This is a genomic window from Vibrio sp. EJY3 (assembly GCF_000241385.1).
Classification (GTDB): domain Bacteria; phylum Pseudomonadota; class Gammaproteobacteria; order Enterobacterales; family Vibrionaceae; genus Vibrio; species Vibrio natriegens.
Genome location: NC_016613.1, coordinates 2,941,245 through 3,171,930, shown reverse-complemented (window position 1 = coordinate 3,171,930; position 230,686 = coordinate 2,941,245). Strand labels below are relative to the sequence as shown.

The window sequence follows — 230,686 nt, the reverse complement described above, 5'->3', positions numbered from 1 at the left end:
CTGATCCATTCAGTTATAAGTAGATAAAAAACGATCCTACTTTTTCTTTCTTTAAAACAGCGTGTTACCCTCTTACCAATATCTTCATTTTATCTATTCATTCTAAGTGCTTGATCCTTTCTTATTCTTCCAAGATTAATATAACCAAATGTTCTGAATTGACCTTTCAATACGACTGGTAACAAGAACTATTCTTGTTTATATTGTTTTTTCGATAGTTACTGTTTATGGGTTTTGAGTATGTTTGTATGTCTTTGTCATGGTGTTTCTGACAAGAAAATTAGGAAGTTGGCAGTTGATGAAGGCATAACGGATATCAGGGGGATAAAGCGATGTACATCTTTGGGTAGCCAATGCGGGAAGTGCATCCGACAAGCCAAAGAAATTTTAGCAGAACACTACACCGAACTAAAACAAGCTAGCTAATCACTGTAATTGCTCTGGTGAAAGCGCTGAGCCTTTTGACACCTTCTCATTTGCTTCTACATTTAAATGAAGCCTAAATAGAGGAGGGGCTAGTCAATGAAAGGCGATCCAATCATAATCCAACATCTCAACAAAATACTTGGTAACGAACTCGTCGCTATTAATCAGTATTTTCTTCATGCTCGTATGTATAAAGATTGGGGTTTAAAGCACCTAGCTGATAAGGAATATCACGAGTCTATTGATGAAATGAAGCATGCCGATCATCTCATTGAACGTATTCTATTCTTAGAAGGTTTACCTAACCTGCAAGATCTCGGCAAGCTGATGATCGGTGAAGATACCAAAGAAATGCTTGAATGCGATCTTAAACTGGAAATGGCCGCTATTCCTGATCTAAAAGATGCGATTGCTTACGCAGAAGATATTCGAGACTACGTTTCACGTGATTTGTTTCAGGATATCCTCGAAGATGAAGAAGAACATGTCGACTGGCTTGAGACTCAGCTTGGCTTAATCGAGATGTCTGGCATCGAAAATTATCTGCAAGCGCAGTATGTTGATGAGGAATAATCTCGGAAATTTCCTCGTTATGTTTACAAATCTGATGCTTACAGTAGTGCACCTGACTTAAAAGTTGGGTGCTTTTCCTGCTTATCTGGTCTAATCTCTTTTAATATCGATTTTTTAAGGATATTGCTCGCAATCTTACCTATGAAGATTGACTTCTATCCATTAGAATTTATTCCCCCTTACCTAAAAAATAAAAAGAGAAACGCCCACATGTCTGAAGACAAAGCAGTAACTCCCGAAGAAGAGCAGCGCCAACGAGCCCTTGACTATCATGCATACCCAACCCCAGGGAAGATTGCAGTCGAGCTGACAACACCCGCAGAAACCGCCGGTGATCTTGCACTAGCATACAGCCCAGGTGTAGCTGAGCCTGTACGTGAAATCGCACAAAACCCAGACAATGTATACAAGTACACCGCGAAAGGTAACATGGTTGCCGTTATTTCTAACGGTACCGCGATTCTTGGCTTGGGTAACTTAGGTCCGCTTGCTTCTAAACCTGTAATGGAAGGTAAAGCGCTACTGTTTAAGCGTTTCGCTGGACTTGATTCGATTGATATCGAAGTAAAACACCGCACGATCGACGAGTTCGTTAATACTGTAGCAAGCATTGCTGATACCTTCGGTGGTATTAACCTTGAAGATATTAAAGCGCCAGACTGTTTCGAAATTGAAAAGCGTCTTATCGAACGTTGTGATGTACCTGTATTCCACGATGACCAGCACGGTACCGCTATCGTAACGGCCGCTGGCATGCTGAACGCCATTGAGCTGCAAGGTAAGAAGCTTGAAGACTCTACGATCGTTTGTCTTGGTGCAGGTGCGGCTGCAGTAGCGTGTATGGAACTACTGATCAAATGTGGCGCGATGCGTGAAAAGATTTACATGTTGGATCGTAAAGGCGTGATTCATACTCGCCGTGATGATCTTAACGAGTACAAAGAGCTATTCGCAAATAACACCGACAAACGTACTTTAGAAGATGTAATTGAAGGTGCTGACCTGTTCCTTGGCGTATCAGGTCCAAACCTGCTTCCACCTGAAGCATTAAAACTGATGGCGGATAAGCCGATTGTTTTCGCATGTTCAAACCCAGATCCTGAAATTAAGCCAGAGCTAGCACATGAAGTTCGTGATGACTTAATTATGGGCACAGGCCGTAGTGATTACCCGAACCAGGTAAACAACGTACTGTGTTTCCCATTTATTTTCCGTGGTGCGCTTGATGTGCGCGCAAGCGAAATTAACGATGAGATGAAACTGGCTGCGGTTGACGCTATTCGTCAATTGGCGAAAGAGCCAGTACCAGAAGCGGTACTGAAAGCGGCGGGTGTCGATAAGCTTGAGTTTGGCACTGACTACATCATTCCAAAGCCAATGGATGCTCGCTTACTGCCTCGCGTTGCAAAAGCTGTTGCTCAAGCGGCGGTTGACTCTGGTGTTGCTCGTATTGAAATGCCTGAAAACTACATGGCAGAGTAAGACAAAGATTTAAACGATGTACAAAAAATGGGACGCGATGGCGTCCCATTTTTTTATTTCATTTTTAGTATTAGGCGCTAAATAACCGCTTGGTGTATTCAACGTGCTCCTAATTACTCTTCGTCAAATGACTCAAATTCGATGCCCATTTCGGTCATCAGAGCTTTTGCTTCAGTCGGAATATCGTCAGGGCGATCTTTACGAAGGTCCTCGTCCGTTGGAAGTGGCTGACCCGTATACGCATGTAGGAATGCTTCGCATAGGAGTTCGCTGTTGGTTGCGTGGCGTAAGTTATTGATCTGACGACGAGTACGTTCATCAGTTAGCACTTTTAAAACTTTCAGCGGGATAGATACAGTGATTTTTTTTACTTGTTCGCTTTTCTTTCCATGCTCAGCATATGGGCTAATGTATTCGCCATTCCAGTCAGCCATTGCGTACCTTCATATTTGTAATAGGTTAAAAACTAATTGAGGTGCTGATTTTAGCTGCATTTACTGCCATAAGCAAAGACATATAGACGTCTAGAAGTGTTGACGTCTTAATTTTTGACGAGTAAAGTGACAAGAACAGTAAGGGAAGTGTGCAATTCATTGAATCTGACCATTTAGATATAGCGCATTCCCATTTAGAAGTCATCACCTGTGAAAGGATACACCCATGAGCTCCCGTAAGCCTGCAACTATTGCTGTACGCACCGGTATTGAGTCTGACACTCAATACCATGCTGTCGTTCCACCAATCTACCTTTCAACGAATTACGGCTTTCCTGCGTTTGGGGAAGTGCCTAAGTACGATTACACGCGCTCTGGTAACCCAAACCGTGGATTATTAGAAAGTGCATTGTCTGAGTTGGAGTCAGGTAAAGGGGCTGTCATCACTAACTGTGGTACGTCCGCACTGAACTTATGGGTGTCTGCTTTTATTGGACCTGATGATCTTATTGTCGCGCCAAACGACTGTTATGGTGGCACTTATCGTCTGTTTAACACTCGTGCAAACAAAGGCGATTTCAAGGTGCTGTTTGTCGATCAAACTGACGAACAGGCGCTGAATGCGGCATTAGCACAGAAACCAAAACTGGTTCTGCTAGAAACGCCATCTAACCCTCTGGTTCGTGTTGTCGATGTTGCTGTCGTGTGTGAAAAAGCGAAGCAGGTTGGCGCATTAGTCGCGGTAGACAATACCTTTTTGACACCTGTGTACCAGAAGCCATTAGAACTAGGCGCTGACTTTGTTATTCACTCTACAACGAAATACATCAATGGACACTCAGATGTGATTGGTGGTGTGATTATCGCTAAAACGGAAGAGCATGCAGAAGAGTTAGCGTGGTGGGGCAACTGTATTGGGGCGACAGGCACACCTTTTGATAGCTACATGACGTTGAGAGGTCTTCGTACTTTGGGTGCGCGCATGCGAGTGCATGAAGAAAGCTCACAGCAGGTGCTGGCTTACCTACAGAAGCAAGCTTTGGTGGCGAAAATTTATCATCCAAGTCTGCCACAGCACCCTGGCCATGAGATTGCTAAAAAGCAACAGTCTGGTTTTGGCTCTATGTTGAGCTTTGAGTTTGCGGGCTCGTTTGAGCAGCTTAAAGCCTTTGTTAAAGAGCTTCAGTTGTTCTCACTTGCAGAGTCTTTGGGCGGGGTAGAAAGCTTGATTTGTCACCCAGCATCTATGACGCATCGTGCGATGGGTGAAGAAGCCTTGGCTGAAGCGGGTGTATCACAGCAATTGCTGCGCCTTTCTGTAGGGCTAGAAGATGCACAAGATCTTATTGCCGACCTAGAGCAAGCTTTCACTAAATCTGCACAGCAATAGGAGTTAATAATGACTGTACAACGTCAGCTACACAAGTTTGGTGGTAGCAGCCTGGCAAACCCAGAGTGTTACTTACGTGTAGCGGGAATTCTCAAGGAATACTCTGCAGAAAATGACTTGGTGGTGGTCTCTGCAGCCGGTAAAACAACCAACCGCCTAATTGAGTTCCTTGAAGGCTTAGAAAAAGATGGTCGAATTGCGCACGAAGCTTTGCAGAGCTTGAGACAGTTTCAAATCAGTCTCATTGAAGAGTTATTAGAGGGAGACGCGCAAGAACAGCTGCTTGCCTCCTTACAAGATGAGTTCAGTACATTGGCGGAACTGACCTCTCCGCTGACCGAAGCGCAAAAGGCGGCGGTATTAGGCCACGGAGAAGTATGGTCTTCTCGATTACTGGCTGGTTTACTGACGCAAAAGCAACTGCCTGCTGTAGCGCAAGACGCGCGAGCATTCCTACGCGCAGAAGCGGGCACTCAACCAGAAGTTGATCGTGCTCGTTCATACCCGCTTATCAAAGAGGCACTGGCACAACATAGCCACAAACGTGTGATCATTACCGGCTTCATGGCACAAAACGATAACGGTGAAACTGTTCTGCTTGGCCGTAACGGTTCAGACTACTCTGCAACCGTGATTGGTGCGCTTGCAGAAGTGAGTACAGTGACGATTTGGAGTGATGTAGCGGGCGTTTATAGCGCAGACCCACGTTTGGTATCAGATGCATGTTTACTACCACTCTTAAGACTGGATGAAGCGAGTGAGCTGGCTCGTTTAGCTGCGCCAGTACTGCACAGCCGAACCTTGCAGCCTGTGGCTCAAAGCACCATGGATCTGAGCCTTAAATGCAGTTACCTGCCAGAGTCAGGTTCGACCCGCATTGAGCGAGTTCTGGCTTCTGGTCGCGGGGCGAAAATCATCACCTCGCTGGATGACGTGCTATTGGTTCAGCTAACATTTGCGCATGGACATGACTTTGAGAAAGCACAGAGTGATGTTCTGGAATCCCTAAAACGCGTTCAGTTGGAGCCACTGGCATTTGAAGCTCAGCCTGAACAGCAGATATTACGACTGGCATACACAGCAGAAATTGCTGGCGGTGCACTCAAGTATCTACAGGAATCTGATCTGGATGCGGAGATTAACCTCACTGATGGTTACTCTCTGATTGCTGCCGTAGGTGCTGGTGTGACAACTAATGCCAACCACTGTTTTGGTTTTCAGCAAAAGCTGAAACACTCTCCGGTGGAATTTATCGCTGAGACGGAGTCTGGTTTAAGTCTGGTAGCCGTATTACGTAACACTGATACCGAAGAACTGGTACAGACGGTTCACAGCCAGTTATTTCAGGCACAGAAGCGCGTTGCTGTCGCATTATGCGGTAAAGGGAATATCGGTTCGAGCTGGCTGAGTTTATTCGCTTCACAGAAGAATGAACTTGAAAAACGTCATGGCATGAGCTTTGACTTAGTCGCGGTGGTTGATAGCCAAATGTATTGGTTTGATAGCCAAGGCATTGATGCATCCAGTGTTTCAGCACGCTTCAATGACGAAAGTATCGCAAACGATGGCTCTTGGTTATCTCGTCTTGGTGCTTTGCAGGACTACGATGAAGCTGTGGTCCTCGATGTTACCGCCAGTCAGGAATTAGCGAAATGTTACGTTGATATCGCTCAGCAAGGTATTCACCTAATTTCGGCCAATAAAGTCGCAGGTTCAGCTGATAGTCAATATTACCATCAGGTCCAGGATGCGTTTGCCAAAATTGGACGTCACTGGCTGTATAACGCTACGGTAGGTGCCGGGTTACCAATCAACCATACGGTGCGCGATCTTCGTGAGAGTGGCGATGAGATTATTGCACTCTCAGGTATTTTCTCCGGTACGCTTTCATGGTTATTCCAACAGTTTGATGGCTCAGTGCCATTCAGCGAGTTAGTGGATTTAGCCTGGCAGCAAGGATTAACAGAGCCTGACCCTCGCTCTGACTTAGATGGCTCTGATGTGATGCGTAAGCTGGTTATTCTGGCCCGTGAGTCTGGTCTGGACATCGAACCGGGAAGCGTAAAGGTAGAGTCGTTAGTTCCTGAAGAACTGAGCACGCTGAGCTTAGATGAGTTTTTTGATAACGCCGCGCTGCTGAGCCAGACTCTGCAAGAACGTTTGACCAAAGCGCAGAAAAACGATCAGGTACTGCGTTACGTTGCGCGTTTAGAGAAAGATGGCAAAGCGACCGTCGGCATTGAAGCTTTGTCCCGTGAGCATGCGCTGGCTAACCTACTGCCGTGTGACAATATTTTTGCTATTGAAAGCAAGTGGTACAAAGACAACCCGCTTGTTATCCGCGGTCCTGGCGCTGGACGTGAAGTTACGGCAGGGGCGATTCAGTCCGATTTAAACCGCCTTGCTGGGCTATTCTAAACACTCAAAACCCCGGAATTCATCCGGGGTTTTTTATTCCTGTCTTGGTGCCATAATTAATCTCAGAACCGTTATTGGCGAACTATTTTTGTGGATAAATATTAGCCAACAATCAACTTGAACTATCCTCATCATTAACGTGAAAAAAATTCATAATCACAAGGTTGACATTAAATCGTATTCAATACATTCTGTAGACATATAGACGTCTAAACGTCGATTTGAGAATTTGATTTCGTGGCGGGTTGCCACAGGGAGAGTAAGATGGGTTACACGCACGCAGGCCATATCGATGCCTTAAACCAGAATATCGCTGAATTGTCAGACAATATTAATGTTTCATTTGAGTTTTTTCCGCCAAGCAATGAAAAGATGGAAGAGACTCTATGGAACTCTGTGCACCGTCTAAAAACACTCAAGCCTAAGTTTGTATCAGTTACTTACGGAGCTAACTCAGGCGAACGTGACAGAACTCATTCCATCATCAAAGAAATCAAATCAGAAACAGGCTTAGTGGCAGCACCGCACCTGACTTGTATCGATGCGACTCGTGAAGAATTGATTGAGATTGCCGATGATTACTGGAACAACGGTATCGAAAATATCGTCGCACTACGTGGTGATATTCCACCAGGTGGCGGCGCTCCTGATATGTACGCATCTGACTTGGTTGAACTGTTGAAGTCTCGTCATGATTTCGATATCTCAGTTGCGGCTTTCCCAGAAGTGCATCCTGAAGCAAAAAGCGCACAGGCTGATCTGCTAAACCTGAAGCGTAAGGTGGATGCAGGTGCTAACCGAGCGATTACTCAGTTTTTCTTCGATGTAGAGTCTTACCTACGTTTTCGTGACCGCTGTGTTGTCGCTGGTATCGACGTAGAAATCGTACCGGGTATCTTGCCAGTATCTAACTTTAAACAGGCGTCTCGCTTTGCTGCGCAGAATAACGTAAAAGTTCCAGGCTGGATGAGCAAGCAGTTTGAAGGTTTGGATGATGATCCGGTAACTCGTCAATTAGTTGGTGCAAGTCAGGCGATTGATATGGTGCGTGTACTGAGCCGTGAAGGTGTGAAAGACTTCCACTTTTACACTCTAAACCGAGCTGAGATGACTTACGCGTTGTGCCACACCTTGGGTGTACGTCCTCAAGTTGCAGTCTAAAACGTGAGTGAAAAAGAAAAGGCTTGCCAAATGGCAAGCCTTTTTTGTTGTTAAGCTATGAGCTGTTTGAAGTGGATTAGCCGATAACTTCAAGTTCAGTTAGCACTTCTTCTGCCCACGTGATCCACGTTTCGCGTAGTAGAAGATTGCGGCGTAGTGTCAGGCGCTCCAGACGTGCTTGTTTATCCAGAGTAGACGGCGTCGCGTAGTATGCAGCTTCGATTTCTTTGTAGTGAGAAACCAGTTTGCGTGACTCTTCAACCAGTTCAGATAGTTGCTCACGGAAAGGTGCAGACGGTTGCACAGCACAAGCCATCAGCTTCGCTGAGAACTCGTCACGAACTGTTGGGTGTGCAGTTGGCTGATCAAACCATTCACCTAGTGCGCTACGTCCAGCATCTGTGATGGAGTACACTTTACGGTCTGGTTTGCCTTCTTGAGGCTCTAGTACGCAAGTAACCAGTTCTTTCTCAGCCATTTTGTTTAGCTCACGGTAAACTTGCTGGTGGCTCGCTTTCCAGAAGTAACCAATGCTAGCTGAGAATTCTTTTGTGATATCGTAACCGGTTGCATCGCGCGTGCTAAGCACAGTTAAGATTACGTGTGGTAATGACATGTCTTCAATCCAAATGGTCAATAAACTTGTAAACAAGCTACTTATACTTTCAGCTGCGCTCTTAATGGCGTTTTGAGTTTTTATGCATAAGTAGCACCAACAAATGTTGGTCCTGTCACCTTAAAGCCGTTTATCACCTAGAAAGATGGGTGGAACCCATCGAGGCTGGAGCTGATATGGTTGGATTTATTCGCTCTCAGCAAGGCGAGTAGTATATAAATAATAAGCATGAAGTGGAATACTAGGAAAGAATAACACTAAAAAACTAACATAATACTCAGTAATGTATTTTTGTGGTTATTTATTCTGATTTATTGGTTCTTTTTGGGTTATTTTTAGGGTGTTTATCTGGTTAATTGCTGTTCAATTTGATGGGTATAAGAAAGGCTGAGCGATTGCTCAGCCTTTTATATCATAATCTGTTACAAGTAACAGGCTATTTTAACCAGTGTTACGCATACCTGCCGCGATACCCGCAATAGTCACCATCAGCGCTTCTTCAAGGTCTGCTGATGCTTCCTCATTTTGACGTGTACGATACAGCAACTCTGCTTGAAGCATATTCAATGGCTCAACGTAGATGTTACGTAAGCGGATGGACTCCAGACCCCAAGGGTCATGTTGCATCAGGTTCTCGTTGTTTTCTACATTCAGAACCGCTTTGATGTCCTTCTGCAGCTGCTCTCGTAATCTTTCGCCTAATGGACGAAGTGATTCATCAACCAAGCGCAGGTCGTAGTAGCGAGAGATATCGATGTTACACTTCGAGTACACCATTTCTAACATGCCAAGGCGCGTTGAGAAGAATGGCCACTCACGACACATCTCTTCCAGTAACGCTTGATGACCTTTGTCGATCGAGTACTGGATTGCTTCACCGGCACCTAACCATGCTGGCAGAACCAAACGGTTTTGGCTCCATGAGAAGATCCATGGAATGGCGCGTAAGCTCTCGACACCACCTTTAGGGTTACGCTTCGCAGGGCGCGATCCCAGTGGCAGTTTACCGAGTTCCAGTTCTGGGGTCGCCTGGCGGAAGTAAGGTACAAAATCTGGTTCGCCGCGCACAACGCTACGGTACGCTTCACAGCTCACCTGAGACAGTACTTCCATCAGATCACGCCACTCTTGTTTTGGCTCTGGTGGCGGTAGCAGGTTCGCTTCCAGAATCGCACTGGCGTATAGGTTAAAGCTGTTTACGGCAACGTCTGGTAGACCCAGCTTAAAGCGAATCATCTCGCCTTGCTCGGTAACACGCAGGCCACCTTTAAGACTCTTAGGTGGCTGAGACAGTAACGCAGCATGTGCAGGAGCACCACCACGACCAACCGTACCGCCACGACCGTGGAATAATGTCAGTTCCACGCCTTCCTCTTCAGCAACTTTAACCAGAGACTCCATTGCATGGTACTGAGCCCAGCCTGCAGACATAACACCCGCATCTTTTGCAGAGTCAGAGTAACCAATCATGACCATTTGGTGATTTTGGATAAAGCCACGGTATAGGTCGATATCCATCAGTTGCTTGATCACTGACTCAGCGTTATTTAAGTCGTCCAGGGTTTCAAACAGAGGACAGACATCCATACGGTAAGGACAGCCAGATTCTTGTAGCAGTAAGTGAACTGCCAGAACGTCTGACGCGGTACGTGCCATGGAGATGACGTAAGCACCGAATGCTTCACGAGATTGTGCAGCAATGATCTTACAGGTGTCCAAAACCTCTTGAACTGGTTCAGATGGTTCCCAGTCACGAGGTAGAAGTGGGCGTTTGGAAGCCAGCTCATTAGTTAGGAACGCAAGCTTGTCTTGTTCACTCCACTGCTGGTAGTCGCCAATACCAAGATGGCGAGTCAACTCAGATAGTGCATCTGCGTGACGAGTACTTTCCTGACGAATATCCAGACGAACTAGGTGAACACCAAATGCTTTCACGCGGCGCAGAGTATCAAGCAATGAGCCATCTGCGATTACACCCATACCACACTCGTGTAGTGATTGGTAACACGCGTATAGAGGTTCCCAAAGCTGTTCTACTTTTTGTAGTGGTGCTTTGACTGCTAGTTTCTGACCATTGATCTTCGCATCAAGAATATCTTTGGTTTCGTTGAGCAGAGAGCGAAGCTGCTTGAGGATCGCACGGTATGGTTCGTGTTGATCATCGCCAGCCAGTTCACGCACTTGATCGTTGCTGACTGTCATCGACAGTTCACTGATCAGTTCGTTGATGTCATTTAGATAAAGATCTGCCGCCTTCCAACGCGATAGAAGCAGAACTTCACGCGTGATGCTGTGCGTAACAAACGGGTTGCCGTCACGGTCGCCGCCCATCCAAGAGGAGAAATGCACCGGACGTGCGTCGATTGGTAAACCTTCGCCAAGATAAGATTCCAGACGATCGTTCATCTCGCGTAAAAACTCAGGTACGGCTTCCCATAGTGAGTTTTCTACAACAGCAAAGCCCCATTTCGCTTCATCAAGCGGTGTCGGGCGTTGTTGGCGGATGACGTCTGAGTGCCAGCCTTGGGCAATCAGCTGTTCCAGACGACGTTCAGTTTTCTTGCGCTCTTTCGATGAAAGGTCGCTTAACTCTAGCTTTGATAAACACTCGTTGATTTTCACCAGTTTGTTGATCATGGTGCGACGAGTGATTTCAGTTGGGTGAGCCGTCAGTACCAGTTCAATATTCAGGTCACGTACAGCCTGAGCGGTATCAAGCTTGCTAACATCGTTTTGTACCAGTTTAGAAAATAGCGAGTTGATCGCGTCTGGTTCGCAGATGTGCTCTTCACAGTGACGTGAAATTGTGTGGTATTGCTCAGCAATATTCGTGAGATTTAGAAATTGGTTAAAAGCTCGAGTGACTGGTGTCAATTGCTCATCAGGAAGGTGTTTAATTTCTTCTATCAAGCTTTCTTTGTCTGCTTGGTTTCCTGCTTGGGCTGATTTGGATAATTTACGAATAGTTTCCACTTTCTCGAAGATTTCTTCGCCATGGGCATCGTGAATGGTATTACCCAGTAAGTGGCCTAACATGCGCACATTGCTTTTGAGTGCGGCGTATTTCTCGTTCATTGTCGTCCTGCCTCGTAAAAAAACTACATCCATTGTCCTTGTTAAGACACCAATCTAGCGAAAAGCACCAGTTCTAGTCAAATAAAGCCGACTATGTTTGTAATTATTCCGCTTCTCTCCTGATTTAGAGCAAAGTTACTAGGCCTATGGCGTAATAAATGAAAATTAATTACAAAATAACAAGTTAAATTAGTGTTAACGGTTAACTCATTGTGGTGATAAATAACCGTCTGTACAGCTCATCGGAGCTGTACAGGTACGTTGTCTTTTTATTTCGCTAACAACAGTATTTGACCATTGCTTTAGACAGTACATCAATGGTCGGGTCAATAAAATCAAAAGCAAGAAACTCATCTGGCTGGTGGGCCTGATCGATAGAGCCCGGTCCAAGTACCAAGGTTGGGCACAGTTCCTGTAGAAATGGCGCTTCTGTACAGTAGTTCACGGTTTGAGAGCTGGTTTCACACAGTTCTTCTACGCCACCAATGAACGGGTGGTCATGAGGGCACTCGTAACCCGGAATCGATTCGTGCAGAGGTACTATCTCAATGCGTCCCGGCCATTTGGCTTCCACTTCTTTTAAAGCTCCGCGCAGCATGTTCTCCAGACCATCTAAGCTAATGCCAGGTAATGGGCGAACGTCGTAATGCAATTCGCAGCAGCCACAAATACGGTTTGCGCTGTCACCACCGTGAATATGGCCCAAGTTCAATGTTGGGTTAGGGATAGCAAAACCCGGGTGGTGGTACTCTTTAATTAACTTATCGCGTAGCTGCATCATGGCAAACATCACTTCATACATGATCTCAATGGCGTTAACACCAAGCGCAGGATCGGATGAATGGCCTGATTTACCCGTAACACGAATGGCGTTGGCGACATGACCTTTATGGCCACGAATTGGAACCAGGCTGGTCGGTTCGCCAATAATGCAGTAGTCCGGTTTAAACGGCGCATTAGCGGTAAAGTGTCTAGCGCCTAACATCGTGGTTTCTTCATCACAGGTCGCTAATACATAAAGTGGCTTCTTCTGTTTACTCCAATCGACTTTCTTGACGGCTTCATAAATGAAGGCAAAGAAGCCTTTCATGTCTGCCGTACCCAGACCGTAAAAGCGGTTGTCTTTTTCAGTCAGTTTATGCGGGTCGAAGTTCCAGCGCCCTTCATCAAATGGCACCGTGTCGCTGTGACCGGCTAAGAGAAGACCACCTTCGCCTTCGCCCATACGTGCGATCATATTGTGTTTGCCTGGTTCGACTTCGACCACCTCAACACTGAACCCAAGATCTTTGAACCAGGAAGCGAGTTTCTCGATGACTTTGGCATTGCCTTGGTCCCATTTTGGGTCGGTGGAGCTGATCGAAGAGGTGCTGATGAGTCCTTCATAGACCTCTAGAAACGTTGGTAATTGCATGGATTCTTCAAATCTCCTATTGACAGACAGAGCACAAAACTGTAAAACACATATTAAATCATATTTAATGAATAAAAAATCAAAATATAGCAAAAATTAAATATGAATAGTCACTTGAGCCTTTAAGTTTACGGATGTTATAGAATGCTAAAAACCACGATTATCGGAGCCAGCGGTTACACCGGCGCAGAGTTAGCTTTAATGGTTAACAAACACCCAGAACTCACGCTATCAGGTTTATACGTTTCCGCCAACAGTGTAGATGCAGGAAAAAGTATTGCCCAACTGCATGGCAAGTTAGCTGGCGTTATCGATATGCCAGTGAATCCGTTAACCGATCCAAAACAAGTGGCTGAAGAATCTGATGTGGTGTTTTTAGCAACAGCACATGAAGTCAGCCATGACCTCGCCCCAATTTTCCTTGATGCCGGATGTCAGGTTTTCGATTTATCTGGCGCGTTCCGTGTTCAGAGCGAAGGCTTTTACGACACGTTCTATGGCTTCAAGCATCAATTTAACAACTGGCTAGATAAAGCGGTGTACGGCTTAGCGGAGTGGAACTTCGAAGCAATTAAAAACACTCCTTTAGTCGCGGTAGCTGGCTGCTACCCAACAGCATCGCAATTGGCCATCAAGCCCCTTTTAGAAGGTGGTTTATTGGATACTCAACAATGGCCAGTGATCAACGCGACGAGTGGCGTGTCTGGTGCAGGCAGAAAAGCGTCGATGACCAACAGCTTCTGCGAAGTGAGCCTGCAACCTTACGGAGTGTTCAACCACCGTCACCAACCAGAGATCGCTCAACACTTGGGTTGTGATGTGATTTTTACGCCTCATCTGGGCAACTTTAAGCGTGGCATTCTAGCCACCATCACAATGAAGTTGTCCGCAGGTGTGACTGCAGAGCAAGTGACTCAGGCGTTCGAACAAGCGTATCAAGGCAAGCCTGCGGTACGTCTAAAAGGCGATGGTATTCCACGTATTCAGGATGTTGAAAATACGCCTTTCTGCGATATCGGCTGGAAGATTCAAGGCGAACACGTGATTGTGATTTCTGCCATCGACAACCTACTCAAAGGTGCATCAAGTCAAGCGATGCAATGTTTAAATATTCATTACGGTTACCCAGAACTGACAGCGTTGCTGTAGTCGTTGATAGAGGGAAAAGCAATGACGCAAACCAATCAAGCTCCATTAGTCATTAAGCTAGGCGGTGCAGCTTTATCTTGCACAAAAACCTTAAGCCAACTTTTTGGTGCCATCGCGGCCTATCAAAGTTCGGCGCAGCGACAAATCGCCATCGTTCATGGCGGTGGCTACTTGGTGGACGAGCTAATGAGCAAGTTGCAACTCGAAACCGTAAAGAAGCACGGATTACGCGTGACGCCATACGATCAAATTCCAGTTATTGCCGGAGCACTAGCGGGTACAGCAAATAAGTTACTACAAGGTCAGGCGATTGCAGATGGTCTTAACGCAGTGGGCATGAGCTTAGCGGATGGCGGTTTATGTCAGGTAGAAGAACTCGATCCGGAATTGGGCGCAGTAGGTAAAGCCTCTCCGGGTGATTCAACACTGATCCAAGCGATCTTAAACACTGGTGCGCTGCCAATCATCAGTTCAATTGGCCTGACAAAAGAAGGTCAACTGATGAACGTCAATGCGGATCAAGCGGCCGTTGCGGTTGCTGGTGCACTGGATGCGGAGTTGGTTCTACTTTCAGATGTAAGCGGCGTTTTGGATGGCAAAGGTCACTTGATCAAAAGCTTGTCTGAAAAAGAAGCCGATGCATTGATCGAAGGTCATGTGATCACTGACGGCATGATCGTCAAAGTTAAAGCCGCTTTGGAGGCTGCCAATGATCTTGGTCGTCCTATCGAAGTAGCAACCTGGCGTTACCCTGAGAAGCTGGAGCAGCTATTTGCTGGTCAGAGCATCGGTACGCAATTTCTGCCTCAATAACGTCGCAGTAAAGAATTTAAAGAATTAAACATTAGGAAGTAGTTGGCACTGACCGCCGAGAGCAGAGCCAGTTAAATTTGGAGAAAAAAATGAGCAAAGTGAACGTAAATAAAGTAGTAGTCGCATACTCAGGCGGTCTAGATACTTCAGTAATCATCCCGTGGCTAAAAGAGAACTACAACTGTGAAGTTGTGGCGTTTGTCGCTGATGTAGGCCAAGGCGCAGAAGAGCTAGAAGGCATTGAAGCGAAAGCGAAAGCATCAGGTGCATCTGAATGTTACATCGCTGACCTGAAAGAAGAGATGGTTGCAGACTACGTCTACCCAACGCTAAAAACTGGCGCTTACTACGAAGGTAAATACCTGCTAGGTACTTCAATGGCGCGTCCAATCATCGCGAAAGCGCAGGTTGAAGTGGCTCGTAAAGTTGGCGCTGACGCACTGTGTCACGGCTGTACTGGTAAAGGTAACGACCAGGTTCGTTTTGAAGGTGCGTTTGCAGCACTAGCACCAGATCTACATGTTATCGCGCCTTGGCGTGAATGGGATCTAGTAAGCCGTGAGCAATGTCTGGATTACCTGGCTGAGCGTAACATTCCTTGTTCAGCATCTCTGACTAAGATTTACTCACGTGATGCAAACGCATGGCACATCTCAACCGAAGGTGGCGTACTAGAAGATACTTGGAATGCACCAAACGAAGACTGCTGGGTATGGACAGTTGATCCAGAGCAAGCACCAAACGAAGCTGAATACGTGACGCTAAAAGTTGAGAAAGGTGCCGTGGTTGCAGTAGATGGCGAAGCAATGACGCCATACAATGCGCTAGTTTACCTAAACGAGAAAGGCGCGAAGCACGGTGTTGGTCGTATCGATATCGTAGAGAACCGTTTGGTGGGCATGAAGTCTCGTGGTTGTTACGAAACTCCGGGAGGCACCATCATGATGGAAGCACTGCGTGCCGTTGAGCAGCTAGTGCTAGACAAATCATCATTCGAATTCCGTGAAGAGCTAGGTCTTAAAGCTTCTCACCTTGTGTACGATGGTCGTTGGTTCACGCCACTATGTAAGTCAATCCTAGCGGCTTCAGAAGAGCTGGCTCAAGATGTGAATGGCGAAGTGGTTGTTAAGCTATACAAAGGTCAGGCAACGGTTACTCAAAAACGTTCTGACAACAGCTTGTACTCAGAAGAGTTTGCAACCTTCGGTGAAGACGAGGTTTACGACCAAAGCCATGCTGGTGGTTTCATCCGTCTTTACTCGCTATCAAGCCGTATCCGCGCTCTGAACAGCCAGAAGAAATAAGCATATTTCATCATTGATTAAAAAGACCTGCCATTGATTGGCAGGTCTTTTTGTTTTCAACGCGTTTTTATGTGTATGAAACTAAATTATCGTGAATAGATATGTAAAAATATTGAATTTATACTTTATTTTTTCTTCAAATTGCCGTAACGTTGGCCTATAAGAAAAAGTGAGCAAATGACCATCAATTTAGTCATCACTAATTAGAGTACTTTAGAGTTAGCAATAGTCATCAGGAGAGACGCAATGGCATTATGGGGCGGAAGATTTACCCAAGCAGCAGATACCAGATTCAAAGAATTCAACGATTCGTTGCGTTTCGACTACCGATTGGCTGAGCAAGACATTGTAGGCTCAATTGCATGGTCTAAGGCATTGCTGTCTGTCGATGTGCTGTCAGCAGAAGAACAACAGAAACTTGAACTCGCTTTAAACGAGCTGAAGCTTGAAGTGATGGAAGATCCGCATCAGATCCTAGGCTCTGACGCAGAAGACATCCACTCTTGGGTTGAGCAGCAACTTATCGGTAAAGTGGGTGACTTAGGTAAAAAACTTCATACTGGCCGTTCACGTAACGATCAGGTAGCTACCGACCTTAAGCTTTGGTGTCGTCAACAAGGTCAGCAATTATTGATTGCTTTAGACCGTCTGCAATCGCAAATGGTCCACGTTGCTAAGCAACACCAAGGCACGGTATTGCCAGGTTACACTCACCTTCAACGTGCACAACCTGTGACTTTTGCGCACTGGTGTCTGGCTTACGTTGAAATGTTTGAGCGTGACCACTCTCGTTTGAGTGACGCACTACAGCGTTTAGACACCTGTCCACTGGGCTCTGGTGCACTGGCGGGTACGGCTTACCCAATCAACCGTGAGCAACTGGCGCACAATCTTGGTTTCCACCGTGCAACGCGTAACTCGCTGGATTCGGTATCAGACCGTGACCACGTGATGGAACTGATGTCTGTTGCTTCTATTTCAATGCTGCACCTTTCGCGTCTGGCTGAAGATATGATTTTCTACAACTCAGGTGAGTCGAACTTCATCGAGTTGGCTGATACGGTGACTTCTGGCTCGTCATTGATGCCACAGAAGAAAAATCCAGACGCACTTGAGTTAATCCGTGGCAAAACTGGCCGTGTTTACGGCGCGCTTTCTGCGATGATGATGACTGTTAAAGCGCTGCCACTGGCATACAACAAAGACATGCAGGAAGACAAAGAAGGTTTGTTCGACGCATTAGATACCTGGAACGACTGTATGGAAATGGCAGCGTTGTGTTTCGATGGTATCAAAGTCAATGGTGAAAGAACGCTGGAAGCGGCGAAGCAGGGTTATGCGAATGCGACTGAGCTGGCTGATTACCTAGTTGCGAAAGGTATTCCATTCCGTGAAGCTCACCATATTGTTGGTGTTGCCGTAGTCGGTGCGATTGAGAAAGGCTGCGCGCTTGAAGAGCTGTCTTTAGAAGAGCTGAAAGTATTCTCTGACGTCATTGAAGATGATGTGTATGAGATTCTTACTATCGAATCTTGTCTTGAAAAACGTTGTGCGCTTGGTGGTGTGTCACCACAGCAAGTGGCTTATGCGGTTGATCAGGCAGACAAGCGTTTAATTCAGCGTGATAATGCGGCAGTTAAAGTACGTCCTGCGCGTCTGACTGACATCGAGACGCTAGAAGGTATGGTCGCTTACTGGGCTAACCTGGGTGAAAACCTGCCACGCTCTCGTAATGAATTGGTGCGCGATATTGGCTCATTTGCGGTCGCAGAGCATCATGGTGAAGTTACTGGTTGTGCTTCATTGTACGTCTATGACTCTGGGTTAGCCGAGGTTCGCTCTCTGGGTATTGAAGCTGGCTGGCAAGGCCAGGGGCAGGGTAGTGCGATTGTGAACTACTTGGTGGAAAAAGCCCGTCAAATGGCGATCAAAAAAGTCTTTGTGTTAACAAGAACACCTGAGTTCTTTATGAAACAGAACTTTGTACCGACTTCGAAATCTCTATTACCGGAGAAAGTACTGAAAGACTGTGACCAGTGCCCTCGTCAACATGCGTGTGATGAAGTTGCGCTGGAGATCAATTTGGTCGAGCAGTTGATCCAGAAAAGTTATGTAGCATAAATGGTCGATCGTTTTAGCATTCAACGACATAACTGAGTGGCGATATCGTTACATAAGTATTTGCTAAAAAATTCGAAAAAAGATGGAACCTTTAAGAGGAAGCCGGGTCTATTAAAGTACCACTGCTTTTTCTTAGAAGAATCTAAGAGAGCCCCAGAATCGATATTGATTTTGGGGCTTTTTTCTATCTGTAATTTGAGTAATGAGGCTGGTTTAGCCTAAGTAGGTTTCCAGCTCTTCGCTGCCGCCAATGAGTCGGCCACCAATGAATACCTGAGGCACAGTAGTACGGCCTGAAATCGCGCGTAGGCTTACTGTCGTTGCATCTTTACCCAGGATCACTTCTTCATACTGAAGCCCTTTATCAATAAGGTTCTGCTTCGCTTTCACGCAGAATGGGCAACCTGGCTTGGTGAAGACCGTAATTGATTCCTGCGTCTTGTAGTCAGGAGCGATGTAGTTGAGCATTGTATCCGCATCTGACACTTTAAACGGGTCGCCTGGCTCATTAGGTTCAACAAACATTTTTTCAACCACACCATTTTTCACCAACATGCTGTAGCGCCAAGAGCGTTTACCAAAGCCTAGTTCACTTTTATCAACCAGCATCCCCATACCCTCGGTGAATTCACCGTTTCCGTCAGGGATGAAGGTAATGTTTTCCGCTTCTTGCTCTTGTTTCCATGCGTTCATTACAAACGTGTCATTAACTGATACACATAAAATTTCATCCACGCCGTGCTCTTTAAATACTGGAAGCAGTTCGTTGTAGCGAGGCAAATGGCTTGAAGAACAAGTCGGAGTAAACGCGCCTGGTAAACTGAATACGATGACCGTTTTGTTTTTGAAAAGCTCATCCGTGGTGAGATTAACCCAGCTGCCGTTTTGACGAGTAGGGAAAGTAACTTGTGGGATGTTCTGACCTTCTTTAGAGATAGACATAGTGTTCCTTTTAATTCTTTTTAGTCGTGAGCGTTCGGCTCGTGTCTGTTCTGTTTGATTAGGCTTATTATGATAAAAATCTTTTGATAGCTGTAATCGTTTAGTGTTATGGTTTTGATAGGTGTTAACTATCACTAAATAGAAGCGAATCGTGTGTTATGAATATTAGGGACTTTGAGTACCTCGTCGCGCTTGCGGAACATAAACACTTCCGTAAGGCGGCAGAAGCATGTTTTGTCAGCCAGCCGACCCTTAGCGGACAAATTCGTAAGTTAGAAGACGAGCTTGGAACAACGCTTTTGGAGCGCAGCAGCCGCCGAGTGCTGTTTACTGACTCTGGTTTACAACTGGTGGATCAAGCAAAACGTATTTTAAGTGAAGTGAAAATGTTTAAGGACATGGCGAGCGGCCAAAATGGCGCGATGACCGGTCCATTGCATATTGGCTTTATACCTACAGTCGGTCCTTACTTATTACCCAAAATCCTGCCAGATCTAAAAGTTGAATTTCCGGATCTGGAGTTATTCCTGCATGAAGCGCAAACCCAGCAACTGGTGCATCAGTTGGAAGATGGTAAGTTGGATTGTCTGGTACTGGCGTCCGTGGCAGAAACCGAACCATTCAAAGAGATCGAGGTGTATAACGAGCCGTTAAGTGTGGCAGTACCTTGCGATCATGAATGGGCATCGTTAGATAAAATTGACATGATGTCCCTTAAGGGGAAGACGGTACTGGCTCTCGGAGATGGCCACTGCTTACGTGATCAGGCGCTCGGCTTTTGTTTTGCGGCAGGTGCAAAAGATGATGAGCGATTCAAAGCTACGAGTTTAGAGACGCTGCGTAATATGGTGGCTGCAGGCGCTGGGATCACTTTGCTACCTCAGCTATCACTGCCACATGAAAAGCAAAAAGATGGCGTTAGTTACATTCCAGCGGTAAATCCGACGCCCACTCGTAAAATTGTTCTGGTGTACCGTCCTGGCTCACCACTTCGTGCACGCTTTGAAGCGCTTGCGGCGAAGATCAAAGATATTCTGGCGAGTTACCCATCCTCTATTGCCGCTTAATAGCGATGAGTTGATATAAAAAAAGGGGAGCTATTGGCTCCCCTTATTGTTTATTGTGCAGGTTTTAGAACAGTTCTTCGGTTGCTCCACCACCGCTGGAGTAAATACTGTCTTCCAAGAAGCTACCTGAGTATTCTGTTGGCTCTGTGCCTTTCTCGAAGTATTCCATCATAGAGCTACCATCGACATTGTCGGTCAGCATGCCGCTACTACGATCAATGCGTACTTGTACAATGTTGTCCGGAACCTGTTTATTCTGCTCTGGTGTGTTTTCAAGCGCCACACGCATAAAGTCGATCCAAGCTGGCTCGGCTGTTTTACCGCCAGCCTCTGCACCAGATACTTGGCCTTGACCTAGGTTACTGTTCACCGTAGCACGACCAAGCGCTCGTGAGTGGTCGTCAAAGCCAACCCAGGCGACAGCTACAACACCTGGGCCATATCCATTATACCAAGCATCTTTAGAGTCATTCGTTGTACCCGTCTTACCGCCAATATCACGACGTTTCAACGATTGTGCACGCCAACCTGTGCCATTCCAACCTGTACCTTCACGCCAGTCACCGCCACCCCAAATATTGCTGTACATCATTTCACGCATCAGGAATGCATTTTCTTGTGAAATAACTTGAGGGGCGTATTGAGGCTCATCACTGTCTAGCGCGTTGTCTGTTGCTAACCCTTCAATCTCGACATCTTGCTCACCAAACTCATTCGCAAAGCGATCCTCGGTGTATTGTTCGACGACTTGTGGGCAGTTCTGCTTACAAACGCTCTTAGGGTTTGCTTTAAACAGAACTTCACCGAACGCATCTTCAATTCGGTCGACATAGAACGGTTCAACATAGTAACCGCCATTGGCAAATACGGAATAACCTTGCGCGACTTTCATCGGCGTTAAGCTACCAGCACCAAGAGCAATGGTTTCTGAGCGCGGAACATCGTTAATATCAAAACCAAAACGTGTTAGGTATTGACGTGTTTCATCCAGACCCACTTCGCGTAGTGTACGAACCGCCATTACGTTCTTAGATTGAGCAAGGCCGATACGAAGGCGAGTTGGACCACCGTAAGTTGGCGGTGAATTTTTTGGTCGCCATGCAGAACCAGAGCCTGCATCCCATTTGTTAATAGGTGCATCGTTGACGAGCGTCGCCAGCGTTAGACCTTTATCGATAGCGGCAGAATAAATGAACGGTTTGATACTCGAACCTACCTGACGTACCGACATGGTTGCACGGTTAAACTTGCTATGGATAAAGTTAAAGCCACCCACCATAGACAAGATAGCGCCGTTTTCTGGATTCATGGCGACAAACGCGGTATTGGCATTCGGAACCTGACTCAGCTTCCAATTGTGTACTGTATTACCTTCGTCATCGCTAGAGCTCATCTCACGAACCCAGATCTGCTCACCTTCAGAGAGGATATCCTGCGCTGATTTTGGTGCGGAGCCCTGACGATTATCCGTTAGGTATTTACGTGCCCAGTTCATGCCTGACCAAGGGATCGTTTGCATCTGGTTGTTCTTCACCCATACCTGCGCCGTTTTCCCTTCTACTTTGGTTACTACTGCAGGAGAAAGGTCGCCGTAGGTAGGCTGCTTCTTAAGGTGCTGTTCAATTTGCTCGGTATCCCAGGCACTTTCACCTTTTTTCCAAAGCGCTTTTTCGGCACCACGATAACCATGACGTTCATCGTAGGCGAGCAGGTTATTTACGGCAGCAGCGTTTGCGGCATCCTGAAGTTTTGAATCTACCGTCATGTAGATGTTCATACCTGACGTATAAGCTTTTTCTTCACCGAACTCTTTCACTGCCCAAGCACGAGCTAACTCAGCAACATACGGTGCTGATAACTCGATCTCCGCACTGTGATAGCGCGCTACGATCGGTTCATTACGAGCCTCATCGTACTGTTCTTGAGTGATGTAATCCTCATCCAGCATACGCATTAGGACGACGTTACGACGGTTAGTTGCACGCTCTAATGAGTAAATCGGGTTCATGGTTGATGGCGCTTTTGGCATACCAGCTAACGTTGCGATTTCACTGAGTGTCAGTTCGTTGAGACTTTTCCCAAAGTAAACCTGCGCAGCTGCACCAAAACCATATGAGCGGTAACCGAGGAAGATCTTGTTAACGTAAAGTTCCATGATCTCTTGCTTACTCAGCAGTTGCTCAATGTGGATTGCGATGAAAATCTCTTTAATTTTACGCATGAGTTTCTTCTCATTTGATAAGAAGAAATTACGCGCCAACTGCTGAGTAATGGTACTCGCCCCTTGCTTTGCTGAACCAGAAAGCGCAACGACTACTGCAGCACGAGTGATACCGATTGGGTCGATACCAGGATGCTCGTAAAAACGGCTGTCTTCTGTTGCGATTAACGCATGAATCAAGTCTTGAGGAATTTCATCATAAGTTACAGGAATGCGACGCTTTTCACCGAACTGTGCGATCAGCTTCCCGTCTTGACTAAACACCTGCATAGGTGTTTGTAATTCAACGTCTTTTAGAGTTGCAACATCTGGTAATTCAGGCTTCACGTACTGATAGAAGCCAAAAATAGTGGTGACTCCAAGAATTATGCAAATCAATGTTAATAAAAATAAACGCTTTATGAACTTCACCGGAGAATCCCTGATTGGTTGAGGCTGTGTAACTGCAAACCCTTGTACTCTTAGGTCAAAAATTTAGCACATAGAGATATTAACTCTTATTTGGGCGTTAATAACAACCTTTGCGCGAAGAAATTTCGGAGCGAGAGTAGAAGATGGATAAGCGAATCGTTACAGGCATCGATATAGGCCATAACAGCCTCAAAGCCGTCGTACTTAAACCCAATGGCGAGCAATTCGCCTTGTTGGGTTACAAAGAAATATTACTTAAGGATGGTATTGTCGCTGAAAATAACACCATAAATCATCAAGAAATTGTAAATACCCTTAAACAGGTGAAAAAAGACCTGCCATTTGGTGCAAGCAGAGTGGCAATTTCAGTCCCTGATAATGCAGTTATCAGCAAAAAACTGCACATCGAACAAGACCTTGAAGAGAACGAAATAGAGTTCGCGGTCGTGCAGGCATTTTCTCATCAATCTCCTTTCCCTGTAGATGAGTTGAGTCTGGACTTTGTCCGTCTGAATCATGAAGGAGGCCTGCGAGGGCCAGTTAGCTACCAAGTTTTTGCGACACGTAAAGATGTCGTGGAGAGTCGGGTTGAAGCAATACGTAAATCCGGTTTTAAACCTGTTCTCGTCGAGGTCCATTCACAAAGCCTCGGGCAGATATGGAAACTGGCCACAGAACGTTTTCCAGATAAAAGTCAGTACGGTTTGCTTGATGTTGGTTCTGTGTCGAGCTCTTTCACGATGTTCACCGAGCAAAACGAGCTATTTCATAAAGAGTTTGCCTGTGGAACAGGTTCCATTCATTGCTCTGTGCAGGAAAGCCCTCTGTCCGGAGAAGAACAAGCCAAAACGAGTCAATTCAATCGTCAGATGGTCGATCGTGTCAAACGCCAGATACAGCTTTATACGTCCATTAACGGATCACAAAACATCAAAGGTCTTTGGTTATCCGGTGAAGGGTCAACAACGCCAATGCTGGCTGAGGAGCTATCTCATCAATTGGCGGTCGAGTGCGAGTTACTGAACCCGTTAGGCTTATTTCAAATGAACGTCGCTAAACGTAAGCGTCGAGCGGCAGAGTGGCAGCACTTTTCAACCGCCGCTGGCTTGGCAGTACGAGGTATCCAATGGTTAGGAGGTCGCCGTGCTTTATCGAATTAACTTATTGCCCTGGAGGGAGAACCAAAGGGAAGAACATCGCCGTCGTTTTGTTGGCATGTTCATTCTGGGCTTGTTTTGTGCTGTTGGTATTCAATGGGGGATTGGGAAGTTTTATGAGATCCAACAAGATCAGCAGCAAGACCGACTCGATTACCTTACTCACTATATTACGGAACTTGATCAACGTATTGAAGCAATGAAAATTGCCGAGCAAGAGCATAGCAAAATATTAGAGCGTTTGAAGGTGGTTGAAGGTTTGCAAAATGGTCGCAACAAAACCACAGAGTTCATGAACCTGATGCCTGCTGTTATTCCTGAAGGCGTTTACGTCGATAAGATCAAAATGAATGATCTGGAAATCGAAATCGCGGGGATTTCTGACAGCACACCACGTCTGGCAACCATGCTCGATAACATGGAGCGTTCGGCAAAGCTATTGGACGTTGAAATGCACTCTATTGTCCATGGCAAAGAACGCTTCGGTAAAGAATTTCAAACCTTCAAAGTGTCTTTCATGTTTAAAGCAGTAGAGCCGGAAGAGGGAGGTCAGCATGGTTAATTGGCAAGATCTGGAAATGGATGAGATTGCTGAGTGGCCTTTAATTCCTCAGTTGCTCGCCATTAGTTTGTTCATTCTTTTGCTCCAAGGTGTCGGCTATTGGTTCTACCTAGTGCCTAAGGAAGAGCGGTTAAATGACCTCATCCAGCAGGAAGAAACACTCAAAGTTGCGTTACGAATTAAAGCCAACAAAGTTGCCGCATTACCGCAGCTCCAATCTCAGTTAGATGAATTGACTACACGTTACGAGTTGTTGTTGCAGCAATTGCCCGCCCAGAAAGAGTTAGCCACGATGCTGGCGTCCGTCAATGAGCTCGGCATAGACAATAAACTGACCTTCACACGCATTGACTGGGGAGAAAAGCAGTCTGATCACTTTCTATATCAGCTGCCACTTAACATCGAGTTAACCGGTGATTTTCATGACATCGGCCGTTTCTCACAAGCGATTGCAACTTTACCTCGCATCATCACTTTTCAAGATGTGACTTGGCAACGCGTCAGTCAGGAGAGTGAAACGCTGCACTTCCGGGTAAGAGCACACACCTATCAGTTCAAGCCAGAGGAAAAGAAAGATGAAAAATAAATCTTTGCTGATGGTTCTGATAGGGGCGTTGCTGGTGGGGTGTCAGGCAAATGATGAGTCGTTAACGGACTTTATTCGTGACGTTGAAAATCAGGCGAGGCGGGATGTTGAGAAGCTCAAACCATCGGACCAATATGTCGCGGTTGCCTACGCGCCGCAAACAATGAGAGCGCCTTTTGAATTACCCCGAGAGGCGACGATTGCGACTCAACCTATTGCGAGAAAAGACTGCTGGCAGCCGCCATCCAGAACTCGTACTGGCAAGTTAGAAAAAGTTCCGTTAAGTCAGCTAAGGCTGAAAGGCGTTATGGGGATAGGTAGCACAGTCTCCGGGCTTGTGCAGGCTCCGAATGGAACGGTTTACAAAGTCGCCCCCGGTCAGTATCTCGGACGTAATAACGGTAAGGTCACCAAAATTACCCATTCTTACTTACTGATCGACGAAACGCTGCCTGATGGTTTGGGTTGCTGGCAGAAACGCAAAGTAAAGCTGGCTTTGAGATAGATAAACCTCTAATTATTTTTGATATTGAGTGATGATAATGAGACAAGGACTTACACGTACACCAAGGATGCTCACTGGGCTCTTATCCTTTTGGTTAGTTTTACTTTTTACCCCTTTTGCTTTGGCTGATGGCGGGATGTCTAATGCGTTAAAGAGTATCGACTTTCGCACGAATAAGGACAAAGACGCGGTGATTGTGGTGGAACTGTCTTCACCAGCTGCGATTGTCGATATTCAGCGGGTTCAGGAAGGACTGAGCATCGACTTGCTGAATACGTCAGTGAAAGATGAGCAGTTATATCTCCTCGATGTAAAAGACTTTTCAACGGTAGTGGACAGCGTGGAAGTCTTTCGTGATACCTCGACGACTCGTTTGGTTACGCACATCAGTGATGATTACACCCACGATTACCGCTTGGCAGGGCGCTATTTGGAAATCACGGTCAGTAAACTCAAGTCTGATGAAAAAACACCAGATAAGAGCATTTTAGAGAAAGAAGGCAAACTGATATCGATTAACTTCCAGGATATCCCGGTACGTAACGTCTTACAGCTCATTGCCGACTATAACCAGTTTAACCTGGTGGTATCAGACTCGGTCGAAGGCAACCTGACACTGCGACTTGATGGTGTACCTTGGCAGCAGGTTTTGGACATTATTCTGCAAGTAAAAGGGTTGGATAAGCGAGTAGATGGTAATGTCATTCTGGTCGCGCCGACCGATGAACTTGACCTTCGAGAGAAGCAGCAACTAGAGAAGCAGCAACTTGAAGAGGAAATGGGCGAACTGTCGTCTGAAATCATCAAAGTGAATTTTGCCAAAGCATCCGATATCGCTGAGATGATTAATGGTGAAGGCAATATCAGCATGCTCTCTGAGCGAGGCAGCATGACGATTGATGAGCGCACTAACTCACTATTGGTCAGAGAATTGCCAGAGAATATTTTGGTTATTCGTGACATTATCGAATCACTCGATATTCCGGTTAAGCAGGTCCAAATCGAAGCGAGGATTGTCACCGTTAGTGAAGGGAATATGGATGAACTTGGCATTCGATGGGGATTCTCTTCCATCAACGGCAATAACACCGTTGGTGGCTCGATTGAGAATAACCTCGCAACCATTGGGCTTTATGAAGGTGATGGTGAAGAGGGTGAGGGCGGCAGTGTTGGAATTGATGATTTTCTTAACGTCAATCTGGCCGCTACTAACCCGAGCGCAACCAGCATTGCGTTTCAGGTCGCCAAGTTGGGCTCTGACACTTTGCTCGATCTGGAACTTTCTGCACTGCAGCAGGAGTCGAAAGCTGAGATCATCTCAAGCCCTCGTTTAATCACGACTAATAAAAAACCTGCCTATATAGAACAAGGTACAGAAATTCCGTATCTAGAATCATCATCGAGTGGTGCGACAACCATCACGTTCAAAAAAGCGGTGTTAAGTTTAAAGGTAACGCCACAAATTACCCCGGATAACCGTCTGGTGTTGGATTTAAGTGTTACTCAGGACAGACCGGGGCAAGTGGTAAAAACGGGAACTGGCGAAGCGGTCACAATAGACACCCAGAGAATAGGTACTCAAGTCTTGGTAAACAACGGTGAGACGGTTGTTCTTGGCGGCATTTTCCAACACAGCATTACCAACTCTGTCGATAAAGTGCCATTACTCGGTGATCTGCCGTTATTAGGCGCTCTTTTCCGCAGAAGTTATGAAAAAGTTGGTAAAAGTGAACTGCTGATTTTCGTTACACCAAAGGTTGTTATTCAATAGCCATAAGTGAGCAAAAAGAAGATTAGATCAAAAATAAAGTTGCATTAGTGGCACCATGCTTGGATAATTTCGGGTCTTATCACGAATTATCTGTGAGGAATTGGTGCCACAAGCCTTGTAGAACAGCGGCTTAGCTGTGTTTTCTTGTGGCGATCTTATTGAATCAATGTTGTAAATTACTGCTAAACATGGCTGAGAAACGTAATATTTTCCTTGTTGGGCCTATGGGCGCCGGCAAAAGTACAATTGGTAGACATCTAGCACAGCAGCTGCATATGGAGTTTGTTGACTCCGATACAGTGATCGAAGAACGCACTGGTGCAGACATCTCTTGGGTTTTTGATGTAGAAGGTGAAGAAGGCTTCCGTAAGCGTGAAGAATCGGTGCTTGAAGACCTAACACAAGAGCAAGGCATCGTGCTTGCAACGGGTGGTGGCTCTGTAAAGAGCAAAGAAAACCGTAACCGCCTTTCTGCACGTGGTGTTGTTGTTTACCTAGAAACGACGATTGAAAAGCAACTTGCACGTACTAACCGTGACAAGAAGCGTCCACTACTTCAAACGGATAGTCCTCGTGAAGTATTGGAGCAATTAGCTAAAGAACGTAACCCTCTATACGAAGAAGTAGCGGATTACACTGTTCGCACTGACGATCAGAGTGCAAAAGTGGTAGCCAACCAGATCGTAAAAATGCTAGAAGAGAGATAAGTATTTATCTTTTTTAAATTGGAGCACACCGATGGAACGGATTACGGTCAATCTAGCTGAGCGTAGCTACCCAATCTCTATAGGCGCCGGGTTGTTTGAGGACCCGGCGTACCTTTCTCAAGTTCTCTCAAACAAAAATGCAAATCAAAAAGTGGTCGTGATCAGCAATGTCACGGTAGCCCCTTTGTATGCAGATAAAATTCTTAATCAACTAGAACAACTTGGATGCAGCGCATCGTTGCTAGAACTGCCTGACGGCGAGAAGTACAAAAACCTGGAAGTGTTTAATCAGGTCATGAACTTTCTGCTAGAAGGAAGCTATGCGCGTGATGTGGTTATTATCGCACTCGGTGGCGGTGTTATCGGTGATTTGGTTGGTTTTGCTTCAGCGTGTTACCAGCGTGGCGTGGATTTTATTCAAATTCCAACCACCTTGTTGTCTCAAGTAGATTCCTCGGTTGGTGGCAAAACTGCGGTCAATCACCCTATGGGGAAAAACATGATTGGTGCGTTTTACCAACCTAAAGCGGTAATCATTGACACCAATTGCTTGTCTACGTTGCCTGAGCGTGAATTCGCAGCGGGTATTGCTGAAGTCATCAAATACGGCATCATTTACGACGCAGATTTCTTTGCTTGGCTGGAAGAAAACCTAGAGCGTCTGTATGCGTTGGATGAAGATGCACTAACTTACGCGATTGCTCGTTGTTGCCAAATTAAAGCGGAAGTTGTGGCTCAGGATGAAAAAGAGTCCGGCATTCGCGCGTTACTAAACTTAGGCCACACCTTTGGTCATGCGATTGAAGCTGAGCTTGGATATGGTAACTGGCTGCACGGTGAAGCAGTGTCATCCGGCACGGTAATGGCTGCAAAAACTTCGCTTTTGCGTGGGCTTATTTCTGAAGAGCAATTTGAACGTATTGTGGCGATTTTACGCCGGGCTAAATTGCCAGTGCATACGCCTGATAGCATGAGCTTTGACGACTTTATCAAACATATGATGCGCGATAAAAAGGTTCTTTCTGGTCAACTAAGGTTAGTTTTACCAACTGGCATTGGTACTGCCGAGGTCATTGCTGATACGACTCAAGAAGTGCTTAAGCAAGCTATCGAATTTGGTCGGAATATTTAATCTTGTAATGGCGCCGTTGGGCGTCATTCTTTTGTGGATTTACGGTTATTAGATGAGTGCTGCTCACGGTCTGGAATTAGATTCTCAAACAGAGCTATTAGAGCGATTGAGGTTATTAACCAACTTTGGTTCCAACCTGATCGTGATAAATGGCGATGTTGGCTTTGGTAAATCTTGGTTGGCACAACGATATCTTGAAGTGGGTGCCAGTAACAAAAACCAATGTTTGCTACTTTGTCATAGAAATCAAGATGATCTTCAGCATCGCATTCTCATATTGAGCCAACTACTCTCCGACGCGTTATTCAACCAACAGGAGCCTTTGGTTGATACTCTCGAGCGGGTATTAGGTGACGAGCGTTGTGATATCGTCATTGTCGTTGATGATGCACAGTTGTTGAGTGCGACTCTGATTTCAGAGTTATGGACACTCGTGTTGCAGGCGCAGGAAAAACCGAACTGGACAATCAATGTATTGCTGCTCACTCCACCAGGCCGATTAGATGGTGTACTTTCGCGTATAAGCTACGGGTTAGAAATAAAGCCGGTTGAGGTGGATATCGATATGCTGTCTGAAGTAGAAGCTCGTCGCTTTTTCGAGTTTTTAGTTGCACGGTATGTGGATGATCAATCGGAAAAACGAGTTCGGGATGCATTTAAGAGAGTGGATCCGATCCCGGGTGACATCATGGCATTAGGAGAGATGAAAGTGGAAAAAAGGATCATTATCCGCTCAATTGTCGGCAGCCCGCTCAAGATTACGCTGGTAATTTTGGTGTTGTTATTGCTGGTCGCTGGTGGTTATTGGTGGATGTTCAGCCAACCGAGCCCAGATGATAGAGCGCAACAATTGACCGGTAACATTGAACAAACGGCGATCCCGACTTTATCAGAGACGGAAAGTGGTAGATTGACTTCCGTGACAGGTGATTCCACTGGTTCAGGTGCTTTTAATGCAAGTGATGATTCTGACTCATTACCACCAACAGTCACCGAAGAGGTGGCCAGTGTCGGTATTGACGATACGCACCAACGTGTTGTGATTGAGTCTGATGTTGTTGACGCCCTGCTTGAAGGAAAAGAAGAGCAACCTGCTGATTCTGACGACGAACAAGCCGAAGAAGCGACAACACCAGCTCAAGGTGAGACGAACACTTCGTTGATAAAAGTGGTGAAGCCAAATGATGCTTCGTCAGTGCAATACGCTGAATCATCGGTGACGGCGACTAAACCCGTTGTTAAGTTTTCATTTGCTCGCGAAGAGCTAAAGGCGTTGTCACCTCGCGCTTATACCATCCAACTTGCTGCGATGACCTCAATGGAAGATGTACAGATATTCCTTGATGAGTATCAGTTGAATAACGAAGTGCGTATTTATCCAACGGTCCGTAATGAAGTGGAATGGTTTATCATCACCTACCGAGATTATCAGACAATTCAATTGGCTCGTGATGCCGTTGAAGCGCTGCCAGATTCACTTAAGTCGCTCAGTCCATGGGCAAAATCTTTAGGCCAGGTACAGCGTGAAATTGACCGCGTGAAATAAACCTGAGCTTCGCCGAAAAATATGTTACATTCCGCAACCTTAATTTTGGGTCGATAGATAGAGCAGTAGATGAAAAAGCAACGAGCCTTTCTAAAGTGGGCAGGAGGAAAATACGGACTGGTTGAAGACATCCAACGTCATTTACCACCGGCTCGAAAGCTAGTTGAACCTTTTGTTGGCGCTGGCTCTGTTTTTTTGAATACAGATTACGATCAGTATTTACTGGCTGATATCAACCCGGATTTGATCAATTTGTATAACCTTATTAAAGCGCGTCCGGAGGAGTATATCTCTGAAGCGAAGCGCTGGTTCGTAGCCGAAAATAACCGCAAAGAAGCTTATCTGAGTATTCGCGCTGAGTTCAACAAGACTGACGACGTGATGTATCGCTCACTTGCTTTTCTTTACATGAACCGTTTTGGTTTTAATGGCCTGTGCCGTTACAACAAAAAAGGCGGTTTCAATGTCCCGTTTGGGTCATACAAGAAACCGTATTTCCCTGAAGCTGAACTGGAGTTCTTTGCAGAAAAAGCCAAGAAAGCCACGTTTGTTTGTGAAGGCTATCCCGAGACGTTTCGTCGCGCGCGTAAAGGCAGCGTTGTTTACTGCGATCCACCGTATGCACCGCTTTCAAATACCGCAAACTTCACCTCTTATGCAGGAAATGGGTTTACGCTCGATGATCAGGCGGCACTAGCCGATATCGCGGAAAGAACCGCCACTGAACGCGGCATTCCGGTACTGATTTCAAACCACGATACAACATTAACGCGTCGTTTATACCACGGAGCGGATTTGAGCGTGGTAAAAGTGAAGCGCACCATCAGCCGTAATGGCAGTGGTCGAAATAAAGTTGATGAACTGCTGGCACTTTTTAATACCCCTGATTCAGACAGCTCTGCTTCATAGTTCTCACACTATTTGTTCTAAATAGTGGATCTCCCCACTGGCTTCGGTAGAATTGCGCGCAAATTGGTTTGCTCGTCACTACTGAGGTCAGGTATGAAAGATTTTCTTATTGCTCCATCCATTTTATCCGCAGATTTCGCTCGTCTAGGTGAAGACGTAGAAAAAGTTCTCGCAGCGGGTGCAGATGTGGTGCATTTCGATGTTATGGATAACCACTATGTGCCAAACCTGACTTTTGGTGCACCAGTGTGTAAAGCGCTACGTGATTACGGCATCACTGCACCAATCGATGTTCACCTAATGGTTAAGCCTGTTGACCGCATTATTCCTGACTTTGCGAAAGCTGGCGCATCGATGATCACCTTCCACGTTGAAGCGTCTGAGCACGTTGACCGTACTCTGCAACTGATCAAAGAGCACGGCTGTAAAGCGGGTGTAGTACTAAATCCGGCAACGCCGTTGGCAAGCCTTGAGTTCATTATGGATAAAGTAGATATGATTCTGCTGATGTCGGTCAACCCAGGTTTTGGTGGTCAATCTTTCATTCCTCATACGATGGATAAGCTACGCGCGGTACGTAAGATGATTGATGAATCAGGTCGTGATATTCGCTTGGAAATTGACGGTGGCGTTAAAGTGGACAATATCCGTGAAATAGCTGAAGCGGGCGCAGACATGTTTGTTGCTGGTTCAGCGATTTTTGGTCAGCCAGACTACAAAGCCGTGATCGACCAAATGCGTGAAGAGCTATCACAGGTAAGATAAGTAATTTAACCTGCTGATTTGAAAGGCTGTCCAATGATTGGCAGCCTTTGTTGTTTCTGGTTTTCGCGAAAAGAAAATATCCACCGCGCTGAGCAAATAATCACTTGCCTAATTTGCGTCCTTTCTGTACTATTCGTGCTCCTTAAAACTCAGTCAATTATCTTTAGTTCCTTGCTTCCTCTGGACGACTGAGCCAATTGTGGAAGCTGAATAATCCGTAAGGAGCAACCAATGCGTCATTACGAAATCGTATTCATGGTGCACCCAGATCAAAGCGAGCAAGTTGCTGGCATGATCGAGCGTTACACTGGTTCTATCACTGAAGCTGGCGGTAAAATCCACCGTCTAGAAGACTGGGGTCGTCGTCAACTGGCTTACCCAATCAACAAGCTTCACAAAGCTCACTACGTTCTAATGAACGTTGAAGCTGACCAAGCTGTAATTGATGAACTAGAAACTGCTTTCCGTTTCAACGATGCAGTTCTACGTAACATGGTCATGCGTACTAAAGCAGCGATCACTGAGCAATCTATCATGCTTAAGCAAAAAGAAGAGCGTGCTCCACGTCGTGAAGAGCGTTCTGAAGCTAAGCCTGAAGCTAAGTCAGAAGCTGCTGAGTAATATTTGTTATGACCAATCGAATGGAGCTGAGCGGCACTATTGCCAAACCGCCCATTCGTAGTAAAAGCCCTGGTGGCATTGAACACTGTCGGTTTTGGCTAGAGCATCGCTCTACTGTTATCGAAGCTGATTTACCGAGACAAGTTTATTGTCGTATGCCGGTTGTAGTCAGCGGGCTTGGGTCACAAGCAATAACTCAGAATTTAGTACAAGGTAGTAACATTAAGGTAAGTGGCTTTGTCGCTTATCAGACCGGCCGAAATGGTGTTGGGAAATTAGTGTTACATGCCGACAACATTACTCAAATTTAAGATCAGGAGATAGCCCATGGCTCGTTTCTTCCGTCGTCGTAAATTCTGCCGTTTCACTGCAGAAGGCGTACAAGAGATTGATTACAAAGACGTAGCAACTCTTAAAAACTACATCACTGAAGCTGGTAAAATCGTACCTAGCCGTATCACTGGTACAAGCGCTAAGTACCAGCGTCAACTAGCACGTGCTATCAAGCGTTCACGCTACCTAGCTCTACTACCGTACACTGACAAGCATCAGTAATCGGTTCCGTTTATTAAGAAAGAGGATTAAGCAATGCAAGTTATTCTACTTGATAAAATCGGTAACCTAGGTGGTCTTGGCGATACAGTTAACGTTAAATCTGGTTACGCTCGTAACTTCCTTATCCCACAGGGTAAAGCAGTTATGGCTACTAAAGGCAACGTTGAAATGTTCGAAGCACGTCGTGCTGAACTAGAAGCTAAAGTTGCTGAGCAACTAACTGCTGCAGAAGCTCGCGCTGAGAAAGTTAACGCTCTAGAAGCTGTTGTTATCGCTTCTAAAGCTGGTGACGAAGGCAAACTATTCGGTTCTATCGGTACTCGTGACATCGCTGATGCTATCACAGCTGCAGGCGTTGAAGTCGCTAAGAGCGAAGTTCGCCTTCCTGAAGGTGCTCTACGTACAACTGGTGAGTTCGAGATCAGCGTTCAACTTCACTCTGAAGTTTTCGCAACTGTGAACCTACAAGTTGTTGCTGCTGAGTAATTCAGTATCAAGACGAAATACTAAAAAGCACCTCTTCGGAGGTGCTTTTTTTATGTCTGATGTTTGGGCATGAACGGTAAATGGATATTAGAAAACGAAAAGCAAATTTACAGAGAAAACACTATCTGCTTTACTTAACCCCTCAGGCACTCTGTCGTGATATTGACGAGAGTGAGTCAGTTTTAACGCAATATCTTCAGTAATGTCGTTAGTAACACTGAACTCGCTATCCAAGCTGGTATTACTGCTACCGGTAACTAACGTGAGATCGGCTGCGAAACTTAGGTTGTCCAATGCATGCCAAGTTGCGTTCAGGTTGCCACGAAAGATCCCTTCACGGACGATATCCGGAAATACAATATCGTCGTCATCTATTTCATCCAGATTAGGCTCCTGGTAACGATAACCCGGACCTACCTCGACCTCTAATACGAGATCTTCCGTGTAGGAGAACTGGTAACCCAGACCTCCAGAAAGCGTGTAATCTTTAAAATACGCGCTATAGCGTGAATCTACGCCTTTGAAACTGCTATACAAATAGGTTCTAGGGCCGAGTTTGTAGTCGCTCTGCACTGAATAAGTAGAAGAGCGTTTATCTTCTTCACCGTCTTTATACAGGTTGTAGTATTTCCACTCCCCATAAGAACGATGTCGACCAGATATGTATTCAGCACTCAAACGAGCATTCAGGGAACGAGAGTCCGTGTTACCTGTGTGAGCTTGATAACCAAATTCCACTTCTGTTTGCAGTGGTTCTGGAACATCAATAGTTTGCTCTGGTTGTACTGATTCATCAGCGTACGATGCTCCCACGCATAGTATGCTAACGCTTAGTAACCAGTATCGGGACACATAAACCTCGAACGTAATGAAAAGGAGGGGCATGATACTGATACAGATGCTCGCTTTGGTCAATGGTAGGTTAAATTTTATTAGACCTGGTTAGGCTAACTAAATCTTAGTAAAGAGCAAAATTACAGGATTAAAGAAGCTAAAATCTCCCATAAAGTAGGCACTTATCTTAGGGCTTTAACTATCCAGCGGACCTGGTTATCAAAATGTCTTTCAGCCGAACGCATTCCGATTCTTAACAAGTAATTTTCGCTTCAAGGGAGCATCTCTGTTGGGTTAAGGTTATAATCTTGGGTCATTAGTAGTTATCGAGCAAAATCATGGCGGAAAACAGAAATCGCAAACCTTCAGATAGTCAGGTCGACGCAATCAAAGTGCCACCTCACTCACTAGAAGCAGAGCAATCAGTGATTGGTGGTCTCTTACTGGACAATGAGCGTTGGGATACCGTTGCCGAGCGCGTTGTCGCCAGTGATTTCTATAGCCGTCCACACCGCCTTATCTTTGAAGGTGTAAAAACCATTCTTGAAGATGGCAAACCACTCGACCTTATCACGTTGTCGGAATACCTCGAACGTCACGAGCAGTTAGATGATGTGGGTGGCTTTGCTTACTTAGCTGACTTAGCGAAAAACACACCGAGTGCGGCTAACATCAATGCGTATGCCGATATCGTAGCCGAGCGTGCGATCGTGCGTGGCTTGATTGGCGTGGCCAACGATATCGCTGACGCAGGTTATGATCCGCAAGGCCGCAGTTCAGAAGATTTGATCGATTTAGCGGAAAGTAAAGTTTTCGCGATTGCAGAGTCTCGTACCAGTGAAAACGAAGGGCCACAAAACGTCGACAACATCCTGGAAAAAACCCTCGAGCGTATTGAGTTGTTATATAAAACTCCGCAGGATGGTGTAACGGGTGTCGACACTGGCTTTACCGATCTCAACAAGAAAACCGCAGGTCTACAAGGTTCTGATTTGGTTATTGTCGCGGCACGTCCATCGATGGGTAAAACCACTTTTGCGATGAACTTGTGTGAAAACGCGGCAATGCAGCAAGAAAAACCCGTGCTGATTTTCTCGTTAGAGATGCCTGCTGAACAGTTGATGATGCGTATGCTGGCATCCTTGTCGCGTGTTGACCAAACTAAAATTCGTACCGGTCAGCTGGATGATGAAGACTGGGCGCGCATTTCTTCTACCATGGGTATCCTGATGCAGAAGAAAAACATGTACATCGACGATAGCTCTGGTCTAACGCCGACAGAGGTACGTTCTCGTGCTCGTCGTGTTGCCCGTGAACACGGTGGTTTATCCATGATCATGGTCGACTACCTTCAGTTGATGCGAGTGCCTGCGTTAACAGACAACCGTACTCTGGAAATCGCTGAGATCTCGCGCTCGCTTAAAGCGCTGGCGAAAGAATTGAATGTACCTGTTGTGGCACTTTCGCAGCTAAACCGTTCTTTGGAGCAACGTGCAGATAAACGTCCGGTAAACTCGGACTTGCGTGAATCGGGCTCTATCGAGCAGGATGCCGACTTGATCATGTTTATTTACCGTGATGAGGTTTACCACCCAGATAGCGCATATAAAGGTACTGCTGAAATTATTATTGGTAAGCAGCGTAACGGTCCAATCGGTTCTGTACGTCTCACTTTCCAAGGCCAACACTCACGCTTTGACAATTATGCGGGTCCAGCGTTCGACATTGATGATGAGTAATGCCATGAGCTACATGAAAGCCGCGAAGGCGTGTATTGACCTGTCTGCATTGCAACACAATTTACGTCGAGTTAAAGCTCAAGCACCAAACAGCAAAGTAATGGCAGTGGTGAAAGCCAACGGTTATGGCCATGGTTTGCGTCACGTAGCAAAGCAGACTGGTGAAGCCGACGCTTTTGGTGTCGCGCGTATTGAAGAAGCGCTGCAACTGAGAGCTTGCGGTGTCGTGAAGCCAATTTTGTTGTTAGAAGGGTTTTACTCTTCTGGTGATTTACCTGTACTGGTGACCAATAACATCCAAACCGTTGTGCATTGTGAAGAGCAGTTGATAGCTCTTGAACAAGCCGAGCTGGAAACACCAGTGGTGGTATGGCTCAAAATTGACAGTGGTATGCACCGACTGGGTGTACGCCCTGAGCAGTTTGATGAATTAGCCTCACGACTCAAAGCGTGTCCTAATGTGGCTAAACCGCTGCGTTACATGAGCCACTTTGGTTGTGCTGACGAGTTAGACAGTGAAATCACATCTCAGCAGATAGAACTGTTTAATTCATTGACGCAGGGCTGTCATGGCGAGCGTTCACTAGCAGCCTCAGCGGGGCTACTAGCGTGGCCACAAAGCCACCTCGATTGGGTTCGTCCGGGAATCATCATGTACGGCGTATCTCCGTTTGGGGATAAAACGGCACAAGATTTAGGTTACCAACCCGCGATGACGCTTAAGTCTCACCTGATCGCAGTGCGTGAAGTGAAAAAAGGCGAGAGTGTTGGTTACGGTGGAGCCTGGACGAGCGAGCGAGACACCAAAGTAGGTGTGATTGCAGTTGGTTATGGCGACGGTTACCCAAGAGGCGCGCCGAATGGTACACCAGTGTGGGTCAACGGGCGTAAAGTGCCTATCGCCGGTCGGGTCTCGATGGATATGCTGACCGTCGATCTTGGGCCGGATGCGAAAGACAAAGTCGGTGATGAAGCAATTCTGTGGGGCAAAGAGTTACCTGTTGAGGAAGTGGCTCATCACATTGGCACCATAGCGTATGAGTTAGTGACCAAGCTAACGCCACGTGTCGAAATGGAATATTCAAAGTAACTTTCGGATAATACCAATTCAAGAATAGGGGCTAACCAATGCGTTAGCCCCTATTTTTTATTCACCATTTATCGTTGCGATGATGCGACGGCCGCTACCAAAATCTCGGTGTTCACCTAAGTATATGCCCTGCCAAGTTCCTAACGCCAAGCGACCATTCTGAATTGGAATCGTCACACTGCTGCCAAGTAGTGATGCTTTAATATGGGCAGGTATGTCGTCATCACCCTCATAAGTATGCTGGTAATAAGAAGCGCGCTCAGGAACATACTTATTGAAATGCGCTTCCATATCCATACGGACGGTAGGATCAGCGTTCTCATTCAAGGTCAGACTCGCAGAGGTATGCTGAATAAAAAGGTGTAACAAACCTACTGAAAGAGTACTTATTTGCGGTAATTGTTGTTCAATTTCATCAGTAATCAGGTGAAAACCGCGACTTCTTGCTTTTAAATTTAGTGTTTTTTGCGTCCACATACGCGTTCCTTTGGACATTTCTAATTTGGCGTCTATTCTAATCCAATTAGAGCCTGTCATTACTTGATGATATTATTCTATACCTATGAATGAATTGTTCAAATTCAGGGCAGCTAACGTGACCTAACTCAATGTGAGGGTAAATGCTCTCGGTCATAATTGTTGCCTGAAAAAAAATTACAAAGACTTGTTTTGTGGCAAAACGCCCAAACATCTACATTTAAATTCTTTTTGCTAAATCGGGGATTCCGCAGTTTTCGCTAGACTGTAAGGAATGGAACCTACTGTAACATCGGGATAAAGACCATGTTGAAAAATATCAATCCAACGCAAACACAAGCTTGGAAAGCGTTAACAGCGCACTTCGAATCTGCACAAGATATGGATCTAAAAGAGCTGTTTGCTCAAGACGCGGATCGTTTTGACAAATACTCTGCACGTTTCGGCTCAGACATTCTTGTCGACTACTCAAAGAACCTCATCAATGAGGAAACTCTGAAGCACCTGTTCACTCTTGCTAAAGAGACTGAGCTGAAATCTGCAATCGAAGCGATGTTCAGTGGTGAAGCGATCAACCAGACAGAAGGCCGTGCAGTTCTGCACACCGCTCTGCGTAACCGTGCGAATACACCGGTTATGGTTGATGGTGAAGACGTAATGCCAGCTGTAAATGCCGTTCTGGAAAAAATTAAGTCTTTCACAGAGCGTGTGATTGGCGGTGAATGGAAAGGTTACACTGGTAAAGCGATTACAGATATCGTAAACATCGGTATCGGTGGTTCTGACCTTGGTCCTTACATGGTGACGGAAGCACTGGCACCATACAAAAACCATCTAAACCTGCACTTCGTGTCGAACGTTGATGGTACTCATATCGTAGAGACACTGAAGAAAGTCGATCCTGAAACAACACTATTCCTGATTGCTTCTAAAACATTCACAACTCAAGAAACCATGACTAACGCGCATTCTGCTCGTGATTGGTTCCTGGAAACGGCTGGCGATCAAGCACACGTTGCTAAGCACTTCGCGGCACTTTCTACTAACGCGACTGCAGTTTCTGAGTTCGGTATCGACACAGACAACATGTTTGAATTCTGGGATTGGGTTGGCGGTCGTTACTCTCTATGGTCTGCAATCGGTCTTTCAATTGCACTAGCCGTTGGCTTCGACAACTTCGTTGAGCTACTTGATGGCGCGCACGAGATGGACAAGCACTTTGTCTCAACAGAACTGGAAAGCAACATCCCAGTGATCCTGGCGCTTATCGGCATTTGGTACAACAACTTCCACGGCGCAGAGTCTGAAGCTATCCTGCCTTACGATCAGTACATGCACCGTTTCGCAGCGTACTTCCAGCAAGGTAACATGGAATCAAATGGTAAATACGTTGACCGTGACGGTAATGCTGTGACTTACCAAACTGGCCCAATCATCTGGGGTGAACCAGGTACAAACGGCCAGCACGCGTTCTACCAGCTAATCCACCAGGGTACTAAGCTGATCCCATGTGACTTCATTGCACCTGCAATCAGCCACAACCCAGCAAGTGATCACCATCAGAAACTGATGTCGAACTTCTTCGCACAAACAGAAGCGCTTGCGTTTGGTAAGTGTGTAGAGACAGTGAAAGAAGAGTTGGTACTATCTGGTAAAAATGCAGAAGAAGTAGCGGCAATCGCTCCATTCAAAGTATTTGAAGGTAACCGCCCAACTAACTCTATCTTAGTTAAGCAAATCACGCCTCGCACGCTAGGTAACCTAATCGCAATGTACGAGCACAAGATCTTCGTACAAGGCGTTATTTGGAACATCTTCAGCTTTGACCAATGGGGTGTTGAGCTTGGTAAACAGCTAGCAAACCAAATCTTGCCAGAGCTAGCTGATGAATCGGCAATCAGTTCACACGATAGCTCTACAAATGGTCTGATCAACGCATTCAAAGCTTTCAAAGCGTAATGCACGATTAGAATAAAAAAGGTCAGCTATTGCTGACCTTTTTTGAATCTCTGAGTTGAGTGCGTTAGTTTCACTCATTAATAGAGAGGGTTATTCGAAGCAAATCTCGATAAACGCATTTCCCCATTGCGACGAGAAAGGCATGATGATAATCGAGCCCTCACACTTGTGACGAATAGTATGGCCTCGGCCAGAAACCACAACCGGCGTTGCCATATCAAAATCAAACCCACTCTCAGCCAGAATTCGTTTTGCTCCACCTGTCACCATATTAGTGATTTCACCGACCATATCGGTCACTTCTTCATTGAGTCCGTTAGGGCGCTCTCCAAGCATGTTTTGCATGATTTCCAATGCTAACGCTTCATCGAAGGTAATCGACATTGAGCCACGAGTTTGCGGACCAACCATGCCTATTAAACCTGAAACATCACCTCGTGCGATTTCATCTTTTTTGATTCGAGGTTTTTGAGGCTTCAGCTCCAGAGAAGCCATTGTTTTCAGCACATTCATTAAAGAAGCTAAAAACGGGTTTACAAATTCAGCGCGCATATTGGTCTTCTATACTTATTCTTTCGTTTCGGAAGCACAGGCTTGGCATTCACCATGTGTTTCAATAACTTGATTAGTGAGTTTGAATCCATGCTTTTCAGCATTTTTAGCTAACAGGGCGATCAAGTTTTCGTCTTCGAGTTCAACAACAGCACCACATTTATCACAAATTAGTAATTGAAAAAAGTGTTGTTGCGTATTGAAAGAACAACAAGTTATAAAACTGTTGGTTGATTCTACTCGATGGATAAAGCCTTGCTCGAGGAGAAAGTCCAGGGCGCGATAAACCGTAGGTGGTTTCGCTTGTGGTTCGCTCTCTTTTAATTGCTCCAATAGCTCATACGCACTTGATGCACTGCGATTCGAACAGATAAGTTCAAACACACGTCGGCGCTGGGGAGTCAATCTTACTCCGCGCTCGGCGCAGATATTTTCAACTTGTTCAATGATTGTTGGGGTCAAACCTTTCACCATAACTATTGGACGTGCTCAATTATAAATTCTTTCTCTACGAAGTTCGTCTAGAGATATTTCATTTTACCTACTATCACTGCGAAAATCATGAATTAAAGCAAATCGCTCCTCGCATCGTGACGAAGTGGTCATAACAGAATGGTAAGACGGTGCAGAAATCGTTTTTATCGACCACTTCTTCTTTGTTGGAGACAGTATTCACATCATCTGCGGATTGGTTTTATGGCCAAGAACTTCATGTGGAAACTAGCACCTTAAGGTGACTTGGGTATACAATACCCGACTTATTTTTTGGGCGTACTGCTGCGCTCGACCTTGGTAACATAAAAACGGGTGTTGAAATCATGACTCATTCTTGCAGGCTCTCCGTAGCACCAATGTTGGATTGGACCGATCGTCATTGTCGCTACTTCCATCGCTTAATGACCAAAGAAACCCTGCTGTACACTGAAATGGTGACCACAGGCGCGATCATTCATGGAAAAGGAGACTTTCTTGCTTACAACGAAGAGGAGCATCCGTTAGCCCTTCAGTTGGGTGGTTCGAACCCTGAAGACCTGGCTAAGTGTGCCAAGCTTGCCGAGGAGCGTGGTTATGATGAGATCAACCTGAACGTGGGTTGCCCATCTGATCGTGTGCAAAACGGGCGCTTCGGTGCGTGTCTAATGGCGGAGCCTCAGCTGGTCGCAGACTGTGTAGCCGCAATGAAAGACGTGGTTGATGTACCCGTTACAGTAAAAACACGTATCGGTATTGATGATCAAGACTCTTACGAGTTCCTGACGGATTTTGTGTCGATTGTGTCTGAGAAAGGCGGTTGTGAGCAGTTTACCATTCACGCGCGCAAAGCCTGGCTAAGTGGCCTTAGCCCGAAAGAGAACCGCGAGATTCCACCATTGGATTACCCGCGTGCTTACCAGTTAAAGAAAGACTTCTCTCATCTAACTGTCGCTATCAATGGCGGGGTAAAATCGTTAGAAGAAGCGAAAGCGCATCTACAACATCTTGATGGTGTGATGATTGGCCGCGAAGCTTATCAAAGTCCGTATATTCTTGCCTCGGTCGATCAAGAACTATTTGGTTCGAGTGCTCCGGTGAAAAAGCGCAGCGAAATTGTAGAAGAAATGTACCCTTACATTGAAGAGCAACTCGCAAAAGGCGCATATATCGGTCATATTACTCGTCATATGCTGGGTTTATTCCAAAGCATGCCGGGTGCTCGTCAATGGCGTCGTCATATCAGTGAAAATGCGCACAAGCCTGGTTCTGGCCTAGAAGTGCTGCAAGATGCGTTAGCGAAGATCCCAAAAGAGTTGAATGTGTAAAATTCACCAGTGGTTGGTTAAAATGACCAACTAGAGAATAAGTAAGCCAGAATGCAGAAATGCCTCTGGCTTTTTTGTTTTTATATATCAAAGGATTATCTTAATTCTTCCAAGTTGGCATGTTACCTGCTCTGTTATTTGAAAAATGTATGGAGAAGTAATTATGTTGGAGCTGATCTTTCTTTTAGTCTTTGCGGCGACCCTATTAGTAACGGGCATCACGATGGTGACAGTATTCGCGGCAACAGGTATTGCTCTGGTTGTGATGTTTTTACTGGGGATGATAGGTGCGGTACTAAAACTGTTACCTTGGCTAATTGTCATCGCATTGGGTATTTGGTTTTTCAAAAACGTGGTTGCGCAGCCTCGCTACAAATAGGCGATCCGTTGATCTCATTGATTTAGTTGATGGAGGGGTATGAGAGTGTGGTATATTTCTACTCATACCCTAACTGTTGAATATCAGCTATCTCGGAGAACACACTACATGACAAATAAAGCGACCATCGCTTTAACAGCACTATCGCTGGCAGCCACTTTTCCTGTTTTCGCTGAGTCTTCCGTTTCAACTAAAGTTGGCGTGGATGTCTGGGCGGCAGATACAAAAGTTAACGAAGTCAGAAGAGATAGCAGTACGACTGGCGCATTCTATGCCGCAATTGAACATGACGTAAAATACGTTCCTAATGCACGCTTGCGATATACCAGCATTGATGCTGATTACATGGGCTTTGATAAATTAGATCTGACGCTGTATTACCAAGTGTTAGAGCATGATTTATTGCACTTTGATGCCGGCCTTACTTTCAGTAATTTAAGTGATACGAAGTACATTGATGCTGGCACCTCTCCTCGCACTGAAGATTTTGATGATCTCATTTGGGCATGGTACGGCTACGCAGAAATAACCGTTCCAAATACCAATTTTGATGTGATTGGAGAAATGAACTTTGGTGACAGTAATGGCATTAAAAGCACAGATCTAATGGCAGGCATTCAATACAAACTGCCTTTGCAAGAAAACCAACTGGCATTTCGTGGTGGCTATCGAGTGATAGACTTGGAATCAGAACAATTTCTTTCAAGTTTAGGTAAAGAGTTCATTTTCGCCGATGGCTTTTTCTTGAGTGCTGAATACACTTTTTAAGCCGATTAACGGTTCTGGTTTTAAAACGTCGCATTATAAGCGGCGTTTTTTTATACCTCTTCATTATATGTAATCGAATTTTTCTGCCTATTTTCTCCAGTTAGACCATGCTTATCTAGGATCAATGTGAAAGTTAGAGCAGGGATAGCGATGACAATAAATGAATTAAGACATCTATTTCGTGAAAACCAGCTTGTGGAAGCCATTATTGAACCGTCGATCCAAGAAGGTGGTTGGGTCGTGGAGTTTAGGCATGCACGAGGTGGATTCGTGTTTCTGACAGACAATCATGGTGAAGAATGTCTTTATGAAGATTTGGATGCAGCATCAAAGTCAGCGATGGCCGTAGGGTTTCAACAAGTCCGCATTGAAGACCGTTGAGCAAAAACTAAGCCGTTCTTACTTCCAAAAAGTTATAAAACATTCACTTCTATTCTTTCTTGTTATTAAGGAGAGTGGGTACTCTATCGTCACGCAATGAATAGGGATGTCGTGATAATGTCTTTTCAAAAGAATGAGTATTCACACAATAATGTGTCTGATGATAATAACGGGCAAGGGGGAGTTCCTCCAATCGCTAGCCCGCTGAATGACCAACAATTTAATTCACTCCAAAACACTGTCTCTGGGTTGTCTTCGCAACAACTTGCTTGGGTCAGTGGTTACTTCTGGGGTTTGGCTCAAAATCAACCGAGTGCAGCGGCTACGCCAATTACGCAAGCTGCAGCTGCTGTATCAGCAAAACCAGCAGGTAAACTGAGTATTATTTTTGCTTCTCAAACAGGTAATGCCAAAGGTGTTGCTGAAGCTTTAGAGCAAGAAGCAAAAGCAGAAGGAATTGCCGTTGAGCTATTTGATGCCAGCGATTACAAAGGCAAAAACCTAGCTAAAGAAACGCACGTTATTTTCGTCGCGTCTACGAATGGTGAAGGCGAAGCGCCAGATAATGCCATTGAACTGCATGAGTTCTTGCAATCTAAGAAAGCGCCAAAACTGCCTAACCTTCAGTACGGTGTTATTGCGCTTGGCGATTCAAGCTATGAATTCTTCTGTCAAACAGGTAAAGACTTCGACACTTATTTATCAAAATTAGGTGCGAAGCCGTTTATCGACCGCATTGACTGTGACGTTGACTACGAAGCACCTGCTACTGAATGGCGTAAGAGCGCACTGGAGAAAGTAAAAGAAACACTTTCATCTGGTAACGAAGCTGAAGTTGTGCAACTTCCTGTTGGACAAGCAGCGGCAACGCATTCGCAATACAACAAGCAGAACCCATACACAGCAACACTGTTGACCAGCCAAAAGATCACTGGCCGAGATTCAGGTAAAGACGTTCGCCATATCGAAATCGATCTGGAAGACTCGGGTCTTACTTACCAACCTGGTGATGCGTTAGGTGTGTGGTATGAAAACAGCTCAGAACTAGCAAATGCGGTTCTTGGCAAAGTTGGCCTGTCAGGTGTTGAAACGGTAGAAGTCGATGGCGAGAGTCTGTCTATTCACAGTGCGCTAGTGAGTAAATACGAAATCACGACATCGAACCCTCAGTTTGTGACTAAGTTTGCAGAGCTTTCTGGTAGCAAGAAGTTGCAAAAGCTGGTTGAAGATAAAGACAAGCTTCGTGAGTACTCGGCTAACACGCAAATCGTAGATGTGCTGGCAGAGAAGAAAACTAAGCTAACGGCTGATGAACTGGTCGGTTTACTTCGTCGTCTAACTCCTCGTCTTTACTCTATTGCTTCAAGCCAAGCTGAAGTGGATGAAGAAGTACACTTGACGGTCGGTTTGGTCGAGTACGATCACAACGAAGAGAAACGTTACGGTGGTGCGTCTAGCTTCTTGGCACAACGCCTGGAAGAAGGTGGTGAAGTTAAAGTGTTTATCGAGCACAACAACAACTTCAAACTGCCAGAAGACGACAATACACCAATCATCATGGTCGGCCCGGGCACTGGTATTGCTCCATTCCGTAGCTTTATTCAAGAGCGCGAAAACCGCGATGCAGAAGGTAAAAACTGGTTGTTCTTTGGCGACCGCACATTCACGCAAGACTTCTTGTACCAAGTTGAATGGCAAAAATACCTTAAGTCAGGTGCACTAAGCCGTTTGGATGTGGCCTTTAGCCGTGACCAAGTAGAAAAGGTTTATGTACAACACCGTATTCTAGAAAACGCTGAGCAAGTTTGGCAGTGGATTCAAGAAGGCGCTTACATCTATGTATGTGGTGATGCTACCCGCATGGCAAAAGATGTTCATGACGCACTTGTCATTGTTGCAGAGCAGGAAGGTAAACTGGCTCGCGATGAAGCAGAACAATTTATTAATGACTTACGTAAAGCGAAACGTTATCAGAGGGATGTGTACTAATGACTTTTTCGACTGAGAATAATAAGCAGGTTGTATTAGGCGAAGAGCTAGGACCACTATCTGATAACGAGCGTCTAAAAAGAGAAAGTAACCTATTACGTGGCACTATTGAGCAAGACCTACAGGATCGTATTACTGGTGGTTTTACCGCAGACAACTTCCAGTTAATTCGTTTCCACGGTATGTATCAGCAAGACGACCGCGATATCCGTAACGAGCGTACCAAGCAAAAGCTTGAGCCTCTTCATAACGTGATGCTTCGTGCTCGTATGCCTGGCGGTATTATTACCCCAACGCAGTGGTTAGCGATTGATAAGTTTGCAACAGAGCACTCTCTATATGGAAGTATTCGTCTGACAACGCGTCAAACGTTCCAGTTCCACGGTGTACTGAAGCCAAACATCAAGTTGATGCACCAAACGTTGAACAGCATTGGTATTGATTCAATCGCAACGGCAGGTGATGTTAACCGTAACGTACTGTGTACTACGAACCCGGTAGAGTCTGAGCTACACCAGGAAGCATACGAGTGGGCGAAGAAGATCAGTGAGCATCTTCTACCAAAAACGCGTGCGTATGCTGAAATTTGGTTAGATGGTGAGAAAGTTGAATCGACAGAAGAAGACGAGCCGATTCTTGGTAAAAACTACTTACCACGTAAGTTCAAAACGACCGTTGTGATCCCTCCGCAAAATGATGTGGATGTACACGCGAACGACCTGAACTTCGTCGCAATTGCAGATAACGGCAAGCTGGTTGGTTTCAACGTGCTTGTTGGCGGTGGTCTGGCAATGACGCATGGCGATACGTCAACTTACGCTCGCCGTGCAGACGACTTTGGTTTTGTTCCACTAGAAAAGACACTCGATGTTGCCGCTGCAGTTGTAACGACTCAGCGTGACTGGGGTAACCGTTCAAACCGTAAGAACGCGAAAACTAAATACACACTAGATCGTGTTGGTATTGACGTCTTTAAAGCGGAAGTAGAAAAACGTGCTGGCATTCAGTTTGAAGAAAGCCGCCCATACGAGTTTACCGAACGCGGTGATCGAATCGGTTGGGTAGAAGGCATTGATGGTAAGCACCACTTAGCGATGTTTATCGAGAATGGTCGTTTATTGGATTACCCAGGTAAGCCACTAAAAACGGGCGTCGCTGAAATCGCGAAAATTCACAAAGGTGATTTCCGCATGACAGCGAACCAAAACCTGATTGTTGCGGGCGTACCGGCTGATCAAAAAGAGCTAATCGAGAAGATCGCTCGTGAGCATGGCCTGGTTGATGATAGCGTCAGTGAACAGCGTAAAAACTCAATGGCGTGTGTGGCGTTCCCGACTTGTCCGCTTGCAATGGCGGAAGCCGAACGCTTCCTACCTCAGTTTGTTACTGATGTAGAAGGTATCCTGGAAAAACACGGTTTACCTGAAGAAGACAACATCATTCTGCGTGTCACTGGTTGCCCTAACGGTTGTGGCCGCGCAATGTTGGCGGAAATTGGTTTAGTAGGTAAAGCACCGGGTCGTTACAACCTTCACCTAGGCGGTAACCGAGCGGGTACACGTATTCCGAAGATGTATAAAGAAAACATCACTGACAAACAGATACTAGAAGAGATTGATCAGCTTGTAGGTCGTTGGGCTACAGAGCGTGAAACTGGCGAAGGATTTGGTGATTTTGCAATCCGCGCTGGCATCATTCAAGAAGTCAAAGTATCTAAGAGGGACTTGCATGCTTGATTCTGTAGCTTCCAAACCGGAGCTGGCAGAGTTGCTGACATTAACTAAGACGGAGCAAATCCTCCGTCTTGCCCAAATCAATGTCGAACTTGAACAGCTTTCGGCACAAGAGAGAGTAAAATGGGCTTTGGAAAACCTAGACGGAGAGTTTGCCGTTTCGTCTAGTTTTGGTATCCAAGCCGCAGTAATGCTTCATCTTGTGACTCAAGAAAAATCAGACATCCCAATTATCTTAACGGATACCGGGTATTTGTTTGCTGAAACCTATCGCTTTATTGATGAGTTAACCGAGCAACTGAACCTCAACCTAAAAGTTTACCGAGCAGTAGAAAGTGCTCAATGGCAAGAAGCTCGTTATGGAAAACTTTGGGAGCAGGGTGTTGAAGGGATTGAGAGGTACAACAAACTCAATAAAGTTGAACCAATGCGTCGCGCATTGAAAGAGCTTAAAGTCGGAACTTGGTTTTCTGGCCTTCGCAGAGAGCAAAGCAAATCTCGAGCAGGTTTGCCGATACTATCAATTCAGAATGGCGTATTTAAGTTTTTGCCAGTAATCGATTGGACGAATAAAGATGTCCACTATTACTTAGAGCAACACGGACTGAAATACCATCCACTTTGGGATGAAGGTTATCTCTCTGTAGGTGATACACATACTACGCAGAAGTGGGAACCTGGAATGTCAGAGGAAGAAACTCGATTCTTTGGTTTGAAGCGTGAATGTGGACTTCACGAAGATGATGACTCTGAACAAGATGGTTCGGGTATATAAGAAGAGATAGAGCTTGGTCTCCATCTCCTATAAAAAGAGAGCTGCTGTAAAGCAGCTCTCTTTTTTATTTATAGAAGTAAAAAGCAGGACTCAAAAACAGGCATTTAAGGATAACTCTGTGGATAACCTGTTTGGTTGTTAGGGGTAAAGTTGGATAAATAAGGGTTTGAGTGAAAAGTCATCGTTTAACCATTATTTTTGCAAATTTTGCAAAATAACGCTTGCCAATGTGAGCGCGATCTCTATAATGCCACCTCGTCGACAGGGCAAGCGCTCATAAGGGTTCAAGCAAAGTCGGCAAGGTCAAAAAGAAAAGCGAAATAGTTAATTGCCTTTACTTTTAAAAAGTAAAATAAAAAGCAAAAAGTGTTTGACACAGAAAATTATCTCGCTAGAATGGCCGCCTCTTCCGAAGTGATACGAATCGCAAAGAAGAGTAGCTCTTTAAAAATAAGAACCTATCAATCTGTGTGGGCACTCGTTGATGATAATCCAATTAGATACCTCGGTATCAAATTAGGTTTCAATGATACGAAGTGACCATTGAATCTTCGGATTCAGCACAGTCAATTCAAACATTACTTTATGTAATGTTCAGTATTCATTGAGCCGAACAAAATCTTAAATTGAAGAGTTTGATCATGGCTCAGATTGAACGCTGGCGGCAGGCCTAACACATGCAAGTCGAGCGGAAACGAGTTAACTGAACCTTCGGGGGACGTTAACGGCGTCGAGCGGCGGACGGGTGAGTAATGCCTAGGAAATTGCCCTGATGTGGGGGATAACCATTGGAAACGATGGCTAATACCGCATGATGCCTACGGGCCAAAGAGGGGGACCTTCGGGCCTCTCGCGTCAGGATATGCCTAGGTGGGATTAGCTAGTTGGTGAGGTAAGGGCTCACCAAGGCGACGATCCCTAGCTGGTCTGAGAGGATGATCAGCCACACTGGAACTGAGACACGGTCCAGACTCCTACGGGAGGCAGCAGTGGGGAATATTGCACAATGGGCGCAAGCCTGATGCAGCCATGCCGCGTGTGTGAAGAAGGCCTTCGGGTTGTAAAGCACTTTCAGTCGTGAGGAAGGTTTATGCGTTAATAGCGTATAGATTTGACGTTAGCGACAGAAGAAGCACCGGCTAACTCCGTGCCAGCAGCCGCGGTAATACGGAGGGTGCGAGCGTTAATCGGAATTACTGGGCGTAAAGCGCATGCAGGTGGTTTGTTAAGTCAGATGTGAAAGCCCGGGGCTCAACCTCGGAATAGCATTTGAAACTGGCAGACTAGAGTACTGTAGAGGGGGGTAGAATTTCAGGTGTAGCGGTGAAATGCGTAGAGATCTGAAGGAATACCGGTGGCGAAGGCGGCCCCCTGGACAGATACTGACACTCAGATGCGAAAGCGTGGGGAGCAAACAGGATTAGATACCCTGGTAGTCCACGCCGTAAACGATGTCTACTTGGAGGTTGTGGCCTTGAGCCGTGGCTTTCGGAGCTAACGCGTTAAGTAGACCGCCTGGGGAGTACGGTCGCAAGATTAAAACTCAAATGAATTGACGGGGGCCCGCACAAGCGGTGGAGCATGTGGTTTAATTCGATGCAACGCGAAGAACCTTACCTACTCTTGACATCCAGAGAACTTTCCAGAGATGGATTGGTGCCTTCGGGAACTCTGAGACAGGTGCTGCATGGCTGTCGTCAGCTCGTGTTGTGAAATGTTGGGTTAAGTCCCGCAACGAGCGCAACCCTTATCCTTGTTTGCCAGCGAGTAATGTCGGGAACTCCAGGGAGACTGCCGGTGATAAACCGGAGGAAGGTGGGGACGACGTCAAGTCATCATGGCCCTTACGAGTAGGGCTACACACGTGCTACAATGGCGCATACAGAGGGCGGCCAACTTGCGAAAGTGAGCGAATCCCAAAAAGTGCGTCGTAGTCCGGATTGGAGTCTGCAACTCGACTCCATGAAGTCGGAATCGCTAGTAATCGTGGATCAGAATGCCACGGTGAATACGTTCCCGGGCCTTGTACACACCGCCCGTCACACCATGGGAGTGGGCTGCAAAAGAAGTAGGTAGTTTAACCTTCGGGGGGACGCTTACCACTTTGTGGTTCATGACTGGGGTGAAGTCGTAACAAGGTAGCGCTAGGGGAACCTGGCGCTGGATCACCTCCTTATACGATGATTATTCACGATGAGTGTCCACACAGATTGATATGGTTTATGTAAAAGAGACGATACTGGGTCTGTAGCTCAGGTGGTTAGAGCGTTCGCCTGATAAGCGAGAGGTCGGTGGTTCGAGTCCACTCAGACCCACCAATTCCCTTCCCAAGGAATTGGCATACAGTATCGACACACCTTGATGGGGCTATAGCTCAGCTGGGAGAGCGCCTGCCTTGCACGCAGGAGGTCAGCAGTTCGATCCTGCTTAGCTCCACCATCTTTAAGCGCATTAGCGATAGTGCTTTTAAAAATGGTTCTTAAATGAATCTAGCTCTTTAACAATTTGGAAAGCTGACAAAATAATCTTTAAGATTATTTGTAAAGTTCTCAAAGTATTCATGTATTTGAATACAACTAAAAACACATTCAAGTGTTCTTGGCTTTTTGTTTTCACTTTTTATGAAAAAGTAAAATAAAAAGATATTTGAGTCCGGCAAAATCGAAAGCTGTCTCGCTCATTCAAATAATGAGACAGCAACTTTGGTTGTTTAACATCAATTCGAAACTCCTTCGGGTTGTATGGTTAAGTGACTAAGCGTACACGGTGGATGCCTTGGCAGTCAGAGGCGATGAAGGACGTATTAACTTGCGATAAGCCCAGATTAGGCAGTAAAAGCCACTTGAGTCTGGGATTTCCGAATGGGGAAACCCACTTACATAAGTAAGTATCCTGTTGTGAATACATAGCAACAGGAGGCGAACCGGGGGAACTGAAACATCTAAGTACCCCGAGGAAAAGAAATCAACCGAGATTCCGAAAGTAGCGGCGAGCGAAATTGGACTAGCCCTTAAGCTTTATAAGCGTTAGGTGAACAAGCTGGAAAGCTTGGCGATACAGGGTGATAGCCCCGTAACTGACGACGCATATTCAGTGAAATCGAGTAGGGCGGGACACGTGATATCCTGTCTGAATATGGGGGGACCATCCTCCAAGGCTAAATACTACTGACTGACCGATAGTGAACCAGTACCGTGAGGGAAAGGCGAAAAGAACCCCTGTGAGGGGAGTGAAATAGAACCTGAAACCGTGTACGTACAAGCAGTAGGAGCAGGCTTTGTCCTGTGACTGCGTACCTTTTGTATAATGGGTCAGCGACTTATATTCAGTGGCAAGGTTAACCATCTAGGGGAGCCGTAGGGAAACCGAGTCTTAACTGGGCGTTCAGTCTCTGGATATAGACCCGAAACCAGGTGATCTAGCCATGGGCAGGTTGAAGGTTGAGTAACATCAACTGGAGGACCGAACCGACTAATGTTGAAAAATTAGCGGATGACTTGTGGCTAGGGGTGAAAGGCCAATCAAACCTGGAGATAGCTGGTTCTCCCCGAAAGCTATTTAGGTAGCGCCTCGGACGAATACTACTGGGGGTAGAGCACTGTTAAGGCTAGGGGGTCATCCCGACTTACCAACCCTTTGCAAACTCCGAATACCAGTAAGTACTATCCGGGAGACACACGGCGGGTGCTAACGTCCGTCGTGGAGAGGGAAACAACCCAGACCGCCAGCTAAGGTCCCAAATTACTACTAAGTGGGAAACGATGTGGGAAGGCTCAGACAGCCAGGATGTTGGCTTAGAAGCAGCCATCATTTAAAGAAAGCGTAATAGCTCACTGGTCGAGTCGGCCTGCGCGGAAGATGTAACGGGGCTAAGTAGTAAACCGAAGCTGCGGCAATGCACTTTTGTGCATTGGGTAGGGGAGCGTTCTGTAAGCGGTTGAAGGTGTGTGGTAACGCATGCTGGACGTATCAGAAGTGCGAATGCTGACATGAGTAACGATAAAGGGGGTGAAAAACCTCCTCGCCGGAAGACCAAGGGTTCCTGTCCAACGTTAATCGGGGCAGGGTAAGTCGACCCCTAAGGCGAGGCCGAAAGGCGTAGTCGATGGGAAACGGGTTAATATTCCCGTACTTCTTACAATTGCGATGGGGGGACGGAGAAGGCTAGGTGGGCCTGGCGACGGTTGTCCAGGTTCAAGTGCGTAGGCTTGAGAGTTAGGTAAATCCGGCTCTCTTTAAGGCTGAGACACGACGTCGAGCTACTACGGTAGTGAAGTCATTGATGCCATGCTTCCAGGAAAAGCCTCTAAGCTTCAGATTGTAAGGAATCGTACCCCAAACCGACACAGGTGGTCGGGTAGAGAATACCAAGGCGCTTGAGAGAACTCGGGTGAAGGAACTAGGCAAAATGGTACCGTAACTTCGGGAGAAGGTACGCTCTCGACGGTGAAGTCCCTTGCGGATGGAGCTATTGAGAGTCGCAGATACCAGGTGGCTGCAACTGTTTATTAAAAACACAGCACTGTGCAAAATCGTAAGATGACGTATACGGTGTGACGCCTGCCCGGTGCCGGAAGGTTAATTGATGGGGTTAGACTTCGGTCGAAGCTCTTGATCGAAGCCCCGGTAAACGGCGGCCGTAACTATAACGGTCCTAAGGTAGCGAAATTCCTTGTCGGGTAAGTTCCGACCTGCACGAATGGCGTAATGATGGCCACGCTGTCTCCACCCGAGACTCAGTGAAATTGAAATCGCTGTGAAGATGCAGTGTACCCGCGGCTAGACGGAAAGACCCCGTGAACCTTTACTACAGCTTGGCACTGAACATTGACCCTACATGTGTAGGATAGGTGGGAGGCTTTGAAACAGGTACGCCAGTATCTGTGGAGCCGTCCTTGAAATACCACCCTTGTAGTGTTGATGTTCTAACGTTGACCCCTTATCGGGGTTGCGGACAGTGCCTGGTGGGTAGTTTGACTGGGGCGGTCTCCTCCCAAAGCGTAACGGAGGAGCACGAAGGTGGGCTAATCACGGTTGGACATCGTGAGGTTAGTGCAATGGCATAAGCCCGCTTGACTGCGAGAATGACAATTCGAGCAGGTGCGAAAGCAGGTCATAGTGATCCGGTGGTTCTGAATGGAAGGGCCATCGCTCAACGGATAAAAGGTACTCCGGGGATAACAGGCTGATACCGCCCAAGAGTTCATATCGACGGCGGTGTTTGGCACCTCGATGTCGGCTCATCACATCCTGGGGCTGAAGTCGGTCCCAAGGGTATGGCTGTTCGCCATTTAAAGTGGTACGCGAGCTGGGTTTAGAACGTCGTGAGACAGTTCGGTCCCTATCTGCCGTGGGCGTTGGAGAATTGAAAGGGGCTGCTCCTAGTACGAGAGGACCGGAGTGGACGAACCTCTGGTGTTCGGGTTGTGTCGCCAGACGCATTGCCCGGTAGCTAAGTTCGGGATCGATAACCGCTGAAAGCATCTAAGCGGGAAGCGAGCCTTGAGATGAGTTCTCCCTGATACTTTAAGTATCCTAAAGGGTTGTCGTAGACTACGACGTTGATAGGCAGGGTGTGTAAGCGTTGTGAGGCGTTGAGCTAACCTGTACTAATTGCCCGTGAGGCTTAACCATACAACACCCAAGGGGTTTTGATGGACTCAATGTAAGAACATTGAATGTGTGATAACGAGAATTAAAAAACAGCTTTCCGAATTAAAGAATTTGCTTGGCGACCATAGCGTTTTGGACCCACCTGACTTCCATTCCGAACTCAGAAGTGAAACGAAATAGCGCCGATGGTAGTGTGGGGTTTCCCCATGTGAGAGTAGGACATCGCCAGGCTTTAAATTTTGGACGTTCGCTTTAAAGCGGATGATACCACTGCGGAGTGGTAGTTCAGTTGGTTAGAATACCGGCCTGTCACGCCGGGGGTCGCGGGTTCGAGTCCCGTCCACTCCGCCACTTATTAGAAAGCCTAGTCGAAAGACTAGGCTTTTGTCGTTTATGGCACATAGTTTTCTTTTCAGGGGAAATCCGCTACTTATACCAATCTAAGTAAAAATATGATCTAATTGAGGCCATCCAACAATAGAACTGATTCGCTATGGATAGCCTCAATAATATCGACTTTAAAAAGCTCGTAAGCCAGCAGAAATCCATCTAGATGAAAATGAGACTGCTGGCCCTCGCTCATTTCAAAGATGGGCACTCACGCACACAAATCGCCAAGTTTCTCAAGGTAAGCCGAACCAGTGTCAATAAGTGGGTTCAGGCCTTTCTTGAAGAAGGGCTGGAAGGAGTGCAAGAAAAGCCAAGAACAGGAAGACCACCATTCTTAACTTCCGAGCAAAGAGAGCAATTGAGCCAATACATAAAAGATAAAGCCAATGATACACAAGGCGGACGACTGACTGGTGCCGACATCCACGCTTATATCGTGAAAGAATTTGGCCAGCACTACCACCCTGATTCTATCTATTACCTGCTCGACCACATGGGCTTTTCATGGATAACTTCCCGCTCAAAACACCCCAAACAATCTCAACAAATACAAGACGATTTTAAAAAATTCAAAATCGAAACGATCCTTAAGATCCCAGGACATATAGCTTTAGAGTGTGTCGATGTCTGGTTTCATGACGAAGCCAGATTTGGGCAACAAAACACGACCACACGTTTATGGGCTGAAAAAGGAACTCGCCCAAGAGCCGTGAAGCAACAACAATTTGAGTATGCCTATCTGTTCGGTTCCGTTTGTCCCAGTAAAGGAATTGGTGAGGCTATCGTTGTCCCTTGGGTTAGTAAAGACATCATGATAGAGCACTTAAAACAAATATCGGCAGTCACGGAGAAGGGACGTCACGCCGTCGTTGTTATGGATGGAGCAGGATGGCATACAGAAGATATAACCAATGACTTTAAGAATGTCAGTATCATCAAACTTCCACCCTATTCTCCAGAGCTAAACCCTATCGAACAAGTATGGAGTTGGTTGAGGCAACGCTATTTAGCCAACTAATCTTTTACTGATTACGACGATATCATCTCCAAAGTCTGCGATGCATGGAATCCTTCTTTGGATAGCTCCAAAAGAGTCACCAAAATGTGCTCGAGAAGATGGATAGACCTGACCAATTAATTTTCCAGATTGGTATTATTCTAGACCCTTGCTGAAATGCTAGGGTCTTTTGGTTTATGCTGAGTTAAGTTGTCATTCAACTAATGAGTCCCGTAGGAGGCTTGCCCTTAGCCTCTCCCCCACATGATGAGCAGACTTTTTCTGTATAAAGCATGGCATTCGTTTAAGGGAATAAGGAAAGGGAGCGTGTTCTAGTGGGTTTAGTTCTGGTGAATATATAGGATAAAGAGTGCGTTTTAGGTGAATGATATTTAAGAGTTTGTGGTGAATATCCCTTTATAAAAAAAGCAGCCATATGGCTGCTTTTTAGTGATGTAAGACTCTAAGATTCAAGCTGTTCTTTCGGCTCGTGTATTACGCTATGCTCTTTTGTTTCGGAGGCGGCTAAAGCGTTACGCTCTTCCTCCATCTTCTTTTCTTCTTCTTTGGCTTTTTCAATCATTGGTGTAATGGTTGAGCCTTGAATCAAAATAGAGAACACAACAACGGCATAAGTCATTACCAGGATGATCTCTTTTACGTCGATCAACTTGTCTTGTACTACCCATATTCCTGAAGGAATAGAAAGTGCCATTGCAAGCGCAAGACCGCCACGCAGGCCACCCCAGGTCAGGATTTTCACTGACCAACGGTTATATGTTCTGTATCGCTTAAAGCCAATGTAGGAGAAAAATACACTAAGGTAACGTGATGCCAGTACTAGAGGCACGGCAATAGCCATCATGATCCAGTCTTCTTGGTGGAATTTGAACAGCAGCATCGACATACCGATTAAAAGGAACAGAACGCCATTTAGAAACTCATCGACCAATTCCCAGAAGTGGTCGAGGTGGTCTTCACTCTCTTTAGAGAAGCCGATAAAGCGTGTCCAGTTACCAATCATAATCCCAGAGACAACCATTGCTAATGGGCCTGAAACGTGAAGGTATTCTGCGAAAGCATAGCCTGCTGTTGGCACACCAATAGTAAGTAGCAGCTCCATTGAGTGGTCATTGGTCGCACTAATCAAGTAGTGGAACAGCAAGCCAAGTAGGAAACCATAAAAGATCCCTCCAATCGCTTCCTGGATAAAGAGCATAGTGACGCTGCCTACGGTAGGTGCTTCAGTACCAAATGCGATAGTAAATAAGGTGACAAAAATAACCAGACCGAAGCCGTCATTGAACAATGACTCACCTTCAATTTGTGTCGAGATGCGTTTTGGAGCATCTAATTTTTTCACAATGGCGAGAACGGCTATCGGGTCAGTTGGGGAGATCAATGAACCGAATAGTAGGCAGTAAATTAAGTCAAACTTAATTCCGATCAGTAAGCAGATTCCATATAGAGCAAAACCGATGAAGAATGTCGAAAACAGAGTGGCTGCGAGTGCTAATACTGTGATCTCCCACTTCTGATCTTTCAGATTAGGTAGTTTAATACCTAAGCCGCCTGCAAATAGCAAAAATCCAAGGATACCTTTGAGCAAGAAGTCTTCGAAGTTGATTCTGGTTACTGTTTCTGTCGCTATCTCTGTGAGATGGAACCAGTTATTTTGACCAGCAATTAGGATGAGGAGAGAAAGTACCATTGAACCTGCGGTAATGGCGATGGTGGTTTGCATCTTTCCTATTTTGCTGTTTACAAAGGCTATTAGCATCGCAGCAGCGGAGAGAAAACATAAAGTATGATAGACCGACATTAGAACACTCTGTTTGTAACATTTTATGAATGGAATTCTCGGCTGATGCTGCTTAAATAGCAAACATTTTTTCGTGATTATTTGATAAGAGAAGAGGTCGATAAAATAATCATGAAATCTGTATTTAGACGTCTAGACTCCTGAAGTTTGTGTGATAGGATGACAGCATAACGAAAGGAATGAGGCTGTACTGTGGGAACTAATGTAAGACAACAGATTGAAGCTCAATTGAAGCAACGTATTCTTCTGATTGATGGTGGTATGGGCACCATGATTCAGGGATACAAACTTGAAGAGCACGATTATCGAGGAGAACGCTTTGCGGACTGGCACAGTGATCTAAAGGGTAACAACGACTTGTTGGTACTTAGTCAGCCTCAATTGATCAAAGAAATACACAGCGCTTACCTCGAAGCTGGTGCTGATATCTTAGAAACCAACACCTTTAATGCGACTACTATCGCTATGGCCGACTACGATATGGAAAGCCTAAGTGAGGAGATCAACTTTGCAGCAGCGAAGTTAGCTCGTGAGGTGGCGGATGAATGGACGGCTAAGACACCGGAAAAACCGCGCTATGTAGCAGGTGTTCTAGGCCCAACAAACCGCACGTGTTCTATCTCTCCGGATGTAAACGATCCTGGTTACCGCAATGTGAGTTTTGATGAATTGGTCGAAGCTTACTCTGAATCTACTCGAGCCTTAATCAAAGGTGGTTCAGACTTAATTCTTATCGAAACAATATTTGATACCTTGAATGCTAAAGCGTGTGCTTTCGCTGTGGATTCAGTATTTGAAGAGCTTGGTATCGAGCTTCCTGTGATGATTTCTGGCACCATTACCGATGCCTCTGGCCGAACCTTATCAGGTCAAACGACGGAAGCCTTTTACAATTCATTACGCCACGTGAGGCCTATCTCATTTGGCTTAAACTGTGCGCTTGGTCCTGATGAACTGCGCCCATACGTCGAAGAACTTTCACGTATTTCTGAATCTTTTGTGTCTGCTCACCCTAATGCCGGGTTGCCAAATGCATTCGGTGAATATGACTTGTCTCCTGAAGATATGGCGAAGCATGTTAAAGAGTGGGCCGAAAGTGGATTCTTGAACTTGATTGGCGGCTGTTGTGGTACAACGCCTGAACATATCCGCCAAATGGCAGAAGCTGTTAATCAGGTTACTCCTCGTCAGTTACCAGAGCTTCAGGTTGCATGTCGTTTATCTGGCCTAGAGCCACTGACCATCGAGAAAGAATCCTTGTTTATCAACGTTGGTGAACGAACTAACGTAACGGGTTCAGCTCGCTTTAAGCGCTTAATCAAAGAAGAGTTATATGATGAAGCACTCGATGTTGCTCGTCAGCAAGTCGAAAATGGCGCGCAAATCATCGATATCAACATGGATGAAGGCATGCTGGATGCAGAAGCATGTATGGTTCGCTTCTTGAACCTTTGCGCTTCTGAGCCTGAAATCTCCAAAGTGCCTATCATGGTTGACTCTTCAAAGTGGGAAGTCATCGAAGCCGGCCTGAAATGTATTCAGGGTAAAGGTATCGTGAACTCGATTTCTCTAAAAGAAGGTAAAGAGAAGTTTGTCGAGCAGGCGAAACTGATTCGCCGCTATGGCGCCGCTGTTATCGTGATGGCATTCGATGAAGTCGGACAAGCAGATACCCGTGAGCGCAAAATTGAAATTTGTACCAATGCTTACCGTATCTTGGTTGATGAAGTTGGCTTCCCACCAGAAGATATTATCTTTGACCCAAATATTTTTGCGGTTGCAACAGGTATCGATGAACACAACAACTATGCCGTTGATTTTATCGAAGCTGTTGGCGACATCAAACGTGACCTGCCGCATGCGATGATATCTGGTGGTGTGTCTAACGTATCGTTCTCTTTCCGTGGCAATAACTACGTTCGTGAAGCGATTCATGCTGTGTTCCTTTACCACTGTTTCAAAAACGGTATGGATATGGGTATCGTTAACGCAGGTCAGTTGGAGATCTACGATAACGTCCCTGAAAAGCTTCGCGAAGCGGTAGAAGACGTCGTGCTTAACCGTCGTAACGATGCTACCGAAAGGCTTTTGGATATCGCTTCAGAATACGCCGATAAAGGTGTGGGTAAAGAGGAAGATGCCTCTGCACTGGAGTGGAGAACTTGGCCAGTCGAAAAGCGTTTAGAACATGCTCTAGTTAAAGGCATTACCGAGTTTATCGTTGAAGACACTGAAGAAGCTCGTGTTAACGCTTCTAAACCATTAGAGGTCATCGAAGGCCCATTGATGGATGGTATGAACGTCGTCGGTGACTTGTTTGGTGAAGGTAAGATGTTCCTTCCTCAGGTAGTAAAGTCGGCGCGTGTAATGAAACAGGCGGTTGCCCATTTAGAACCATTTATCGACGCTGAGAAGCAGGTCGGTCAGACCAACGGTAAGATCTTACTCGCAACGGTAAAAGGCGATGTACACGATATCGGTAAAAATATCGTTGGTGTTGTACTGCAATGTAATAACTACGAGATCATCGACCTTGGCGTTATGGTGCCATGTGAAAAGATCCTAAAAGTCGCCAAAGAAGAGAACGTCGATATTATTGGTCTGTCGGGTCTGATTACGCCGTCATTAGATGAGATGGTTCATGTAGCTAAAGAGATGGAGCGTCTTGACTTTGATCTGCCATTGCTGATTGGTGGCGCGACAACGTCGAAAGCGCATACTGCGGTTAAAATTGAACAGAACTACAAACATCCAGTCGTTTACGTCAACAATGCTTCACGTGCCGTAGGTGTTTGTACGTCACTATTGTCTGATGAACGTCGTCCTGATTTCGTCGAAAAATTAAATGCCGACTACGAGCGTGTTCGTGATCAACACAACCGTAAAAAGCCACGAACCAAGCCAGTTACTCTGCAAGAAGCTCGTGCAAACAAAGTGGCAATTGACTGGGAGGCGTATACACCTCCAGCACCAAAACAGTCGGGCATTCATATTTTTGACGATTTTGATGTTGCGACCTTACGTAAGTACATCGACTGGACCCCGTTCTTTATGACCTGGTCTTTGGTTGGAAAATACCCGACCATTTTCGATCACGAAGAAGTGGGTGAAGAAGCGAAGCGTTTGTTCCATGATGCGAATGAGCTACTTGATCGCGTTGAAAGTGAAGGCCTGATGCAGGCGCGAGGCATGTGTGGGCTGTTCCCTGCGGCGAGTGTGGGTGACGATATTGAAGTGTACACTGATGAATCGCGTACAGAAGTCGCGAAAGTCCTGTGTAACCTTCGCCAGCAAACTGAGAAGCCAAAAGGCTTTAACTACTGCTTGTCTGATTATGTCGCACCAAAAGACTCGGGTAAGCACGACTGGATTGGCGCGTTTGCGGTCACTGGTGGTATTGGCGAGCGTGAACTGGCGGATGAGTATAAGGCTAAGGGCGATGATTATAATGCCATTATGATCCAAGCGGTGGCCGATCGTCTGGCAGAAGCTTTTGCTGAATACCTGCATGAGCGTGTTCGTAAAGAAATCTGGGGTTATGCTGAAGATGAGAATTTATCTAACGATGAGCTAATCCGTGAAAAATACCAAGGTATTCGACCTGCGCCTGGCTACCCAGCATGCCCAGAGCATACGGAAAAAGGACCGCTATGGGATCTTTTGAACGTAGAAGAGAATATCGGTATGTCTTTGACGTCTAGCTATGCTATGTACCCTGGTGCCTCAGTGTCTGGTTGGTACTTCTCTCATCCGGATTCTCGCTACTTTGCGATCGCGCAGATCCAGGAGGATCAGTTAGAAAGCTATGCTGAACGTAAAGGTTGGGATAGGCTTGAAGCAGAAAAATGGTTAGGTCCGAATATTAACGGCTAATCCAACGGAAATAGAAAGGGCTGCCATTAGGCAGCCCTTTTTATATTGTGAGATGAACAGAGTTTACTTTTCAAATAGCTCAGCATGCAGTTTTTGAATCGCCTGTTGCGATTCTGACTTGTGTAGTAGGAAGCACAAGTTATGCGGGCTCGCACCGTAGCAAATCATGCGCAGGTTAAAGTCTTCTAATGTACCGAATACTTGTTTGGCGTATCCTTTGCTTCCGCTCATGTTGTTTCCGATAAGAGCCACCAAGCATAGGTCGTGCTCTACTTCCACTTTACACAATTCTTCTAGCTCTTCTCTTACGGCTTGAGGGAGCTGTGGTGCACCACCAGAGGTGTCTGTTTGGTCTAGGGTTAACGAAACACTGATTTCTGAAGTGGTAATCAGGTCTACTGAAATTTTGTGTTTAGCCAGAATCTCGAACACTTTAGCCAGGAAGCCGTATGCATGGAACATACTAGCACTACGTAGAGTGACCATGGTTTGGTTGCAACGCAATGCAAGAGCTCGGTATAGCGGCGAGCTTTCTACTTGGTGACGAATCCATGTACCACCTGCTTCTGGATCTTTAGAAGAGCCAACAAACACTGGAATGTCGTGGCGCAAAGCAGGAACGAGTGTAGAAGGGTGGAGGATCTTAGCACCAAAGTTTGCCATTTCTGACGCTTCGCTAAAGCTGATCTCTGGAATTGGAGACGCTTTTGGCGCAATACGTGGGTCTGTTGTGTAGATACCCGGAACATCAGTCCAGATTTCTAAGCCAGAAGCTTTAACGCCTTCAGCAATGAGTGCGGCACTGTAGTCACTGCCACCACGACCTAATGTGGTTGTATTGCCTTCTTCGTCTGAGCCGATGAAGCCTTGAGTAATGACTACTGACTCCTGACATAGAGGGACTAACTTCTCTTGAGCTAGCTGAGAAATCGCTTCGACATTTGGCTCAGCACGTCCGAAGTTATCGTCGGTTCTTAGCACATCACGAATATCAAAACGCACCGCATTGATACCACGTTCTCTCATCAGTTGAGCCAAAATGTACGTCGACATTAACTCACCACACGCAACTAAATGGTCTGTCAGTTTAGAGCTAGCTTGGATAGAAGCCGCTTCTGCAAGGCTGGTTACCGTATCAAGAATAGCGTAAACCTCTGCGCTTGCTTCTGCTGCATCTCTTAGCTGACTAAGGATGTCATCATGAATTTCTGCTAGCTTACGTAGCAACTCGGCACGCTGCTCCTGATCCTGAACACCATTGGCCAGTTCTACCAATAGGTTCGTTACACCAGAGCAAGCGCTGCTAACGACAAGGCGAGTATTTGGATTGTTTTCAATAATGGCGGCACAACGGCTCATTGCCTCGAAATTGGCAACACTGGTTCCACCGAATTTTGCTACGTTAAATGCGCTCACTGAGTTCTCCCACGACTTCTTAAACTAATATATCCGATATTTAGTGAGGAAAGGAACAGAGCAAAAAGAGAGGTATTTAGAATGATATTTGAAATATGTACCCTCAGAAGCTCTTCATCAGACAATGCTGATGACAGTTGATGGGACTCAACCCACGTCAACCGACAAGTCAAACCCTGCAAATTTGACTTACCTCGGCACTACTCCCCCTGAATAATTCGTATTGGAATTGCGGTTCCACAAATTATCTACCTGGGTAGTGCTCCTCTTCCACATAAAGCTCAAACATTGAACGGTTTTGGCGTCACAAAGTCAATGAATATTTCAACTATTCAGAGAATTTTTATTAGTGAATTTGTGACAGTGGTTTGAACTCAATACCTACGGCTAATTGCCGAGTACTATAAAATCCATTAGTGTGAGTTCTTTGATGCCCGAGACTTATTCAAAATTCTAAAAACTATTGTCCGCGCTCGGGTTAAGTAACGTCAAACAAGGAGCTCACATGCCGATCCAAAGCTTTATTCCCCCTCATCGTATCCTAATGGGACCAGGACCTTCAGATATCTATCCGCAAGTGCTGCAAGCGCTTAGCCGCCCAACAGTTGGTCACTTGGACCCTCTGTTTATCGCAATGATGGATGAGCTGAAACAGTTGCTAAAGTACGCGTTCCAGACAGAAAACGACTTTACCATTGCCGTTTCTGCTCCGGGTAGTGCGGGTATGGAGGCATGTTTTGTTAACCTTATCGAGAAAGGTGATAAAGTTATCGTATGCCGAAATGGTGTTTTTGGTGAGCGCATGCGTGAAAACGTTGTTCGTGCTGGTGGTGAAGTTGTCTTGGTTGATGACGAGTGGGGCGCGCCAGTCTCTGTCGATAAAGTCGAACAAGCACTGCAGCAGCACCCTGACACAAAAATTTTAGCATTTGTTCACGCGGAAACCTCGACAGGTGCGGTCAGCGACGCTCAAGTTTTGGGTAAGTTAGCCAAGCAACACAATGCGCTCTCTATTGTCGATGCAGTTACGTCATTAGGTGGGGTGCCGTTAAAAGTAGATGAATGGCAACTGGATGCGGTGTACTCAGGTAGCCAAAAATGTTTGTCGTGCGTACCTGGCTTGTCTCCAGTAACCTTTTCTCAGGCTGCCATTGATAAGATTCAATCGAGAACAACACCAGTACAAAGCTGGTTCCTTGACCAAAGCTTAGTGCTTGGTTACTGGAGTGGAGAGGGTAAGCGCAGCTACCATCATACCGCACCAGTGAATAGCCTGTATGCTTTGCATGAAGCGTTATTGATTCTGCAAAATGAAGGTTTGGAAAATGCTTGGGCTCGTCACCAATTGATGCATGAAAAACTAAAAGAAGGTCTACAAAAGCTCGGTTTTGAGTTTGTTGTTGAAGAAGCACATCGCCTGCCTCAATTAAATGCCATTTATGTACCGGAAGGCATTGATGAAGCGAAGGTTCGAGCTCACTTGTTGGAAACCTATAATCTGGAAATTGGTGCAGGTCTTGGTGCCTTGGCAGGCAAAGCGTGGCGTATCGGCTTGATGGGCTACGCAGCTCGTCCAGAAAACGTCGCGCTATGTTTGAAAGCGCTGGAAGAGTCGCTGACAGAGTAGTGACACCTAAAGTAAAAAAGCGAAGGTTATCCTTCGCTTTTTTCGTTTATTTACTGCTCGTCTGACTGCTTAGGTGAAGCAGATTGAGCTTGTGATGGTGGTTGGTAATTTACTTTACTGAAATCTACCCGAGGAAATAAGAACTGCGCCTCTGCACGAATTTGCTCGGCTTTACTTCCATCGTCTAGTCCCTGGTAAGCCAGGATCAAATTGCTATAGAAGGCCGGGCGTGGCTTATCTTTAATGATATTTAGTGACCAATTGATATAGGGCTGAATCAAGCTTGGATCTTGTGTTTGTAACCCAATAGTTAGAAAGGTGCTGTACACATCCCAGTCGAATCTATCTTTCCAAACCACTGGGTTGCTGACTTGACTAAGAATGTCTGGGTTTGTCGGGCGTGTGGTTTCAAATTTCGTTAGTATGTAGTTGGTATGTAAGGCACTCGCCATGTAGAACGTAAACACAGCAGGCAGAGCCAAGCTTACAATGCGCAGCAAGCTTTTCGTGATTTTTGTAAAGCCGCCTTGGCGATAACGCGCAACTCGCTGATCCACCCAATATATTAAAATGATAAAGATTACCCAATGCACTAACGAGTGATAAAACGGGTATTCGAGCTGCGAGTGGAGAACAATGGGTATAAACAACGCCAATAAGGCTAAACGTGTCCCGCGCTTGGCCTGATAGATTCTGTGCAGCACTAATGTCATGGCCAAGAAGATACCGATAATTGGCAGTAACCCACCTTCTACGGCCCAGTACAATAATTCATTGTGCGGGTGATCCATTGCAGGCAATCCGGCAGGATATTTCTCATTTAACGCATGTTGGCGAGCGGTATAAATCATGTACTCCGACTCAAACTTTCCGTAACCATAGCCGGTGAACGGTTTTTCAATCACCATATCTACCGTTTGCGGGAAAGTGTAAGCGCGAGCCGATTCCATGTTGACTTTCTCGGCGGCTAACCCGTTGCCTTGTGGGAAAGCTATTTGCATGACTACTACTGATAACAACAGCCCGGCTGCGAGTGAAATTACCCAATGCGTAAAGCGCCGCTTGGTATTGTAGCGGTACATGTACGGGATAATCAGAAGGACCGCAAACAGAGAAGCCAGCCAACCTGTTCGTGACGCAAGCACAACGATCAAAGGGATGGTTAAAACGGGTACCGCATAAAGTAAGTAGACATCACTGAGCTTACGATCGTATTTGTATGGCTGACGAGCCAGTAAGTAACTGGCAATGACTAAGCCAGTTGCGAGAAAGCTGGCCATGACATTGGGTTGCTGAAAGATGCCGTATGGACGGTTAGCTACGGTGTTGTATCCGAAAGGATTACCTGGTTTTAAGTAGAGATATTGCGTCAGACCTAAAATAGCTTCTATCACTACCGCTAAGACGATAAACCACAAGATTCGTTGGCGATGCTTATTGCTGAAATGGAATTGTTGCAGCACAACGAAAAACAGTAAACCACTCCACAGGCCAATGAGTTTATTCGCAGCTAAATGACTGTTTGCATTTGGGTAAAAAATCGGGATGGTCATAATGATGACGCTGATAAACAACCCGATAGTTAATTTTGAATATCTTAATGCCTGATTACGGGCAATTTGATAGCAGCCAATCCCTAACGCAAAGCTAAACGCTATCCAAGATGTCGCATTGAAGGATAAAGCCAACCCTGAACCACCTGGATTGGGCATAAAAAAGTGCATCGCCAGCACAAACAGTACTGCCAAAGAGAGGAGAAACTTGCGATTGAGAGGGACCTGAGTTTTTCCCGGTGAAAGCCTTGTTCCACTTACATGTATAGTTGCCATAGACATTGCGTTGTTTTGAATGAAAAAAGACCAGCAATGGCTGGTCTTTGTACTTTACCTGTTTTTTCTATTTCAACATAGGACTAAGGAAGCGAGCCGTGTGTGAACCTTCGATCAAGGACACATCTTCTGGCGTTCCTTGAGCAATGATCTCACCACCGCCTTGGCCCCCTTCAGGGCCGAGGTCGATAACCCAGTCGGCCGTTTTGATTACGTCCAGGTTGTGCTCAATGACCACGACTGTGTTGCCGTGATCACGCAGACGGTGCAGTACCGATAATAACTGCTGGATGTCATGGAAGTGCAGACCTGTCGTTGGCTCATCCAGAATATAGAGCGTTTTGCCAGTATCGCGCTTTGATAGCTCTCTGGCCAATTTTACACGTTGCGCTTCACCACCGGACAGGGTTGTTGCCGCTTGACCGAGGCGAATATAAGACAGACCTACATCCATTAAAGTTTGCAGTTTACGTGCAATGACAGGTACGGGTTCAAAAAATTCGCGCGCGTCTTCTACCGTCATCTCCAACACTTCATCAATCGTTTTGCCTTTGTAGCGAACTTCTAAGGTTTCACGGTTGTAGCGCTTGCCCTTACACACATCACAAGGAACATAGACATCCGGCAGGAAGTGCATTTCTACTTTGATTACACCATCGCCCTGACATGCCTCACAACGACCGCCTCGAACGTTAAAACTAAAGCGTCCTGGCTTGTATCCGCGTGAACGTGATTCTTGCGTACCAGCAAACAATTCGCGAATTGGAGTAAAAATACCAGTGTATGTAGCAGGGTTAGAACGAGGTGTACGACCAATTGGACTTTGATCGATGTCGATGACTTTATCAAAGTGTTCCAGACCTTTTATCGATTTATAAGGCGATGGATGTGCAGTCGTGGCACCATTGAGTTGCGTATGAGCAATCTTGAAGAAAGTATCATTAATCAGCGTTGATTTACCGGAACCAGAAACGCCAGTAATACAGCTAAACAAACCAACTGGCACTGACAAGTTAACGTTTTTCAGGTTATTACCCGTTGCCCCGATAAGCTCGACGGTTTTTTTAGGATTGCGAGGTGTGCGCTCTTTCGGTACGGCAATCTCTTTTACACCACTCAGATACTGACCCGTTAGTGAATTAGGGTTGGCGATGATCTCTGCCATTGTGCCTTCTGCTACGACGTTGCCACCATGAACGCCAGCGCCAGGACCAATATCGATCACATGGTCTGCACAGCGAATGGCATCTTCATCATGTTCCACAACTAAAACAGTATTACCCAGATCGCGCAGGTGAGTCAGTGTTTTTAGCAGACGTTCATTATCTCGCTGGTGGAGGCCAATCGATGGCTCATCAAGTACATACATTACCCCGACTAAGCCCGCACCAATTTGGCTTGCTAAGCGAATACGCTGTGCCTCACCGCCAGACAGGGTTTCAGCACTGCGAGATAAGTTGAGGTAATTTAGCCCCACATTCACCAAAAATTGCAGGCGGTCATTAATTTCTTTCATGACCTTTTCAGCAATCTGTGCACGCTGACCTTCCAGTTTAAGCGTTTGGAAGAAGCTCAGCGCATCCGCAATGCTCAGTTCTACAATCTCTGGGAGTGTGGTGTCGGCAATAAACACATTACGCGCTTCAAGACGCAGACGTGTACCGCCACAACTTGAACAAGATTTAGTCGAGATATATTTAGCTAATTCTTCACGAACAGAGTTGGACTCCGTGTCTCGATAACGACGCTCGAGTGTGTTCAGAATGCCTTCAAATGGATGACGTTTAACTCGAATGTCACCACGATCATTGATGTACTTAAACTCAATTTCTGTACGGCCAGAACCCTTTAATATGATCTCTTGCGTTTTCTTCGGCAGAGAATTAAACGGAGCATGAAGATCAAAGCCATAGTGATCCGCAATTGAGGTGAGCATCTGGAAGTAGTAATAGTTCTTTTGATCCCAGCCACGGATAGCACCTTGTGCCAGACTCAATGAATCATCCTGAATGACTCGGCTTGGATCAAAATATTGCTGCACACCCAAACCATCACAAGTACCACAAGCTCCCGCAGGGTTATTGAATGAAAACAGGCGAGGCTCTAATTCCTGCATGCTGTAGCCACATTTAGGACAAGCAAAGTTTGCAGAGAAGATAATTTCTTCACCGTCACCATCCATTGGCGCGACAACAGCAATGCCGCCAGACAACTCCAGTGTGGTCTCGAAAGATTCAGCTAAACGTTGTTGCAGATCCGGACGAACTTTAAAACGATCGACGACGACTTCGATCGTGTGTTTTTTGTGTAATTCAAGTGTTGGTGGATCGGAAAGATCGCAAGTTTCACCGTCAATACGAGCACGGATAAATCCCTGTGCTGCTAGGTTTTCTAACGTCTTTACGTGCTCGCCTTTACGCTCTTTAACGATGGGTGCCAGTAGCATCATTTTACTGCCTTCAGGCAATTCCAATACTTTATCCACCATTTGGCTGATGGTTTGAGCAGCAAGAGGCGAGTGGTGAGTCGGACAGCGAGGTTCACCGACACGGGCGTAAAGCAGACGCAAGTAGTCATAGACTTCGGTAATCGTACCTACGGTTGAGCGTGGGTTATGAGAAGTCGACTTCTGTTCGATAGAAATAGCTGGTGATAAGCCTTCAATATGATCGACATCGGGCTTTTCCATAAGAGACAAAAACTGACGCGCATAAGCCGAAAGAGACTCAACATAACGTCGTTGACCTTCCGCATATAAGGTGTCGAAAGCGAGGGAAGATTTACCGGAGCCACTTAATCCTGTAATAACTGTCAGTTTATCGCGAGGGATAGTCAGGTTGATATTTTTAAGGTTATGGGTTCGGGCACCGCGAACTTCTATTTTATCCATCGTATTTGCTCTATGTATAACCAAGTTGGGCAAGTATTACATAGTGTGAGAAATGTGCAAAGGAATACTGGACAAAAAAACAGTAAACAAAAGCCCAGCATTTGAGCTGGGCTTAATCATGTGAGAATAAGTGATAAGTTTGAAAAGCTTATGCTTCGCGTTGAGTCGCGTGTTTGCCTAGCTCAGACTTCTTCTCGTCTTTTAGGTACAGGTTTTCGAAACAGTAATTCGTTGCTTCGATGTAACCTTCTACGCTACCACAATCGAATCGCTTACCTTTGAATTTGTACGCAAGTACGCAGCCAGCTTTCGCTTGCTTTAGTAGGGCATCAGTAATCTGAATTTCACCACCTTTTCCTGGCTCTGTGTTTTCAATTAACTCGAAAATGTCAGGAGTCAGGATGTAACGGCCGATGATGGCCAGGTTACTTGGCGCTGTGCCTTTCTCTGGTTTTTCAACCATGTCATCCACACGGAAGATATCATCTTTGATCATCTCGCCTGAGATAACGCCGTATTTATGAGTTTCTTCTACTGGGACTTCCTGCACCGCAACAATAGAGCAGCGGAACTGTTTGAAAAGCGCGACCATTTGAGCCAGAACGCCTTCGTCTTCATTGACACAAAGGTCATCAGCTAAAACAACAGCAAAAGGTTCATCACCAACCAGCTCACGACCAGTCAGGATCGCGTGTCCCAAACCTTTCATCTCTCTTTGACGGATGTAGGTAAAGTTAGCTGACTCAATGATTTCACGAATGTCTACCAACAGCTCTTCTTTGTTAGTGCCGCTGATTTGGTGCTCGAGTTCGTAGTTTTTATCAAAGTGATCCATGATTGAGTGTTTGCCACGACCAGTCACAATACACATGCCGTTCATACCAGCTTGAATCGCTTCTTCAACGCCATATTCAATTAATGGCTTGTTCACTACCGGCATCATCTCTTTTGGCATTGACTTGGTCGCAGGTAAGAAGCGCGTACCATAGCCTGCAGCAGGGAACAGACATTTTTTAATCATTGGGGGAATTTCCTTTCTCGTCATTATCTTCAAGAATTTGCGCATAACTTTAACACGAGTGTTATGTCTTAATCATGAATAAAGTAGGAAAAATTGTGAGGCAGGGGCCGGAAAAAGAATGAGCGGATCAAACTAAGTGTTAGAACCGCATTAACTTAGTTAACGGGAGGTTACGTTAATTAAGACATCAGATTCTGATCAGCCCAAGCAATCGCTTGTACGCGGTTTTTCACCGAGAGCTTTTTAAAAATCTGGTACAGGTGAGACTTAATCGTAAACTCGCTCACAAATAACTCTTCTGCCATTCGGCTATTGGATGCCCCATTTTGAAGACAGCGCAACACTTGTAATTCCCGAATGGTAAGATCCACGGTCGCGGGTGCGGTATGGGTATTGATCACATTGCGGTAGTAGTGAAGCAGCTGGCTGGACACATTGCGAGGTAACCAGTTTTGGCCATTAATGATGCCTTTTAATCCTTCCCCAATTCGTTCAAGCGATTCGTCGGCATAGAATACGCCTTTTAGCTGGCCGAAAGAGAGCAGCTCATCCGTGGTCAGGCGTTTTGGGACATTAAAAATCACTGTTTCAAAGTTCTTCCATACCAGTGGCAAGTTCTTTATCGACTGAACAAGCGATTTATGTTCACTGAAATCGATGAGTAAGATTTTATTACGATGTTTCGGCTTCGCTTCCATTAAAGCATCCGTCGAGATCACTGGGATACCGATCTCGATGTACTTCTCCAGTGCCGCTACCTTTTGGGGCGCATTCTCTTCCATACTGATCAGAAATAGCTTTCTGGCGTAAGCTGACTTTTTCATGATGTCAAATCTCCCAATCTTCAGTGAAGGTTGTACGTTGGCATCAAAGAAACGTCTGCGCTATACGCTTGGTGAATAAATGCGTTCAGATTCAAAGGTTCACGCCGCGATGTCTGCAACGTGAATTAAAAATGCTACATGTGCTGGTTGTATAGAGATTTTGGTTCTAGATAATAACTAGATAGAACACTATCGTATTAGACTTTAATCAAGTCAGCAAAGCGTGCTATTCTAATGCGCTAAAATTTTAACTACCCAGAGTCAAACGGAGCACATCATGGCCAGCCGTGGAATTAACAAAGTTATTTTGGTGGGGAACCTAGGTAACGACCCTGAAATTCGTTACATGCCGAATGGCGGTGCAGTAGCAAACATTACTATTGCAACCTCTGATTCATGGCGTGATAAAGCGACTGGCGAACAGCGCGAAAAAACTGAGTGGCACCGAGTTGTGCTGTTTGGCAAACTTGCGGAAGTTGCTGGCGAATACCTACGTAAAGGCTCACAAGTTTACGTTGAAGGACAACTTCAAACGCGTAAATGGCAAGATCAGAGTGGTCAAGACCGTTACTCAACTGAAGTTGTGGTTCAGGGCTTCAATGGCGTAATGCAAATGCTGGGTGGTCGCGCTCAAGGTGGCGCTCCTGCTATGGGTGGCCAGGCACCTCAGCAAGGTGGTTGGGGTCAGCCTCAGCAACCAGCTCAGCCGCAATACAATGCGCCTCAGCAACAAGCTCCAAAGCAATCGGCTCCACAACAGCCTCAGCAGCAGTACAATGAGCCACCAATGGATTTTGACGACGATATTCCGTTTTAATCTTAATTGCACTGAAATTTCAAGGGCCGCGAATATCGCGGCTTTTTTATTATCTGTGTCCCATACTGAATAGTATGAGATGTTCTCAAGTGATGACATTGTTTGCCGCTAACTAAACTATGGCGGTAAAAACAGTATGCCTCTCACAATCAAACTAATCAGATTGTTTATTAAATATCGATCAAGTATAAGTATTTCAATAAGGTATATGGTGAATAGAAAAGGAATTCGGTGTTCATGAGGTATACCCCAACTCTTAAACTAAGCACGCGGCTGGTGGCTTTCGTCACTATGATCGTGATATGCGCAATGTTTATCTTATTTGTCGGCGGCACCCTCTCTTTTAAACGGCTTGGGCAAGAATATCTTACCCATTATTTAGAAGGGATCGTTGAGGTGGTCGACAAGGAGATGGAAGATCCGGATGCGGCATATTCCATGCAGCGCTGGATGCCCAAAATGCTGCAGGCCAGCAACATTGTTGAAATGACGTTGACGACCAATGATGCGGTCGTATATCGGTTTAAAGACACGTCCCATAAGATGGACGCGTCGGTCTTGTTTGAAAAAGAGTATCCGCTTACTCACAACCAGGACTATGTGATCTATTTTAAGGCGATTCCTCCTTACTTAGGTTACGGCTATTCAATGCAGGCATTGTGGTCGATCACTCTGGCGGTGATTTTGATCATTTTTTGTCTGATGCGTGGCGTCGCTTGGTTAAAAGAGCAGTTAGCTGGTTCAGAAATGCTGGAGGAGCGTGGCCGAATGATTTTGGCCGGCCGTGTTGAGCAATACGCAAAAGGTGATAAATCCGAGTGGCCTTACACCGCCAGTGAAGCGCTCGATGTGCTCATTGAAGAGCTACAAGATGCGCGTCAGGAGCGCAGTAGGTTTGATACTTTCATTCGAACGCAGACTTTTTTAGACAAGTTAACGGGAACGGCGAACCGAGTGCTGTTCGACAGTAAGTTGGAATCCTCCTTACTAGAAAGCGGTGCGCGTGGTGCGGTGATGCTTGTACGCCTTCATGACTGGAAGTTAGCTGAAGAGGAACAAGATAAGCAAGTTACCGATGATTTTATCGTTGAGGTAGGCAGCCTGCTATCTAACCTGGTTCAGCGTTATCCTGACGTGGTTTTTTCGCGCTATTACGACTCTGACTTTGCGTTGTTTTTGCCTCATCAGGATGCAAAAGGGGTAGCAAACCTTGCTTCACAATGTATTCGTCAGCTTGAGAAATTGACGCCACCAGAACCATTGGAACCAGATAACTGGTGCCACATTGGTATCACAATGTTTAAAGAAGGTGAGCGTCATAGCCAGATTATTGATGAAGCAGAAACTGCATTACGCAGCGCACAGCTACAAAATAACAACAACTGGAGTCGCTTCAAAAAGTGGAATCACGATGAGGAAGTTCGGGGAAGTGTTAGATGGCGAACCTTGTTTGATAAAGCGCTGACCCCTGAAAATTTGCTACTGTATGCACAGCCGGTTTTTGTAATGAATGATTCATCACATAAAAAACCGCTGTATGAAGCGTTAACCTGCCGTCTTCAAGACCCGGAAAACGGCATTGTGAAAGCGTCCAGGTTTATCTCAGCCGTTAGACAGGTAGGTTACGAAACTCAAATGGATAAGGCTGTGGTTAATAAATTCTTAAGAAGTTTTAAGGATAATTTTGACCACTCAAAATCATATGCACTGAGTTTAACTGTAGTTCCATTTGCTAATCGAGAATATTTCAAATGGTTTCGTTATGAATTGCTACAGTTGTCACGTGAGCAAAGAAAGTGTCTCAATTTTGAGTTTGTGGAAGCACAATTTGTAAGACACTTAGACTTTATGCGCCCAGTGGCTAAAATGCTGGCAGGTTTAGGATGCCAGCTAATGATTGGGCAAGCTGGGCGAACTATCGTCAGTAGCCATTATTTGAAAGAGGTCGACATTCGTTACCTTAAGCTCCATCGTAGCTTGGTGACCAAGATAGATCAGCGGCATGAAAACCAGCTTTTTATTCGCAGTATGTTAGGTGCTGCCGCAAACAGTAAAACCAAAATAGTGGCAGTGGGTATTGAGAACCGGAATGAATTAAATACTTTACTTGAGTTAGGTGTATACGGTGGTCAAGGTCGCTATTTTGCTACAGAGCGACAATTCCTTCCCCGTCCGCAAAAGATGCAGCCCACTCGGTCAGAATCCCAAGTTAAGCCAGGGAGACGAAATCGCTGGCGTAAAAAATAAAGATAATATTCATGGATCTTAAAGCAGTAGTAGACAAGTTTGTGCGATCGTCAGGTAGCGGTCGCGCTTGTTTTTTAGTTATTCAGCCAGACGCAATCTATTTATCATCATCACTGAAAAGTGCCCGACCGACCCGGTTTGAAGTCTCTGAGTCAAACTGGGAGAGAGCGGTTGAACAGGCACTCAGTGTCGCAGCCAGTTCTTACGATTCATTAAAGGTAGTACTGTCTCACAACTACTACCAGATGTACCAAATCGATAAACCAGCAATGCCTCGTCACGAGTGGCCTGCTGCATTGCCGTTTTTGTTGAAAGAGCTTATCTCGGAACGCGCAATAGATATCGTTGCGGACGCTGTAGAACTGCCAAACTCGAGTAAGGTTCAGGCGTACGTGTTATCAAGAAAAACACTTGATAAGCTTGTGCAGATCGCGAATCACGCTCAGCTGTCATTAGACGCTATTATTCCTGAAGACTGTGTTTGGGGTCATACCGCTGGGGAGCTCGGTAATTTCATTTTGCTGCAACGCAGTGTTCGAGGGCACTTCCGCATCAGTGCATTTGTCGAACGCACGATTGCATTTCATCGTTCCATTCGTAGTGTGACGCCGCCGTTGACTGGGGTTCCTTCAACTGAGCTGCAAATGGACAGTCTGTCATTGGAACTTCAGCGCTCGATTGACTACTTGTCTTCACAGCTGCGCCATGTCCAACTGCATCAGATGAAAGTGTGCTGTGATGAAGAAGATGAACACGAGTTGGTTCAGTCTCTTAATTACCGCCTGAGCACTAAAGTTTCGCCATTAATTCATGAAGATAATGAGTTATCAGGACATGTGCTGGCCAATACTGCGACAGCAGCTAACGCGCTACACGTTAACTTATACCCTGACTACTTAAAGCCGAAAAAAGAGCTTCTGACTTTAAGAAATGTGGTGATTTCTTGGGGTGTTGCGGCGGCGGCTATTTTTCTGTCCTATGGCTACGTAACCTGGCAGAGTGAAGGATTAGAAGATGAAATTGCCATTGTGAAGAGCAAAGGCGAGATCATGAAGTCTGAGCTGGAGAGGGCTCAGGTCAAGTTACGCAAGCATCAGCCTGACACCAGTAAGTTAGCCGCGAAAGAGCGTCTTGAGCGTACTGTGAAGGCTAAGCGAGACTCGCTAAAAGCGGTCGGGAAATATGACGATTCACAACTGACAGGGTACTCCGGTGTCATGCAGTCTCTTGCTAAGTTAGGCAATAGAGAGATTTCTTTATCAGAAATTCGAATTAACAATAATACCTTGAACTTAAAGGGGTTGGCTAAAGCGCCAAGCTCAGTGCCTAGCTGGGTGAACCGATTTAAAGATGAGATCAACCTTGTTGGTCGTACTTTCGATGACGTGAATATTGGTCGCAATGAAAAAGGTATTGTCACGTTTGAATTGAAGGCCGGGGAGGAGAAAAAGAAATGAACGAGTTCTGGCTTTCTCTGGAAGAACGTTTTGGTGAAATGAGTGCACGAGAAAAAATACTGATCGCCTTGTGTGGTTTAGTGACAGTGGTGATGCTGCTGTTCACGCTCGTGCTCGAACCTAAACTTAACCAAATAAATAACAATGAAAAACAGCTGAGTAACTTAAAGCAGGCCAACCAAAAAACTGAGATTGATATTTTGCGCATACAAGCGCAGCTAAAGAAAGATCCAAACTCGGAAATTGATTTGCAGGTTTCACGTCTGCTTGCTGAAAGCCAGCGCCTTTCGCAGCAGCTTTCAGAGATCATTGAGCACCTTATTACCCCTTCGCAGATGGCGGGGTTACTTGAGCAAGTGTTAGAGCAACAAACGGGGATTCATTTAGTCTCTTTGCAAACGCTGCCTTCAGAGCCGATCTCTGACGACAAAGAAGTATCTCAATATTCAGGGTACTACGTACATCCTGTGCGTATGGAAGTGACGGGAGATTACTTCTCTATTGCGAATTACTTGGGTAAGTTGGAAAAGCTACCTGCAAGCTATTACTGGCGCAGTTTTCATTACAAAGTGGATGAATATCCTAAAGCAACATTGGTGTTGGAAGTGTACACATTAGGCTCTAGAGAGGCGTTTATCGGTGGTTAAGAAATTCATTATCTCAATAGCCTTAGCGGTCATTGCGGGAGGAGTATGGGCAGACCAAGACCCTACCGCACCACTTGGCTGGCAGAAGCCGGCTGCCGAATCTAACGCCAAACCAACAAAAAAACGGTCGAGGCTACCGACACTAAACAGCATTGTTTGTAAAGTTGGCAGCCAATGTAGCGCCATTATGGATAACCAAATCGTAGAGCAGGGTGAACTGTTCAAAGGTTATCTCGTGGTGAGTATCACCAGTGAATTTGTAACTTTAAAGCAGAGTAACCGTCAGTGGAAGCTGGAGCTTTTTGGTTTAAACGTAAAAAAATAAGAGTCAGAGCCTGATCAGATATGCGCAAATTAGTTGTAGGAATTATTACTGCTTCTTTAATGGGATGCTCCATGGGGCATCGAGATCCTGTTGAAGTGAAACAAGCTCTCAATGAGTCGATAAATCAAGCCAACAGTCGTGCTTTAGAAGAGCTGCCTTCTTCTGTTGAAGCCGACCTAATGCCGAACTTAGATACCAGTTCGTCTTCGGAGCAAGCGACATCCAAGCGTTTTCGTATTCAGGCGAACGCCGTTGAAGCGAGAAGCTTTTTTGCTTCACTCGTCAAAGGAACTGAATACAGTGCCGCGATTCATCCGGCAGTTGCGGGTAACATTACCGTTAATTTGACTGATGTAACCTTAGATGAAGTACTGAGTGTTGTGCAGAACATGTACGGCTATGATGTGATTAAATCAGGCAAAGTGATCCAAGTTTATCCAGCGGGCATGCGCACGGTAACGATTCCTGTCGATTATTTGCAGTTTAAACGAATTGGTCGCTCACTAACGAGCATCAGTACGGGCTCTGTCACTTCTGCAGGGACGTCCAACTCTGGAGGAAGCTCAGACAGTTCAAGCTCGTCAAGTTCGTCAGACTCTGAAAACAGTAGTGATAGCTCAACGTCTCCAACCGGTGGCACGCGCATTGAAACGGTCACTGAAAGTGATTTCTGGCCAATGTTGCAACAAGCGGTCGCAAACCTGATTGGCTCGGGCAAAGGGCAAAGCGTTGTCGTCACGCCACAGGCTAGCGTTATTACGGTTCGAGCGTTCCCTGATGACATTCGTCAGGTACGTGAGTTCTTGGGTGTTTCTCAAGAACGTATGCAGCGCCAGGTCATTCTCGAAGCCAAAATCTTGGAAGTGACGCTGAGTGACGGGTATCAACAAGGCATTAACTGGTCTAACTTATCTGCGTCGATTGGGTCTGGTGGTGTCTCTTTGGGTCGTCCTTACGCTGGTGGAACAACATTACCAGGTACTGGAGTTACAATACCAACGTTACCAGGCTTAGATACGATCGGTAACTTGCTGGGTGGTCAGACGAACGTCACCATTTCTGATGGTAACTTTGATGCCGTCTTGAGCTTTATGTCGACTCAGGGCGACCTTAATGTGCTATCGAGCCCACGTATCACCGCAGCGAATAACCAAAAATCGGTCATAAAAGTAGGCACAGACCAATATTTTGTTACCGAGCTCTCAAGTAACGTGGGTAACGGTGATAACTCAAATGCCGTACCAGAGGTGGAGCTAACGCCATTCTTCTCTGGTATATCACTCGATGTGACGCCTCAGATCGACGATAAAGGCAATGTGTTCCTCCATGTTCACCCTGCGGTGATTGAGGTTGAAGAAGAAACTAAAGTTCTGAACCTTGGCGGAGATTTTGAAGATGTGCAGTTGCCACTGGCAAAAAGTTCGATTCGTGAGTCTGACTCTGTTATTCGCGCTAAAGACGGTGACGTTGTCGTCATTGGCGGCCTGATGAAGCAGCAGAACTTAGAACAAGTGTCTAAAGTGCCTTTCCTGGGAGATGTTCCTGCTCTTGGGCACCTGTTCCGTAATGTGAACAACGTGACACAAAAAACAGAGCTGGTTATTTTGCTTAAACCGACGGTAGTTGGTGTTAACTCTTGGCAAAAAGAGCTGGAACGCTCGCGTGATCTGCTTCAAGAGTGGTTCCCTGATGCGGAATAACGGCATTGAGACGTTAAGTTGTTCAAAATGTTTGTGATTTGAATATGTACTTGTCGCATTTTGGATTTCGAGTTCAGCCTTTTTCACTAACCCCAAACACAGAAATGTTTTTGGGGTTAGCCCCTCATTATGAAGCGATTCAGACCATTCTGGCCGCAGTTCAAATGGGGGAAGGGGTAATTAAGGTAACCGGAGAAGTTGGTACCGGAAAAACCATGGTGTGCCGTAAACTGATTGAGCAGTTGGACTCACAAGTAGAGTTGGTTTATCTGCCGAATCCAGTCTTAAATGGTGAGCAGTTACAGCTCGCTGTCGCCAGAGAGTTAGGGATAGAGAATAACGATCCTTTGCTTATTGTGTCACTCATTCAGGAACATTTGATTCGCGTTCATTCATCAGCCAAGAAAACGGTACTGATTGTGGATGAAACGCAGGCACTTTCTCCTCAGGCATTAGAAGCATTACGCTTGCTTGGCAACTTAGAAACTGAACATGACAAGCTGATCCAGATCGTGTTATTTGGTCAGCCAGAGCTTGATGAACGCTTAGCGACTCATGAGCTAAGACAGTTTCGCCAGCGCATTACGTTTAGCTGTGAGTTACGTCCACTCTCACTCGATGAGGGAGTGGCATACATCAATAATCGTCTGGATATTGCAGGAAATGGAGCACATATCTTTTCAGTAGAGCAGAAAAAAGCGATTTGGCGTTCAGCAATGGGGATACCAAGGCTGATTAATCAAATCTGCCATAAAGCCCTGTTAGCGGCGTTTAACGAAAGTTGTACTTTATTGAAAAATCAGCACGTTTATCTAGCAATACACGACACATTTGATGCCCGTAAACCCAAATTTAAAACACCCGTATTCTGGGGATGGAGTCAACCTTGAGTGCCATCAATAAAGCATTATCAGAAATTACAGAAAAAACATCACCGTCTGAATTAACCAGAGCCGAGATACCCCATGTTTCTCGCAGCAAGCCTTGGTTATGGCTGGGGGCGGGGTTTTCATTGAGCCTTGCGGTCGGAGGCTGGGCCGTATCTCGAGGTCCGGTTGCATCAGATGAATTCGCACAATATCAATCAGGGGAAGGCTTGCAGGTTAAATCTACGCTTGATGAACCTGCGTATTCACCGACCAGTAAAATGACGCCAGAGACAAGTCGTCAGGTTTACACTAAGCCAGCTCAACAACAGCAAGTTATTGAAGCGTCAGTAACAAAAAGTGAACCAGTAACAGAGTCTCCTGCACCTGAAGTCGACTCGTTTACTCCAAGACAAGAAGTGAGAGCGGTTGCACAAGCGCCAATCCTGCTTGCTCAAGTTGCTAGTGTTCCAAGTGAAAGTGCTCCACAGGCCTCTGATGCTGAAAGTTCGATGAATATTGAACAAGTTGAGCTGACGCATCATCAGTTAGCGATCAAAGCGTTAGGTCGAGCAGAGAAAGCTTTGGATGCCAATGATATGCAAACCGCGCTTTCTGCGTACCAAGAAGCCCTGCGTTATGAACCAACCAATGTGGATACACGCCAAAAACTCGCGGCGCTTTATTTTGGGAAAGGTGATACGCGAAAAGCGTATGAAATTATGCAGGAAGGCATCAGCTTAGACATTAACAATCAAACACTGCGACTGGCGTTATCCAAGCTGTTGGTTAAAGCCAAACAGCCTCAAGCGGCGCTTAGCCCGCTGGTTCACATGCCGCCAATGCCAAATCGAGATTATTTGGCAATGCGTGCAGTGCTGGCACAAAAGCAGAAGCAGGATGAAATTGCATTGGAGAGCTACCAGTTACTGACCCAGCGCGATCCAGAAAATGCTCGCTGGTGGATGGGGTTAGGTATACAGCAGGAGCGAGCACTGCAGTTCTCTTCGGCTATCAACTCATACAATAAAGCGCTGGGGAAAGTTGGGATATCGAACCAGTCACAAGCCTTTATTCGCGATCGATTGACGGTTCTTAAGCAGTTGGAGAATGCGCAATGAAAATTCAGTTAAGAAAACGCTTGGGTGATCTTCTGGTTGATGAAGCCATTGTAACCGAAGAGCAGATTCAACAAGCGCTAACGGCACAACGCAGTACTGGTCAGAAATTGGGTGATGCGCTGATTGACCTTGGTTTTATTACCGAGAAACAGATGCTCAATTTCTTATCGCAGCAGCTAGGCTTGCCATTGATTGATCTTGGCCGAGCTCCGGTCGATCCTGAAGCCGTACAAATCTTACCTGAAGTTCATGCTCGTAGACTGCGCGCGATGGTGGTTGCTCGTAATGGCCACACGTTGCGTGTAGCAATGAGTGATCCAGCGGATCTGTTCACGCAAGAGTCGCTGATGAACCTGCTTGGCGAATACAGTCTGGAATTTATCATTGCGTCGGAACGCCAACTGATCGACAGTTTCGACCGTTACTATCGTCGTACTAAAGAGATTGCTTCATTTGCTGAGCAATTACAGGCGGAGCACCAGGATGTACAGAGCTTTGATTACGGAATCGACGAAACGGACAGCGAAGAAGTAACGGTTGTAAAACTGATTAACTCCATGTTTGAAGATGCGGTTCAGGTCGGTGCGTCAGATATTCATATTGAGCCTGATGACAAAGTACTGCGTCTTCGTCAGCGTATTGATGGTGTGCTACATGAAACGCTGTTAAATGAAGTCAAGATTGCTTCCGCGCTGGTTCTGCGTTTGAAGTTAATGGCGCAGCTGGATATTTCTGAAAAACGTTTGCCGCAAGATGGCCGTTTTAATATCAAAGTTCGCGGACAATCGATTGATATTCGTATGTCGACCATGCCGACTCAATATGGTGAATCAGTCGTTATGCGTCTGCTTAACCAGTCTGTAGGTCTACGTCCGTTGGAAGAGTCAGGTTTACCTCCTGAATTACTTGCTCGCTTACGACGTCAATTGTCCCGTCCACACGGGATGATTCTGGTCACCGGGCCGACCGGTTCCGGTAAAACGACCACACTTTATGGGGCGCTAAGCGAGCTAAATGAACCTGAAAAGAAAATCATCACTGCAGAAGATCCGGTTGAGTATCGATTGCCGCGAATTACTCAGGTTCAGATCAACAGCCGTATCGATCTAACGTTCTCTCGTGTGCTGCGCACGTTCCTGCGTCAGGACCCGGATATCATTCTGGTTGGTGAAATGCGTGATCAAGAAACCGTAGAGATTGGTTTACGTGCTGCACTGACCGGCCACTTGGTACTCAGTACACTGCACACGAACGATGCTATCGACAGTGCCCTGCGAATGATTGATATGGGCGCGCCAGGTTACCTGGTGGCGAGTGCTGTACGAGCAGTGGTTGCCCAGCGTCTTGTCCGCCGTGTCTGCCCAGACTGTAAAACGGAAGAGAGTTTGGATGAATCACGTAAGCAATGGTTAGCTGGACGTTTCCCTAATCAAGTCGGCGTGACTTTCTACAAAGGAAGCGGTTGCCAAAACTGTAACCTAACGGGTTACCGTGGTCGAATCGGTGTATTTGAAATGCTCGAATTAGAAAACGAGATGATGGATAAACTGCGTGCTAACGATGCGGTTGGCTTTGCACAGGTGGCACGGAGATCCGAAAAATACAAACCACTATTGGCTTCGGCGATGGAGCTCGCACTGCAAGGCACCGTAAGTTTGGATGAAGTCATGGCCCTTGGTGAAGGGGATGCTTCTGGTAAAACTGACCCAATTTTACTATAGGTAAGTGAATGCCAATTTTTCGTTATCAAGGTCGTACTCTAGACGGTTCATCAACCCGTGGCAGAATCGAAGCGGTTAATTCTGAATCTGCTGCTGAAGCGTTGATGAATAAAGGGGTGATCCCATTAAATGTACGTTTAGAGAAAGAAGGAATGAAAAACCAGTTTAGCTTGTCGCAGCTACTGGTTCCGGCTATTCCATTAGAAGTGATTATTCTGTTCTCCCGTCAGCTGTTCAGTTTGATTAAAGCTGGTGTACCGTTACTGCGTTCAATGCGGGGATTACTGCAAAACTGTGAAAACAAACAGCTTAAAGAAGCGCTAGAAGATGTAGTTTCTGAGCTGAGTAATGGCCGTAGTTTGTCATCTGCGATGCAGCAACACCGCAAAGTGTTCAGCCCTCTGTTTGTGTCGATGATTAACGTGGGCGAGAACACGGGTCGGTTGGATCAGGCGTTGTTGCAACTGGCCAATTATTATGAGCAGGAGCTGGAAACCCGTAAGCGAATTAAAGCGGCGATGCGTTATCCAACGTTTGTTATCGTATTCATTACCATCGCAATGTTTGTTCTTAATATATTGGTGATTCCCGAGTTCGCTTCTATGTTCACGCGCTTTGGCGTGGATCTGCCATTGCCAACTCGGATCTTGATTGGGACCTCTAACTTCTTTGTGAACTATTGGGTACTGCTTATCGCTCTGATGATCGCGGGATTTATTATCTTTAAGTCTTGGGTTGCGACTGCAGATGGTCGGGAGGCGTTTGACCGATTCCGTCTGCGCTTGCCGATCGTTGGGGATATTGTCAATCGCGCCCAGTTATCACGATTTTCTCGCACCTTTGCTCTTATGCTGAAATCAGGGGTACCGCTCAATCAGTCATTGGCACTTTCTGCGGAAGCCTTAGGTAACCGCTTTTTAGAAAACCGTATTTTAGAGATGAAGTCAGCCATTGAAGCGGGTAGCACAATTTCTGTTACGGCCATCAACAGTAAGATATTTACCCCATTGGTGATCCAGATGATCGCGGTGGGGGAAGAAACGGGCCGTATTGATGAGTTGTTACTTGAAGTGTCTGATTACTACGACAGAGAAGTGGATTACGATCTCAAAACACTGACGGCGCGGATAGAACCGTTACTTTTGGTTATCGTGGCTGGCATGGCTATGGTGCTGGCACTTGGTATATTCCTGCCAATGTGGGGGATGCTGGACATCATCAAAGGCGGCTAATGCGTGGTTGAAAATCAAAACCGAGCAACGCTAATACTCTGCGGTCTGGTCGCTATTATTTTTGTTGGATTAGTGTTTAAATTCCAATCAGTTGCAGAAGAAGCACGAGTGACGGGGGCAAGATTGGCTAAGGTCTGGATGATTGATAGTGTCCAGAGATATAGAGAAGCCTGGCTACTGCAAGGTGAGCCAAAACAAATGGAGATGGACGGTTTTCACCTAACAATGACAGAAGGAGGGCTAGTCTCTCCATTTAGCAATCAAGGCGACTTAGATTGTACTTACTGGTTAGCGGTTCATTACCCTCAGCGTAAGATCATGACTATTGAACCATCCGAAATAGGAGGGACGATAAAAAATGACCTTTATATATGCAACTATATATATAAAAAGTCTTACAAGGTGATCGTTACCGCTAACACGGACGACCTAATAAGTGTCGAAATATTGTCGGAGTAATTTTTTTGACACTTTAGTACTATAAACAAGCAGATAAAATAGATATAATACTCGGATTAAGATAGGTAAATAGTTGTAATGTTGAGCAAATGAATGCATATTAAGCGCGTTGCATTTGCAACCAAATGATGGTCAACTGTCACTATTTTTCGCGAGCAGTTCCGTTTCTATTTCGCTATCTGACTTAGTGAACTTTAAAGCCCAACGCCATTTTGTCTCCCTTACAAATGGTGTCACCAAATTTATCTGTTGCAGTCTTACTGCATGCTTACATAGAGAGAGTAAACAATGAAAAGACAAGGTGGTTTCACCCTTATCGAACTAGTAGTGGTAATTGTAATCCTAGGTATTCTAGCGGTAACTGCGGCACCACGTTTCCTTAACTTGCAATCTGATGCTCGTGCCTCTGCTTTAGAGGGCTTGAAAGGTGCGATGCAAGGTGCTTCTGGTATCGTATTTGGTAAAGCTGCAATTCAAGGCGTTGAGAGCTCAACCACTGCCATTAGCATAAGCTCAGCTGAAGGTAACATTCAAACTATCTATGGTTACCCAACAGCTACACCTGCAGGTATTGGTGCAGCTCTACAGGATACCGTTGATTGGACAGTTTCAGGAAGTGCAGATACTGCTGGTGGAGTAACGCAATACACCTTCGCTGATGGTACTCCAAACTGGAATTGCTCAGTTACATACAGAGCAGCAACGTCAACTTCTGCTGCAGTGGCAACCGTTGACAATAGTGGCTGTTAATGCCTATTTAAAGGCCAGCTAGTCTGGCCTTTATCTCTTCTACTGTGAATCTTGGAATAGTTCATATGCGTCAGCCATCTGGTCTTAGTGCAACTGAATTTGTCGTTGTGCTAATTATCTTAGGTGTGATCGGTTATGTGGTATTACCAAGATTTATCAGTTTTGAACCAGAGACATACGAAGCAAAATGGGAGCAAACTAAGCAAACCGCTGAGCATGTTTCTGAGACGTTAAGTAATAAAGAAACCTACGATAGAATTGAACAAGAATTAGGACGTTCAAAAGCAGACAAATAACCTGTGCTGATTATTTGTACACTTGGTCGCAATTCGAATTGAAAACTGATAAACCTATCATAATACTCATAAATTCATCGTATACTTAAGTCGCTTGTCCTAAGTTTTAGCCTAAGGTCGGGTTATGAAAATTCGCAGCTCTACATTAGGGTTTACATTAACAGAATTGATCCTAGTGATCGTTCTTCTCTCCATCCTTTCTCTCTTTGCGGCTAGCCGTTTTATCGGCAAAAGCAGCTTTTCTGCATTTGCCCTTCAGGAACAAGTCATCTCTGTCATTCGTCAGGTACAAGTCAATCGAATGCAGTCGAATATTGATGGCTCGGATGACAATTTTCGTCTACAAGTTTCAAGTTCATGTATTGGTTCAGTAGCCGCCTGTGCGCTGGGAGATAGTCAGCGAGACTCTCGCAGCGATTTTGTCGCTGATGATTCGGCTCAGTTCTCCATTAAAGGTGATGTCGAAAGACCGATTGATTTTAGCTTACTCGGAAATCCCCTGAATTCAGCAAGTAGCGGTGTCTCTATACTCATCGAGAATAAGAATGGCGGTAGTCGTTGTGAAGTTGATATCAACAGCCAAGGTTATGTTTCAAAAGGATTGTGCTTATGAAAAAAGTTCGCGGCATGACCTTAATTGAAATGATCATCGCGATTGTCTTAATGGGCATAGCGATGGTGGCATTCACCTCTTTTCTCGTTCCTCAGGTTAGAGATTCTGCCAATCCCCATTATCAAACCCGCGCCTCTGCTTTAGCACAAAGCTTTATGTCACAAATCCTTGCGCGTGGTTTTGATGACAACAGTAACTTTGATGGAGGGCTGGTTCGTTGTGGTGAGAACTCCGTCAACTGCACTCCGTCTGAAGATCTTGGCGCTGAAACAGGGGAGTCACTTCCTACAGATTTTAATGATGTTGATGATTTTATCGGTTGCTGGAGCACGCCTAATACGCTCGCTCAATGTAAGAGCGTGTCTCGAGGAAATATTACCGATGTGTTGGCGAACGTCGGAGAAGATAGTGCAGAACAATATAAAAATTTTAGGGTAGAAGTCCAAGTTGCCTATGATGATTTAGGTGGTTCGGAGACAAGTGCTTTACCTAAGTATAAAAAAGTGACATTGACTATCTTTGCGGGCACGGCTCAACCCCTGACTTTAACGGCTTTAAGAGGGAACTACTAATGAAAGAACGTGGTTTCACTTTAATAGAGATGGTCGTTACGATAGTTATCGGTAGTATCATCATGTTGGGTATTGCCGGTTATATTAAACTAGGGATAAAAGGGTACGCAGACAGCATTGACCGTCAGCGAGTACAGACAGAAGCACAGTTTGTGATCGAGAAAATGTCCCGTGAAATTCGTCATGCCGTGCCAAATAGTTTTCATGAGCCAACAGGGACAAGCAATTGTTTGGAGTTTGTACCCATTGAATATTCTGGCTTTTATGTATTTACGGCGAACGATATTGAATTTTTAGTCGGTAATGATCCTGATCTTGAGTCCATTCCAGAGAAGAATCGGATGGTGATTAACCCTAGCCGCTATGAGGACCTTCAGTCGTCTTCCCAAAGTATTGATATTAGTGGTTTAACCAAAGCGAAAGAGGCATTTGTCGTCAGTGGTGCTGCCAGTACAATAGGTGCGACATCGGTTTCGGGTCGCCATTACATCTACCAACCCAGTTCTGAAGTCCGTTATTGCTTCGAGAACGGCCGAGTACTTCGTAATAATGTCATTGTCACGGATAGTGTTGATACCTCAGCGAGTTACATGCGTTATGTTGAGCCAACTCTACAACGTGGTGGACTAGTGCATATTAACTTAGAGTTTTTACAGGATGGGGAGCGTAGTGTGTATCAGCAAGACGTGCAGGTGCTCAATGTTCCGTAAACAAAATCAACAAGGTAATGTTCTCATAGTGGTGCTTTTTGTCATTATCGTGATGGGTTATTTAGCCGCCTCTCTTATGAGAATCAGTTGGTCAAATCAAAGTGGACTAACCCGGGAGTTCTTAGGCACAAAAGCCTGGTTTGTCGCTCAATCTGCCAACGAATGGGCATTGACGCAGTTGTACCCGCTTAACGATGATGATCCTGATATCGCAGATATTTGTTTGAATGAGGTCAGCGGTGCAACCCCTAATGTTACACAGAATACGGCATGTAGGATTAATAAGATGAGTTGTTTGAAGTTGGGGGTTCTGAATGAGGGAACCTCAGAGGCACAGTCTTTATTTAGAGTGCAAGCAACCGCCATTTGTGGTTCTGGGCTGTCTCAAGTACAGCGTCAGCAAGAAGTTTGGGTTAGGGAGTAATAGGAATGCGAAAGCTAAAAGTATTTAATTTGTTACTTGTCTTATTGGCTTTCTGGTCAAGCTTTTCTTTTGCTTATGACCCTGCTACGTGTAGTAACTTAAAGACAAACAGTGATTATAGCGTGACGTTTACTGTTAACCAAACTTCAGTAAAAAGCATTTCAACTATTTATGTCGATAAAGGCGTTGGGGAAGACGATAAGACAACGCCTATTGCATTATGGTCGAATGGTATATCTGCTTTAATAGAAGATGATATGACAACTAATGAGGGACGTTATACAATTTGGCTGACTTATCAAACGACTGGTAATAAACAAGGAGAACTTAGGTTCTATCTACTGAATTCTGGAACCTGGGAATTAATCGAGGGGCCTGTTTTTGCAAATTTAAAAGATTTGAATTCTGTTAATATTGCTGTGTCGGGTGCAGATGTTAAGGATTTAGAGTGTGATGTGTCGTCAGAAATAACAGAACCAGAGGTGCCTGAGCCTGAACTGGATTTATGCCGTTATTTCCCAGAACCAGCACAAAGCTGGAAATCCGGTTCATCGCTTAATATATACAATCCTAACATCACTATTTCAGGATGGTCTGATGAATATGTTAAAAAATATTTTTTATACGATAAACTAAAAACGAGTTTTGACAATGTTAATAGTGATGCGGAAGATTTTAATAGTTGTGATGTCGGTATTTGTACGACTGGAGCTGATAAAATTGAATACCCAGAATCTGTGTATGTAAATTTTAGTAGTACAACGGATTTGTATATTGAAGCATCAAACTACAAAGAGAAATGTACTGTTGCCAATAATTGTCAATACACAGAGTCAGGTGAAGTTGTATATCTCAATATTCTGGGGGCATTACGTAACCTAACGGTAAATGAATATTCATCTCCAGTACATTTTATTGTGAATTTTGAACCAACCAGTAATAACTATGGACCTGTAATTCAAAGCTATAACTCGGGTGGAAGTACTGAAACCGTTTTTCAGGCTGATGGTATTTATTCTTTTGGTTCGATGAGTTTCTCTTCTGGAGGAACTTTAAGAACTTACTCTGATGTCATTTTGAATATCGTAAATTCTTTTACTCTAAATAATTCAGTAGATATAAAAGATGAGGGGAGTAAAAAAGACCTGATTATTTATGGTCCGACCGCTACTTTTGAATTTAGCCAGGCAAATTCAGATGTTTATGCGCAGATATTAGCAGAAAAAATTACATTCAATAATCCTACTAATATTCGAGGAGCGGTAACCACGAATAGTCTTACTATGTATACTCAAAATATCCACATTTATGGAGAAGGCGCCTGTTTAACCTCTTCTACAGGAAAAAGTGATTACACTTTAGAGCTCTCACCGAGGTCAGATATAGCGCTTAGCTGTGATACTGAATCTATTCAGCCTACACTTTCTGTCATGTCTGATGGAGCATTGGCCACAGATTTTACTGGTAATGTCGTTGTGACGATTGATGGTGAATCCGAGACTTATTCCGTGAACAACGACAGTTTTAGTCAGGCGCTTGCTATCTCCAGTAGCGGGGCGAGTAAAACCGTTTCTGTTACCGCCTATATCGAAGGTGACGAATCTAATACAACGGTTACTGGTAGTTATCAGTTTGTCCCTTATAACCTGAAAATCGATGACCAATACGTTATTGCCAATAAATCAGTGTTAGTAAGCGCTACTGCTCAGGCATGTATTAACGGTACGGTTACTGATATGGGTTATGAAAGTAGCGATAATTTGGGGATTTCCGCAAAATGGGTTAGTCCAGATTTAGGCGAGGCCGATACTTCAATCTATTCATATTCTCCAACGTTTAGTGGTGGTTTATCTTCCAAAGAGTTAACGCTAAAAGAATCAGGTGAACTGTTAATCACTCTGACTGATGATAACTTCACTTGCAGTGGTGACGACTGCCCGATTGAGGGCGATGGTGAAACTAAGACACTAAAAGGCCAGTTCACCGTCTATTCACGTCCTTGGACATTCGCGATTTGTTCAACAGACAATACAAAACTTGACGACGCTACTGGTGACTCTAATAGGGGAAACGGATTTATTGCCGCTGGAGAGACGTTTGATGCCAAAGTTTTGCCTCTGCGATATACAGACAGTGGTTCTATCTCGGGTGAGGTAGAATCAACCAGCTCTTTGTGTGGGCAGGACGTTACATCAAATTTCTTTTTAGGTGATTCATCAGACAATACCGTTGTTCTATCAAGTAGTGTTGAAACTCCTACTCAATCTGATGATTTGGTATTCAGCTCTGAGATCAGTCGCAAGAATAGCGACAATGAATACACATTTACCGATTTATCCTGGGAGGATGTCGGTAGCCTCAAGCTGATGGCTGCAACTAGTGATAATTCTAGTTGTGCATCTGGTGGTACTTTACAAACATGGTACGAATGTACTCAGATGGGCTATCGCGAAGTTGGCCGTTTTTACCCCGCTTATTTTGAAGTCACTCAATCGGATTGGTGGGTGGATAAAGCCGATGCGGAAGATACAGCTACTGAGCCCTACTCTCAAAATAATATTGCGTATCTATCACAACCCTTTGGTTTAGCTGAAGTTGAAGTTGTACCTTTTTCATTAAATGGTCGCGCAATAGAAAACTACAGTCAGTTTGTTGCAAGCCTGCAGGCAAAGATTAGTGTATTGGAAGATGAAGATCTTGGTGATCGTTTAACGGTTTCGGTTAGTGATGGGGAGTGGGACAATGATTCAACTTATTCTCGTTGGTATCTGGAAGATCAATATGCGGTATTTTATCGAGACTTTACTTTAAATACTCAAGGATTCAGGGAGTCTAGCGTAGATGGTCCGTTCAATGTTTCGGAAGATGCAAATTCAACGACTACAAACTTTGGATTCACTATTTCGACAAATTCAGACCCTATAGATAGCCGTACACAAAACGATACTACTTGTCTGAATAGCACTGAGCAATATTCATCAGCATGTGATTTATCATTTCCTACTCAGCCTCCTGCCCGCTATGGCCGCATGGCAATGGATGATGTCGGCGGTACTTCTGTCAGTACCATCAATATTCCGCTACGCGTTGAGTACTGGAATGGTTCTCGCTTTATCACCAATACTGATGACTCTGCTTCTGATTATTCTTCTGATGAAGACTATGTTTGTTATCAAGAGGTGTGGTCTGAAGCTTCTGGTTCAGACGGTTCGTTGAAAGCAGTCACTAAGACAGTTGATTCAGGTGTCAGCGACGAACTTTACGCTACTCCATATTCCGCAGATGATAGTAGCTCAATACGCCAACAAATACGTTTCTGGCTGAGAATGGATGATACTAGTACGACATCTCCGCAAACGTTGGAAACAGATGATGTTACTTGTGGGAGTAGTTATATGAGTCAACCTTGGCTCCAATACAACTGGAGAGGGAAAGGAGATGAAGACCCATCCTCCGTTGTCACCTTCGGTATTCACCGTGGTAACGATCGCGTGATTTACCGTGGTGAGCCGGGGTTAACTGCTCAATAACAAACTTCGGTTTTTGCGCTTAAGTTAGGAAACTGCAAGAAATTGGTGCTTTCCGCCCATGTTTGTGTACCAATACCTTGCTGTGACAGCGAGGCATTGGTACATTTAGGACAATTTTTGTCTTTTATATCTTTGCAGGATGAACGAAGAGTATGTTTAAGAAACTTCGTGGCATGTTTTCTAACGATCTATCTATCGATTTAGGTACAGCCAACACTCTAATTTACGTAAAGGGGCAAGGTATTGTCCTTGATGAACCTTCTGTAGTTGCTATTCGTCAAGATCGTGTAGGTTCTGCAAAAAGCGTTGCTGCAGTCGGTCACGCAGCAAAGCAAATGCTTGGTCGTACACCAGGTAATATTTCTGCTATTCGTCCAATGAAAGATGGCGTGATTGCTGACTTCTACGTGACAGAAAAAATGCTGCAACACTTCATAAAGCAGGTGCACGACAACAGCATCCTGAAACCGAGCCCACGCGTTTTGGTTTGTGTTCCTTGTGGTTCGACTCAAGTTGAGCGTCGTGCGATTCGCGAATCGGCACTAGGTGCTGGCGCTCGTGAAGTTTACCTAATCGATGAGCCTATGGCGGCAGCAATTGGTGCTGGTCTTCGTGTGTCTGAGCCGACGGGTTCAATGGTGGTCGATATCGGTGGTGGTACCACTGAAGTAGCAGTTATCTCGCTTAACGGTGTGGTTTACTCGTCTTCTGTTCGTATCGGTGGTGATCGCTTTGATGAAGCGGTTATCAATTATGTTCGTCGTAACTACGGCAGCTTGATTGGTGAAGCAACAGCAGAGAAAATCAAACACGAAATCGGCTCAGCTTACCCTGGCGATGAAGTTCTAGAGATTGAAGTTCGTGGCCGTAACCTTGCAGAAGGTGTACCTCGCAGCTTCAGCCTGAACTCAAATGAAATCCTTGAAGCGCTGCAAGAGCCGCTGTCTGGTATCGTATCGGCAGTGATGGTTGCACTAGAACAGTGTCCACCAGAGCTTGCGTCAGATATCTCTGAAAACGGCATGGTTCTGACTGGTGGTGGTGCACTACTGAAAGATCTAGACCGTCTACTAATGGAAGAAACTGGTATTCCAGTTGTTATCGCTGAAGATCCACTGACTTGTGTGGCTCGTGGTGGCGGTAAAGCACTAGAAATGATCGACATGCACGGCGGCGATCTATTTTCTGAAGAATAAAAGTTTAGGTGGAGCTCAAAGAGAGCTTCACCTTCATTTCTGCTCTCTCTGTAATTCAAATATGCTCCATACCTGAACGTATTTAATGCAAGATTTCAGGTTGCCAATTAAGGCTCAATAGCTATGGAAGCAATCAGGTCAAAAACAAGATGAATCCGATCTTTGGCAGAGGACCATCTCTGCAATTACGTCTGTTTTTTGCTGTCATCATGTCGGCGAGCTTAATGCTGGCGGATAGTCGTCTGGATACGTTCTCTAACGTTCGATTTTTACTGAACAGTGCGGTCGCGCCAATTCAGTATGCCGCTAATTTGCCTCGTAGTATGTTTGATGGTGTCTTTGAGCGTTTTAATACTCGTCAGACGCTCGTGGAAGGCAATCGTAATTTAAAGCGAGAAGTGCTACGTCTGAAAAGCGAGCTGATCTTGCTCGATCAATATAGAGAAGAAAACCAACGCTTGCGCAAACTGTTGGGATCATCCTTTGTCCGCGATGAGAAGAAAGTCGTGACGGAAGTCATGGCGGTCGACACGTCACCTTATCGCCATCAGGTCGTGATAGATAAAGGCCAGATCGACGGTGTGTACGTGGGTCAGCCAGTTATCAACGAAAAAGGCATTGTGGGTCAGGTAACGTTTGTCGCTGCGCATAATGCTCGAGTATTGCTGTTGACTGATGCGAAGAACGCGATTCCTGTTCAGGTTATCCGTAATGACATCAGAGTGATCGCGTCCGGCAATGGTGAAATGGATGAAATCCAACTCGAACATATTCCAACCAGTACTGATATTCAGGTTGGCGATTTGTTGGTGACGTCAGGATTAGGCGGTATTTATCCAGAAGGTTATCCGGTTGCGAATGTCACTATCGTGGATCACGATACTCGTCAGGAGTTCGCATCCATTAAAGCGGAGCCAGTGGTTGAGTTTGATCGTCTGCGATACCTACTACTCATTTGGCCAAATGAAGATCGTCAGCACAAAGTGTTGCAATCCAATGTTGATGAAGATGCTGAGCAAGTGGAACAAGAGGTAACTGATGGCGAGTAATGTATTTCGAAGCCGAATGGTTATTGGCGTTAGCTTCTTTGTTGCGCTAGTTTTGCAAACTATCCCATGGCCGGGAGATCTGGAACTATTCCGTCCGTCTTGGCTATTTTTAGTCACCTGTTACTGGGTGTTGGCTCTGCCGAACCGCGTTAACGTTGGTAGTGCTTTAATTCTGGGCCTGATATGGGACATATTAGTCGGTTCAACATTGGGAATTCGGGGCATGATGATGTCGATCATCATCTATTTGGTCGCGCTGAACTTCTTGTTAATCCGTAATATGGCATTGTGGCAACAATCGATTTTAATTGCGTTTTTTACCGTGTTACTGGAACTTTTGATATTCTGTGGGGAATATTTGAACCAGGACGTAGTATTTAACCCATTATCCCTGTGGACGGCGGCAATAAACTGTATACTTTGGCCATGGATGTTTTTATTAATGCGACGAGTGCGTCGAGCATGGCACGTTAGGTAAAAGTGTGAAAAAAAGCTTATCACTCGTTCTCGCTTCGGGCTCTCCTAGAAGAAAGGAGTTGCTTGCTCAACTGGGTTACGATTTTGACATCGTATTGCCAGATGTTGAGGAAGCCAAACAGGCTCATGAGCAGGCGCAAGATTATGTGTTGCGCCTTTCTCTGGAAAAAGCTCAGGCAGGCTTAGCGTTGGCTAAGCCTGATTCCGTTTTATTAGGCTCTGACACTGTGGTGGTATGTGATGACCACGTGTTAGAGAAACCAATAAATTTCGAAGATGCGAAGCGTATGCTTACTCGCTTATCTGGTCGTCGCCATCAGGTAATGACCGCGGTGAGTGTCGTTTCATCGCAAAAACAACATTCAGTGGTGGTTATCACTGATGTTTGGTTCAAGCCATTGACTCACGAAGAAATCGAACAATATTGGCAGTCAGGCGAACCATGCGATAAAGCTGGAAGTTATGGTATTCAGGGACTCGGAGGACGTTTTGTCACCCGAATCGAAGGCAGTTATCACGCAGTAGTAGGCTTACCTTTGTTCGAAACCGATCAGCTAATTCAAGAATTTTTATAATTATTTTGAGGTGTGCACATGAGTGCAGAATTGCTGCTAAACGTGACCCCGAGTGAAACTCGTGTGGCCATGATTGAAGGTGGAGTGCTACAAGAAATTCATATCGAACGCGAATCTCGTCGCGGTATCGTAGGCAACATTTATAAAGGTAAAGTCAGCCGCGTACTTCCGGGTATGCAGGCGGCTTTCGTTGATATCGGTTTAGATAAAGCGGCGTTTTTGCATGCGTCTGATATCGTACCGCATACAGAGTGTGTGGCCGAAAACGAAAAGCAACAGTTTCAGGTTCGTGATATTTCTGAGCTGGTTCGCCAGGGTCAGGATATCGTTGTGCAAGTGGTTAAAGATCCGCTTGGCACCAAAGGCGCACGTTTAACGACCGACATTACCCTTCCTTCCCGCTATCTGGTTTTCATGCCTGGCGCAAGCCACGTAGGCGTATCACAACGCATTGAAAGTGAACGTGAACGTGAACGCTTGAAGAAAGTCGTTAACCAATACTGTGATGAACACGGTGGCTTCATTATTCGTACCGCGGCAGAAGGTGCGGATGAAAAAGAACTTTCTCAGGACGCGGCCTTTTTAAAGCGCTTATGGCTTAAAGTTATGGAGCGTCGTTCTAAATATAAAACGCGTTCGACGCTTTACGGTGAGCTCGGCCTCGCGCAGCGTATTCTGCGTGACTTTGTTGGCACAGAGCTGGATAAGATTCTGGTCGACTCGCGTTTGGAGTATGACAACCTGCAAGAGTTTACCTCGGAATATGTCCCTGAACTGACCGACAAACTTGAGCTTTATGAAGGCGATAAGCCTATCTTCGATATGTACGATACGGAGAACGAGATTCAACGCTCATTGGAACGTAAAGTTGAGCTTAAGTCTGGTGGTTACCTTATCATCGATCAAACCGAAGCGATGACGACCATTGATATTAACACTGGTGCGTTTGTTGGTCGTCGTAACTTAGAAGAGACGATTTTCAACACCAATATTGAAGCTACGCAGGCGATAGCTCGTCAATTACGCTTACGTAACCTTGGCGGCATCATCATTATCGACTTTATCGACATGGCCTCTGAAGTGCATCGTCAACGTGTTCTCACTTCTCTTGAAGCTGCGCTATCGAAAGACCGCGTAAAAACCAACATTAACGGCTTTACGCAACTGGGTCTGGTTGAAATGACTCGTAAACGTACGCGCGAAAGTATTGAACATATTCTTTGTTCTGGTTGTCCTACTTGTGAAGGTCGCGGCACAGTGAAAACGGTCGAGACGGTATGTTTCGAGATTCTGCGCGAAATCACCCGAGTGAATCGAGCGTACGATGCTGACAACTTTGTTGTTTATGCGTCCCCGTTCGTTGCAGAAGCGTTACTTGGTGATGAGTCACATGCGCTGGCAGAACTCGAAGTCTTTATTGGTAAGCAAGTTCGAATTCAGGCTGAGCCTCTGTACATTCAGGAACAGTTTGACGTTGTAATGATGTAATTGGGACATTTGTGAATTTTGGTTTTAACCGTTTGGGGCGATTTTGTGCGTGGAGTTTAGCCACTGTTTTGGTTTTACTCGCGATTGTCGTGACGACACTGCGTGTCACATTACCACAGCTCGACCATTTCCAAGATGAGATCAAAACCTGGGTCAAACAAGGCACAGGTTTTGACTTTTCTATCTCCAGCGTTGCTGGCTCTTGGCAAAACAGCCACCCGTCTATTGCGTTACTTGGTTTAGAAGCGAACCTGCCCAACAACCAGGAAGCGCGTTTCGCCGTTGATGAACTTCAGATTGAATTTGATTTGATTCAGTCACTTCTCCAGTTCAAACCCGTCGTAGCGGATCTCACCATCCACAATTTAGCGCTGGATATTCGCAGCGTCAGTCTTCTGCCGAATGCTGAAAGTGAAATGCCCGTGGCGACATCCGAGGAAAGTGAAGTGAAGCTAATTGACCAATTAGATTCACTGTTGCTGCGTCAGTTTGAAGACTTCACCATCACGAATTCGCGTATCTGGTATAAATCCGTTTCCGGTGAAACGAGACGCTTGGATATCGAAAGACTCCGTTGGAGCAATCAGGGTAAGCGCCATCTAGCAGAAGGGACGGTTAGTATCGCCGATGCTAAGATTAACTCCCTGTTGGTAAGTGCTAACTTTAAAGACCATGGTTCATTGCGCGATGTCTCGGGTGAGTTTTATGTTAGTGCTCAGGATGTCTCTGTTGCGCCTTGGCTAACCACGTATATGCAAGTGGAATCAGGCGTCGAGTCCGGTAAAGTGAGCTTAAATACCTGGCTAACCCTGAAACACAGTCAGCCTAATTATGCTTATGTAGAACTGCAGCCGTCAGAGTTAGTCTGGAACGAAAATGGCAGCCATGAACTATTCATTGAATCCGGTATCTTTAAGCTGCTACCCGATAAAAATGGATGGAAAGTAAATGGTCACTCACTTCAAGTTCGTACAGATGAAAAGCAATGGCCAGAGCTAGACGTTGCGTTTGACTGGCAGCCTTCCGGGTGGGCGCTTAACCTCTCTGAAATCGATATTGAATCCATCACGCCGCTGATAAAGCTTGCGCCAGAGTCTGAGTCGACCAGTAAATTTATCAATCAAATAGAGCCGAAAGGACGACTGGAAGATATCCGTCTATCAATGAATGGTGGATGGGAGACGTTGCGCTATTCCGCTGAACTTGATGAGCTGGGTTTGACGCAGTGGAAGCTGTTGCCGGGTTTCCAGCATGTTCAGGGAAGCGTGTCGGGTAACGTTAATCAGGCTAAAGCCAATGTGACGGTGATTGATGATGTCTTCCCTTATGGTGACGTTTTTCAGGCGCCGCTGAATATTAAACAAGGCGAAGTCGAGATTGTCTGGCAACAAGACCAACAAGGCTGGCGTTTGTGGGCAGATAAAGTGACTGCCGCTACCCCCGATTTACAGGTTTTGGGTGCTTTCCGCTTAGATTTCCCGAAAGACCAAAGTCCGTTCCTGTCATTCTACGCCGAGGCGGATCTGTACAATGCTGGCGAAACCTGGCGTTACTTACCGACCTTAGCTTTAGGGCAAGACCTGACCGATTACCTTTCTATCGCGATTCAAGGCGGTAAAGTGAATACCGCCAAGTTGCTGTGGTACGGCGAACTTGGCGATTTCCCGTATAAGCAACATGACGGTATGTTTCAGGCTTGGGTCGGCCTTAAAGACGCAAAATTCAGCTTTGATACTGCTTGGCCATCTATTACCGATTTACAGTTGGATTTGTTGTTCGAAAATGATGCCATGTACCTGGATTCAAAGTCGGCGACACTCAATGGCGTTGCTGCTGAGCGAATTACTGGCCGCATTCCGAGACTGGCTCCGGACGGACATATTGAGATTGAAGCCAAAGCCAGAGCGCCGGGTAATGAAGTCCGCGATTACATGATGGCGACGCCATTAGTTGACTCGGTCGGTGCGGCGTTGACGGCGTTACAAGTCAGTGGTTCGGTTTACTCAGAGTTCCAGCTCAATATTCCGTTTAATAAAGAGAATGAACCTAGAGCGTGGGGTTACGCGGATCTGAAAGACAATCGCGTCGATATTGATGCGCCGCCAATGACTTTGGAAAACGCAACCGGACGCATCAATTTTGATAATGATGTGGTCACGACTTCAGGCCTCGCAGCAGAATTACTTACGCAGCCAATTTCAGTCGATTTCCGCGGCGAAAGTGCTGACCAAGGCTACGATGTAACCATCAATACGCTGGGTGACTGGGACGTAGAGCCTCTCAAACCTTATGTTGGGGAGCGATGGCTGAACTTAGTTTCTGGTCACGCACCGTGGCAAATGGACATCGGTTTACAGCTTAATGATGTGGGTTTTACCTATCAAGTTGACGTATTAGCGCAACTCAATCGAGTCGTCAGTAAGTATCCGTATCCGCTAGCGAAAAAAGCGGGCGAGTCTGGTCTGGCGAAGTTACAGGCATCAGGAAACCAAGAGAACATTTCTGCCCGTTTGGAGATTCCTAACGCAAAATACCAGACGGAGATAGACATTACTGGTGAGGTACCGCTCCTCACTGCGACCAATTTGATGGTTGGACAAGGTGGTTTCAAGACGACCCCAGTTATCGGACATGATGCCTCGATACGTCTGGATGAAATTGATGTCGACAAGTGGTTAGAATTGCTGAATGTACCTTCGAATAGTGCCCCTTCAGTACTCTCCAATATGAAGACGCCGACAATCCCGTTACCAACCCGGGTAGACATTGAGACTCAGAGCTTAAAGCTCGCCAAGATTGAATTTCATGACGTTGACCTTAATGCCAGTAAAAAGAAAGAAAACTGGCGAATGCGGGTGAACAGTCAGGAAGTAAAAGGCACAGCGAACTATCTGAAACCGAATGACTTGTCGGTATCGTTAGATCATCTGCATTTGTACATTCCAGGTTTCGATGAAATCGAGAAAGAGCGAAGCTCCATCTTTGCTAGTGAAGATCAAAGTGCGCCGTTAATCACCAAATTTGACCGCCAATTTCACGATGAAATGCCAAACTTAAAACTGAAAATTAATGATTTCTGGTTGCAAGGGTATAAAGTGGGCAAGGTGAATGTCGACTTGCAACGTAGCGATGATCGTCTGGAGTGGAAAAAGCTTAACTTCAGTAGTGGCAAGAACAGCATTGATATGAGTGGTTGGTGGGAACTGACTGACGAGCGCAGTCATTCCAATTTGAGCTTCAAGGTTAAAGGCGATAACAATACTGATCTTATGGAACGCTTTGGCATTACTTCAGGGATCCAGCAAGCGCCATTTGAACTGAATGCCAATATGGAGTGGGATGGCGCACCTTGGTCGATGAAAACCCAAACACTACAGGGTGATGTATCGACGGAATTTGGCAAAGGGGTCATCAGCGAAGTAAGTGGAGCGGCTCGTCTGCTTGGCTTGTTCAGCCTAGATTCTATCATTCGTAAGATGCAGCTCGATTTTACCGACGTATTTGATAACGGAATGGCGTTCAATTCGATTACAGGCACGGGCAAGATTCAAGATGGCATCTTCGTCACCAATGATATCGTCATGGATGCGCTTGCCGGGGAAATGCAGATTCGTGGCATGGCTGACGTAACGAAAAGATTAGTGGATGCTGAGGTGAAATTTACTCCTGATATCACGTCTGGCTTACCAATGCTGACAGCCTTCGCCGTTGCGCCACAAACCGCTTTGTACGTGTTGGCTATCTCGACGGTTATTTCTCCAGTGGTTGAGGTATTTACTCAAGTAAACTATGAAGTCAAAGGGCCGCTCGAATCACCGACGGTTAAAGAGATATCGCGTAGTCAGGGTGAATATAAGCTGCCAGAAAAGCTGCGTGAGCAGGCGCAATAAACCACCTCAGTTTTCAAAGGAATTTAAGGAAGGAAAAACACATGGAACGTGTTGGCATCATTCAAATGACTTCTGGTCCAGATATCGAAGAGAATCTGGCCTTTATCGAAAAACAGTGTGAATTAGCGGCTAAACAGGGAGTGAAACTGGTTCTTACTCCCGAAAATTCAGTATTGTTTGCCAGCCGTGAAGAGTACCATCAACATGCCGAACCGCTCGGAAGTGGTGTGTTACAACAGCGTTTGGCTGATATTGCTAAACACAACCAACTGACTTTGATCGTCGGTAGCATGCCTATTCAAACGGCCAGAGGCGTGACGACAACTACCGTAGTCCTTCCGCCGCATGGTAAGTGCATTGCTCATTATGACAAACTGCATATGTTTGACGTTGAAGTTGCAGACGGCCATGGCAGCTATCGGGAATCTGATACCTTTACAGCGGGTAACCAAATGGTGGTCGCAGAAACGGATATTGGCAGTGTTGGTTTGAGTATTTGCTATGACTTACGTTTTCCTGAATTATACAAAGAGCTGCGTTTAGCTGGAGCAGAGATGATTGTCGTTCCTGCTGCCTTCACCGCTGTGACCGGTGAAGCGCATTGGGAGATACTATTGCGTGCCAGAGCGATAGAAACTCAGTGTTGGATATTAGCCAGCAATCAAACCGGTACCCATCCTTGCGGACGAAAAACGTGGGGGCACTCGATGGTCGTTGACCCTTGGGGACGCATTCACAAACAATTTCAAGACCAAGTCGGTTTGTTGGTGGCAGAGATAGATTTGTCACAAACCCAGCAAGTAAGGCAGAATATGCCGCTGACTCAACACAGTCGCTTTCAAAATGAATTGAGACGGAAATAAAAGAGCTAACTATGAGCACAAACCAAATAGAACAGGCACTCATCGCCCCAAATGGTCTGACAGAACAAGACATTGCTGACACACTCGCCAGCATTGCGACACGTCAGATCGATTATGCGGACATTTACTTTCAGTCCAGCTGGCATGAGTCTCTGGTTCTAGAAGACAGCATCATCAAAGATGGCTCTTTTAATATTGATTGTGGTGTCGGTGTTCGTGCTGTAACCGGTGAAAAAACCGGCTTCGCATACTCCGACCAAATTAATCTGGATGGTCTTAAACAAAGTGCTATCGCGGCGCGAGGTATTGCCCAGCAAGGTCAAAATGGTAAGGTACAGGCCTTTAAACGCACGGATAACCAAGCTTACTATGAAGCGGTTAACCCTCTGGCAGGTTGGGAAAAACAGCAAAAAACCGAACTGCTGAAATCGCTTGATGCTTACATCCGTACTAAAGAGCCGTTGATCAAAGAAGTCTCTATCAGCATCAGTGGCGTACATGAACAAATGTTAGTGGCCGCAACAGACGGGACTTACGCAGGCGATATTCGCCCATTAGTGCGTTTGTCTATCAGCGTATTAGCCCAGAAAGGGGAACGCCGCGAGCGTGGTAGTGCAGGCGGTGGCGGTCGTTTTGGTTACGACTTTTTCCTTTCTGAAACGGACGGCGTGAAGCAAGCCTTCCACTATGCAGACGAAGCGATTCGCATGGCTTTGGTTAACTTAGAAGCTGAAGCGGCGCCAGCTGGCATGATGCCTGTGGTACTTGGCTCTGGCTGGCCGGGCGTATTGCTGCATGAAGCGGTAGGCCACGGCTTAGAAGGTGATTTTAACCGTAAAGAGTCGTCAGTGTTCTCGGGTAAAATGGGTCAGCAGGTGACGTCTTCGCTTTGTACCATTGTGGATGATGGCACACTGAAAGATCTGCGCGGCTCTTTGAACGTCGACGATGAAGGCGTCAATGGCCAGTACAATACACTGATCGAAAATGGCGTATTGAAAGGCTACATGCAAGATAAGCTTAACGCGCGCCTAATGGGTGTTAAGCCTACGGGTAACGGCCGTCGTGAGTCTTACGCGCACTTGCCGATGCCACGCATGACTAATACTTACATGCTGCCGGGTGAACACACACCGGAAGAGATCATCTCAACCGTGGAAAAAGGTCTGTATGCGCCAAACTTTGGTGGCGGTCAGGTCGATATTACCTCAGGTAAGTTTGTCTTCTCTGCGTCTGAAGCGTATTTGATTGAAAACGGTAAAATCACGCGTCCGGTGAAAGGGGCGACACTGATTGGCTCTGGCATAGAAGCCATGCAGCAAGTCTCGATGGTTGGTAACGACCTGAGCATCGACAAAGGCGTCGGTGTGTGTGGTAAAGCAGGGCAAAGTGTGCCTGTTGGCGTAGGTCAGCCAACGTTGAAGCTGGACTCACTGACGGTTGGTGGTACAGAGTAACGCTAACGCTACAAATCATAAAAAGAGCGCTCATAGGAGCGCTCTTTTGTTTTGAGTAAAAGAGAATTTAAGCCTATAGGTTTTCTTCCGCAAACTCTGCCAGACGGCTACGTACCACACCGTTAAGGTGAATGTTCGCACTGCCTTCAAAGTTCTTGAAGCGTTCAACCATGTAAGTCAAACCAGATGTGACTGGTGTTAGGTAATGGGAATCGATCTGGGCCAGGTTACCGGAACAGACGATTTTGGTGCCTTCACCACAACGGGTGATGATGGTTTTGATTTGTGAAGCGGTTAAGTTTTGGCATTCATCAAGAAGTACGAACGCATTTTGAATCGAACGGCCGCGCATAAAGTTTATCGATTTGAACTGAATGTTGGCTTTATCGCAAATGTATTTCAGAGATCCTTCTGTGCAGTGGTCGTGCTTATGCAGCGCTTCCAACGTATCGGTCACCGCAGCCAACCATGGCATCATTTTTTCCTCTTCCGAGCCAGGCAGGAACCCGATCGATTCGCCGATATCTGGCGTGTTACGGGTTACGATGATCTTATCGAACATCTTTTTCTCGATAGTTTGTTCAAGGGCTGCCGCCATGGCTAACAGGGTTTTACCACTACCCGCAGCACCTGTCAGGATCACCAAATCGATGTCCGGATCGACGAGTGCATCTAATGCCATCGCTTGGTAGATGTTCTTAGGGGTAATATCCCAGACTCGGCGATGCATCATACGTTCGCGACTAAGATCGAGCAGGGTGAGCTTGTCTTCATTGATGGTTTCAACGCGGCCCGCAAAGTCGCTGTCTTCATCAATCACATATTGGTTTATGAATGTTGGATCAAAAGGCTCACGGCTGAGCTTGTGGTAGGTTTTTCCGCCCAGAGCGTAGCTTTCAACTTCATCAATGCCACTCCAGAAATCGCCTTCACGTTGCTGAAAGCCTTTGGTGAGGTATTGAACATCGTCAATCAGTTGGTCGGTTCGGTAGTCTTCAACAAAACGTACGCCAGCTCCTTTGGCGCGAAGACGCATGTTGATGTCTTTTGTTACTAACACCACTTCACGTGGTGCTCGTTTGTTTTGCAGATAAAGCACCGCGTTGAGGATGCGGTTGTCACCAGCTTTGTCGGCGAAGGCTTTGACGGTTTCCTGCAATTCGAAGTCCGCCAAAATAGAAATAGCTCCCTGATCTGGATTGTCTTTTGATACTGGAATGCCTTCTGAAATCTCATCTGGCGTAGCATCTTTAAACATGTCTTCCAAAGCGCGAATCGCAACACGAGCATCTCGTGCAACATCGCGTTTGCTGTCTTTAATTCGGTCGAGTTCTTCCAAAACGGTCATAGGTATGACGACATCGTGTTCTTTGAAAGAGAATATAGCGAAGGGCTCGTGAAGAAGAATATTGGTATCAAGTACAAAAAGTTTCCGATCGGTATCGCCCATAGCGTCTCCTTGCCTAAATGCGGCTGTGCTTGCGAGTTGTTAAGTCACTTTAAGGGTGAACTGACTTAACTCTGATTGCTTGCAATAGAGGTTGTCGGGCTATCGTCGGTTAGTGTGCAACTGAGTAGCAAGACAACTTATGCAAACCCGTGTTGATCCTAATCGTGTACCTATGCGCTTAAACTTTATGCCAATGGTATATGCAATAAATTTAAACGCTCCTAATCAAAAGTATACGTAATATTTGCTTGCAGCAATGTAATAATTGACATGGTTTTTTTACAATTTGATTGCACTTACGATTTGGGAAAAAAAATTCCCTGTTAGTGCGGTTTCGGCGTGACCTAAATCACAGCTTAAAGTAATATTAGCGGCCTTTTTCTGCGCATAGGCTACGAGCAATTTATCATGTTGAGCTGACTGAATATTGCTCAGCCCAAAGTGGCATGACAAGTGCGATCGGCGTAGCAGAAGCCAGAATCAGATCTAAACTATTATCCATGCCTGAGGGCATGAGTAGACCGACAAGAAATACGAATCAAGAATTAATAACGAGGTAGTCAATTCATGACATTTGCTTTGGGGCAGCGCTGGATTAGTGATACGGAAAGCGATTTAGGTTTGGGTACGGTAGTTGCGATGGATGCTCGTACTGTGACGTTGATGTTTTCAGCATCAGAGGAAAACCGAGTTTACGCACGCAATGATGCACCTGTTACCCGAGTGACGTTTAACGTTGGTGATGTTATCGATTGCCAGGAAGGTTGGTCTCTGAAGGTCGAAGAAGTGCTGGAAGATGAAGGTCTGTACACTTACTTCGGTACCCGTGAAGACACTCAGGAAACCGCAGTCGTACTGCGCGAAATTTTCCTCAGCAACCAAATTCGCTTCAACAAACCTCAAGATAAGTTGTACGCAGGTCAAATTGATCGTATGGACAACTTCGTTCTGCGTTACCGTGCACTCACCAATCAGTTTGAACAACATAAGAGCCCAATGCGTGGTCTTTGCGGTATGCGTGCTGGTCTGATTCCCCATCAGCTTTACATTGCGCATGAAGTCGGTCGCCGTCACGCGCCTCGTGTACTCCTGGCCGATGAAGTTGGTCTGGGTAAAACCATCGAAGCGGGTATGATCATTCACCAGCAAGTCTTGTCGGGTCGCGCTGAGCGTATTTTGATTGTGGTGCCTGAAACACTGCAACACCAATGGCTGGTAGAGATGATGCGTCGTTTCAATCTGCATTTCTCAATCTTTGATGAAGAGCGTTGTATTGAAGCCTTCGCGGATGCAGAAAACCCATTTGATACCCAGCAATACGTATTGTGTTCACTGGACTTCCTACGCAAGAGCCGTAAGCGCTTTGAGCAAGCTCTGGAAGGCGAGTGGGATCTACTGGTTGTCGATGAAGCGCATCACCTAGAGTGGAGCCAGGACAAACCAAGTCGTGAATACCAAGTCGTTGAAGGTTTGGCTGAACGCACACCAGGCGTATTACTACTGACCGCAACACCTGAGCAATTAGGTCGTGAGAGTCACTTTGCTCGTCTGCGCCTGCTTGACCCTGATCGTTTCTACGATTACGAAGCGTTTGTTGAGGAAGAAGAGCAATACGCACCAGTTGCTGATGCGATTACTTCACTGTTTACTGGTGAAAAGCTGCCTAACGACGCTAAAAATCAAATCACTGAATTGCTGTCTGAGCAGGATGTTGAGCCGCTTTTCCGAATTATTGAAAGCAACAGCGATGAAGAGGACAAAGCGTCAGCTCGTCAGGAATTGATCGACAACCTGATGGATCGCCACGGTACAGGTCGTGTTTTGTTCCGAAACACACGTGCGGCCATCAAAGGTTTCCCTGCGCGTAATGTGCACTTGATGCCAATGGATATCCCACAGCAATACACAACCTCAATGCGTGTCGCTGGCATGATCGGCGGCAAGATGAGTTCTGAAGCTCGTGCGATGAAAAACCTCTATCCGGAAGAGATCTTCCAGGAGTTTGAAGGTGACGAATCAAGCTGGTGGCAATTTGACTCACGTGTGAACTGGTTGCTGGAAAAAGTAACAGAAAAACGCAGTGAGAAGATCCTGGTTATCGCATCTCGTGCCAGTACGGCGTTGCAGCTGGAGCAGGCGTTGCGTGAACGTGAAGGCATCCGTGCGACCGTGTTCCACGAAGGCATGTCAATTCTAGAGCGTGACAAAGCAGCCGCTTACTTTGCTCAGGAAGAGGGTGGCGCTCAGGTTCTTATCTGTAGTGAAATTGGCTCAGAAGGTCGTAACTTCCAGTTCGCTAACCAGTTGGTGATGTTTGATCTTCCGTTTAACCCAGATTTGCTTGAACAGCGTATTGGTCGTTTAGACCGTATCGGTCAAAACCGCGACATTGATATTCACGTTCCTTACCTTAAAGGCACATCACAAGCGATTCTGGCGCGTTGGTTCGACGAAGGCTTGAATGCGTTTGCTGAGACTTGTCCAACCGGTCGTGCGGTTTACGATAAATACTCGGATGCTCTGATTGAGATTCTGGCATCTGGTGACACCAGTGAACTGGACGACATTATTGAAGAATCAGCGAAAATGAACAAACAGCTGAAATCTCAATTGGAGCAAGGTCGTGATCGTCTGCTAGAAATGCACTCTAACGGCGGTGAAAAAGCACAGCAAATCGTTGAAAAAATATCTTCAACGGATGGTGATACCAATCTGGTGACTTTTGCTTTGTCACTGTTCGATACGATTGGCCTGAACCAGGATGACAAAGGCGAAAACGCATTGGTTGTGACGCCATCTGAACACATGATGGTACCGAGCTACCCGGGTCTGCCTTATGAAGGTGCGACCATTACGTTTGATCGTGAAACTGCGCTGTCGCGTGAAGATATGCACTTTATCAGCTGGGAACACCCGATGATCCAGGGTGGTATCGATCTTCTGATGAGTGAAGGTGTGGGGACGTCTGCCGTCTCTTTGCTGAAAAACAAGGCGCTGCCAGTCGGTACGATTCTGCTTGAGTTAATTTACGCGGTAGATGCTCAGGCTCCGAAACGCAGCGGAATTGCCCGCTTCCTGCCGAAGACACCAATTCGCCTAATGATGGATGCGCGCGGTAACGACTTATCTGCGCAAGTGGAGTTTGAAAGCTTCAACCGTCAGCTGAGCCCGGTAAACCGCCATCTTGGCAGTAAGCTGGTGACGTCGGTACAAAAAGATGTGCATCGTTTGATTGAAGCAGGTGATGGACTGGTTGAGCAGAAAGTCGAAGAAGTGCGCAAGCAGGCTCAGCAAGATATGCAGCATAGCTTGAACGCAGAGCTTGAGCGTTTACAGGCACTGAAAGCAGTCAACCCGAACATTCGTGACGAAGAAATTGAAACGATTGATGCACAGATTAAAGAGCTGACAGGCTACATTAATCAAGCTCAGGTTCAGCTGGACTCATTACGTTTGATTGTTGTCAGCCACAACTAATAATCCGTATTTAAACCAAATAACAAAGGCCTTCTCTTGAAGGCCTTTTTCTTTTTATCTGCTTACGTTTGAGATACTTTGAAGCTAATTACATTAGCCACTTCCACCAGACAAACACCGCCAGGAAGCCAAACAGATAAATCAAACCTACAATCGACAACCACTTCAGTTTAGGTCCAACTGCCAATGCTTTAGGCAAGTCAGTTTTACTCACAAGAATGTAGTTTAATAGCGCAAAGAACGGTGTGGTCATGAACGCCAGAATCATTGCAAAGTTCAACATTGGTAGTAGTGCCGAAGCCCAGAAGGTCACAATACCCAGCGCTAGCAAAGAGACCACTAGCATGATAGCTGAGGTTGCTTTCGGATTTGTGTCTGGCTGCGAACGTAACAGACGTTGCGAGTCCGAAATCACGCGTGAGTAGCCATCAATTACAGTGATCGTACTACCGAAAATGCAGAAGAATGCAATGACCGCGATTAGGTAACGAGACCACTCACCGATCGTTGAGGCATACAATCCCACAAGCTGGTGAGAGAAACCGACGCCAGAACTTTTCAGCTCAACACCTGAGCCATGCAACATCAGTGAGCCCAGCGATAAAAATACAATCGCAAGAATCGCTGTACCAATGTAGCCGACGTTAAAGTCGAACAGAGCCGAGCGAGCCGTCACTTCTTGCTCACTGGACTGACGTTTTAACCATGCAGAGGTTAAACACGAAATCTCGATAGGAGCCGGCATCCAGCCCATCGTCACAACAATAAAGCCAATTGCAGCAATGGACCACACTGATGGTGATTCAAAATTCGCAACTTGTTCCACCGGATTACCAAACGCAATCGCAGCGGCAAGCAGAGTTGCAATGGTCAATACCGACATGATGACTTTAGATAGCGTGTCGAGCGCTTTGTAGTGTCCGGCAAAAAGAATGATCAGACACGTCGCGATCACAATGATGCTCAGCGAAGCCATGGATAACGAAAATGGAATGAAATAGCCCAGCAGGCTCGCACTGAACATTAACAAGGCTGCGGTATTAATCACGGCGGAAACGGCGTTTAAGAATAAAAATGCCCATAGGTAAGGGCGGCCCATTTCCGCGTAGCCTTCAACCAGTGTTTTACCTGTGCCCATGGTGTATTGCACGCCTGCGCGGAAAAATGGGTACTTAAAAAAGTTTACCAGCAGAATTAGCGCAGCGAGCTGCCAGCCATAGATAGCACCGGCTTTTGTCGATGCAACCAGGTGAGAGCCACCGACGGCCGCAGAAGCCATAAGGATCCCTGGGCCTAGCGAGCGAAAGAATAAGGATATTTTTGATTGGGGTGGTGGTGTTACGGCGGAGTCCATGCTTCGTGTCCTTGTTATTTTATTTGTTCCCAAGCGAGCCTTGGGGAGCACCTCACAGCATTATTTCGCTATATCTGAGAAGTAATGGCGTTAAGCGCACGGTAATGTTTAAAAATGATGTGTTTGAACCTGAATGTATTTATTTTTTTGTATGTCTAATAGTGAGGCTTCAAGGATATGAAGCATCAGGAATAGCAGGCTTTCTCTAGCACTCTATAAACTTATTGCTTACCTTGTCAAACTAATTTTACATCCCGATATTTTTTGTTTTTTTGCCCCTTGTTGACATTGCAATGCCTTTTAGTTTGTAGGGTTTTTAATTTCAAATAAAATGTCTTTTTGACAAGGCCTCGTTATAATCGCGGCGTTTTTAATTTCTTGAGACTCTGCCAATGGCAATGCTTGAATATACGCCACCAACCGACCCTTGGATTGACATCGTTTTTGAAGACGAACAAATTTTGGCTGTGAATAAGCCTTCTGGCTTATTATCCGTTCCGGGGCGTCTTGCCGAGCATCACGATAGTATGTGGAGCCGCCTGCAAGAGCAGTACCCAGATATTCAGGTCGTACATCGCTTAGATATGTCGACTTCAGGCTTGATGGTGTTAGCGAAAAACAAGCGAGCAGAGAGTGCCTTGAAGAAACAATTTCAGTTTCGCTTAACGCACAAAATCTACTATGCAAGAGTGTGGGGGCATATCGCTCAGCAAGAAGGTGAGATTGATCTTCCATTGATCTGTGACTGGCCGAACCGTCCGCTGCAAAAAGTCTGCTTTGAAGATGGCAAACCATCCAAAACACTTTTCCAAGTTGCGAAACTCGAAGAGCACGAAAATGGTGTTAAGACGACGATCGTGCGTCTATTGCCTATTACCGGGCGCTCTCATCAACTACGCGTGCATATGCAAGCTTTGGGTCATCCTATTGTGGGCGATGAGTTCTATGCAATGGACGAGGCCAAGGCATTCTCAGAACGCTTAGAGTTACACGCAGCGGAGTTGAGCTTTTACCATCCAAAAACCCATTGGTTACGCAGTATTTTTGTTCCGTGTGATTTTTATCCGGAAGCGGAAGAGATGATCTTTGACTATTTCGACCCAGAGCGTAAATTACCAGATTACAAAACACTGCCACGTCCATAAACTTATTCTAAGGCAGTGAACAAGGAGCCGTTATGTTACTGCCAAAAGTCGTCTTTCTTGATCGAGCTACGATCCCTGACCATATTCAAGTACCACGTCCTAGCTTTGAGCATGAGTGGGTTGAGTATGGTCTTACTTCCCCAGATCAAGTTGTTGAACGACTTGCTGATGCTGATATTGTCATCAGCAATAAAGTCATTCTTGATCAGCAAGTGCTGACTCAATTACCTAAGCTACGAATGGTGGCGGTTGCCGCGACGGGTTTTAATAACGTCGATGTGGATTACTGCTCAGCGCATAATATTGCTGTTGCGAATGTTCAAGGCTATGCGATCCAAACCGTTCCGGAACACGTGATTGCTATGTTGTTCGCGCTACGCCGCAACCTCTTCGGCTACCATCAAGATATCGCAGCAGGCGAGTGGCAACGCAACAAGCAGTTTTGCTTTTTTACTCACCCTATTGGCGATATTAGTGGAAGCACATTAGGCATTATTGGTAGTGGTGCGCTAGGGCAGGCAACAGCAAAATTAGCACAAGCTTTAGGAATGAAAGTATTGTTTGCTGAACGAAAAGGTGCAGCTGAATGCCGACAAGGCTATGTACCGTTTGAAGACGTTCTCAAACAATCGGATGCAATTACACTGCATTGCCCATTGAATGAACACACGCGTAATCTCATTGCCGACGCGGAGTTAAAGCAAATGAAGCCCACGGCTATCCTGATTAATACCGGCCGCGGTGGTTTGGTTGACGAACAGGCGACGGTGGATGCATTACAAAGTGGTGAAATTTCGGCGGCGGGTTTTGATGTCTTTACTCAAGAGCCAGCTGATGAAAGCAATCCTTTAATCGCAAACATGGCGATGCCAAACTTGCTGCTTACCCCTCATGTTGCATGGGGCAGTGACTCTTCTATTCAGCGCTTAGCTGACATCTTAATTGAAAATATTAACGCATTTGAACGCGGAGAAAGCGTAAACCGCATTGTATAAGCATCATTGTCGTAATAAAAAAGCAGACGAAGTCGTCTGCTTTTTCGGGCTTATTTTTCAAAGAATTAGTATTCTTCTTCGTTAAGGCCTTTAAGGATTTGGAAAATTTCGCGGTACGCTTTCGCTGGTTTACCCGCTTTTTTCTCTTTCGCTGCCTGGCGAGCCAGTTGACGTAGACGTTGACGATCGGCTTCTGGGTACAGCTCCACTACGTCATCAATGGCTTTATCGCCTTCTTCCACTACACGATCACGCAATGCTTCCAACTTGTGGAAGACTGCCGTCAATTGAGAGTGCTTGTTACGAATTTTGTCCAGTGCTGCCTGGATTGGCTCTGGATCTTCATAACGCATCAGTTTACCGATGCGTTGCAATTGGCGACGACGCGCTTCGTTTTTAAAGCGTTGTGCATCCGCAATTGCTTCTCTAAGGTCTTCGCTCAATGGAAACTTTTCGAGAACTGAAGGCTTTAGGCCGACAAGCTCTTCGCCTAGCTTTTGCAGTTCTTCCATGTCTCGCTTCATCTCGGATTTACTTACCCAGATGATCTCTTCTTCTGGTTCCCATGGCGCTTTTTGATTCTTACGTGCCATTTCAGTTGCCTGTGTTTTGATTAATATTATGACTATTTTAACAAGAATCGTGGGGAGAAAGCGAAATTCTTGTTATTCTATTGAACATCAAATACAAGATGTGAAAGACAATGGATATTAAACAGCAGGTTGCTGAGCAACGTACCGAGCTAGAACAGGCCGTCGCAAGAGCGTTAAAGCTTGCATCGACTAAGTCTGATGCCGCAGAAGTCGCAATTACTAAAAGCACTGGTTTAAGTGTTTCTACCCGAATGGGGGACGTAGAAAATGTCGAATTCAACAGCGATGGTGCACTTGGCATTACCGTTTACCGAGGTCAGCGTAAGGGCAGTGCGTCTACGTCCGATCTGAGTGAGGCTGCGATTGAACAAACGGTTATCGCGGCGCTGGATATTGCTCATTACACATCCGAAGACCCGTTCGCAGGGCCAGCAGCAAAAGAGTACATGGTTGACTCGATTCCAGATTTGGACCTGTTCCACCCAGACTCTCCAGATCCGGATTACGCTGCAGAAGTGGCGATCGCGGCAGAAAAAGAAGCGCTTAGCTACGACAGCACAATCAAACAAAGTGACGGCGCGAGCTACGATAGCCACTATGGTGTGAAAGTCTACGGCAACAGTCACGGCCTGCTGGCAAGCTACGCTTCGAGTCGTCATAGCACCAGTTGCTGTGTGATTGGCGTAGGTAAGAACGGTGAAATGGAGCGTGACTACAGCTACACGGTTGCTCGTCATCGTGATGACCTTTGGACACCTGAAACGGTAGGACGTAAAGCCGCTGAAAACACCGTTAACCGTCTGGATGCACAGAGACTCAAAACGGGACAATACCCAATTATGTTTGCTGCAGATGTTGCGACAGGCTTGATTGGGCATTTGGTTATGGCAATAAGTGGCGGCAACCTCTACCGTCAATCGTCCTTCCTTCTCGATCATCTTGGTAAGCAAATTCTGCCAGAGTGGTTCAATGTTTCAGAGCGTCCGCACGTATTGCGCGGATTGGCATCTAGCCCGTTTGATAGTGAAGGTGTCTACACACAAGATCGTGAAATTATCACCGATGGTGTACTGGCTACGTATCTATTGACCAGTTATGCAGCGCGTAAAATGAAAATGGACCCAACTGGCCATGCTGGTGGTATTCATAACTGGTACGTGAAATCGACGGGACAGAACTTTGAGCAAATGCTGAAAGAGCTTGGTACTGGCCTTCTTGTTACTGAAGTTATGGGGCAAGGCGTGAATGTCGTCACGGGCGACTACTCTCGTGGTGCGGCTGGTTTCTGGGTCGAAAACGGTGTAATTCAGTACCCAGTGTCTGAAATTACCATTGCAGGTAATTTAAAAGATATGTTCAACAAGATTGTTGCCGTTGGCAGTGATGTGGAAACACGTTCTCAGATTCAGACTGGCTCTATCTTGCTGGATACCATGAAGGTTGCTGGCGAGTAAGCTGAAGCCTGATTCAAATACCAAAAAGCCTGATGTTAACTTAACATCAGGCTTTTTTGTTATTCGTTAGTGGCAACTTTAGATCATGATGGTTGCGAGCCCGAGGAACACCGACAGGCCAATGACATCCGTGACGGTTGTCAGCGCCATACCACCAGCCAGAGCCGGATCAATGTTCATCTTTTTAAGCAGAATTGGAATGCTCACCCCGGCGATACCAGCAACGAGTAAATTGGTCAGCATGGCTGCAGAGATAATGCCACCTAGCATCCAGTTGCCTTTCCAGGCTACGACAATACCACCGATGATCAGCGCCCACATGATGCCGTTAAGCAAACCGATGGCCGCTTCTTTCATCAACAGCTCTCGCTTGTTTGCGTCACCGATATGACCAAGGGCAAGGCCACGAATGACAAGTGCTACTGTCTGGTTACCAGCAACCCCACCCATAGATGGCACGATGGTCATCAAGACCGCAATCGCCGCCATTTGGTCCAGAGTCGCTTCAAACATGTTAGAAACCGAGGCCGCCGCTAGTGCGGCGAGAACATTGGCACCCAACCAAATACTGCGTTTGCGCGCAGATTTAACGACAGGTGCAAAGGTATCTTCATCATCGTCCATACCCGCCATACTCATCATCGAGTGTTCAGCGTCTTCACGAATAACGTCAACCACGTCATCGATTGTAATACGGCCAACGAGATGTTGGTTTTCATCCACGACTGGAGCCGACACCCAATTACGACGTTCAAACAGGCTCGCGACATCAGAATCACTGGTATCTACAGTGATCGCTTCGTCCGCGTCTTCCATGATATCGATAATTTTGACGTCAGGCTGGGTTGTGATAAGCATTGTGATTGGCAGTTCACCAATCAGTTTGCTCTCTTCATCAATGACATACAGTGCATCTGTTGCTTCTGGCAGTTCGCCTTTCATGCGTAGATAGCGTAAAACTACATCGACGTCGACGTCACCACGAATAGTGATAACGTCGGTGTTCATTAGACCACCAGCGGTATCTTCGGGGTAGGAAAGGGCCGTTTCTACGCGAAGACGATCTGCTGAGTCCATTTGGGATAGGACTTCGCGTGAGAGGTCATCTGGCAAACTACGCAGTACGTAAGCAACGTCATCGGTATCCATGCCTTCTGTTGCTTCAGCAAGCGCTTCAGGGGCCATTTTGGATACAAGGTTGTCTTTGACGTCTTCGTTGAGTTCGTCAAGAATCTCACCGTAGTCTTCAGGGTCGGTCAGTTGCCAAAGCACGTCACGGCTTTTACGTGGCGCCGCTTCTAAAAGGTGAGCGATATCCTCAGGTTCCATGTCCTGGAGTTGACGGCGAACATGGACGAAGCGTCCGTTTTCCAACGCTTCTGTGACTTCTTGGAGGGCTTGGTGAGCTTGGTCGAATTCTATTTGCTCTGCCATTCGTTCCTCCCAATTCCTGATGTTTACAATGCGTTGAATAATAACTTAATTCTAGGCGCCTTTTAATAACAACTTGTGAAACTAAACAAAATTATTTGCTAAAAGAAAGCAACTCAGTAAAAGAACGGAAGGAGATATGACTGAAACTGAAGACAAACACAAAGTTGTTTGCTTACTTCAGGATAATGGAGTTGGAAAGATTTGGTTTGAAGTTATTGATTACATTAGATAAAAGGTGAGAGTGTTACTCACCTTCTTCAAACTTATCTTCAATGAGCAGACACACCGCATCCAGTGCTTGTTCTGCTTGGTCGCCAGCGGCATGAATCGTGACGTATTGACCTTGAGCCGACTCAAGCATAAGAAGTCCCATCACACTATCAGCTGTCGCGGTGATGTCTTCTTCGTTATCAATGGTGATGACGGCTTCAAAACTTTGTGCCAGTTCCACTAACTTTACTGCGGCACGCGCGTGAAGGCCGAGACGGTTTTGGATCAATACTTTGCGACTTAATTCCACCGTTACTCCTTAGCATTTTTTTCTAGTGAGGTATGACGAATCTGAACTTTGTGTCCCTTCTTCGCGAAGTACTCACCGATTTGTTGTGTCAGGTACACCGAGCGGTGTTTACCACCAGTACAACCTATGGCAACAGTGAGGTAGCTGCGATTATTCTTTTCTAACAGCGGGAGCCAATTCTCAATAAAGCTTTCAATTTGATGCTTTAGATCGAGGACAGATTGATGCTGTTCTAAAAACGCGGCGATCGGGGCATCTAAACCCGTATATGGGCGTAGTCCCGGTTCCCAGTGTGGGTTAGGTAAAAATCGCACATCAAAGACATAATCGGCATCGGAAGGCAGGCCATATTTGAACCCAAAAGATTCAAATACCATCACCAGCCCTTTACTTTCACGCGCCACAACTCGCATTCGAACCGTTTCACTCAACTCATGCAACGACTGTCCACTACTGTTAAGTACCAAATCCGCATGAGTTTTAAGTGGCCTCAAAATCTCTTTTTCGCGTTCGATAGCTTGATCAAGCGAGAGCGATTCATTGCCAAGTGACAGGGGATGGATACGACGGGTTTCACTGTAGCGTTTAAGCAGCGTTTCCTTATCGGCATCTAAGAATAGCATGGTCACGTCTAACTCTTGTTTGAGCTTTTCCAGTGTCCCTGTGAATTCTTTGAGCTTTTTAGGAATGTTGCGAATATCGATACTCACCGCAACGTTCTGTTTGCTATCGGCAACGGACTGAACAAATGCGTCAAGCAAGTTGACTGGCAAGTTATCAACGCAGTAGTAACCTAAGTCTTCCAGTACACGCAGCGCAATACTCTTGCCCGCACCGGAATGCCCGCTTACAACGATTAGTCGCATGGTTAATTGTCCTGCTTATTGGTGAATCATGATGTCGTAAAGTTCTTGATCACTTTGAGCATTGCGCAACAACTTGAGTACTTGCTTGTCGCTCAGACGCTCTGCCATAGAGGATAGAGTCTTGAGATGCTCTTTGCACTGTTCTTCTGGTACAAGGAGTGCAAAAAGTAAATCGACAGGACGATTATCGATCGCATCAAATTCAATCGCTTCATCACATTGGAGAAGCACAGCAACGGCTTTATCGCTTGATTGCATTCTTGCGTGCGGGATTGCAATACCGTTTCCGATACCAGTACTGCCCATTTTCTCTCTGTTGAGCATGCACTCGAACAGTTCGGTAGAATCTTGACCCGTATGATCGGCGACGATGCGGCTGATCATTTCAAGGGCTCGTTTTTTACTTGTACAGTGGACTGCACTTTTCGTGCAGTCCAATGACAGTATTTCGCTCAGTTGCATGATTAATGACTGTGTAGTTTTTCTTTGTGCTTGTTAAGTTGGCGAACCAGTTTATCTACCAGCGAATCAATCGCGGCATACATATTCTCGTCATCAGCTGACGCGTGGATTTCACCTTGATTTACGTGGAGCGTAGCTTCCGCGATTTGAGTTAATTTTTCAACTTTTAGTACAACGTGGACCTGATTTATATGGTCGAAGAATCTTTCGAGCTTCTGAAACTTAGTTTGAACATAGTCTTGCATTGAATCGGTAAGATCAACGTGATGGCCTTGAATATTGATTTGCATAGACTTTCCTTTTCAGTTAGTGCCTAAAGTAGGCGTTTACGCTGACTTGAAGGGGCGATACCCAAGGATTCTCGATATTTTGCTATCGTACGTCTCGCGACCTGAATCCCTTGGTCAGCCAGAAGAGCGGCAATCTTACTGTCACTAAGTGGTTTTGCAGTATTCTCTGCCGCGACCAGTTTCTTAATGAGTGCACGAATTGCCGTTGACGAACATTCTCCACCATTATCTGTACTAACATGGCTGGAGAAGAAGTACTTCAATTCAAAAATACCACGTGGCGTATGCATGAATTTTTGTGTTGTAACACGAGAAATCGTGGACTCATGCATATCGACCGCCAAGGCTACATCATTTAATACCATCGGCTTCATGGCTTCTTCACCATACTCGAAGAAATCTTGCTGATGTTCAACAATACATCTTGCAACTTTGAGTAGCGTCTCGTTTCTACTCTCTAAGCTCTTAATTAACCACTTTGCCTCTTGCAAATTGCTACGAATGTACTGGCTATCTGCACTATTGCCTTTTCCGAGCTGGGCGTACTGTTGATTTACTTTTAGTTTTGGAATGCTATCTGGGTTAATGGAGACCATCCATTTCCCATTATCTTTAAATACGGACACGTCAGGAATAACGTATTCGGTGTCATCTGGAGTGATGCGGCTTCCCGGGCGAGGGTCCAGTTGCTGAATGAGCTTGAGAACTTCGCGCAGATCCGCTTCTTTTAGTTTGGTTTCTTTGATAACCAGTTTGTAATCACGATTACCAAGATGATCGATGTGATCGGTCAGAATCATTCTGGCTTCTTCAAGCCACGGCGTACCTTCAGGGAAGGTCGCTAATTGAAGTAGCAGACACTCTTGTAGATTTCGCGATGCCACGCCAAGAGGATCGAACTGTTGAATGCGTTTACGTACCGCTTCTACTTCATCAAGTTCAATATCTTCGTTATCGAAGCTTTCATGAATCTCTTCTGGAGAGAGGGTTAAGTAGCCGTATTCGTCAACGGCATCAATGATCGCCATTGCGATGGTGCGGTCGGTTTCACTAAACGGGGTTAAATCCAACTGCCACATCAGGTAGTCGTACAGTGACTCAGTCGTTTCACCTTGATACACCGGCATATCGTCATCCAGAGCGAGCCCTGTACTGCCAGTGTTTGCACTGTAAACATCATCCCAAGTGGTGTCGATTTCAAGTTCTGAACTGATTTCAGATTTCTCAATTACATCGGAACTGTCAGGAACGTCAATTTCTGTAGGTTCGTTAGCGCTGGTGCTATTTTCAGATGCATCCAGCTCTGATTTATCTTCACCGTTAGCTAGAGGCTCATCTTGGCCATCTTCAACTTCCAATAATGGGTTTGAATCCAATGCTTCCTGAATTTCTTGTTGAAGGTCGAGGGTCGACAACTGCAATAAACGGATCGCTTGTTGCAGCTGAGGTGTCATGGCTAACTGCTGACCTAGCTTTAATTGTAATGAAGGTTTCATTCAGTGTTACTTACCTTGTAATGCTCAGAATCTTACCGTTCCTAATATAATCATAGACGGAATTGTTCACCGAGATAAACTTGTTTCACCTGTTCATTGTTGAGAACTTCATCCGGAGTTCCCGATGCAATTAGGTGTCCTTGACTTACGATATAGGCTTTTTCACATACGTCTAGTGTTTCGCGTACGTTATGGTCGGTGATAAGCACACCGAGGCCTCTGTCGCGCAGGTGTTCAATAATTTTTTTGATGTCACCAACTGAAATTGGGTCAACACCAGCAAAAGGTTCGTCCAATAAAATAAACTGAGGATTTGCCGCTAAAGCTCGTGCAATTTCAACCCTACGACGTTCACCACCCGATAGTGCCATGCCTGCGCTGGCTCGGATGTGCTGTATGTGGAATTCTTCTAACAAATCTTCCAGTTTATCCTGGCGTTCTTCTCTGGTCATTTCCTGACGAGTTTCCAGAACGGCCATAATGTTGTCTTCAACTGACAGCTTACGAAAAATAGATGCTTCCTGAGGAAGGTAGCCAATACCAAGACGCGAACGACTGTGCATTGGCAAGATGCTGATGTCTTGGTTATCGATGGTGATGACACCTTCATCACGAGGCACTAATCCGACAATCATGTAGAAGGATGTCGTTTTACCTGCACCGTTAGGACCCAGTAGACCAACAATCTGACCTGATTCCACTTCTAAGCTGACATCGGTAACCACCTTGCGTTTTTTGTAGCTTTTCGCCAGGTTTTTCGCACTCAGTACCGCCATATTATTTCTCTAGCTGATTAGGTTGCAAAATAGTCGTGACACGCTCGTTTTCAGAGCTGTCTGCCACCAGTTTTTGTTGACCGATTTGGTAACGGATGGTTGAGCCTTTTATGGTGTTACCGTCTTGGGCTAGCTGAGCGTGACCTTTCATGGTTAATTCGTCAGTCGATATACGGTAATCCAACTCGGTCGCCTGACCACTCAATGTTTTACCGTCGTCCATCAATTGTGAGAACGTCGCTGGCTGGCCAAATGCCTGAATTTGATTAATTGTTTCTGTTTTAGGATCGCGAGTGACAACGATCTTATCAGCATCGATATTGATGCTACCTTGCTTAAGAGATACATCACCACTGAAAATTACCTGGTTACTCTTCATGTCCACCTGTTGGGTGTCAGAGTTTATGTAAACCGGCTGTTGAGTATCCGACTTAAGTGCCAGCGCATGAGGCGCCGCCAAAACCAGTGCTAGTAGGCTAAGGTGTAACGGTTTCATATCGACCTTGAACGTTATCTGTCAGAGTCGCAGTATGCTGTTTCAAGTTTCCTTGCATTGCGCCTCCTGTAGTTTCAAATTGTGGTCCAACCAACATCACTTGTTGGTCAGCTTTAAAATCACGATTGGTTAGGTTAATCACCAGCTTATCCGTTGCCATGGTATCAAAGCTTGCCCCTTCTAATAGGTTCTGCATTAATACTTTGTCATATAAGGTCAGCGTTTGGTTTTCATCTAACACAGCTCTTGTAGCTGTCACCTTCCACTCAACGACACTACCTTCACGGTAAACCATTAATGTCGGGTTGTTAAATATAGTTTCTCCACTCTTAGCATAATAATCTAAGTTGGAGGAGCGAATGATGTAACTGCGAACACCATTTTCACCATAGGTGATATTTTCCAGTCCAGTACCACTGAACATGGGCAGTTCCGAATCTGGTGCGACTTGAATCGTATCTGTGCTTTTTGGTGTCACTATATAATAAGCACACCATGCAATAACGAAAATCAAGAGCAAATAAATAAGGCGAGTAAAACTCATAAATTAGAGGCCTATCTTCTAGCTCAGTACGTCCCTGACAATTGCCTTAATCTGTGTAATAAGTGGTTGAGATGAGTTTACATCACACCCGCTTTTAGTAAATCATGCATATTAAGTGCACCGACCACTTTACCGTTATTACATAAAATCAGCGCATTGATATTTTTGCTCTGCATTAGGTTGAGACCTTCAACTGCAAGCATGTCCGGATGCGCAGTTGTTGGGCTTTGTGTCATCACCTCGCCAATGGCGGTCGTATGAATATCAATACGCTTATCTAAAGTTCTGCGTAAGTCGCCATCAGTGAATATACCAAGCATAGCATCGTGCTCATCGACAATGGCGGTCATACCCAGTCCTTTTTCAGAAATCTCCAGAAGTGCATCGCGAATCAGCGAATCAGGAGAGACTTTCGGCAGAGCATTTCCAAAATGCATAATATCAGACAACTTAAGCAGCAGTTTTCTTCCTAAAGCGCCACCAGGGTGCGAAAGCGCAAAGTCTTCAGCAGAGAATCCACGAGCCTGAAGCAGCGCAACCGCCAAGGCATCGCCCATGACTAACGTTGCTGTTGTACTGCTGGTTGGTGCTAAACCAAGAGGGCAGGCTTCTTGTGGTACCGTGATCTGTAAGTGCAAATCTGACAGTTGCGCCATGTTCGATTCTGGCTTGCCCGTCATGCTGATGATCTTGATGTTCAAGCGTTTCAATACCGGGAACAGCGACAGGATCTCATGGGATTCGCCAGAGTTTGAAATGGCAATCACAATGTCTCCGGCGCTGATCATACCTAAGTCACCATGCGAAGCTTCACCCGGATGAACAAAAAACGCCGAAGTCCCTGTACTTGCAAGCGTCGCCGCAATTTTATTTCCAATGTGGCCTGATTTGCCCATGCCCATGATGACCACTTTTCCGCTATTGGAAAGTATCATTTCGCAAGCTTGTTCAAATTGGTCATCAAAGTATTTATCCAGCTCTTGCAGAGCGGCAACTTCAATATCAAGAACTTGCTTTGCAGCAGCGCGAAAATCAAATTGACGGGACATATCGAGCTCCAATTTATGTCTACGAAAAGATAAGGTGGTTAAGCGGTCATGTTCGCGAACAGGTAAACTTGGTAGCCAATGAAGCAAACAAAAAGAACGGCACCTTCCACACGGTTAATGCTGCGAGATCTTCCCAAACACATTGCAACCAGCAGTAGCGAAACGCCCAGCATGACCCAGAAGTCACGACCCATTGCGTACTCACTTAACATGGATGGATTGATGATGCCAGGGATGCCCATTACCGCGAGAATATTGAATACGTTCGAGCCAATGATATTACCCACTGCCATGTCGTCTTCACCTTTGAGTACCCCAGCAAGAGAAGCGGCAAGCTCTGGCAGACTGGTACCAATAGCTATGATGGTTAAGCCGATCACGAGATCGCTCATACCAAAATGCTTAGCAATGATAACCGCGTTATCCACCAAAATGTTCGCTGACACAGGCAGTAATACTAAACCAAGAACTACCCAGATTGCGGCTTTTGAGTTGCTTACACCTTCAGGGATTTCCGATTCCTGATCATCGAGGAATGCGTCCCCCGATTTTTGCTCTTTGCGGCTGATCTGCAACATCACAAATAAAAATGCACCGAACAATACAAACAGAAGGGCACCTTCGTAAAAGCCGAGGTGGTTATTCCAAAGAATTACACCGGCAAGTAATGTGACTGCTATCATCAAAGGCAGTTCACGACGAATTACTCCTGAACTGATCGAAAGAGGCTTAATCAGCGCCGTGATCCCCAGAATCAATGCAATATTCGCAATATTAGAACCCAGAACGTTACCAACTGCGGTGTCGGTCTTTCCATCCAGGGCAGCGGTAGCAGAAACCATCATTTCAGGGGCTGAGGAGCCCATAGCCAGGATTGTCATACCAATCACAAGAGGTGAAATGCCAACGTTGCGGGCTATGGCTGCAGAACCAAAAACAAGTTTATCTGCACTCCAGACAAGTAAAACAAGACCGACGATAAGCAACGCTACGGCTTCGAGCATGATAATTCCTAACTATTAAATGAGAGTGATGAGTAACCGCTAATTTTGACCTTTTGCAGCGGAAAATGGAAGATAAACAACGAATAAATTAAAGGTTAGTAACGAAATTGTGTTTAATTTTCTCTCATCTAATCACTACTGTTAAAGCAATGATTCTGCATTAAGATTTAAATATTAAGCCATGACTCTGTCATCGTTCATCAAGAATTGATTGAATTTGACCGACTTTATTTAATCGAACAGTGCTTTTAATTCGCAGCTAATGTGCTTATGATTGCAGCCTAATAAATGAACCGAAGCCGTTTTTCGCTTTCTAACCACCGCTCTTGTGTACGAAGGTTGTCAACCATACACCTTAACGTTGTTGGAGCACGATGGTTACAAATTAAAAACATTCGGACGTGAGTTGGCTTGATGATACAGCGAGTTCCAACGCTCCGATAGTAGAAGGGATGATATGTCGAACAACGATTTAGTCACCGTTAACAATCTCACTTTTTCACGCGGAAATCGCACGATCTTTGATGGTATCGATCTGCACGTTCCTGAAGGTAAAGTGACCGCAATTATGGGGCCATCGGGAATCGGTAAGACCACGCTGTTACGCTTGATCGGCGGTCAGTTGTATCCCGAACAAGGCGAGATCTGGTTTGATGGCGATAACATTCCAACCCTGTCACGCAAAAAACTTTATCATGCTCGTAAAAAGATGAGCATGTTGTTCCAGTCTGGCGCTTTGTTCACAGATTTGAATGTATTTGATAATGTGGCTTTTCCTCTCCGTGAACACACCAATCTTTCAGAAGAGTTGATTCGTACAATGGTACTGCTCAAGCTCGAAGCGGTTGGTTTACGCGGCGCGGCTCAGTTAATGCCAAGTGAACTCTCTGGTGGTATGGCACGTCGCGCAGCACTGGCCAGAGCGATAGCACTCGATCCTGATTTGATCATGTATGACGAGCCATTTGTTGGACAAGACCCTATCACTATGGGCGTGTTGGTCGAACTGATCAGCAACCTGAACCAAGCTTTGGGTTTGACCTCTATCGTCGTTTCTCACGATGTGCCAGAGGTCATGAGTATTGCCGATTGGGTTTACTTACTTGCCAACGGTAAGATCATCGCTTTTGGTACACCAGATGATCTAAGAAAGAATCCTGATCCGCGTGTGCAGCAGTTCTTACAGGGCGATGCAGATGGCCCTGTGCCGTTTAGCTACCCTTCTCAAAGTATCGAAAAGGATTTATTTGATGGTCGATAGCTTTATTCAATTTGTCGCCTCATTAGGTCGACGCACATTATCCATCTGTGAAGCTTTTGGCCGTGCAACGTTAATGTTGTTGGGTGCGTTGTTATCAAAGCCTCAACCGACGAAGGGCTTTCCTTTACTCATCAAACAGCTTTACTCCGTAGGTGTTCAGTCTCTGGCGATTATTGTCGTATCGGGCTTGTTTATCGGTATGGTATTGAGTTTGCAAGGTTATGTTGTACTGGTGGATTACGGCGCAGAAGGCAGCCTTGGCCAAATGGTTGCGCTTTCTTTGCTGCGTGAACTCGGCCCTGTTGTCACTGCACTGCTGTTTGCCGGACGTGCTGGTTCTGCTTTAACCGCAGAAATCGGTTTGATGAAAGCGACGGAACAGCTTTCCAGCTTGGAAATGATGGCGGTGGATCCGTTGAAGCGAGTGATTGCACCACGCTTTTGGGCTGGCGCTATCTCGATGCCTTTGCTAGCAATGATCTTCATGGCGGTCGGTATCTGGGGAGCTCAGCTTGTCGGCGTTGACTGGAAAGGGGTAGACCACGGCAGTTTTTGGGCGGCGATGCAATCTTCTGTCGAACTGGGGCAGGACATTGGCAACAGTATGATCAAATGCTTTGCGTTTGCGATTACTGTTACTTGGATCGCTCTGTTTAATGGCTACGATGCGATTCCGACTTCGGAAGGGATCAGCCGAGCAACTACACGCACTGTTGTGCATTCTTCTTTAGCAGTACTGGGGTTAGACTTTGTACTGACAGCATTGATGTTTGGGAATTAATCATGCAACAAACACGTAAAACAGAATTATGGGTTGGCAGCTTTGTATTAGCGGGAATTTGCGCGATTCTTGTGATGATTTTTCAAGTTGCTGACGTAAAAAGTATGGGCTCTGGTGATACTTACACCCTCAAAGCCGAGTTTGATAATATTGGTAGTTTGAAAGTCCGCTCACCAGTCAAGGTAGGTGGCGTTGTAATTGGTCGAGTGAGTGATATTACTCTCAACCCAGACAACCTGTTGCCAGAAGTCAGTTTATCGATCAATAGCCAATACAATCAGTTCCCTGAAACATCGAGTGTTCAGATTCTGACATCGGGACTGATCGGTGAGCAATACATTGGCTTAGTACCTGGCTTCGTTTTTGATGACGAAGTGATGTTGGTTGACGGCGATACCATCGAAGACACGAAATCTGCTTTAGTACTTGAAGACTTAATTGGTCAGGTGCTTTACAGCGTGGGTGGCTCAGACGATTCAAGTAAGGAATAACTATGTTGAAGAGATTACTACTTTCAGTTGTCGCGGTTTTCGCAGCTTTTAATTTGAATGCGGCAGAAGTTGATAAAACACAGCCTTATCAAATGATGAAGCAAGTGTCAGAAGTTACGTTTGACCGCTTAAAAGCGGAGCAGACAAAAATTAAACAAGATCCCAACCATCTTAAAGTGGTTGTGGAAGAAGAGTTGATGCCTTACGTCAACTACCGTTACGCCGCATTAAAATTGTTAGGCCCAAATCTCAAAGGGACTAAACGTGAAGATGTGCTCGAGTTTATTGATGCGTTTCATGGCTACCTGATAGCGTCTTACGCGCAAGTGCTGACTCAGTACAGCGATCAGAAAATTGAGTTTGGCCCGGAGCCAAAACTTGATCCATCTGATCGAATTACGAGTGTTAAAGTCGATATCATTGATGCTCCGCGTCCTAACATCAAGCTAGAATTTAAACTGCGTAAAGATAACAAAACCAGTGAATGGGAAGCGTTCGATATGATTGCGGAAGGCATTAGCCTGTTATCAAGCAAGCAGTCGGAGTGGAACTCGAAAATTCGCCAGGATGGTATTTTGGCAGTAGCGAAGGATCTTGAGAAATTGGCAGCGGAACCGATTCGTTTTGAGGCGAAAAAGTAATGGCGCAGTCTCACGCTCAGTGGAACTTTACCACGAATAACCTGAAGCTCTCTGGAGCGCTGGACAGAGATTCAGTGCCTTCATTGTGGGCTCATGCTCTGCAATGGAAGCCTTCTCAAGCGGAGATTGAGTGTTCGCTAGAAGATGTGGTGCGAGTCGACTCTGCGGGAATGGTGATGCTAATTCACTTAATAGAGCATGCAAAAAAGCAAAACTGTCATATAATGCTCAGTTTCGTGCCCGCGCAACTGCGCACTCTGTTTCAACTAAGTAACGTTGAATCGTTAGTGGACAAACACATACAGAATTATCAGGGGTAAATTGTGGACAGCGCAAAAGTACAACAGTTATTAGAAGAAGCACTAAACCTTCAAGAAGTGCATGTGAAAGGTGAAGGTAGCCACTATGAAGTGGTTGCTGTTGATGCTTGCTTTGAGGGAATGAGCCGCGTCAAGAAGCAACAATTAATTTATGGTCCTCTGATGGATTACATCCAGCGTAATGACATTCATGCATTATCAATTAAAGCGTTCACACCAGAAGAGTGGGCTCGTGATAAGAAACTGATGTCGCTTTAAGGTTTATTGATGGAAAAGTTTCGAGTTATTGGGTCAGACAAACCGTTAGTCGGTGAAGTGACCATTTCAGGTGCAAAAAACGCAGCACTGCCGATTTTATTTGCGTCTATTTTGGCTGAAGAGCCAGTAGAAGTGGCTAACGTACCACACCTTCGTGATATTGATACAACCATGGAATTACTTAAGCGTTTAGGCGCTAAAGTAGACCGTAACGGTTCGGTTCACGTCGATCCAAGCAGCATCAATGAATACTGTGCCCCTTACGACTTGGTGAAAACCATGCGTGCTTCAATCTGGGCTTTAGGCCCTCTAGTTGCGCGTTTTGGCCAAGGTCAGGTTTCTTTACCTGGTGGTTGTGCGATCGGTGCTCGTCCGGTTGATCTACACATTACTGGTCTAGAACAATTAGGCGCAACCATCACTTTAGAAGATGGTTACGTAAAAGCAGAAGTCGATGGTCGCCTGAAGGGCGCGCATATCGTGATGGATAAAGTGAGCGTAGGCGCCACTATTACTATTATGTGTGCTGCGACACTTGCTGAAGGCAAAACCACACTAGACAACGCTGCTCGTGAGCCTGAGATTGTGGACACGGCGGAGTTCCTAAACAAACTGGGTGCAAAAATCACTGGTGCTGGTACAGATACCATCACGATTGAAGGTGTTGAGCGTCTTGGCGGTTGTAAGCACAGTGTGGTTGCTGACCGTATTGAAACGGGAACATTCCTAGTTGCTGCAGCGGTATCTGGCGGTAAAGTTGTATGTCGCAATACCAACGCACATTTGCTTGAAGCGGTACTCTCGAAACTTGAAGAAGCAGGTGCTTTGGTAGAAACCGGTGAAGACTGGATTTCTGTTGATATGACCGATCGTGAGCTAAAAGCCGTGACTGTCCGTACTGCTCCACACCCGGGTTTCCCAACAGACATGCAAGCGCAATTCACGCTATTGAACATGATGGCGAAAGGCGGCGGCGTAATCACGGAAACCATTTTTGAAAACCGTTTTATGCACGTTCCTGAACTGATGCGCATGGGCGCTAAAGCTGAGATCGAAGGCAACACGGTTATCTGTGGTGACGTTGAATCTTTGAGCGCAGCACAAGTAATGGCAACAGATTTACGTGCTTCTGCAAGTCTGGTTATTGCAGGTTGTATTGCGAAAGGCGAAACCATCGTCGATCGTATCTACCACATCGACCGTGGTTACGACAAAATTGAAAATAAACTGGCTGCACTTGGCGCAAATATTGAGCGCGTGAGCGTGACAAGTTAAACTGCACAGCAGATGATTTGGATATGAAGAGCCGAAACTCAGGTTTCGGCTTTTTTATATCACTCTCTTTTTCATAGTAAGAGAAATTAATAGCTGTATCTGTTAGAAGTCGGTTTCTGGAGAATAAGAATGATTGCACTGTTACGTGTGTTTGCTATCGCAATTTTCGCTATTGTGATGTTTATTGGTGGTTGTGGTTACTGCCTGTTAAGTCCACGAAACCCTAAACACGTATTCACCTTTGGCCGTCTGTTTGCCAAGATGTCGCGTGTTTTTGGGGTTAAACTTGAACTACGTCTTCCCGAAGACGCTTACTCGCGTGGTCAGCACATTTACATTGCAAACCACCAAAACAACTGGGACATGTTTACGGTTTCTGCGGCGGTAACACCAAAAGTGGTAACGGTGGGTAAAAAGAGCCTGGCGTGGATGCCACTGTTTGGCCAGCTTTACTGGTTGACCGGTAACATTCTGATTGATCGTGCTAACCGTTCAAAAGCGAAAGGCACGATTGATCAAGTGGTTAAGAGCATGAAAGAGAGCGATGTGTCGGTTTGGATGTTCCCAGAAGGTACGCGTTCTCGTGGTCGTGGTTTACTGCCATTTAAGACCGGTGCATTTCACGCAGCAATTGGTGCGGGCGTACCAATTATCCCTATAGTTTGTAGTTCAACCGATAAGCTCAAGCTGAACCGCTGGAATAACGGTCATGTCATTGTGGAAATGATGCCACCAGTCAGCACAGAAGGTTGTACCAAAGAAGGGATTCGTGAGTTAGCGAACACTTGTCGTGAGCAGATGAAAGAGAAGCTGCAAGAGTTGGATGAAGAAGTTAAACAGCGTAACGCCGCTTAATCTTTCAAATACAAGCATATAAAAATGGGTAGCTCAGGCTACCCATTTTTAATTCAAATGAACTAACGCGTTTACTTATTTGCGAACCGCGATAGCTTCGATTTCGATACCAACATCTTTAGGCAGGCGAGCAACTTCAACGCAAGAGCGAGCAGGGTAGTTTGCTACTTGATGCTCGTCGAAGAATTTGCCGTACACTTCGTTAACTGTGCCGAAGTCGTTCAGGTCTTTAACGAAAACCGTCATTTTCACGATATCCGTCACTTTAAGGCCAGAAGCTTCTACAACAGCTTTTACGTTATCTAGAGACTGACGCGCTTGCTCTGCGATATCCGCAGATACTTCACCTGTAGCAGGGTTAACAGGGATTTGGCCAGAAGTAAGAACCATGTTGCCAAGATCTACGCCTTGTACGTAAGGGCCGATTGCTGCTGGTGCTGATTCCGTGTGAAGTACTTTTGTCATTTTATTTGTTCCATCTGTTTTAGCGAATTAAAGAGTGTCAGTGTGCCTCTAAATCTATGGTAGGTAAAGAGCAAAATGCCCCGTAAATACAGGGCATTTGAACTTATTAGAGGTCTGAAATGTTTACTGAATTATCGCTCAGTAACGATCTCTCTTGAGAACACTTTTTCACAGTATTTACACTTCAGGCGAATCTCTTCTTTCTTCTCAAATACCTTGAAGCTGCTCTCTACTGGCTCGTTGTGAGAAATACAGTTTGTATTTGGACATTCAAATACGTCGTTGATTCTTTCTGGAAGCTCTAGCGCCAGCTTTTTCACTACTTCGTAGTTTTCGATTTGGTTCACGGTTGCGTGTGGTGCATACAGTGCCAACTTACTCGCCTGCTCTTCGTTGATGAAGACATTTTCAATTTTCAGCAGGTCTTTATGACCTAGCGCTGACGACGGCAAATTAAGGCCGATGGTCACTCGCTGAGACGAGTTATGCATATCGAACAACTTCAGTACTTTGATGCCGATTTGTGCTGGAATGTGGTCGATTACGGTACCGTTTTTGATTGCTTCTACCTGCAATTGAGTTTCTTTAGCCATGTCTTTTCTCCTCGATTACAGTGTTTCGTTAAGAACCAGCGCCAACAAAGCCTGACGGGCATATACGCCGTTTTGAGCCTGCTGGAAGTAGTAAGCGTGCGGTGTTTTATCAACATCCGTTGTGATTTCATCTACACGTGGTAGAGGGTGCAGTACTTTAAGGTTCTCGCGCGCACCTTCCAGCATTGCGGCTGTCAGGATGTAAGCGGATTTGATGTGTGCGTATTCTGACTCATCAAAACGCTCTTTCTGTACGCGGGTCATGTACAGGATATCAAGCTCAGGAATGACGGTTTCCATGTCAGTGAGCAGGGTGTATTCAATACCAGCTTCATCCAGTTCTTCACAAAGGTAGTCAGGCATTGCCAGTGCTTCAGGAGCGATAAAGAAGAAGCGGATGTTATTGAACTTCGCCAGAGCCTGAGTCAGTGAGTGAACGGTGCGACCGTATTTTAAGTCACCAACGAATGCCACATTAAGGTTATCTAAGCGGCCTTGCGTTTCTGCGATGGTGTAAAGGTCTAGCAGAGTTTGAGTTGGATGCTGGTTTGCACCGTCACCTGCGTTAATCACTGGTACGCCGTTTGAAAACTCAGACGCCAGACGTGCAGCACCTTCCTGAGGGTGACGCATCACAAAAGCGTCTACATACGAAGAGATGACTTGTACGGAGTCAGAAAGGGTTTCGCCTTTCTTCGCCAGAGAAGTATTTCCATCGTTATCAAAACCAATGACGTCGCCGCCCACACGTTGAATTGCCGTCTCAAACGACAGACGTGTGCGTGTTGATGGCTCAAAGAAACAGCTCGCAACGACTTTATTTTTAATCAGTTCTGGTTGAGGTTCCTTTTTCAGGCTACCTGCGGTTGCGACAATAAGTTCCAGCTCTTCACGTGAAAGCTCTGGAATAGAGATGATGTGCTTCTGGTAAAGCGAGTTCGCCATGATCTTCTTCCCTATAACAGTGATGACTATCTCCAAAATTAACCTTGAGAAATTTTGGACATAAAAAAACCTCCCAAATAGGGAGGTTTAAAAATCGATAGAATTAACGAAAATAACACCACGCAAGCGTAGTCGCTTAGTTAGAGCAAATCGCGTTGTTACGGCAGCAATCAGCGTGGTCATTTCTTAATCCTCAGACAAATTGCCGAGCATTATACGCCTAACTTTTACTAGTGCAAGCGATTACATCATGGTTTTTGTTACTAAAATCCGTTAACTTCCCAGCGTTGCCACCATCACGGCTTTGATCGTGTGCATGCGGTTTTCTGCTTCATCGAAGACGATAGAATATTCAGACTCAAACACGTCTTCCGTCACTTCCAAACCTTTCATGCCGTATTTCTCAGCCACTTCTTTACCGACGGTGGTTTCATCATTGTGGAAAGCGGGTAGACAGTGCATAAACTTCACATGCGGATTGCCGGTCTGTTTAATCACATCCATATTGATTTGGTAAGGCTTCATTAGGGCAACACGTTCATCCCAAGCTTCTGCAGATTCACCCATCGATACCCAAACATCGGTATACAAGAAGTCACAGCCCTTAACGCCTTCTTCAACGCTTTCGGTCAGGTTGATCTTGGCACCTGTTTGCTGCGCGATTTCCTGACATGTGGCAACAAGCTCTTCTTCAGGCCAGAACGCTTTTGGCGCAATAAGACGAATATCCATGCCCATTTTAGCTGCGCCGACCATCAGTGAGTTGCCCATGTTATTGCGAGCGTCACCTAGGTAGGCAAAGGTGATGTCATGCAGTTTCTTCCCACGTCCATGCTCTTGCATGGTTAGGAAGTCAGCGAGGATTTGCGTCGGATGGAATTCATCGGTTAGGCCATTCCAGACTGGAACGCCTGCGTAAGCACCGAGATCTTCCACGATCGCCTGACCAAAACCACGGTATTCGATACCATCATACATACGGCCCAATACACGCGCGGTATCTTTCATTGATTCTTTGTGGCCGATTTGTGAGCCAGAAGGACCAATATATGAGACCTGAGCGCCCTGATCAAAGGCCGCAACTTCGAACGCACATCGGGTTCGAGTAGAAGATTTCTCAAAGATGAGTGCAATGTTTTTACCTTGGAGTTTCTTCTGCTCTGTTCCTGCATATTTCGCTTTTTTTAGCTCTGCAGACAGTTCGAGCAAGAACTGGATTTCTTTGGTTGAGAAATCCAACAGCTTCAAAAAGTTGCGATTTCGTAAATTGAAAGCCATAGCTCGTCCCTTTGTACGTGTGATTGATTTTGAATCACTGCATTAAAACATATAAATGCTTTTATTGTGAATAATTATTTTAATTAAAAACTAAAAAAGGTTGATGTATTCACATCAACCTTAGTTTTTATTCACTGATTCGGAAAGAGATTAAATATCGTCTCGTTCAATCGGACAGCTCATACAGCGAGCACCACCACGGCCACGACCTAACTCGTTACCTGGTACCGTCAATACTTGAATGCCGGCTTTATCGTACTTCTCGTTGGTGTAGACGTTACGTTCGTAACCAATTACCACACCTGGTTTCACGGTCAGTACGTTGTTGGCATCATTCCACTGTTCACGCTCTGCTTCGTAGCTGTCACCACCGGTTGTGATGATTTTCAGCTGATCTAAGCCAAGTGCTGATTCAATCGCATGCAGGTAGTTGTGCGATGCTTCAACATTCATTTCACCGTCAGTGCCTTTCGGAGTCAGACGCCATGTATCCAGATCTTTACGCATGATCTCTGGGTAAACAGAGAAGGTATCGACATCCATGTGTGTCATGACCGTATCCAGGTGCATACATGAACGGTGTTTAGGAAGATCAATCGCAATCACTTCTGTTGCCTGACCTGCTTTAAACAGGTTAGCAGCCAGATTTTCTACACCTTGCGCCGTGGTACGTTCAGACATACCTACCAGAACTGCGCCCTTACCGATAACCAGAACATCACCGCCTTCAACGTTGGCGTTATCGTAGTGTAGGTCTTCATCGCCAAAGTATTTAATGAAGTCTTGACCTGCAAAGATTGGGTGCCAGCGGTAAATTGCACGCAAATGGTTTGTTTCGCGTTGACGTGCAGGCATCATCATTGGGTTCAGAGAAACACCGCCGTATACCCAGCAAGATGTATCGCGGGTAAATAGATGGTTTGGCAATGGTTCAATAACAAAGTCTAGAGGGCGACGCATCTTCGGTAGCATAGAAGATGATTTGATAGGGAGCTCAGAGTAGGCCAAGCCACCTAGCAATACTGAAGCAAGGTGTTCATTGTCCATCTCTGTAAAATACGCGCGAAGATCACGGGCAAAGGTCGGGCCGTAACGGAAATCAGAGATCTGAGTATCCAATAGCCACTTTTTCGCTTCTGGAACCGCGAGGGTTTCGACTAGTAAATCGTGAAGTAGAAGTACTTCTACATCTTGGTCGCGTAAAGTACGAGCGAAAGCATCATGCTCTTCGCCTGCTGCTTCTACCGCAAGAACATCATCAAACAATAACTCATGACAGTTAGATGGCGTTAAGTGGGTTAGGGCGCGCTCAGGGCGATTTAAAAGAACTCGTCTTAATTGACCAACTTCTGATCCAACGTACAGCTTACTCATTTTGTGTCCTTACAGATTTACCAGCCGCTATTTATGACAACCTTATGGATAAGATGCAAGTTAGTTAACTTTGATAATATTTTGTTAATCGTTTTAATTTTAAATTAAAAATCCAGATTTGTTGATATTGGATACTATTGGTGGTTTTTTGTGTTGTTTTTATGCTTTGGCGTTAAGTGCGTTTTTATTCTTTTGGTCTGACTTGAGCATATTACATGCTTAATGCATAAAATGTGCATATATATTCTAAAATATGCATTTTGGGGTTCTCTTTATTCGCTGAGTAGAGAATGCAAGGCGTCTCGGTATTCAATATAGGACCATAAACACGCATTGAGAGCTGGTTTGTGCCCTATTTATGCGAATTAGGATCTTCTGAATATTACAAAACAGCATTTCTTGTTAACTTTTTGTGACCTTGTGAGAGGGATTTAATATTTATCAAGGAATAATTGACAACAATCACTGTGGTTTGGTGTTTGTTAGTGGCTTTTCGTCTCAATCCGTGCCATATTTCACCGGATCGTTTCCACCAAGTAACTAATCTGGAGCCAAAACATGTCTCACGAAGATGAATATCTATCAGTAGAAGAATTAATTGAGATTCAAAAGGAAGAGACTCGCGATATCATTGCAGCATTGCTAGAAGATGGCAGCGATCCAGATTCGCTATACGAAATTGAGCACCACCTATTTGCAGAAGATTTCGATACGCTAGAAAAAGCGGTTGTTGAAGCATTTAAGATGGGCTTTGAAGTACTTGAAGCAGAAGAGACAGAAGACGAAGACGGCAACAAACTACTTTGCTGTGATGCGACGATGGAATCTGCACTCGATGCAGAAGCAATTGATGCTCAAGTTGAGAAGCTGGTTCATCTCGCTGAAAAGTACGACATTATTTATGACGGTTGGGGTACCTATTACGAGGGCGAAGACGCTCTATACTCTGACGAAGATGATGAAGACGAAGAATAGTCTCTCCTTGATTGAAAAAGCCAGCTATTTAGCTGGTTTTTTTATGTCTAACAATTGATAACGATAAGGTATGAAACTAATTCACATTGAGCTTGTGTGGTTTTTTTACCATAATGCATAGAAAATTGATCTAGCTCAAGGTGTATATGCAACAGTCACTCGCCGGTTTATGGCAAGTCTCTCCACTTACGGACCTATCTATCCCTCAGGATGACATCACTTTCCCGGCTCCATTAAGTCAGGTACTTCCAGACGAATTGACAGAAGAAGTAATCTGTCAGCAAGAATGGCACTTAATGCATGATATTGAAGTGGATGAGTCCATGATGGCATTCCCTGCGGTAGAAATGGTATTAGGTGGCGTCGACTACCATGCCGAAGTACGGTTGAACGGCGTGGCACTGTTTGACTGCGATGGTACTCAGAATGTGTATAAGAAAGACATTCGTCCGTTCATGCAGATGGGACGTAACCGCTTTGAGATTTTATTCTTAGAGGAAGAAGAAGACTTAATGTTTGAGGAAGATCGGCCGGAACTGTGCGCTCTTACCGATCAAGAGTATAAGAAAAGCGACGATCGCATAGGTGTATGGCGGGAGCCTTACCTACAATTTATTCGCAACGTTCGTTTAGAGCGAGTTGCCACTGAGCAGATCTGGCACCATGGTGGTGGTTGTGAGTTTAAGGTTGATCTTTATTATCAGACATTCGCAGCGGGGTTGGTTTCTGCATCGGTCAAATTCAACGGCATGACTTACCACATACCAATTGATGTGCGTGCTGAGCATGCTAGCGCTCTGTTTCAGATCGAAGCGCCAAAATACGCTGATCTCAATAACCCAAATCCAAGCGATCTCTACCAATTGTCAGTAGAGCTAGATGGGCAACGCCAAGATTTTTCAGTGGCATTAAGCCAGGATCTTTGTGTTACCCACTTAGTACTCTAAAATTGGGTGTGCTTAAATGCCTACAGCGATTTGAGCATCACGACTTCACACGCATCATGCCCTGTTTGTCCAAGCGGGGCATCTAAATGCTCAAACCCCAACTTCTCATACAAACCAATGGCTTCTTTTAAGCACTCGGTGGTTTCCAAATAACACTTCTGATAACCAAGTTGCTTTGCTAATTGCAGACTCAGAGCCACAATACGTTTGGCCAGCCCGTGTCCACGAGTTTGTGGCAAGAAGTACATCTTTTGTAGCTCGCACACGTTAGGTTCTCCTGCCAGTGGCGCAAAACCTCCACCACCAACGATCACACCATTGTGCTCAATCACCCAATACGCTGCGCCTTGTTGATTGTAGACAGAATACATGTCATCCAGCGTTGGGTCTGCCACGCCATAGCCTTTGTCAGCGGTTAGACCATACTCGGCTGAGACCTGGCGAATGACGCTTGCTATGTTTGGGTTATCTTCTGGTGTGATAGAGCGGAGAGTGAAGTGTGCTATTTGTTCCATGCTTTGCCTACAAAAATGAGCCCTTAAGGGCTCAATATATTGCGGTTAGGCATGTCGATGCAAACCAAAGTGAGATGAAGGTGCTTGGTTTGCAGATTTACGTAACCAAACTTTCTCGTGGAAATAGTACGCCACTGTGTTTATAGATGGCTCTAGCATTGCCATGACACCACCAATAAATACATCACCCGTTAACAAGTAAACCACCGTAAACGCTACGCTAAAGTGTACGGTTGCGAAACTTGCGGTTTTTAGCTTGGTCATGAATTGACGAGCTTTTAAAGCGGGAACACTTGTCCAAGCTTTTTCATGAAAGTAGAAAGCGACCGTGTTTACTGATGGCTCGATCATGGCAATTAAACTACCAATTAAGATGTCGCCAGTAAGTACGTAAGCGACACTAAATGCGATAGTAAAATGTAATGCAGCGAAAGTTAGTGTCTTTTTCATGATAATTACTCATCGTGTTTGTTTCGATGAGTTTATTATCGATAATAATTCTCATTGTCGCTAATGGGTGGTGAGTATTAATTCAATAGGGGAAAGCTATCAATGCGTACGTTGCGAAGGGAAGATACAAAAAAGGTTGGCCTTGATGACCAACCTTTTTGATTCAAGCATAGAAGCGTTTGGCTTCTGTTTTTGCTTTAGCGATTAAAGAGCTGCAATTGTGGTTTTTTGCTCTTCTAGCTTAGCCAGTGTTTCTTTGTAGCCTTCAAGCTTCTCGCGCTCTTTAGCAACAACCGCTTCAGGTGCTTTCGCTACGAAGCCTTCGTTACCAAGTTTGCCTTCAATACGCTTGATCTCGCCGTGCGTTTTCTTGATTTCGCCATCAAGACGCGCAAGTTCTGCATCTTTGTCGATAAGACCCGCCATTGGGATCATCAGCTCAGACTTACCAACCAATGCTGTTGCACACGCAGGTGTTTCTTCGCCAGCTTCAAGAACGCGTACCGCTTCTAGCTTCGCCAGAGACATCAGTACTTGCTTGTTCGCTTCTAGACGAGTCGCATCTTCTTTGCTTGCTGCTTTTAGCATTACATCAAGTGGTTTACCCGGGTTGATGTCGTACTCAGCACGTAGGTTACGGATGCTAGTGATGAACGCTTTAACCCACTCGATGTCGTCTAGCGCTTCTTGATGGAAGTTCGCTTCGTCGAATTGAGGTAGAGCTTGAAGCATGATTGTCTCACCTTCAACACCATCGACTAGTGGCTTGATGCTTTGCCAGATAGTCTCTGTGATGTAAGGAATCACTGGGTGAGCCAGACGTAGTGTCTTCTCAAGAACCGTGATTAGTGTACGACGAGTACCACGTTGCTGCGCTTCAGTGCCTTTCCATAGAACAGGTTTCGTTAGCTCTAGGTACCAGTCACAGAATTGGTTCCAGATGAATTCGTAAAGCGTGTTTGACGCCATATCCAGACGGAAGTTGTCGATATGGTTGTTGAACGCTTTCGCTGCTAGTTCAAACTGAGACTCGATCCACTTGTCCGCTAGTGAGTATTCAATGTCACCACCGTTGAAGCCACAATCTTGCTCTTCTGTGTTCATCATTACGTAACGGCTAGCGTTCCATAGTTTGTTACAGAAGTTGCGGTAACCTTCAAGACGCTTCATATCCCAGTTGATATCGCGACCTGTTGATGCCATTGCTGCAAGAGTGAAACGAAGTGCGTCGGTACCGTATGCTTCGATACCGTTTTCAAACGTCTTACGAGTGTTCTTCTCGATCTTCTTCGCTAGCTGAGGCTGCATCATGTTGCCAGTGCGCTTCTCAACCAGAGACTCTAGGTCGATACCATCGATCATGTCGATTGGGTCAAGCACGTTACCTTTCGACTTAGACATCTTGTCGCCATTTTCGTCACGGATTAGACCGGTAACGTAAACGGTTTTGAATGGTACTTGTGGCTTGCCGTCTTCGTCTTTCACGAAGTGCATGGTCATCATGATCATGCGCGCAACCCAGAAGAAGATGATGTCGAAACCAGTGACTAGTACGTCTGAAGGGTGGAATACTTTCAGATCGTCAGTTTGCTCTGGCCAACCTTGAGTACCGAACGTCCATAAAGCAGAAGAGAACCAGGTATCCAGTACGTCTTCGTCTTGGTGCAGCTCAATGACTGACTCTAGGTTGTTGTTGCGACGAACTTCTTCCTCAGTGCGACCTACGTAAACATTGCCTTGGTTGTCGTACCAAGCTGGGATACGGTGACCCCACCATAGCTGACGAGAGATACACCAGTCTTGAACGTCACGCATCCAAGAGAAGTACATGTTTTCGTATTGCTTAGGCACGAACTGGATGTCGCCGTTTTCAACTGCTTCAACCGCTGTTTTCGCTAGAGGCGCAGTACGTACGTACCATTGGTCAGTTAGCATTGGTTCGATAACCACGCCACCACGGTCGCCGTAAGGAACTTGTAGATCGTGATCTTTCACTTCTTCAAGTAGGCCTAGCTCGTCGAATTCAGCAACGACAGCTTTACGCGCAGCAAAACGCTCCATGCCGTGGTATTTAGCTGGAAGCTCTGTGCTGTATGCTTCGCTTGCTTCGCCGTTGGTGTTGAATACTTCAGCCGCGTCACGGATGTTGGCGTCAAAAGTCAAAATGTTGATCATTGGTAGCTGGTGACGCTTACCCACTTCGTAGTCATTGAAGTCGTGCGCCGGTGTGATTTTCACACAACCAGTGCCTTTTTCCATATCCGCGTGCTCGTCACCTACGATAGGGATGCGACGGTCAACGATAGGAAGAATGATTTCTTTACCGATAAGATCTTTGTAACGTGGATCTTCAGGGTTTACAGCAACACCGGTATCACCAAGTACGGTTTCTGGACGAGTGGTTGCAACGACGATGTAATCTTTACCGTCAGCCGTTTTTACGCCATCCGCTAGCGGGTAGCGGAAATGCCACATGTTGCCTTTAGTGTCTTTGTTTTCTACTTCTAGATCTGAGATTGCTGTGTGTAGCTTTGGATCCCAGTTAACCAGACGCTTACCACGGTAGATTAGGTCATCTTCGTACAGACGAACAAAAACTTCCTGTACTGCATTTGACAGGCCATCATCCATCGTAAAGCGTTCACGATCCCAGTCTACTGACGCGCCAAGACGACGTAGCTGTTTAGTGATGGTGCCACCAGATTCACCTTTCCATTCCCAGATTTTGTCAATGAAAGCTTCACGACCGTAATCGTTTTTGGTTTTGCCTTCTTCTGCCGCGATCTTGCGCTCAACAACCATCTGAGTTGCGATACCAGCGTGGTCAGTACCTACTTGCCAAAGGGTGTTTTTACCCTTCATACGTTCACAACGGATAAGCGTATCCATGATCGTATCTTGGAACGCGTGGCCCATGTGTAGGCTACCAGTGACGTTCGGTGGCGGGATCATGATGCTGTATGATTCTTTAGTAGTGTCACCGTGTGGCTTGAAGTAGCCTTTCTCTTCCCAAGTCTGATACAGAGCTTGTTCGATTGAAGTTGGGTTATATGTTTTTTCCATAGCGCTCATTTTTCCTCGTCATATTTGGGCGGATTGTGGCTTTAATTGCCTTAATCGAAGCTCAACTATTTAGAGGTTTGATTCTGGTTAATGGTAAATCTTAGTCAATCTCTATAAGTGAACTCTCTAAAGAGAGAGCTTAACTATAAGGATTGACCCTTAAGGATATTGAATTTCTATCGTCTGCAGTTGGTAGCCTGCTTGTCGGTAAATTTTATATCTTTCTCTTGCGAGCTGTTTAGCTTTTTCTTCGCAGGGCACGAAGTCTACCACTTGAGCAAACTTGTTCGCAAAGGTTGTCTCATTTTCCGCCAAATTAATTACTAATTGGCGATTCCAAGACGGTTTTACACCATGATGTCCAATTTCAATGTTGGTGGCGTATTTAGGGCCTTCACCTACGAGATTATGTGCCATGAACTTGTCTGCATCAATTTGCCAGAAAGCTTCAGCGAGCTGCTCGGCATGCATTTTGTCGTTGCAGTTCAGATATACTTTAGCGCCTTGGCGGGCAAAGTGCTGAGCCAAAAATACGACATACTCTTCAAAGCCAGTGAGCTGCGCTTGTGGGCTGTCTTCTTTGATGATGTAGAAAGTTGCGGTTTGCATCATTCTCTCGCTTAGTTCTGATCTCACCTTACGACTCTTGTTATAGAGAATATTGTGACAATAAAAAAGGGCCTTGCGGCCCTTTTCGATTTAGTTCAGAAATTATTCTTCTGTCTCTTGGCCGCTGCGGTTCAAAAGGAATTGGACTAGCATTGAGACAGGACGGCCTGTTGAGCCTTTCGCTGCGCCTGATTTCCAAGCAGTACCTGCGATGTCCAAGTGTGCCCAGTTGTACTTTTTAGCAAATTTTGACAAGAAACAACCAGCAGTGATAGTACCAGCAGGACGACCGCCGATGTTTTGCATGTCAGCAAATGGGCTCTTCAGCTGCTCGTGGTACTCGTCTGCCATAGGTAGACGCCATGCACGGTCACTTGCTTGCTCAGAAGCGTTTACCAGCTCATGTGCAAGTGGGTTATGGTTTGAAAGTACGCCACTGATATGGTGACCAAGTGCGATAACACAAGCACCTGTTAGCGTAGCAACGTCTACCACACAATCTGGTTCGAAACGCTCTACATAAGTTAGTGCGTCACAAAGAACCAAACGGCCTTCCGCGTCAGTATTAAGTACTTCAACGGTTTGACCAGACATCGTTGTTAAAATATCACCTGGACGGTAAGCGTTGCTACCCGGCATGTTTTCACAGCCAGCCAGAACACCAATCACGTTAATAGGCAGGTTTAGTTTCGCCAACGCTTTCATTGTACCGAATACAGATGCCGCACCACACATGTCGTACTTCATCTCATCCATACCTTCACCAGGTTTCAGTGAGATACCGCCTGAATCGAACGTTAGGCCTTTACCAACAAGTACGATCGGTTTTGCATCTGAGTCAGGGTTACCCTTGTACTCGATGATTGACATCATAGATTCGTTTTTCGAACCACGACCTACCGCTAGGTATGATGTCATGCCCAGTTTTTCCATCTCTTGCTCACCAATGATTTTGGTGGTCACGGTTTCGTAATCGTCTGCTAGACGACGAGCTTGTGACGCAAGGTAGGCTGGGTTTGCTACGTTTGGTGGCATGTTGCCAAGGTCTTTTGACGCTTTTACGCCAGACGCGATAGCAAGACCATGAGTGATCGCTTTTTCACCCAGGCTCAATTCACGACGAGTTGGTACGTTGAAAACAAGCTTACGCAGTGGGCGGCGAGTTTCTGGCCTAACGCTCTTGAACTGGTTAAATGTGTACAGACCATCTTTAGTCGCTTCAACTGCCTGACGAACTTTCCAGTAAGTGTCGCGGCCTTTAACGTGCAGCTCAGTCAGAAAACATACGGCTTCCATTGAGCCTGTTTCGTTAAGTGTACTGATCGTCTTTTGAATGATTTCCTTGTACTGGCGCTCGCCTAGCTCACGTTCTTTACCACAACCGACAAGTAAAACGCGTTCTGACAGCACTCCTGGTACTTGATGCAGTAGTAGCATCTGGCCAGGTTTACCCTCTAGATCACCACGGCGAAGTAATGAACTGATGTAACCGTCACTGATTTTATCAAGTTGTTCGGCTACTGGAGAAAGGCGACGTGGTTCAAACACACCAACAACGATACATGCGCTACGTTGTTTCTCTGGACTGCCACTTTTTACACTGAACTCCATGCGTACTCCTACATCCTGAAGACAAATTGCTCTAAATGTTAGATAATGATCGCTTACTTGTTGAATTTTAGCTCCAGGCTTACATGCAGAGCTAATTAAGCGACTAACATTTAGTTTATAATTTTTCAAAAAATAAATGGTTCAACGGGAAACTATAGTGATTCGACCAAAAAAACAAGTTTTGTATAGGTAATTTCAGCGTGATTATTGTTAGATATTTGATCCGCGAAACACTCAAGAGTCAATTTGCGATCTTTTTCGTACTTTTTTTGGTGTTTCTGAGCCAAAAGTTCATCAGTGTTCTCGCAGACGCTTCTGACGGGGATATTCCCGCTGGATTGATCTTCTCAATTGTTGGTTTGAATATGCCAGCAATGGGCTTATTGATGCTGCCGTTGAGTTTGTATATCGGCATATTGATCACTTTTGGTCGTCTGTATGCGGAGAGTGAAATTGTCGTTATGAATGCGACGGGGATCGGAAACAAGTTTTTGGTGCAAGCGGCACTTTACTTAGCTCTGATTACTTCTGCTGTGGCGGCATTTAACGCTCTGTGGTTATCACCATGGTCGCAAGAAAGAGTGGAACAGCTCTACGAGCAGGTTGCGGCTGAAAATAGCGTCGACCTTCTTCAAAAAGGCCAATTTCAGGGTACGCCAGATGGCTCTTCTGTGGTGTTCATCGATGACATTAAAGACAACACGCTGAGCAATGTGTTTGTTGCCCAGATGCGCCCTCGGGATTCTGTTCTGCCTAGCGTGATGTTTTCTTCTTCAGGCGAAGTGAAAGAGCTGTCAGACGGACGACAGATCATCACGATGAAAGAAGGTACGCGCTATGAAGGTGTTCCTACTCGCGTGGAATATATGATCACCAAGTTCGATCAGTACGAAGGGGTGATTGGTCAGCGCGAAGTGAAAAAGAAAGGCAGGGACTGGGAAGCTTACCCTACGGCCGATTTGATTGGTCATCCGGATTCTGAAGCGCAAGCCGAGCTGCAATGGCGAATTTCACTGTTTGTATGTATTCCATTGCTCACGATGTTGGTTATTCCGTTGTCTGCCGTTAATCCGCGTCAGGGACGATTCGCTAAAATGGGCCCAGCGATTCTGATTTATTTGGCTTACTTCCTGGCCATCAGCGCAACGAAATCGGCACTGGAAGATGGCTCTATACCGACGACCGTTGGAATGTGGCCAATCAATGCGATGTTACTGATAGTCGCTATTTTGGCTAACATGATGGACAGCGTTCCAGCTCGACGAATGAAAGAAAAATTCCGCAAGAAGAGGCTAGCGTAAGCCGTGTTCAAAATTTTAGACCTTTATATCGGTAGAACCATTATTTCGACCACAGCCTTGGTTTTGGCCACCTTTGTTGGCTTGTCTGGCATCATCAAATACGTAGAACAGTTGCGTAAAGTTGGTCGAGGTGTGTATGACCTAATGCATGCACTTTACTTTGTACTGTTGAGTATTCCTCGCGACATAGAAATGTTTTTCCCAATGGCGGCACTGCTGGGCGCTTTGATTGGTTTGGGGATGCTAGCATCAAGCTCTGAGCTGGTGGTTATGCAGGCTGCAGGCTTTTCCAAATTGGATATCGGTTTATCCGTATTGAAAACTGCCGTGCCTTTAATGCTTATTGTTATGACGCTTGGTCAGTGGGGCGCGCCAGAAGCTCAAAAGATGGCTCGTGACCTACGCTCCTTTGCAATATCTGGCGGTAGTATTGTGTCCGTCCGGGCCGGAGTTTGGGCTAGGGATGCGAACGATTTTATCTTTATCGGCAAAGTCGAAGACGACAAATTGTATGCGCTGAATATGTGGCGCTTCGATGAGGATAAGAACCTCCAAAAAGTGATCTTTGCTGAAGAAGTGGACTATGAGCAAGACAACAACTGGGTCATGAAAGACGTGCAAATCACCGATATGCAAGGTGAGACCGTGATATCCAAGCAAAGTGTCGACCAAATGGAATGGCAAACGTCACTGGCACCAGACAAGCTTGCCGTTGTGACGGTTAAGCCAGAAGAATTATCACTTAGCGGTTTGTACGATTACGTGACGTACTTGAAAGCATCAGAACAGGATGCTTCACGTTACGAGCTTGCGTTCTGGCGTAAACTGACTCAACCACTCTCCATTGCGGTCATGATGTTGATGGCATTGTCGTTTGTATTTGGTCCGCTGCGTAGCGTGACGATGGGGGCACGGGTGTTGTCAGGGGTAGTCGCTGGCTTTACTTTTTATATTTCCAGTGAGTTTTTCGGACCGTTGACTCTGGTATACGGGATACCTCCCGTGTTTGGCGCATTGGCACCAAGCCTGGTATTCCTCGCTATTGCGGTATCGCTACTAAGAAGAAAATTGTAAAAAGAAAAAGGAAGGCCAATGCCTTCCTTTTTTATTGTGCTTTCGGTAACACAACCACTTTAGTTTTGGCCCACATGTCGTGGAAACCGCGTTTCTGCGGATCGATGGGTACCGTCAGGTTGGCTAACCCGAACCCTGAAGTTGCAATACGAATAAGCGCTTGAGTGACAGTGATTGGTGCATCGTCAGCGGCGTTACGTACTTGAAGTTTCCAGGCACGCATACCAAGTGTCTGACCTGCACGAGTCCAGAAGAAAACAAAGAAATAGATCCAAACTACCGCTAAATACAGCGTAAAGATCGGGCTTATTACAGGGTGCTTCGATAACATATCCGCAGCATCGACATATTCCCCATAGCTCAGTAACCCAGCGGCATTGAGTGCAAAGACAATGGCCATAACCACGCCGGCTGCCATCATTTCTATCGCAATGACAATCAACGAGTCATAGACCAAAGCAGCTAATCGACGAAAGAGTCCTGCCGTTGGAAGAGTTGTAGAAGTAGTCATAATTCCATCACTTACCTTAACAAATTGTGCGTCAGAATATAGATTCCCTCCCCATGTGAAAAGAGAGCCAACGCACAGAGTCTCCAATTGTGGCGAAATCCAGCCTTTTACAGCCGTACTTATCGTTGATAGGGGAGGGGATAAGAGAGAATGTATTGGGAATTCTTCAATTCAGTTCGAATCGTTTTGGTTTTCAGTCATGAAATTTCTGGTCTATTACCTGATGGGAAAGCTGAGAGAGTTGGTGTTTTTCGTCTTCGGTATAATGTTGAGACAGTGCGAGTTCCAATGCTTTTTCTGACAGTTTTTGGGCCGGAGAGGCGAAGAGTTTGGGATGCATGCTCGATATCGCTAACAATGATTTTTGCAAGCGAATCTGAACTTGGAGTTGAGCTGCGCCATCATGTGCTATAGGCAAAAAGACATCATCAAACAAATCTTGGCAGCTTAATGAAGGCACAAACAATCGAGGAAAACGCGTTTTTATGGGTCTTTGCTTTAGTAACTCTCCCCAAAGTGATAATGCCCTTATAGCGCGCCCGAGTACATCAATGGCGGTGCCGTTATCATTGACTGCAGGAGACAGTGCTCTTGAAGCGATTTCCGCCAAAACGACCAAGCCAAAACGAGGGTCTTGGTCGAAGGAACGCTCTGTTCGAATGGTGAAAGCTGCGCTAACTTCGCTTTCTTCTTCTAGTTCTCCACATAACCAAGCTATGGGTTGCCCTGAGTAAACAAAGTTACCCGGCTGACGCTCTATGTAAATGGTGCATTGGTTCTCTTCCGCAATGCCGTCGAGATGGTGCATATCTATATGCTGTAAGTAACCAATTTCTTGGCTGTAAATAGGTTTGCTTCCCCTAGGTTTATGTTCTGGGTGACTCCAGGGGCGGGCTCCAAGCCAAGGCTCATTTCCACGCTTGCGAATCGCACTTATCAGAGCTTGTTCGACTTTTGACGTTGTTTCTGAAACTCTTCCAAGTACCGATAAGTGCTGAATCCAGCGCAGTAGGGTAAGTATGATCATCACGATGACAACCATAGTCACGATGAACAGATAGATGCGCGCCTGTTCGTGATAGGCACCAACACCAAGCGCGATAATCCCCACCAGACTAAATAAGAACGAACCAAGAAACGTCGCCAGTGCATTTTGCGTTGTGCTGTCTTCCATCAATAACTTCGTGGCTCTTGGTGTCACTCCCGCACTGGCGGCGGTGTAGGCTGAGACCATGATATTGAGCGAAAAGGTAGTTACCGCCAACATTGAGGTCGCCAGAATATTGAGTATGTTATTCAGTAGTTCACTGCTGACGTTAATCGCGGGAGGCAGTACGACGAATTCGTTTAAAACAATCGACATCAAAGCGGTAGCGACCGCAAGTAAGGCGAATAATGATGTTCGAACCCATAGTTTGCGGGTTACCTGTTTTAACAACCACTGCCATTTAGATCCTGTCATTCTCTGACTCCTATCGAACAATAATTCGAAAGTGGATATAAAATTCAAAACGTTAGTATTGTTAAAGCATAGGTTAAATTTTTTGAAGTCTGATTAATGTTTGATGAGTCATAATGAAAAGGCACGTATATCAGCATATTTTCAAACGTACAGATGGTGTGAAGTCGAGAGGTAAAAAATGATTCTAATTACAGGCGCTAGTAGCGGACTTGGGGCTGAGTTGGCTAAGCTTTACGATTGCGATGGTCAGCCAACATACCTTACGGGACGAAGCGAGGGTAAACTCTCTGAAATCACAAACAGACTATCTAACAACATTGGTTACCAAGCTTGTGATCTCTCTTTGCATCAGGATGTTGAACAATTATTTGATCAATTAGACCAGCCTCCCCAAACAGTGATTCATAGTGCGGGAAGTGGTTATTTTGGGCTGTTGGAAGATCAAGAGCCAGAACAGATTCAAAAGTTGATTAACAACAACCTTAATTCTGCCATTAATGTCTTACGAGAGTTGGTTAAGCGTTACAAGGATCACTCGGTAAATGTGGTTATGATTATGTCGACTGCATCGCAACAGCCTAAAGCTCAGGAGTCCACATACTGCGCAGTTAAGTGGGCGGTAAAAGGTCTGATAGAGTCTGTTCGTTTAGAACTAAAGGGCAAACCGATGAAAATTATTGCGGTTTACCCAGGAGGGATGGCGACGGAGTTTTGGGAAACCAGTGGAAAGTCATTAGATCTCAGCAGTTTTATGCAAGCAGAAGATGCGGCCCAAATGATTCATGATGCGGTGTCGACCATCGGTAACGGCTATGTTTCTGATATCACGGTTAACAGGTTATAAACGCCATAGATATTGGGAAGATAGCTGTAAACTAGGTGGACGGAGATAAGATTACGGGGCTCGAGCTCTCCTTTGTCACAGTTTGTGGCGAAATTATCAGCAAACGATAGTTATTAAAGGTTTTTCTGCTTGCGCAGGTCAAAAGCTTACGTATAATGCCAAACATCAAAGGGCAATAGCCCAGAGATGCCGGTGTGGTGAAATTGGTATACACGACGGATTCAAAATCCGTTGCCTTCGGGCGTGGCGGTTCAAGTCCGCCCACCGGTACCATATTTTAAGACAGAGCCTCGACGAAAGTCGGGGCTTTGTTGTTTCTGGAGTTTGTGAATTCAAATCCAGCGTAGCGGCTTGGATGCAAGCCCAGCTAAGGCTGGTTATGGACGATATTGATAGTCTTCTTCACTATTATTTTGGGCAAGTCTGCTCACTTTATACTGTTGGGTCTCACTGTTTTGGTGCAATACTAAACTCTTCAGGCTTAATGATGAAATATCAAACCGTATTAGTATGGTTGTCTTTTTTGATAATGAGATATGTGAAAAGATGCACGTCTTAACTATCTAAATTTTGGCACTACAAACTTTGTTATGAAAAGGCAAAGTTTGGTGGAGTGCCAACATCTCTATTAAAAGAAAAGGACCATCTAAATGATAGGGAGATTAACCCAGCTGTTCCCCGTTTGGGCAGTTATATTCGCCTTAACCGCTTACTTTTCACCAAGTCTCTTCGTCGATTTAAAATCTCAAATCGTCCCTTTACTTACGATTATCATGCTTGCTATGGGAATCAGTTTATCTCCGAGTGATTTCCTCAATGTTCTCAAGCATAAAAAGGCGGTGGGCGTCGGTGTATTTCTTCAGTTTTTAATTATGCCTCTTGCCGCTTTGCTCATCAGCTTCTTATTAGGGTTTAGTACGGAGCTTACTGTCGGCATGGTACTGGTTGGTAGCGTTGCTGGTGGAACATCCTCTAACGTAATGGTATTTCTGGCCAAAGGTGATGTTGCGCTTTCCATTTCAATGACGGCTATATCTACATTATTAGGCGTGATATTAACGCCACTACTTGTAGAAGGGTTGATTGGTCAAAGTGTTGATGTGCCTGTTTCTGGGATGTTGATGAGCTTAGTTAAGATCGTACTACTTCCTGTATCAATAGGCGTCATTATTAACACCTTTATTCCTAAAGCCGTTGCTAAGGTCAATGCGATATTACCGTTGATATCAATGCTTGCTATCGTCGTTATTATCGCCATCGTTGTGGCTTTAAACGCTGAAAACCTAAATACCATTGGGCCATTGGTGGCACTGGCGGTCATTTTACACAATGGCCTAGGTTTGACGGCGGGCTACTATTGTTGTCGTCTACTTGGCTTTAATGAATCTACTTGTCGGACAATTGCATTTGAAGTGGGATTACAGAACTCAGGTTTAGCTACGGCGCTCGCAATGAAGTTCTTCTCGCCAGCATCGGCAATTGCCGGAACAATATTCTCAGTTTGGCACAATATTTCAGGTTCTCTGTTAGCTGGATACTGGGCAAGCAAAAAGGCTCGTAAAGCTAAAGCTGTAACTAATAGCCTATAGGTTCAACTGATTAACAAGTATCAGGTTAAGTTGTCGACTGGGGTATTTATCTTGTTAGGTATTTACTGAGGCTTCAAACGCCTGTTATCCCCTGAATACTAAATCTTACTCAGGGGGTAATAGGTGCTTTCGGTTGAGCTATTCAAGTTCAACAAGCGGTCTAAAGACCATTTCATGTACCACTACATCTTCCGGAAGCTTTAATAACCCTAAAATAGTACGAGCCACGCTTTCGGGTTGCATGTACTCAGGTCGGCTGGCTGCCCTAAAGTTGGTATCAGTACCGCCCGGGAATAAGTTGGTAACTTTAATACCATGAGGTTGAGCCTCTTTCATTAGCACGCCAGTAAAACCTGCTAACCCTTGTTTCATGGTTGTGTAAACCGCCATCGTTTCGCTCGCCCGTTTGGCAACGGTACTGGTGACGTTAATGATGTAGCCCGACTTCTGCTCTTTCATTAACGATAGCGCTTCTCTACATAGAATTGCAGGCGCTCTTAAGTTGATCGCGTACTGCTGTTCAAACTCTTCTAGCGAAAACTCATCAATCGCACATTTACGAGTATTCATGCCTGCGTTGTTAATGAGGACATCCAGTCCACCTAGTTCTTCAGTCGCCTGCTTAAACATATCCATAACTTGCTGAGACTCAGTGAGGTCATAGGAGGCAAACTTACAACCAGTCAGTTGATGTAGCTCTGTTAACTTATTCTTATTTCTGCCTGTAGCAAAAACATCGTGATGATCCGCGCAGAGCTGTTTTACTAGCTCAAATCCTATACCGCTGCTGGCACCTGTAACGAGAATTTTCATTTACTGACTCCGGGTTTTTAAAGAATGTTCAAATTTATTATGCCTTGCTTAAATAGAACGATAAATGGAAGTAAGCCTTTTCAACTGAGATAGCGATTGATTTGTGACTGAGCACCGACCAAAGTTTCTGCTTTGAAGCATCATCTTTTAATATAGAAAAAGCGTTATTTCACTTGGTAGAAGTAGTGGCAATTAACTGATGAATGCTATTGATCTCATTGATAATCATTACTAATGAATTTTATTATAAATTTCCTTAAAATTGAGGGCTTATATTGAAACCCCAGTCAGTAGTGAATAGTGGCAGCAATTAAACTTACCGTAGATCGCATTCAGCCAGGGTTACATATCCGTCTACCGTTGAAATGGAACGATCACCCATTCTTACTTAATAGCTTTAAAATTAAAGATCAGGGACAAGTTGAGATGATTCGTCATCTTGGCGTTAAGTTCGTGTACTTTAATCCTGAGCAAAGCGATTCATTGCCCTTACCTGTCAACCAAGATAGGGAAGATAAAGTAAAGAGCGATGATTCGTTAGATCTAGAAACGAAAGCATTATGGCAAGAGAAGCAGAAACGAATAGAAAAGCTAAGTGCTTATCGACGCAGAGTGATTCAATGTGAAAAAGAGTTTGAGCGTTCTCTCGCTCGTATGCGCTCAGTAATGATGAAAATTCGTAATCGTCCGGTCGCTGCGGTTAACGAAGCAAAGCAGCTAACCGAAGATATCGTAGATAAGTTAATGTGTGACGATAATGTCACGCTGCATCTCATGAATGGCAAAAACGAATATGAAGATATCTATTTTCACTCGCTGAATGTTGCGGTTATCGCGATGATGATTGGACGAGCAAAAGGTTACTCTGCTGAACAATTGAAAGAGCTGTCCTTTGCCGCATTGTTTCACGATATGGGTAAAGTCAAAATTCCAACAGCTATATTAAGAAAGCAAGAACCACTGACGGTTCCCGAAGAGAACTATTTAAAGCTACATACAAAGTATGGTTTAGATCTGGCTAACCAAATAGAGGACTTTCCTGAAACGGCAAAGACAGTTATTGAGCAGCATCATGAGTTAAGAGACGGTTCTGGCTATCCTAAGGGGTTGCAAGGTGATGAGATAAACGAGTTTGCCCAAATCATTATTGTCGCAAATGCATTTGATAACTTGTGTCATACGAGAATTACTTCAGAACAAAAGATCCCGTATACCGCACTTTCCCATCTATATAAGAATTGCAAACATCTATATAAAGAAGAAAACCTTAAACTCCTGATTAAGTTTATGGGCGTCTTCCCTCCGGGAACAGTCGTACAGCTGACCAATAATATGATTGGGTTAGTTATCTCAGTGAATGCTTCGAATCTACTATTCCCTAATGTTTTGGTTTATGACCCCTCAGTACCGAGAACCCAAGCCCCAATACTTGATTTAGCGTCGAAGGATTTAAGGATAGTAAACGCAATACATCCTTCTAAACTGCCAGAGAATATAAAAGAGTATCTTAATCCGCGTTCTCGAATTTCATACTTCTTCGATACCGATGCTTAGTTATCCACAGGGTTTTGTGGGTAACATGTAGAAATGCTGAGTGTTGTTTTGGGGTAATTTTAAGGTTGGATGGAAAGTGTCCACTTGGCATGTTTTTTTGAAATAATTGCATTTTTAGTATTGCCAAAGAAATTCTTCTCCCTATAATGCGCATCCACCGACACGGCAGACGCGATAAGGCTTCAGCAGGGTCGGAGAGGTAAAAAGCTTCTACGAAAAATTAGTTGAAAAAAGTGTTTGACACTAACAACCAAATCGCTAGAATGCACCTCCGCTTTGAGAGGAAAACTTCTCGCAAAGCAAGCTCTTTAACAATATAGACCTATCAATCTGTGTGGGCACTCGTTGATGATAATCCAATTAGATACCTCGGTATCAAATTAGGTTTCAATGATACGAAGTGACCATTGAATCTTCGGATTCAGCACAGTCAATTCAAACATTACTTTATGTAATGTTCAGTATTCATTGAGCCGAACAAAATCTTAAATTGAAGAGTTTGATCATGGCTCAGATTGAACGCTGGCGGCAGGCCTAACACATGCAAGTCGAGCGGAAACGAGTTAACTGAACCTTCGGGGGACGTTAACGGCGTCGAGCGGCGGACGGGTGAGTAATGCCTAGGAAATTGCCCTGATGTGGGGGATAACCATTGGAAACGATGGCTAATACCGCATGATGCCTACGGGCCAAAGAGGGGGACCTTCGGGCCTCTCGCGTCAGGATATGCCTAGGTGGGATTAGCTAGTTGGTGAGGTAAGGGCTCACCAAGGCGACGATCCCTAGCTGGTCTGAGAGGATGATCAGCCACACTGGAACTGAGACACGGTCCAGACTCCTACGGGAGGCAGCAGTGGGGAATATTGCACAATGGGCGCAAGCCTGATGCAGCCATGCCGCGTGTGTGAAGAAGGCCTTCGGGTTGTAAAGCACTTTCAGTCGTGAGGAAGGTTTATGCGTTAATAGCGTATAGATTTGACGTTAGCGACAGAAGAAGCACCGGCTAACTCCGTGCCAGCAGCCGCGGTAATACGGAGGGTGCGAGCGTTAATCGGAATTACTGGGCGTAAAGCGCATGCAGGTGGTTTGTTAAGTCAGATGTGAAAGCCCGGGGCTCAACCTCGGAATAGCATTTGAAACTGGCAGACTAGAGTACTGTAGAGGGGGGTAGAATTTCAGGTGTAGCGGTGAAATGCGTAGAGATCTGAAGGAATACCGGTGGCGAAGGCGGCCCCCTGGACAGATACTGACACTCAGATGCGAAAGCGTGGGGAGCAAACAGGATTAGATACCCTGGTAGTCCACGCCGTAAACGATGTCTACTTGGAGGTTGTGGCCTTGAGCCGTGGCTTTCGGAGCTAACGCGTTAAGTAGACCGCCTGGGGAGTACGGTCGCAAGATTAAAACTCAAATGAATTGACGGGGGCCCGCACAAGCGGTGGAGCATGTGGTTTAATTCGATGCAACGCGAAGAACCTTACCTACTCTTGACATCCAGAGAACTTTCCAGAGATGGATTGGTGCCTTCGGGAACTCTGAGACAGGTGCTGCATGGCTGTCGTCAGCTCGTGTTGTGAAATGTTGGGTTAAGTCCCGCAACGAGCGCAACCCTTATCCTTGTTTGCCAGCGAGTAATGTCGGGAACTCCAGGGAGACTGCCGGTGATAAACCGGAGGAAGGTGGGGACGACGTCAAGTCATCATGGCCCTTACGAGTAGGGCTACACACGTGCTACAATGGCGCATACAGAGGGCGGCCAACTTGCGAAAGTGAGCGAATCCCAAAAAGTGCGTCGTAGTCCGGATTGGAGTCTGCAACTCGACTCCATGAAGTCGGAATCGCTAGTAATCGTGGATCAGAATGCCACGGTGAATACGTTCCCGGGCCTTGTACACACCGCCCGTCACACCATGGGAGTGGGCTGCAAAAGAAGTAGGTAGTTTAACCTTCGGGGGGACGCTTACCACTTTGTGGTTCATGACTGGGGTGAAGTCGTAACAAGGTAGCGCTAGGGGAACCTGGCGCTGGATCACCTCCTTATACGATGATTATTCACGATGAGTGTCCACACAGATTGATATGGTTTATGTAAAAGAGACGATACTGGGTCTGTAGCTCAGGTGGTTAGAGCGTTCGCCTGATAAGCGAGAGGTCGGTGGTTCGAGTCCACTCAGACCCACCAATTCCCTTCCCAAGGAATTGGCATACAGTATCGACACACCTTGATGGGGCTATAGCTCAGCTGGGAGAGCGCCTGCCTTGCACGCAGGAGGTCAGCAGTTCGATCCTGCTTAGCTCCACCATCTTTAAGCGCATTAGCGATAGTGCTTTTAAAAATGGTTCTTAAATGAATCTAGCTCTTTAACAATTTGGAAAGCTGACAAAATAATCTTTAAGATTATTTGTAAAGTTCTCAAAGTATTCATGTATTTGAATACAACTAAAAACACATTCAAGTGTTCTTGGCTTTTTGTTTTCACTTTTTATGAAAAAGTAAAATAAAAAGATATTTGAGTCCGGCAAAATCGAAAGCTGTCTCGCTCATTCAAATAATGAGACAGCAACTTTGGTTGTTTAACATCAATTCGAAACTCCTTCGGGTTGTATGGTTAAGTGACTAAGCGTACACGGTGGATGCCTTGGCAGTCAGAGGCGATGAAGGACGTATTAACTTGCGATAAGCCCAGATTAGGCAGTAAAAGCCACTTGAGTCTGGGATTTCCGAATGGGGAAACCCACTTACATAAGTAAGTATCCTGTTGTGAATACATAGCAACAGGAGGCGAACCGGGGGAACTGAAACATCTAAGTACCCCGAGGAAAAGAAATCAACCGAGATTCCGAAAGTAGCGGCGAGCGAAATTGGACTAGCCCTTAAGCTTTATAAGCGTTAGGTGAACAAGCTGGAAAGCTTGGCGATACAGGGTGATAGCCCCGTAACTGACGACGCATATTCAGTGAAATCGAGTAGGGCGGGACACGTGATATCCTGTCTGAATATGGGGGGACCATCCTCCAAGGCTAAATACTACTGACTGACCGATAGTGAACCAGTACCGTGAGGGAAAGGCGAAAAGAACCCCTGTGAGGGGAGTGAAATAGAACCTGAAACCGTGTACGTACAAGCAGTAGGAGCAGGCTTTGTCCTGTGACTGCGTACCTTTTGTATAATGGGTCAGCGACTTATATTCAGTGGCAAGGTTAACCATCTAGGGGAGCCGTAGGGAAACCGAGTCTTAACTGGGCGTTCAGTCTCTGGATATAGACCCGAAACCAGGTGATCTAGCCATGGGCAGGTTGAAGGTTGAGTAACATCAACTGGAGGACCGAACCGACTAATGTTGAAAAATTAGCGGATGACTTGTGGCTAGGGGTGAAAGGCCAATCAAACCTGGAGATAGCTGGTTCTCCCCGAAAGCTATTTAGGTAGCGCCTCGGACGAATACTACTGGGGGTAGAGCACTGTTAAGGCTAGGGGGTCATCCCGACTTACCAACCCTTTGCAAACTCCGAATACCAGTAAGTACTATCCGGGAGACACACGGCGGGTGCTAACGTCCGTCGTGGAGAGGGAAACAACCCAGACCGCCAGCTAAGGTCCCAAATTACTACTAAGTGGGAAACGATGTGGGAAGGCTCAGACAGCCAGGATGTTGGCTTAGAAGCAGCCATCATTTAAAGAAAGCGTAATAGCTCACTGGTCGAGTCGGCCTGCGCGGAAGATGTAACGGGGCTAAGTAGTAAACCGAAGCTGCGGCAATGCACTTTTGTGCATTGGGTAGGGGAGCGTTCTGTAAGCGGTTGAAGGTGTGTGGTAACGCATGCTGGACGTATCAGAAGTGCGAATGCTGACATGAGTAACGATAAAGGGGGTGAAAAACCTCCTCGCCGGAAGACCAAGGGTTCCTGTCCAACGTTAATCGGGGCAGGGTAAGTCGACCCCTAAGGCGAGGCCGAAAGGCGTAGTCGATGGGAAACGGGTTAATATTCCCGTACTTCTTACAATTGCGATGGGGGGACGGAGAAGGCTAGGTGGGCCTGGCGACGGTTGTCCAGGTTCAAGTGCGTAGGCTTGAGAGTTAGGTAAATCCGGCTCTCTTTAAGGCTGAGACACGACGTCGAGCTACTACGGTAGTGAAGTCATTGATGCCATGCTTCCAGGAAAAGCCTCTAAGCTTCAGATTGTAAGGAATCGTACCCCAAACCGACACAGGTGGTCGGGTAGAGAATACCAAGGCGCTTGAGAGAACTCGGGTGAAGGAACTAGGCAAAATGGTACCGTAACTTCGGGAGAAGGTACGCTCTCGACGGTGAAGTCCCTTGCGGATGGAGCTATTGAGAGTCGCAGATACCAGGTGGCTGCAACTGTTTATTAAAAACACAGCACTGTGCAAAATCGTAAGATGACGTATACGGTGTGACGCCTGCCCGGTGCCGGAAGGTTAATTGATGGGGTTAGACTTCGGTCGAAGCTCTTGATCGAAGCCCCGGTAAACGGCGGCCGTAACTATAACGGTCCTAAGGTAGCGAAATTCCTTGTCGGGTAAGTTCCGACCTGCACGAATGGCGTAATGATGGCCACGCTGTCTCCACCCGAGACTCAGTGAAATTGAAATCGCTGTGAAGATGCAGTGTACCCGCGGCTAGACGGAAAGACCCCGTGAACCTTTACTACAGCTTGGCACTGAACATTGACCCTACATGTGTAGGATAGGTGGGAGGCTTTGAAACAGGTACGCCAGTATCTGTGGAGCCGTCCTTGAAATACCACCCTTGTAGTGTTGATGTTCTAACGTTGACCCCTTATCGGGGTTGCGGACAGTGCCTGGTGGGTAGTTTGACTGGGGCGGTCTCCTCCCAAAGCGTAACGGAGGAGCACGAAGGTGGGCTAATCACGGTTGGACATCGTGAGGTTAGTGCAATGGCATAAGCCCGCTTGACTGCGAGAATGACAATTCGAGCAGGTGCGAAAGCAGGTCATAGTGATCCGGTGGTTCTGAATGGAAGGGCCATCGCTCAACGGATAAAAGGTACTCCGGGGATAACAGGCTGATACCGCCCAAGAGTTCATATCGACGGCGGTGTTTGGCACCTCGATGTCGGCTCATCACATCCTGGGGCTGAAGTCGGTCCCAAGGGTATGGCTGTTCGCCATTTAAAGTGGTACGCGAGCTGGGTTTAGAACGTCGTGAGACAGTTCGGTCCCTATCTGCCGTGGGCGTTGGAGAATTGAAAGGGGCTGCTCCTAGTACGAGAGGACCGGAGTGGACGAACCTCTGGTGTTCGGGTTGTGTCGCCAGACGCATTGCCCGGTAGCTAAGTTCGGGATCGATAACCGCTGAAAGCATCTAAGCGGGAAGCGAGCCTTGAGATGAGTTCTCCCTGATACTTTAAGTATCCTAAAGGGTTGTCGTAGACTACGACGTTGATAGGCAGGGTGTGTAAGCGTTGTGAGGCGTTGAGCTAACCTGTACTAATTGCCCGTGAGGCTTAACCATACAACACCCAAGGGGTTTTGATGGACTCAATGTAAGAACATTGAATGTGTAAAAACGAGAATTAAAAACAGCTTTCCGAATTAAAGAATTTGCTTGGCGACCATAGCGTTTTGGACCCACCTGACTTCCATTCCGAACTCAGAAGTGAAACGAAATAGCGCCGATGGTAGTGTGGGGTTTCCCCATGTGAGAGTAGGACATCGCCAGGCTTTAAATTTAAAGAGCCCGTTTGAAAGAACGGGCTTTTTTAGTCTTCAGGGACATCTTGATGCTGATATAGCTCAGGTGGTAGAGCGCATCCTTGGTAAGGATGAGGTCCCCAGTTCGAGTCTGGGTATCAGCACCATTTACAATTAGAATTTTACTTGGCGACCATAGCGCTTTGGACCCACCTGATTTCCTTTCCGAACTCAGAAGTGAAACGAAGTAGCGTCGATGGTAGTGTGGGGTTTCCCCATGTGAGAGTAGAACATCGCCAGGTTCTTATTAGACTCAAATAGTCTGACCAATGCGGAGCGGTAGTTCAGTTGGTTAGAATACCGGCCTGTCACGCCGGGGGTCGCGGGTTCGAGTCCCGTCCGCTCCGCCACTTATTCCAGACCTCAGCAGAAATGCTGGGGTCTTTTAGTTTGTGCTGAGTTAAGTTGGTCTTCGACCAATGAGTCCCGCAAAAGGTTTGCCCGTTGTCTGCAACCCGAGCCGCTCTGCCACTTATTCTAAAGCCTTGCTAGAAATAGCAGGGCTTTTTTCATTTAAGTTTATGTTGGCTCTTCAGCCGAAAGCGTCCCGTCGGAATGTCGACTCAGCCACTCCGCAATTTATCCAGCCCCTAGAAGAAATGCTGGGGTCTTTAGTTTGTGCTGAGTTAAGTTGGTCTTCGATCAATAAGTCCAGCAGGAGAGCTTGCCTGTGGCTCTGGTCTTCTGATATTCATTCCCGATCCAAGCAGAAATGCCAGGATCTTTTAGTTTGTGTTGAGTGACTTTACTCAGACCTATAAGTTCCTCGTGTTGGGAGCTTGCTTGATCTCAAGCTCTACAGATCCTCTGCTTATTCTGAACGTCAGAAGAAACCTCATGTTCTTTTTGCCCGCTGTCACCTGTCTTGAGTCTTAGTTAGAAAGGTAATACTATTACTGTGGAATTTCAAAGATGGCTTATACGCTTGCATTGGTGTGTGATTGGGCGCTGTATGGTGAAGTCTCCAGTCGATCCATGTTTACGGTGTTGTTGGCGTAAGGTGTACTGATATAACTGCTTAGGATTAATTACAGAGCTTTCTCTGCTGAAATGAATTAGCACATTTCTCGGCTTAACAGTACTTGCGTCGGCTCTTAGTGAGTGTTTTTCTTGATTTATCGTTATAAAGAAAGAGCTTACTTTTAAAGCCTGTTCCTAGCTCTGTAAGCTCTCTAGAGCGTTACAGGTTGGTGATTACGATTATTATGGGATCATTACGCACTAACAACTTATAAAGTCATTGAAGGGCTGTTAGAGAGCCAATACTGGTATTTGATGAGTATCTATAGAGTGTTGGTGCTGGGACTGAGTGTGAAGTGGATAATGAAAGAGGCAAATGTGATTTGTGCTGTTGCTAAGCCTTAGGAGCCATACTTCTATTTATATCGCGATCTAATAAGAGAGGGGAGTAAAGATAAACTTTCTGGCAGCATGTTGGTTAAGCAAAATTTTTAAATCTAATTACGCAGGGATACAGACTTGCTTGCGAAGAGAAGAAGAGCTATTCGGGAATTTTAAACGAAAAAAAAGCCGCATCAATGATGCAGCTTTCCAAAAGTGGCTCCTCCTGCTGGGCTCGAACCAGCGACCTGCGGATTAACAGTCCGTCGCTCTACCAACTGAGCTAAGGAGGAATTATCTTTTTAAATATTCTTATCTTTAAAGAAAGTGGTGCCGACTACCGGAATCGAACTGGTGACCTACTGATTACAAGTCAGTTGCTCTACCTACTGAGCTAAGTCGGCACGTTTTCATTAACAAGCAATAATCTTGCTAATTGAAAGTGGCTCCTCCTGCTGGGCTCGAACCAGCGACCTGCGGATTAACAGTCCGTCGCTCTACCAACTGAGCTAAGGAGGAATTGTCTTTTTAAGAATAAATGGTGCCGACTACCGGAATCGAACTGGTGACCTACTGATTACAAGTCAGTTGCTCTACCTACTGAGCTAAGTCGGCACACCTTATTCTTTTAACTATTGTTCGTGCAAAGCACCAACAATTAATAAATTGTGGTGCCCGGAGGCGGAATCGAACCACCGACACGAGGATTTTCAATCCTCTGCTCTACCGACTGAGCTATCCGGGCGACGAGGTGTATTAAACGGTTTTTCGCTTCTTAGGTCAACAATAAAATTCAAATAAAATATCGTTTGATGAAATTGTGCTCGGAGTGGGCTGTTTTTATGCGTTTTAAATGGTGATACACCTTGCTTTAAGCGTTCTTGGGAGTTAAACGACGAGTTTGTTTGCCTGATTAGTAAGCCAAAAATAATAAAGCACGTTTGAAAACGTGCTTTAAGTTAGTAAATTGGCTCTAAGCTAGTGCTTTACAGAGAACTTATTCACCCATCCTTCCAGATCATTCGCTAAAGAAGCCAGGCTTTGAGTGCTTGTTTGACTCTCTGTGACCACTGAATTTAGCTGATAACCGCTTTCTTCAATCAGGTTTATGCGGTGTGCAATATCGTCGCTGACATGGGTTTGCTCCGCAGCGGCCGTTGCGATTTGTTGGCTCATTGTCGTAATGGCTTCTAATGCTGTCACTATCTGTTGTAGAGCTTCAGAAGCACTTTGGGACTGTGTGACTGTGCTTTGACTGGTCTCGGCGCAAATCTCCATTGTTTGGATAGCATGGCGAGAACCTTGCTGGAGGTTTGAGATCATGTTCTGGATCTCTTTTGTACTATCTTGAGTGCGGCCAGCAAGTTTGCGAACTTCATCGGCCACAACAGCAAACCCTCTGCCTTGCTCACCCGCGCGAGCGGCTTCAATGGCTGCGTTTAGCGCCAGTAAGTTAGTTTGCTCTGCGATATCACCAATGACATCTAAAACTTTGACTATGTTGTTTACATCCTGATCTAAATTAGCTACCGCCAGACTGGCTGTACTTAACTGATTTGCAAGTCCCTGGATATTATCCACTGTACTGCATATCAGTGATTGGGTTTGTTGGCTTTGTTTGTCTGCCTCATCCGTATTTCGCGCGGTATCATTTGCTGACGTTGCGACTTGATTAGCTGATGAGGCCATTTCTGTCATCGCTGTCGCAATCATAGCGGTTGATTCCTGTTGTGATAGGGTCAAATCAGCAATGGTTCCAGAGCGTGATTCAACTGCGGATAACTCTGAGCGCAGAGCGAGCATAGAACTATCGAGATTCGTTACCATTATGGCCAGAGACTGACTCATGTTCTGCACAGCATCGTAAATACTATCTTTTGGGGCTACCGTATCGAAACTTGTCTGTATATTGCCCTGAGAGACTGCCTGAACGGCTTGGCGTACGTCATGAGGCTCTCCTCCTAATACGTTCAGCATCTTGCGGATAGCGATGATTAGGCTGGTAAGAATAGCACCTGCGATGAAGAGGCATAGAACGAGTTGCCATTGTGCAGTAGCCCAAAATCGTGCATTTACCTCGTTAAACCCAATACCAGTACCAACAACCCATCCCCAGTGAGGCGTTTTTTCTGCTATTGAATGCTTCTCTTCAATGCTTCCGTCAGTTTGTGTTTGGCTCCATGTATATTCGACAATCTGGCCTGTTTTGTTATCCAAAATATCTAATATTAATTGGCCAACGCTATTGTTATTGCTGTCTTTGAAGTCATGGAAGCTGGTGCCATGCAATTGTGGATCGAGAGGCGCAGCGACAAATATCATGTTCTCATTGGCAACATAAACGTATTCATTATCTTTATAGATATTGTTGCGAAGCAGGCGAGTCGCCAGTGCTTTTGCTTCATCTTCCGGAAGTTCACCACTTGCAGCCATTGCTTCTACTTCGGTCAGAATGCTATATGCGCTTTTGAATAGCTCTGTCACTCGAGCTTTATTATCAAGGTTACTTGCAACTCTCAGAGTCCATAAACCTGTAGCGGTTAATGCGAGCAACGCCAGCAATATAATCGCAGACAGTAAATAGGCTTGAGTTTTTAGTTTCATATTTGGGCTCACAAATTTTTTAGTTGCTATGCAAAGCATGGCTTATTTTAGAAATTGAATAGACAAGGCATCTTATTGAAGAAGGAAATGAGCGCCTACAAGTGCTTGTTTAAACTATGATGGAGATTAAATTTTTATCGTGAAATAAGTTTTTCAGTAAGCGAGCTTTATATGTGGGGTGGTGGAATGAGTGAAAGTCGTGATTGGGTAGGGGAGAATGTATAGATAAAAAAAAGCCGCATCATGTGATGCGGCTTCTTGAAAGTGGCTCCTCCTGCTGGGCTCGAACCAGCGACCTGCGGATTAACAGTCCGTCGCTCTACCAACTGAGCTAAGGAGGAACTATTCTGTTTGTGTCTTGCTAATCAATTAAATTAAGCAAGTGCACCAAATAATGGTGCCTCGAGGCGGAATCGAACCACCGACACGAGGATTTTCAATCCTCTGCTCTACCGACTGAGCTATCGAGGCAAAAGAATGGTGCCGACTACCGGAATCGAACTGGTGACCTACTGATTACAAGTCAGTTGCTCTACCTACTGAGCTAAGTCGGCACACTTTATTCTTTTTAGAAGAGTTGACTCTTCTTTTTTTAGAATTCCAACTAAATGAAACTCTAGAAAGTGGCTCCTCCTGCTGGGCTCGAACCAGCGACCTGCGGATTAACAGTCCGTCGCTCTACCAACTGAGCTAAGGAGGAATTATTCTTTTAACAACAAAAAGTTGTTTGTGTCTTGCAAATCAATTTAGATTAAGCAAGTGCACCAAATAATGGTGCCTCGAGGCGGAATCGAACCACCGACACGAGGATTTTCAATCCTCTGCTCTACCGACTGAGCTATCGAGGCAAAAGAATGGTGCCGACTACCGGAATCGAACTGGTGACCTACTGATTACAAGTCAGTTGCTCTACCTACTGAGCTAAGTCGGCACACTTTATTCTTTTAACTATTGTCCGTGCTAAGCACCAACAATTAATAAACTGTGGTGCCCGGAGGCGGAATCGAACCACCGACACGAGGATTTTCAATCCTCTGCTCTACCGACTGAGCTATCCGGGCAACGGAGCGCTATTAAACGGATTTTCCCGCTTTCCGTCAACCACTTTTTTTAAATAATTTCAAAAAAGTGGTTGTTCGAACGCTTTTTGTTCAACTCGTGCTAGAAAGTTTGCACAGAGTTAAATTCCTTTTTGAAATTTGTAACTTTTTCTAGGTAGCGTCGTGCTTCTGCATTGGGATGTTTTTTAGTTAGTGCCCAATAAACCTGGTTAGGTTGCAGAGAATTCAGATCCCGCATCGCACGTTTTCGGTCACTGCGGTTAAAGGTATTGAGAACGCCGCCAGTACCGCCGTTGTACGCGGATATCATGCTGTATTCGAGCGAGGTAGGGTGACTGACCTCTTTTAAATAACGATTCTTCAAGATGTAGAAGTAAGCGGTTCCGGTATCAATATTGTTTTCTGGGTTAAACAAATACTCTGGGCTTGGTTGGCCCGAGCGATTTTTTACCAGCGCGAAAACGTCTCTGCCTGCTGTTTTTGGTACGACTTGCATCAAGCCATAGGCATTCGCCCAACTGACGGCATATGGATTAAAACTGCTTTCTGTTTTGATAATGGCGTAAATCAAATCTTCAGGGATGTCGTATTTCTCTGCAGCTCGGCGCACGATGTTCGCATATTGATAGCTGCGTTGGATGAAGTGATCTTCCACCATGGGAATTTCTACGTAGTACGCTTTTTTGAAGTCGACGTCTTTGGTTTTTATTTCGTGGTTAATCAGGTAATCGGCAAAGCGGTTAGCTCGCCATGACCACTGAATGGGCTTGTTATCTTGGTCGACGACTTGTTTATAGAGAAAAGGCTGACCTTCAAGTTTGATATCTTTGGAAGAAAATAGATCGACATTCGCCGGATCATCAGGAGTGAGTAGTGTAGTGATGATGGCGTTTTTGAGGTGCTTTTGTGGTTCGGTTGGCGAAACGGTTTCTATAGTGATCACGCCTTTTTGGAAATCAACTTCAGCGCGACTGAGGTAGTTATCGATATATTTTACGTAATTGCTTTTACCTGCGAGCTTAACTTCTCGTTTTCCCCATTTTTTTTGGATATTACCGGAGAAGCTATTGATCAACGAATCGAGAGCTGCGGTGTCTTTCTCAAATTGTCCTGGTAACTCGGCTAAGTTATTGGCGAAGCGATTGGTTGGCTCGTACTCGACATCATAAAACTTTTCGACGACCTCGCGACTACAGCCTGCCGTTAATAGAAGGGCTGCAACGATAAAGACAATTTTTTTCATGGCTATTTATTTGATGGGATGGTGTGGCAATGACACCACAAGGTTCTATGTGATGTCATTGTTTCTGAATAAACTTATTTTATTTGAACAAGTTATTCGCTAGGTGGCGTGTAACCATCAATGTGAACGTCTTTGCCTTCGAACAGGAAGTTCACCATTTCAGTTTCGATCAGTTTACGATGCTCTGGATCCATCATGTTAAGCTTCTTTTCGTTGATCAACATGGTTTGTTTGTGTTGCCATTCAGCCCAAGCTTCTTTAGAGATATTATCAAAAATACGTTTACCTAGCTCACCTGGGTAAAGTTGAAAGTCTAGACCTTCGCCTTCTTTCTTTAGTCGAGCACAAAACACAGTGCGGCTCATAATGACTCCTTGCATTCAATTAACGAAGTTCGTGGGGTAGCGTTTCCAGCAATAGTTTGACTGGCGCGGCTAAGCCTACTTCTTCAGGTTTAGATAAGTTATACCAAAGACCTTTGTTACCTTCCATTATCACGTCGGGTTGCTTTGACAGGTCAATCAAAATTGGTGTGATATCGAGATGGTAATGACTAAAGGTATGGCGGAAAGTGATCAGCGTTTGCTGCTCTTTAATGTCATTGGTTTGAATGCCGCGTTGTTCCAACAGCAAATCAATATCGCTTTCGACATCAACATGTTCGGTTTGTGGAAAGCAGAATAGCCCGCCCCAAATTCCAGTTTGAGGTCTTTGTTCCAGCCATACTTCGTGCCCATTTGCATTTTTATGATGCAGCATGACAAAGCGGGTTTGCTTCACCGGTTTGTCTTTCTTGGGCTTTTTACCAGGGTAGTCGAGGATATTACCTTGTTTTTTCGCTACACAAAGATCAGCAACAGGACATAGTGTGCATTTGGGTTTGCTGCGTGTGCAGACCATCGCCCCCATGTCCATCATGGCTTGGTTATATTTGTCGACATCTGTTTGTGGGGTATGTGCCTCGGCAATTTCCCACAACTTGTTTTCCACTTTCTTCTGGCCCGGCCATCCATCAACGGCAAAGCATCGAGAAAGTGTTCGCTTCACGTTACCATCGAGGATCGCATGAGGCTGTTTATGTACGGATGACAGTACAGCAGCCGCAGTTGAGCGGCCAATGCCTGGCAGTGCATTCATTTGCTCGATATCTAGAGGGAATTCACCGTTATATGTTTGGGCCACCTCTTTTGCTGCTTTATGAAGGTTGCGTGCTCGGGCGTAATAACCGAGACCCGTCCAAAGGTGCAGCACTTCATCTTGCTCTGCATTAGCAAGATCGACCACGGTCGGAAATCGCTCTAAAAAGCGTTGGTAATAAGGAATCACCGTAGTGACCTGAGTTTGCTGAAGCATGATTTCAGACAACCAGACACTGTATGCGGTTTTGTTCTGTTGCCACGGAAGATCTTTTCTTCCATATGCGTCATACCATTCTAAAATGGCACTGGCGAAAGGGGTCACGACTTGCTCTGTATTCTATTATTGGTTAGGAGCAAAATTGCACCACATATTGGGTGATAAGTACAACGGATAAAGTGTGGGGATATTACAGGGATCATCATAGCTTTTGAGTCATGATAGACCGAGAGCTCAACAAAAACTTGCACCCGAGTAAATTCTTTGGATAATCCCCGCTTTGATTAATCAATGTGCAGGCAAAATCAATGAGTGAAGTAACCACTAACGAATACAACGAAGACGGCAAACTGATCCGTAAAATCCGCAGTTTCGTTCGTCGCGAAGGCCGCCTAACTAAGGGCCAAGAGAGTGCGATGAATGAGTGCTGGCCAACGATGGGTATCGATTACAAAGCAGAACTTCTTGATTGGAAAGAAGTCTTTGGTAACGACAACCCGGTTGTACTTGAGATCGGTTTTGGTATGGGCGCTTCACTGGTTGAAATGGCAAAGAACGCACCTGAGAAAAACTTCATCGGTATTGAAGTACATAGCCCAGGTGTTGGCGCTTGTCTTGCTGATGCACGTGAAGCGGGTCTGACTAACCTGCGCGTAATGTGTCACGATGCGGTTGAAGTGTTTGAGCACATGATCCCAAATGATAGCTTGGCGACTCTACAACTGTTCTTCCCTGACCCATGGCACAAAAAACGTCACCACAAGCGTCGTATCGTACAGCTAGAGTTTGCTGAAATGGTTCGCCAGAAGCTTATCCCTAATGAGGGTATCTTCCATATGGCAACGGACTGGGAAAACTACGCTGAGCACATGATTGAAATCATGAACCAGGCACCAGGCTTTGAAAATATTGCTGAAGAAGGTGACTTTGTTCCTCGCCCTGAAGAGCGTCCATTGACTAAGTTTGAAGCTCGCGGCCACCGTCTTGGTCACGGTGTGTGGGACATCAAATTCAAGCGTACTGCTTAAGGAGCCAGGTGATGTACCACTATGCGATATTAGCGAATCCGGGTCACAACCGTATTTATTTTGATAGCGCAATGACCATCGCATGTTCAGAGCTAAAAGCAATGCTGGCTTCTGAAGGTGTTGAAGTGACTGAAATTGGCAATAAAGATGTCGGCTTACCTGCAGCATTGGTGTTCTCGTGTGCAGAAGCGCTCAACGACGAGCAGTCACGCAAGATTGCCGCATCATCTATCTACTACGCGCTGTTTGAAGTGCGTGAAGATGGTTTGCTACGTCCAATTCAGGCGCCTGCGTTCAACACTTTCCCTGAGAGCATGAGTCAGATCCTGCGTTATACCGGAAAAACAAACGAACAGTTTACGCGTTTGATGGTAAACCTTGGCGTGAGTGCCGCTAACACAGATAGCGCGCAACTGACGTTAATGGATCCGATGTGTGGTAAGGGTACAACACTATTTGAAGGTTTGATCCATGGCTTGAACGTGGTGGGTGTTGAGATCAACCAGAAATGGGTTCAAGAGATCCAAACCTTCGTCGTTAAGTTTATGAAGAATGGTCGCTTTAAGCATAAAGTGAGCAAAGAAAAGCGCACTTCTGGTGGTAAAAAAGTGGCCGATGGTTTCGTGGTTGAAGCTGCAGCGACAAAAGAAGATTACAACCAAGGTAACCTTCAGACGATGAAGCTGTACTCGGCGGATACTCGTATCGCAGACCAAGTTGTGAAGAAGAACTCGGTGGATGTCATGGTGTCTGACTTGCCTTACGGCGTGCAGCACGGCAGTAAAAATGCCAAAGACAGCAAACTGAACCGCAGCCCATTAGAGCTATTAAAAGAAGCTCTACCTGCATGGAAAGTGGTACTGAAAAAGCAAGGCTCTGTGGTGTTGTCTTTCAACGAGTTCACACTGAAATGGAAAGATGTCGCGGCATTATTTGAAGAACAGGGGTGGAAGGTGCTTTCAGAAGACCCTTATATCGGTTATCTTCACCGCGTGGATCAATCTATCAACCGCAACATTATTGTGGCAGTGAAACCATAATTGATTGTTCGATAACAAATACTTGAAAAGCCAACACACTGTTGGCTTTTTTTACCTCTGAATCAAATCAGTGATAATAAGGTGAACAATGAAACCTACAGTGGAAATTTTGACAGATATTCTGACCGAAGTTCGTCCTTTGATCGGTCAGGGAAAAGTAGCAGACTACATTCCAGCTCTGGCAAAAGTGCCCAGCAACAAGTTAGGTATTGCGGTATACACCAATGACGGCGAAGTGATTAAGGCGGGAGACGCCGACGAGCCTTTTTCTATCCAGTCTATTTCTAAAGCCCTGAGCCTGACGCTGGCGATGTGCTTATATAAACAAGAAGAAATATGGGCAAGGGTAGGCAAAGAGCCTTCTGGCCAGGCCTTTAACTCTTTAATCCAGTTAGAGATGGAGCAGGGCATTCCACGTAACCCGTTTATAAACGCTGGTGCGATAGTGGTTGCTGATCTGCTGCAAAGCCGTTTGTCTGCACCGCGTCAGCGCTTGCTTGAATTTGTTCGTCAGCTTTCCGGCGATACCCACATTGTGTACGACAAAGTGGTGGCCGCTTCTGAAATGATGCATGGTGACCGCAACGCTGCGATTGCTTATCTGATGCGCTCATTTGGTAACTTCGAGAATGAAGTTATTCCAGTGCTGCAAAACTATTTCCACGCCTGCGCATTGAAGATGAGCTGTGTTGATTTGGCGAAAACCTTTAGCTATTTAGCCAACAAAGGTACGTCTGTGCATACCGGTAAGCCGATTGTCTCACCGACTCAAACTAAGCAGTTGAATGCGCTGCTCGCAACGTGCGGGCTTTATGACGGTGCAGGTGAGTTTGCCTACCGAGTCGGTATGCCGGGAAAATCTGGCGTGGGTGGCGGCATTATTGCCGTCGTACCGGGGGATATGACCATTGCAGTCTGGTCTCCGGAGCTCGACCCCGCTGGTAACTCATTAGCTGGCACTAAAGCTTTGGAATTGCTTTCTGAGCGAATCGGTCGTTCCATTTTCTAGAGCTGGCCATTTTTCTCAGAATAAATAAAAATGCCTCTCACATAGAGAGGCATTTTTATAGCTTGATATCAGATACGCTTATTCGTCCTCTTCTGCCATAAACGCTTCGAGCAAGTCGTTCAGGAAAAGCTTACCTTTTTCAGTGATTAGCCAGTGTGTTTCTGTCTCACTCAAATACCCCAGCTCTAACGCCCAATTGATGGTGTCTTGAATGCTACTCAGCGGTAACCCTGTTGTATCGATAAAGTCTTGTTTTGGACACGCTTCCATTAAACGGAAGCGGTTCATAAAGAACTCAAACGGACGGTCTTCATCTTCGACGAATTGTTCAGTATGCAGGTACGGCTTAACCATATTTTGGTATGCAGCCAGATACCCACGAGGGTGTTTTACTTTTGTGGTACGAATGATACGCCCATCAGCAAAACTCAGCTTACCGTGTGAGCCACAACCAATGCCGAGGTAATCCCCAAAGCGCCAGTAATTGAGGTTGTGCTGGCATTGGAATCCCGGCTTACTGTAACCAGAAATCTCGTATTGTACGTAGCCAGCAGCCGCCAGTTTTTTATGTCCTAGCTCGAAGATGTCCCATAAGTCATCGTCGTCAGGTAGCGTCGGCGGCTTGTAGTAGAACATGGTGTTCGGCTCAATGGTGAGCTGATACCAAGACAGGTGCGGCGGTGCCAGTTCAATCGCTTTGTCCAAATCGGCCAGAGCCTGCTCAATACTTTGATCTGGCAAGCCGTGCATTAAATCCAGATTAAAGCTATTTAAGCCAATTTGGTGAGCAAGGTTAGCAGCATTGACGGCCTCATCTTTGCCATGAATCCGACCAAGACGCTCTAGTTTCTCTTGCTCAAAACTTTGCACACCAATGGAAATACGCGTCACCCCTGCTTTTCGGTAGCCGGCAAAACGTTCCGCTTCAATTGTGCCCGGGTTAGCTTCCATCGTAATTTCGATGTCAGTTTTGAATGGAATACGTTCTTCAATGCCTTTTAACAGGCGCTCAATCCCTTGTGCTGAAATCAGGCTAGGCGTACCGCCTCCGATAAAGATCGAATGCAGAGGACGCGGCGCATCGTTCAAGCGATACTTCTCAATGTCGGTATCCAGATCTTCCAGCAGGGCGTTGATGTATTGCTCTTCTGGGATCTCTGCCTTGAGCTCATGCGAGTTGAAATCACAGTATGGGCACTTTTGCACACACCATGGGATGTGAACATAGAGACTGAGTGCTGGGGGCGTTAATATGGTCAAACTCGTTTACCTTACTGAGCGGCTTGTTCAGACAGCTGAGCAAACAGAGACTTAAGCGCTTTACCACGGTGTGATAGCTGCTTTTTACGCGCAGGTTCTAGCTCCGCAGATGCGCAGTTATCCTCTGGTACGAAAAAGACAGGGTCATAGCCAAAGCCATTCTCACCGTGTGCTTCTGTCAGGATACGGCCTTCCCATTTGCCATGACAAACGACAGGCGTTGGATCGTCTTTATGACGCATCAGAACCAATACGCAGTGGAAACGTGCGGTGCGCTCCGCCTCTGGCACACCTTCCATTGCTTTTAACAGCTTTTCTAAGTTGTCTTGATCTGTCGCGCCTTCGCCTGCGTAACGCGCAGAGTAGATGCCAGGTGCACCGTTAAGGTAGTCGACTTCTAAACCAGAATCATCAGCGATTGCCGGTAGGCCGGTTTCTTGTGCTGCGTGGCGGGCTTTGATGATCGCGTTTTCAATAAACGTGGTGCCTGTTTCTGCAACTTCAGAGACGTTGAATTCGCTTTGTGCTAATACTTCGAATCCGAAATCGGAGAGCAAATCAGCCATCTCACGTACTTTGCCTTGGTTGCCGGTTGCTAACACAATCTTTTTCATGGGGTTCTCTTTTCATTGTGATAAGGAGAACATGTCGTTCTCCTTATCGTTTTATTTCTAACTTTGTAAGGCTTTTGGCCTGCTGGTGTCCAAAAGCGTTTAGATCATCATGATCTAATTACTTTTCGACATATCACTCTTCAACATAAAACTTCTGGGTAAATTGAAGCTTTCCTGAGCCTTTGTTTCCCGATTTTACATCAATATCGAAGGTAAAAGTTTCTTCATGAGTGACTGGCAGTTCAGCTAGGTAGTAAATGGCGTCACCTTCTTTGACTTCTCGGAAGGTTAACTGCTGAGTTTGACCAATCAGGTTCTTAGCTTGCCCAGCAACTTGTGCTTCTAACGCCGGTTTTCCGAGTGAGGCTCTGTCCAGCACACTAATATTGATGATCGCAAGATAGCCATTACGTTTGATGTCATAGCTTCGCGCTATTTTAGGCGTCAAAAAGGTAGAGTTAAACGCCACGTAATGTACTTCGATGTCTTTCATGTTTTTGAACTGTTCAGCGAAAGTTGGGAAAGGCAATAGGCTGATCAGTAACGCGGTAATCCATTTGTTCATTGTGAAATCCTCAAGGAGACACTTCCATTTAAGTTTAATTTAAATAACCGATTCGAAGATTAAATAAAAAGCCATCATAAGATGGCTTCTATGTCAGTAGGTATTTGGGTAGGCGATTCTATCCGAATTTGTTTGTGTCGTCCCAGTTCGCCTTTTTCTATGTGAACCAAACCTTTAGCGACTTTAAACTGCTTAGCCAAGAACTTGGTGAGATGCGCATTGGCTTTACCATCGACAGGCGGCGCAGTAATGGCGATTTTTAACTCTTCTCCATGCAAGCCGACGATTTTATCGCGGCTTGCTTTGGGTTGAATATAGAGTCTTAGGACAATGTCCTCGCCATCGCGCCAAACTGCGGCTGACACTACAGTTGGAACCAGATAGGGCCGATAATATCGCCCATCAGGAAGTTGGCGAATTGTAGACCAATAAACAGAACCAGGACGCTAAGATCCAGACCACCGAATGCAGGAAGAATGCGACGGATTGGCGCGCACATTGGTTCTGTCAGCTGGTGGAATACATATTCGATAGGGCTGCGGCCTTGGCTAACCCAGCTGAGGATTGCACGAATCAGCAATACCCAGAATAACAAGCCGCCAGCAGCTTTAATCAGAGATAGTAAGCCCAGGAATAGGAACTCGATACTGAAAGACACTGAACCGCTAGATGCGATTAGGATCAGTGCAACGAACTTAAGTACACACAATAGATACGCAAAGAGAACAGTAGCCAGGTCGATATTACCTACAGACGGAATAAAACGACGCAGAGGGCCAATCACAGGCTGAGTAGCTTTAACGATAAATTGCGAGAAAGGGTTATAGAAGTCTGCGCGCGCAGCTTGCAACCAAATACGCAATATAACGACCATGATATACAGGTCAAATAGGGTTGAGATGAGAAAACTCATTGAATTCATAAGGTACCCTTAACAAGTGGTGGATGGCTTTTCTCTGTAAGCATCCAGATAATTAAAATAGTTTTTCCATTTCTTCCGCACGAGCAACCGCTGCCTGCATTGCTTTTGCTACGATATCAGAAAGTTGATGTTCGTTGAATGTGCGTAGTGCTTCCGCTGTTGTGCCACCTTTAGAGGTGACATTTTCACGGAATGTGGATAGCTCAGTCTCTGGATTAGCCACAACCATGCTTGCAGCACCTAATGCAGCTTGCTGAACCAGCAGACGAGCTGTGTCTTTATCAAAGCCTTGTGCTATTGCTTCTGCTTGCATTGCTTCCATAAACAAGAAGAAGTAAGCCGGCGCGCTACCTGCAGCCGCAATCACGTTGTTGATGCCAGACTCTTGTTCTACCCAACACACTTTACCTACCGCTTCCATTAATTGAGCGGCAAAGTCTTTATCTTGCTCAGTAACGTGTTCTGGAGCGAAAAGACCACTCATGCCTAAACCGAGTTGGGAAGGCGTATTTGGCATCACACGAACCAAGTTCAACTTAGTCGCTAGCATCTCATCTAAACGTGAACAATTAATGCCAGCAGCGATAGAAATCACTAACTTGTTACTGAAATCGACAGATTGCAGTGGTTTACATACTTCCGCCATCATTTGTGGTTTCACAGACAACACCACTACATCCGCTTCTGATGCTGCGAGGATGTTATCGCTGGTAGTACGGATGCCAAAATCTTGCTCGAGTGGCAAGCGGCGTGTTTCTGAAGGGGCGGTTGCCACAATATTTTGTGCCGGGTAACCATTTGAGACTAAGCCAGAAATGATGGCTCGCACCATGTTACCTGCACCGATGAAGGCAATCTTTTTATGTTCCATTTGTCTGATTTCCATTGTGATACTTTACTATTTATAATGCACAGGTGTGCATAGTGACAATTAAGTCTTACCGCTTAACTTTGTGATGCGAAGATTGAGCTTTTTTCGCTTACTGGTAATGGCTATTCACTTTTTTGAGTTATAGTCACGTGCGCCAAAAATCGCTGTTCCGATACGAACCATAGTACTACCGGCTTCTATCGCCGCCGTCATGTCGCCACTCATCCCCATGGACAATGTGTCGATGTCCGGATACTGCTGCTGAAGCGCTTGCTTCAATGCCGCCAGTTTCTGGAACTCATGAAGTTGTGCATCATAGTCCGATACGTTAGCAGGAATAGACATCAATCCTCTTAAGGTGAGGTTCGGAAGGCGAGAAATCAACTCAGCCAGTTCGAATATTTCTGCATCGGTTACGCCAGACTTTGAGTCTTCGCCACTGGTGTTCACTTGAATCAGTACCTGTAAGGGTTCTAATTCGTTGGGGCGTTGATCATTAAGACGTTGCGCGATCTTTGCGCGGTCGATGGTGTGAACCCAATCGAAATGTTCAGCGACAAGGCGTGATTTATTGGACTGAATTGGGCCTATGAAGTGCCATTCTATGCAATTATCTGGATAATGCTGTGCAAAGTGCTGAACTTTATCCACGCCCTCTTGCACATAGTTTTCACCAAATGCGGTTTGACCAGCTTGGTAAGCTTCAAGAATGGCTTCAACGGGTTTGGTTTTACTTACCGCTAGAAGTTGCACTGACTCCGGAGCACGACCGCATTTTTGCTCGTCGTTGCGAATTTGAGAGGTGATATGTTCAATATTTTGTTGAATACTACTCATAGCTGTACTTTAGACTTAAGGATTTTAAATGGATATCACTGAGTTACTGGATTTTAGTGTAAAACATAATGCCTCAGATCTACATCTTTCTGCAGGTGTACCACCTATGGTCAGAATTGATGGCGATGTGAGAAAGCTCGGGATTCCAGCGTTTACACACCAAGAGGTTCATCGCTTGGTATTCGAAATCATGAATGACGCTCAACGCAGTGAGTTCGAAGAAAAACTCGAAGTCGATTTTTCTTTTGAACTACAGAACGTTGGTCGCTTTCGTGTCAACGCCTTTAACCAGTCCCGTGGCTGCGCAGCGGTATTTCGTACCATTCCAAGCAGCATACCAACGCTTGATCAACTCGAAGCTCCAGAAATCTTCAGCAAGATTGCCAGCGGGCAAAAAGGCTTAGTTCTGGTAACCGGACCAACCGGCTCTGGTAAATCGACGACTCTAGCTGCCATTGTCGACTACATCAATCGTAATCACAATAAGCACATTCTCACAATTGAAGATCCAATTGAATTTGTTCATACCAATAACAAATGTTTGATCAACCAGCGCGAAGTTCACCGTGACACTCATAGCTTCCAAAACGCCTTACGCAGTGCGTTGCGTGAAGACCCGGATGTCATCTTAGTTGGTGAGATGCGTGATAAAGAAACCATCAGCCTTGCATTGACCGCCGCAGAAACCGGTCATTTGGTTTTTGGTACGCTACACACCAGCTCAGCCGCAAAAACCATCGACCGTATTATCGATGTATTCCCGGGTAGCGACAAAGACATGGTGCGTTCAATGTTGTCAGAATCGTTGAGTTCAGTCATTGCCCAGAAGTTACTTAAGCGCAATGGTGGTGGCCGAGTCGCCTGCCACGAAATCATGATGGCGACACCAGCAATCCGTAACTTGATTCGCGAAGATAAAGTCGCACAGATGTACTCGATAATTCAAACTGGTGCGGCACACGGCATGCAGACTATGGAGCAAAATGCTCGTCAGCTATTGGCGCAAGGTATTGTTTCTCACGAAGAGGCCGACAGCAAAGTTGGGCTTGATGTACAGCAGTTCTCGTAACACTCATACAGGTAATGGTGAATACGGAAATGGATCTGAATAAATTTCTTGAAGGTATGCTGGCGCTGCAAGCGTCGGATCTTTATATCACGGTCGGCGCGCCGATTTTGTTTCGTGTCGACGGCGAGTTACGTCCGCAAGGTGACAAGCTGACAGAAAATGATGTGGCGCAGTTGCTGGATAATGCAATGGATCCTGAGCGTCGTCAGGAGTTTCGAAAAAGTCGAGAGTCTAACTTTGCTATCGTCAGAGACTGTGGTCGATTCCGTGTCAGTGCCTTTTTCCAGCGAGAATTACCGGGCGCGGTTATTCGCCGTATTGAGACCGACATCCCTACCTTTGAGCAGCTCAAACTGCCTCTGGTGTTGCAAGATTTAGCGATAGCCAAGCGAGGTCTGGTGCTGGTGGTTGGTGCGACTGGCTCTGGTAAGTCGACCACAATGGCGGCGATGACAGGCTACCGAAACAGTAATAAGACCGGGCATATCCTGACGGTAGAAGATCCGATCGAATTTGTTCATGAACACCAGCGTTGTATCGTAACCCAGCGTGAAGTCGGTTTAGACACAGAAAGTTATGAAGTGGCACTGAAAAACTCTCTGCGACAGGCTCCGGACATGATTTTGATCGGCGAAATCCGCAGTAGAGAGACCATGGAATATGCCATGACCTTTGCCGAAACCGGGCATTTGTGTATGGCGACTCTCCATGCTAACAACGCCAACCAGGCATTAGAGCGGATTCTGCATTTAGTACCTAAAGATCAAAAAGAGCAGTTCTTGTTTGATCTGTCTATGAACTTAAAAGGCGTGGTTGGTCAGCAGCTGATCCGCGATAAAAGTGGGCAGGGGCGTCATGGCGTGTTTGAGATCCTGCTGAACAGTCCGCGTGTTTCGGATTTAATCCGTCGTGGCGATCTGCATGAACTTAAGTCGACGATGGCTCGTTCAAATGAGTTTGGTATGCTGACATTTGACCAGTCGCTCTACAAGTTAGTGATGCAAGGCAAAATCAGTGAAGAAGATGCACTGCACAGTGCAGATTCGGCAAATGACCTGCGTCTCATGCTGAAAACTCAACGCGGTGAACCTCTGGCAACGGGAAGCTTGGCGAACGTTAAGATTGATATGGACTAGGATTTCCCATATTCCAGACAATAAAAAAGGTTGGCACAAGCCAACCTTTTCTTTTTCAGACAAATTTACTCATTCCAAAGGTTTTCAAACCAGCTTTCTAGAATGACAACTGCCGATTGACAGTCGATATTTCCTTTCGACAGCGCTTTATAGCCTCCCATTTCGAATAGGTCTGCACGAGCTTCTGCCGTGGACAAACGTTCATCGTGAAGCTCGACTGGTAAGCCATATCGACCTTGTAGACGATTAGCAAACTTCTTCGCGCGTGGAGTAATGGTTTCCAAGTCTTTACCGTGTAGATCTGTTGGTAAACCCACAACCAATAAATCTGGTTGCCATTCTTTGATCTGTTTTTCGATGTCGTCCCAGTTTGGAATGCCATCATTGGCTTTGAAAGCCTTGAGCGGAGAGGCGGTACCGGTAATTTCCTGGCCAATCGCGCTGCCGATGCTTTTGGTTCCAAAATCAAAAGCCATAATTGTACGTGACATAAGGTGTCTCAAATCTCAATCTAGGGGAACAGTCTGCTTTATCAGGCATGTCCTGCATCAGAAGAAAGCTGACTCGGGTCGATCCCCAGTTTTTCTACTGCTTTTTTCCAACGGTCTGTAATTGGGGTATCAAAGATGATTTCTGGCGTAGCTTCAATGGTCAGCCAGGAGTTTTCAACTAACTCATTTTCCAGCTGCCCTGCGCTCCAGCCTGCGTAACCCAAAGCAACTAAATAGTCGCTCGGCTCTGCTTCGGTCCCCAACACAGTCAGAATGTCTCGCGAGGTTGTCACTGCAAGCTCATCGGTCATCTGAATACTGGATTCATAGTAATCTTTTGGTTTATGCAGAATAAAGCCACGATCTTCTGAGATCGGGCCGCCGTTATATACAGGCCGGTCAAGGCTTGCTTCGAACAAACGCGGGTGTACAGGTTGTACTTTGACTTGCTTAAGCATGTTACCCACCGTGATATCGACTGGCGCATTGATTATCAACCCCATTGCGCCTTCTTCGTTGTGCTCGCAGACGTAGATCACGCTATTCTGGAAATAGGGATCTTTCATTCCAGGCATGGCAACTAAAAAATGGTTTGTGAGGTTCATATTCATACTGATCCTTAGGACTCAGAAGTGCACTTAAGCAAATTAGCACTATATGCATGAATTTGCTTAAGTTTGCATTTGGCTCTCTACTATAACTTTACTATATATTTAGGGTCTGTTGACCTTTCGTGCTGATTTTTGCAGCTGTTTGTGGGTTCTTTATACAAGGCAGAGGCTTTGAAATGTAGTTGGCCTACCTGATAAGCCGATAACGCAGTAGAAAGTATCCACAAACGCTGCCCGAAGGGTTCGGCTAAAAGCGCTTTACTCTTTGTTGAGAGGTATTTTGCTTAGAATGACTAGGCTACAAACCTCTCGCCGCGATTAAAACGTTTTTATCTCGAACAAAAATTAACCACGTAAGATAAACAGACCCTATTTATTCGCCTTTTACTCGGCGTTCAATGGCATCCATTAGTTTGCCCGTAATTGAGATATCAAATGCTGCTTCGATTTCACGAATACAGGTCGGGCTGGTTACGTTGATTTCTGTCAGCTTATCGCCAATCACATCAAGACCCACAAAAATAAGACCTTTTTCTTTAAGAGTTGGTGCTACGGTTTGGGCAATTTTAATGTCTGTTTCACTTAGAGGACGAGCTTCACCCGTGCCGCCCGCCGCAAGGTTACCGCGCGTTTCGCCTTTCGCCGGAATACGTGCCAGACAGTAAGGCATTGGCTCGCCATCAACCACGAGAATGCGCTTGTCACCATTGCTGATATCAGGCACGAATGTTTGTGCCATCGCGTAATTCTGACCATGGTTAGTCAGCGTTTCGATGATCACTGATACGTTTGGATCGTTCTCTTTTACGCGGAAAATAGACGCACCGCCCATACCGTCAAGAGGCTTTAAGATCACATCGCCGTGCTCTTCACGGAATGCTTTAATCTTTTCAGCTTTACGCGTAACGATAGTGGTTGGAGTCAATTCCGGGAACCAGGCCGTAAACAACTTCTCGTTACAATCACGCAGGCTTTGAGGTTTGTTGACGATCAGTGTGCCTTGCTCTTCTGCACGCTCAAGGATGTAAGTTGCGTAGATGTATTCAGTGTCAAACGGAGGATCTTTACGCATCAGAACCGCGTCTAACTCAGATAGCTCGATAGTTTGCTCTGATTTGAATTCGTACCAGCCGTTTGGATCTTCTTTTAGCTCAACCACTTTGGTGTCGGCAATGGCCACACCTTGGTCGAGGTGAAGATCATTCATTTCCATGTAGTGGATTTCGTAGCCGCGGCGTTGCGCTTCAAGCATCATGGCAAAGCTAGAGTCTTTCTTGATGTTAATGGACGAAATTGGGTCCATTACAATACCGAGTTTGATCATTATTTTTCTCCGTTTTAACCAAGATCGCCGAAACGAACTTGTAAAGCTGTAATTGCGGTAAGAGCCGCTGTTTCGGTGCGAAGTACACGCGGACCGAGAAGCGTCTCTTCAAATTGGTACTCGCGCGTCATATCGATTTCTTCAGATGACAAACCGCCTTCAGGGCCAATCAGCAGGCGCACTTTTTCAACTGGTGTAGGCAGGGTGTTGATCGAGTATTTGGCACGAGGGTGAAGGTTGAGCTTAAGTCCATCGTACTCTTCTTTGCTCCACTCTTCCAAGCTCATGATTGGGCGAATTTCTGGAACGATGTTACGTCCACACTGCTCGCAAGCACTGATAGCAATCTTCTGCCATTGGGCCAGTTTCTTCTCAAATCGTTTCTGATCGAGCTTCACGCCACAACGTTCAGAAATAAGGGGAGTGATGGTATTTACCCCGAGTTCTACCGACTTTTGAATGGTGAATTCCATTTTGTCGCCCCGTGAAATCACCTGTCCTAGGTGAAGATCCAAAGGGGATTCAATGCTGTTCTCTACGCGCTCAGAGATGTCTACGAGAACATTCTTTTTGCTGACTTCTGCGATAACTGCGGGAAATTCTGCACCACTGCCGTCAAATAGGAGAACTTCCTGACCTTCCTTCATACGAAGTACGCGACCAATATGGTTAGCGGCGTCGTCACTTAAAGCGAGTGTACCAAGTTGGTGAATGATTTCTGGATGATAAATTCGAGGGATACGCATGAGATTTCCAGCAAGAGAATAAACTTAGTTCCTAACATGGATGCTTTCCATCGAAAAAACAAGGGGCAAGAGGCGTTTCAATTGGAGTAAATGAAACGCCTCAAACAGAAAGATTAGCGATCATCGCGATTGGTGAGGATTACAGTGCGCGACAGGCCTCTTGAACGAATGGATTATGGTTGCCTTGTACTTTTGCAATGCGCTTATCGCGTTCGCATTCCCATTTATCGGCTGGGGGGGGTTTGTTCCATGCACTCATTAACTGAGTTTGTTGCTTGGACAGTTTGAAGCCGTACTCCTTGCTCATATAAAGATAGGTACGAGCGATGGAGCCGCGTGCTCGATCGGGTGGCATGACTTTGCGTTGCTTGAAGTTTACCTGGACTTCACAACGACCATAGGTTGCGCCATCGATCCCATTCCACTGACTGAAATTGTAGTTAGAGCGATCACCATTTACCTCACCAATCGCAGGAGTCAGGTTGTGCAGATCGGCTTCCATTGAGCGGAATGTTTTGTCATTACGCGAGCAGTTTTTACGACCACCACTTTGCCAGCATTGCAGCTGGTGTCCAAATTGCCAAGCTGGAACGACGTGTTCCCACTCGATGCGCGAAGCTCGCTTTTCTTGTTTGCGAATCTGGTAACCACAAGAGGAAAGGTCAGGTAAGCCTTTCTTTCCTTGCCATTGAATATCACAGCCGCAATAAAAGCTGGTGGGATGATCTTGATAGATTTTTACCGCTTCGCGCTTAGCGGCTGAAAATGAACTTGGTGGCGCGGCCACGGCTGCGCTGGATAGTGCAAGAATGAATAAAGAGAACAGGTATTTCATGGTTAAAGTCTTTAAAAAGTATGACTTTATCCATTCTATCACTCAGATATTAGCTTTCGTAATAAGCAAGTTAATAATAACAAAGGAAATGTTGGTCAATATTTCCTATTGAGACTTGATTGAACTGAGGATTAGGAAAGCTGGACACCAGTGAAGCAAAGAGGCTGACGACATTTTTGACACGAATACACGGCTTGTTTGCGAAGCACTTTGTTGTGACGGCGAATAGAAAGGGGATATGTCGTGCAGCGACATCGGTATTCGAAGGTTTTACCCTGAACGGAAGAGACTTCGAAACTATGTGTGGTTTTGGCCGGAACGTTAAATACGGATTCCATTACGGTTTGCCACTCTTTGCCATGAGGACGGACGCGACCGTAAACCTGATATGTGATTAAGTGGGCGACCTCATGCGGTATCACTTCTTGCAAGAACGCTTGGGTGTTTTCTTTAAATAAAACCGGGTTAAGGCGAATCTCATTGAGCTGAAGGTACGCTTTTCCTGCTGCTTTACCTCGGACTTTAAAGGTCAGGCTGGGAATAGGGAATGAACGCTTAAAAGCATGTTCAGCTAATGCGATATAGTGCGCCATCACCGATTTTGCTTTGTAGCTTAGTTCAATGTCCATTCGTTCCTCTCAAGTTCAATAAAAAGCCCCCGCAGTTGCGAGGGCCGGATCATAGCATCACTGAATTTAAGGTGTGTGTTTTTTCTTAATCGTTGCATGGTAGGCGTGCCAAGTACCGTAGCCGAGAATAGGCATAGTAAATAACATACCGATACCGTAAGTGGCAAAACCAATTAGGATGCCGCCACAAATGATTGCCGCCCACACGATCATTGCTGGAATGTTGGATTTGACCGCATTAAAGCTGGTGAATACCGCCGTCATCATATCAACTCTGCGCTCCATCATTAATGGAATAGAGAAGGCAGAAATGCTGAATACCACGCTGGCTAGTACAAAACCAATGAGTGAACCAATCACTAAGAAGGGCAAGAACTCTGTAAGCGGAGCGCCTTGAACGGATGGATATAACGCATGGAGCAGTGCGGCGATTCGCATCCAGAAAATCATACAAACCGCGAGCAGAACCGCAAATGCCCATTGAGAGCTTGAGTTACGACCTATCGCTTTCATTGAGTGGAACAGGCGAGCTTTGTGTCCGCGTTCTCGTTCCCAACTGGCGTCATACAATCCTAGGGCTAAAAATGGCCCAATAAGCATGTAGACGATTAAGCTCGGCATCACGACAAGGTGCGTCCCTTGCCATTGTACAAGCAACACGATGCCAATGGCTGCAGCCATGAAGCACAAACCATAAAAAGCACTAATGAGCGGCATACGCACGAAATCATGAAGTCCTAGCGCGAGCCAGTGGAAAGGCGCGCTAAGATTGACCGTGTTGCACGGAATGGTTCTAGCGTATTCGTTATCAGGGACTTCCTTTCGTTTGCTATGGAAGTCGGATGGATTGACTGTTCGAGGCATAACTCCTCCTTGGCTTATTCCTACACAGTAGTCTGTCAAATGACTTGTACCCATCGGAGTAAATAATTGTTCATTCTAAAGCGCTAAAACACTCGAAAATTACTCGACAATGTTTGACTGAAAAATAACTTTTTATCAAAACATTACGCGTTAATTTCAGGCGTTTTTACTACGCTATTCCTGACCATTTGCTTACTTGGACTGGTACTAACCCCTATAAGTTTTAAAAGCATAAAGGATGTTTAGCTAACGTTTTCCCCAAAGTTGCTGTCGTCACACTAGCTTACATCCACGTTGTTACGGAAACGCAATTTAACAATATTTTAACTATTGGCGGAGTTGGGGGAATTTACAACTATTTGCTTAAAATTTGTTCTTGGTAGGTGGAACTGGAGGATAGAGGAGGAGGAGAGTAGGGGGAAACAAAAAGCCCCCACCATAAGGCGAGGGCTTTGGAAATTCAGAGCAAGCTCGATTACTTGATGCCAGCGAATTCGCGAAGAAGTGCTGCTTTATCAGTCGCTTCCCATGGGAACTCTTCACGACCAAAGTGGCCGTATGCTGCTGTCTTCTTGTAGATTGGCTGCAGAAGGTTAAGCATTTCTTGTAGACCGTATGGACGTAGGTCGAAGAACTGACGTACTGCTTCAATGATGATGTCGTGAGATACTTTCTCAGTACCAAACGTTTCCACCATGATTGACGTTGGATCCGCCACACCGATAGCGTAAGAAAGTTGGATTTCACAACGGTCAGCCATACCAGCTGCAACGATGTTTTTCGCTACGTAACGCGCTGCGTATGCTGCACTACGGTCAACTTTTGATGGATCTTTACCTGAGAACGCACCACCACCGTGACGAGCCGCACCGCCGTAAGTATCTACGATAATCTTACGACCAGTCAGACCACAGTCACCCATTGGACCACCGATTACGAAACGGCCAGTTGGGTTGATGAAGAAGTTAGTCTCTTTGTTGATCCACTCTGAAGGTAGAACTGGCTTGATAATCTCTTCCATTACCGCTTCACGCAGTTCAGGAGTTGAGATTGAATCACAGTGCTGAGTTGATAGAACAACAGCATCGATACCTACGATCTTACCTTGGTCGTATTGGAATGTTACCTGAGATTTCGCATCTGGACGCAACCAAGGAAGTGTACCGTTCTTACGTACTTCTGCTTGTTTTTCAACAAGACGGTGAGAGTAAGTAATTGGAGCTGGCATTAAAACTTCAGTTTCGTTACATGCGTAACCGAACATGATGCCTTGGTCACCGGCGCCTTGCTCTTTTGGATCCGCTTTATCAACACCTTGGTTGATATCTGGTGACTGTTTACCAATTGTGTTTAGTACTGCACAAGAGTTCGCATCAAAACCCATATCTGAGTGTACGTAGCCGATTTCACGAACGGTTTCACGAGTTAGCTCTTCAATGTCAACCCATGCTGAAGTCGTGATTTCACCACCCACCATTACCATACCGGTTTTAACGTAAGTCTCACATGCAACACGAGCCTTTGGATCTTGCTCTAGAATCGCGTCAAGAACCGCATCAGAAATCTGGTCTGCAATTTTATCTGGATGACCTTCTGATACTGACTCAGAAGTAAACAGGTGCTTAGCCATGTTAGCTCCACTATATCTGGTTTAAAACTGGAGCATGATAAACGCTCCAGCGCAAAATAATACTAATATATGCAGGTGTATCTACATCTAGACGGCTATTCTAAGTTTGATTGCTCGAATTACAAGCTCTTTTTTGGTTTTTGTCACAACTAAACGTTTGCGTGAGTTATTTATTATTTTGGGAGTTTCAGGGGATTTAAATTCACAGATGCAATATTTGTGAGGTTTTGGGGTGGAAATCGTTTGCACACCCTGAGGGGCTTTGAGAGAATTATGACCAATTTTTTCGTTTCGCTTAACGTACTCAGGAGCAGACATGTCGTCTCGTAAACATCTTGCCAATGCAATCCGTGCTCTAAGCATGGATGGTGTTCAACAAGCTAACTCAGGTCACCCAGGTGCACCTATGGGTATGGCTGATATCGCTGAAGTTCTTTGGCGCTCTCACCTAAACCACAACCCATCGAACCCAGAATGGGCTGATCGTGACCGTTTTGTACTTTCAAACGGCCATGGCTCAATGTTGATTTACTCTCTACTACACCTAACGGGTTATGAGCTATCAATCGACGATCTGAAAAACTTCCGTCAGCTTCATTCAAAAACTCCGGGTCACCCAGAGTACGGTTATGCACCAGGTATCGAGACAACAACAGGTCCTCTAGGTCAAGGCATTACTAACGCAGTTGGTATGGCAATGGCTGAAAAAGCACTTGCTGCACAGTTCAACAAAGAAGGCCACGACATCGTTGACCACTTCACTTATGCATTCTTAGGTGATGGCTGTCTGATGGAAGGTATCTCGCACGAAGCTTGTTCTTTGGCGGGCACACTAGGCCTTGGCAAACTGATCGCGTTCTGGGATGACAACGGCATCTCTATCGATGGTCACGTTGAAGGTTGGTTCTCTGACGATACACCTAAGCGTTTTGAAGCGTACGGCTGGCACGTAATCCCTGCAGTAGACGGTCACGATCCTGAAGCGATCAATGCTGCAATTGAAGCGGCTAAAGCAGACCCTCGTCCTACATTAATCTGTACTAAGACGATCATCGGTTTCGGCTCTCCTAACAAGTCTGGTTCACACGACTGTCATGGTGCTCCGCTAGGTCAAGACGAAGTTCAAGCGGCACGCGAGTACCTTGGTTGGGAGTTCGGTCCGTTTGAAATCCCAGCAGACGTATACGCAGAGTGGGATGCAAAAGAAGCTGGCGCAGCTAAAGAAGCGGCTTGGAACGAGAAATTTGATGCTTACGCTGCGGCTTACCCAGCAGAAGCAGCTGAGCTGAAGCGTCGTCTAAACGGCGAGCTACCTGCAGAGTGGGAAGAGAAAGCAAACCAAATCATTGCTGATCTTCAATCAAACCCAGCAAACATTGCTTCACGTAAAGCCTCTCAAAATGCGCTAGAGGCGTTTGGTCAAATGCTTCCAGAATTCATGGGCGGCTCTGCTGACCTTGCACCTTCTAACCTGACTATGTGGTCTGGCTCTAAGTCTCTTGAAGTGAATGACTTCTCAGGTAACTACATCCACTACGGTGTGCGTGAGTTCGGCATGACAGCGATCATGAACGGTATCGCACTGCACGGCGGTTTCGTTCCTTACGGTGCAACGTTCCTAATGTTCATGGAATACGCTCGTAACGCAATGCGCATGGCTGCTCTGATGAAAGTTCAGAACATCCAGGTTTACACGCACGATTCTATAGGTCTTGGCGAAGATGGCCCAACTCACCAACCAGTAGAGCAAATGGCTTCTCTGCGTCTGACTCCAAACATGAGCACATGGCGTCCATGTGACCAAGTTGAATCAGCAGTGGCTTGGAAACTGGCTATCGAGCGTAAAGATGCACCAACAGCACTTATCTTCTCTCGTCAGAACCTAGCACAACAAGAGCGTACTGCAGAGCAAGTTGCAGACATCGCGAAAGGTGCTTACATCCTGAAAGATTGCGAAGGCAAGCCAGAGCTTATCCTTATCGCAACAGGTTCAGAAGTTGAGCTAGCGGTTGAAGCAGCAGCGCAGCTAACTGCAGAAGGCAAGCAAGTACGTGTTGTTTCAATGCCATCAACAGATGCATTCGACAAACAAGACGCAGCTTACCGTGAAGCAGTACTGCCATCAGACGTGACAGCGCGTATCGCTATCGAAGCGGGCATCGCAGACTTCTGGTACAAGTACGTAGGCTTCGGTGGCAAGATCATCGGTATGACTACCTTCGGTGAATCTGCACCAGCAGGCGAACTGTTCAAGATGTTCGGTTTTACTACTGAAAACGTAGTAAATACTGCAAAAGAGCTATTAGCGTAATTAAATACGTTAATGAAAAGCCGAGCAGCGATGCTCGGCTTTTTTATACCCATAGTGTCGGTAAAAGGCACATACTTAATGCGTTTTTGTTTCTCATCGGGTACTATCTGTGACACGAATTATTGGTAGGGCGAAGGATAAATGCTAAAGGTTGCGATCAATGGATTTGGGCGTATAGGTCGTAATGTTCTGCGAGCTGTGTACGAAAGCGGCAAACATCAGCAGATTAAGGTTGTAGCGGTAAATGAGCTGGCTCAGCCTGAAGCGATGGCGCACTTACTTCAATATGACACCAGTCATGGCCGTTTTGGCAAAAAGATCTCTCATGACCAAGAGCACTTATATGTTCACCACAACTCATGCCATCAAGATGCTGGCGAATATGATGCTATCCGGATCTTACACCTAGCCGACATTGAACTTCTTCCTTGGCGTGACCTCGAAGTTGACATCGTATTAGATTGTACGGGTGTCTATGGCTGTAAAGCTGACGGCTTAGCGCATATAGAAGCGGGTGCTAAAAAAGTACTGTTTTCCCACCCTGGGGCAGCCGACATCGATAACACCATTATCTACGGTGTAAACCACGAAACCCTTAAAGATGAACATGTCGTTGTTTCTAATGGTTCCTGCACGACAAACTGTATCGTTCCTATCATCAAAGTCTTAGATGAAGCATTCGGAATTGAGTCTGGCACCATTACGACTATCCATTCATCCATGAACGATCAACAGGTCATCGACGCTTACCATAGCGATTTACGTCGTACCCGTGCTGCAAGCCAATCTATCATTCCCGTTGACACCAAGTTGCATAAGGGGATTGAAAGAATCTTCCCGAAATTTTCTAACAAATTTGAAGCTATTTCCGTTCGCGTTCCGACAGTTAACGTCACTGCAATGGATTTAAGTGTCACAATTAGTACAAATGTGAAAGTTAATGACGTAAATCAAACCATTGTTAACGCATCTCAGTGTACATTACGTGACATTGTTGACTATACTGAATCGCCACTCGTTTCCATCGATTTTAATCACGACCCCCATAGTGCGATTGTGGATGGAACTCAAACAAGAGTGAGTAACGGGCAGCTAGTAAAAATGCTCGTATGGTGCGATAACGAATGGGGCTTTGCTAATCGGATGCTGGATACCGCTTTAGCAATGCAAGCTGCGAAGTAATCCGTAAAGCAGCTGTGGAAAAATATTTATTTTTAACCTTGAAATAAATATTGAATGTCTCCATATTCTATAACCAGTTTGAAGAATTAACAGGCTTGGCAGGGTTGCCGAGTTTTCAAAAACTTTAATTTTTAAATATTTGAGAGGACACAACATGTCTGTAATCAAGATGACTGACCTGGATCTTGCAGGTAAACGTGTATTTATCCGTGCTGACCTAAACGTGCCAGTAAAAGACGGAAAAGTAACTTCTGATGCACGTATCATCGCATCTCTTCCAACTATTAAGCACTGCCTAGAAGCTGGCGCTAAAGTAATGGTTACTTCTCACCTAGGTCGCCCAACTGAAGGTGAATACGCTGAAGAGTTCTCTCTACAACCTGTTGTTAACTACCTAAACGACGCACTAGATTGCGAAGTTAAGCTAGCAAAAGACTACCTAGATGGCCTAGAGCTAAACGCTGGTGAACTTGTTGTTCTAGAAAACGTTCGCTTCAACAAAGGCGAAAAGAAAAACGAAGAAGAGCTATCTAAGAAATACGCAGCACTATGTGACGTATTCGTAATGGATGCATTCGGTACGGCTCACCGTGCTCAAGCGTCAACTCACGGCGTTGGTATGCACGCTCCTGTAGCTTGTGCTGGTCCTCTACTAGCAAACGAACTAGACGCACTAGGCAAAGCAATGGACAACCCAGCTCGTCCAATGGTTGCTATCGTAGGTGGCTCAAAAGTTTCTACTAAACTGACTGTTCTTGAGTCTCTATCTAAAATCGCTGACCAGCTTGTTGTTGGTGGCGGTATCGCAAACACATTCATCGCAGCTGCGGGCCACAACGTTGGTAAGTCTCTATACGAAGCAGACCTAGTAGACACAGCTAAGAAGCTAATGGATGAGTGTGCAATTCCAGTAGCAACTGACGTTGCATGTGCGAAAGCATTCGATGAAAACGCAGAAGCTGAAATCAAAGACGTTTCTGAAGTTCAAGACGACGACATGATCTTCGACCTTGGCCCTGACTCAACAGCGGCACTAGCTGAGATTCTTAAAAACGCGAAAACTATCCTTTGGAACGGTCCAGTAGGTGTATTCGAATTTAAGAACTTCGAAGCGGGTACTAAAGGTATCTCTGAAGCTATCGCAACTTCTGAAGGCTTCTCTGTTGCAGGTGGTGGTGACACGCTAGCAGCTATCGACAAGTTCGGTATCAAAGCTGACGTATCTTACATCTCTACTGGTGGCGGCGCTTTCCTTGAGTTTGTAGAAGGTAAAGTTCTTCCTGCAGTAGAAATGCTAGAAGCACGCGCTAAGTAATTAAAGCAAAGCGGGGGAGTCATTCTCCCGCTTTCTTGTTTGCTGCAACGTGAGAGGAACTCTGCTAGAATAGCCTCTGTTGTGAGCAAACGTTTGCAAGATTTTCAACTTAACAAGTTTTGTTTAAAAACGACAGATAAATAGGATTGAATCCATGTCTAAGATCTTCGACTTCGTAAAACCAGGTGTTATCTCTGGCGATGACGTTCAGAAAGTTTTTGAAGTAGCGAAAGAAAACAACTTCGCACTTCCAGCTGTAAACGTTGTAGGTACTGACTCTGTAAACGCAGTACTAGAAGCAGCAGCAAAAGTTAAAGCTCCAGTTGTTGTTCAGTTCTCTAACGGCGGCGCAGCTTTCTTCGCTGGTAAAGGCGTGAAACTTGAAGGTCAAGGTGCTCAAATCCTTGGTGCTGTAGCTGGTGCTAAATACGTTCACGCTGTAGCTGAAGCTTACGGTGTACCAGTAATTCTACACACTGACCACGCTGCTAAGAAACTTCTACCTTGGATCGACGGTCTACTAGATGCTGGTGAAGAGCACTTCGCTCAAACTGGTAAGCCTCTATTCTCTTCTCACATGATCGACCTTTCTGAAGAGTCTCTAGAAGAGAACATCGAAATCTGTGCTAAATACCTAGAGCGTATGGCTAAGATGAACATGACTCTAGAGATCGAACTAGGTTGTACTGGTGGTGAAGAAGACGGCGTAGATAACTCTGACATGGACGCATCTGAGCTTTACACTTCTCCAGAAGACGTTGCTTACGCATACGAGAAACTAAGTGCAGTTAGCCACCGTTTCACTATCGCAGCATCTTTCGGTAACGTACACGGCGTTTACAAGCCAGGTAACGTTGTTCTTACTCCAACTATCCTACGTGATTCTCAAGCGTACGTTTCTGAGAAGTTCGGCCTACCAGCTAACTCTCTAAACTTCGTATTCCACGGTGGTTCTGGTTCTTCTCAAGCAGAAATCCAAGAGTCTATCGGTTACGGTGTTATCAAAATGAACATCGATACAGATACACAGTGGGCAACTTGGGATGGTATCCGTAAGTACGAAGCTGAAAACCACGATTACCTACAAGGTCAAATCGGTAACCCAACTGGCGAAGACGCGCCAAACAAGAAGTACTACGATCCACGCGTATGGCTACGTGCTGGTCAAGCTTCAATGGTTACTCGTCTTGAGCAAGCATTTGCTGACCTTAACGCAGTTGACGTACTATAATTCGATTGAATTAAAGTTGTTAAAAACCCGCTCATTGAGCGGGTTTTTTTATGTCTTCAGCCTGCTGTCTGTCTTATTACGCCCCTCTTTAAAACACTACGATCGTTATTGAATAATTTACTAGCAGCATTGGTTGTGTATGCTTGGTATACAACAGGTTGCTTTTTGTATACTGCATGTTTGGATTTAGGTAATAAAAGTAGCGAAATGGGTTAGCATTGCGTAACCTGTAACAGGCAGATATAGGAAAACTCTGATAACGTCTTGTTTTGCTTCTCTTTGCGAAATTCTGACTTTGCAAAACGTCAAAGTTGATATATCGTGCCAAAATTCTGACACTGTTCAGTTTTATAATAGTGATATTGTTACAGATAAGAACCTATAAAAAATAAGGTTCATAAATAAGCGGCAATTGGTTTTATATCTTGATTTGAGGATAAGCATTATGGCAGGTGAATCGGTGGGTATCGATAACACATTAACAGATGGGCTGACTAAAGCTGAGACTTGGCTTTCAAACAACTCAGACCTTCTTGTTCAATATGGTGTAAACATTATTTCAGCACTGATTATTCTATTTATCGGTAATATTATCGTTAAAGCAGTCGCTGGAAGTGTAGCTAAAGTACTTGAAAAGAAAAACATGGATAAGGCTGTCGTTGAATTTATTCACGGTCTTGTTCGTTACTTACTATTCGTTATCGTTCTTATCGCCGCTCTTGGTCGTGTAGGTGTTCAAACTGCCTCTGTAGTTGCGGTAATCGGTGCGGCTGGTCTTGCTGTTGGTCTTGCTCTACAAGGTTCACTATCAAACTTTGCGGCAGGCGTGCTTATCGTTGCATTCCGTCCATTTAAGTCTGGCGATTATGTAGAAATCGGTGGTGTAGCGGGTAGTGTTGAAGCAATTCAAATTTTCCAAACGATTCTAAAAACGCCTGATAACAAAATGGTTGTAGTTCCTAACTCTTCAGTTATTGGCGGTGCAATCACTAACTACTCTCGTCACGCGACTCGCCGTGTTGATTTGGTTATTGGTGTTTCTTATAAAGCGGATCTGAAATTAACTAAGAAAGTTATCCGTGAAACACTAGAAAAAGATCCACGCATCCTTAAAGATCCAGATATGACAATCGGTGTACTGGCTCTAGCGGATTCTTCAGTTAACTTTGTTGTTCGACCTTGGGTTAAAACGGCAGATTACTGGGGCGTTTACTTTGACTCAATGCAAGGCATCAAAGAAGCTTTGGATGCAAATGGCATCGAGATTCCATTCCCACAAATGGATATTCACCTGAACAAAGTAGAAGCGTAATCAAAGCGAATTTCTATTTAGAGAGCGAGGCAAATTTGCCTCGCTTTTTTTATGCATATTTTTTATGCATAGTAGAGAAGGTTATCTACATTAAATTTCTGCATAACGAGAGTTATCACCAGTATTTGGCAAGCAACTCGTTCGCTAGAACATAGGCGATAGCAAACATCATCAATGCCACACCAATATCTATTCCTTTTTTCACTTTAGGCTTAGAAAGAGTCGGCCCCAGTTTTGCCGCGCCCAGAGATAGGGTAAAGAACCACACAAACGAAGCCATCATGGTGCCCAGTGCAAATGCGATGCGATCATGTCCCTCAAACTGGCCACCAATAGAACCAAGAATCACGACAGTGTCTAAGTACAAATGTGGGTTCAATACCGTAACTGCAAGTGCGCCTAAAATCACGGTGCGACGACCACGTGCTATTACTTCCCCTTTGGTTTCCGATTCATTTTCTGGCTTGAATGCACTTCTCATTGATAGGGAACCATAGACACTTAGGAACGCAATGCCACCTAGCGTTACAGCGGTCAGAAGCATTTCATTTTGCGATAAAACCGCACCACCACCAAATATACCTAGGGAAATAAACAGCATATCCAGAATGCTACAGATGGTGGCTGTGGTGAGATGGTGGTTGCGTTTTATGCCTTGATTCAAGACATACGCATTTTGCGCGCCAATCGGAATGATCATCGATGCCCCTAATCCAAACCCTTGCAATACAACCCAAAAACTCACAATTCACCTCAAAAAATAGCAATTAAATTCACGAAGAGGAGCAAGATAAAGGCTTTGATGAAATAAGTATAATTAATGATTTTAATATATTATTAGTAAAACTTATCAAGATGGATGAAGAGGGAAATTTTCATGAGAGGGCTGGATTATAAGTGGATAGAAGCGCTTGATGCTGTCGTCTATCAAGGAAGCTTTGAGCGAGCCGCTGAGAGTTTGTATGTCTCTCAATCTGCTATTTCTCAGAGAATTAAACAATTAGAAAAGTTTCTTGCTCAACCAGTACTTATTCGTGAGCAGCCACCTAAGCCGACGCCAATAGGCAAGAAGCTGCTAGGGTTGTATCGTCGAGTTCGCATGCTGGAACATGAAATCTTACCCGAACTAAAAAATGACACCACTACACGCCCGGTTCAGTTGTCGTTGGCGACGAATGCGGACAGCTTGGCTACATGGCTGTTACCTGCATTGCAAGATGTGATGAAAACTCGTCAAGTTGAGTTAAAACTCACGATTTATGGTGAATCTCGCTCTATTGAAAAGCTAAGAAGTGGGGAAGTTGCAGGAGCCATCAGCCTGGAATCTCAGGCTATTCCTGGCTGTAGAGCGGACTATTTAGGACGTATCGATTATGTCTGTGTTGCTAGCCCTGAATTCTATCAACGTTATTTTTCTGAGGGCGTAAACAATAAAACACTCTCTAAAGCCCCAGCCGTATCGTACGATCAATATGATGATCTACATAAAGCTTTTCTTACCAAGCATTTTAATGTGCGCCCCGATAGCGTGATTCATCATAATATAAGCAGCTCTGAAGCGTTTCTGAAAATGGCGATGGCGGGTGTTGCGTATTGCCTGATTCCCCGTTTACAGATCTCGAATGAATTGGAGCAAGGTTCGCTCATTGATATCACTCCGGGATTCCTGATGACCTATCGAATTTACTGGCATCACTGGCAATTGGAAACTGGCGTTTTACAAGAAATTTCGCAGGCAATCGTCGGTTATGCCCAACGTCATTTACCGCAGTAGAATGTAATAACAATGATGTTAACGCGTACCTCTTGTATTGATTTGGTTAAAAATTACACCAAAGTTACACAGTCAAAGTTGTGTTAGAAGTGGGCGAGGGTGGTTGGATAATCGTCGAAAGTTCCTATTATCAAGCATTATATGCTCAAAGCTTTCTAAGTTTTTGGGTATTACCCCAGACGGCTTCAGTGGTTCTCGCTACTGCATTTTTGCTCTGGGACATGTCTTTTATATATGGATGGATCTGTCGAATGAAACTGTATTCGTGTTTGCTGGCTACTTTGCTCAGCCTTACCAGTGTTTCAGCCCTAGCTACTACACCTGAATTTGCACACGTAACGACAACAGGTTATGGCGAGGTAATTGCAACGCCAGATATGGCGACTTTTTCGGTCAAAGTGGTGGATACGACGATGACTGCCGAGCAAGCGAAGCTGTCGGTGGATACGACTGTCGATGAGTTTTTGCAAAAACTGTCAGATGCAGGATTATCTAAAGACAGTATTACCAGTTCGAATCTGTACCTGGCTCCTCAATACCATTATCCAAAATCGGGCAAGGCTGAGCTGGTGGGTTATCGCGCCTCTCGCAGTATTAACGTTACGGTTAAGGATTTAGCCAACCTTAATCAGTACCTTGATATGGCAATACAAGCGGGTATTAACCAGGTTGATAATATTCAGCTTAAGGTGAGTAATCAGGCTGAGTATCAACAGAAAGCTCGCTTGGCTGCGATCAAAGATGCCAGAGAAAGTGCTGCCTCTTTAGCGTCCGGCTTTGATAAGACTCTGGGGGATATCTGGCGGGTCAACTACAACAACACTTACCCAACACCAGTTTTAATGCGCTCTATGGCGATGGAAGGCAAGCAGAATGCCAATAGCTATCAGGACTCTACGATGGTGATCCGAGATCAGGTAGAGGTTATCTACAAGCTGAAATAAGGCGCATTCTATTTGCAGATATAAAAAAGGCAGGGAAATTCCCTGCCTTTGTTGTTTCTGTGCTTCTTAGTGAAGAATACGAGAACGAATCGTGCCTTCGATACTTTTCAGCTTGATAAGTGCTTCTTCTGAACGTTCAGTTTCCACATCGATAACCACGTAGCCGATTTCAGCTGCAGTTTGCAGGTACTGTGCGGCGATGTTGATGCCTTCTTCAGCAAAGATAGTGTTAATCTGAGTCAGGATACCTGGGCGGTTTTTGTGGATGTGTAGCAAGCGAGAAACTTCACCACCGTGCTCAGGTAGAGATACTTCAGGGAAGTTTACGCTTGAAAGCGTTGAACCGTTGTCAGAGTATTTCGCTAGTTTGCCAGCCACTTCTACACCGATGTTTTCTTGCGCTTCTTGCGTAGAACCACCGACGTGTGGAGTCAGAATAACATTGTCGAACTTCTGTAGTGGAGATTCGAACGGGTCTGCGTTTGTTTTTGGTTCAACAGGGAATACATCAATAGCTGCACCAGCCAGATGACCTGCTTCTAACGTGCTGCAAAGAGCTGGAATATCAACAACGGTACCACGAGCAGCGTTGATAAAGATTGCGCCTGGTTTCATGCGAGCAAACTCTTCTTCACCCATCATGTTCTTGGTTTCAGGTGTTTCTGGAACATGCAGTGAGATAACATCACATTTATTCAGTAGTTCGCTCATGGTATGAACTTGCGTGGCATTACCAAGAGACAACTTGTTTTCGATGTCGTAGTAGTAAACGCGCATACCAAGGTTTTCAGCGATAATACCCAGCTGAGTACCGATGTGGCCGTAACCGATAATACCAAGACGCTTACCACGAGCTTCGTAAGAGTTATCTGCGCTCTTCTTCCAAATGCCGCGATGTGCAAGTGCGTTCTTTTCAGGAATGCCTCGTAGAAGCAATAGAATCTGACCAAGAACCAGCTCGGCTACGCTTCGAGTGTTTGAGAAAGGTGCGTTAAATACAGGAACGCCACGTTTTGCAGCCGCGTCGAGATCGACTTGGTTAGTACCGATACAAAAACAGCCAATAGCAACCAGTTTGTTTGCCGCATTGATCACTTCTTCCGATAGATTAGTGCGGGAGCGAATGCCGATGAAGTGAACATCTTTAACCGCTTCAATCAGTTCCTCTTCAGGAAGTGAACCTTTGTGGTATTCAATGTTGGTGTAACCAGCAGCTTGAAGAACTTCAACTGAAGAAGGGTGAAGTCCCTCAAGTAAGAGGATCTTAATCTTGTCTTTTTCCAGCGAAACTTTGGCCATTTTTTCTCGTCCTTAAAATGGAAAGGTGGGCTAATATGGCGCACATTGGGCAAAACCATTAAAAAGGGGATAATTAATAGTTTTGTAGGAGGACAAACGTTTCCTTGTGCGTCTTCTGTTCAATAAAGTAACAAAAAAAAATAGCTTTGGGTAAGAAAATTACGGAATAAGGAATAATTTTATTTGGTGAAAGAATGAAAAACGGTGCTTTGCAGCACCGTATGTAATGAAATAACCGAAAAATGAACCTGATAGGTGAATTTTCTAGGTTTTTTACTCTTCGATTTTTGCACCTTCAGGCGTGCCTGTGATAACCACATCCGCACCACGATGAGCAAACAGACCATTAGTGACAACGCCCGCGATGCTGTTGATCTTATCTTCCATTTCTTTCGGGTTAGTGATCTGCATGTTGTGTACATCCAGAATCACGTTGCCGTTATCTGTCACTACGCCTTCGCGGTAAGCAGGGTCACCACCAAGTTTAACCAATTCACGTGCCACGTATGAGCGAGCCATTGGGATCACTTCTACAGGTAATGGGAACTGACCTAGAACATCTACTGCTTTTGTATCGTCCACAATGCACACGAACTTTTCTGAGATTGCAGCGACGATTTTTTCACGTGTTAACGCGGCGCCACCACCTTTGATCATGTCACGCGTTGGGTTGATTTCATCCGCGCCATCAACATAAACATCTAGCTTAATTACGTCGTTACACTCAAATACTTCAATACCAAGCTCTTTTAGACGCTCAGTCGAAGCTACAGAGCTAGAGACTGCACCTTTGATATCGTCTTTGATAGTCCCTAGTGCATCGATGAAGTGATTCACGGTAGAGCCAGTGCCTACACCGACAATGCTGCCTTTTTCAACATATTTTAATGCTGCCCAACCAGCCGCTTTTTTCATTTCATCTTGAGTCATGCCAATCTCCTGAATAGATGTTCGTTAACATTTGCGGCGTGATTATAACGGGTAAGTGTTAGTTTTCCCATTGCCAGATTCGGCTTGGAGTCACGATCTTAGGCAGTGGAATGTCCCAGCTTTCAATTGGCAGGCGTTCAACATGCTGGCAGTCATGAGCGATACCTACAGGCTTGGCACCTTCACCAGTGGCAAACCAATGTGAAAGGGTGCGATCGTAATATCCTCCGCCCATACCTAACCGGTGTCCAATACTGTCGAAACCTACTAAAGGCGTGCAGATAAGATCGAGCTGACGAACAGGCATAAGGTGGCGAATATCGAGCTTTGGCTCAAGAATGCCATATTTGTTGTAGATGAGTTGATCATCACTCAGGTACTGAAGAAACAGTAACTGACCTTTTGAAAAAGGATGGATGACTGGTAGATATATTGATTTCCCTTGTTGCCATAGCCACTCGATAAGGGGCTTGGTATCCAGTTCACCATCCGCAGAAAGATAAATAGCAATGTGCTGAGAATGCTGTATTTCAGGAAGTTGGGAAAATTGACTGACTAGGTCGAGCGCCGCTTGAAACTGTGTGTCACTACATAGAGCGTTACGTTTTTCACGGATCAATTTACGAAAGTCTTGTCGAGAAAGTTCTGACATAGAGGAATACCCCAGGGTGCCGTTGAGGATTGTGGCCCTTGAACCAGCTGGTTCAAGGCGGATCAGCACTGATAACCGTAGGCTTCTCGGTACATGCCAAGCTTGCTCAATAGTTACCAAATACTAACCCTTAGGTATTGCTTATCGGCTCAGGGACTTACATCCTGCTGACGCACACCCCAGGGTAAATTTTGTATTTACTGCTGTCCTTGCGTAACTTTACTTAATGCGCTCTCTAGAGACGCAGTGAGCTGTTCCATTCGCTCAGTAATTTCTTGCTGTTGCCCGCTCGATTCGTATGACTTGGTCTGTAATTCATAACAAATGTTCAACGCGGCAAAAGTCAGCAGCTGAATTTCATTGGTTACCTTAGTACGTTCGCTCATCTCTTTCAATCGTCGATCGAGATCTTTTGCTGCTGCAACGAGAGACTCTTCTTGGCCCGCAGGACAATTCACTCGAGTTACTTTGCCTAGTATTTGAACGTCGATCGCTTGATTGCTCATGATGAATAAACTCTATATTCGCGCTATCTAAGGTGTTGCTCTATGCAACTACCGAGGAGGAAACTATAGGAAAACCGCTATTAAGATTCAAGCATTTCCCATCACAGAAAGAGAAATGATGACGTGATCACACAGGAATTCGGCAAATTGAGCAAATGGTGTTCAAAATGAATTTGATAGTCGTTTCGGACGACTAGGCTTGATGGTAGGATATATCGAAACAAATTTATGCAAGAATGAGCCAAGCTATGAGTGAAATCACCCTTCCTGAATACCAATCTATTGCTGCTGAGTTAAAATCTGCAAGTCTGGCGGTTACCCCGGCAGAGTTACACGGGTTGCTTGTCGGCATGCTAAGTGGTGGATTGGCGATTAACGATCAAACCTGGCAACCAATCCTGTTTGATTACACTAACGACGGCATGGGCTGGCCTGCTACATCGTTGGCATTCGCACAGAGCGTATTCAAAGTTTCTGTCAGTGAGCTTACCGGCTCTTCAATGGAGCTGTCGTTATTACTGCCAGATGAAGCTGGTGAAGAAAGTTTGTTTGCTTTAGCCGACGGTTTGTCTGATTTTGTTAACCACTTTATCTCTGGCTTAGGCTTGGCTGGCATTGCGATTGGCAAAGCTTCTGACGATGTAAAGGAAGCGTTGGCCGATTTAGAAGAAATTGCCAAGTTGGGTATTGATGAAGACGACGATCTTGGCGAGCAAGCGCAGCTGCTTGAGCAAGTTATCGAACATGTTAAAGCGTGTGTTCTGACTATCCATGCCGAGTTTGGTGCACGACCTGATAGCAGTGACAGTAAACCAACGATCCACTAATTACAGAATGTTCAGAGGTAAGTAAGCATGAGGCAATATGATGTAGTCATTGCTGGTGGTGCTATGGCTGGTGCGACGTTGGCACTGGCGATCGAACACTTATCCAAGGCGGCTCTGCGCATTGCTGTCGTCGAGCCATTTAAAGCTCAGTCGGATTCCCACCCCGGGTTTGACTCGCGCTCTATCGCCTTATCGTACGGAACCGTTAATCTACTGCGCCACTTACAGCTTTGGTCAGTCATCGAGCCTTTTGCTACGCCAATTGAACATATCCATGTTTCTGACCGTTCTCATGCAGGGATGACCGATATCACCAAGCAAGAGGTTGGGGTTGAAGCGCTGGGATATGTGGTTGAGCTTGCTGATGTCGGGCGTGTTTACCAAGAGCTACTTACAAATAGTGCCTCGATAGATTTCTTCTGTCCCGACTCTGTTACCTACATAGAACGAGAGCAAGATCATACTCAGGTTGAATTGAGCAGCGGAGAAAAGTTAGAAGCCAAACTGTTAGTTGCAGCCGATGGTGCCGTTTCACAGTGCTGCCAGCAAGTCGGATTAGAGTTGTCTGAACATGACTTTGAGCAAGTGGCTGTAATTGCAAACATCGTAACTCAGGAGCCGCATCAAGGGTGTGCGTTTGAACGTTTTACTGAAAACGGCCCCGTCGCTTTGCTGCCGATGAGTGACAACCGTATGTCGCTGGTGTGGTGTTTGCACCCGGATGAAGCTGAATCCGTATTGGCACTCTCTGAGAGTGAATTTCTTGCACGCTTACAGCATGATTTTGGCTGGCGTTTAGGAGCCCTTAAGAAAGTAGGGTTGCGAGCAAGTTACCCGCTATTGCTGCGCCATCGTAAGCAGAATATTTCACACCGTTTTGCAATTGTGGGTAATGCCGCTCAAACACTGCACCCGATCGCCGGGCAAGGCTTCAATCTGGGTATTCGTGATGTGGTGTCTCTGGCTGAAGAAGTTATTAAGCAGAGTGAAGATGTTGGGCGTTATCAAGGCTTGATGCGTTTTAGCCAGCGTCGTGAAGCCGATCGTAGCGAAACCATCTGGTTAACGAGCTCGCTCGTGCATGTTTTTTCAAATGATTTACCCGCGATGCGAATCGGGCGCAATGCCGCTTTAGCCGCGATGGATAACCTTTCTATTTTTAAGCAGCCACTTCTACGCCACACTCTTGGCTTAGTAAAACGATGATCGGTTGCAACGAATTAGCTAAAAACTAGGTAAGTAAAAGCAATGATGCAAAGTGTAGATATCGCCATCATCGGCGGAGGAATGGTTGGGTTGGCGCTTGCTGCCGCATTCAAAGACAGTGACCTGCGAATCGCTGTCATTGAAGGTAGTGTACCTGACGAAAAACTGAATGAACTGCCCGATGTGCGCGTGTCTGCATTGAGTCGCTCTAGTGAAACCATATTACGTAAGCTGGGAGCCTGGCAGGGCATTGAACAGCGCAGAGCGTCGCCATACTATGGCATGGAAGTTTGGGAACAGGACAGCTTTGCCAAAATAGAGTTTGATGCCCAAAGCATGGCCCAGCCTGATCTGGGCCATATTGTTGAAAACAGAGTGATTCAACTGGCACTGCTCGAGCAAGTTGAGAAGCAAGACAACGTGACGCTGTTTATGCCTGCTCGTTGCGCTACATTAGCGGTTGGTGAGCAAGAAAGCTGGCTAACACTGGATAATGGACAAGCGATGACGGCCAAACTAGTGGTTGGTGCGGATGGTGCAAACTCTTGGCTGCGTCGTCAGATGGACATTCCGCTTACTCATTGGGATTACGGCCATAGCGCGTTGGTCGCAAATGTAAAAACTGCCGAACCGCATAACCATATCGCGCGTCAGATTTTTACTCCACATGGCCCATTGGCACTATTACCAATGTCTCAACCTAATATGTGCTCCATTGTTTGGTCGACAGAGCCAGACAGAGCTGAGCATTTATTTGCTATGGATGAACATGAATTCAATAAAGCGTTAACCAGTGAGTTCGATGCACGTCTTGGCCTGTGTGAGGTGGTAGGCGCACGCGCCGCATTTCCGCTTAAAATGCGTTATGCACGAGACTTTGTTGTCGAACGAGTAGCATTAGTGGGTGACGCTGCACATACCATTCATCCACTTGCTGGCCAAGGTGTGAACTTGGGGCTTCTGGATGCAGCAAGTTTGGCTCAGGAAGTTCTGGCTTTATGGAATCAAGGGCAGGATATTGGTAGTAAGCGTAACCTTCGCAGTTACGAGCGCTGGCGTAAGGCGGAATCGGCTAAGATGATTGCTGCTATGCAAGGTTTCCGTGACTTGTTCTCTGGTGAGAATCCGGCTAAGAAGCTGATACGTGGTATTGGTTTGAGCCTGGCTGGGCAATTACCTGGGGCGAAAGATGAGATCATGAAACGAGCGCTCGGCTTGAAAGGTGATCTGCCAGAGTTAGCTCGTCAGTAGATGTTTATCTGAGAACAAAAAAAGGCTGAATCTTTCAGCCTTTTAATCAGTGAGTGTTAGCTAAGCATATGCGCATCGGAGTTTCATTATTTCTTTGTTGATCTCTTTTACTGCTCTGAAGTGACGTTGCTCCGCTTTCTCAGGCAGCATTAGTTTTCCGTTATCAAACTCGAATTTACCGACCCCGTAAATATAAATTCTTCCCTTAAAAAGACGACTTATATGTTTAGCAATCATACCTGGTGTATAGCGCTTAAACAGTCTCATATTTACTTTCCCTTTTTTCTTACCTAGCTCTGGTTATTCTACGTTTTTCACGCGAAATTATTGTGATAGCAATACTACTAAGTGCAGGTGAGATGTAACAACTTAGAGATTTGTGCTGTCTTCGGCAAATTGACGGCTTTATGTCTCAAATTGCGTGAGGATTACCCCAAAATTCACCTATTAAAAACGTTATTCGTTCTTTATTCTTTTGTACGTGGTGCATTAAGCAATAGTTTTGTTACAGGATTAAGAATAGAAGGAAATTGAATGTTTGCTAAATGTTTCTTTTTTAACGCTCATTCCATTTTCTCTTGTTTACTTATTCTTAGAGTAAGAAGGCTGATAAAAAGTTCATACAAAAAAAAGCCCGCTTTAGCGGGCGAATAGTCACAGATGCATTACACAAAAGTGGATTGCTGACTTAACAAAGACTGTTATCGAAATCAGCGGATTCACTTTATGTCGGCTAAGTCCTGTTGAAAACTCAACCAACACAAGCATCATATACGAGTTTTTTCTTAGTGACTATTTATGTTTTAAAAATGATTAAAAATTCTCAAGCAATTTACGCGTGATGTGATCTGTGTCACGTATTGTGGCTGGGGTTGTAATCGATTACGCTCGTAGTCTAAATCAACGACAAATATCCGCGACGACAGGCTGACATAGCTTGACTAGGTCATCGATTGATAAAGCGATGCCTGCCATTCGATCACCACTGCTGATCGTGACTTCCCCTTCGTTTAAGAGGCTTGGGTCAAAAACGATTGGCATATGACGTTTAAGTAACAGCGGAGTCACGGTGCCAATTTTGTATCCGGTAATGCGTTCAACATCCGCTTGGTCGACACAAGTCATGCGTCGGCACTGAAGGAGTGAGCGAACCTTTTTTGGGTCAACACTTCGGTCTCCTGGAGCACAGGCAAGTGCATAAAGATTCCCCATATCTCTCAGCAGGATAGCTTTAACCATTTGAGAAGGGCGAATGCCACGCTGCTGCGCGGCATCTTCAATGGTGGTAGAAGGTCTTTGATGCGGTAGCAAGCGAAACGCGATGTTTTGCTCTGCAAGAAACTGCATTAAAGGGGTTTCAATGAGTTTACTCATCATCAAGGCTGTAAGGCAGTTCGGCGATGGTCCATTCACATTCTGGCTGAGAGACTAAACGCAGGCGCGTGTCGTCATCTAAGTTATTGGGTAAGACGATCAAGCCAATTGCTTGGTTATCGGCAAACTGGTAATGAGTCAGCAGAGAACCGACTGATCGCCAGTTCTCACCAACACTACGTTCTAGTTGGACTGGTTCATCATTGAGGTTTGTCGCTGTTGCGCCTTTCACGATGTACATCGCACGTTTATTCGTACCGCGGTATTTGGCACGTGCCACGGTTTCTTGCCCAGTGTAACAACCTTTAGTGAAGCTGATACCACCAAGTGCTTGCAGGTTGAGTGCTTGTGGAATGTGTTCGTTTTGCGCCGCTGCTGGTACAAATGGTAGTGCCGCCTCAATCTCAAAACGGTTCCAAAGTTCATGTGTCGTCAGTGTGGCGTCACTGTTTTCAATCATCGATTGAGCTGCATCGCTGGTCAATAGCAGAAGCCAGCGGTTGTCTGCCACTTTGACGGCAGTGCCGCCGCTAATCGCACGTACATCGCCAGTCTCTTCGCTGATGTCATCGATAAACGAATTGGCTTGAGAGCCAGCAACGCCAAGAATAATGTCGTTGGATTCTTCGATCGTAACTTTGGAAAATACAGCGTATTTCTTAATTTCTTTTAATTCGACTTCAAGTGCTGACTTTGGTTGGATCAGTCCGTAGCCATCTTGGTGATGGAATAAACGGAAAACACTCCACACTTTGCCTTTGGCATCACAATGTGCCCCAAGTGTTGATTGGTCTTTCTCTAAAGAGACAACATCGCAGGTGACCTGGCCTTGTAAGTATGATTTTTTGTCATCACCTACCATGGTGATCATGCCTAAGTTATCCAACAGTGAGATAGAGAGCTCAGGTAAAGTATCTTGAGTTGATAGGGGTAGAGCTGAAAAGCGAGTTTGCCATTCCATGATTACAATGCCTTTTGAAGATGTTTTTCAGCTATGTTAATTCGAGAATCGTTATTTGTCAGCTTTCATTATAAGCAAGTACTCTCAAGGGGTTTGGTTCGCGTATTGTGACCCGTACACTAGTTGCGTAGCATATCCCTTGTTACACTCCGCACTTATAACAAGACATCTATGAAGGAATAATGAATGTACACTCCTGAAGAAAAGGCGCGTATTAAATGGGCTTGCCGCAGAGGTATGCTTGAGCTGGATGTGGTGATTATGCCGTTCTTTGAAGAGTGCTTTGATGCGCTGAGTGAGCAGGAACAGCATGACTTTGTTTCTTTGCTTGAGTGTGATGACCCTGATCTGTTTACCTGGATTATGGGACATGGACGTAGTGAGAACCTGAGCCACGCTTCAATGGTTGATAAAATTGTCGCCCACAACCTCAGTAAAGTTCGTTAATCTCACACTTTCCTCCTCAAATACTGCCCGAGTTATTAGCTTTGTTCTTCTTTTCTCTATGACTTGGGCGGTCACCCTTTCCGATACCCCAATTGTATTATCTATTTATCTGTTATTAATGATCGCTAAGCTGCACTTTGACCAACTTTTGGTTGCCCCTGCCAGCCAAGGTATCTGGCATGTTCATTGTGATGGTACGATAAGAAGCGAATCAACACGGACTCAGATTAAGCGGATCGATTTATCGACTCTGCCTTTTAAGATCACCATTACACTGCAATCTGGAGATAGTGTGACAGTATGGCGCGATAGCTGCGCCGATACACAATACCGTCAGTTAAGCCTGGTATTGCGTCAGTGGGAAATGAAACAGGGAGCTGATGCTCCCTGTTGATATGTTGGATTAAGCACTGTCACCAATATTATTTATCAGACAGTTGCTTCGCCGGAGTTAGAATTGTCGGTCCACTGTTTTCCAACTGGTTTGGGTAATCCAGTGTGTAGTGCAAGCCTCGGCTCTCTTTGCGTTGCATTGCACATCGTACCATCAGTTCAGCAACTTGAAGTAGGTTTCGCAACTCAAGCAAGTTATTGGATACGCGGAAATTACTGTAGTACTCGTGCGTTTCTTGCTGCAGCATCTGAATGCGTCGTAGTGCACGTTCCAAACGCTTATCCGTACGCACAATGCCCATGTAGTCCCACATAAACAGACGCAATTCGTGCCAGTTATGCTGGATAATGACTTCTTCATCACTGTTGGTTACCTGGCTTTCGTCCCAGCAAGGCACTTGAGGAGCCAGTTCGACTTCAGAGCGGTGTTTCAGAATGTCTTTTGCCGCAGACCATGCGTAAACCACACACTCTAATAGCGAGTTAGATGCCATGCGGTTTGCACCGTGAAGGCCGGTGTAGCTCACTTCGCCAATCGCATATAAGTTTTTAAGATCGGTACTGCCGTTTCTGTCTACGATGACACCGCCACAGGTGTAGTGGGCTGCCGGAACAATCGGAATCGGCTCTTTGGTCATATCAATACCCAGATCCATCAAGCGAGAGTAGATGGTCGGAAAGTGCTTGGTAATGAAATCCGCTGGTTTGTGGCTAATATCGAGGTACATGCAATCAGCACCCAGACGCTTCATTTCAAAGTCGATCGCACGAGCAACAACATCACGCGGGGCTAATTCTTTACGTTCATCAAAATCCGGCATGAAACGAGAGCCATCAGGGCGGCGTAAGTAGGCGCCTTCACCACGCAGTGCTTCTGTAAGCAGGAAGTTGCGTGCTTCTGGGTGGTACAAGCAGGTTGGGTGGAATTGGTTGAACTCCAAGTTTGCTACGCGGCAGCCAGCACGCCACGCAATGGCAATACCATCACCAGATGAAACGTCTGGGTTGGATGTATATTGGTACACTTTTGAAGAGCCACCTGTCGCAAGTACCACAAATTTTGCACGTACGGTTTCCACATGCTCTTCGTTACGGTTCCATATATAAGCGCCGATGACTTTATTTTTGTCACCACCAATTTTATCTTCCGTGATCAGGTCAAGCGCATTGTGTCGTTCAAGAACATGAATGTTTGGATGATTGTGTGCGTTATCTTGCAGGGAAGTTTGCATCGCCATACCCGTTGCATCCGCAGCGTGCAGAATACGGCGACAACTGTGTCCGCCTTCTCGGGTGAGGTGGTAACGAGGTTCTTCGTCGGAGTCGTCTTCTTCACGATCGAATGGAACACCGCCATCAATGAGCCACTGTACACATTCTTTTGAATGCTCAGCGATAAATCTCACGGTCTCTTCATCACAGATACCATCGCCTGCGATTTGGGTGTCTTCAACGTGTGATTCAATCGTATCTGACTCATCAAATACCGCTGCGATACCACCCTGAGCGTAATAGGTCGCCCCTTCGCTACGTGGCCCTTTACTAAGTACCATTACTTTACAGTGATTTGCGACACGCAAAGCCAACGACAAACCTGCGGCTCCACTCCCTACCACTAACACATCACATTCATGTTCACGATTTGTGTTCATATAACTTTCATAATCCCAAGCTAAGACAACAACGTTATCTTGTATATTATTTGCACACCATGTGCACTTCCATTAGCGTGACATCCGTCACTAAGGGCTAAGTTGGGAGTTTCATCTAAATTACAGTTACTCTGGTGACTTGAGCCACTCTTCTTTTTAAGTATGCCCAGGTCGGAGACCTTAAATTACATACGAATGTTTTTTGAGCTTTATTTAACAACGCGTTATTCAGACAGCCAACAGCCATGCAAATGATAAGTAATAGTTTATCAATATCATTGCTTTTCCATGCTCTACCCAGCACAATTTGGACAGAGGGCGATTATTATACCCATTTCCCCCTAATTTGCTCGCCTGACAAACTTAGATTTAAGTTTAAGAAGAGTAGGGATTTGGCGCATGACATCACACTGTGAAAAAACAATGACAAAAATTTGGGAAGTCCCGGAACTTTCTCATTCACATTGCAGTCACAATAGTGCTCAAGTAAGCAGTGGTGTCAATACTACGTTTTGCAGAAATAGTACCCATATCTGAGAAGAGTAGGGGCATAACAAATAGGAGTATCCGCTCGAATGAACGAGCAGCTGACCGATCAAGTATTGATTGAGCGAGTTCAGAATGGCGATAAGCAAGCATTCAACCTGCTGGTAACGAAGTATCAGAACAAGGTATGTAATCTTATCTCCAGATACGTAAGTAATCCTGGCGATGTTCCAGATGTAGCACAAGAAGCGTTTATCAAGGCTTACCGAGCTATCCCCAGTTTTCGAGGGGAAAGTGCGTTTTATACGTGGCTGTATCGCATTGCAGTGAATACTGCGAAAAATCACATTGTGGCCCAGGGGCGAAGACCCCCAGCGACAGATGTTGATGCTGAAGATGCTGAATTTTACGAAACAGGTAGTGCACTTAAAGAAATTTCGAACCCTGAGAACTTAACGTTGTCCAAAGAACTGCAACGGGTAGTGTTCAGTGCAATCGAAGCCTTACCTGAAGATTTAAAAACAGCAATGACGTTGCGAGAGCTTGACGGCTTGAGCTATGAGGAAATTGCTGAAGTAATGGATTGCCCGGTAGGAACGGTACGCTCACGTATCTTCCGTGCTCGTGAAGCGGTGGAAAAGAAAATCAAACCTCTTTTACAACGCTAGTACAAGTAATAACTATGGTGAAAACAATGGCTGACAAAGAAAAACTTTCAGCTCTCATGGATGGAGAATTGATCGATAAGGCTTTAATTCAAGAATTAGGGCAAGATCAAGAGAGCCGTAAAGCTTGGCAGAATTATCACCTGATTGGTGATGTGATGCGAGGCGAAGCGCCAGCAAAACCAGAGTGGAATATTGCTGAAAGCGTGGCGTTAGCGTTAGAAGATGAACCAGTGCATCGTGCTGTCGATTCACATAGTGCCAACGTAATTTCAATTACGGATGCACCTAAAGAGTCGCAACCAGAACCGCAAAAAGCCAAACGTCAGCTACCAAGTTGGTTGACTCAATTTGGACAAGTTGCCGTTGCTGCGTGTGTATCGCTAGTCGTCATCTTAGGTGTACAGCAGTACGGTGGAAGTGATTCTACGGTGCCTCAAGCTGAACAGTTGCCTGTATTGCAAACCGTTCCATTCGCGGGTAGCGCAGAACCTGTGAGTTTAACTCGTGAATCTGTAGAGCGTTCTATGGGTGAAGCAAATATGCAGGAGCAACGTAAACGTGTTCATGCTATGCTGCGAGACTACGAATTACAGTTAAGAATTAACAGTGATGCATCTCAGCAAGATGCGACTCTGACTCCGGATGTTGAATGAATAAATTCCTGATCAGCGCTTGCGCTCTGTTCAGTATGATGTCTTCACAAGCCTTTGCTGGTGATAAACCAGCGGAGGCTTTATTGCATCAAATGAGCGAGGCAAGTAAGAATTTAAGCTACGAGCTCTCTTATATCCTCATCAAAAAGAACAGTATTGAACCTTTACTGTACCGCCACGCGACTCACGGTGAAGAGCAATACGCCCACCTTATTTATCTCAGCGGCCCTGTGCGTGAAGTCATTCTCCGTGGTAGTGAAGTCAGCTACATCGAAACAGGTGCAGAGCCTTTCACGATAGAATCTGGAAAAATGGTTGCACCGACCATCCCAATGCTAAATACCAACATTGATGAACTGAATCGCTATTATGACTATGTTCAGGTTGGTCGAGCTCGTGAAGCCGGTGTTGCTACTCAGGTGTTGCGTATCGTACCGAAAGATGGCTTACGCTATTCATATATCCTTTGGGTTGATGAAAAGAGCAAGCTTCCACTGCGAGCTGATCTTGTTGATCGCGATGGCGAAGTACTAGAGCAATACCGTACGATTTCATACACAGTGAATACTAAAATTGCTGAGCTCATGAGTGGCTTAGAAGATGTTCAGTTACCTGCTGTTCTTACCATGCCTAAAGGTGAGGTAAGCACCAGCGACTGGGTTGTCGGTTGGATACCAGATGGTTTTGAGGCTAATGAGCTCAATCGCTACCGCATGGCGGTCAGTGATCAAATGGTAGAAAGCCAAATGTATTCCGATGGGTTATTTAATTTCTCGGTTTATGTAGCGAGTAAAGATGAGCACTCATTGAAAGGTCAGCTTGTACGCCAAGGTCGCAGAACGCTGCACAGCTACGTAAATGGCGATTATGAAATCTCCGTCGTAGGCGATATTCCTCCTGCAACCGCGCAACGTATAGCTCAATCTGTTACATTTAAAGTAACCAATAATCAGTAAACATGAGTAACGTGCGATGATGACTGCGCTAGCGACTGTGACAGGGGTTGAGCGTCACGGTAAGCGATATGAAATTGACCTGAGCTGCGAGCAGCAAACCAGTTGCAGCAGCTGCTCGTCTCAAAAAAGTTGTGGCACTGGTGTGGTCACGAAAGCCATTGGTAACAAAAGCCTTTCCTGGCATTTGCGCACAGAAAAAGCCGTGCAAGTCGGACAAGTCGTCGAAATTGGTTTCCCTGAATCCAGTTTAATTAAATCGGCGATGGCGGTGTACCTGCTGCCACTGTTTGGTCTGATACTCGGTGCACTTTTCGGCCATCTACTGTTTGCTCCTCTCATCGCAGGTGGTGAAGGAGTAATTATTCTCTCTTCAGCACTTTTTGCTGCTGGTGGCGTTTGGTTAGCGAAGCGTGTATCCAAGCCACTTGAAGATGAATCGCAGCGCCAAGTTACGTTAGTTCGAGTGCTTGGAGAGCCAATCCAGTAAGCTCTGACCCCGTCCCCTTTCAGTCACTTGGGTTTATGTACTTTAAATTACGTGCGCCCGCTAACGAAATTCGGTAGAATCTGCCAACTTGATTGAAATGCCATCAGATGATGGCTTTCTTACTGTCCCTATTTTGTAAAGAGTTAGTCAGCCTAAATCTATGAAGCACATTCGTAACTTTTCGATTATCGCCCACATCGACCATGGTAAGTCGACCCTATCAGACCGTTTAATCCAAGTTTGTGGAGGATTGAGCGATCGTGAAATGGCCGCACAGGTTCTGGATTCAATGGATCTTGAACGTGAGCGTGGTATCACCATTAAATCTCAGAGTGTGACGCTAAACTACACCGCTAAAGACGGTGAAACATACCAGCTAAACTTCATCGATACTCCGGGACACGTAGACTTTGCATACGAAGTATCACGCTCTCTAGCCGCTTGTGAAGGTGCGCTATTGGTGGTTGATGCTGGCCAGGGTGTAGAAGCGCAAACGCTAGCGAACTGTTACACCGCGATCGAAATGGATCTGGAAGTTGTGCCAATCCTAAACAAGATCGATCTTCCAGCTGCAGATCCAGAACGTGTAGCAGAAGAAATTGAAGAAATCGTTGGTATCGATGCGATGGAAGCAACCCGCTGTTCTGCGAAAACAGGCTTGGGTGTTGAAGACGTACTAGAAAACATCGTATCAGCGATTCCAGCACCAGAAGGTGATCCAGACGCACCGCTACAAGCGCTGATCATCGACTCATGGTTTGATAACTACCTTGGCGTTGTTTCTTTAGTGCGAATCAAAAATGGTTCACTGAAGAAGAACGACAAGATCAAAGTAATGAGCACAGGTCAATCTTGGGGTGTAGACCGTTTGGGTATCTTCACACCTAAGCAAGTGGACACTGAGGTTCTAAATACTGGCGAAGTAGGCTGGGTTGTTTGTGGTATTAAAGACATCCTTGGCGCGCCAGTAGGTGATACTTTGACACTGGCGAAAAACGGCAGTGACAAACCACTACCAGGCTTTAAGAAAGTAAAACCTCAGGTATACGCTGGTTTGTTCCCTGTATCATCTGATGATTACGAAAACTTCCGTGATGCGTTAGGTAAATTAAGCCTGAATGATGCGTCACTATTCTACGAGCCAGAAAACTCTGCAGCTCTGGGCTTTGGTTTCCGTTGTGGTTTCCTTGGCATGCTGCACATGGAAATTATCCAAGAACGTTTAGAGCGTGAATACGATCTAGACCTAATTACAACTGCGCCTACGGTAGTCTACGAAGTAGAGAAAACCGATGGTGATTTGCTGTATGTCGATAGCCCAGCGAAACTGCCTGCGGTAAACGACATCGAAGAAATCCGCGAGCCAATCGCACGTTGTAATATCCTGGTGCCGTCTGAATACCTAGGTAACGTTATCACACTGTGTGTTGAAAAACGTGGTGCTCAGGTGGATATGGTTTATCACGGTAACCAAGTAGCCGTGACTTACGATATTCCAATGGCAGAAGTGGTTCTCGACTTCTTCGACCGTCTGAAATCGACTTCTCGCGGTTATGCTTCTCTGGATTACAACTTCCAGCGCTTTGAAGCGTCAAACATGGTTCGCGTAGACGTACTTCTGAACGGTGACACGGTTGACGCGCTAGCGATGATCACACACAAAGATCAGTCTCAGACTCGTGGTCGTCAGTTGGTTGAGAAGATGAAAGAGTTCATCCCTCGTCAGATGTTTGATATCGCGATTCAGGCGGCTATCGGTAACCACATCATCGCGCGTTCGACGGTTAAACAGCTACGTAAGAACGTTATCGCGAAATGTTACGGTGGTGACGTGAGCCGTAAGAAGAAACTTCTGAAGAAACAGAAAGAAGGTAAGAAGCGTATGAAGCAGATCGGTAACGTCGAACTGCCTCAAGAAGCGTTCCTGGCGATTCTTCACGTAGGCAAAGACTAGAATTGAACTTTGTTCCATTCTTGTTGGTCATAAGACGTTAGAACTTAAATTAAGTGAAAGAGTTAGCGCTCTTTCACTTTCGCATTTTTAGATAAGGGAATTTAATGGCGAATACATTCTCACTGATTCTGGTTATCGTGACCTTGGTAACTGGTGTAGTTTGGCTTTTGGAAAAACTGGTGTTTGCAAAGAAACGTCAGGCAAAAGTCGCGGAGATCGAAGCGCAAACAGCTAACGGCTTAGATGCAGTCACCCTGCAAAAAGTAGAACGCCAGCCTTGGTGGGTTGAAAACAGCGTCTCTATTTTCCCTGTGATCGCGTTTGTACTCGTATTACGTTCTTTTATCTATGAACCGTTTCAAATCCCATCTGGCTCAATGATGCCTACTTTGCTGGTTGGGGATTTCATCCTGGTAGAAAAATATGCCTACGGTCTGAAAGATCCAGTATGGCGTACTGAGCTGGTAGAAACAGGCAAGCCAGAACGTGGCGATATCGTCGTGTTTAAATATCCTCCTCACCCTAGCATTGATTACATCAAGCGTGTGGTTGGTCTACCAGGGGATATCGTGCGTTACTCAAACGACAAGCAGATTTGTATTCAAAGCAAAGGTGAATCGAGCTGTAAGCCAGTTAAACTGAGTAATGTCGAAGAGAGTCAATTTAGCTCAAATGGTATCCCGATGATCCAGTTGGATGAAAAACTGGGTAACGTTGAGCACAATATTTTGGTTAACCCAATTGTTCGCAATCATGTGGAGCAGTACTTCCCACGTAGCGGAACAACAGAATGGGTTGTACCACAAGGTCAGTACTTTGTGATGGGTGATAACCGTGACAACAGTGCAGACAGCCGTTATTGGGGCTTTGTTCCTGAAGCAAACCTAGTCGGCAAAGCTGTCGCCATTTGGATCAGCTTCGAGTTTGAGCGTGGCGCAGATAGCGTTCTACCTTCATGGATTCCAACTGGTGTGCGTTTTAACCGCATCGGTGGTATTCACTAACTTCTCGTCATATTTGAAGTCGCAGCGTTGTTGACTGCATAAATCCCCCCTAGTTACATAGTACATCTATGCTCATAGGGCTGAATTTATTTGTCGCCTAGCTGCAACTTCAACTATATAGAGAAATAAACATTAATGTCGAGAGAGTATGAATTCTCCAATTGATAAACTAGAGCGTAAGCTCGGCTACCAGTTTAAAGATGCCGAGCTTATCAACTTGGCGCTGACTCACCGCAGCGCCAACAGTAAGCATAACGAACGTCTTGAGTTTCTGGGCGATTCAATTTTAAGTTTTGTCATCGCTGATGATCTGTACCATCGTTTCCCGAAAGTGAACGAAGGTGACATGAGCCGTATGCGTGCAACTTTGGTTCGCGGACACACATTGGCGGAACTGGGTCGTGAATTCGATCTAGGAGATTATTTAAAATTAGGTCCAGGTGAATTGAAGAGTGGTGGCTTTCGCCGTGACTCTATTCTAGCCGATGCGGTGGAAGCCATTATTGGTGCAATTTACCTAGATAGTGATATTGAAGCAGTGCGTGGCATTGTACTGAGCTGGTACAAGTCTCGCCTTGAAGCCATTAAGCCTGGTGTATCACAAAAAGACCCAAAAACTCGCCTCCAAGAGTTCCTGCAAGGCAGAAGAAAACCACTGCCTGTTTACACAGTGACTAATATTAAAGGTGAAGCGCACAACCAAGAATTTACGGTTGAGTGTGAAGTCGCAGGTGTGGATAAACCTGTAATCGGTAAAGGCACCAGCCGCCGCAAGGCAGAACAGGCGGCAGCGGAAACAGCACTTGAGCAATTAACTAATGGCTGATAACGAATTCGATATCGATGCATACTTTGCATCACATGGTGAAACGAGTTCACCAGAAAACCAGCACTGCGGCTTTATCGCCATTGTTGGTCGTCCAAATGTAGGTAAATCGACCCTTTTAAACAAAATCTTGGGTCAGAAGATTTCGATTACCTCTCGCAAGCCGCAAACCACACGCCACCGTATTATGGGTGTGGACACTGACGGCGACTACCAGGCGATTTATGTCGATACACCTGGACTTCATATTGAAGAAAAGCGTGCGATCAACCGTTTGATGAACCGCGCGGCAAACTCTTCGTTGAGTGATGTGAACTTGGTGTTCTTCTTAGTCGATGGTACCCATTGGACTAAAGACGACGAGATGGTACTGACGAAGTTGCAGAAATCGAACTTCCCTGTTGTGCTGTGTGTAAACAAAGTCGACAACGTACAAGATCGTAATGAAGTGATGATGCACATGGCGGACATGTCTAAGAAAATGGACTTTGTCGACGTTGTGCCAATCTCAGCGAAGCAAGGCAAGAACATCGATGTACTGCGTAAACATGTACGCGACCACTTACCAGTAGCGACGCATCACTTCCCAGAAGAGTACGTGACAGACCGTTCACAGCGCTTTATGGCATCTGAAATTGTTCGTGAGAAGCTGATGCGTTTCACGGGTGAGGAGCTTCCTTACTCAGTGACGGTGGAAATTGAACGTTTTGACTACAACCCGGAAACCGATGGCTTCCATATCAATGCACTGATTCTGGTTGAACGTAGCGGCCAGAAGAAAATGGTGATCGGTAAAGGTGGCGAGAAGATCAAAACCATCGGCCGTGAAGCTCGCCTAGATATGGAAGAGCTGTTTGGTCGTAAGGTTTATCTCGAAACTTGGGTTAAAGTGAAATCTGGTTGGGCTGACGACGAACGTGCGCTGCGCTCACTGGGTTACATCGACGATCTATAAACTTGAAGCGAAGCCACTTCGCTCCAACATCGATTAGAATAAGGAGCCGCTTGGCTCCTTATTTTTTATTACTCAGTAATTAGACGATTAGGCACACCGATATAGATGAGTAACCAGTCCTCTGAAGGCTTACAACGCTGCTTTGTTTTGCACCGAAGACCTTACAGTGAATCGAGCTTGATACTTGATGTGTTCAGTGAGGAGTATGGCCGCATCACATTGATGGCCAAAGGCGCGCGTAGTAAACGTTCGAACCTGAAAGGGGCGCTACAGCCATTCACTCCACTGTTACTAAAATGGTCAGGCAAAGGGTCAATGAAAACCTTAAGACAGGCCGAACCTATCAGCCTTGGCTTACCCTTAACAGGTATTAACCTTTACTCTGCTATGTACGTTAATGAATTGATTGGACGTGTATTGATGGCAGAAGTGCCAATGCCAGCCTTGTTTCACGATTATCTGCATGCATTAACCGAGCTAGCTCAGTGTGATAACCCTGAGCCAGCACTGCGACGATTTGAACTGGCCTTGCTTTCGACGATGGGGTATGGCGTCGACTTTATGCACTGTGCAGGGACAGGTGAACCTGTCGAAGCGAACATGACTTACCGTTATCGTGAGCAGAAGGGATTTATTGCTTCCGTGAGGCGAGACAACCTGACATTTTTGGGTAATGAATTGATTGCAATCAGTGAGCGGCGCTTTGTCACTAAAGAGCAGTTAAAAGCGGCAAAACGCTTTACACGTATAGCCTTAAAGCCGTATCTTGGCGGCAAACCTTTAAAAAGTCGTGAATTGTTTATTCACACACCCAGAGCACGGAGTAATGGAAAATGAGCTCAATCTATTTAGGCGTTAATATCGATCATATTGCTACTTTACGTAATGCACGTGGTACAAAATATCCGGATCCTGTTCATGCTGCTGAAATTGCAGAACGAGCGGGTGCTGATGGTATCACGATTCACTTGCGTGAAGACCGCCGACATATTTTGGACCGTGATGTACGTATTCTGCGTGAAACTATCCAGACGCGCATGAACCTAGAGATGGCTGTAACCGATGAAATGGTTGAGATTGCTCTGAAAACCAAACCTGAATTCGTTTGTTTAGTGCCAGAGAAGCGTGAAGAGCTAACGACAGAAGGTGGCCTGGATGTGGTTGGTCAACTGGCTAAAGTGAAGGCGGCAACGGAGAAACTAACCGAAGCGGGTATTAAAGTTTCTCTGTTTATCGATGCAGACCGTCAACAGATTGATGCAGCAAAGCAATGTGGCGCGCCTTATATTGAACTTCACACTGGTCACTATGCTGATGCGACAACTGAGGAAGAGCAGCAAGCGGAACTGAAAAAAATTGCAGCTGGCGCGAGCTATGCTGACGATTTGGGTATCATCGTTAATGCGGGCCATGGTTTGACTTACCATAACGTTGCTCCTATTGCAGCGTTACCAGAAATCTACGAACTGAACATTGGTCACTCGATCATTGGCCGCGCTGTCTTCGATGGCTTAGAGAAAGCGGTTGCTGATATGAAAGCTGTGATGATCGAAGCTCGTAAGTAATCAGGCTCACGAATGGCTATTTTAGGTTTAGGCACCGACATCGCGGAAATTGAGCGCATTGAAAAAGCGCTGGATCGCACTGGCGAGTCATTTGCTCAGCGCATTCTTTGTGAAGAAGAGATTCTGAAGTTTTCACAGCTAAAGCAAAAAGGGCGTTATCTTGCCAAACGTTTTGCAGCCAAAGAAGCGGCATCGAAAGCGCTGGGAACCGGCATTGCAAAAGGAGTGACCTTTCACGACTTTTGCGTGACTAACGATGAACTGGGGAAACCGATAATTTCCCTGTCTGGCACGGCGCAGCAAATAGCTCAAAAATTGGGGGTGAGCCATGTACACCTTTCGATTTCTGACGAGAGACACTACGCTGTTGCGACCGTGATTTTAGAGTCCTGAATCGTTTGAATTTCTTGTAAAGAAACCAAATAGCAAAAAGCCAGAGCATCTGCTCTGGCTTTGTCGTTTTAGTCAGCGGACTTTTACTGCTCTAGATAGAGCTTAGCCGTAGTCGTGACCTTAATCATTTCATCCTGTAGCTCAAACATTTCCGGCTCAATGTCGTCAAGTTCAGCGCCTGAGCGAAGTGCTTGCTCGAGCGTCGCACACAATGATTTTAACCTAGGCACGCCGCAATACGAGCTACTGCCGTGCAGCTTGTGAATGACATGAATAAGCTCTTCACGGGCAAAGTTTTCTTCTTCTAGAGCTTGAGCAACCACATCATCCACTTCTGGGATAAAGTCGATTAACATGCGCAGCATATCTTTGGCTAAGTCTTCTTTATTCGCACTCTGTTTCAACGCGGCTTGCCAATCGATAATGACATCTTGGTGAGCCTTTTCTGTTGCATTTAGTGCTTCACCTTCTTGTTCATCAACATACGAAGGTGTGACTTTTCTGAAGCTTTCCGCACAAGCATTTGGGTTCCAGTGAACCAAAACCTGTTGCAGCACATGCTCTTCTATTGGTTTGGTGAGGTAATCATCCATACCCGCTGCGAGTAGACGGTCACGCTCGCCTGCCATCGCATGTGCGGTTACCGCAATGACTGGCGTATCTTTGTTGAGCTCAATCTGCTTGATATGTTTACAGGCGGTTACCCCATCCATATGTGGCATTTGGATGTCCATGAATATCATGTCGTACTTTTTCTCGGTCGCCAGATTCACGGCTTGTTGACCGTTACTGCATGCGGTTACCGTTTCAACGCGCTCTTTCAGCAAAGCCGATATAAGCTTCAGGTTGGCGGGGTTATCGTCAACAGCGAGAACGTGCAGTGGTAAACGTTCTTCTTCTACCGTCTTAATTGGCGCTTTCAGTGGCTGAGGCGATTCAACATGTTCGCTGATCAGACTTTGTAGTAATCGACGGCGGGACAAAGGCTTGGTCAAACACTGGATTTGATGTTCCTTCATGATCTGGTCTGCCAGAGCAAGCTCGGTACTTGGCGTCCCCATGATCACGCTTGGTGCCATTTGCTTCGCTTGTTCTATCCAGGCTTCAACCGATTGTTCATCGTAAGTCTGGTTTGCAGCCAAATTGAGTAACACGTAATCGTAGTGATCATTTGCTTCAGGCAACGAGGAGCGATAAGTGACTAAGATGCCTTCCTGACTCAGGATCTGCTGCGTTACCGATGCTGCCTGCATGTTTGGTTCCACCAATAACAGCTGTTTGCCAGTAAGCAGTTCAATCTCGATAAGGTCGCTCATTGGCATTTCTGTCGAGTTGAGGCGCAGGGTAAACCAGAACGTAGAGCCTTGGTGCAAGCGACTGGTCAGGCTGATTTCTCCGCCCATCTGGCTAACCAGTTTCTGGGTAATGACCAGACCAAGACCTGTACCACCATAACGGCGTGAGATGCTGGCATCGGCTTGGCTGAATGCCTGAAAGAGCTGCGCTTGTTGACGTTCTGAAATACCGATACCGGTATCGCGAACCATAAATTGCAATTCGACCGAATCGCCAGACTGGGAGCGCATTTCCACACTGATATCAATGTTGCCGCGTTCAGTAAACTTGATCGAGTTACCAACCAGGTTAGTAAGAATTTGCTGGATACGCAGAGGGTCACCAACCAAGCCTGGTGGAATTTTAGGATCGACTTTGAGCGTGATTTCCAGCCCTTTCTCATGCGCACTGGTCGCTTGAAGGTTGACGACTTCTTCCAGACTTTCACGGAAATCAAACGGGATGTTTTCCAGAGCCAGCTTACCCGCTTCCAGTTTAGAAAAGTCGAGGATATCGTTAATAATATTCAGCAGGTTGTTTGCCGATTTTTCGATCGTTTGCAGGTAATCCGTCTGACTATTAGAAAGTTGCGTTTTGAGCATCTGACGCGTAAAGCCAATCACGCCGTTCAGCGGGGTACGCAGTTCGTGCGACATATTGGCCAGGAACTCTGATTTCACACGTGCGGCTTCTTGAGCACGCTTCTTCGCGATGTCTAACTCAACGTTCTGGATTTCCAGCTGTTCTAAGGTTTCACGCAGATCAGAGGTAGCCTGATCGATACTGTGTTGCATCTCGACGTGGTATTCCGAAAGTGAGACGGCCATAGCGTTGATACCATTTTTTAGCTGATCAAGCTCACCATGCATTTTCCCTTCGATACGAACGTCCAGGTGGCCGCGTCGAATACGGTCTACAACGTTTTTCATGTGTGTGATCGGCTGAGTCACATCATGCATTAAACGAGAGGCGAACACGCTGGCAAGACCGAGTCCTAAAATCAGCACCAAAAAGGCTGAGAAGACTTCCTGATATTGCTGAAGGCGCAGAGACGAGAGATCCAGCTCAACAGCAATGTAGCCGATGGCTTTGGTCGCTTGGCTTTTGTTAGACAGATCCGTCAGGTAATGCCCTTCAGATAAAATAGGCACACGCAAAATCAGGTAATTATCGTAGATTTCCGAATTTCCCAACTGTGGGATAGGCTTATCTTTCGGAAACATCAACGCTTCGAAATTAGGGTGGAAGTTTGAGGTTACAAACAGTTCATGATGCGCATCGAAGACGGCAATGCTTCGAACCAGTTTCGAGTTTTTGCGGTGAGCGTAGCTGATAAGGCGTCGGACTGCTTCACGGCTTTCTGTCAGTAGGTGAGATTCACTGGCAATCGCTAGCGGTTCGATGATGCTATTACCTGTGGTGATAACTTGTTTCTCAAGATCCTGATAGCGGTTAAATGAGAAAAAGCCGCTCAGCAATAAGCCAATAATGAGAGTGGGAGCGAGAGTCAGTGTAATTACACGTGCTCGTAAGCCATATCTGGTCATGTTATCTAATTACATCGGAGTCTGGATATGGGAAAATAACGCATTATTTCTCAAGCGCACGATAATGCCTTGAGTAAAGAAGTGACGTCACCGAATAAACGGTAAGCATAATCAAGTCACTCGAATCACACAACGGCTGCAATCAAGAATAGTGAAGCCGTAGGGCAATTAGACACAAATCAGGCACAGAGCATGGCACGCATCTTTCAACCGAAAAAGAAAACCCAACTCAACACTCGTCACCAGCAGGTGCGCGTTGAACGTTTGGATCATCATGGCGCGGGTATCGCTTACCTAAAGAAAAAGCCTCTATTTATTGATGGCGCGCTGCCAGGTGAGGAAGTGGTGACACAGCTGGTGGAAGAGAAAAGTAAGTTTGCCCGCGGTAAGCTGATCAAAATTTTGCAGCTAAGTGACACTCGTGCTGAACCATTCTGTCCGCATTACCATGAGTGTGGTGGCTGTGATTTACAGCACTTGGAATATGACCAACAATTGACGCACAAACAGCAGACACTGCGTCAGCTCATGCGAAAATTTGCAGGCAGTGATATCGAACTTGATGCGCCAGTGTTAGGCGAGCAGCTAGGCTATCGACGTCGAGCACGAGTGAGCCTGTTTGTGGATAAAAAAACGCGCCAACTGCACTTTGGTTTTCGAAAAAAACAAAGTAAACAGATTGCTCAGGTGACCGATTGCCCAGTGTTGGCTCCACAGCTGAACGTTTTGCTTCCGGAAATTTACGCAGAGCTAAAACAATTTAAAAAGCCCGATCAACTTGGTCATGTTGAGCTGGTCTTAGGCGATAACGGACCTTGTATTACGCTGCGCCACATGAGTAATCTGACTGAACCGGAAGTTGAGGCTTTGGTTAAGCTTGCTGAGCGTCATAACGCCACGCTGTACCTGATGCCGCAAACTGATCAGCTTGATTTAATTTCAGGCGAGATACCGTTTTATCAGGAAAATGGTGTGAAGGTACCTTTCACGCCAAATAACTTTATTCAGGTCAACCAAGCGGTAAACCAAAAAATGGTGGCTCAGGCCATCCAGTGGTTAGACCCGCAAGACAGCGATCGAGTGTTAGATTTGTTCTGTGGGCTGGGTAACTTTAGCTTGCCAATCGCTAAGTTGGCGAAACACGTTGTGGGTATAGAGGGGGTCGCTGAAATGGTAGAAAAAGCGACAAATAATGCATCCTTGAACCAAATCAACAACGCACAATTTTATCACGCTAACCTAGAGCAGGACTTTGACGGTCAGGTTTGGGCGGCAGAGAAGTTTGATAAAGTACTGCTCGATCCGGCGCGTGCCGGAGCGAGCGGGATCATCGATCAAGTTTCCGCTCTTGGGGCTCAGCGCGTGGTTTATGTTTCTTGTAATCCTGCTACCCTTGCAAGGGACAGTCAGAGCTTAATTGAACAAGGCTACAAATTAACCAAATTAGGTATGCTCGATATGTTCCCGCATACCAGCCATTTAGAATCCATGGCCTTGTTTGAAAAGTCCTAGCAATAGGGCGTTGGCCCTTTACTTGTGGTGGGGTCAAAAAGCCAGCACTCTATGCTGGCGAAAGAACTAATCTGGACGGTGTTAGTCAAACCACACGAATATAATAATTAGGACGATGAGATGGTTGCGGTAAGAAGCGCGCATTTAAATCAAAACGAACAGTTTGAACTCGAGCATTGGGTGGCTAGCCTGGGGCAAGAGAAAAACACAGCATCACGCTTAATTGAAGTGTACAGAGATTGCCAAAACATTTTGGCAGATCACGAGCAAGCGGAGTTATTGCTGTGGCGTGGACGAGAAATGATCGAGATTTTGATCACCTTGTCTATGGATAAAGCTACCTTAGTGGCAGCACAACTGTTCCCATTGGTTTCAAGTGGTGCTTTCAAGAGAGAACTGCTGGAAGAAAAATACAGTAAAGAAATCATAAAGCTGATAGATGGCGTTGAAGAGATGGCCGCCATCGGTCAACTTAATGTCACCATGGAAGGGGGCGCTGCGTCGTCTCAGGTAGATAACGTGCGTCGCATGCTGCTTGCCATGGTGGATGATTTCCGCTGCGTTGTTATCAAGCTGGCAGAACGCATCTGTAACCTGATTGAAGTTAAGAAAGCGCCTGACGAAGTCCGTCGTGCTGCGGCAAAAGAGTGTGCCAACATTTATGCGCCATTAGCGAACCGTCTTGGTATCGGTCAGCTCAAGTGGGAAATCGAAGATTACGCATTCCGCTACCAGCAGCCAGAAACCTACAAACAAATCGCGAAGCAGTTATCTGAGCGTCGTATTGTTCGTGAGCAGTACATCAAAGACTTTGTTGAAGACCTCACAGAAGAGATGAAAGCTTGTGGCATTAATGCTGAAGTGAGTGGGCGACCAAAGCACATTTACAGTATCTGGCGAAAAATGCAGAAGAAGAGTCTGGCGTTTGATGAGTTATTTGACGTCAGAGCGGTGCGTATTATCGCCGATAAGCTGCAAGACTGTTATGCCGCGTTGGGTGTTGTGCACACCAAATATAAGCATTTGCCAAGTGAGTTTGATGACTACGTGGCGAACCCGAAACCAAACGGGTATCAGTCCATCCATACCGTAATCCTTGGCCCTGAAGGGAAAACCATCGAGATCCAGATCCGAACCAAGCAAATGCATGAGGAATCGGAGCTCGGTGTTGCCGCGCACTGGAAGTACAAAGAAGGCGCGAGCGCACGTAGCGGGTACGATGAAAAGATCACCTGGCTGCGTAAACTTCTTGATTGGCAAGAAGAGATGTCCGATTCTGGTGAAATGCTGGACGAGCTACGAAGCCAAGTATTCGATGATCGCGTCTATGCCTTTACGCCTCGAGGTGATGTCGTCGACTTACCAATGGGCGCGACACCATTGGACTTCGCTTATCATATTCACTCCGAAGTGGGGCACCGCTGTATTGGCGCTAAAGTCGGAGGTCGAATAGTACCATTTACCCATAAATTGCATATGGGCGATCAGGTCGAAATCATCACCTCGAAAGAGCCAAACCCATCACGTGACTGGCTAAACCCTTCACTAGGTTTCGTTCATTCAGGTCGAGCTCGCGCCAAGATCAATGCTTGGTTCCGCAAGCAAAGTCGCGAGAAGAACCTAGAGGCCGGTCGTGAAATCCTAGAGCACGAACTGGTGAAAATTGGCGCGACCATGAAAGATGCAGAGCGTTACGCGCTGAAGCGATTCAACGTCAATACGCCAGATGAGCTGTACGTCGGTGTCGGAAGTGGTGACTTACGTATCAACCAGATCATCAACCACATCAATGCACTGGTTAACAAGCCAACCGCGGAAGAAGAAGACCAACAAGCCCTAGAAAAGCTGCAAGAAGCCGAGCACAAAGCGCCAGCACAAAGCCGACCGAAGAAAGATGCGGTGGTAGTGGAAGGGGTTGATAACCTGATGACGCACCTTGCGCGTTGTTGTCAGCCAATCCCAGGTGATGATATCTGTGGCTACATTACGCAAGGCCGTGGCATTTCAGTGCACCGTAGCGACTGTGAACAGCTCGAAGAGCTAAGACATCACGCACCAGAACGTATTATTGATACCGTCTGGGGCAGCGGTTTTGTCGGTTCGTACATTCTCACCGTTCGAGTTGAGGCGATGGAGCGTGGTGGTTTGCTGAAAGACATCACCACTCTATTTGCGAATGAGAAAATTAAAGTCACCAGCATGAAGAGCCGTGTCGATTACCGTCGTCAGCTAGCCATCATGGACTTTGATCTCGAAGTGACCAATATCGAGGCGTTGTCGCGTGTTTCTAAACGTGTTGAGCAGATTAGAGATGTGATGTCTGTAAAACGTCTCGGCTAAAACTCTCGTCATAGTTGTCGCTATAGCGTTGTTGACGGCACGCACTCGCGCCATCACATGGTGAACCATGCTCAGGCGTCTCGTTTGTTTGTCGCCTAGCTACAACGTCAACTATTTAGAGAGTTAACAATAAAATCATATAGAGGTGAGTGGTTATGCTGCTCGCCTTTTTGTTTAAAGGAACTCTTTGTTTAAGGGAAAAGTATATGAGTCATCCAATTGAACAGCTTGAAGCGATCATGGCGCAGTTGCGTGATCCGGAGGGAGGGTGTCCTTGGGACCTGAAGCAGAGCTTTGACACCATTGTTCCGCACACGATAGAAGAAACCTATGAAGTTGTGGATGCGATTCAAAATCGAGACTGGCCAAATTTAAAAGAAGAGCTGGGTGATTTGCTGTTTCAGGTGATTTTTTACAGCCAATTGGCAAAAGAGCAGGATCTGTTTGATTTTTCAGACGTGGTTGAAACCGTAAATGAAAAATTAACTCGTCGTCATCCTCATGTTTTTTCCGATGTGGAGTTTGAATCCGATGCTGATATCAATGCCAATTGGGAAGCAGAAAAAGCGAAAGAAAAAGCACAAGTAGGCAAACAAGAAGAAAGTATTCTAGACTCAATACCAAACTCTTTGCCTGCACTTTCTCGTGCTACAAAGATTCAGAAAAAATGTGCGAAATACGGATTTGATTGGGACTCACTTGGGCCTGTTGTGGAAAAGGTTCAGGAAGAAATCGATGAGGTAGTGGAAGAAGCGATTCAAGTTGACCCAGACGATGAGAAAGTAGAACTCGAACTGGGTGATTTGCTTTTTGCTACGGTTAACCTGGCTCGACATCTTGGTAAGGACCCAGAGGTCGCTTTGGGTAAAGCGAATATAAAGTTTGCGCGACGCTTTAAGCAGGTAGAGGTGAAGGTGGCTCAATCGGGTAGGGGATTAAAAGATTGCTCTTTGACTGAGCTGGATAAATTCTGGGATGAAGTCAAAAAAGAAGAATAGAGTGTGTGTCAATCGACAGGAAGCGGTTTTGAGACAAGTTTGACTCAGAAGATAAATATGCACCCGTCTTCTCTTTGCTCACTTTGATTTGAAGCAAAAAATAAAAAATAGCAGTGTGATAGATTTCACGTTGTGGCGGTAAGGAGCTTCTGGTATATTTATCTCCCGTCCAGAAGCACTCCATTTCCCTCATTCAACCAATTTCAGGTTAAACATGACGACAAATTACATTTTTGTTACTGGCGGGGGTGTATCCTCTCTAGGTAAAGGTATTGCAGCAGCATCTCTTGCGGCTATTCTAGAAGCTCGTGGTCTTAAAGTGACTATGATGAAGCTTGACCCTTACATCAACGTTGATCCAGGCACAATGAGCCCGACTCAACACGGTGAAGTGTTCGTCACGGAAGATGGCGCAGAGACTGACCTTGACCTTGGTCACTACGAGCGTTTCATCCGCACCAAGATGACCAAGCGTAACAACTTCACTGCAGGTCGTGTTTATGCCGACGTACTTCGTAAAGAACGTCGTGGTGACTACCTAGGCGCAACAATTCAGGTTATCCCTCATATCACTAACGCAATTAAAGATCGCGTGATCGCTGGCTCTGAAGGTTACGATGTGGCTATTGTTGAAGTTGGCGGTACTGTTGGTGATATCGAATCACTGCCTTTCATGGAAGCGATCCGTCAGCTAGCGATCGAAGTTGGCCGTGAAAACGCAATGTTCATGCACCTGACGCTTGTTCCTTACCTAGCCGCAGCGGGTGAAGTGAAAACTAAGCCGACTCAGCACTCTGTAAAAGAGCTGCTATCTATCGGTATCCAGCCAGATATTCTAGTTTGTCGTAGCGATCGCATGATCCCAGCGAACGAACGTAAGAAGATTGCTCTATTCTGTAATGTTCCAGAAAAAGCAGTTATCTCAATGAAGGATGTGGATTCAATCTACAAGATCCCTCAACTAATTAAAGCTCAAGGTTTAGATGACCTTGTATGCTCACGCTTTGGTATTACAGCTCCAGAAGCTGACCTGTCTGAGTGGGAACAGGTTATTTATGAAGAAGCAAACCCAACTGGTGAAGTGACCATTGGTATGGTAGGTAAATACATCGAACTACCAGATGCTTACAAATCTGTAAACGAAGCGCTTAAACACGCAGGCTTGAAGAACCGTCTAAACGTGACAATCAAGTACGTTGACTCTCAAGATATTGAAACCCGTGGTGTTGAGCTTTTAGAAGGGCTTGACGCAATCCTGGTTCCTGGTGGTTTCGGCGATCGTGGCGTTGAAGGAAAAATCCGTGCAGCTCAATACGCACGTGAGAACAAGGTTCCTTACCTAGGTATTTGTCTAGGTATGCAAGTTGCCCTAATCGAATACGCGCGTAACGTTGCGGGTATGGAAGGTGCACATTCAACAGAATTTAACAAAGAAACGAAGTACCCTGTGGTAGGTTTGATCACAGAATGGGTAGACGAATCAGGTAACGTTGAAGAGCGTACTGAAAAGTCTGACCTAGGCGGTACTATGCGTCTTGGTTCACAGCTTTGTCACCTACAGAAAGGAACAAAAGCTTACGAACTATACGGTAGCGCGACGATCCATGAGCGTCACCGCCACCGTTACGAAGTGAACAACGTGCTTCGTCCGCAAATCGAGAAAGCTGGTCTGAAAGTGTCTGGCCTGTCTGCGGACAAGAAGCTGGTGGAAATGATTGAGAACCCAGAGCACCCATGGTTTGTTGCGGCTCAATTCCACCCAGAATTCACATCGACGCCTCGCGATGGTCACCCATTGTTTGCAGGTTTCGTTAAGGCCGCGGGTCAATTCTCACGCGGCGAGTTCGAGAAGTAAGTAAGGGATACGGGCGGCGGCGAAGGTTGTGCTGCCGCCCTTTAAAATTGACATTTATATTTGAAACGAGAGGAAACATTAATGTCTAAGATCGTTAAAGTTCTAGGTCGTGAAATCATCGACTCACGTGGTAACCCAACAGTAGAAGCTGAAGTTCACCTAGAAGGCGGTTTCGTAGGTATGGCAGCAGCTCCATCTGGTGCATCTACTGGTTCTCGCGAAGCTCTTGAGCTACGTGACGGTGACAAAGCACGTTTCCTAGGTAAAGGTGTTCTTAAAGCTGTTGAAGCTGTAAACGGCGCAATCGCTGAAGCTCTAGTTGGCAAAGATGCTAAAGATCAAGCTGCAATCGACGCAGTAATGATCGAACTAGATGGTACTGAAAACAAATCTAAATTCGGTGCTAACGCTATCCTAGCTGTTTCTCTAGCAAACGCTAAAGCTGCAGCAGCAGCTAAAGGCATGCCTCTATACGAGCACATTGCTGAGCTAAACGGCACTCCTGGTCAATTCTCAATGCCTCTACCAATGATGAACATCATCAACGGTGGTGAGCACGCAGACAACAACGTTGACATCCAAGAGTTCATGATCCAACCAGTTGGCGCTAAAACTCTTAAAGAAGGTCTACGTATCGGTGCAGAAGTATTCCACAACCTAGCTAAAGTTCTTAAGTCTAAAGGCTACAGCACTGCAGTTGGTGACGAAGGTGGTTTCGCTCCTAACCTTAAGTCTAACGCTGAAGCTCTAGAAGTTATCGCAGAAGCTGTAGCAGCTGCTGGTTACGAACTAGGTAAAGACGTTACTCTAGCTATGGACTGTGCAGCATCTGAGTTCTTCGACAAAGAAGCTGGCATCTACAACATGAAAGGCGAAGGTAAAACTTTCACTTCTGAAGAGTTCAACCACTACCTAGCTGAGCTAGCTAACCAATTCCCAATCGTTTCTATCGAAGATGGTCTAGACGAGTCTGATTGGACTGGCTTCAAGCACCAAACTGAACTACTAGGTGACAAGCTTCAACTAGTAGGTGACGACCTGTTCGTTACTAACACTAAGATCCTTGCTGAAGGTATCGAGAAAGGCGTAGCTAACTCTATCCTTATCAAGTTCAACCAAATCGGTTCTCTAACTGAGACTCTAGCTGCAATCAAGATGGCTAAAGACGCAGGTTACACAGCAGTAATCTCTCACCGTTCTGGCGAAACTGAAGATGCAACTATCGCTGACCTAGCGGTAGGTACTGCTGCAGGTCAAATCAAGACTGGTTCTATGAGCCGTTCTGACCGTGTTGCTAAGTACAACCAACTTATCCGTATCGAGGAAGCTCTAGGTGAGCGCGCTCCTTTCAACGGTCTTAAAGAAGTTAAAGGCCAAGCTTAATTCTTAATTGAATAAAGTTTAGCTAAATAGCTTTTTGAAACCCTCGCTACGGCGGGGGTTTTTGTTTATTGGGGATTTTTTATGAGAAGAATCTTTATGTGAACACGGTTCCAAAAGCTTTTCTTTACACTCTTTCATGTGAGGAGTCTGTGAGTCTTCCTTTATGCCCTAGAGGCAATCCCGCATTTATGCTATATATATCATCTTATCTAATTCCTTCCGGTACAGAATGTTAGCAACGATATGCGAATCTTTGTTATAGCCCTTACGTTACTGTTTGGCTTACTTCAATACACTCTATGGTTCGGTAAGAACGGGGTGTCTGATTACTATGCAGTAGAAGATGAAATCGAAGTACAGCAACAAGTAAACAGCAAGCTACAAGCTCGCAATAATGAAATGTTTGCTGAAATTGATGACCTAAGACAAGGTATTGATGCCATTGAAGAAAGAGCACGCCATGAGCTTGGCTTAGTCCGAGATGGTGAAACTTTCTACCGAATTGTTGGTGAGGAAAACCAGTAAGATGTTGGATACTGTCCCATCTCATATCGCTATTGTGCCAGCAGCTGGTGTCGGTAGCAGAATGAAAGCCGATCGCCCCAAACAGTATTTATTGATTGATGGAAAGGCGGTGTTAGAGCATACGGTCGAGAAGCTTCTTTCCCACTCTAAAATCGCTAAAGTAGTGGTGGCGGTTACCGAAGGTGATCCTTATTACCCTGAGTTATCTATCGCAAATCATCCCGACGTGATACGTGTGGATGGAGGCAAAGAAAGAGCCGATTCTGTACTTTCAGGGCTAAACTATGTGAGTACGCAACTCGCCAGTGAGTGGGTGTTGGTTCACGACGCAGCAAGACCGTGCGTAACGTTAACAGATATAGACCGTTTGATTGATGTTTGTGTTGATCATCCTACTGGCGGCATTCTTGCTTCACCAGTGAGAGACACGATGAAACGTGCTAATTCAGTACAAAACATTGATCATACTGTCGACAGAGAAGCATTGTGGCATGCATTAACCCCACAAATGTTTAAAACTCAGCCCCTAAAAAATGCTCTGAGCGACGCTTTACAGCAAGGTATCGCCATTACTGATGAAGCCTCCGCTTTAGAGTGGAAGGGCGAAGCGCCCGCTTTAGTTCAGGGCAATGCGAGCAATATAAAAATTACTCAACCAGAAGATCTTGCATTAGCTGAGTTTTATTTAAGCCGTGAGCGCGGCGAATAAGTAAGGATAGAAAATGATTCGAATTGGTCACGGTTTTGACGTACACAAGTTTGGTGGTGAAGGCCCAGTTATTATTGGCGGAGTCTCTGTTCCTTATGAACAAGGGCTTATCGCACATTCAGATGGCGATGTGGCCTTACATGCGTTGAGCGATGCGTTGCTTGGTGCAATCGCGGCTGGTGATATTGGCCGTCACTTTCCAGATACTGATGACAAGTGGAAAGGTGCTGATAGCCGTGAGTTACTGAAAGATGTCTACCGCAGAGTAAAAGAACAAGGTTATCGATTAGGTAATGCAGACATTACCATCATGGCACAAGCGCCTAAAATGGCACCGCACATAGAAGCGATGTGCGCGGTCATTGCTCAAGACCTTGAAACTGATATCAGTAACATAAACGTTAAGGCAACCACGACAGAACGCCTAGGTTTTACAGGACGTAAAGAAGGCATCGCTACAGAAGCTGTTGTTCTTTTGTTTAAGCAACAATAATCAACTTGTTCCCTAATGCTGCAAGAGCAGTGGAATTAAATCATGTCAGACATTTTATCTTCATTGGCATACCTAACGGGTAAGCCTGTCGCATCAGCAAAAATCAAAGCGCAACCAGAACATTTTCAGGTTAGCGAAGATCTCGGCTTTGCCTTTACTGGCGAAGGGGAGCATTTGATGGTGCGTATTCGTAAAACGGGTGAGAACACCAGCTTCGTTGCTAACGAGTTAGCTAAAGCGTGTGGTGTTAAATCTAAGGATGTGAGCTGGGCTGGCTTAAAAGACCGCCATGCGGTGACAGAACAATGGTTGAGCGTTCATTTACCAAAAGGTGACACACCGGACTTTTCCGCGTTTTTAGCTCAGTACCCTAATATCGAAATTCTGGCAACGGATCGTCACAACAAAAAGTTACGTCCGGGTGATTTGGTTGGAAACGGATTTGTCGTCACTTTGTCTGAAGTGACAGACATCGCGGACGTAGAGCGTCGTCTTGAAAAAATAAAACAAGTTGGCGTACCGAACTACTTTGGTGCCCAGCGCTTTGGCAATGATGGGAATAATCTGGAAGAAGCCCGTCGTTGGGGGCGTGAAAACGTACGTACTCGAAATCAAAATAAGCGCAGTATGTACCTGTCAGCCGCGCGATCTTGGATTTTTAACCGCATCGTTTCTGCGCGTTTAGAGCAGGGCATGTTCGACAAGTTTGTCGAGGGTGATGTTGCACAAACCTCCGCAGGTAACGTGACGGTTGATGCGAGCAATATAGCGGCGATGCAAGCTCAGTTTATCGACGGAGACGCGGCTATCACGGCTGCACTTGCTGGTGATAATGCGTTACCGACCCAAGCCGATGCTTTGGCATTAGAGCAACCGTTCCTAGATGAAGAGCCTGACTTGATGGCGCTTATCCGTGGTAATCGCATGCGCCATGATCGCCGTAATGTTGCACTAAAGCCGCAAGATCTAGCTTGGAGCGTTGAAGGTAACAATATTACGCTGACTTTCTCATTAGATGCTGGCTCGTTCGCTACATCCATTGTTCGTGAGTTAGTCAACGAGGTAAAAGTAGAAAGAGAATACTAATGGAACAAGATTCACCAAACGCTAAGTCACTGCGAATTCTGATTAGCAATGACGACGGTGTTTATGCTCAGGGAATTCATGCGCTTGCAGATGAATTAAGAGACATTGCCGAAGTGACAATTGTTGCGCCAGACCGAAACCGTTCTGGTGCTTCAAACTCGCTGACCTTAGAGCAGCCGCTTCGAGTGACACAGATTGCACCAAACACATATTCTGTTCAGGGAACACCGACGGATTGTGTTCATTTTGCTTTAAATGAGTTAATGAAAGATGACCTGCCAGACCTTGTTCTGACTGGTATCAATCATGGGGCAAATTTAGGTGATGACGTCCTGTATTCCGGGACTGTCGCTGCCGCAATGGAAGGGCACTTTCTCGGTGTTCAGTCTGTTGCATTTTCATTGGTTGGAAAGCGCCATTTTGAGTCTGCGGCAAAAATTGCTCGCAAGCTCGTACAACAACATCTCGCTATGCCAATTCCAACCAACCGCTTGTTGAACGTGAATGTCCCTGATCTTCCTTTGGAACAACTGGGCCAAATTGAAGTCACCCGCTTAGGTGCACGTCATCACGCAGAGAACATGATAAAGCAGAAAGATCCACGAGGGCATGATATTTACTGGTTAGGTCCTCCAGGAAAAGAGCAAGATGCCGGTGAGGGTACTGACTTTTATGCGATTGAGCGCGGTCGGGTTTCTATTACCCCGTTGCAAGTTGATCTTACGGCTCATGAATCACTGCGTGCTATGGATAGTTGGTTGAAGGAAGAGAAGTAATGAGTAACCCACATGCTGACCGGTTGATTGAATATCTCGTCGCCAGTGGCATTAAAGATCAACGTGTTCTGGATGCGATACATCACCTGCCGAGAGAACGGTTTGTTTCTCAAGCAATGATGCACCAAGCCTATGACAACAATGCGTTACCGATTGGTCAGGGACAAACTATTTCTCAGCCTTACATTGTTGCACGTATGACGGAGTTATTAGAACTCGAGCCTTCAAGTAACGTTTTGGAAATTGGCACTGGCTCTGGTTATCAAACTGCGGTTTTAGCGCAACTTGTCGAGCGTGTGTACTCCGTTGAACGCATTAAGTCTTTACAGTGGGAAGCCAAGCGTCGCCTCAAGCAACTTGATATCTACAATATCTCTACTAAACATGGAGATGGGTGGCTTGGTTGGGAAACGAAAGGTCCATTTGATGCCATTATTGTCACCGCAGCAGCAGAAGTCATTCCCCAAGCACTTCTGGCGCAGTTGAAAGACGGTGGTAGGATGGTTATTCCTGTTGGTGAAACGGAACAACAACTATTGAAGATTGAACGTAAAGGCGACGAGTACCTTTCCACCGTGGTGGAGATGGTGCGGTTCGTTCCTTTAGTGGCGGGTGATTTAGCGTAAGGGTCAAAGATAGGTGAGTAAGTTATTACGTCAAACTAGTATTAGCTTTATGTTAGCTGCAGGACTTCTCGGTTGTGCGGCTCACTCACCAGCGCCTGTTTCTAGCTTAAAAAAAGATTACTCAAATGTTGAGCGAGGCAGCTATAGAGGGAGTTACTATGAAGTAAAGAAAGGAGATACACTTTATTTCATAGCATACGTCACAGATAAGGATGTAAATGACCTCGTTCGTTACAATGAGCTTGCTCAACCTTACACTATCTATCCAGGTCAGCGTCTAAAACTTTGGGCTCCGAAATATATTGCTCCGAAATTCGGGCAAAAAGTGGAACCCGTTGTGGCACCTATAGTTGCGAAGACTCCGGCTCCAGTGACTAAAATATCAACGGTATCCAAGCCTGTTGATTCAAGTAAAAGCTCTACCCCAAAAGTGCAGTCAACTACCCCTAAAGTGGTGCAAAAACAGCCTCCAAAGAAGGTTGAACAATCCAAAACAAAGGAGTATGTTGGTTCAAAAGATAACCAAAATGTGAAGAAAAATCCGTCTACAACGACTACTAAAAATGCGAACGTATCGAAGTGGTTGTGGCCAACAAAAGGGAGAGTAATCAAGAACTTCTCGGCGGGAGAACAAGGAAATAAAGGTATTGATATCGCAGGACAGCGTGGTCAGCCTATCGTTTCAACCGCAGCCGGCACTGTTGTTTATTCAGGCAATGCACTACGAGGTTATGGCAACCTAATTATAGTGAAGCATAATGACAATTATCTAAGCGCATATGCCCATAATGACAAGCTGCTGGTATCCGAAGGACAAAGTGTTAACAGTGGACAAAAAATCGCAACCATGGGTAGTTCTGGTTCGAAATCCGTCAAACTGCACTTTGAAATTCGCTACCAAGGTAAATCAGTGAATCCAAAACGCTATTTACCGTAAAACTTTGAATAACAACTTGCGAAACCATTTAGCGACATATTGAGTTGTCATGTCTTGCTAACTCGCCAGGGGGAGGCGTTATGAGTATCAGCAACACAGTAACCAAAGTTGAAGAGTTTGATTTTGACGATGAGTCAGTGAAGACCGTTGCGAGTCAACTCGGAAAAACATCATCCACAGAAAGCAAAACGGCTGCGCGTGAAGAATTCGATGCAAGCAGCAAGAGCTTAGATGCCACCCAATTGTATCTAGGTGAAATTGGCTTCTCACCTCTACTCACTGCTGAAGAAGAAGTGCTTTATGCTCGACGCGCATTACGTGGCGACGAAGCTGCTCGTAAGCGCATGATCGAAAGTAACTTACGCTTAGTTGTAAAGATCTCTCGTCGTTACAGCAACCGCGGCTTGGCCCTTCTTGACCTTATTGAAGAAGGTAACCTTGGCTTGATCCGTGCAGTTGAGAAATTCGACCCGGAACGCGGTTTCCGTTTCTCTACCTATGCAACATGGTGGATTCGACAAACGATCGAACGTGCGTTGATGAACCAAACTCGTACTATTCGCCTACCGATTCACGTTGTGAAAGAGCTGAACATTTACTTGCGTACTGCGCGTGAACTTTCTCAGAAGCTCGATCATGAACCAACAGCCGAAGAGATTGCAGCGCAACTTGATATTCCTGTTGAAGATGTCAGCAAAATGCTTCGCTTGAACGAGCGTATTAGTTCTGTCGACACGCCAATTGGTGGTGATGGTGAAAAAGCACTACTTGATATCATTCCAGATGGTAACAATTCTGACCCTGAAGTTTCGACACAAGATGACGATATCAAGTCTTCTCTAATCCATTGGCTTGAAGAGCTAAACCCGAAACAGAAAGAAGTGTTGGCTCGTCGTTTTGGTTTATTAGGTTATGAACCTTCAACGCTGGAAGAAGTAGGGCGTGAAATTGGACTTACTCGTGAACGCGTTCGCCAGATCCAAGTGGAAGGTTTACGTCGTCTACGCGAAGTATTGATTAAACAAGGCCTGAATATGGAGAACTTGTTTAACGTCGAAGATGACTAATCGACATACATAAAGAGAAAAGGCTATGGGGAACCATAGCCTTTTTGCGTTTTAAGCAGGGTATCCAATTACAGCTAAAGCATTTTTTTCAAACGATACAGTTCTTCAAGTGCCTGGCGAGGCGTCATCTCATCGGGATCGATGTTTGATAAAGCTTGCTCCACTTCGCTTGGCTCAGGAATAAGGCTGAGCTGATTCGCCACATCGACCGCTCCCGGGCGAGGGGAGTCGTTACCATGACTTAACTGTTCAAGTTGAGATAACTTCGCGCGCGCATTTTTGATCACGGTTTTTGGGACACCAGCCAAGCCAGCAACCGCAAGACCGTATGATTTGCTGGCTGCACCTTCTTGAACTGCGTGCATAAACGCAATGCTGTCTCCATGCTCGACCGCGTCTAAGTGGACGTTGGCCAGATTTGGCAACTGGCTTGGTAGTTCAGTCAGCTCAAAGTAGTGGGTGGCGAACAGTGTCATCGCGCCGATTTGTGTTGCCAGCCATTCTGCGCTTGCCCATGCCAAAGACAGACCATCATAAGTACTGGTGCCTCGACCAATCTCATCCATAAGTACTAAGCTGTTTTTCGTTGCGTTGTGCAGAATGTTCGCTGTTTCCGTCATTTCCACCATAAACGTTGATCGCCCTGAGGCTAAGTCATCAGAAGCACCAATACGAGTGAAAATACGATCTAACGACCCAATCTGAGCTGATTCAGCTGGAACGTACGAACCGATGTGAGCCATTAGCGCGATCAATGCAGTTTGGCGCATGTATGTCGATTTACCACCCATGTTCGGACCCGTAATGATCAACATCTTACGCTGTGGGTTGAGCTCTATTGGGTTGGCGATAAATGGGTCACTGGTGACTTGCTCTACAACAGGGTGGCGACCCGATTGGATTTGGATACCCGGTTCTTTGACCAATGTCGGACGGCAGTAATCGAGTGAATCAGCACGTTCTGCCAGGTTTTGTAGTACATCCAATTGAGAAACCGCAGAGGCCAAATTCTGTAACTGTTCTAGGTTCGGCATCAACAGATCAAACAGCCCTTCCCAAAGCTGCTTTTCTAACGCGAGTGCTTTTGACTTAGAGTTAAGCACTTTGTCTTCGTGTTCTTTCAGCTCAGGAATGATGTAGCGTTCTGCGTTTTTAAGGGTTTGGCGACGCACATAGTGTGGCGGTACCAAATGGCTTTGACCACGGCTAACCTGAATGTAGAAGCCATGCACATTGTTGTAACCAACTTTAAGCGTATCAATGCCATGACGCTCACGTTCATCCGATTCGAGTTTTTCTAAGTATTCTGTTGCGCCATCAGCGAGTTTACGCCACTCATCCAGCTCCTCATTATATCCCTCGGCGATAACGCCACCGTCGCGAATCACAACAGGAGGGTTTTCTTTGATTGCACGTTCGAGTAATTCGCACACATCATCGATTGGTGCTGCAAACTGAGCCAGCTTCACGAGGTATGGATGAGTCAGTGAGGCAGTAATGGCTTCTAGCTCTGGCAATTGCTGCATAGCGTGACGCAGACGAGCCATGTCACGAGGGCGGGCAGAACGTAACGCCAGACGGGCTAAAATTCGCTCAATATCACCAATCTGCTTTAAAGTGGGCTGAAGATCGGCAAATAGGCTTTGGTCTTTAATTTCGCCGATGGCATCGAGGCGATTGTTTAATGTGTCGATGCAGCGCATTGGTTGATGGAGCCAACGCTTGAGCATGCGGCTACCCATTGGGGTTGCACAGTGATCGAGAACTGCGGCCAACGTATTGTCTGTCGAGCCTGCAAGGTTTTGAGTAATTTCGAGGTTACGACGCGTGGCGGCATCCAGAATAACTGAGTGATCCTGACGATCAAAAGTCAAAGAACGAATGTGCGGTAGCGCAGTACGCTGGGTGTCTTTTACATACTGGATCAAACAACCTGCGGCACATAATCCGAGTGACGCGTGTTCTACGCCAAAGCCAATCAAATCTTTGGTACCGAATTGCTGATTCAGTTGTTGTTTCGCGGTATCTAATTCAAATTCCCATACCGGACGACGACGGTTACCGTTGCGGCTCGACATCAAATGGACGGGTTCAAAATCTTCAGGAAACAATAACTCACGTGGTGCGGTGCGTTGCAGTTCAGCCGCCATTGCCTCTTCGGTTTCAGGTTCCGTTAATTGAAAACGGCCTGAAGTGACATCCAGCGTCGCGTAACCAAACTTACCGTTGTGGTGATAAATCGCCGCAATCAAGTTATCGAGGCGCTCAGAGAGAAGAGCTTCGTCAGTGACGGTACCCGGAGTAACAATGCGCACGACTTTG

The 230,686-nt window shown here is 45.7% G+C and carries 196 protein-coding genes, 20 tRNA genes, 7 rRNA genes, 1 other RNA gene, 2 pseudogenes and 1 riboswitch (1 of these 227 running past the window's edge); of the genes and pseudogenes, 139 read left to right on the top strand and 87 right to left on the bottom strand.

Annotation, left to right across the window (positions count from 1 at the left end; genetic code table 11):
• Positions 1-240 precede the first annotated feature (240 nt).
• The 3 genes from VEJY3_RS24890 (at position 241) to VEJY3_RS14335 (ending at position 2,481) form a co-directional block, all read left to right on the top strand.
• A complete protein-coding gene (locus VEJY3_RS24890; RefSeq protein ID WP_014233169.1) occupies positions 241-426 on the top strand; it encodes a (2Fe-2S)-binding protein in 186 nt (61 codons plus the stop codon).
• 96 nt (positions 427-522) lie between these two features.
• Positions 523-999 carry a bacterioferritin gene (gene bfr, locus VEJY3_RS14340; RefSeq protein WP_014233168.1) on the top strand — a complete coding sequence of 159 codons (477 nt, stop codon included), beginning with the start codon at positions 523-525 and terminating at the stop codon, positions 997-999.
• 210 nt (positions 1,000-1,209) lie between these two features.
• Entirely contained in the window at positions 1,210-2,481 is a 1,272-nt protein-coding gene (locus tag VEJY3_RS14335; protein ID WP_014233167.1) for a malic enzyme-like NAD(P)-binding protein, read from the top strand.
• Between the two features lie 113 nt (positions 2,482-2,594).
• Here VEJY3_RS14335 and metJ read toward each other — a convergent pair whose 3' ends face one another.
• Positions 2,595-2,915: a met regulon transcriptional regulator MetJ gene (metJ, locus tag VEJY3_RS14330; protein WP_014233166.1), complete on the bottom strand. Its 321-nt coding sequence runs from the start codon at positions 2,913-2,915 to the stop codon at positions 2,595-2,597.
• A 226-nt stretch (positions 2,916-3,141) separates the two neighbouring features.
• Here metJ and VEJY3_RS14325 point away from each other — a divergent pair, with 226 nt between their 5' ends.
• The 3 genes from VEJY3_RS14325 (at position 3,142) to metF (ending at position 7,884) form a co-directional block, all read left to right on the top strand.
• Positions 3,142-4,305, top strand: a complete 1,164-nt coding sequence (locus VEJY3_RS14325; protein WP_014233165.1) for an O-succinylhomoserine (thiol)-lyase — start codon at positions 3,142-3,144, stop codon at positions 4,303-4,305.
• 9 nt (positions 4,306-4,314) lie between these two features.
• A complete protein-coding gene (locus tag VEJY3_RS14320; protein WP_014233164.1) occupies positions 4,315-6,723 on the top strand; it encodes a bifunctional aspartate kinase/homoserine dehydrogenase II in 2,409 nt (802 codons plus the stop codon).
• Positions 6,724-6,987: 264 nt separating this feature from the next.
• Positions 6,988-7,884: a methylenetetrahydrofolate reductase gene (gene metF / locus VEJY3_RS14315; RefSeq protein ID WP_014233163.1), complete on the top strand. Its 897-nt coding sequence runs from the start codon at positions 6,988-6,990 to the stop codon at positions 7,882-7,884.
• A 76-nt stretch (positions 7,885-7,960) separates the two neighbouring features.
• On the opposite strand, the gene VEJY3_RS14310 is transcribed toward metF, so the two are convergent.
• The 3 genes from VEJY3_RS14310 to argE all read right to left on the bottom strand — a co-directional run bounded on the left by VEJY3_RS14310 (position 7,961) and on the right by argE (position 12,989).
• Positions 7,961-8,500 (bottom strand): PadR family transcriptional regulator, encoded by a 540-nt coding sequence (locus VEJY3_RS14310; RefSeq protein WP_014233162.1) that lies wholly within the window; start codon positions 8,498-8,500, stop codon positions 7,961-7,963.
• 441 nt (positions 8,501-8,941) lie between these two features.
• Positions 8,942-11,575 carry a phosphoenolpyruvate carboxylase gene (gene ppc / locus VEJY3_RS14305; RefSeq protein ID WP_014233161.1) on the bottom strand — a complete coding sequence of 878 codons (2,634 nt, stop codon included), beginning with the start codon at positions 11,573-11,575 and terminating at the stop codon, positions 8,942-8,944.
• 277 nt (positions 11,576-11,852) lie between these two features.
• Positions 11,853-12,989 carry an acetylornithine deacetylase gene (argE, locus tag VEJY3_RS14300; RefSeq protein ID WP_014233160.1) on the bottom strand — a complete coding sequence of 379 codons (1,137 nt, stop codon included), beginning with the start codon at positions 12,987-12,989 and terminating at the stop codon, positions 11,853-11,855.
• A gap of 144 nt (positions 12,990-13,133) precedes the next feature.
• On the opposite strand from argE, the gene argC reads away from it, so the two are divergent.
• From argC to argH, 4 genes are all read left to right on the top strand, one after another.
• Entirely contained in the window at positions 13,134-14,138 is a 1,005-nt protein-coding gene (gene argC, locus VEJY3_RS14295) for an N-acetyl-gamma-glutamyl-phosphate reductase (protein WP_014233159.1), read from the top strand.
• A 21-nt stretch (positions 14,139-14,159) separates the two neighbouring features.
• Positions 14,160-14,951 (top strand): acetylglutamate kinase, encoded by a 792-nt coding sequence (argB, locus tag VEJY3_RS14290; protein WP_014233158.1) that lies wholly within the window; start codon positions 14,160-14,162, stop codon positions 14,949-14,951.
• 89 nt (positions 14,952-15,040) lie between these two features.
• Positions 15,041-16,255: an argininosuccinate synthase gene (locus tag VEJY3_RS14285; protein ID WP_014233157.1), complete on the top strand. Its 1,215-nt coding sequence runs from the start codon at positions 15,041-15,043 to the stop codon at positions 16,253-16,255.
• 246 nt (positions 16,256-16,501) lie between these two features.
• Entirely contained in the window at positions 16,502-18,376 is a 1,875-nt protein-coding gene (gene argH, locus VEJY3_RS14280; protein WP_014233156.1) for an argininosuccinate lyase, read from the top strand.
• A gap of 213 nt (positions 18,377-18,589) precedes the next feature.
• Here argH and VEJY3_RS14275 read toward each other — a convergent pair whose 3' ends face one another.
• Positions 18,590-19,318: a redoxin family protein gene (locus tag VEJY3_RS14275; RefSeq protein ID WP_014233155.1), complete on the bottom strand. Its 729-nt coding sequence runs from the start codon at positions 19,316-19,318 to the stop codon at positions 18,590-18,592.
• A 158-nt stretch (positions 19,319-19,476) separates the two neighbouring features.
• Between VEJY3_RS14275 and oxyR the strand changes: the two genes are divergently transcribed.
• Positions 19,477-20,385, top strand: a complete 909-nt coding sequence (gene oxyR, locus VEJY3_RS14270) for a DNA-binding transcriptional regulator OxyR (protein ID WP_014233154.1) — start codon at positions 19,477-19,479, stop codon at positions 20,383-20,385.
• Between the two features lie 64 nt (positions 20,386-20,449).
• Here oxyR and VEJY3_RS14265 read toward each other — a convergent pair whose 3' ends face one another.
• Positions 20,450-23,017, bottom strand: coding sequence for a penicillin-binding protein 1A (locus VEJY3_RS14265; RefSeq protein ID WP_014233153.1), 2,568 nt, complete (start codon positions 23,015-23,017; stop codon positions 20,450-20,452).
• A 143-nt stretch (positions 23,018-23,160) separates the two neighbouring features.
• Between VEJY3_RS14265 and pilM the strand changes: the two genes are divergently transcribed.
• The 14 genes from pilM to rplI all read left to right on the top strand — a co-directional run bounded on the left by pilM (position 23,161) and on the right by rplI (position 34,319).
• Positions 23,161-24,177 (top strand): type IV pilus assembly protein PilM, encoded by a 1,017-nt coding sequence (gene pilM / locus VEJY3_RS14260; RefSeq protein WP_014233152.1) that lies wholly within the window; start codon positions 23,161-23,163, stop codon positions 24,175-24,177.
• A complete protein-coding gene (locus VEJY3_RS14255; protein ID WP_014233151.1) occupies positions 24,161-24,736 on the top strand; it encodes a PilN domain-containing protein in 576 nt (191 codons plus the stop codon). The genes pilM and VEJY3_RS14255 overlap by 17 nt, the downstream gene beginning before the upstream one ends.
• The gene (locus tag VEJY3_RS14250) at positions 24,729-25,322 is read left to right on the top strand and encodes a type 4a pilus biogenesis protein PilO (RefSeq protein ID WP_014233150.1); all 594 of its coding nucleotides are present in this window, start codon (positions 24,729-24,731) and stop codon (positions 25,320-25,322) included. Before VEJY3_RS14255 ends, VEJY3_RS14250 begins: the two co-directional genes overlap by 8 nt.
• Complete coding sequence (locus VEJY3_RS14245) at positions 25,312-25,827, top strand: pilus assembly protein PilP (protein WP_014233149.1); 516 nt, start codon at positions 25,312-25,314, stop codon at positions 25,825-25,827. The genes VEJY3_RS14250 and VEJY3_RS14245 overlap by 11 nt, the downstream gene beginning before the upstream one ends.
• A gap of 67 nt (positions 25,828-25,894) precedes the next feature.
• Complete coding sequence (locus VEJY3_RS14240; protein WP_014233148.1) at positions 25,895-27,598, top strand: type IV pilus secretin PilQ; 1,704 nt, start codon at positions 25,895-25,897, stop codon at positions 27,596-27,598.
• Positions 27,599-27,786: 188 nt separating this feature from the next.
• Positions 27,787-28,305 carry a shikimate kinase AroK gene (aroK, locus tag VEJY3_RS14235; protein WP_014233147.1) on the top strand — a complete coding sequence of 173 codons (519 nt, stop codon included), beginning with the start codon at positions 27,787-27,789 and terminating at the stop codon, positions 28,303-28,305.
• Between the two features lie 31 nt (positions 28,306-28,336).
• Complete coding sequence (gene aroB / locus VEJY3_RS14230) at positions 28,337-29,437, top strand: 3-dehydroquinate synthase (protein ID WP_014233146.1); 1,101 nt, start codon at positions 28,337-28,339, stop codon at positions 29,435-29,437.
• 52 nt (positions 29,438-29,489) lie between these two features.
• Entirely contained in the window at positions 29,490-30,983 is a 1,494-nt protein-coding gene (locus tag VEJY3_RS14225; protein ID WP_014233145.1) for an SPOR domain-containing protein, read from the top strand.
• A 69-nt stretch (positions 30,984-31,052) separates the two neighbouring features.
• A complete protein-coding gene (locus VEJY3_RS14220; RefSeq protein WP_014233144.1) occupies positions 31,053-31,892 on the top strand; it encodes a Dam family site-specific DNA-(adenine-N6)-methyltransferase in 840 nt (279 codons plus the stop codon).
• A gap of 93 nt (positions 31,893-31,985) precedes the next feature.
• Positions 31,986-32,657, top strand: a complete 672-nt coding sequence (rpe, locus tag VEJY3_RS14215; RefSeq protein ID WP_014233143.1) for a ribulose-phosphate 3-epimerase — start codon at positions 31,986-31,988, stop codon at positions 32,655-32,657.
• A gap of 231 nt (positions 32,658-32,888) precedes the next feature.
• Positions 32,889-33,278 carry a 30S ribosomal protein S6 gene (gene rpsF, locus VEJY3_RS14210; protein WP_014233142.1) on the top strand — a complete coding sequence of 130 codons (390 nt, stop codon included), beginning with the start codon at positions 32,889-32,891 and terminating at the stop codon, positions 33,276-33,278.
• Positions 33,279-33,286: 8 nt separating this feature from the next.
• A complete protein-coding gene (priB, locus tag VEJY3_RS14205; protein ID WP_014233141.1) occupies positions 33,287-33,589 on the top strand; it encodes a primosomal replication protein N in 303 nt (100 codons plus the stop codon).
• 16 nt (positions 33,590-33,605) lie between these two features.
• Entirely contained in the window at positions 33,606-33,833 is a 228-nt protein-coding gene (rpsR, locus tag VEJY3_RS14200) for a 30S ribosomal protein S18 (RefSeq protein WP_000090472.1), read from the top strand.
• 33 nt (positions 33,834-33,866) lie between these two features.
• Positions 33,867-34,319, top strand: a complete 453-nt coding sequence (gene rplI, locus VEJY3_RS14195; protein ID WP_014233140.1) for a 50S ribosomal protein L9 — start codon at positions 33,867-33,869, stop codon at positions 34,317-34,319.
• Positions 34,320-34,406: 87 nt separating this feature from the next.
• On the opposite strand, the gene VEJY3_RS14190 is transcribed toward rplI, so the two are convergent.
• On the bottom strand, positions 34,407-35,171 hold the full coding sequence (locus VEJY3_RS14190; RefSeq protein ID WP_049794646.1) for a DUF481 domain-containing protein: 765 nt from the start codon (positions 35,169-35,171) through the stop codon (positions 34,407-34,409).
• 320 nt (positions 35,172-35,491) lie between these two features.
• Between VEJY3_RS14190 and VEJY3_RS14185 the strand changes: the two genes are divergently transcribed.
• Positions 35,492-36,892 (top strand): replicative DNA helicase, encoded by a 1,401-nt coding sequence (locus tag VEJY3_RS14185; protein ID WP_014233138.1) that lies wholly within the window; start codon positions 35,492-35,494, stop codon positions 36,890-36,892.
• A gap of 13 nt (positions 36,893-36,905) precedes the next feature.
• Positions 36,906-37,982 carry an alanine racemase gene (alr, locus tag VEJY3_RS14180; protein WP_014233137.1) on the top strand — a complete coding sequence of 359 codons (1,077 nt, stop codon included), beginning with the start codon at positions 36,906-36,908 and terminating at the stop codon, positions 37,980-37,982.
• A gap of 57 nt (positions 37,983-38,039) precedes the next feature.
• On the opposite strand, the gene VEJY3_RS14175 is transcribed toward alr, so the two are convergent.
• Positions 38,040-38,459 carry a secondary thiamine-phosphate synthase enzyme YjbQ gene (locus tag VEJY3_RS14175; protein WP_014233136.1) on the bottom strand — a complete coding sequence of 140 codons (420 nt, stop codon included), beginning with the start codon at positions 38,457-38,459 and terminating at the stop codon, positions 38,040-38,042.
• Between the two features lie 306 nt (positions 38,460-38,765).
• On the opposite strand from VEJY3_RS14175, the gene pgi reads away from it, so the two are divergent.
• Positions 38,766-40,418 carry a glucose-6-phosphate isomerase gene (gene pgi / locus VEJY3_RS14170; RefSeq protein WP_020334604.1) on the top strand — a complete coding sequence of 551 codons (1,653 nt, stop codon included), beginning with the start codon at positions 38,766-38,768 and terminating at the stop codon, positions 40,416-40,418.
• Positions 40,419-40,508: 90 nt separating this feature from the next.
• On the opposite strand, the gene VEJY3_RS14165 is transcribed toward pgi, so the two are convergent.
• Positions 40,509-40,970 (bottom strand): chemotaxis protein CheX, encoded by a 462-nt coding sequence (locus VEJY3_RS14165; protein ID WP_005381269.1) that lies wholly within the window; start codon positions 40,968-40,970, stop codon positions 40,509-40,511.
• A gap of 15 nt (positions 40,971-40,985) precedes the next feature.
• Positions 40,986-41,444 (bottom strand): zinc uptake transcriptional repressor Zur, encoded by a 459-nt coding sequence (zur, locus tag VEJY3_RS14160; RefSeq protein ID WP_014233134.1) that lies wholly within the window; start codon positions 41,442-41,444, stop codon positions 40,986-40,988.
• Between the two features lie 344 nt (positions 41,445-41,788).
• On the opposite strand from zur, the gene dusA reads away from it, so the two are divergent.
• From dusA to VEJY3_RS24880, 14 genes and pseudogenes are all read left to right on the top strand, one after another.
• Positions 41,789-42,769, top strand: a complete 981-nt coding sequence (gene dusA, locus VEJY3_RS14155) for a tRNA dihydrouridine(20/20a) synthase DusA (protein WP_014233133.1) — start codon at positions 41,789-41,791, stop codon at positions 42,767-42,769.
• A 163-nt stretch (positions 42,770-42,932) separates the two neighbouring features.
• A complete protein-coding gene (gene pspG, locus VEJY3_RS14150) occupies positions 42,933-43,148 on the top strand; it encodes an envelope stress response protein PspG (protein WP_014233132.1) in 216 nt (71 codons plus the stop codon).
• Positions 43,149-43,256: 108 nt separating this feature from the next.
• Positions 43,257-43,916 (top strand): TIGR04219 family outer membrane beta-barrel protein, encoded by a 660-nt coding sequence (locus VEJY3_RS14145; RefSeq protein ID WP_014233131.1) that lies wholly within the window; start codon positions 43,257-43,259, stop codon positions 43,914-43,916.
• A 150-nt stretch (positions 43,917-44,066) separates the two neighbouring features.
• Positions 44,067-44,297 carry a hypothetical protein gene (locus tag VEJY3_RS14140; protein WP_014233130.1) on the top strand — a complete coding sequence of 77 codons (231 nt, stop codon included), beginning with the start codon at positions 44,067-44,069 and terminating at the stop codon, positions 44,295-44,297.
• 117 nt (positions 44,298-44,414) lie between these two features.
• Complete coding sequence (locus tag VEJY3_RS14135) at positions 44,415-46,286, top strand: assimilatory sulfite reductase (NADPH) flavoprotein subunit (protein WP_014233129.1); 1,872 nt, start codon at positions 44,415-44,417, stop codon at positions 46,284-46,286.
• Positions 46,286-48,022 (top strand): assimilatory sulfite reductase (NADPH) hemoprotein subunit, encoded by a 1,737-nt coding sequence (gene cysI / locus VEJY3_RS14130; protein ID WP_014233128.1) that lies wholly within the window; start codon positions 46,286-46,288, stop codon positions 48,020-48,022. The genes VEJY3_RS14135 and cysI overlap by 1 nt, the downstream gene beginning before the upstream one ends.
• A complete protein-coding gene (locus VEJY3_RS14125) occupies positions 48,015-48,794 on the top strand; it encodes a phosphoadenylyl-sulfate reductase (RefSeq protein WP_014233127.1) in 780 nt (259 codons plus the stop codon). Before cysI ends, VEJY3_RS14125 begins: the two co-directional genes overlap by 8 nt.
• 623 nt (positions 48,795-49,417) lie before the next feature.
• Positions 49,418-50,970, top strand: a 16S ribosomal RNA gene (locus VEJY3_RS14120).
• Between the two features lie 65 nt (positions 50,971-51,035).
• Positions 51,036-51,112: transfer RNA gene (locus VEJY3_RS14115), tRNA-Ile, on the top strand.
• A 45-nt stretch (positions 51,113-51,157) separates the two neighbouring features.
• A tRNA-Ala gene (locus tag VEJY3_RS14110) sits at positions 51,158-51,233 on the top strand.
• Between the two features lie 304 nt (positions 51,234-51,537).
• A 23S ribosomal RNA gene (locus VEJY3_RS14105) occupies positions 51,538-54,428 on the top strand.
• Positions 54,429-54,521: 93 nt separating this feature from the next.
• Positions 54,522-54,638: ribosomal RNA gene (gene rrf, locus VEJY3_RS14100) — 5S ribosomal RNA — on the top strand.
• Together the 16S, 23S and 5S rRNA genes with 3 tRNA genes alongside form the textbook arrangement of a ribosomal RNA operon.
• A gap of 43 nt (positions 54,639-54,681) precedes the next feature.
• A tRNA-Asp gene (locus VEJY3_RS14095) sits at positions 54,682-54,758 on the top strand.
• A 202-nt stretch (positions 54,759-54,960) separates the two neighbouring features.
• A pseudogene (locus tag VEJY3_RS24880) lies at positions 54,961-55,935 on the top strand (IS630 family transposase).
• Positions 55,936-56,257: 322 nt separating this feature from the next.
• On the opposite strand, the gene VEJY3_RS14080 reads toward VEJY3_RS24880, so the two are convergent.
• Positions 56,258-57,616: a sodium:proton antiporter gene (locus VEJY3_RS14080; protein WP_041170276.1), complete on the bottom strand. Its 1,359-nt coding sequence runs from the start codon at positions 57,614-57,616 to the stop codon at positions 56,258-56,260.
• A 192-nt stretch (positions 57,617-57,808) separates the two neighbouring features.
• Between VEJY3_RS14080 and metH the strand changes: the two genes are divergently transcribed.
• On the top strand, positions 57,809-61,489 hold the full coding sequence (gene metH, locus VEJY3_RS14075; RefSeq protein WP_014233124.1) for a methionine synthase: 3,681 nt from the start codon (positions 57,809-57,811) through the stop codon (positions 61,487-61,489).
• A 63-nt stretch (positions 61,490-61,552) separates the two neighbouring features.
• Here metH and lysC read toward each other — a convergent pair whose 3' ends face one another.
• The gene (gene lysC, locus VEJY3_RS14070; RefSeq protein WP_014233123.1) at positions 61,553-62,905 is read right to left on the bottom strand and encodes a lysine-sensitive aspartokinase 3; all 1,353 of its coding nucleotides are present in this window, start codon (positions 62,903-62,905) and stop codon (positions 61,553-61,555) included.
• A 99-nt stretch (positions 62,906-63,004) separates the two neighbouring features.
• Positions 63,005-63,183: riboswitch (Lysine riboswitch) on the bottom strand.
• 227 nt (positions 63,184-63,410) lie between these two features.
• Here lysC and VEJY3_RS14065 point away from each other — a divergent pair.
• Positions 63,411-64,532 (top strand): alanine--glyoxylate aminotransferase family protein, encoded by a 1,122-nt coding sequence (locus tag VEJY3_RS14065; protein WP_014233122.1) that lies wholly within the window; start codon positions 63,411-63,413, stop codon positions 64,530-64,532.
• A 50-nt stretch (positions 64,533-64,582) separates the two neighbouring features.
• Here the strand turns inward: VEJY3_RS14065 and VEJY3_RS14060 are convergent, their stop codons facing one another.
• From VEJY3_RS14060 to VEJY3_RS14045, 4 genes are all read right to left on the bottom strand, one after another.
• On the bottom strand, positions 64,583-66,361 hold the full coding sequence (locus VEJY3_RS14060; RefSeq protein ID WP_041170275.1) for a PglL family O-oligosaccharyltransferase: 1,779 nt from the start codon (positions 66,359-66,361) through the stop codon (positions 64,583-64,585).
• 67 nt (positions 66,362-66,428) lie between these two features.
• Entirely contained in the window at positions 66,429-69,251 is a 2,823-nt protein-coding gene (gene uvrA / locus VEJY3_RS14055) for an excinuclease ABC subunit UvrA (protein WP_014233120.1), read from the bottom strand.
• Positions 69,252-69,399: 148 nt separating this feature from the next.
• Positions 69,400-70,272, bottom strand: coding sequence for a UTP--glucose-1-phosphate uridylyltransferase GalU (gene galU, locus VEJY3_RS14050; RefSeq protein WP_014233119.1), 873 nt, complete (start codon positions 70,270-70,272; stop codon positions 69,400-69,402).
• A gap of 179 nt (positions 70,273-70,451) precedes the next feature.
• On the bottom strand, positions 70,452-71,096 hold the full coding sequence (locus VEJY3_RS14045) for a LuxR C-terminal-related transcriptional regulator (protein WP_014233118.1): 645 nt from the start codon (positions 71,094-71,096) through the stop codon (positions 70,452-70,454).
• A gap of 277 nt (positions 71,097-71,373) precedes the next feature.
• Here VEJY3_RS14045 and VEJY3_RS14040 point away from each other — a divergent pair, with 277 nt between their 5' ends.
• The 26 genes from VEJY3_RS14040 (at position 71,374) to tldD (ending at position 101,578) form a co-directional block, all read left to right on the top strand.
• A complete protein-coding gene (locus VEJY3_RS14040) occupies positions 71,374-71,913 on the top strand; it encodes a single-stranded DNA-binding protein (protein WP_014233117.1) in 540 nt (179 codons plus the stop codon).
• Between the two features lie 237 nt (positions 71,914-72,150).
• A complete protein-coding gene (gene csrD / locus VEJY3_RS14035; RefSeq protein WP_031334688.1) occupies positions 72,151-74,160 on the top strand; it encodes an RNase E specificity factor CsrD in 2,010 nt (669 codons plus the stop codon).
• An 11-nt stretch (positions 74,161-74,171) separates the two neighbouring features.
• Positions 74,172-75,617 carry a hypothetical protein gene (locus VEJY3_RS14030; protein WP_014233115.1) on the top strand — a complete coding sequence of 482 codons (1,446 nt, stop codon included), beginning with the start codon at positions 74,172-74,174 and terminating at the stop codon, positions 75,615-75,617.
• Positions 75,614-76,264 carry a type II secretion system protein GspM gene (gene gspM / locus VEJY3_RS14025; protein ID WP_014233114.1) on the top strand — a complete coding sequence of 217 codons (651 nt, stop codon included), beginning with the start codon at positions 75,614-75,616 and terminating at the stop codon, positions 76,262-76,264. Before VEJY3_RS14030 ends, gspM begins: the two co-directional genes overlap by 4 nt.
• Positions 76,257-76,589, top strand: a complete 333-nt coding sequence (locus VEJY3_RS14020) for a hypothetical protein (RefSeq protein WP_014233113.1) — start codon at positions 76,257-76,259, stop codon at positions 76,587-76,589. The genes gspM and VEJY3_RS14020 overlap by 8 nt, the downstream gene beginning before the upstream one ends.
• Positions 76,590-76,609: 20 nt before the next feature.
• Positions 76,610-78,289, top strand: a complete 1,680-nt coding sequence (mshL, locus tag VEJY3_RS14015; RefSeq protein ID WP_014233112.1) for a pilus (MSHA type) biogenesis protein MshL — start codon at positions 76,610-76,612, stop codon at positions 78,287-78,289.
• Between the two features lie 44 nt (positions 78,290-78,333).
• Complete coding sequence (locus VEJY3_RS14010; RefSeq protein ID WP_014233111.1) at positions 78,334-79,179, top strand: ExeA family protein; 846 nt, start codon at positions 78,334-78,336, stop codon at positions 79,177-79,179.
• Entirely contained in the window at positions 79,176-80,276 is a 1,101-nt protein-coding gene (locus VEJY3_RS14005; protein ID WP_014233110.1) for a lipopolysaccharide assembly protein LapB, read from the top strand. Before VEJY3_RS14010 ends, VEJY3_RS14005 begins: the two co-directional genes overlap by 4 nt.
• On the top strand, positions 80,273-81,997 hold the full coding sequence (locus tag VEJY3_RS14000; protein WP_014233109.1) for a GspE/PulE family protein: 1,725 nt from the start codon (positions 80,273-80,275) through the stop codon (positions 81,995-81,997). The genes VEJY3_RS14005 and VEJY3_RS14000 overlap by 4 nt, the downstream gene beginning before the upstream one ends.
• A gap of 8 nt (positions 81,998-82,005) precedes the next feature.
• A complete protein-coding gene (locus VEJY3_RS13995; protein ID WP_014233108.1) occupies positions 82,006-83,229 on the top strand; it encodes a type II secretion system F family protein in 1,224 nt (407 codons plus the stop codon).
• Between the two features lie 3 nt (positions 83,230-83,232).
• Entirely contained in the window at positions 83,233-83,688 is a 456-nt protein-coding gene (locus VEJY3_RS13990) for a hypothetical protein (RefSeq protein ID WP_014233107.1), read from the top strand.
• Positions 83,689-83,976: 288 nt separating this feature from the next.
• A complete protein-coding gene (locus VEJY3_RS13985) occupies positions 83,977-84,438 on the top strand; it encodes a type II secretion system protein (protein WP_014233106.1) in 462 nt (153 codons plus the stop codon).
• Between the two features lie 65 nt (positions 84,439-84,503).
• Positions 84,504-84,734 (top strand): hypothetical protein, encoded by a 231-nt coding sequence (locus VEJY3_RS13980; RefSeq protein ID WP_014233105.1) that lies wholly within the window; start codon positions 84,504-84,506, stop codon positions 84,732-84,734.
• A gap of 124 nt (positions 84,735-84,858) precedes the next feature.
• On the top strand, positions 84,859-85,347 hold the full coding sequence (locus VEJY3_RS13975; RefSeq protein ID WP_014233104.1) for a type II secretion system protein: 489 nt from the start codon (positions 84,859-84,861) through the stop codon (positions 85,345-85,347).
• Positions 85,344-85,919, top strand: a complete 576-nt coding sequence (locus VEJY3_RS13970) for a type II secretion system protein (protein WP_014233103.1) — start codon at positions 85,344-85,346, stop codon at positions 85,917-85,919. The genes VEJY3_RS13975 and VEJY3_RS13970 overlap by 4 nt, the downstream gene beginning before the upstream one ends.
• On the top strand, positions 85,919-86,629 hold the full coding sequence (locus VEJY3_RS13965) for a PilW family protein (RefSeq protein WP_014233102.1): 711 nt from the start codon (positions 85,919-85,921) through the stop codon (positions 86,627-86,629). Before VEJY3_RS13970 ends, VEJY3_RS13965 begins: the two co-directional genes overlap by 1 nt.
• Positions 86,619-87,053: a hypothetical protein gene (locus tag VEJY3_RS13960; protein ID WP_014233101.1), complete on the top strand. Its 435-nt coding sequence runs from the start codon at positions 86,619-86,621 to the stop codon at positions 87,051-87,053. The genes VEJY3_RS13965 and VEJY3_RS13960 overlap by 11 nt, the downstream gene beginning before the upstream one ends.
• Before the next feature lie 5 nt (positions 87,054-87,058).
• On the top strand, positions 87,059-90,583 hold the full coding sequence (locus VEJY3_RS13955; protein WP_014233100.1) for a DUF6701 domain-containing protein: 3,525 nt from the start codon (positions 87,059-87,061) through the stop codon (positions 90,581-90,583).
• Between the two features lie 152 nt (positions 90,584-90,735).
• Complete coding sequence (locus tag VEJY3_RS13950; RefSeq protein WP_014233099.1) at positions 90,736-91,779, top strand: rod shape-determining protein; 1,044 nt, start codon at positions 90,736-90,738, stop codon at positions 91,777-91,779.
• Between the two features lie 149 nt (positions 91,780-91,928).
• Positions 91,929-92,828, top strand: coding sequence for a rod shape-determining protein MreC (gene mreC, locus VEJY3_RS13945; RefSeq protein ID WP_014233098.1), 900 nt, complete (start codon positions 91,929-91,931; stop codon positions 92,826-92,828).
• A complete protein-coding gene (gene mreD, locus VEJY3_RS13940; protein ID WP_014233097.1) occupies positions 92,818-93,306 on the top strand; it encodes a rod shape-determining protein MreD in 489 nt (162 codons plus the stop codon). Before mreC ends, mreD begins: the two co-directional genes overlap by 11 nt.
• 4 nt (positions 93,307-93,310) lie before the next feature.
• A complete protein-coding gene (locus VEJY3_RS13935; RefSeq protein WP_041170272.1) occupies positions 93,311-93,880 on the top strand; it encodes a nucleoside triphosphate pyrophosphatase in 570 nt (189 codons plus the stop codon).
• Positions 93,881-93,898: 18 nt separating this feature from the next.
• Complete coding sequence (gene rng, locus VEJY3_RS13930) at positions 93,899-95,368, top strand: ribonuclease G (protein WP_014233095.1); 1,470 nt, start codon at positions 93,899-93,901, stop codon at positions 95,366-95,368.
• 11 nt (positions 95,369-95,379) lie between these two features.
• Positions 95,380-99,258, top strand: coding sequence for a YhdP family protein (locus VEJY3_RS13925; RefSeq protein WP_014233094.1), 3,879 nt, complete (start codon positions 95,380-95,382; stop codon positions 99,256-99,258).
• Between the two features lie 41 nt (positions 99,259-99,299).
• A complete protein-coding gene (locus VEJY3_RS13920) occupies positions 99,300-100,121 on the top strand; it encodes a carbon-nitrogen hydrolase family protein (protein ID WP_014233093.1) in 822 nt (273 codons plus the stop codon).
• 11 nt (positions 100,122-100,132) lie between these two features.
• Positions 100,133-101,578 carry a metalloprotease TldD gene (gene tldD, locus VEJY3_RS13915; RefSeq protein WP_014233092.1) on the top strand — a complete coding sequence of 482 codons (1,446 nt, stop codon included), beginning with the start codon at positions 100,133-100,135 and terminating at the stop codon, positions 101,576-101,578.
• A gap of 73 nt (positions 101,579-101,651) precedes the next feature.
• On the opposite strand, the gene VEJY3_RS13910 is transcribed toward tldD, so the two are convergent.
• Positions 101,652-103,028 (bottom strand): PhoH family protein, encoded by a 1,377-nt coding sequence (locus tag VEJY3_RS13910; RefSeq protein ID WP_014233091.1) that lies wholly within the window; start codon positions 103,026-103,028, stop codon positions 101,652-101,654.
• A 567-nt stretch (positions 103,029-103,595) separates the two neighbouring features.
• On the opposite strand from VEJY3_RS13910, the gene rapA reads away from it, so the two are divergent.
• On the top strand, positions 103,596-106,505 hold the full coding sequence (rapA, locus tag VEJY3_RS13905) for an RNA polymerase-associated protein RapA (RefSeq protein ID WP_014233090.1): 2,910 nt from the start codon (positions 103,596-103,598) through the stop codon (positions 106,503-106,505).
• A gap of 88 nt (positions 106,506-106,593) precedes the next feature.
• Here the strand turns inward: rapA and VEJY3_RS13900 are convergent, their stop codons facing one another.
• The gene (locus tag VEJY3_RS13900) at positions 106,594-107,859 is read right to left on the bottom strand and encodes an NRAMP family divalent metal transporter (RefSeq protein ID WP_041170271.1); all 1,266 of its coding nucleotides are present in this window, start codon (positions 107,857-107,859) and stop codon (positions 106,594-106,596) included.
• A gap of 392 nt (positions 107,860-108,251) precedes the next feature.
• On the opposite strand from VEJY3_RS13900, the gene rluA reads away from it, so the two are divergent.
• The gene (rluA, locus tag VEJY3_RS13895; RefSeq protein ID WP_014233088.1) at positions 108,252-109,004 is read left to right on the top strand and encodes a bifunctional tRNA pseudouridine(32) synthase/23S rRNA pseudouridine(746) synthase RluA; all 753 of its coding nucleotides are present in this window, start codon (positions 108,252-108,254) and stop codon (positions 109,002-109,004) included.
• A gap of 32 nt (positions 109,005-109,036) precedes the next feature.
• On the top strand, positions 109,037-109,999 hold the full coding sequence (locus VEJY3_RS13890; protein WP_014233087.1) for a D-2-hydroxyacid dehydrogenase: 963 nt from the start codon (positions 109,037-109,039) through the stop codon (positions 109,997-109,999).
• 65 nt (positions 110,000-110,064) lie between these two features.
• On the opposite strand, the gene yjgA is transcribed toward VEJY3_RS13890, so the two are convergent.
• Positions 110,065-110,592, bottom strand: coding sequence for a ribosome biogenesis factor YjgA (gene yjgA, locus VEJY3_RS13885; protein WP_014233086.1), 528 nt, complete (start codon positions 110,590-110,592; stop codon positions 110,065-110,067).
• A 110-nt stretch (positions 110,593-110,702) separates the two neighbouring features.
• Here yjgA and pmbA point away from each other — a divergent pair, with 110 nt between their 5' ends.
• Complete coding sequence (gene pmbA, locus VEJY3_RS13880; RefSeq protein ID WP_014233085.1) at positions 110,703-112,046, top strand: metalloprotease PmbA; 1,344 nt, start codon at positions 110,703-110,705, stop codon at positions 112,044-112,046.
• 78 nt (positions 112,047-112,124) lie between these two features.
• Here the strand turns inward: pmbA and mgtE are convergent, their stop codons facing one another.
• The 11 genes from mgtE to VEJY3_RS13825 all read right to left on the bottom strand — a co-directional run bounded on the left by mgtE (position 112,125) and on the right by VEJY3_RS13825 (position 120,983).
• Positions 112,125-113,480, bottom strand: coding sequence for a magnesium transporter (gene mgtE, locus VEJY3_RS13875; RefSeq protein ID WP_014233084.1), 1,356 nt, complete (start codon positions 113,478-113,480; stop codon positions 112,125-112,127).
• A gap of 244 nt (positions 113,481-113,724) precedes the next feature.
• On the bottom strand, positions 113,725-114,000 hold the full coding sequence (locus VEJY3_RS13870) for an HPr family phosphocarrier protein (protein WP_014233083.1): 276 nt from the start codon (positions 113,998-114,000) through the stop codon (positions 113,725-113,727).
• 2 nt (positions 114,001-114,002) lie between these two features.
• Positions 114,003-114,866, bottom strand: a complete 864-nt coding sequence (gene rapZ / locus VEJY3_RS13865; RefSeq protein ID WP_014233082.1) for an RNase adapter RapZ — start codon at positions 114,864-114,866, stop codon at positions 114,003-114,005.
• A 15-nt stretch (positions 114,867-114,881) separates the two neighbouring features.
• Positions 114,882-115,328, bottom strand: a complete 447-nt coding sequence (ptsN, locus tag VEJY3_RS13860; RefSeq protein WP_014233081.1) for a PTS IIA-like nitrogen regulatory protein PtsN — start codon at positions 115,326-115,328, stop codon at positions 114,882-114,884.
• Between the two features lie 2 nt (positions 115,329-115,330).
• Positions 115,331-115,618: a ribosome hibernation promoting factor gene (hpf, locus tag VEJY3_RS13855; RefSeq protein WP_014233080.1), complete on the bottom strand. Its 288-nt coding sequence runs from the start codon at positions 115,616-115,618 to the stop codon at positions 115,331-115,333.
• A gap of 23 nt (positions 115,619-115,641) precedes the next feature.
• Complete coding sequence (locus VEJY3_RS13850) at positions 115,642-117,114, bottom strand: RNA polymerase factor sigma-54 (protein ID WP_014233079.1); 1,473 nt, start codon at positions 117,112-117,114, stop codon at positions 115,642-115,644.
• A 50-nt stretch (positions 117,115-117,164) separates the two neighbouring features.
• The gene (gene lptB / locus VEJY3_RS13845; RefSeq protein WP_014233078.1) at positions 117,165-117,890 is read right to left on the bottom strand and encodes an LPS export ABC transporter ATP-binding protein; all 726 of its coding nucleotides are present in this window, start codon (positions 117,888-117,890) and stop codon (positions 117,165-117,167) included.
• Between the two features lies 1 nt (position 117,891).
• Entirely contained in the window at positions 117,892-118,386 is a 495-nt protein-coding gene (lptA, locus tag VEJY3_RS13840; protein WP_014233077.1) for a lipopolysaccharide transport periplasmic protein LptA, read from the bottom strand.
• Positions 118,367-118,930 (bottom strand): LPS export ABC transporter periplasmic protein LptC, encoded by a 564-nt coding sequence (gene lptC / locus VEJY3_RS13835; RefSeq protein WP_014233076.1) that lies wholly within the window; start codon positions 118,928-118,930, stop codon positions 118,367-118,369. The genes lptA and lptC overlap by 20 nt, the downstream gene beginning before the upstream one ends.
• 77 nt (positions 118,931-119,007) lie before the next feature.
• A complete protein-coding gene (gene kdsD, locus VEJY3_RS13830) occupies positions 119,008-119,979 on the bottom strand; it encodes an arabinose-5-phosphate isomerase KdsD (RefSeq protein ID WP_014233075.1) in 972 nt (323 codons plus the stop codon).
• A gap of 38 nt (positions 119,980-120,017) precedes the next feature.
• Positions 120,018-120,983 carry a calcium/sodium antiporter gene (locus VEJY3_RS13825; RefSeq protein WP_014233074.1) on the bottom strand — a complete coding sequence of 322 codons (966 nt, stop codon included), beginning with the start codon at positions 120,981-120,983 and terminating at the stop codon, positions 120,018-120,020.
• Between the two features lie 457 nt (positions 120,984-121,440).
• Between VEJY3_RS13825 and mlaF the strand changes: the two genes are divergently transcribed.
• The 8 genes from mlaF to VEJY3_RS13785 all read left to right on the top strand — a co-directional run bounded on the left by mlaF (position 121,441) and on the right by VEJY3_RS13785 (position 126,865).
• Positions 121,441-122,244 carry a phospholipid ABC transporter ATP-binding protein MlaF gene (gene mlaF / locus VEJY3_RS13820; RefSeq protein WP_014233073.1) on the top strand — a complete coding sequence of 268 codons (804 nt, stop codon included), beginning with the start codon at positions 121,441-121,443 and terminating at the stop codon, positions 122,242-122,244.
• Positions 122,234-123,025 (top strand): lipid asymmetry maintenance ABC transporter permease subunit MlaE, encoded by a 792-nt coding sequence (gene mlaE, locus VEJY3_RS13815; protein WP_014233072.1) that lies wholly within the window; start codon positions 122,234-122,236, stop codon positions 123,023-123,025. Before mlaF ends, mlaE begins: the two co-directional genes overlap by 11 nt.
• Positions 123,026-123,027: 2 nt before the next feature.
• Positions 123,028-123,516, top strand: coding sequence for an outer membrane lipid asymmetry maintenance protein MlaD (mlaD, locus tag VEJY3_RS13810; protein WP_014233071.1), 489 nt, complete (start codon positions 123,028-123,030; stop codon positions 123,514-123,516).
• Positions 123,517-123,518: 2 nt separating this feature from the next.
• Positions 123,519-124,157 (top strand): phospholipid-binding protein MlaC, encoded by a 639-nt coding sequence (locus VEJY3_RS13805; RefSeq protein ID WP_014233070.1) that lies wholly within the window; start codon positions 123,519-123,521, stop codon positions 124,155-124,157.
• Entirely contained in the window at positions 124,157-124,477 is a 321-nt protein-coding gene (locus VEJY3_RS13800; RefSeq protein WP_014233069.1) for a lipid asymmetry maintenance protein MlaB, read from the top strand. Before VEJY3_RS13805 ends, VEJY3_RS13800 begins: the two co-directional genes overlap by 1 nt.
• Before the next feature lie 3 nt (positions 124,478-124,480).
• Entirely contained in the window at positions 124,481-124,735 is a 255-nt protein-coding gene (ibaG, locus tag VEJY3_RS13795; RefSeq protein WP_014233068.1) for a BolA family iron metabolism protein IbaG, read from the top strand.
• A gap of 9 nt (positions 124,736-124,744) precedes the next feature.
• Entirely contained in the window at positions 124,745-126,010 is a 1,266-nt protein-coding gene (murA, locus tag VEJY3_RS13790; RefSeq protein WP_014233067.1) for a UDP-N-acetylglucosamine 1-carboxyvinyltransferase, read from the top strand.
• 129 nt (positions 126,011-126,139) lie between these two features.
• Positions 126,140-126,865, top strand: a complete 726-nt coding sequence (locus VEJY3_RS13785; RefSeq protein ID WP_014233066.1) for a 1-acylglycerol-3-phosphate O-acyltransferase — start codon at positions 126,140-126,142, stop codon at positions 126,863-126,865.
• A gap of 75 nt (positions 126,866-126,940) precedes the next feature.
• Here the strand turns inward: VEJY3_RS13785 and VEJY3_RS13780 are convergent, their stop codons facing one another.
• The 5 genes from VEJY3_RS13780 to arcA all read right to left on the bottom strand — a co-directional run bounded on the left by VEJY3_RS13780 (position 126,941) and on the right by arcA (position 131,520).
• Complete coding sequence (locus VEJY3_RS13780) at positions 126,941-127,330, bottom strand: RidA family protein (RefSeq protein WP_014233065.1); 390 nt, start codon at positions 127,328-127,330, stop codon at positions 126,941-126,943.
• A 131-nt stretch (positions 127,331-127,461) separates the two neighbouring features.
• Positions 127,462-127,923 (bottom strand): aspartate carbamoyltransferase regulatory subunit, encoded by a 462-nt coding sequence (pyrI, locus tag VEJY3_RS13775; RefSeq protein ID WP_014233064.1) that lies wholly within the window; start codon positions 127,921-127,923, stop codon positions 127,462-127,464.
• Positions 127,924-127,938: 15 nt separating this feature from the next.
• The gene (pyrB, locus tag VEJY3_RS13770; RefSeq protein WP_014233063.1) at positions 127,939-128,868 is read right to left on the bottom strand and encodes an aspartate carbamoyltransferase; all 930 of its coding nucleotides are present in this window, start codon (positions 128,866-128,868) and stop codon (positions 127,939-127,941) included.
• Between the two features lie 273 nt (positions 128,869-129,141).
• Positions 129,142-130,146, bottom strand: coding sequence for an ornithine carbamoyltransferase (locus VEJY3_RS13765; RefSeq protein ID WP_014233062.1), 1,005 nt, complete (start codon positions 130,144-130,146; stop codon positions 129,142-129,144).
• 150 nt (positions 130,147-130,296) lie between these two features.
• Positions 130,297-131,520, bottom strand: coding sequence for an arginine deiminase (gene arcA, locus VEJY3_RS13760; RefSeq protein WP_014233061.1), 1,224 nt, complete (start codon positions 131,518-131,520; stop codon positions 130,297-130,299).
• Between the two features lie 558 nt (positions 131,521-132,078).
• On the opposite strand from arcA, the gene rraB reads away from it, so the two are divergent.
• Together rraB and VEJY3_RS13750 are read left to right on the top strand one after the other, a co-directional pair.
• Complete coding sequence (rraB, locus tag VEJY3_RS13755; protein ID WP_014233060.1) at positions 132,079-132,495, top strand: ribonuclease E inhibitor RraB; 417 nt, start codon at positions 132,079-132,081, stop codon at positions 132,493-132,495.
• Between the two features lie 146 nt (positions 132,496-132,641).
• Positions 132,642-133,442, top strand: a complete 801-nt coding sequence (locus VEJY3_RS13750) for a hypothetical protein (RefSeq protein WP_014233059.1) — start codon at positions 132,642-132,644, stop codon at positions 133,440-133,442.
• Between the two features lie 20 nt (positions 133,443-133,462).
• Here the strand turns inward: VEJY3_RS13750 and VEJY3_RS13745 are convergent.
• The 5 genes and pseudogenes from VEJY3_RS13745 to pepA form a co-directional block, all read right to left on the bottom strand.
• A pseudogene (locus tag VEJY3_RS13745) lies at positions 133,463-133,933 on the bottom strand (GNAT family N-acetyltransferase); the annotation flags it as partial.
• A gap of 69 nt (positions 133,934-134,002) precedes the next feature.
• Positions 134,003-134,407: a DUF2061 domain-containing protein gene (locus tag VEJY3_RS13740; protein ID WP_014233057.1), complete on the bottom strand. Its 405-nt coding sequence runs from the start codon at positions 134,405-134,407 to the stop codon at positions 134,003-134,005.
• Positions 134,408-134,611: 204 nt separating this feature from the next.
• On the bottom strand, positions 134,612-137,470 hold the full coding sequence (locus tag VEJY3_RS13735; protein ID WP_014233056.1) for a valine--tRNA ligase: 2,859 nt from the start codon (positions 137,468-137,470) through the stop codon (positions 134,612-134,614).
• 159 nt (positions 137,471-137,629) lie between these two features.
• Positions 137,630-138,079, bottom strand: a complete 450-nt coding sequence (locus VEJY3_RS13730; protein ID WP_014233055.1) for a DNA polymerase III subunit chi — start codon at positions 138,077-138,079, stop codon at positions 137,630-137,632.
• 102 nt (positions 138,080-138,181) lie between these two features.
• Positions 138,182-139,690 (bottom strand): leucyl aminopeptidase, encoded by a 1,509-nt coding sequence (gene pepA / locus VEJY3_RS13725; RefSeq protein ID WP_014233054.1) that lies wholly within the window; start codon positions 139,688-139,690, stop codon positions 138,182-138,184.
• Between the two features lie 200 nt (positions 139,691-139,890).
• Between pepA and lptF the strand changes: the two genes are divergently transcribed.
• Together lptF and lptG are read left to right on the top strand one after the other, a co-directional pair.
• Positions 139,891-140,991 carry an LPS export ABC transporter permease LptF gene (lptF, locus tag VEJY3_RS13720; RefSeq protein ID WP_014233053.1) on the top strand — a complete coding sequence of 367 codons (1,101 nt, stop codon included), beginning with the start codon at positions 139,891-139,893 and terminating at the stop codon, positions 140,989-140,991.
• 3 nt (positions 140,992-140,994) lie between these two features.
• Positions 140,995-142,065 carry an LPS export ABC transporter permease LptG gene (gene lptG, locus VEJY3_RS13715; RefSeq protein ID WP_014233052.1) on the top strand — a complete coding sequence of 357 codons (1,071 nt, stop codon included), beginning with the start codon at positions 140,995-140,997 and terminating at the stop codon, positions 142,063-142,065.
• Between the two features lie 31 nt (positions 142,066-142,096).
• Here lptG and VEJY3_RS13710 read toward each other — a convergent pair whose 3' ends face one another.
• Positions 142,097-142,576, bottom strand: a complete 480-nt coding sequence (locus VEJY3_RS13710) for an RDD family protein (RefSeq protein ID WP_014233051.1) — start codon at positions 142,574-142,576, stop codon at positions 142,097-142,099.
• A gap of 193 nt (positions 142,577-142,769) precedes the next feature.
• Positions 142,770-144,038 carry a DUF2254 domain-containing protein gene (locus VEJY3_RS13705; protein WP_014233050.1) on the bottom strand — a complete coding sequence of 423 codons (1,269 nt, stop codon included), beginning with the start codon at positions 144,036-144,038 and terminating at the stop codon, positions 142,770-142,772.
• Positions 144,039-144,216: 178 nt separating this feature from the next.
• Between VEJY3_RS13705 and VEJY3_RS13700 the strand changes: the two genes are divergently transcribed.
• The 3 genes from VEJY3_RS13700 (at position 144,217) to VEJY3_RS13690 (ending at position 146,471) form a co-directional block, all read left to right on the top strand.
• Entirely contained in the window at positions 144,217-144,882 is a 666-nt protein-coding gene (locus VEJY3_RS13700; protein ID WP_014233049.1) for an SDR family NAD(P)-dependent oxidoreductase, read from the top strand.
• Between the two features lie 188 nt (positions 144,883-145,070).
• Positions 145,071-145,155: transfer RNA gene (locus tag VEJY3_RS13695), tRNA-Leu, on the top strand.
• 377 nt (positions 145,156-145,532) lie between these two features.
• Entirely contained in the window at positions 145,533-146,471 is a 939-nt protein-coding gene (locus VEJY3_RS13690; protein ID WP_014233048.1) for a bile acid:sodium symporter family protein, read from the top strand.
• 138 nt (positions 146,472-146,609) lie between these two features.
• On the opposite strand, the gene VEJY3_RS13685 is transcribed toward VEJY3_RS13690, so the two are convergent.
• Complete coding sequence (locus tag VEJY3_RS13685; protein WP_014233047.1) at positions 146,610-147,284, bottom strand: SDR family oxidoreductase; 675 nt, start codon at positions 147,282-147,284, stop codon at positions 146,610-146,612.
• 300 nt (positions 147,285-147,584) lie between these two features.
• Between VEJY3_RS13685 and VEJY3_RS13680 the strand changes: the two genes are divergently transcribed.
• From VEJY3_RS13680 to VEJY3_RS13640, 9 genes are all read left to right on the top strand, one after another.
• Positions 147,585-148,838, top strand: coding sequence for an HD-GYP domain-containing protein (locus tag VEJY3_RS13680; protein WP_014233046.1), 1,254 nt, complete (start codon positions 147,585-147,587; stop codon positions 148,836-148,838).
• Between the two features lie 487 nt (positions 148,839-149,325).
• Positions 149,326-150,878, top strand: a 16S ribosomal RNA gene (locus tag VEJY3_RS13675).
• Positions 150,879-150,943: 65 nt separating this feature from the next.
• Positions 150,944-151,020 (top strand) — tRNA-Ile (locus VEJY3_RS13670).
• 45 nt (positions 151,021-151,065) lie between these two features.
• Positions 151,066-151,141, top strand: a tRNA-Ala gene (locus VEJY3_RS13665).
• Positions 151,142-151,445: 304 nt separating this feature from the next.
• Positions 151,446-154,336, top strand: a 23S ribosomal RNA gene (locus tag VEJY3_RS13660).
• Between the two features lie 92 nt (positions 154,337-154,428).
• A 5S ribosomal RNA gene (rrf, locus tag VEJY3_RS13655) occupies positions 154,429-154,545 on the top strand.
• 61 nt (positions 154,546-154,606) lie between these two features.
• Positions 154,607-154,682: transfer RNA gene (locus tag VEJY3_RS13650), tRNA-Thr, on the top strand.
• A gap of 18 nt (positions 154,683-154,700) precedes the next feature.
• Positions 154,701-154,817: ribosomal RNA gene (gene rrf / locus VEJY3_RS13645) — 5S ribosomal RNA — on the top strand.
• A 31-nt stretch (positions 154,818-154,848) separates the two neighbouring features.
• Positions 154,849-154,925, top strand: a tRNA-Asp gene (locus VEJY3_RS13640).
• 1,208 nt (positions 154,926-156,133) lie between these two features.
• On the opposite strand, the gene VEJY3_RS13635 is transcribed toward VEJY3_RS13640, so the two are convergent.
• From VEJY3_RS13635 to mutY, 16 genes are all read right to left on the bottom strand, one after another.
• Positions 156,134-156,209, bottom strand: a tRNA-Asn gene (locus VEJY3_RS13635).
• Positions 156,210-156,244: 35 nt separating this feature from the next.
• Positions 156,245-156,320, bottom strand: a tRNA-Thr gene (locus tag VEJY3_RS13630).
• A 39-nt stretch (positions 156,321-156,359) separates the two neighbouring features.
• Positions 156,360-156,435, bottom strand: a tRNA-Asn gene (locus tag VEJY3_RS13625).
• A 20-nt stretch (positions 156,436-156,455) separates the two neighbouring features.
• Positions 156,456-156,531: transfer RNA gene (locus VEJY3_RS13620), tRNA-Thr, on the bottom strand.
• 54 nt (positions 156,532-156,585) lie between these two features.
• Positions 156,586-156,661: transfer RNA gene (locus tag VEJY3_RS13615), tRNA-Phe, on the bottom strand.
• 233 nt (positions 156,662-156,894) lie between these two features.
• Positions 156,895-158,520: a methyl-accepting chemotaxis protein gene (locus tag VEJY3_RS13610; protein WP_014233045.1), complete on the bottom strand. Its 1,626-nt coding sequence runs from the start codon at positions 158,518-158,520 to the stop codon at positions 156,895-156,897.
• A 265-nt stretch (positions 158,521-158,785) separates the two neighbouring features.
• Positions 158,786-158,861 (bottom strand) — tRNA-Asn (locus tag VEJY3_RS13605).
• A 54-nt stretch (positions 158,862-158,915) separates the two neighbouring features.
• A tRNA-Phe gene (locus VEJY3_RS13600) sits at positions 158,916-158,991 on the bottom strand.
• A 7-nt stretch (positions 158,992-158,998) separates the two neighbouring features.
• Positions 158,999-159,074, bottom strand: a tRNA-Thr gene (locus tag VEJY3_RS13595).
• Positions 159,075-159,144: 70 nt separating this feature from the next.
• Positions 159,145-159,220: transfer RNA gene (locus VEJY3_RS13590), tRNA-Asn, on the bottom strand.
• 72 nt (positions 159,221-159,292) lie between these two features.
• Positions 159,293-159,368, bottom strand: a tRNA-Phe gene (locus VEJY3_RS13585).
• A gap of 7 nt (positions 159,369-159,375) precedes the next feature.
• A tRNA-Thr gene (locus VEJY3_RS13580) sits at positions 159,376-159,451 on the bottom strand.
• Between the two features lie 54 nt (positions 159,452-159,505).
• Positions 159,506-159,581 (bottom strand) — tRNA-Phe (locus VEJY3_RS13575).
• A gap of 100 nt (positions 159,582-159,681) precedes the next feature.
• The gene (gene mltC, locus VEJY3_RS13570) at positions 159,682-160,824 is read right to left on the bottom strand and encodes a membrane-bound lytic murein transglycosylase MltC (RefSeq protein ID WP_014233044.1); all 1,143 of its coding nucleotides are present in this window, start codon (positions 160,822-160,824) and stop codon (positions 159,682-159,684) included.
• A 92-nt stretch (positions 160,825-160,916) separates the two neighbouring features.
• The gene (locus VEJY3_RS13565; RefSeq protein WP_014233043.1) at positions 160,917-161,189 is read right to left on the bottom strand and encodes an oxidative damage protection protein; all 273 of its coding nucleotides are present in this window, start codon (positions 161,187-161,189) and stop codon (positions 160,917-160,919) included.
• Between the two features lie 19 nt (positions 161,190-161,208).
• Positions 161,209-162,285: an A/G-specific adenine glycosylase gene (gene mutY / locus VEJY3_RS13560; RefSeq protein ID WP_014233042.1), complete on the bottom strand. Its 1,077-nt coding sequence runs from the start codon at positions 162,283-162,285 to the stop codon at positions 161,209-161,211.
• 203 nt (positions 162,286-162,488) lie between these two features.
• Between mutY and trmB the strand changes: the two genes are divergently transcribed.
• The 3 genes from trmB to glsB all read left to right on the top strand — a co-directional run bounded on the left by trmB (position 162,489) and on the right by glsB (position 165,257).
• Complete coding sequence (trmB, locus tag VEJY3_RS13555; protein ID WP_014233041.1) at positions 162,489-163,208, top strand: tRNA (guanosine(46)-N7)-methyltransferase TrmB; 720 nt, start codon at positions 162,489-162,491, stop codon at positions 163,206-163,208.
• An 11-nt stretch (positions 163,209-163,219) separates the two neighbouring features.
• Positions 163,220-164,248, top strand: a complete 1,029-nt coding sequence (locus VEJY3_RS13550; protein ID WP_014233040.1) for a TRM11 family methyltransferase — start codon at positions 163,220-163,222, stop codon at positions 164,246-164,248.
• Between the two features lie 88 nt (positions 164,249-164,336).
• The gene (gene glsB / locus VEJY3_RS13545) at positions 164,337-165,257 is read left to right on the top strand and encodes a glutaminase B (protein WP_014233039.1); all 921 of its coding nucleotides are present in this window, start codon (positions 164,337-164,339) and stop codon (positions 165,255-165,257) included.
• 78 nt (positions 165,258-165,335) lie between these two features.
• Here the strand turns inward: glsB and hemW are convergent, their stop codons facing one another.
• The 7 genes from hemW to VEJY3_RS13510 form a co-directional block, all read right to left on the bottom strand.
• Positions 165,336-166,511, bottom strand: coding sequence for a radical SAM family heme chaperone HemW (gene hemW, locus VEJY3_RS13540; protein ID WP_041170371.1), 1,176 nt, complete (start codon positions 166,509-166,511; stop codon positions 165,336-165,338).
• A 17-nt stretch (positions 166,512-166,528) separates the two neighbouring features.
• A complete protein-coding gene (locus tag VEJY3_RS13535) occupies positions 166,529-167,131 on the bottom strand; it encodes an XTP/dITP diphosphatase (protein ID WP_014233038.1) in 603 nt (200 codons plus the stop codon).
• Between the two features lie 133 nt (positions 167,132-167,264).
• A complete protein-coding gene (locus tag VEJY3_RS13530; protein ID WP_014233037.1) occupies positions 167,265-167,696 on the bottom strand; it encodes a DUF4426 domain-containing protein in 432 nt (143 codons plus the stop codon).
• A 74-nt stretch (positions 167,697-167,770) separates the two neighbouring features.
• Entirely contained in the window at positions 167,771-168,061 is a 291-nt protein-coding gene (gene yggU, locus VEJY3_RS13525; protein WP_014233036.1) for a DUF167 family protein YggU, read from the bottom strand.
• Positions 168,061-168,618 (bottom strand): YggT family protein, encoded by a 558-nt coding sequence (locus VEJY3_RS13520; RefSeq protein ID WP_014233035.1) that lies wholly within the window; start codon positions 168,616-168,618, stop codon positions 168,061-168,063. Before VEJY3_RS13520 ends, yggU begins: the two co-directional genes overlap by 1 nt.
• Before the next feature lie 52 nt (positions 168,619-168,670).
• Positions 168,671-169,489, bottom strand: a complete 819-nt coding sequence (gene proC, locus VEJY3_RS13515) for a pyrroline-5-carboxylate reductase (RefSeq protein ID WP_014233034.1) — start codon at positions 169,487-169,489, stop codon at positions 168,671-168,673.
• Between the two features lie 126 nt (positions 169,490-169,615).
• A complete protein-coding gene (locus tag VEJY3_RS13510) occupies positions 169,616-170,326 on the bottom strand; it encodes a YggS family pyridoxal phosphate-dependent enzyme (protein WP_014233033.1) in 711 nt (236 codons plus the stop codon).
• Positions 170,327-170,354: 28 nt separating this feature from the next.
• On the opposite strand from VEJY3_RS13510, the gene VEJY3_RS13505 reads away from it, so the two are divergent.
• Together VEJY3_RS13505 and VEJY3_RS13500 are read left to right on the top strand one after the other, a co-directional pair.
• On the top strand, positions 170,355-171,395 hold the full coding sequence (locus VEJY3_RS13505; RefSeq protein WP_014233032.1) for a type IV pilus twitching motility protein PilT: 1,041 nt from the start codon (positions 170,355-170,357) through the stop codon (positions 171,393-171,395).
• A gap of 29 nt (positions 171,396-171,424) precedes the next feature.
• Positions 171,425-172,531 (top strand): PilT/PilU family type 4a pilus ATPase, encoded by a 1,107-nt coding sequence (locus VEJY3_RS13500; RefSeq protein ID WP_014233031.1) that lies wholly within the window; start codon positions 171,425-171,427, stop codon positions 172,529-172,531.
• A gap of 65 nt (positions 172,532-172,596) precedes the next feature.
• Here the strand turns inward: VEJY3_RS13500 and ruvX are convergent, their stop codons facing one another.
• From ruvX to VEJY3_RS13455, 9 genes are all read right to left on the bottom strand, one after another.
• Positions 172,597-173,022: a Holliday junction resolvase RuvX gene (ruvX, locus tag VEJY3_RS13495; RefSeq protein ID WP_014233030.1), complete on the bottom strand. Its 426-nt coding sequence runs from the start codon at positions 173,020-173,022 to the stop codon at positions 172,597-172,599.
• Positions 173,023-173,063: 41 nt separating this feature from the next.
• Complete coding sequence (locus VEJY3_RS13490; protein ID WP_014233029.1) at positions 173,064-173,627, bottom strand: YqgE/AlgH family protein; 564 nt, start codon at positions 173,625-173,627, stop codon at positions 173,064-173,066.
• A 379-nt stretch (positions 173,628-174,006) separates the two neighbouring features.
• Positions 174,007-174,957 (bottom strand): glutathione synthase, encoded by a 951-nt coding sequence (gene gshB / locus VEJY3_RS13485; RefSeq protein WP_014233028.1) that lies wholly within the window; start codon positions 174,955-174,957, stop codon positions 174,007-174,009.
• A 14-nt stretch (positions 174,958-174,971) separates the two neighbouring features.
• Positions 174,972-175,703: a 16S rRNA (uracil(1498)-N(3))-methyltransferase gene (rsmE, locus tag VEJY3_RS13480; protein WP_014233027.1), complete on the bottom strand. Its 732-nt coding sequence runs from the start codon at positions 175,701-175,703 to the stop codon at positions 174,972-174,974.
• Between the two features lie 139 nt (positions 175,704-175,842).
• Positions 175,843-176,538, bottom strand: a complete 696-nt coding sequence (locus VEJY3_RS13475; RefSeq protein ID WP_014233026.1) for an endonuclease — start codon at positions 176,536-176,538, stop codon at positions 175,843-175,845.
• Positions 176,539-176,669: 131 nt separating this feature from the next.
• The gene (locus VEJY3_RS13470; RefSeq protein WP_014233025.1) at positions 176,670-177,167 is read right to left on the bottom strand and encodes a SprT family zinc-dependent metalloprotease; all 498 of its coding nucleotides are present in this window, start codon (positions 177,165-177,167) and stop codon (positions 176,670-176,672) included.
• A 66-nt stretch (positions 177,168-177,233) separates the two neighbouring features.
• Entirely contained in the window at positions 177,234-178,031 is a 798-nt protein-coding gene (locus tag VEJY3_RS13465) for a DUF2189 domain-containing protein (RefSeq protein ID WP_014233024.1), read from the bottom strand.
• A gap of 475 nt (positions 178,032-178,506) precedes the next feature.
• Positions 178,507-179,661 (bottom strand): methionine adenosyltransferase, encoded by a 1,155-nt coding sequence (metK, locus tag VEJY3_RS13460; RefSeq protein ID WP_014233023.1) that lies wholly within the window; start codon positions 179,659-179,661, stop codon positions 178,507-178,509.
• 87 nt (positions 179,662-179,748) lie between these two features.
• Positions 179,749-179,979 carry a hypothetical protein gene (locus VEJY3_RS13455; protein WP_014233022.1) on the bottom strand — a complete coding sequence of 77 codons (231 nt, stop codon included), beginning with the start codon at positions 179,977-179,979 and terminating at the stop codon, positions 179,749-179,751.
• On the opposite strand from VEJY3_RS13455, the gene tkt reads away from it, so the two are divergent.
• The 5 genes from tkt to mscS all read left to right on the top strand — a co-directional run bounded on the left by tkt (position 179,978) and on the right by mscS (position 187,012).
• Positions 179,978-181,972 carry a transketolase gene (gene tkt / locus VEJY3_RS13450; protein WP_014233021.1) on the top strand — a complete coding sequence of 665 codons (1,995 nt, stop codon included), beginning with the start codon at positions 179,978-179,980 and terminating at the stop codon, positions 181,970-181,972. The two genes, VEJY3_RS13455 and tkt, sit on opposite strands and share 2 nt — an antisense overlap.
• A 141-nt stretch (positions 181,973-182,113) precedes the next feature.
• The gene (gene epd / locus VEJY3_RS13445; RefSeq protein ID WP_014233020.1) at positions 182,114-183,154 is read left to right on the top strand and encodes an erythrose-4-phosphate dehydrogenase; all 1,041 of its coding nucleotides are present in this window, start codon (positions 182,114-182,116) and stop codon (positions 183,152-183,154) included.
• A 154-nt stretch (positions 183,155-183,308) separates the two neighbouring features.
• Complete coding sequence (locus tag VEJY3_RS13440; protein ID WP_014233019.1) at positions 183,309-184,469, top strand: phosphoglycerate kinase; 1,161 nt, start codon at positions 183,309-183,311, stop codon at positions 184,467-184,469.
• 154 nt (positions 184,470-184,623) lie between these two features.
• Positions 184,624-185,700 (top strand): class II fructose-bisphosphate aldolase, encoded by a 1,077-nt coding sequence (fbaA, locus tag VEJY3_RS13435; protein WP_014233018.1) that lies wholly within the window; start codon positions 184,624-184,626, stop codon positions 185,698-185,700.
• A gap of 445 nt (positions 185,701-186,145) precedes the next feature.
• Positions 186,146-187,012 (top strand): small-conductance mechanosensitive channel MscS, encoded by an 867-nt coding sequence (gene mscS, locus VEJY3_RS13430; RefSeq protein WP_014233017.1) that lies wholly within the window; start codon positions 186,146-186,148, stop codon positions 187,010-187,012.
• A gap of 115 nt (positions 187,013-187,127) precedes the next feature.
• Here the strand turns inward: mscS and VEJY3_RS13425 are convergent, their stop codons facing one another.
• On the bottom strand, positions 187,128-187,757 hold the full coding sequence (locus VEJY3_RS13425) for a LysE/ArgO family amino acid transporter (RefSeq protein WP_014233016.1): 630 nt from the start codon (positions 187,755-187,757) through the stop codon (positions 187,128-187,130).
• Positions 187,758-187,889: 132 nt separating this feature from the next.
• Here VEJY3_RS13425 and VEJY3_RS13420 point away from each other — a divergent pair, with 132 nt between their 5' ends.
• The gene (locus tag VEJY3_RS13420; RefSeq protein WP_014233015.1) at positions 187,890-188,786 is read left to right on the top strand and encodes a LysR family transcriptional regulator ArgP; all 897 of its coding nucleotides are present in this window, start codon (positions 187,890-187,892) and stop codon (positions 188,784-188,786) included.
• 251 nt (positions 188,787-189,037) lie between these two features.
• On the top strand, positions 189,038-189,730 hold the full coding sequence (locus tag VEJY3_RS13415) for an oxidative stress defense protein (protein ID WP_014233014.1): 693 nt from the start codon (positions 189,038-189,040) through the stop codon (positions 189,728-189,730).
• Between the two features lie 66 nt (positions 189,731-189,796).
• Here VEJY3_RS13415 and serA read toward each other — a convergent pair whose 3' ends face one another.
• The 5 genes from serA to VEJY3_RS13395 form a co-directional block, all read right to left on the bottom strand.
• Positions 189,797-191,029 (bottom strand): phosphoglycerate dehydrogenase, encoded by a 1,233-nt coding sequence (gene serA, locus VEJY3_RS13410; RefSeq protein WP_014233013.1) that lies wholly within the window; start codon positions 191,027-191,029, stop codon positions 189,797-189,799.
• A 273-nt stretch (positions 191,030-191,302) separates the two neighbouring features.
• On the bottom strand, positions 191,303-191,959 hold the full coding sequence (gene rpiA, locus VEJY3_RS13405; RefSeq protein WP_014233012.1) for a ribose-5-phosphate isomerase RpiA: 657 nt from the start codon (positions 191,957-191,959) through the stop codon (positions 191,303-191,305).
• A gap of 58 nt (positions 191,960-192,017) precedes the next feature.
• Complete coding sequence (locus tag VEJY3_RS13400; RefSeq protein WP_014233011.1) at positions 192,018-192,611, bottom strand: 5-formyltetrahydrofolate cyclo-ligase; 594 nt, start codon at positions 192,609-192,611, stop codon at positions 192,018-192,020.
• Positions 192,612-192,615: 4 nt separating this feature from the next.
• Positions 192,616-192,800: non-coding RNA, 6S RNA (gene ssrS / locus VEJY3_RS24855), on the bottom strand.
• An 8-nt stretch (positions 192,801-192,808) separates the two neighbouring features.
• The gene (locus VEJY3_RS13395) at positions 192,809-193,117 is read right to left on the bottom strand and encodes a cell division protein ZapA (protein WP_014233010.1); all 309 of its coding nucleotides are present in this window, start codon (positions 193,115-193,117) and stop codon (positions 192,809-192,811) included.
• 248 nt (positions 193,118-193,365) lie between these two features.
• Here VEJY3_RS13395 and VEJY3_RS13390 point away from each other — a divergent pair, with 248 nt between their 5' ends.
• The 3 genes from VEJY3_RS13390 to VEJY3_RS13380 are packed head-to-tail and all read left to right on the top strand — an operon-like array spanning position 193,366 to position 196,401.
• Positions 193,366-193,944 carry a YecA family protein gene (locus VEJY3_RS13390; protein ID WP_014233009.1) on the top strand — a complete coding sequence of 193 codons (579 nt, stop codon included), beginning with the start codon at positions 193,366-193,368 and terminating at the stop codon, positions 193,942-193,944.
• Between the two features lie 27 nt (positions 193,945-193,971).
• Positions 193,972-195,150 (top strand): 2-octaprenyl-6-methoxyphenyl hydroxylase, encoded by a 1,179-nt coding sequence (gene ubiH / locus VEJY3_RS13385; protein ID WP_014233008.1) that lies wholly within the window; start codon positions 193,972-193,974, stop codon positions 195,148-195,150.
• 42 nt (positions 195,151-195,192) lie between these two features.
• Positions 195,193-196,401, top strand: a complete 1,209-nt coding sequence (locus tag VEJY3_RS13380) for an FAD-dependent 2-octaprenylphenol hydroxylase (RefSeq protein WP_014233007.1) — start codon at positions 195,193-195,195, stop codon at positions 196,399-196,401.
• 60 nt (positions 196,402-196,461) lie between these two features.
• On the opposite strand, the gene VEJY3_RS13375 is transcribed toward VEJY3_RS13380, so the two are convergent.
• From VEJY3_RS13375 to ygfZ, 3 genes are all read right to left on the bottom strand, one after another.
• Complete coding sequence (locus VEJY3_RS13375; RefSeq protein WP_014233006.1) at positions 196,462-196,668, bottom strand: DUF1107 domain-containing protein; 207 nt, start codon at positions 196,666-196,668, stop codon at positions 196,462-196,464.
• Positions 196,669-197,301: 633 nt separating this feature from the next.
• On the bottom strand, positions 197,302-197,775 hold the full coding sequence (locus VEJY3_RS13370) for an aminoacyl-tRNA deacylase (RefSeq protein WP_041170270.1): 474 nt from the start codon (positions 197,773-197,775) through the stop codon (positions 197,302-197,304).
• Positions 197,768-198,736 (bottom strand): tRNA-modifying protein YgfZ, encoded by a 969-nt coding sequence (gene ygfZ / locus VEJY3_RS13365; RefSeq protein ID WP_014233004.1) that lies wholly within the window; start codon positions 198,734-198,736, stop codon positions 197,768-197,770. Before ygfZ ends, VEJY3_RS13370 begins: the two co-directional genes overlap by 8 nt.
• A gap of 186 nt (positions 198,737-198,922) precedes the next feature.
• Here ygfZ and VEJY3_RS13360 point away from each other — a divergent pair, with 186 nt between their 5' ends.
• Complete coding sequence (locus VEJY3_RS13360; RefSeq protein ID WP_014233003.1) at positions 198,923-199,183, top strand: succinate dehydrogenase assembly factor 2; 261 nt, start codon at positions 198,923-198,925, stop codon at positions 199,181-199,183.
• Positions 199,143-199,577: a protein YgfX gene (locus VEJY3_RS26135; RefSeq protein WP_308507397.1), complete on the top strand. Its 435-nt coding sequence runs from the start codon at positions 199,143-199,145 to the stop codon at positions 199,575-199,577. The genes VEJY3_RS13360 and VEJY3_RS26135 overlap by 41 nt, the downstream gene beginning before the upstream one ends.
• Positions 199,578-199,605: 28 nt before the next feature.
• Here VEJY3_RS26135 and nadB read toward each other — a convergent pair whose 3' ends face one another.
• Positions 199,606-201,228 (bottom strand): L-aspartate oxidase, encoded by a 1,623-nt coding sequence (nadB, locus tag VEJY3_RS13355; RefSeq protein ID WP_014233002.1) that lies wholly within the window; start codon positions 201,226-201,228, stop codon positions 199,606-199,608.
• A gap of 575 nt (positions 201,229-201,803) precedes the next feature.
• Between nadB and rpoE the strand changes: the two genes are divergently transcribed.
• The 11 genes from rpoE to acpS all read left to right on the top strand — a co-directional run bounded on the left by rpoE (position 201,804) and on the right by acpS (position 211,175).
• The gene (rpoE, locus tag VEJY3_RS13350) at positions 201,804-202,382 is read left to right on the top strand and encodes an RNA polymerase sigma factor RpoE (RefSeq protein WP_014233001.1); all 579 of its coding nucleotides are present in this window, start codon (positions 201,804-201,806) and stop codon (positions 202,380-202,382) included.
• A 26-nt stretch (positions 202,383-202,408) separates the two neighbouring features.
• Positions 202,409-203,035, top strand: a complete 627-nt coding sequence (locus tag VEJY3_RS13345; RefSeq protein WP_014233000.1) for a sigma-E factor negative regulatory protein — start codon at positions 202,409-202,411, stop codon at positions 203,033-203,035.
• Positions 203,032-203,991, top strand: a complete 960-nt coding sequence (rseB, locus tag VEJY3_RS13340; RefSeq protein WP_014232999.1) for a sigma-E factor regulatory protein RseB — start codon at positions 203,032-203,034, stop codon at positions 203,989-203,991. The genes VEJY3_RS13345 and rseB overlap by 4 nt, the downstream gene beginning before the upstream one ends.
• A gap of 16 nt (positions 203,992-204,007) precedes the next feature.
• The gene (locus VEJY3_RS13335; protein ID WP_014232998.1) at positions 204,008-204,478 is read left to right on the top strand and encodes a SoxR reducing system RseC family protein; all 471 of its coding nucleotides are present in this window, start codon (positions 204,008-204,010) and stop codon (positions 204,476-204,478) included.
• Positions 204,479-204,638: 160 nt separating this feature from the next.
• Complete coding sequence (gene lepA, locus VEJY3_RS13330) at positions 204,639-206,432, top strand: translation elongation factor 4 (RefSeq protein ID WP_014232997.1); 1,794 nt, start codon at positions 204,639-204,641, stop codon at positions 206,430-206,432.
• Positions 206,433-206,536: 104 nt separating this feature from the next.
• Entirely contained in the window at positions 206,537-207,436 is a 900-nt protein-coding gene (lepB, locus tag VEJY3_RS13325) for a signal peptidase I (protein ID WP_014232996.1), read from the top strand.
• Between the two features lie 148 nt (positions 207,437-207,584).
• Positions 207,585-208,262: a ribonuclease III gene (rnc, locus tag VEJY3_RS13320; protein WP_014232995.1), complete on the top strand. Its 678-nt coding sequence runs from the start codon at positions 207,585-207,587 to the stop codon at positions 208,260-208,262.
• Entirely contained in the window at positions 208,255-209,217 is a 963-nt protein-coding gene (gene era / locus VEJY3_RS13315; RefSeq protein ID WP_014232994.1) for a GTPase Era, read from the top strand. The genes rnc and era overlap by 8 nt, the downstream gene beginning before the upstream one ends.
• Positions 209,218-209,322: 105 nt before the next feature.
• The gene (recO, locus tag VEJY3_RS13310) at positions 209,323-210,054 is read left to right on the top strand and encodes a DNA repair protein RecO (RefSeq protein WP_014232993.1); all 732 of its coding nucleotides are present in this window, start codon (positions 209,323-209,325) and stop codon (positions 210,052-210,054) included.
• Positions 210,051-210,782, top strand: a complete 732-nt coding sequence (gene pdxJ / locus VEJY3_RS13305; RefSeq protein ID WP_014232992.1) for a pyridoxine 5'-phosphate synthase — start codon at positions 210,051-210,053, stop codon at positions 210,780-210,782. The genes recO and pdxJ overlap by 4 nt, the downstream gene beginning before the upstream one ends.
• Before the next feature lie 12 nt (positions 210,783-210,794).
• Positions 210,795-211,175 carry a holo-ACP synthase gene (gene acpS / locus VEJY3_RS13300; protein WP_014232991.1) on the top strand — a complete coding sequence of 127 codons (381 nt, stop codon included), beginning with the start codon at positions 210,795-210,797 and terminating at the stop codon, positions 211,173-211,175.
• 83 nt (positions 211,176-211,258) lie between these two features.
• Here acpS and barA read toward each other — a convergent pair whose 3' ends face one another.
• Entirely contained in the window at positions 211,259-214,057 is a 2,799-nt protein-coding gene (barA, locus tag VEJY3_RS13295) for a two-component sensor histidine kinase BarA (protein ID WP_014232990.1), read from the bottom strand.
• A 192-nt stretch (positions 214,058-214,249) separates the two neighbouring features.
• Here barA and rlmD point away from each other — a divergent pair, with 192 nt between their 5' ends.
• From rlmD to rpoS, 13 genes are all read left to right on the top strand, one after another.
• A complete protein-coding gene (gene rlmD / locus VEJY3_RS13290; RefSeq protein ID WP_014232989.1) occupies positions 214,250-215,569 on the top strand; it encodes a 23S rRNA (uracil(1939)-C(5))-methyltransferase RlmD in 1,320 nt (439 codons plus the stop codon).
• 120 nt (positions 215,570-215,689) lie between these two features.
• Positions 215,690-217,909, top strand: a complete 2,220-nt coding sequence (gene relA, locus VEJY3_RS13285; protein WP_014232988.1) for a GTP diphosphokinase — start codon at positions 215,690-215,692, stop codon at positions 217,907-217,909.
• A 206-nt stretch (positions 217,910-218,115) separates the two neighbouring features.
• Entirely contained in the window at positions 218,116-218,907 is a 792-nt protein-coding gene (gene mazG, locus VEJY3_RS13280; protein ID WP_014232987.1) for a nucleoside triphosphate pyrophosphohydrolase, read from the top strand.
• A gap of 214 nt (positions 218,908-219,121) precedes the next feature.
• A complete protein-coding gene (locus tag VEJY3_RS13270; protein ID WP_014232986.1) occupies positions 219,122-220,762 on the top strand; it encodes a CTP synthase in 1,641 nt (546 codons plus the stop codon).
• Positions 220,763-220,843: 81 nt separating this feature from the next.
• Positions 220,844-222,145, top strand: a complete 1,302-nt coding sequence (gene eno, locus VEJY3_RS13265; protein WP_014232985.1) for a phosphopyruvate hydratase — start codon at positions 220,844-220,846, stop codon at positions 222,143-222,145.
• A gap of 243 nt (positions 222,146-222,388) precedes the next feature.
• The gene (ftsB, locus tag VEJY3_RS13260) at positions 222,389-222,670 is read left to right on the top strand and encodes a cell division protein FtsB (RefSeq protein WP_014232984.1); all 282 of its coding nucleotides are present in this window, start codon (positions 222,389-222,391) and stop codon (positions 222,668-222,670) included.
• Position 222,671: 1 nt separating this feature from the next.
• Positions 222,672-223,379 (top strand): 2-C-methyl-D-erythritol 4-phosphate cytidylyltransferase, encoded by a 708-nt coding sequence (gene ispD, locus VEJY3_RS13255; protein ID WP_014232983.1) that lies wholly within the window; start codon positions 222,672-222,674, stop codon positions 223,377-223,379.
• Between the two features lie 13 nt (positions 223,380-223,392).
• Positions 223,393-223,872 (top strand): 2-C-methyl-D-erythritol 2,4-cyclodiphosphate synthase, encoded by a 480-nt coding sequence (gene ispF, locus VEJY3_RS13250; RefSeq protein ID WP_014232982.1) that lies wholly within the window; start codon positions 223,393-223,395, stop codon positions 223,870-223,872.
• 42 nt (positions 223,873-223,914) lie between these two features.
• Positions 223,915-224,958, top strand: a complete 1,044-nt coding sequence (gene truD / locus VEJY3_RS13245; RefSeq protein ID WP_014232981.1) for a tRNA pseudouridine(13) synthase TruD — start codon at positions 223,915-223,917, stop codon at positions 224,956-224,958.
• A gap of 29 nt (positions 224,959-224,987) precedes the next feature.
• Complete coding sequence (gene surE / locus VEJY3_RS13240; protein ID WP_024372917.1) at positions 224,988-225,734, top strand: 5'/3'-nucleotidase SurE; 747 nt, start codon at positions 224,988-224,990, stop codon at positions 225,732-225,734.
• Positions 225,734-226,360: a protein-L-isoaspartate(D-aspartate) O-methyltransferase gene (locus tag VEJY3_RS13235; protein ID WP_014232979.1), complete on the top strand. Its 627-nt coding sequence runs from the start codon at positions 225,734-225,736 to the stop codon at positions 226,358-226,360. Before surE ends, VEJY3_RS13235 begins: the two co-directional genes overlap by 1 nt.
• 13 nt (positions 226,361-226,373) lie before the next feature.
• On the top strand, positions 226,374-227,297 hold the full coding sequence (gene nlpD, locus VEJY3_RS13230; protein WP_041170268.1) for a murein hydrolase activator NlpD: 924 nt from the start codon (positions 226,374-226,376) through the stop codon (positions 227,295-227,297).
• Between the two features lie 80 nt (positions 227,298-227,377).
• On the top strand, positions 227,378-228,364 hold the full coding sequence (rpoS, locus tag VEJY3_RS13225) for an RNA polymerase sigma factor RpoS (protein ID WP_014232977.1): 987 nt from the start codon (positions 227,378-227,380) through the stop codon (positions 228,362-228,364).
• Between the two features lie 74 nt (positions 228,365-228,438).
• Here the strand turns inward: rpoS and mutS are convergent, their stop codons facing one another.
• Positions 228,439-230,686, bottom strand: the 3' portion of a protein-coding gene (gene mutS, locus VEJY3_RS13220; protein ID WP_014232976.1) for a DNA mismatch repair protein MutS. 314 nt of this gene lie beyond the right edge of the window; 2,248 of the gene's 2,562 nt are visible here — the last part of the coding sequence; its start codon lies beyond the right edge, outside the window — the gene reads right to left on this strand; it ends in the stop codon at positions 228,439-228,441.

Bases quoted from the DNA above. Each gene is read 5' to 3' on its own strand.
- VEJY3_RS24890 (WP_014233169.1), top strand. From the start codon at position 241: ATGTTTGTATGTCTTTGTCATGGTGTTTCTGACAAGAAAATTAGGAAG.
- bfr (WP_014233168.1), top strand. From the start codon at position 523: ATGAAAGGCGATCCAATCATAATCCAACATCTCAACAAAATACTTGGT.
- VEJY3_RS14335 (WP_014233167.1), top strand. From the start codon at position 1,210: ATGTCTGAAGACAAAGCAGTAACTCCCGAAGAAGAGCAGCGCCAACGA.
- metJ (WP_014233166.1), bottom strand. From the start codon at position 2,915: ATGGCTGACTGGAATGGCGAATACATTAGCCCATATGCTGAGCATGGA.
- VEJY3_RS14325 (WP_014233165.1), top strand. From the start codon at position 3,142: ATGAGCTCCCGTAAGCCTGCAACTATTGCTGTACGCACCGGTATTGAG.
- VEJY3_RS14320 (WP_014233164.1), top strand. From the start codon at position 4,315: ATGACTGTACAACGTCAGCTACACAAGTTTGGTGGTAGCAGCCTGGCA.
- metF (WP_014233163.1), top strand. From the start codon at position 6,988: ATGGGTTACACGCACGCAGGCCATATCGATGCCTTAAACCAGAATATC.
- VEJY3_RS14310 (WP_014233162.1), bottom strand. From the start codon at position 8,500: ATGTCATTACCACACGTAATCTTAACTGTGCTTAGCACGCGCGATGCA.
- ppc (WP_014233161.1), bottom strand. From the start codon at position 11,575: ATGAACGAGAAATACGCCGCACTCAAAAGCAATGTGCGCATGTTAGGC.
- argE (WP_014233160.1), bottom strand. From the start codon at position 12,989: ATGCAATTACCAACGTTTCTAGAGGTCTATGAAGGACTCATCAGCACC.
- argC (WP_014233159.1), top strand. From the start codon at position 13,134: ATGCTAAAAACCACGATTATCGGAGCCAGCGGTTACACCGGCGCAGAG.
- argB (WP_014233158.1), top strand. From the start codon at position 14,160: ATGACGCAAACCAATCAAGCTCCATTAGTCATTAAGCTAGGCGGTGCA.
- VEJY3_RS14285 (WP_014233157.1), top strand. From the start codon at position 15,041: ATGAGCAAAGTGAACGTAAATAAAGTAGTAGTCGCATACTCAGGCGGT.
- argH (WP_014233156.1), top strand. From the start codon at position 16,502: ATGGCATTATGGGGCGGAAGATTTACCCAAGCAGCAGATACCAGATTC.
- VEJY3_RS14275 (WP_014233155.1), bottom strand. From the start codon at position 19,318: ATGTCTATCTCTAAAGAAGGTCAGAACATCCCACAAGTTACTTTCCCT.
- oxyR (WP_014233154.1), top strand. From the start codon at position 19,477: ATGAATATTAGGGACTTTGAGTACCTCGTCGCGCTTGCGGAACATAAA.
- pilM (WP_014233152.1), top strand. From the start codon at position 23,161: ATGGATAAGCGAATCGTTACAGGCATCGATATAGGCCATAACAGCCTC.
- VEJY3_RS14250 (WP_014233150.1), top strand. From the start codon at position 24,729: ATGGTTAATTGGCAAGATCTGGAAATGGATGAGATTGCTGAGTGGCCT.
- VEJY3_RS14245 (WP_014233149.1), top strand. From the start codon at position 25,312: ATGAAAAATAAATCTTTGCTGATGGTTCTGATAGGGGCGTTGCTGGTG.
- VEJY3_RS14240 (WP_014233148.1), top strand. From the start codon at position 25,895: ATGCTCACTGGGCTCTTATCCTTTTGGTTAGTTTTACTTTTTACCCCT.
- aroK (WP_014233147.1), top strand. From the start codon at position 27,787: ATGGCTGAGAAACGTAATATTTTCCTTGTTGGGCCTATGGGCGCCGGC.
- aroB (WP_014233146.1), top strand. From the start codon at position 28,337: ATGGAACGGATTACGGTCAATCTAGCTGAGCGTAGCTACCCAATCTCT.
- VEJY3_RS14225 (WP_014233145.1), top strand. From the start codon at position 29,490: ATGAGTGCTGCTCACGGTCTGGAATTAGATTCTCAAACAGAGCTATTA.
- VEJY3_RS14220 (WP_014233144.1), top strand. From the start codon at position 31,053: ATGAAAAAGCAACGAGCCTTTCTAAAGTGGGCAGGAGGAAAATACGGA.
- rpe (WP_014233143.1), top strand. From the start codon at position 31,986: ATGAAAGATTTTCTTATTGCTCCATCCATTTTATCCGCAGATTTCGCT.
- rpsF (WP_014233142.1), top strand. From the start codon at position 32,889: ATGCGTCATTACGAAATCGTATTCATGGTGCACCCAGATCAAAGCGAG.
- priB (WP_014233141.1), top strand. From the start codon at position 33,287: ATGACCAATCGAATGGAGCTGAGCGGCACTATTGCCAAACCGCCCATT.
- rpsR (WP_000090472.1), top strand. From the start codon at position 33,606: ATGGCTCGTTTCTTCCGTCGTCGTAAATTCTGCCGTTTCACTGCAGAA.
- rplI (WP_014233140.1), top strand. From the start codon at position 33,867: ATGCAAGTTATTCTACTTGATAAAATCGGTAACCTAGGTGGTCTTGGC.
- VEJY3_RS14185 (WP_014233138.1), top strand. From the start codon at position 35,492: ATGGCGGAAAACAGAAATCGCAAACCTTCAGATAGTCAGGTCGACGCA.
- alr (WP_014233137.1), top strand. From the start codon at position 36,906: ATGAAAGCCGCGAAGGCGTGTATTGACCTGTCTGCATTGCAACACAAT.
- VEJY3_RS14175 (WP_014233136.1), bottom strand. From the start codon at position 38,459: ATGTGGACGCAAAAAACACTAAATTTAAAAGCAAGAAGTCGCGGTTTT.
- pgi (WP_020334604.1), top strand. From the start codon at position 38,766: ATGTTGAAAAATATCAATCCAACGCAAACACAAGCTTGGAAAGCGTTA.
- VEJY3_RS14165 (WP_005381269.1), bottom strand. From the start codon at position 40,970: ATGCGCGCTGAATTTGTAAACCCGTTTTTAGCTTCTTTAATGAATGTG.
- zur (WP_014233134.1), bottom strand. From the start codon at position 41,444: ATGGTGAAAGGTTTGACCCCAACAATCATTGAACAAGTTGAAAATATC.
- dusA (WP_014233133.1), top strand. From the start codon at position 41,789: ATGACTCATTCTTGCAGGCTCTCCGTAGCACCAATGTTGGATTGGACC.
- pspG (WP_014233132.1), top strand. From the start codon at position 42,933: ATGTTGGAGCTGATCTTTCTTTTAGTCTTTGCGGCGACCCTATTAGTA.
- VEJY3_RS14145 (WP_014233131.1), top strand. From the start codon at position 43,257: ATGACAAATAAAGCGACCATCGCTTTAACAGCACTATCGCTGGCAGCC.
- VEJY3_RS14140 (WP_014233130.1), top strand. From the start codon at position 44,067: ATGACAATAAATGAATTAAGACATCTATTTCGTGAAAACCAGCTTGTG.
- VEJY3_RS14135 (WP_014233129.1), top strand. From the start codon at position 44,415: ATGTCTTTTCAAAAGAATGAGTATTCACACAATAATGTGTCTGATGAT.
- cysI (WP_014233128.1), top strand. From the start codon at position 46,286: ATGACTTTTTCGACTGAGAATAATAAGCAGGTTGTATTAGGCGAAGAG.
- VEJY3_RS14125 (WP_014233127.1), top strand. From the start codon at position 48,015: ATGCTTGATTCTGTAGCTTCCAAACCGGAGCTGGCAGAGTTGCTGACA.
- VEJY3_RS14080 (WP_041170276.1), bottom strand. From the start codon at position 57,616: ATGTCGGTCTATCATACTTTATGTTTTCTCTCCGCTGCTGCGATGCTA.
- VEJY3_RS14065 (WP_014233122.1), top strand. From the start codon at position 63,411: ATGCCGATCCAAAGCTTTATTCCCCCTCATCGTATCCTAATGGGACCA.
- VEJY3_RS14060 (WP_041170275.1), bottom strand. From the start codon at position 66,361: ATGGCAACTATACATGTAAGTGGAACAAGGCTTTCACCGGGAAAAACT.
- uvrA (WP_014233120.1), bottom strand. From the start codon at position 69,251: ATGGATAAAATAGAAGTTCGCGGTGCCCGAACCCATAACCTTAAAAAT.
- galU (WP_014233119.1), bottom strand. From the start codon at position 70,272: ATGATTAAAAAATGTCTGTTCCCTGCTGCAGGCTATGGTACGCGCTTC.
- VEJY3_RS14045 (WP_014233118.1), bottom strand. From the start codon at position 71,096: ATGAAAAAGTCAGCTTACGCCAGAAAGCTATTTCTGATCAGTATGGAA.
- VEJY3_RS14040 (WP_014233117.1), top strand. From the start codon at position 71,374: ATGGCCAGCCGTGGAATTAACAAAGTTATTTTGGTGGGGAACCTAGGT.
- csrD (WP_031334688.1), top strand. From the start codon at position 72,151: ATGAGGTATACCCCAACTCTTAAACTAAGCACGCGGCTGGTGGCTTTC.
- VEJY3_RS14030 (WP_014233115.1), top strand. From the start codon at position 74,172: ATGGATCTTAAAGCAGTAGTAGACAAGTTTGTGCGATCGTCAGGTAGC.
- gspM (WP_014233114.1), top strand. From the start codon at position 75,614: ATGAACGAGTTCTGGCTTTCTCTGGAAGAACGTTTTGGTGAAATGAGT.
- mshL (WP_014233112.1), top strand. From the start codon at position 76,610: ATGCGCAAATTAGTTGTAGGAATTATTACTGCTTCTTTAATGGGATGC.
- VEJY3_RS14010 (WP_014233111.1), top strand. From the start codon at position 78,334: ATGTACTTGTCGCATTTTGGATTTCGAGTTCAGCCTTTTTCACTAACC.
- VEJY3_RS14000 (WP_014233109.1), top strand. From the start codon at position 80,273: ATGAAAATTCAGTTAAGAAAACGCTTGGGTGATCTTCTGGTTGATGAA.
- VEJY3_RS13995 (WP_014233108.1), top strand. From the start codon at position 82,006: ATGCCAATTTTTCGTTATCAAGGTCGTACTCTAGACGGTTCATCAACC.
- VEJY3_RS13985 (WP_014233106.1), top strand. From the start codon at position 83,977: ATGAAAAGACAAGGTGGTTTCACCCTTATCGAACTAGTAGTGGTAATT.
- VEJY3_RS13980 (WP_014233105.1), top strand. From the start codon at position 84,504: ATGCGTCAGCCATCTGGTCTTAGTGCAACTGAATTTGTCGTTGTGCTA.
- VEJY3_RS13975 (WP_014233104.1), top strand. From the start codon at position 84,859: ATGAAAATTCGCAGCTCTACATTAGGGTTTACATTAACAGAATTGATC.
- VEJY3_RS13970 (WP_014233103.1), top strand. From the start codon at position 85,344: ATGAAAAAAGTTCGCGGCATGACCTTAATTGAAATGATCATCGCGATT.
- VEJY3_RS13965 (WP_014233102.1), top strand. From the start codon at position 85,919: ATGAAAGAACGTGGTTTCACTTTAATAGAGATGGTCGTTACGATAGTT.
- VEJY3_RS13960 (WP_014233101.1), top strand. From the start codon at position 86,619: ATGTTCCGTAAACAAAATCAACAAGGTAATGTTCTCATAGTGGTGCTT.
- VEJY3_RS13955 (WP_014233100.1), top strand. From the start codon at position 87,059: ATGCGAAAGCTAAAAGTATTTAATTTGTTACTTGTCTTATTGGCTTTC.
- VEJY3_RS13950 (WP_014233099.1), top strand. From the start codon at position 90,736: ATGTTTAAGAAACTTCGTGGCATGTTTTCTAACGATCTATCTATCGAT.
- mreC (WP_014233098.1), top strand. From the start codon at position 91,929: ATGAATCCGATCTTTGGCAGAGGACCATCTCTGCAATTACGTCTGTTT.
- mreD (WP_014233097.1), top strand. From the start codon at position 92,818: ATGGCGAGTAATGTATTTCGAAGCCGAATGGTTATTGGCGTTAGCTTC.
- rng (WP_014233095.1), top strand. From the start codon at position 93,899: ATGAGTGCAGAATTGCTGCTAAACGTGACCCCGAGTGAAACTCGTGTG.
- VEJY3_RS13920 (WP_014233093.1), top strand. From the start codon at position 99,300: ATGGAACGTGTTGGCATCATTCAAATGACTTCTGGTCCAGATATCGAA.
- tldD (WP_014233092.1), top strand. From the start codon at position 100,133: ATGAGCACAAACCAAATAGAACAGGCACTCATCGCCCCAAATGGTCTG.
- VEJY3_RS13910 (WP_014233091.1), bottom strand. From the start codon at position 103,028: ATGGGCGATACCGATCGGAAACTTTTTGTACTTGATACCAATATTCTT.
- rapA (WP_014233090.1), top strand. From the start codon at position 103,596: ATGACATTTGCTTTGGGGCAGCGCTGGATTAGTGATACGGAAAGCGAT.
- VEJY3_RS13900 (WP_041170271.1), bottom strand. From the start codon at position 107,859: ATGGACTCCGCCGTAACACCACCACCCCAATCAAAAATATCCTTATTC.
- rluA (WP_014233088.1), top strand. From the start codon at position 108,252: ATGGCAATGCTTGAATATACGCCACCAACCGACCCTTGGATTGACATC.
- VEJY3_RS13890 (WP_014233087.1), top strand. From the start codon at position 109,037: ATGTTACTGCCAAAAGTCGTCTTTCTTGATCGAGCTACGATCCCTGAC.
- yjgA (WP_014233086.1), bottom strand. From the start codon at position 110,592: ATGGCACGTAAGAATCAAAAAGCGCCATGGGAACCAGAAGAAGAGATC.
- pmbA (WP_014233085.1), top strand. From the start codon at position 110,703: ATGGATATTAAACAGCAGGTTGCTGAGCAACGTACCGAGCTAGAACAG.
- mgtE (WP_014233084.1), bottom strand. From the start codon at position 113,480: ATGGCAGAGCAAATAGAATTCGACCAAGCTCACCAAGCCCTCCAAGAA.
- rapZ (WP_014233082.1), bottom strand. From the start codon at position 114,866: ATGCGACTAATCGTTGTAAGCGGGCATTCCGGTGCGGGCAAGAGTATT.
- ptsN (WP_014233081.1), bottom strand. From the start codon at position 115,328: ATGCAACTGAGCGAAATACTGTCATTGGACTGCACGAAAAGTGCAGTC.
- hpf (WP_014233080.1), bottom strand. From the start codon at position 115,618: ATGCAAATCAATATTCAAGGCCATCACGTTGATCTTACCGATTCAATG.
- VEJY3_RS13850 (WP_014233079.1), bottom strand. From the start codon at position 117,114: ATGAAACCTTCATTACAATTAAAGCTAGGTCAGCAGTTAGCCATGACA.
- lptB (WP_014233078.1), bottom strand. From the start codon at position 117,890: ATGGCGGTACTGAGTGCGAAAAACCTGGCGAAAAGCTACAAAAAACGC.
- lptA (WP_014233077.1), bottom strand. From the start codon at position 118,386: ATGAAACCGTTACACCTTAGCCTACTAGCACTGGTTTTGGCGGCGCCT.
- lptC (WP_014233076.1), bottom strand. From the start codon at position 118,930: ATGAGTTTTACTCGCCTTATTTATTTGCTCTTGATTTTCGTTATTGCA.
- kdsD (WP_014233075.1), bottom strand. From the start codon at position 119,979: ATGTCCCGTCAATTTGATTTTCGCGCTGCTGCAAAGCAAGTTCTTGAT.
- VEJY3_RS13825 (WP_014233074.1), bottom strand. From the start codon at position 120,983: ATGCTCGAAGCCGTAGCGTTGCTTATCGTCGGTCTTGTTTTACTTGTC.
- mlaF (WP_014233073.1), top strand. From the start codon at position 121,441: ATGTCGAACAACGATTTAGTCACCGTTAACAATCTCACTTTTTCACGC.
- mlaE (WP_014233072.1), top strand. From the start codon at position 122,234: ATGGTCGATAGCTTTATTCAATTTGTCGCCTCATTAGGTCGACGCACA.
- mlaD (WP_014233071.1), top strand. From the start codon at position 123,028: ATGCAACAAACACGTAAAACAGAATTATGGGTTGGCAGCTTTGTATTA.
- VEJY3_RS13805 (WP_014233070.1), top strand. From the start codon at position 123,519: ATGTTGAAGAGATTACTACTTTCAGTTGTCGCGGTTTTCGCAGCTTTT.
- VEJY3_RS13800 (WP_014233069.1), top strand. From the start codon at position 124,157: ATGGCGCAGTCTCACGCTCAGTGGAACTTTACCACGAATAACCTGAAG.
- murA (WP_014233067.1), top strand. From the start codon at position 124,745: ATGGAAAAGTTTCGAGTTATTGGGTCAGACAAACCGTTAGTCGGTGAA.
- VEJY3_RS13785 (WP_014233066.1), top strand. From the start codon at position 126,140: ATGATTGCACTGTTACGTGTGTTTGCTATCGCAATTTTCGCTATTGTG.
- VEJY3_RS13780 (WP_014233065.1), bottom strand. From the start codon at position 127,330: ATGACAAAAGTACTTCACACGGAATCAGCACCAGCAGCAATCGGCCCT.
- pyrI (WP_014233064.1), bottom strand. From the start codon at position 127,923: ATGGCTAAAGAAACTCAATTGCAGGTAGAAGCAATCAAAAACGGTACC.
- pyrB (WP_014233063.1), bottom strand. From the start codon at position 128,868: ATGGCGAACTCGCTTTACCAGAAGCACATCATCTCTATTCCAGAGCTT.
- VEJY3_RS13765 (WP_014233062.1), bottom strand. From the start codon at position 130,146: ATGGCTTTCAATTTACGAAATCGCAACTTTTTGAAGCTGTTGGATTTC.
- arcA (WP_014233061.1), bottom strand. From the start codon at position 131,520: ATGAGTAAGCTGTACGTTGGATCAGAAGTTGGTCAATTAAGACGAGTT.
- rraB (WP_014233060.1), top strand. From the start codon at position 132,079: ATGTCTCACGAAGATGAATATCTATCAGTAGAAGAATTAATTGAGATT.
- VEJY3_RS13750 (WP_014233059.1), top strand. From the start codon at position 132,642: ATGCAACAGTCACTCGCCGGTTTATGGCAAGTCTCTCCACTTACGGAC.
- VEJY3_RS13740 (WP_014233057.1), bottom strand. From the start codon at position 134,407: ATGAAAAAGACACTAACTTTCGCTGCATTACATTTTACTATCGCATTT.
- VEJY3_RS13735 (WP_014233056.1), bottom strand. From the start codon at position 137,470: ATGGAAAAAACATATAACCCAACTTCAATCGAACAAGCTCTGTATCAG.
- VEJY3_RS13730 (WP_014233055.1), bottom strand. From the start codon at position 138,079: ATGCAAACCGCAACTTTCTACATCATCAAAGAAGACAGCCCACAAGCG.
- pepA (WP_014233054.1), bottom strand. From the start codon at position 139,690: ATGGAGTTCAGTGTAAAAAGTGGCAGTCCAGAGAAACAACGTAGCGCA.
- VEJY3_RS13710 (WP_014233051.1), bottom strand. From the start codon at position 142,576: ATGACTACTTCTACAACTCTTCCAACGGCAGGACTCTTTCGTCGATTA.
- VEJY3_RS13705 (WP_014233050.1), bottom strand. From the start codon at position 144,038: ATGACAGGATCTAAATGGCAGTGGTTGTTAAAACAGGTAACCCGCAAA.
- VEJY3_RS13700 (WP_014233049.1), top strand. From the start codon at position 144,217: ATGATTCTAATTACAGGCGCTAGTAGCGGACTTGGGGCTGAGTTGGCT.
- VEJY3_RS13690 (WP_014233048.1), top strand. From the start codon at position 145,533: ATGATAGGGAGATTAACCCAGCTGTTCCCCGTTTGGGCAGTTATATTC.
- VEJY3_RS13685 (WP_014233047.1), bottom strand. From the start codon at position 147,284: ATGAAAATTCTCGTTACAGGTGCCAGCAGCGGTATAGGATTTGAGCTA.
- VEJY3_RS13610 (WP_014233045.1), bottom strand. From the start codon at position 158,520: ATGAAACTAAAAACTCAAGCCTATTTACTGTCTGCGATTATATTGCTG.
- mltC (WP_014233044.1), bottom strand. From the start codon at position 160,824: ATGAAAAAAATTGTCTTTATCGTTGCAGCCCTTCTATTAACGGCAGGC.
- VEJY3_RS13565 (WP_014233043.1), bottom strand. From the start codon at position 161,189: ATGAGCCGCACTGTGTTTTGTGCTCGACTAAAGAAAGAAGGCGAAGGT.
- trmB (WP_014233041.1), top strand. From the start codon at position 162,489: ATGAGTGAAGTAACCACTAACGAATACAACGAAGACGGCAAACTGATC.
- VEJY3_RS13550 (WP_014233040.1), top strand. From the start codon at position 163,220: ATGTACCACTATGCGATATTAGCGAATCCGGGTCACAACCGTATTTAT.
- glsB (WP_014233039.1), top strand. From the start codon at position 164,337: ATGAAACCTACAGTGGAAATTTTGACAGATATTCTGACCGAAGTTCGT.
- VEJY3_RS13535 (WP_014233038.1), bottom strand. From the start codon at position 167,131: ATGAAAAAGATTGTGTTAGCAACCGGCAACCAAGGCAAAGTACGTGAG.
- VEJY3_RS13530 (WP_014233037.1), bottom strand. From the start codon at position 167,696: ATGAACAAATGGATTACCGCGTTACTGATCAGCCTATTGCCTTTCCCA.
- VEJY3_RS13520 (WP_014233035.1), bottom strand. From the start codon at position 168,618: ATGAATTCAATGAGTTTTCTCATCTCAACCCTATTTGACCTGTATATC.
- proC (WP_014233034.1), bottom strand. From the start codon at position 169,489: ATGGAACATAAAAAGATTGCCTTCATCGGTGCAGGTAACATGGTGCGA.
- VEJY3_RS13510 (WP_014233033.1), bottom strand. From the start codon at position 170,326: ATGAGTAGTATTCAACAAAATATTGAACATATCACCTCTCAAATTCGC.
- VEJY3_RS13505 (WP_014233032.1), top strand. From the start codon at position 170,355: ATGGATATCACTGAGTTACTGGATTTTAGTGTAAAACATAATGCCTCA.
- VEJY3_RS13500 (WP_014233031.1), top strand. From the start codon at position 171,425: ATGGATCTGAATAAATTTCTTGAAGGTATGCTGGCGCTGCAAGCGTCG.
- ruvX (WP_014233030.1), bottom strand. From the start codon at position 173,022: ATGTCACGTACAATTATGGCTTTTGATTTTGGAACCAAAAGCATCGGC.
- VEJY3_RS13490 (WP_014233029.1), bottom strand. From the start codon at position 173,627: ATGAACCTCACAAACCATTTTTTAGTTGCCATGCCTGGAATGAAAGAT.
- gshB (WP_014233028.1), bottom strand. From the start codon at position 174,957: ATGATCAAACTCGGTATTGTAATGGACCCAATTTCGTCCATTAACATC.
- rsmE (WP_014233027.1), bottom strand. From the start codon at position 175,703: ATGCGTATCCCTCGAATTTATCATCCAGAAATCATTCACCAACTTGGT.
- VEJY3_RS13475 (WP_014233026.1), bottom strand. From the start codon at position 176,538: ATGAAATACCTGTTCTCTTTATTCATTCTTGCACTATCCAGCGCAGCC.
- VEJY3_RS13470 (WP_014233025.1), bottom strand. From the start codon at position 177,167: ATGGACATTGAACTAAGCTACAAAGCAAAATCGGTGATGGCGCACTAT.
- VEJY3_RS13465 (WP_014233024.1), bottom strand. From the start codon at position 178,031: ATGCCTCGAACAGTCAATCCATCCGACTTCCATAGCAAACGAAAGGAA.
- metK (WP_014233023.1), bottom strand. From the start codon at position 179,661: ATGGCTAAGCACCTGTTTACTTCTGAGTCAGTATCAGAAGGTCATCCA.
- tkt (WP_014233021.1), top strand. From the start codon at position 179,978: ATGTCGTCTCGTAAACATCTTGCCAATGCAATCCGTGCTCTAAGCATG.
- VEJY3_RS13455 (WP_014233022.1), bottom strand. From the start codon at position 179,979: ATGTCTGCTCCTGAGTACGTTAAGCGAAACGAAAAAATTGGTCATAAT.
- epd (WP_014233020.1), top strand. From the start codon at position 182,114: ATGCTAAAGGTTGCGATCAATGGATTTGGGCGTATAGGTCGTAATGTT.
- VEJY3_RS13440 (WP_014233019.1), top strand. From the start codon at position 183,309: ATGTCTGTAATCAAGATGACTGACCTGGATCTTGCAGGTAAACGTGTA.
- fbaA (WP_014233018.1), top strand. From the start codon at position 184,624: ATGTCTAAGATCTTCGACTTCGTAAAACCAGGTGTTATCTCTGGCGAT.
- mscS (WP_014233017.1), top strand. From the start codon at position 186,146: ATGGCAGGTGAATCGGTGGGTATCGATAACACATTAACAGATGGGCTG.
- VEJY3_RS13420 (WP_014233015.1), top strand. From the start codon at position 187,890: ATGAGAGGGCTGGATTATAAGTGGATAGAAGCGCTTGATGCTGTCGTC.
- VEJY3_RS13415 (WP_014233014.1), top strand. From the start codon at position 189,038: ATGAAACTGTATTCGTGTTTGCTGGCTACTTTGCTCAGCCTTACCAGT.
- serA (WP_014233013.1), bottom strand. From the start codon at position 191,029: ATGGCCAAAGTTTCGCTGGAAAAAGACAAGATTAAGATCCTCTTACTT.
- rpiA (WP_014233012.1), bottom strand. From the start codon at position 191,959: ATGACTCAAGATGAAATGAAAAAAGCGGCTGGTTGGGCAGCATTAAAA.
- VEJY3_RS13400 (WP_014233011.1), bottom strand. From the start codon at position 192,611: ATGTCAGAACTTTCTCGACAAGACTTTCGTAAATTGATCCGTGAAAAA.
- VEJY3_RS13395 (WP_014233010.1), bottom strand. From the start codon at position 193,117: ATGAGCAATCAAGCGATCGACGTTCAAATACTAGGCAAAGTAACTCGA.
- VEJY3_RS13390 (WP_014233009.1), top strand. From the start codon at position 193,366: ATGAGTGAAATCACCCTTCCTGAATACCAATCTATTGCTGCTGAGTTA.
- ubiH (WP_014233008.1), top strand. From the start codon at position 193,972: ATGAGGCAATATGATGTAGTCATTGCTGGTGGTGCTATGGCTGGTGCG.
- VEJY3_RS13380 (WP_014233007.1), top strand. From the start codon at position 195,193: ATGATGCAAAGTGTAGATATCGCCATCATCGGCGGAGGAATGGTTGGG.
- VEJY3_RS13375 (WP_014233006.1), bottom strand. From the start codon at position 196,668: ATGAGACTGTTTAAGCGCTATACACCAGGTATGATTGCTAAACATATA.
- VEJY3_RS13370 (WP_041170270.1), bottom strand. From the start codon at position 197,775: ATGAGTAAACTCATTGAAACCCCTTTAATGCAGTTTCTTGCAGAGCAA.
- ygfZ (WP_014233004.1), bottom strand. From the start codon at position 198,736: ATGGAATGGCAAACTCGCTTTTCAGCTCTACCCCTATCAACTCAAGAT.
- VEJY3_RS13360 (WP_014233003.1), top strand. From the start codon at position 198,923: ATGTACACTCCTGAAGAAAAGGCGCGTATTAAATGGGCTTGCCGCAGA.
- nadB (WP_014233002.1), bottom strand. From the start codon at position 201,228: ATGAACACAAATCGTGAACATGAATGTGATGTGTTAGTGGTAGGGAGT.
- rpoE (WP_014233001.1), top strand. From the start codon at position 201,804: ATGAACGAGCAGCTGACCGATCAAGTATTGATTGAGCGAGTTCAGAAT.
- VEJY3_RS13345 (WP_014233000.1), top strand. From the start codon at position 202,409: ATGGCTGACAAAGAAAAACTTTCAGCTCTCATGGATGGAGAATTGATC.
- rseB (WP_014232999.1), top strand. From the start codon at position 203,032: ATGAATAAATTCCTGATCAGCGCTTGCGCTCTGTTCAGTATGATGTCT.
- VEJY3_RS13335 (WP_014232998.1), top strand. From the start codon at position 204,008: ATGATGACTGCGCTAGCGACTGTGACAGGGGTTGAGCGTCACGGTAAG.
- lepA (WP_014232997.1), top strand. From the start codon at position 204,639: ATGAAGCACATTCGTAACTTTTCGATTATCGCCCACATCGACCATGGT.
- lepB (WP_014232996.1), top strand. From the start codon at position 206,537: ATGGCGAATACATTCTCACTGATTCTGGTTATCGTGACCTTGGTAACT.
- rnc (WP_014232995.1), top strand. From the start codon at position 207,585: ATGAATTCTCCAATTGATAAACTAGAGCGTAAGCTCGGCTACCAGTTT.
- era (WP_014232994.1), top strand. From the start codon at position 208,255: ATGGCTGATAACGAATTCGATATCGATGCATACTTTGCATCACATGGT.
- recO (WP_014232993.1), top strand. From the start codon at position 209,323: ATGAGTAACCAGTCCTCTGAAGGCTTACAACGCTGCTTTGTTTTGCAC.
- pdxJ (WP_014232992.1), top strand. From the start codon at position 210,051: ATGAGCTCAATCTATTTAGGCGTTAATATCGATCATATTGCTACTTTA.
- acpS (WP_014232991.1), top strand. From the start codon at position 210,795: ATGGCTATTTTAGGTTTAGGCACCGACATCGCGGAAATTGAGCGCATT.
- barA (WP_014232990.1), bottom strand. From the start codon at position 214,057: ATGACCAGATATGGCTTACGAGCACGTGTAATTACACTGACTCTCGCT.
- rlmD (WP_014232989.1), top strand. From the start codon at position 214,250: ATGGCACGCATCTTTCAACCGAAAAAGAAAACCCAACTCAACACTCGT.
- relA (WP_014232988.1), top strand. From the start codon at position 215,690: ATGGTTGCGGTAAGAAGCGCGCATTTAAATCAAAACGAACAGTTTGAA.
- mazG (WP_014232987.1), top strand. From the start codon at position 218,116: ATGAGTCATCCAATTGAACAGCTTGAAGCGATCATGGCGCAGTTGCGT.
- VEJY3_RS13270 (WP_014232986.1), top strand. From the start codon at position 219,122: ATGACGACAAATTACATTTTTGTTACTGGCGGGGGTGTATCCTCTCTA.
- eno (WP_014232985.1), top strand. From the start codon at position 220,844: ATGTCTAAGATCGTTAAAGTTCTAGGTCGTGAAATCATCGACTCACGT.
- ftsB (WP_014232984.1), top strand. From the start codon at position 222,389: ATGCGAATCTTTGTTATAGCCCTTACGTTACTGTTTGGCTTACTTCAA.
- ispD (WP_014232983.1), top strand. From the start codon at position 222,672: ATGTTGGATACTGTCCCATCTCATATCGCTATTGTGCCAGCAGCTGGT.
- ispF (WP_014232982.1), top strand. From the start codon at position 223,393: ATGATTCGAATTGGTCACGGTTTTGACGTACACAAGTTTGGTGGTGAA.
- truD (WP_014232981.1), top strand. From the start codon at position 223,915: ATGTCAGACATTTTATCTTCATTGGCATACCTAACGGGTAAGCCTGTC.
- VEJY3_RS13235 (WP_014232979.1), top strand. From the start codon at position 225,734: ATGAGTAACCCACATGCTGACCGGTTGATTGAATATCTCGTCGCCAGT.
- rpoS (WP_014232977.1), top strand. From the start codon at position 227,378: ATGAGTATCAGCAACACAGTAACCAAAGTTGAAGAGTTTGATTTTGAC.